Origin of the sequence: Ancylobacter sp. FA202 (genome assembly GCF_000380205.1) — a bacterium.
Lineage (GTDB): Bacteria > Pseudomonadota > Alphaproteobacteria > Rhizobiales > Xanthobacteraceae > Ancylobacter.
This window is the reverse complement of record NZ_KB904818.1, coordinates 1,329,796-1,556,274: the sequence shown is the minus strand read 5'-3', so window position 1 is coordinate 1,556,274 and position 226,479 is coordinate 1,329,796. Positions and strand designations below refer to the sequence as shown.

At 68.1% G+C, this 226,479-nt stretch carries 210 protein-coding genes, 3 tRNA genes and 1 pseudogene (2 of these 214 cut by a window edge); 122 read left to right on the top strand and 92 right to left on the bottom strand.

The genetic code is table 11. From position 1 onward, the window contains the following. From A3M1_RS0107070 to A3M1_RS0107060, 3 genes are all read right to left on the bottom strand, one after another. On the bottom strand, positions 1-7 hold the 5' portion of the coding sequence (locus A3M1_RS0107070; RefSeq protein ID WP_018388255.1) for a PotD/PotF family extracellular solute-binding protein. It extends 1,217 nt beyond the left edge of the window; only the first 7 of its 1,224 coding nucleotides appear in the window; the start codon lies at positions 5-7; its stop codon lies off the left edge, out of view. Positions 8-134: 127 nt separating this feature from the next. Beyond that, positions 135-1,076 carry an aminotransferase class IV gene (locus tag A3M1_RS0107065; RefSeq protein WP_018388254.1) on the bottom strand — a complete coding sequence of 314 codons (942 nt, stop codon included), beginning with the start codon at positions 1,074-1,076 and terminating at the stop codon, positions 135-137. Between the two features lie 153 nt (positions 1,077-1,229). Beyond that, a complete protein-coding gene (locus tag A3M1_RS0107060; RefSeq protein WP_018388253.1) occupies positions 1,230-2,468 on the bottom strand; it encodes a CaiB/BaiF CoA-transferase family protein in 1,239 nt (412 codons plus the stop codon). 280 nt (positions 2,469-2,748) lie between these two features. On the opposite strand from A3M1_RS0107060, the gene rplU reads away from it, so the two are divergent. The 5 genes from rplU (at position 2,749) to proB (ending at position 6,694) form a co-directional block, all read left to right on the top strand. Further along, positions 2,749-3,057, top strand: a complete 309-nt coding sequence (gene rplU / locus A3M1_RS0107055; RefSeq protein WP_018388252.1) for a 50S ribosomal protein L21 — start codon at positions 2,749-2,751, stop codon at positions 3,055-3,057. Between the two features lie 29 nt (positions 3,058-3,086). After that, complete coding sequence (gene rpmA, locus A3M1_RS0107050) at positions 3,087-3,356, top strand: 50S ribosomal protein L27 (RefSeq protein WP_018388251.1); 270 nt, start codon at positions 3,087-3,089, stop codon at positions 3,354-3,356. Between the two features lie 145 nt (positions 3,357-3,501). Beyond that, entirely contained in the window at positions 3,502-4,173 is a 672-nt protein-coding gene (locus A3M1_RS0107045) for a GNAT family N-acetyltransferase (RefSeq protein WP_018388250.1), read from the top strand. A gap of 68 nt (positions 4,174-4,241) precedes the next feature. Beyond that, positions 4,242-5,279 (top strand): GTPase ObgE, encoded by a 1,038-nt coding sequence (gene obgE / locus A3M1_RS0107040; RefSeq protein WP_018388249.1) that lies wholly within the window; start codon positions 4,242-4,244, stop codon positions 5,277-5,279. Positions 5,280-5,509: 230 nt separating this feature from the next. Continuing rightward, complete coding sequence (gene proB, locus A3M1_RS0107035; RefSeq protein ID WP_018388248.1) at positions 5,510-6,694, top strand: glutamate 5-kinase; 1,185 nt, start codon at positions 5,510-5,512, stop codon at positions 6,692-6,694. 3 nt (positions 6,695-6,697) lie between these two features. Here the strand turns inward: proB and A3M1_RS25825 are convergent, their stop codons facing one another. Next, positions 6,698-7,711, bottom strand: coding sequence for a DUF2971 domain-containing protein (locus tag A3M1_RS25825; RefSeq protein WP_081620357.1), 1,014 nt, complete (start codon positions 7,709-7,711; stop codon positions 6,698-6,700). A 211-nt stretch (positions 7,712-7,922) separates the two neighbouring features. On the opposite strand from A3M1_RS25825, the gene A3M1_RS0107030 reads away from it, so the two are divergent. The 5 genes from A3M1_RS0107030 to A3M1_RS0107010 all read left to right on the top strand — a co-directional run bounded on the left by A3M1_RS0107030 (position 7,923) and on the right by A3M1_RS0107010 (position 13,489). Further along, positions 7,923-8,933, top strand: a complete 1,011-nt coding sequence (locus A3M1_RS0107030; RefSeq protein WP_018388247.1) for a serine hydrolase — start codon at positions 7,923-7,925, stop codon at positions 8,931-8,933. 178 nt (positions 8,934-9,111) lie between these two features. Further along, positions 9,112-10,284, top strand: coding sequence for an extracellular solute-binding protein (locus A3M1_RS0107025; RefSeq protein WP_245261600.1), 1,173 nt, complete (start codon positions 9,112-9,114; stop codon positions 10,282-10,284). 229 nt (positions 10,285-10,513) lie between these two features. Continuing rightward, positions 10,514-11,593, top strand: a complete 1,080-nt coding sequence (locus A3M1_RS0107020; protein ID WP_018388245.1) for an ABC transporter ATP-binding protein — start codon at positions 10,514-10,516, stop codon at positions 11,591-11,593. Position 11,594: 1 nt separating this feature from the next. Then, positions 11,595-12,605 carry an ABC transporter permease gene (locus tag A3M1_RS0107015; RefSeq protein ID WP_018388244.1) on the top strand — a complete coding sequence of 337 codons (1,011 nt, stop codon included), beginning with the start codon at positions 11,595-11,597 and terminating at the stop codon, positions 12,603-12,605. Continuing rightward, positions 12,602-13,489 carry an ABC transporter permease gene (locus tag A3M1_RS0107010; protein WP_018388243.1) on the top strand — a complete coding sequence of 296 codons (888 nt, stop codon included), beginning with the start codon at positions 12,602-12,604 and terminating at the stop codon, positions 13,487-13,489. The genes A3M1_RS0107015 and A3M1_RS0107010 overlap by 4 nt, the downstream gene beginning before the upstream one ends. A 45-nt stretch (positions 13,490-13,534) precedes the next feature. Here A3M1_RS0107010 and A3M1_RS0107005 read toward each other — a convergent pair. From A3M1_RS0107005 to A3M1_RS26415, 8 genes and pseudogenes are all read right to left on the bottom strand, one after another. Beyond that, a tRNA-Sec gene (locus A3M1_RS0107005) sits at positions 13,535-13,630 on the bottom strand. Between the two features lie 144 nt (positions 13,631-13,774). Continuing rightward, a pseudogene (gene selB / locus A3M1_RS25820) lies at positions 13,775-15,625 on the bottom strand (selenocysteine-specific translation elongation factor); the annotation flags it as partial. Continuing rightward, complete coding sequence (selA, locus tag A3M1_RS0106990; protein ID WP_018388242.1) at positions 15,622-17,043, bottom strand: L-seryl-tRNA(Sec) selenium transferase; 1,422 nt, start codon at positions 17,041-17,043, stop codon at positions 15,622-15,624. The pseudogene selB and the gene selA, both read right to left, overlap by 4 nt. Positions 17,044-17,053: 10 nt before the next feature. After that, a complete protein-coding gene (gene fdhE / locus A3M1_RS0106985) occupies positions 17,054-17,968 on the bottom strand; it encodes a formate dehydrogenase accessory protein FdhE (RefSeq protein WP_018388241.1) in 915 nt (304 codons plus the stop codon). Positions 17,969-18,352: 384 nt separating this feature from the next. After that, entirely contained in the window at positions 18,353-19,084 is a 732-nt protein-coding gene (locus tag A3M1_RS0106980; RefSeq protein WP_051087027.1) for a formate dehydrogenase subunit gamma, read from the bottom strand. Next, a complete protein-coding gene (fdxH, locus tag A3M1_RS0106975) occupies positions 19,081-20,067 on the bottom strand; it encodes a formate dehydrogenase subunit beta (protein ID WP_018388239.1) in 987 nt (328 codons plus the stop codon). The genes A3M1_RS0106980 and fdxH overlap by 4 nt, the downstream gene beginning before the upstream one ends. Positions 20,068-20,079: 12 nt before the next feature. Then, positions 20,080-23,169, bottom strand: a complete 3,090-nt coding sequence (gene fdnG, locus A3M1_RS0106970) for a formate dehydrogenase-N subunit alpha (RefSeq protein ID WP_081620358.1) — start codon at positions 23,167-23,169, stop codon at positions 20,080-20,082. A gap of 54 nt (positions 23,170-23,223) precedes the next feature. Beyond that, positions 23,224-23,418 carry a hypothetical protein gene (locus tag A3M1_RS26415; protein WP_156029655.1) on the bottom strand — a complete coding sequence of 65 codons (195 nt, stop codon included), beginning with the start codon at positions 23,416-23,418 and terminating at the stop codon, positions 23,224-23,226. A gap of 38 nt (positions 23,419-23,456) precedes the next feature. On the opposite strand from A3M1_RS26415, the gene A3M1_RS0106960 reads away from it, so the two are divergent. From A3M1_RS0106960 to A3M1_RS0106920, 8 genes are all read left to right on the top strand, one after another. Next, positions 23,457-24,026: a TlpA disulfide reductase family protein gene (locus tag A3M1_RS0106960; RefSeq protein WP_018388236.1), complete on the top strand. Its 570-nt coding sequence runs from the start codon at positions 23,457-23,459 to the stop codon at positions 24,024-24,026. Beyond that, a complete protein-coding gene (locus A3M1_RS0106955) occupies positions 24,023-25,168 on the top strand; it encodes a transglutaminase-like domain-containing protein (RefSeq protein WP_018388235.1) in 1,146 nt (381 codons plus the stop codon). The genes A3M1_RS0106960 and A3M1_RS0106955 overlap by 4 nt, the downstream gene beginning before the upstream one ends. A 151-nt stretch (positions 25,169-25,319) precedes the next feature. Next, complete coding sequence (gene selD, locus A3M1_RS0106950; protein WP_018388234.1) at positions 25,320-26,381, top strand: selenide, water dikinase SelD; 1,062 nt, start codon at positions 25,320-25,322, stop codon at positions 26,379-26,381. A gap of 196 nt (positions 26,382-26,577) precedes the next feature. Beyond that, entirely contained in the window at positions 26,578-27,885 is a 1,308-nt protein-coding gene (gene larA / locus A3M1_RS0106945) for a nickel-dependent lactate racemase (RefSeq protein WP_018388233.1), read from the top strand. Further along, positions 27,882-29,408, top strand: coding sequence for a LarC family nickel insertion protein (gene larC / locus A3M1_RS25815; RefSeq protein WP_156029657.1), 1,527 nt, complete (start codon positions 27,882-27,884; stop codon positions 29,406-29,408). Before larA ends, larC begins: the two co-directional genes overlap by 4 nt. Then, positions 29,401-30,210, top strand: coding sequence for a hypothetical protein (locus A3M1_RS0106930; protein ID WP_018388230.1), 810 nt, complete (start codon positions 29,401-29,403; stop codon positions 30,208-30,210). The genes larC and A3M1_RS0106930 overlap by 8 nt, the downstream gene beginning before the upstream one ends. A gap of 3 nt (positions 30,211-30,213) precedes the next feature. Then, entirely contained in the window at positions 30,214-30,879 is a 666-nt protein-coding gene (gene larB / locus A3M1_RS0106925; RefSeq protein WP_018388229.1) for a nickel pincer cofactor biosynthesis protein LarB, read from the top strand. Next, on the top strand, positions 30,879-31,910 hold the full coding sequence (locus A3M1_RS0106920; RefSeq protein ID WP_018388228.1) for an aldehyde reductase: 1,032 nt from the start codon (positions 30,879-30,881) through the stop codon (positions 31,908-31,910). The genes larB and A3M1_RS0106920 overlap by 1 nt, the downstream gene beginning before the upstream one ends. Before the next feature lie 3 nt (positions 31,911-31,913). Here A3M1_RS0106920 and aguA read toward each other — a convergent pair whose 3' ends face one another. From aguA to acnA, 5 genes are all read right to left on the bottom strand, one after another. Beyond that, complete coding sequence (gene aguA / locus A3M1_RS0106915; protein ID WP_018388227.1) at positions 31,914-33,005, bottom strand: agmatine deiminase; 1,092 nt, start codon at positions 33,003-33,005, stop codon at positions 31,914-31,916. Then, complete coding sequence (gene aguB, locus A3M1_RS0106910; RefSeq protein WP_018388226.1) at positions 33,005-33,910, bottom strand: N-carbamoylputrescine amidase; 906 nt, start codon at positions 33,908-33,910, stop codon at positions 33,005-33,007. Before aguB ends, aguA begins: the two co-directional genes overlap by 1 nt. A gap of 31 nt (positions 33,911-33,941) precedes the next feature. Continuing rightward, positions 33,942-34,337, bottom strand: a complete 396-nt coding sequence (locus A3M1_RS0106905) for a DUF2794 domain-containing protein (RefSeq protein WP_371258738.1) — start codon at positions 34,335-34,337, stop codon at positions 33,942-33,944. 346 nt (positions 34,338-34,683) lie between these two features. Then, entirely contained in the window at positions 34,684-35,487 is an 804-nt protein-coding gene (locus tag A3M1_RS0106900) for a thioredoxin family protein (protein ID WP_018388224.1), read from the bottom strand. Between the two features lie 283 nt (positions 35,488-35,770). Beyond that, positions 35,771-38,455, bottom strand: coding sequence for an aconitate hydratase AcnA (gene acnA, locus A3M1_RS0106895; RefSeq protein ID WP_018388223.1), 2,685 nt, complete (start codon positions 38,453-38,455; stop codon positions 35,771-35,773). Positions 38,456-38,676: 221 nt separating this feature from the next. Here acnA and ccmA point away from each other — a divergent pair, with 221 nt between their 5' ends. The 8 genes from ccmA to tenA all read left to right on the top strand — a co-directional run bounded on the left by ccmA (position 38,677) and on the right by tenA (position 46,093). Beyond that, positions 38,677-39,315, top strand: a complete 639-nt coding sequence (ccmA, locus tag A3M1_RS0106890; protein WP_018388222.1) for a heme ABC exporter ATP-binding protein CcmA — start codon at positions 38,677-38,679, stop codon at positions 39,313-39,315. Beyond that, the gene (gene ccmB, locus A3M1_RS0106885; protein ID WP_018388221.1) at positions 39,312-39,983 is read left to right on the top strand and encodes a heme exporter protein CcmB; all 672 of its coding nucleotides are present in this window, start codon (positions 39,312-39,314) and stop codon (positions 39,981-39,983) included. Before ccmA ends, ccmB begins: the two co-directional genes overlap by 4 nt. A gap of 375 nt (positions 39,984-40,358) precedes the next feature. After that, positions 40,359-40,913: a F0F1 ATP synthase subunit delta gene (locus A3M1_RS0106880; RefSeq protein WP_018388220.1), complete on the top strand. Its 555-nt coding sequence runs from the start codon at positions 40,359-40,361 to the stop codon at positions 40,911-40,913. Further along, positions 40,913-42,442: a F0F1 ATP synthase subunit alpha gene (atpA, locus tag A3M1_RS0106875; protein WP_018388219.1), complete on the top strand. Its 1,530-nt coding sequence runs from the start codon at positions 40,913-40,915 to the stop codon at positions 42,440-42,442. Before A3M1_RS0106880 ends, atpA begins: the two co-directional genes overlap by 1 nt. A 40-nt stretch (positions 42,443-42,482) precedes the next feature. Then, positions 42,483-43,364, top strand: a complete 882-nt coding sequence (locus A3M1_RS0106870) for a F0F1 ATP synthase subunit gamma (RefSeq protein WP_018388218.1) — start codon at positions 42,483-42,485, stop codon at positions 43,362-43,364. Positions 43,365-43,389: 25 nt separating this feature from the next. After that, positions 43,390-44,823 (top strand): F0F1 ATP synthase subunit beta, encoded by a 1,434-nt coding sequence (gene atpD / locus A3M1_RS0106865; protein ID WP_018388217.1) that lies wholly within the window; start codon positions 43,390-43,392, stop codon positions 44,821-44,823. A gap of 69 nt (positions 44,824-44,892) precedes the next feature. Then, on the top strand, positions 44,893-45,309 hold the full coding sequence (locus tag A3M1_RS0106860; protein WP_018388216.1) for a F0F1 ATP synthase subunit epsilon: 417 nt from the start codon (positions 44,893-44,895) through the stop codon (positions 45,307-45,309). A 109-nt stretch (positions 45,310-45,418) separates the two neighbouring features. Continuing rightward, positions 45,419-46,093 carry a thiaminase II gene (gene tenA / locus A3M1_RS0106855; RefSeq protein WP_018388215.1) on the top strand — a complete coding sequence of 225 codons (675 nt, stop codon included), beginning with the start codon at positions 45,419-45,421 and terminating at the stop codon, positions 46,091-46,093. Positions 46,094-46,172: 79 nt separating this feature from the next. Here the strand turns inward: tenA and infA are convergent, their stop codons facing one another. Then, positions 46,173-46,454, bottom strand: coding sequence for a translation initiation factor IF-1 (infA, locus tag A3M1_RS0106850; RefSeq protein ID WP_013168254.1), 282 nt, complete (start codon positions 46,452-46,454; stop codon positions 46,173-46,175). Positions 46,455-46,613: 159 nt separating this feature from the next. Beyond that, entirely contained in the window at positions 46,614-48,026 is a 1,413-nt protein-coding gene (locus tag A3M1_RS0106845; RefSeq protein ID WP_018388214.1) for a DEAD/DEAH box helicase, read from the bottom strand. Positions 48,027-48,320: 294 nt separating this feature from the next. On the opposite strand from A3M1_RS0106845, the gene A3M1_RS0106840 reads away from it, so the two are divergent. Then, the gene (locus tag A3M1_RS0106840) at positions 48,321-49,049 is read left to right on the top strand and encodes a class I SAM-dependent methyltransferase (RefSeq protein WP_018388213.1); all 729 of its coding nucleotides are present in this window, start codon (positions 48,321-48,323) and stop codon (positions 49,047-49,049) included. Position 49,050: 1 nt separating this feature from the next. Beyond that, complete coding sequence (locus A3M1_RS0106835) at positions 49,051-49,893, top strand: nucleotidyltransferase domain-containing protein (protein WP_245261599.1); 843 nt, start codon at positions 49,051-49,053, stop codon at positions 49,891-49,893. Between the two features lie 47 nt (positions 49,894-49,940). On the opposite strand, the gene metW is transcribed toward A3M1_RS0106835, so the two are convergent. Further along, positions 49,941-50,591 carry a methionine biosynthesis protein MetW gene (metW, locus tag A3M1_RS0106830; RefSeq protein WP_018388211.1) on the bottom strand — a complete coding sequence of 217 codons (651 nt, stop codon included), beginning with the start codon at positions 50,589-50,591 and terminating at the stop codon, positions 49,941-49,943. Continuing rightward, entirely contained in the window at positions 50,591-51,778 is a 1,188-nt protein-coding gene (locus tag A3M1_RS0106825) for a homoserine O-acetyltransferase (protein ID WP_026221187.1), read from the bottom strand. Before A3M1_RS0106825 ends, metW begins: the two co-directional genes overlap by 1 nt. Before the next feature lie 133 nt (positions 51,779-51,911). On the opposite strand from A3M1_RS0106825, the gene A3M1_RS0106820 reads away from it, so the two are divergent. From A3M1_RS0106820 to A3M1_RS0106805, 4 genes are all read left to right on the top strand, one after another. Beyond that, positions 51,912-52,814 (top strand): chorismate mutase, encoded by a 903-nt coding sequence (locus tag A3M1_RS0106820; protein WP_018388209.1) that lies wholly within the window; start codon positions 51,912-51,914, stop codon positions 52,812-52,814. A 78-nt stretch (positions 52,815-52,892) separates the two neighbouring features. Next, entirely contained in the window at positions 52,893-54,023 is a 1,131-nt protein-coding gene (gene hisC, locus A3M1_RS0106815; RefSeq protein ID WP_018388208.1) for a histidinol-phosphate transaminase, read from the top strand. Beyond that, positions 54,013-54,948 carry a prephenate/arogenate dehydrogenase family protein gene (locus tag A3M1_RS0106810; protein WP_018388207.1) on the top strand — a complete coding sequence of 312 codons (936 nt, stop codon included), beginning with the start codon at positions 54,013-54,015 and terminating at the stop codon, positions 54,946-54,948. Before hisC ends, A3M1_RS0106810 begins: the two co-directional genes overlap by 11 nt. A gap of 56 nt (positions 54,949-55,004) precedes the next feature. Continuing rightward, the gene (locus A3M1_RS0106805; protein ID WP_245261598.1) at positions 55,005-55,496 is read left to right on the top strand and encodes a nucleoside deaminase; all 492 of its coding nucleotides are present in this window, start codon (positions 55,005-55,007) and stop codon (positions 55,494-55,496) included. A 164-nt stretch (positions 55,497-55,660) separates the two neighbouring features. Here A3M1_RS0106805 and A3M1_RS0106800 read toward each other — a convergent pair whose 3' ends face one another. Then, on the bottom strand, positions 55,661-57,151 hold the full coding sequence (locus tag A3M1_RS0106800) for a CoA-acylating methylmalonate-semialdehyde dehydrogenase (protein WP_018388205.1): 1,491 nt from the start codon (positions 57,149-57,151) through the stop codon (positions 55,661-55,663). Positions 57,152-57,268: 117 nt separating this feature from the next. Here A3M1_RS0106800 and A3M1_RS0106795 point away from each other — a divergent pair, with 117 nt between their 5' ends. Next, positions 57,269-58,192 carry a LysR family transcriptional regulator gene (locus A3M1_RS0106795; RefSeq protein WP_018388204.1) on the top strand — a complete coding sequence of 308 codons (924 nt, stop codon included), beginning with the start codon at positions 57,269-57,271 and terminating at the stop codon, positions 58,190-58,192. A gap of 15 nt (positions 58,193-58,207) precedes the next feature. On the opposite strand, the gene A3M1_RS0106790 is transcribed toward A3M1_RS0106795, so the two are convergent. Next, complete coding sequence (locus A3M1_RS0106790) at positions 58,208-58,642, bottom strand: helix-turn-helix domain-containing protein (protein ID WP_018388203.1); 435 nt, start codon at positions 58,640-58,642, stop codon at positions 58,208-58,210. Between the two features lie 80 nt (positions 58,643-58,722). On the opposite strand from A3M1_RS0106790, the gene A3M1_RS0106785 reads away from it, so the two are divergent. Then, the gene (locus tag A3M1_RS0106785) at positions 58,723-60,993 is read left to right on the top strand and encodes a heavy metal translocating P-type ATPase (RefSeq protein WP_026221186.1); all 2,271 of its coding nucleotides are present in this window, start codon (positions 58,723-58,725) and stop codon (positions 60,991-60,993) included. Between the two features lie 122 nt (positions 60,994-61,115). Here the strand turns inward: A3M1_RS0106785 and argH are convergent, their stop codons facing one another. Continuing rightward, a complete protein-coding gene (gene argH, locus A3M1_RS0106780) occupies positions 61,116-62,498 on the bottom strand; it encodes an argininosuccinate lyase (protein ID WP_018388201.1) in 1,383 nt (460 codons plus the stop codon). A gap of 27 nt (positions 62,499-62,525) precedes the next feature. On the opposite strand from argH, the gene A3M1_RS0106775 reads away from it, so the two are divergent. Continuing rightward, positions 62,526-63,338 carry a TlpA disulfide reductase family protein gene (locus A3M1_RS0106775; RefSeq protein ID WP_245261597.1) on the top strand — a complete coding sequence of 271 codons (813 nt, stop codon included), beginning with the start codon at positions 62,526-62,528 and terminating at the stop codon, positions 63,336-63,338. Between the two features lie 4 nt (positions 63,339-63,342). Here the strand turns inward: A3M1_RS0106775 and A3M1_RS0106770 are convergent, their stop codons facing one another. Further along, positions 63,343-64,203, bottom strand: a complete 861-nt coding sequence (locus A3M1_RS0106770; protein WP_026221185.1) for a DMT family transporter — start codon at positions 64,201-64,203, stop codon at positions 63,343-63,345. Between the two features lie 121 nt (positions 64,204-64,324). Here A3M1_RS0106770 and A3M1_RS0106765 point away from each other — a divergent pair, with 121 nt between their 5' ends. From A3M1_RS0106765 to A3M1_RS26875, 3 genes are all read left to right on the top strand, one after another. Continuing rightward, positions 64,325-65,761 (top strand): PLP-dependent aminotransferase family protein, encoded by a 1,437-nt coding sequence (locus A3M1_RS0106765; RefSeq protein ID WP_018388198.1) that lies wholly within the window; start codon positions 64,325-64,327, stop codon positions 65,759-65,761. A gap of 79 nt (positions 65,762-65,840) precedes the next feature. Then, a complete protein-coding gene (locus A3M1_RS0106760) occupies positions 65,841-66,803 on the top strand; it encodes a DMT family transporter (protein WP_018388197.1) in 963 nt (320 codons plus the stop codon). A gap of 126 nt (positions 66,804-66,929) precedes the next feature. Then, positions 66,930-68,060, top strand: a complete 1,131-nt coding sequence (locus A3M1_RS26875; RefSeq protein WP_245261596.1) for a carboxypeptidase-like regulatory domain-containing protein — start codon at positions 66,930-66,932, stop codon at positions 68,058-68,060. Positions 68,061-68,087: 27 nt separating this feature from the next. Here A3M1_RS26875 and A3M1_RS0106745 read toward each other — a convergent pair whose 3' ends face one another. The 10 genes from A3M1_RS0106745 to A3M1_RS0106695 all read right to left on the bottom strand — a co-directional run bounded on the left by A3M1_RS0106745 (position 68,088) and on the right by A3M1_RS0106695 (position 75,351). After that, on the bottom strand, positions 68,088-68,969 hold the full coding sequence (locus A3M1_RS0106745; RefSeq protein ID WP_018388194.1) for a 3-hydroxybutyryl-CoA dehydrogenase: 882 nt from the start codon (positions 68,967-68,969) through the stop codon (positions 68,088-68,090). 47 nt (positions 68,970-69,016) lie between these two features. Further along, positions 69,017-69,973: an electron transfer flavoprotein subunit alpha/FixB family protein gene (locus A3M1_RS0106740; RefSeq protein WP_018388193.1), complete on the bottom strand. Its 957-nt coding sequence runs from the start codon at positions 69,971-69,973 to the stop codon at positions 69,017-69,019. Between the two features lie 2 nt (positions 69,974-69,975). Continuing rightward, positions 69,976-70,725, bottom strand: coding sequence for an electron transfer flavoprotein subunit beta/FixA family protein (locus A3M1_RS0106735; RefSeq protein ID WP_018388192.1), 750 nt, complete (start codon positions 70,723-70,725; stop codon positions 69,976-69,978). A 207-nt stretch (positions 70,726-70,932) separates the two neighbouring features. Continuing rightward, entirely contained in the window at positions 70,933-71,652 is a 720-nt protein-coding gene (locus A3M1_RS0106730; protein WP_018388191.1) for a rhomboid family intramembrane serine protease, read from the bottom strand. 89 nt (positions 71,653-71,741) lie between these two features. Further along, positions 71,742-72,404 carry a glutathione S-transferase family protein gene (locus A3M1_RS0106720; protein WP_018964172.1) on the bottom strand — a complete coding sequence of 221 codons (663 nt, stop codon included), beginning with the start codon at positions 72,402-72,404 and terminating at the stop codon, positions 71,742-71,744. Then, complete coding sequence (locus tag A3M1_RS0106715; protein ID WP_018388189.1) at positions 72,401-73,006, bottom strand: cob(I)yrinic acid a,c-diamide adenosyltransferase; 606 nt, start codon at positions 73,004-73,006, stop codon at positions 72,401-72,403. The genes A3M1_RS0106720 and A3M1_RS0106715 overlap by 4 nt, the downstream gene beginning before the upstream one ends. Before the next feature lie 10 nt (positions 73,007-73,016). Further along, on the bottom strand, positions 73,017-73,220 hold the full coding sequence (locus tag A3M1_RS0106710; RefSeq protein ID WP_018388188.1) for a twin transmembrane helix small protein: 204 nt from the start codon (positions 73,218-73,220) through the stop codon (positions 73,017-73,019). A 45-nt stretch (positions 73,221-73,265) separates the two neighbouring features. Beyond that, a complete protein-coding gene (locus A3M1_RS0106705; protein WP_018388187.1) occupies positions 73,266-73,742 on the bottom strand; it encodes a TspO/MBR family protein in 477 nt (158 codons plus the stop codon). Positions 73,743-73,943: 201 nt separating this feature from the next. After that, a complete protein-coding gene (locus A3M1_RS0106700; protein ID WP_018388186.1) occupies positions 73,944-74,402 on the bottom strand; it encodes a host attachment protein in 459 nt (152 codons plus the stop codon). A gap of 115 nt (positions 74,403-74,517) precedes the next feature. After that, positions 74,518-75,351, bottom strand: a complete 834-nt coding sequence (locus A3M1_RS0106695) for a YihY/virulence factor BrkB family protein (protein WP_018388185.1) — start codon at positions 75,349-75,351, stop codon at positions 74,518-74,520. Positions 75,352-75,660: 309 nt separating this feature from the next. Between A3M1_RS0106695 and A3M1_RS0106690 the strand changes: the two genes are divergently transcribed. The 3 genes from A3M1_RS0106690 (at position 75,661) to A3M1_RS0106680 (ending at position 79,743) form a co-directional block, all read left to right on the top strand. Further along, positions 75,661-76,902: a glutamate-5-semialdehyde dehydrogenase gene (locus tag A3M1_RS0106690; RefSeq protein ID WP_371258779.1), complete on the top strand. Its 1,242-nt coding sequence runs from the start codon at positions 75,661-75,663 to the stop codon at positions 76,900-76,902. Positions 76,903-76,949: 47 nt separating this feature from the next. Beyond that, entirely contained in the window at positions 76,950-77,576 is a 627-nt protein-coding gene (locus tag A3M1_RS0106685; RefSeq protein WP_018388183.1) for a nicotinate-nucleotide adenylyltransferase, read from the top strand. Positions 77,577-77,772: 196 nt separating this feature from the next. Next, on the top strand, positions 77,773-79,743 hold the full coding sequence (locus A3M1_RS0106680) for a hypothetical protein (RefSeq protein ID WP_245261595.1): 1,971 nt from the start codon (positions 77,773-77,775) through the stop codon (positions 79,741-79,743). Positions 79,744-79,765: 22 nt separating this feature from the next. On the opposite strand, the gene A3M1_RS0106675 is transcribed toward A3M1_RS0106680, so the two are convergent. The 3 genes from A3M1_RS0106675 to A3M1_RS0106665 all read right to left on the bottom strand — a co-directional run bounded on the left by A3M1_RS0106675 (position 79,766) and on the right by A3M1_RS0106665 (position 82,269). Then, positions 79,766-80,905: a BMP family ABC transporter substrate-binding protein gene (locus A3M1_RS0106675; RefSeq protein ID WP_018388181.1), complete on the bottom strand. Its 1,140-nt coding sequence runs from the start codon at positions 80,903-80,905 to the stop codon at positions 79,766-79,768. A 73-nt stretch (positions 80,906-80,978) separates the two neighbouring features. Beyond that, positions 80,979-81,365 carry a hypothetical protein gene (locus A3M1_RS0106670; protein ID WP_018388180.1) on the bottom strand — a complete coding sequence of 129 codons (387 nt, stop codon included), beginning with the start codon at positions 81,363-81,365 and terminating at the stop codon, positions 80,979-80,981. Positions 81,366-81,636: 271 nt separating this feature from the next. Further along, the gene (locus tag A3M1_RS0106665; RefSeq protein WP_018388179.1) at positions 81,637-82,269 is read right to left on the bottom strand and encodes a pyridoxamine 5'-phosphate oxidase family protein; all 633 of its coding nucleotides are present in this window, start codon (positions 82,267-82,269) and stop codon (positions 81,637-81,639) included. A gap of 438 nt (positions 82,270-82,707) precedes the next feature. On the opposite strand from A3M1_RS0106665, the gene rsfS reads away from it, so the two are divergent. The 9 genes from rsfS (at position 82,708) to A3M1_RS0106620 (ending at position 92,965) form a co-directional block, all read left to right on the top strand. Next, entirely contained in the window at positions 82,708-83,121 is a 414-nt protein-coding gene (gene rsfS, locus A3M1_RS0106660) for a ribosome silencing factor (RefSeq protein WP_018388178.1), read from the top strand. A 7-nt stretch (positions 83,122-83,128) separates the two neighbouring features. After that, positions 83,129-83,611, top strand: a complete 483-nt coding sequence (gene rlmH / locus A3M1_RS0106655) for a 23S rRNA (pseudouridine(1915)-N(3))-methyltransferase RlmH (RefSeq protein ID WP_018388177.1) — start codon at positions 83,129-83,131, stop codon at positions 83,609-83,611. 124 nt (positions 83,612-83,735) lie between these two features. Then, positions 83,736-85,028: a murein hydrolase activator EnvC gene (locus tag A3M1_RS0106650; RefSeq protein ID WP_018388176.1), complete on the top strand. Its 1,293-nt coding sequence runs from the start codon at positions 83,736-83,738 to the stop codon at positions 85,026-85,028. Continuing rightward, positions 85,025-86,374 (top strand): S41 family peptidase, encoded by a 1,350-nt coding sequence (locus A3M1_RS0106645; RefSeq protein ID WP_018388175.1) that lies wholly within the window; start codon positions 85,025-85,027, stop codon positions 86,372-86,374. Before A3M1_RS0106650 ends, A3M1_RS0106645 begins: the two co-directional genes overlap by 4 nt. Before the next feature lie 145 nt (positions 86,375-86,519). Beyond that, the gene (locus tag A3M1_RS0106640; RefSeq protein ID WP_245261594.1) at positions 86,520-86,945 is read left to right on the top strand and encodes a hypothetical protein; all 426 of its coding nucleotides are present in this window, start codon (positions 86,520-86,522) and stop codon (positions 86,943-86,945) included. Between the two features lie 192 nt (positions 86,946-87,137). Further along, positions 87,138-87,650, top strand: coding sequence for an RNA pyrophosphohydrolase (locus A3M1_RS0106635; protein WP_018388173.1), 513 nt, complete (start codon positions 87,138-87,140; stop codon positions 87,648-87,650). Between the two features lie 124 nt (positions 87,651-87,774). Beyond that, the gene (locus A3M1_RS0106630) at positions 87,775-88,521 is read left to right on the top strand and encodes a TetR/AcrR family transcriptional regulator (protein WP_018388172.1); all 747 of its coding nucleotides are present in this window, start codon (positions 87,775-87,777) and stop codon (positions 88,519-88,521) included. Further along, positions 88,518-89,780: an efflux RND transporter periplasmic adaptor subunit gene (locus A3M1_RS0106625; RefSeq protein WP_018388171.1), complete on the top strand. Its 1,263-nt coding sequence runs from the start codon at positions 88,518-88,520 to the stop codon at positions 89,778-89,780. The genes A3M1_RS0106630 and A3M1_RS0106625 overlap by 4 nt, the downstream gene beginning before the upstream one ends. After that, positions 89,780-92,965 (top strand): efflux RND transporter permease subunit, encoded by a 3,186-nt coding sequence (locus tag A3M1_RS0106620; RefSeq protein WP_018388170.1) that lies wholly within the window; start codon positions 89,780-89,782, stop codon positions 92,963-92,965. The genes A3M1_RS0106625 and A3M1_RS0106620 overlap by 1 nt, the downstream gene beginning before the upstream one ends. Before the next feature lie 306 nt (positions 92,966-93,271). Here A3M1_RS0106620 and A3M1_RS0106615 read toward each other — a convergent pair whose 3' ends face one another. The 5 genes from A3M1_RS0106615 to A3M1_RS0106595 form a co-directional block, all read right to left on the bottom strand. Continuing rightward, complete coding sequence (locus tag A3M1_RS0106615; protein WP_018388169.1) at positions 93,272-93,949, bottom strand: LON peptidase substrate-binding domain-containing protein; 678 nt, start codon at positions 93,947-93,949, stop codon at positions 93,272-93,274. A gap of 74 nt (positions 93,950-94,023) precedes the next feature. Continuing rightward, complete coding sequence (trxA, locus tag A3M1_RS0106610) at positions 94,024-94,950, bottom strand: thioredoxin (RefSeq protein WP_018388168.1); 927 nt, start codon at positions 94,948-94,950, stop codon at positions 94,024-94,026. A gap of 71 nt (positions 94,951-95,021) precedes the next feature. Beyond that, a complete protein-coding gene (locus A3M1_RS0106605) occupies positions 95,022-95,555 on the bottom strand; it encodes a prolyl-tRNA synthetase associated domain-containing protein (RefSeq protein ID WP_018388167.1) in 534 nt (177 codons plus the stop codon). A 97-nt stretch (positions 95,556-95,652) separates the two neighbouring features. Next, positions 95,653-96,771 (bottom strand): hypothetical protein, encoded by a 1,119-nt coding sequence (locus A3M1_RS0106600; RefSeq protein WP_018388166.1) that lies wholly within the window; start codon positions 96,769-96,771, stop codon positions 95,653-95,655. Between the two features lie 14 nt (positions 96,772-96,785). After that, entirely contained in the window at positions 96,786-98,201 is a 1,416-nt protein-coding gene (locus A3M1_RS0106595) for an MBOAT family protein (RefSeq protein WP_018388165.1), read from the bottom strand. A gap of 237 nt (positions 98,202-98,438) precedes the next feature. Between A3M1_RS0106595 and A3M1_RS0106590 the strand changes: the two genes are divergently transcribed. Then, the gene (locus A3M1_RS0106590; RefSeq protein ID WP_018388164.1) at positions 98,439-99,242 is read left to right on the top strand and encodes a gamma-glutamyl-gamma-aminobutyrate hydrolase family protein; all 804 of its coding nucleotides are present in this window, start codon (positions 98,439-98,441) and stop codon (positions 99,240-99,242) included. Positions 99,243-99,417: 175 nt separating this feature from the next. Here the strand turns inward: A3M1_RS0106590 and A3M1_RS0106585 are convergent, their stop codons facing one another. Continuing rightward, on the bottom strand, positions 99,418-100,092 hold the full coding sequence (locus A3M1_RS0106585) for a GntR family transcriptional regulator (RefSeq protein WP_018388163.1): 675 nt from the start codon (positions 100,090-100,092) through the stop codon (positions 99,418-99,420). Between the two features lie 110 nt (positions 100,093-100,202). On the opposite strand from A3M1_RS0106585, the gene A3M1_RS0106580 reads away from it, so the two are divergent. Then, a complete protein-coding gene (locus A3M1_RS0106580; protein WP_018388162.1) occupies positions 100,203-100,430 on the top strand; it encodes a Trm112 family protein in 228 nt (75 codons plus the stop codon). A gap of 106 nt (positions 100,431-100,536) precedes the next feature. Here the strand turns inward: A3M1_RS0106580 and A3M1_RS0106575 are convergent, their stop codons facing one another. Continuing rightward, a complete protein-coding gene (locus A3M1_RS0106575) occupies positions 100,537-101,781 on the bottom strand; it encodes a ubiquinone biosynthesis hydroxylase (protein ID WP_018388161.1) in 1,245 nt (414 codons plus the stop codon). Positions 101,782-101,949: 168 nt separating this feature from the next. Between A3M1_RS0106575 and A3M1_RS0106570 the strand changes: the two genes are divergently transcribed. The 3 genes from A3M1_RS0106570 to A3M1_RS0106560 all read left to right on the top strand — a co-directional run bounded on the left by A3M1_RS0106570 (position 101,950) and on the right by A3M1_RS0106560 (position 104,894). After that, positions 101,950-102,840 (top strand): acyl-CoA thioesterase II, encoded by an 891-nt coding sequence (locus tag A3M1_RS0106570; protein WP_018388160.1) that lies wholly within the window; start codon positions 101,950-101,952, stop codon positions 102,838-102,840. A gap of 296 nt (positions 102,841-103,136) precedes the next feature. After that, positions 103,137-103,475: a P-II family nitrogen regulator gene (locus A3M1_RS0106565; protein ID WP_013168191.1), complete on the top strand. Its 339-nt coding sequence runs from the start codon at positions 103,137-103,139 to the stop codon at positions 103,473-103,475. A gap of 51 nt (positions 103,476-103,526) precedes the next feature. Continuing rightward, positions 103,527-104,894, top strand: a complete 1,368-nt coding sequence (locus A3M1_RS0106560) for an ammonium transporter (RefSeq protein ID WP_018388159.1) — start codon at positions 103,527-103,529, stop codon at positions 104,892-104,894. Positions 104,895-105,205: 311 nt separating this feature from the next. Here the strand turns inward: A3M1_RS0106560 and A3M1_RS0106555 are convergent, their stop codons facing one another. From A3M1_RS0106555 to A3M1_RS0106535, 5 genes are read right to left on the bottom strand one after another with little or no spacing between them, the layout of a single operon-like run. After that, positions 105,206-106,798, bottom strand: coding sequence for a gamma-glutamyltransferase family protein (locus A3M1_RS0106555; protein WP_018388158.1), 1,593 nt, complete (start codon positions 106,796-106,798; stop codon positions 105,206-105,208). Positions 106,799-106,808: 10 nt separating this feature from the next. Continuing rightward, on the bottom strand, positions 106,809-107,525 hold the full coding sequence (locus A3M1_RS0106550; protein WP_018388157.1) for a GntR family transcriptional regulator: 717 nt from the start codon (positions 107,523-107,525) through the stop codon (positions 106,809-106,811). Positions 107,526-107,548: 23 nt separating this feature from the next. Continuing rightward, positions 107,549-108,430 carry an ABC transporter permease gene (locus A3M1_RS0106545; protein WP_018388156.1) on the bottom strand — a complete coding sequence of 294 codons (882 nt, stop codon included), beginning with the start codon at positions 108,428-108,430 and terminating at the stop codon, positions 107,549-107,551. Next, the gene (locus tag A3M1_RS0106540) at positions 108,427-109,233 is read right to left on the bottom strand and encodes an ABC transporter ATP-binding protein (RefSeq protein WP_018388155.1); all 807 of its coding nucleotides are present in this window, start codon (positions 109,231-109,233) and stop codon (positions 108,427-108,429) included. Before A3M1_RS0106540 ends, A3M1_RS0106545 begins: the two co-directional genes overlap by 4 nt. Continuing rightward, entirely contained in the window at positions 109,230-110,243 is a 1,014-nt protein-coding gene (locus A3M1_RS0106535; RefSeq protein ID WP_018388154.1) for an ABC transporter substrate-binding protein, read from the bottom strand. The genes A3M1_RS0106540 and A3M1_RS0106535 overlap by 4 nt, the downstream gene beginning before the upstream one ends. 172 nt (positions 110,244-110,415) lie before the next feature. Here A3M1_RS0106535 and A3M1_RS0106530 point away from each other — a divergent pair, with 172 nt between their 5' ends. The 8 genes from A3M1_RS0106530 (at position 110,416) to A3M1_RS0106495 (ending at position 122,031) form a co-directional block, all read left to right on the top strand. Further along, positions 110,416-111,129 (top strand): fumarylacetoacetate hydrolase family protein, encoded by a 714-nt coding sequence (locus A3M1_RS0106530; protein WP_018388153.1) that lies wholly within the window; start codon positions 110,416-110,418, stop codon positions 111,127-111,129. 259 nt (positions 111,130-111,388) lie between these two features. Continuing rightward, positions 111,389-112,702, top strand: coding sequence for an aminotransferase class I/II-fold pyridoxal phosphate-dependent enzyme (locus A3M1_RS0106525; protein WP_018388152.1), 1,314 nt, complete (start codon positions 111,389-111,391; stop codon positions 112,700-112,702). Positions 112,703-112,929: 227 nt separating this feature from the next. Next, a complete protein-coding gene (locus tag A3M1_RS0106520; protein WP_018388151.1) occupies positions 112,930-115,419 on the top strand; it encodes a DNA translocase FtsK in 2,490 nt (829 codons plus the stop codon). A gap of 181 nt (positions 115,420-115,600) precedes the next feature. Continuing rightward, the gene (locus tag A3M1_RS0106515) at positions 115,601-116,356 is read left to right on the top strand and encodes an outer-membrane lipoprotein carrier protein LolA (RefSeq protein ID WP_018388150.1); all 756 of its coding nucleotides are present in this window, start codon (positions 115,601-115,603) and stop codon (positions 116,354-116,356) included. 264 nt (positions 116,357-116,620) lie between these two features. Then, on the top strand, positions 116,621-117,439 hold the full coding sequence (locus A3M1_RS0106510; RefSeq protein WP_018388149.1) for an exodeoxyribonuclease III: 819 nt from the start codon (positions 116,621-116,623) through the stop codon (positions 117,437-117,439). Between the two features lie 109 nt (positions 117,440-117,548). Continuing rightward, positions 117,549-117,758, top strand: coding sequence for a lipoprotein (locus A3M1_RS0106505; RefSeq protein WP_018388148.1), 210 nt, complete (start codon positions 117,549-117,551; stop codon positions 117,756-117,758). 13 nt (positions 117,759-117,771) lie between these two features. Next, the gene (gene lysA, locus A3M1_RS0106500) at positions 117,772-119,040 is read left to right on the top strand and encodes a diaminopimelate decarboxylase (RefSeq protein ID WP_018388147.1); all 1,269 of its coding nucleotides are present in this window, start codon (positions 117,772-117,774) and stop codon (positions 119,038-119,040) included. A gap of 183 nt (positions 119,041-119,223) precedes the next feature. Further along, positions 119,224-122,031, top strand: coding sequence for a TIGR02302 family protein (locus tag A3M1_RS0106495; protein WP_018388146.1), 2,808 nt, complete (start codon positions 119,224-119,226; stop codon positions 122,029-122,031). A 140-nt stretch (positions 122,032-122,171) separates the two neighbouring features. Here the strand turns inward: A3M1_RS0106495 and hpt are convergent, their stop codons facing one another. Next, positions 122,172-122,759: a hypoxanthine phosphoribosyltransferase gene (gene hpt, locus A3M1_RS0106490; protein WP_018388145.1), complete on the bottom strand. Its 588-nt coding sequence runs from the start codon at positions 122,757-122,759 to the stop codon at positions 122,172-122,174. A 202-nt stretch (positions 122,760-122,961) separates the two neighbouring features. Between hpt and ftsE the strand changes: the two genes are divergently transcribed. The 4 genes from ftsE (at position 122,962) to A3M1_RS0106470 (ending at position 125,750) form a co-directional block, all read left to right on the top strand. Then, complete coding sequence (gene ftsE / locus A3M1_RS0106485; protein WP_018388144.1) at positions 122,962-123,621, top strand: cell division ATP-binding protein FtsE; 660 nt, start codon at positions 122,962-122,964, stop codon at positions 123,619-123,621. Then, positions 123,614-124,642, top strand: coding sequence for an ABC transporter permease (locus tag A3M1_RS0106480; protein WP_245261592.1), 1,029 nt, complete (start codon positions 123,614-123,616; stop codon positions 124,640-124,642). Before ftsE ends, A3M1_RS0106480 begins: the two co-directional genes overlap by 8 nt. An 8-nt stretch (positions 124,643-124,650) precedes the next feature. Further along, positions 124,651-125,337, top strand: coding sequence for a YdcF family protein (locus A3M1_RS0106475; RefSeq protein ID WP_018388142.1), 687 nt, complete (start codon positions 124,651-124,653; stop codon positions 125,335-125,337). Positions 125,338-125,426: 89 nt separating this feature from the next. Then, complete coding sequence (locus A3M1_RS0106470; protein ID WP_018388141.1) at positions 125,427-125,750, top strand: hypothetical protein; 324 nt, start codon at positions 125,427-125,429, stop codon at positions 125,748-125,750. 22 nt (positions 125,751-125,772) lie between these two features. On the opposite strand, the gene A3M1_RS0106465 is transcribed toward A3M1_RS0106470, so the two are convergent. Next, positions 125,773-126,330, bottom strand: a complete 558-nt coding sequence (locus tag A3M1_RS0106465) for a gamma-glutamylcyclotransferase (protein WP_018388140.1) — start codon at positions 126,328-126,330, stop codon at positions 125,773-125,775. A gap of 313 nt (positions 126,331-126,643) precedes the next feature. Here A3M1_RS0106465 and A3M1_RS0106460 point away from each other — a divergent pair, with 313 nt between their 5' ends. Continuing rightward, the gene (locus tag A3M1_RS0106460; protein ID WP_018388139.1) at positions 126,644-127,735 is read left to right on the top strand and encodes a DUF2125 domain-containing protein; all 1,092 of its coding nucleotides are present in this window, start codon (positions 126,644-126,646) and stop codon (positions 127,733-127,735) included. Positions 127,736-127,791: 56 nt separating this feature from the next. Here A3M1_RS0106460 and edd read toward each other — a convergent pair whose 3' ends face one another. The 3 genes from edd to zwf all read right to left on the bottom strand — a co-directional run bounded on the left by edd (position 127,792) and on the right by zwf (position 132,127). Then, the gene (gene edd, locus A3M1_RS0106455) at positions 127,792-129,630 is read right to left on the bottom strand and encodes a phosphogluconate dehydratase (protein WP_018388138.1); all 1,839 of its coding nucleotides are present in this window, start codon (positions 129,628-129,630) and stop codon (positions 127,792-127,794) included. Positions 129,631-129,722: 92 nt separating this feature from the next. Beyond that, entirely contained in the window at positions 129,723-130,415 is a 693-nt protein-coding gene (gene pgl / locus A3M1_RS0106450; protein ID WP_018388137.1) for a 6-phosphogluconolactonase, read from the bottom strand. A 236-nt stretch (positions 130,416-130,651) separates the two neighbouring features. Further along, positions 130,652-132,127, bottom strand: coding sequence for a glucose-6-phosphate dehydrogenase (zwf, locus tag A3M1_RS0106445; protein ID WP_018388136.1), 1,476 nt, complete (start codon positions 132,125-132,127; stop codon positions 130,652-130,654). A gap of 739 nt (positions 132,128-132,866) precedes the next feature. Here zwf and A3M1_RS0106440 point away from each other — a divergent pair. The 6 genes from A3M1_RS0106440 (at position 132,867) to A3M1_RS0106415 (ending at position 138,841) form a co-directional block, all read left to right on the top strand. After that, complete coding sequence (locus tag A3M1_RS0106440) at positions 132,867-133,877, top strand: tripartite tricarboxylate transporter substrate binding protein (RefSeq protein WP_018388135.1); 1,011 nt, start codon at positions 132,867-132,869, stop codon at positions 133,875-133,877. A gap of 222 nt (positions 133,878-134,099) precedes the next feature. Next, on the top strand, positions 134,100-134,600 hold the full coding sequence (locus A3M1_RS0106435; protein ID WP_018388134.1) for a tripartite tricarboxylate transporter TctB family protein: 501 nt from the start codon (positions 134,100-134,102) through the stop codon (positions 134,598-134,600). 54 nt (positions 134,601-134,654) lie between these two features. Beyond that, positions 134,655-136,169: a tripartite tricarboxylate transporter permease gene (locus A3M1_RS0106430; protein ID WP_018388133.1), complete on the top strand. Its 1,515-nt coding sequence runs from the start codon at positions 134,655-134,657 to the stop codon at positions 136,167-136,169. A 333-nt stretch (positions 136,170-136,502) separates the two neighbouring features. Continuing rightward, positions 136,503-137,231 (top strand): FCD domain-containing protein, encoded by a 729-nt coding sequence (locus A3M1_RS0106425; protein WP_018388132.1) that lies wholly within the window; start codon positions 136,503-136,505, stop codon positions 137,229-137,231. A 273-nt stretch (positions 137,232-137,504) separates the two neighbouring features. Continuing rightward, positions 137,505-137,966 carry a TerB family tellurite resistance protein gene (locus tag A3M1_RS0106420; protein WP_018388131.1) on the top strand — a complete coding sequence of 154 codons (462 nt, stop codon included), beginning with the start codon at positions 137,505-137,507 and terminating at the stop codon, positions 137,964-137,966. A gap of 107 nt (positions 137,967-138,073) precedes the next feature. After that, on the top strand, positions 138,074-138,841 hold the full coding sequence (locus A3M1_RS0106415; protein WP_018388130.1) for a glutamine amidotransferase: 768 nt from the start codon (positions 138,074-138,076) through the stop codon (positions 138,839-138,841). A 126-nt stretch (positions 138,842-138,967) separates the two neighbouring features. On the opposite strand, the gene A3M1_RS0106410 is transcribed toward A3M1_RS0106415, so the two are convergent. The 3 genes from A3M1_RS0106410 to A3M1_RS0106400 all read right to left on the bottom strand — a co-directional run bounded on the left by A3M1_RS0106410 (position 138,968) and on the right by A3M1_RS0106400 (position 141,392). Beyond that, positions 138,968-139,432: a MucR family transcriptional regulator gene (locus tag A3M1_RS0106410; protein ID WP_018388129.1), complete on the bottom strand. Its 465-nt coding sequence runs from the start codon at positions 139,430-139,432 to the stop codon at positions 138,968-138,970. Positions 139,433-139,841: 409 nt separating this feature from the next. Next, positions 139,842-140,486: a TenA family protein gene (locus A3M1_RS0106405; RefSeq protein ID WP_018388128.1), complete on the bottom strand. Its 645-nt coding sequence runs from the start codon at positions 140,484-140,486 to the stop codon at positions 139,842-139,844. A 96-nt stretch (positions 140,487-140,582) separates the two neighbouring features. Next, positions 140,583-141,392: an SDR family oxidoreductase gene (locus A3M1_RS0106400; protein WP_018388127.1), complete on the bottom strand. Its 810-nt coding sequence runs from the start codon at positions 141,390-141,392 to the stop codon at positions 140,583-140,585. Between the two features lie 134 nt (positions 141,393-141,526). Between A3M1_RS0106400 and A3M1_RS0106395 the strand changes: the two genes are divergently transcribed. The 7 genes from A3M1_RS0106395 (at position 141,527) to uraD (ending at position 149,397) form a co-directional block, all read left to right on the top strand. Further along, positions 141,527-142,015: an HPP family protein gene (locus A3M1_RS0106395; RefSeq protein ID WP_018388126.1), complete on the top strand. Its 489-nt coding sequence runs from the start codon at positions 141,527-141,529 to the stop codon at positions 142,013-142,015. Then, positions 142,015-142,602: a TetR/AcrR family transcriptional regulator gene (locus A3M1_RS0106390; protein WP_018388125.1), complete on the top strand. Its 588-nt coding sequence runs from the start codon at positions 142,015-142,017 to the stop codon at positions 142,600-142,602. The genes A3M1_RS0106395 and A3M1_RS0106390 overlap by 1 nt, the downstream gene beginning before the upstream one ends. Before the next feature lie 108 nt (positions 142,603-142,710). Then, the gene (pucL, locus tag A3M1_RS0106385) at positions 142,711-143,550 is read left to right on the top strand and encodes a factor-independent urate hydroxylase (RefSeq protein ID WP_018388124.1); all 840 of its coding nucleotides are present in this window, start codon (positions 142,711-142,713) and stop codon (positions 143,548-143,550) included. Between the two features lie 33 nt (positions 143,551-143,583). Then, positions 143,584-144,408 (top strand): FAD binding domain-containing protein, encoded by an 825-nt coding sequence (locus A3M1_RS0106380; RefSeq protein WP_018388123.1) that lies wholly within the window; start codon positions 143,584-143,586, stop codon positions 144,406-144,408. Continuing rightward, complete coding sequence (locus tag A3M1_RS0106375) at positions 144,405-147,149, top strand: molybdopterin cofactor-binding domain-containing protein (protein ID WP_018388122.1); 2,745 nt, start codon at positions 144,405-144,407, stop codon at positions 147,147-147,149. The genes A3M1_RS0106380 and A3M1_RS0106375 overlap by 4 nt, the downstream gene beginning before the upstream one ends. Further along, positions 147,146-148,507, top strand: a complete 1,362-nt coding sequence (gene guaD / locus A3M1_RS0106370) for a guanine deaminase (RefSeq protein ID WP_371258737.1) — start codon at positions 147,146-147,148, stop codon at positions 148,505-148,507. The genes A3M1_RS0106375 and guaD overlap by 4 nt, the downstream gene beginning before the upstream one ends. After that, positions 148,504-149,397: a 2-oxo-4-hydroxy-4-carboxy-5-ureidoimidazoline decarboxylase gene (uraD, locus tag A3M1_RS0106365; protein ID WP_018388120.1), complete on the top strand. Its 894-nt coding sequence runs from the start codon at positions 148,504-148,506 to the stop codon at positions 149,395-149,397. The genes guaD and uraD overlap by 4 nt, the downstream gene beginning before the upstream one ends. Before the next feature lie 19 nt (positions 149,398-149,416). Here the strand turns inward: uraD and A3M1_RS0106360 are convergent, their stop codons facing one another. From A3M1_RS0106360 to A3M1_RS0106340, 5 genes are all read right to left on the bottom strand, one after another. Then, the gene (locus A3M1_RS0106360) at positions 149,417-149,878 is read right to left on the bottom strand and encodes a flavin reductase (protein WP_245261865.1); all 462 of its coding nucleotides are present in this window, start codon (positions 149,876-149,878) and stop codon (positions 149,417-149,419) included. 167 nt (positions 149,879-150,045) lie between these two features. Beyond that, positions 150,046-151,359 (bottom strand): NtaA/DmoA family FMN-dependent monooxygenase, encoded by a 1,314-nt coding sequence (locus A3M1_RS0106355; protein WP_018388118.1) that lies wholly within the window; start codon positions 151,357-151,359, stop codon positions 150,046-150,048. A gap of 5 nt (positions 151,360-151,364) precedes the next feature. After that, on the bottom strand, positions 151,365-152,213 hold the full coding sequence (locus tag A3M1_RS0106350) for an ABC transporter ATP-binding protein (protein WP_018388117.1): 849 nt from the start codon (positions 152,211-152,213) through the stop codon (positions 151,365-151,367). 1 nt (position 152,214) lies between these two features. Further along, complete coding sequence (locus A3M1_RS0106345; RefSeq protein ID WP_018388116.1) at positions 152,215-153,033, bottom strand: ABC transporter permease; 819 nt, start codon at positions 153,031-153,033, stop codon at positions 152,215-152,217. A gap of 257 nt (positions 153,034-153,290) precedes the next feature. Further along, a complete protein-coding gene (locus tag A3M1_RS0106340) occupies positions 153,291-154,370 on the bottom strand; it encodes a putative urea ABC transporter substrate-binding protein (protein ID WP_018388115.1) in 1,080 nt (359 codons plus the stop codon). A 136-nt stretch (positions 154,371-154,506) separates the two neighbouring features. Between A3M1_RS0106340 and A3M1_RS0106335 the strand changes: the two genes are divergently transcribed. The 3 genes from A3M1_RS0106335 to A3M1_RS0106325 all read left to right on the top strand — a co-directional run bounded on the left by A3M1_RS0106335 (position 154,507) and on the right by A3M1_RS0106325 (position 157,986). Then, on the top strand, positions 154,507-155,130 hold the full coding sequence (locus A3M1_RS0106335; RefSeq protein WP_018388114.1) for a TetR/AcrR family transcriptional regulator: 624 nt from the start codon (positions 154,507-154,509) through the stop codon (positions 155,128-155,130). Between the two features lie 175 nt (positions 155,131-155,305). Further along, positions 155,306-155,764, top strand: coding sequence for a (2Fe-2S)-binding protein (locus A3M1_RS0106330; protein ID WP_018388113.1), 459 nt, complete (start codon positions 155,306-155,308; stop codon positions 155,762-155,764). A 5-nt stretch (positions 155,765-155,769) separates the two neighbouring features. Beyond that, positions 155,770-157,986, top strand: coding sequence for a xanthine dehydrogenase family protein molybdopterin-binding subunit (locus A3M1_RS0106325; RefSeq protein WP_018388112.1), 2,217 nt, complete (start codon positions 155,770-155,772; stop codon positions 157,984-157,986). Positions 157,987-158,060: 74 nt separating this feature from the next. On the opposite strand, the gene A3M1_RS0106320 is transcribed toward A3M1_RS0106325, so the two are convergent. The 5 genes from A3M1_RS0106320 to A3M1_RS0106300 form a co-directional block, all read right to left on the bottom strand. Further along, positions 158,061-159,506 (bottom strand): NAD-dependent succinate-semialdehyde dehydrogenase, encoded by a 1,446-nt coding sequence (locus A3M1_RS0106320; protein ID WP_018388111.1) that lies wholly within the window; start codon positions 159,504-159,506, stop codon positions 158,061-158,063. Positions 159,507-159,685: 179 nt separating this feature from the next. Continuing rightward, entirely contained in the window at positions 159,686-160,045 is a 360-nt protein-coding gene (locus tag A3M1_RS0106315) for a DUF1428 domain-containing protein (RefSeq protein ID WP_018388110.1), read from the bottom strand. A 141-nt stretch (positions 160,046-160,186) separates the two neighbouring features. Further along, entirely contained in the window at positions 160,187-160,966 is a 780-nt protein-coding gene (locus tag A3M1_RS0106310) for a Bax inhibitor-1/YccA family protein (RefSeq protein WP_018388109.1), read from the bottom strand. A gap of 229 nt (positions 160,967-161,195) precedes the next feature. After that, positions 161,196-163,799, bottom strand: a complete 2,604-nt coding sequence (locus A3M1_RS0106305; RefSeq protein WP_018388108.1) for an ABC transporter permease — start codon at positions 163,797-163,799, stop codon at positions 161,196-161,198. After that, entirely contained in the window at positions 163,796-164,521 is a 726-nt protein-coding gene (locus tag A3M1_RS0106300; RefSeq protein WP_018388107.1) for an ABC transporter ATP-binding protein, read from the bottom strand. The genes A3M1_RS0106305 and A3M1_RS0106300 overlap by 4 nt, the downstream gene beginning before the upstream one ends. A gap of 114 nt (positions 164,522-164,635) precedes the next feature. Between A3M1_RS0106300 and A3M1_RS0106295 the strand changes: the two genes are divergently transcribed. From A3M1_RS0106295 to A3M1_RS0106285, 3 genes are all read left to right on the top strand, one after another. Beyond that, entirely contained in the window at positions 164,636-165,325 is a 690-nt protein-coding gene (locus tag A3M1_RS0106295; protein WP_018388106.1) for an arylesterase, read from the top strand. A 140-nt stretch (positions 165,326-165,465) separates the two neighbouring features. Then, entirely contained in the window at positions 165,466-167,532 is a 2,067-nt protein-coding gene (locus A3M1_RS0106290) for an acyltransferase family protein (protein WP_018388105.1), read from the top strand. Positions 167,533-167,637: 105 nt separating this feature from the next. Further along, positions 167,638-168,684 carry an aldo/keto reductase gene (locus tag A3M1_RS0106285; RefSeq protein WP_018388104.1) on the top strand — a complete coding sequence of 349 codons (1,047 nt, stop codon included), beginning with the start codon at positions 167,638-167,640 and terminating at the stop codon, positions 168,682-168,684. A 40-nt stretch (positions 168,685-168,724) separates the two neighbouring features. Here A3M1_RS0106285 and A3M1_RS0106280 read toward each other — a convergent pair whose 3' ends face one another. Genes A3M1_RS0106280 through dapF form a run of 4 tightly spaced genes read right to left on the bottom strand, consistent with a single transcriptional unit; the run spans position 168,725 to position 172,456 of the window. Then, positions 168,725-169,327 carry a septation protein A gene (locus tag A3M1_RS0106280; protein WP_018388103.1) on the bottom strand — a complete coding sequence of 201 codons (603 nt, stop codon included), beginning with the start codon at positions 169,325-169,327 and terminating at the stop codon, positions 168,725-168,727. A gap of 2 nt (positions 169,328-169,329) precedes the next feature. Beyond that, positions 169,330-170,280 carry a signal recognition particle-docking protein FtsY gene (gene ftsY / locus A3M1_RS0106275; RefSeq protein ID WP_018388102.1) on the bottom strand — a complete coding sequence of 317 codons (951 nt, stop codon included), beginning with the start codon at positions 170,278-170,280 and terminating at the stop codon, positions 169,330-169,332. Next, positions 170,277-171,578: a tRNA (N(6)-L-threonylcarbamoyladenosine(37)-C(2))-methylthiotransferase MtaB gene (gene mtaB, locus A3M1_RS0106270; RefSeq protein WP_018388101.1), complete on the bottom strand. Its 1,302-nt coding sequence runs from the start codon at positions 171,576-171,578 to the stop codon at positions 170,277-170,279. The genes ftsY and mtaB overlap by 4 nt, the downstream gene beginning before the upstream one ends. A 2-nt stretch (positions 171,579-171,580) precedes the next feature. Further along, positions 171,581-172,456 (bottom strand): diaminopimelate epimerase, encoded by an 876-nt coding sequence (gene dapF / locus A3M1_RS0106265; protein WP_018388100.1) that lies wholly within the window; start codon positions 172,454-172,456, stop codon positions 171,581-171,583. Between the two features lie 216 nt (positions 172,457-172,672). On the opposite strand from dapF, the gene A3M1_RS0106260 reads away from it, so the two are divergent. The 4 genes from A3M1_RS0106260 (at position 172,673) to A3M1_RS0106245 (ending at position 176,758) form a co-directional block, all read left to right on the top strand. Then, on the top strand, positions 172,673-173,440 hold the full coding sequence (locus A3M1_RS0106260) for a GyrI-like domain-containing protein (RefSeq protein WP_245261591.1): 768 nt from the start codon (positions 172,673-172,675) through the stop codon (positions 173,438-173,440). 195 nt (positions 173,441-173,635) lie between these two features. Next, entirely contained in the window at positions 173,636-174,898 is a 1,263-nt protein-coding gene (gene rlmN / locus A3M1_RS0106255) for a 23S rRNA (adenine(2503)-C(2))-methyltransferase RlmN (RefSeq protein WP_018388098.1), read from the top strand. 9 nt (positions 174,899-174,907) lie between these two features. After that, positions 174,908-175,426: a hypothetical protein gene (locus A3M1_RS0106250; protein WP_018388097.1), complete on the top strand. Its 519-nt coding sequence runs from the start codon at positions 174,908-174,910 to the stop codon at positions 175,424-175,426. 102 nt (positions 175,427-175,528) lie between these two features. Continuing rightward, positions 175,529-176,758 (top strand): argininosuccinate synthase, encoded by a 1,230-nt coding sequence (locus A3M1_RS0106245; RefSeq protein WP_018388096.1) that lies wholly within the window; start codon positions 175,529-175,531, stop codon positions 176,756-176,758. 130 nt (positions 176,759-176,888) lie between these two features. Here the strand turns inward: A3M1_RS0106245 and A3M1_RS0106240 are convergent, their stop codons facing one another. Further along, positions 176,889-177,644, bottom strand: a complete 756-nt coding sequence (locus tag A3M1_RS0106240; RefSeq protein ID WP_018388095.1) for an SDR family NAD(P)-dependent oxidoreductase — start codon at positions 177,642-177,644, stop codon at positions 176,889-176,891. 133 nt (positions 177,645-177,777) lie between these two features. On the opposite strand from A3M1_RS0106240, the gene A3M1_RS0106235 reads away from it, so the two are divergent. Beyond that, positions 177,778-178,665: an AraC family transcriptional regulator gene (locus A3M1_RS0106235; RefSeq protein WP_018388094.1), complete on the top strand. Its 888-nt coding sequence runs from the start codon at positions 177,778-177,780 to the stop codon at positions 178,663-178,665. A gap of 15 nt (positions 178,666-178,680) precedes the next feature. Here A3M1_RS0106235 and A3M1_RS0106230 read toward each other — a convergent pair whose 3' ends face one another. After that, positions 178,681-179,178, bottom strand: a complete 498-nt coding sequence (locus tag A3M1_RS0106230; protein ID WP_018388093.1) for a pyridoxamine 5'-phosphate oxidase family protein — start codon at positions 179,176-179,178, stop codon at positions 178,681-178,683. A 152-nt stretch (positions 179,179-179,330) separates the two neighbouring features. Here A3M1_RS0106230 and A3M1_RS0106225 point away from each other — a divergent pair, with 152 nt between their 5' ends. Beyond that, positions 179,331-180,458 (top strand): site-2 protease family protein, encoded by a 1,128-nt coding sequence (locus A3M1_RS0106225; RefSeq protein WP_018388092.1) that lies wholly within the window; start codon positions 179,331-179,333, stop codon positions 180,456-180,458. 19 nt (positions 180,459-180,477) lie between these two features. On the opposite strand, the gene A3M1_RS26665 is transcribed toward A3M1_RS0106225, so the two are convergent. Continuing rightward, a complete protein-coding gene (locus A3M1_RS26665) occupies positions 180,478-180,615 on the bottom strand; it encodes a hypothetical protein (RefSeq protein ID WP_156029659.1) in 138 nt (45 codons plus the stop codon). Further along, positions 180,594-180,676: transfer RNA gene (locus A3M1_RS26410), tRNA-Gln, on the bottom strand. Before A3M1_RS26410 ends, A3M1_RS26665 begins: the two co-directional genes overlap by 22 nt. A gap of 327 nt (positions 180,677-181,003) precedes the next feature. Between A3M1_RS26410 and A3M1_RS0106215 the strand changes: the two genes are divergently transcribed. From A3M1_RS0106215 to A3M1_RS0106205, 3 genes are all read left to right on the top strand, one after another. After that, positions 181,004-181,237 (top strand): hypothetical protein, encoded by a 234-nt coding sequence (locus A3M1_RS0106215; RefSeq protein ID WP_018388090.1) that lies wholly within the window; start codon positions 181,004-181,006, stop codon positions 181,235-181,237. A 164-nt stretch (positions 181,238-181,401) separates the two neighbouring features. After that, the gene (typA, locus tag A3M1_RS0106210; RefSeq protein WP_018388089.1) at positions 181,402-183,231 is read left to right on the top strand and encodes a translational GTPase TypA; all 1,830 of its coding nucleotides are present in this window, start codon (positions 181,402-181,404) and stop codon (positions 183,229-183,231) included. Positions 183,232-183,397: 166 nt separating this feature from the next. Further along, on the top strand, positions 183,398-183,907 hold the full coding sequence (locus A3M1_RS0106205) for a GNAT family N-acetyltransferase (RefSeq protein ID WP_026221174.1): 510 nt from the start codon (positions 183,398-183,400) through the stop codon (positions 183,905-183,907). Between the two features lie 49 nt (positions 183,908-183,956). On the opposite strand, the gene A3M1_RS0106200 is transcribed toward A3M1_RS0106205, so the two are convergent. Together A3M1_RS0106200 and A3M1_RS0106195 are read right to left on the bottom strand one after the other, a co-directional pair. Next, positions 183,957-184,289, bottom strand: a complete 333-nt coding sequence (locus A3M1_RS0106200; protein WP_018388087.1) for a DUF167 family protein — start codon at positions 184,287-184,289, stop codon at positions 183,957-183,959. Between the two features lie 14 nt (positions 184,290-184,303). Further along, a complete protein-coding gene (locus A3M1_RS0106195) occupies positions 184,304-184,588 on the bottom strand; it encodes a YggT family protein (RefSeq protein ID WP_018388086.1) in 285 nt (94 codons plus the stop codon). Positions 184,589-184,824: 236 nt separating this feature from the next. Between A3M1_RS0106195 and A3M1_RS0106190 the strand changes: the two genes are divergently transcribed. From A3M1_RS0106190 to A3M1_RS0106160, 6 genes are all read left to right on the top strand, one after another. After that, positions 184,825-184,900, top strand: a tRNA-Ala gene (locus tag A3M1_RS0106190). A gap of 520 nt (positions 184,901-185,420) precedes the next feature. Further along, positions 185,421-186,707, top strand: a complete 1,287-nt coding sequence (locus tag A3M1_RS0106185; RefSeq protein WP_018388085.1) for a hypothetical protein — start codon at positions 185,421-185,423, stop codon at positions 186,705-186,707. 4 nt (positions 186,708-186,711) lie between these two features. Then, complete coding sequence (locus tag A3M1_RS0106180; protein WP_018388084.1) at positions 186,712-187,527, top strand: hypothetical protein; 816 nt, start codon at positions 186,712-186,714, stop codon at positions 187,525-187,527. A 350-nt stretch (positions 187,528-187,877) separates the two neighbouring features. Then, positions 187,878-188,498, top strand: coding sequence for a LemA family protein (locus A3M1_RS0106170; protein WP_018388082.1), 621 nt, complete (start codon positions 187,878-187,880; stop codon positions 188,496-188,498). A gap of 2 nt (positions 188,499-188,500) precedes the next feature. Then, positions 188,501-189,331: a YgcG family protein gene (locus A3M1_RS0106165; RefSeq protein ID WP_018388081.1), complete on the top strand. Its 831-nt coding sequence runs from the start codon at positions 188,501-188,503 to the stop codon at positions 189,329-189,331. Continuing rightward, on the top strand, positions 189,331-189,951 hold the full coding sequence (locus A3M1_RS0106160) for a TPM domain-containing protein (RefSeq protein WP_018388080.1): 621 nt from the start codon (positions 189,331-189,333) through the stop codon (positions 189,949-189,951). Before A3M1_RS0106165 ends, A3M1_RS0106160 begins: the two co-directional genes overlap by 1 nt. Positions 189,952-190,004: 53 nt before the next feature. On the opposite strand, the gene A3M1_RS0106155 is transcribed toward A3M1_RS0106160, so the two are convergent. Both A3M1_RS0106155 and A3M1_RS0106150 read right to left on the bottom strand, forming a co-directional pair. Next, complete coding sequence (locus tag A3M1_RS0106155) at positions 190,005-191,102, bottom strand: YihY/virulence factor BrkB family protein (protein ID WP_018388079.1); 1,098 nt, start codon at positions 191,100-191,102, stop codon at positions 190,005-190,007. 137 nt (positions 191,103-191,239) lie between these two features. Continuing rightward, entirely contained in the window at positions 191,240-192,562 is a 1,323-nt protein-coding gene (locus A3M1_RS0106150) for a UDP-glucose/GDP-mannose dehydrogenase family protein (RefSeq protein ID WP_018388078.1), read from the bottom strand. 365 nt (positions 192,563-192,927) lie between these two features. Here A3M1_RS0106150 and A3M1_RS0106145 point away from each other — a divergent pair, with 365 nt between their 5' ends. The 8 genes from A3M1_RS0106145 (at position 192,928) to A3M1_RS0106110 (ending at position 203,797) form a co-directional block, all read left to right on the top strand. Next, the gene (locus A3M1_RS0106145; protein WP_018388077.1) at positions 192,928-194,064 is read left to right on the top strand and encodes an ABC transporter substrate-binding protein; all 1,137 of its coding nucleotides are present in this window, start codon (positions 192,928-192,930) and stop codon (positions 194,062-194,064) included. A gap of 64 nt (positions 194,065-194,128) precedes the next feature. Beyond that, the gene (locus tag A3M1_RS0106140) at positions 194,129-195,292 is read left to right on the top strand and encodes a YncE family protein (protein ID WP_018388076.1); all 1,164 of its coding nucleotides are present in this window, start codon (positions 194,129-194,131) and stop codon (positions 195,290-195,292) included. 25 nt (positions 195,293-195,317) lie between these two features. Then, positions 195,318-196,583, top strand: coding sequence for an isochorismate synthase MenF (locus A3M1_RS0106135; RefSeq protein ID WP_245261590.1), 1,266 nt, complete (start codon positions 195,318-195,320; stop codon positions 196,581-196,583). Then, positions 196,580-198,205: a (2,3-dihydroxybenzoyl)adenylate synthase gene (locus A3M1_RS0106130; protein WP_018388074.1), complete on the top strand. Its 1,626-nt coding sequence runs from the start codon at positions 196,580-196,582 to the stop codon at positions 198,203-198,205. Before A3M1_RS0106135 ends, A3M1_RS0106130 begins: the two co-directional genes overlap by 4 nt. 1 nt (position 198,206) lies before the next feature. Beyond that, the gene (locus A3M1_RS0106125) at positions 198,207-198,848 is read left to right on the top strand and encodes an isochorismatase family protein (protein ID WP_018388073.1); all 642 of its coding nucleotides are present in this window, start codon (positions 198,207-198,209) and stop codon (positions 198,846-198,848) included. Then, on the top strand, positions 198,848-199,135 hold the full coding sequence (locus A3M1_RS0106120) for a phosphopantetheine-binding protein (protein WP_018388072.1): 288 nt from the start codon (positions 198,848-198,850) through the stop codon (positions 199,133-199,135). The genes A3M1_RS0106125 and A3M1_RS0106120 overlap by 1 nt, the downstream gene beginning before the upstream one ends. A 4-nt stretch (positions 199,136-199,139) precedes the next feature. After that, the gene (locus A3M1_RS0106115; RefSeq protein ID WP_018388071.1) at positions 199,140-203,039 is read left to right on the top strand and encodes a non-ribosomal peptide synthetase; all 3,900 of its coding nucleotides are present in this window, start codon (positions 199,140-199,142) and stop codon (positions 203,037-203,039) included. Beyond that, positions 203,021-203,797 carry a 2,3-dihydro-2,3-dihydroxybenzoate dehydrogenase gene (locus A3M1_RS0106110; RefSeq protein WP_026221171.1) on the top strand — a complete coding sequence of 259 codons (777 nt, stop codon included), beginning with the start codon at positions 203,021-203,023 and terminating at the stop codon, positions 203,795-203,797. The genes A3M1_RS0106115 and A3M1_RS0106110 overlap by 19 nt, the downstream gene beginning before the upstream one ends. Positions 203,798-203,899: 102 nt before the next feature. On the opposite strand, the gene A3M1_RS0106105 is transcribed toward A3M1_RS0106110, so the two are convergent. The 3 genes from A3M1_RS0106105 to A3M1_RS0106095 all read right to left on the bottom strand — a co-directional run bounded on the left by A3M1_RS0106105 (position 203,900) and on the right by A3M1_RS0106095 (position 206,225). Then, the gene (locus tag A3M1_RS0106105; protein ID WP_018388069.1) at positions 203,900-204,721 is read right to left on the bottom strand and encodes an ABC transporter ATP-binding protein; all 822 of its coding nucleotides are present in this window, start codon (positions 204,719-204,721) and stop codon (positions 203,900-203,902) included. Next, entirely contained in the window at positions 204,721-205,815 is a 1,095-nt protein-coding gene (locus A3M1_RS0106100; RefSeq protein ID WP_018388068.1) for an iron ABC transporter permease, read from the bottom strand. The genes A3M1_RS0106105 and A3M1_RS0106100 overlap by 1 nt, the downstream gene beginning before the upstream one ends. 71 nt (positions 205,816-205,886) lie before the next feature. After that, positions 205,887-206,225: an immunity 53 family protein gene (locus tag A3M1_RS0106095; protein ID WP_018388067.1), complete on the bottom strand. Its 339-nt coding sequence runs from the start codon at positions 206,223-206,225 to the stop codon at positions 205,887-205,889. 559 nt (positions 206,226-206,784) lie between these two features. Between A3M1_RS0106095 and A3M1_RS0106090 the strand changes: the two genes are divergently transcribed. Both A3M1_RS0106090 and A3M1_RS0106085 read left to right on the top strand, forming a co-directional pair. After that, positions 206,785-207,600: an alpha/beta hydrolase gene (locus tag A3M1_RS0106090; protein WP_018388066.1), complete on the top strand. Its 816-nt coding sequence runs from the start codon at positions 206,785-206,787 to the stop codon at positions 207,598-207,600. Between the two features lie 177 nt (positions 207,601-207,777). Next, positions 207,778-208,320 (top strand): disulfide bond formation protein B, encoded by a 543-nt coding sequence (locus A3M1_RS0106085; protein ID WP_245261589.1) that lies wholly within the window; start codon positions 207,778-207,780, stop codon positions 208,318-208,320. 61 nt (positions 208,321-208,381) lie between these two features. On the opposite strand, the gene A3M1_RS0106080 is transcribed toward A3M1_RS0106085, so the two are convergent. From A3M1_RS0106080 to A3M1_RS0106065, 4 genes are all read right to left on the bottom strand, one after another. Next, entirely contained in the window at positions 208,382-208,939 is a 558-nt protein-coding gene (locus tag A3M1_RS0106080; protein ID WP_026221170.1) for an HNH endonuclease, read from the bottom strand. Between the two features lie 144 nt (positions 208,940-209,083). Then, a complete protein-coding gene (locus tag A3M1_RS0106075; RefSeq protein WP_018388063.1) occupies positions 209,084-209,743 on the bottom strand; it encodes an alpha/beta hydrolase in 660 nt (219 codons plus the stop codon). Beyond that, positions 209,743-211,680, bottom strand: a complete 1,938-nt coding sequence (locus A3M1_RS0106070; RefSeq protein WP_018388062.1) for a M23 family metallopeptidase — start codon at positions 211,678-211,680, stop codon at positions 209,743-209,745. Before A3M1_RS0106070 ends, A3M1_RS0106075 begins: the two co-directional genes overlap by 1 nt. Before the next feature lie 349 nt (positions 211,681-212,029). Continuing rightward, positions 212,030-213,307 carry a PHB depolymerase family esterase gene (locus A3M1_RS0106065; RefSeq protein WP_018388061.1) on the bottom strand — a complete coding sequence of 426 codons (1,278 nt, stop codon included), beginning with the start codon at positions 213,305-213,307 and terminating at the stop codon, positions 212,030-212,032. A gap of 349 nt (positions 213,308-213,656) precedes the next feature. Here A3M1_RS0106065 and sdhC point away from each other — a divergent pair, with 349 nt between their 5' ends. The 10 genes from sdhC to A3M1_RS0106015 all read left to right on the top strand — a co-directional run bounded on the left by sdhC (position 213,657) and on the right by A3M1_RS0106015 (position 223,277). Next, positions 213,657-214,049, top strand: coding sequence for a succinate dehydrogenase, cytochrome b556 subunit (sdhC, locus tag A3M1_RS0106060; protein WP_026221169.1), 393 nt, complete (start codon positions 213,657-213,659; stop codon positions 214,047-214,049). 4 nt (positions 214,050-214,053) lie between these two features. After that, a complete protein-coding gene (gene sdhD, locus A3M1_RS0106055; protein ID WP_018388059.1) occupies positions 214,054-214,452 on the top strand; it encodes a succinate dehydrogenase, hydrophobic membrane anchor protein in 399 nt (132 codons plus the stop codon). A 4-nt stretch (positions 214,453-214,456) separates the two neighbouring features. Next, entirely contained in the window at positions 214,457-216,295 is a 1,839-nt protein-coding gene (gene sdhA, locus A3M1_RS0106050; RefSeq protein WP_018388058.1) for a succinate dehydrogenase flavoprotein subunit, read from the top strand. A gap of 21 nt (positions 216,296-216,316) precedes the next feature. Next, entirely contained in the window at positions 216,317-217,099 is a 783-nt protein-coding gene (locus A3M1_RS0106045; protein WP_018388057.1) for a succinate dehydrogenase iron-sulfur subunit, read from the top strand. 69 nt (positions 217,100-217,168) lie between these two features. Next, positions 217,169-217,783, top strand: coding sequence for a LysE family translocator (locus A3M1_RS0106040; RefSeq protein ID WP_018388056.1), 615 nt, complete (start codon positions 217,169-217,171; stop codon positions 217,781-217,783). A gap of 4 nt (positions 217,784-217,787) precedes the next feature. After that, complete coding sequence (gene gluQRS / locus A3M1_RS0106035; protein WP_018388055.1) at positions 217,788-218,654, top strand: tRNA glutamyl-Q(34) synthetase GluQRS; 867 nt, start codon at positions 217,788-217,790, stop codon at positions 218,652-218,654. 154 nt (positions 218,655-218,808) lie between these two features. After that, complete coding sequence (mdlC, locus tag A3M1_RS0106030) at positions 218,809-220,440, top strand: benzoylformate decarboxylase (RefSeq protein ID WP_018388054.1); 1,632 nt, start codon at positions 218,809-218,811, stop codon at positions 220,438-220,440. An 83-nt stretch (positions 220,441-220,523) separates the two neighbouring features. Beyond that, positions 220,524-221,234 (top strand): spermidine synthase, encoded by a 711-nt coding sequence (locus A3M1_RS0106025; protein WP_018388053.1) that lies wholly within the window; start codon positions 220,524-220,526, stop codon positions 221,232-221,234. A gap of 22 nt (positions 221,235-221,256) precedes the next feature. Continuing rightward, entirely contained in the window at positions 221,257-221,925 is a 669-nt protein-coding gene (locus A3M1_RS0106020; RefSeq protein ID WP_026221168.1) for a DUF2161 domain-containing phosphodiesterase, read from the top strand. A 77-nt stretch (positions 221,926-222,002) separates the two neighbouring features. Further along, on the top strand, positions 222,003-223,277 hold the full coding sequence (locus A3M1_RS0106015) for a glycerophosphodiester phosphodiesterase family protein (RefSeq protein ID WP_018388051.1): 1,275 nt from the start codon (positions 222,003-222,005) through the stop codon (positions 223,275-223,277). 10 nt (positions 223,278-223,287) lie between these two features. On the opposite strand, the gene A3M1_RS0106010 is transcribed toward A3M1_RS0106015, so the two are convergent. From A3M1_RS0106010 to A3M1_RS0105990, 5 genes are all read right to left on the bottom strand, one after another. Next, on the bottom strand, positions 223,288-224,232 hold the full coding sequence (locus A3M1_RS0106010) for an AEC family transporter (RefSeq protein ID WP_018388050.1): 945 nt from the start codon (positions 224,230-224,232) through the stop codon (positions 223,288-223,290). Positions 224,233-224,235: 3 nt separating this feature from the next. Further along, positions 224,236-224,529, bottom strand: a complete 294-nt coding sequence (locus A3M1_RS0106005) for a hypothetical protein (RefSeq protein WP_018388049.1) — start codon at positions 224,527-224,529, stop codon at positions 224,236-224,238. 189 nt (positions 224,530-224,718) lie between these two features. Further along, positions 224,719-225,333, bottom strand: a complete 615-nt coding sequence (locus tag A3M1_RS0106000; RefSeq protein ID WP_018388048.1) for a disulfide bond formation protein B — start codon at positions 225,331-225,333, stop codon at positions 224,719-224,721. A 10-nt stretch (positions 225,334-225,343) separates the two neighbouring features. Beyond that, positions 225,344-225,499 (bottom strand): DUF5993 family protein, encoded by a 156-nt coding sequence (locus A3M1_RS26660; protein WP_018388047.1) that lies wholly within the window; start codon positions 225,497-225,499, stop codon positions 225,344-225,346. Positions 225,500-225,598: 99 nt separating this feature from the next. Then, positions 225,599-226,479: the final stretch of a primosomal protein N' gene (locus tag A3M1_RS0105990; protein ID WP_018388046.1), read on the bottom strand. It continues 1,345 nt past the right edge of the window; only the last 881 of its 2,226 coding nucleotides appear in the window; the start codon falls outside the window, past its right edge; the stop codon is at positions 225,599-225,601.

The following is a 226,479-nucleotide window of genomic DNA, read 5'->3' as shown; positions in this document are numbered from 1 at the left end:
GTGTCATGTATCTGTCCCCTCGTTCGTTGTGGCGTTGACCATCGGCGGGAACCGCCCGACCCGTCGTCTCTCCCGAAGAGCCCGGCCCCAGGCGACATCGGCCCGGGGTCCGGCAGTGTGTGTCGGCGCGGCGCTCAGGCGGCGACGGCGAAGGGATTGTCGGCGTCGGCATAGTTGACCGGCGTCATGTGCCAGCCTTCCTTGTGCTTGCGCCAATAGGTCTCCTTGATCTTCGCGCTGATCGGACCGGGACGATCATTGCCATAGATCCGCTCATTGACGCGGGCGCAGGGCATGACGCCACCGGCGGTGGTGGTGGTGAACACCTCATCCGCGTCCATCAGTTCCTCGAAGGTGATGGGGCCGACGATCGGCTCCAGACCGAGCTCCGGGCAGATGTCGAGCACGGCGAGGCGGGTGATGCCGCGCAGCGCCCCGCGATCAGGGGTGATGACCTTGTTGTCCTTGACGATGAAGACATTGAAGCCCGCGCCCTCGGTCAGATAGCCCTCGGCGTCGAGTAGGATGGCGGTGTCGAAACCCTTATCCTTGGCCTCGAACATGCCGCGGGTGAAATCGCGCCACATATAGTTCTTCAACGTCGGGTCGAGCGAGTTCTGCGAGATGCGGGGCACCTGCGCCACCAGGAGGTGGGCGCCACGCTCCTGAACGTCGGGTTTGATCACGTCGATCCACGGTACGGCATAGGCGATGAAGGTGTTGTCGCAATCGGCCGGGTCGCGCGAGCCATAGACGCGCGGCACGCCGCGGGTCGAGATCATGGCTACGAAGGCGTCCTTCAGGCCGGAGAGGGCGACCACCTTGCCGAGGATGGTGCGCATGCCCTCGCGGGTCACGCCGGGGTCCAGCCGGTAGCCTTCCAGCGAGCGGTGGAAGCGGTCGAGATGGTCCTCAAGACGGAAGAAGCCACCATCGGTGACGTGGACCACGTCATAGGTCACGTCGGAATGGGTGAAGCCCCAGTCGCCGACCGGGACCTTCGCCTCCGAGATCGGGACATACTGGCCGTCGATGTAGGCGGCGCCTTTCGAGAAGTCGGTCTTCGCCTCTGTCATCGCATGCACTCCAGGCAGGATCGTTGCGCCATTGCGAGGTGCAGCGTGGCCCGGCGGCGCGTTCACAGAAAGTGCCGCTTGCCTGAAAAATGACAGTGCCAATTTCGCGGGCATTTGGCTCGACGTGGACGTGAGAGCCCGACGCAGCCGGCTTCAGATAATTCCGGCTTCGCGCAGCGCTTGTAGCTCGCACGCATTCACGCCGAGCAGGGTCTCCAGCACCTCGTCCGTGTGCTGGCCGAGCAAAGGCGGGGCGGTGGGGGCGTCAAACGGCGAATCCTTCAGTCGCAATGGGTTGCGCACGCCGGGGGCGGTGCTGCCAAGCGGATGCGGCAAGTTGATTGCCAGCCCCCGTGCGAGCGCCTGCGGCTCGGCGAAGGTTTGGGCGATGGTGTTGATTGGTCCTGCCGGAATGCCGGCCGCGTCGAGCATGGCGAGCCACGCGCCGGTTGCCTGACGTTTCAGCGCTGCTGCGATGAGCGGAACGAGTGTCTCGCGATGGGCAACCCGCTCGCGATTGGTGGCATAACGCGCGTCGTCCGCCAGTTCCGGCATCTCGGCAAGGCGGCAGAAGCGGGCAAATTGCGCGTCATTGCCGACCGCGAGAATGAGATGGCCGTCCGATGTTTCGAAGGCCTGGTAGGGTACGATGTTCGGGTGCGCATTGCCTAGCCGGTGCGGCGCGCTGCCGCCGACGAGAAAGTTCAGCGCCTGGTTGGCGAGGCTTGCCACCGCGACGTCGAACAGGGCGATATCGATATGCTGGCCGCGCCCGGTGCGGTGGCGCTGCTCCAGTGCCGCCAATATGCCGATGGTGGCGTTCAGTCCGGTGAGGATGTCGACGAGGGCGACGCCGACTTTCTGCGGTTCGCCCTCCGGGCTGCCCGTCACCGACATGAGGCCGGACATCCCCTGAATCATGAAGTCATATCCAGCGCGGCCTGCTTCCGGCCCGTCCTGACCGAAACCGGTGATCGAGCATGTGACAAGGCGCGGGTTGAGCGCGGCGAGGCTTTCATGATCGAGCCCATAGCGCTTCAGGCCGCCAACCTTGAAGTTCTCCACCACGACGTCGCTCTGCTCCGCGAGCCGGCGGATCAGTGCCTGCCCCTGCGGCGTCGCCATGTCGATTGTCACCGAGCGCTTGTTGCGGTTGGCGGCGAGGAAATACGCGCTTTCGCGCGTCGGGCGTCCCTCGCCATCGGAGAGCCAGGGCGGGCCCCAGCCGCGCGTGTCGTCGCCGTCGCCCGGCTTTTCGACCTTGATGATGTCGGCGCCGAGATCGCCCAGCGTCTGCGTGGCCCACGGGCCGGCCAGTACGCGTGAGAGATCGAGTACACGGATTCCGGCCAGCGCTTGCGCAGTAGGCGTGCTCGTGCGGTCGTCGGTCATGGAAAAGGTCCTCGGCGGGCATGCGGCGGGCACGATAGCCGGACCACGCCGGGGGTGCCATCGGCGCGTCGGGGGCGGTCGTGCCATGTATCGTCGGTACCACGCTTGCCCCTACCGGAAACCTTGGCGCACCAGCTTTTCCTTGACAGGACGGGGCTCGCTTTGTAAGGAGCCGGCCTGCGTCGTGGGATCCTGTGTCCCGTGCGCTTATCTCAACCGACCGAAAGAAGCCGGTCCAGGCGGCAACGCCGGAGGCCGGCATCGAACGAAAGGACAAAACATGTTCGCGGTCATCAAGACGGGTGGCAAGCAGTACCGCGTTGCCCCCGATGCGCTCGTTACCGTCGGCAAGATCGAGGCCGAGGCGGGTTCTTCCCTGACCCTGCCGGTTCTCATGCTCGGCGGCGATAGCCCGAAGGTCGGCGCTCCGCTGGTCGACGGCGCTTCCGTCACGCTCGAGGTGGTCAAGCACACCCGTGGCGCGAAGGTTATTGCGTTCAAGAAGCGTCGCCGTCAGAATTCGCGTCGCAAGATCGGCCACCGGCAGGACTTCACCGTCGTCCGCGTGACCTCGATTCTCGGCGCCTGAGACCGCCAGCTAGGAAATAGGAGAGCAACATGGCTCATAAGAAGGCAGGCGGTTCCTCCCGCAACGGTCGCGACTCGGCCGGTCGTCGCCTCGGCGTGAAGAAGTTCGGTAGCGAGAAGGTCGCCGCCGGCAACATCATCGTGCGTCAGCGCGGCACGACCTGGCATCCCGGCACCAATGTCGGCATGGGCAAAGACCATACCCTCTTTGCGCTGATCGAAGGCCGCGTCGAGTTCCGAGCTAAAGCCAATTCGCGCACCTACGTATCCGTGATTCCGGCCGCCGAGGCCGCCGAATAAAGCCGGTGAGGGTTCTTGGAAATCCCGCCGGTCTCGCCCGACCGGAAGGATTTCCCGAACGTCCCTGAGAGGACACACGGGGTACCCGACAGGGGAGGCGAGGAAACCGCCTCCCCTTCGTCGTTCCGGTCCCAGGAGCCCTCAGATGACCATAGTCGAAGCGACACTCGGGTCACCCCTCGTCGAGAGCAGTACCGCCGTCCTCGAAACCAGCCGCCTCCTTCTGCGCGTGCCCCGGATCGAGGACATGACTTGGATCGCGGAACTCGCCGACAACCGCAAGGTTGCGGAGATGACGGCCAACATTCCTCATCCCTATGGAATGGCGGACGCGGCCTCTTTCGTCGCCAATCTGCCGGGCGGTTCGGAAGCGGCAACCTTCGCCATCTTTCTCAAGAACGAGACCGCGCTGCGGCTTCCCGGTTCGGCCAGTTTCGGGCCCGCCATCCCGGTCGGCATGTGCGGCTTCAATCGCCGCGACGAGGACGTGCCGGAAATCGGCTACTGGCTCGGCGAGCCCTATTGGGACCATGGGATCGCCACCGAAGCCGTGCGGGCGCTGATCGACCACGCGTTTGGCGACCGCAAGCTGAACGCGCTCGCCGCCTCGGCCCGCGTCGTCAACCCGGCCTCGCGCGGCGTGCTGGAGAAGTGTGGCTTCCAGTGGACCGGCGTCGGCCTCGCCAAGGTGCGGGCGATGGGCGCCTCGGTGCCGGTCGACCGCTTCCGGCTGGAGCGGCGGTTGTGGACGTCGTTGCGCGCCTGGGGAGCCACCCAGCCCGCGCGCCTGCACGAGCTCGACGCCATTCGCCATTGAGCCGGCATTTTTGCTATCCTCTAAGGGTTCCTGTCGCTGCGGGGACCCCGCAACATTGAGCCGCTATCATGAAGTTTCTCGACCAGGCCAAGATCTATGTCCGCGCCGGCGACGGCGGCGCGGGCTGCCTCTCGTTCCGGCGCGAGAAATTCATCGAGTTCGGCGGCCCCGATGGCGGTGATGGGGGGAGGGGGGGGGATGTTTGGATTGAGTGTGTAGACGGGTTAAACACGCTCATCGACTACCGCTTCCAACAGCACTTCAAAGCCAAAAAAGGCGGCTACGGCATGGGTTCCAACCGTGCCGGGGCGAAAGGCGACGATGTTGTGCTAAAAGTGCCGGCGGGTACTGAGGTTCTTGACGAGGACGGTGAGACCATTCTGGCCGATCTGACCGAGGTCGGACAGCGCATCCGCTTCATCAAGGGCGGCAATGGCGGCTTCGGCAACGCGCATTTCCAGACCTCGACCAACCAGGCCCCGCGCCGCGTCAACCCCGGCCAGGAGGGCGAGGAGCGCTGGATCGTGCTCCGGCTCAAGCTCATTGCCGATGCCGGCCTCGTCGGCCTGCCCAATGCCGGCAAGTCCACCTTCCTCGCCGCCACCACAGCCGCCAAGCCGAAAGTGGCCGACTACCCCTTCACCACGCTCCACCCCGGCCTTGGCGTCGTGAAGGTGGACGGGCGCGAATTCGTCCTCGCCGACATTCCCGGCCTGATCGAGGGCGCGCATGAGGGTATCGGCCTCGGCGACCGGTTCCTCGCCCATATCGAGCGCTGCCGCGTGCTGCTGCATTTGGTCGACGGCACCTGCGAGCATGCCGGCAAGGCCTACAAGACCGTGCGCGGCGAATTGGAGGCCTATGGCCACGACCTCGCCGACAAGGTGGAGATCGTCGCCCTCTCCAAGATCGATTCGCTTGACAAGGAGACGCTGAAGGCCCAGCTCGATCGCCTCAAGCGCGCGGCGAAGAAGAAGCCGCTGGCGCTCTCCGCCGCCACCGGCGAGGGCGTGCGCGAGGCGCTGCGGGCGCTGATCGGCGTCATCGACGAGGGCCGCGCGGAGGAGCTGCAGCGCGGCGCGCCGCCCGAGCCCTGGCACCCGTGAGGTCACTCCCTCTCCCCTCGGGGGAGAGGGTTGGGGTGAGGGGGCGCTGCGGCCCGGCCGTGTGCGGCCCCGGCCGTGTGCGGCCCTGCCATGTGCGCGCCCCGCCGCTCACCCGCCGCTGCGCGGCGACCTCTCCCCACGGGGAGAGGTGAAGGCCACAATTCCCGCGCCTTCCCGGCGGAAACGGCGTATGTAGCGCGCCGTCTCTCCTCTGATCGAAGCCCGCCGCGATGACCGTTCCCGCCGATTCCGCCACCGACACCGCCTCCCTCGTCGAAGCTTCGCCCGCTCCCGCCGCGCCGAAGCTGTCCGCCTTCCGCCGCGTGGTGGTCAAGGTCGGCTCGGCGCTGCTGGTCGACCAGCAGCGCGGCGCCCTGCGCCATGCCTGGCTGGCGGCGCTGGCGGAGGATGTGGCGCAGCTGCACCGCGAGGGCAAGGAGGTGCTGGTGGTGTCCTCTGGCGCCATCGCGCTGGGGCGAAACGTGCTCAAGCTGCCCAAGCGCCCCTTGAAGCTGGAGGAAAGCCAGGCCGCCGCCGCCGTCGGCCAGATCGCGCTGGCGCGGGCCTGGTCGGAGGCGCTGGCGCATGAGGGCGTGGCGGCCGGGCAGATCCTGATCACGCTGGGCGACACCGAGGAGCGGCGGCGCTATCTCAACGCCCGCTCCACCATCGCCAAGCTGCTGGAGCTGAAGGTCGTCCCCGTCATCAACGAGAACGACACGGTGGCGACCTCGGAAATCCGCTACGGCGACAATGACCGGCTGGCCGCCCGCGTCGCCGGCATGACCAGCGCCGATCTGCTCATCCTGCTCTCGGATATTGACGGCCTCTACACCGCCCCGCCGAATGAGGACCCCAATGCCACCCTCATTCCCGTGGTGCCGCGCATCACCGCCGAGATCGAGGCGATGGCCGGCGGCGCCGGCACCGAGCTGTCGCGCGGCGGCATGAAGACCAAGGTGGAGGCGGCCAAGATCGCCACCACGGCCGGCGCGCATCTGGTGATTGCGTCCGGCAAGGTGAAAAACCCGCTGCGGGCGATCGAGACCGGGGCGCGCTGCACCTGGTTTCTCGCCCCCGCCAACCCGGTGGCCTCGCGCAAGCGCTGGATCGCCGGCGCGCTGGAGCCGCGCGGCACGCTGCATCTCGACGCCGGCGCCGTCGCCGCCTTGCGTCGCGGCTCATCCCTGCTGCCGGCCGGCGTCGCCCGGGTGGAAGGCGATTTCAGCCGCGGCGACGCGGTGATTTTGCGCGGGCCGGACGGTGCCGAAGTCGGGCGCGGGCTGGTGGCCTATGACCACGACCACGCCGAACGCCTCAAGGGCCGCTCCTCCGACGAGATCGTCACCATCACCGGCTTCGAGGGTCGCGCCGCGATGGTGCACCGGGACGATCTGGTGCTGGGCGGGGGGTGACCTCTAAATATCATCTACATATAAATTTCCCTGGATATGATTTAGTTTCATCTTTCTGACCAATATATTGTCGTCAAAATCATGTACATCAGATATGTACTTATCTAATAGATTGTTTGGTACATTATAGCCAAAAATAACACTTTTGATAGAAAACTTTGGAAGCCTATCTCTGTATACGCCTGTTGTATTATCTTTTAGTTCGCAGGTTTCAAGATATTTAAGAATTCGCCACTCTTTTTCAAAAGACCATTTCGATTTTTTTACAAGAAATAGGAAATATGGATTACTTAGAAAATCGTCGCAATATTCGTCTGTGTATAGTACCTTTCGGAATAAAGACGATCCCTTAAGATCGCCTTTTTTAACACGAAAAATTTCATTGTATGGATCTATCTCAAGGGCAAATCCCTTACCGGAAGATGCATAAAGGCCCCACATCTGGTCGCTGTTTATGTCTTCGGTGGTAGAAAATACGCCTAGTTTAGACATATCCTCGGAAAGAAACTTATCGAATTCGTCTCTTAATTTATTCAAATTAACGAGAAATTCTCCTATTCTTTTGTTTAGATCATCCTTAATTTGACTAAATATATCTTTCGCCCTTCCGCTTGATATAGCGGTCGAGACTTCTTTTATTTGATCGTCGTTCAATAAGATTCCCTTTCTGGCGAACCAGAGAGTTATCGTTCTCATTATGTGCCCGTCGTCGGAAAATGCCCTTTCAAACGAAGATCTAAGATAAATTTCCAATTTTTCGGAAGTTGTTTTTGAAACGGTCTCCTTCCAGCGTATCGTCAATTCGAAAGGATCATTCAATGTAGCTCCCCTTTGGGTAAAGCGAATAGTTGGATCGCCAATCATGGGGAGTAGATTTTCACCGTAAAATTTATAGAGAGTGTTTCCTTCGAATGGCTTTCCCATTTCACCAACCTTCGGAGAAACTAATCCAGAGAAATCAAAATCTGGAACGGACTTCTCAAAAATGTCTCTAAAAATAGACATGGCCAAGCTCATTTTCTGTCGTGTCGAGAATCCCAAGATGCGTCTTTAACGTAAGAAATTTACCGCCGCGACGAGGGTTCCGCAAGGTTTCGCCCGTTGGGGTAGAGCAGAAGTAATCGCTGTAATTCAAGCCTAGCTGTTGCTCAATCGAGCGGATATTGGCGAGGCAATCCTCCCGTCATCGTGACTAACGCTCGTTCGCGCCCGCCCTATCTTGTCAGGCATGCACCGTCGTTCCCTGCTTGCCGCTCCGCTCCTGCTGCTGACCCCGCGCCTCGCCCTCGCGCAGGCGGACCTTCCCTCTCAGCCTCCCGCGCTGACCGCCGTCCTCGACCGCGCCGGCGAACTGGCGCCGTTGCGCACGGTGCTGGTCAGCCGGGATGGCGAGAGGCTGGCCGCGCGGGGCTATGCCGGCGGGCGGGTGGACCGGCCGACCAACATCAAATCGGCCTCCAAGAGCATCCTCGCCATTCTGGCCGGCATCGCCATCGACAAGGGCGTGCTGGAGGGGGCGGAGCAGAAGATCGCGCCGCTGCTGAAGGCGGACCTGCCCGCCGACCCCGACCCGCGCCTCTCTGAGATCACGCTCGGCAACCTGCTCTCCATGCAGGCGGGGCTGGAGCGCACCTCCGGCACCTTTTACGGCGCGTGGATCGCCAGCCCCAACTGGGTGCGCTCCGCGCTGGCGCGGCCTTTTGTCGACGAGCCGGGCGGGCAGATGCTCTATTCCACCGGCTCCTCGCACCTCGTCTCGGCGATTTTGACGCGGGCCAGCGGGCGCTCGACGCTCGCTCTGGCGCGCGACTGGCTCGGCTCGATCGAGGGGTTTGAAATCGCCGATTGGGAGCGCGACAAGCAGGGCATTTATTTCGGCGGCAACCAGATGGCGATGCGGCCCACCTCCCTGCTCGCCTTCACGGAAACCTGCCGCAGCGGCGGGCGCAACCGGGCCGGGGAACAGGTGATCCCGCCGGACTGGATCGCCCAATGCTGGCAGGTGCGCACCGCCTCGCGCTTCACCGGCGACGCCTATGGCTATGGCTGGTTCACGCGGCCAATCGACGGGGCGCGCGCCCATTATGGCTGGGGCTATGGCGGGCAGATGCTCTATGTGGTGCCCGAACGCGGCGTCTCGCTGGTCATGACCTCCACCACGCACGCGCCCTCCGGCCGCACCGGCCACCGCGACGCTGTGCACGCGCTGGCCGGCGAGATCCTGGCGGCACTCCGGTAGCGCCCGTTTCACAGGCAGGCGGGCGCGCGGGCGTGCTGAATTGCGCGCCAGTGCCGGTTGCATGTCGGGTTTCGACAAGCGGGCCGTCGCGATTGTGCAACGCAGCACCGGCGGGCGCGGCGCTGGCATGCTTCGTGCTCCCCTGACGGCGATCCATCGCCATTCCGAGGGGAACGCCGTGACGAAGAAGACCGAGCCCACCAATTCCTCGATCGAGACGCTGCTCGCCGCCCGCAGCTTCACCCGCCGGGTGCTGTTCAAGGGCGCGCTCGCGGCCGGCGCCATGACCGCCGCCGGCCCCTATCTCGTGCGCGACGCCTTCTCCTCCTCCGGCGAGCTGAACCTGCTCAACTGGGCCGACGAACTGCCCGACCCGGTGATCCCGGAATTCACCAAGAAGACCGGCATCAAGGTCAACTCCACCCCGTTCTCGCAGAACGAGGAGCAGATCAACAAGCTGCAGGCCACCGAGGGCGACGGCTTCGACCTGTGCGCCCCCACCCGCGACCGCGCGCCCCAGTTCCGCGAGCTGGACGTGCTCGCCCCCTACGACCTCTCCAAGCTGAAGCTCGACCAGGTGCTGCCGGCGATGCTGGAAGGCTCCACCAGCGTGTGGACCTGGGATGGCGGGCTGTACCATGTGCCCCATTGCTGGGGCTCGGAAGCGATCGCCTGGCGCACCGACCTCGCGAAGCTGGAATACCCGACGCTGAGCTACGGCACGCTGTGGAGCCCCGAATTCAAGGGCAAGATGCAGGGCCGCCCGCACTCGCTGCTGCTCGGCATTGGCCTGTGGTGGGACAAGACCGGCAAGCTGCCCTCCAACCGCATGCTCGACGCCTTCAAGGACGAGGCGACGATGAAGAAGATCTACGACCCGATCCTCGAATTCGCCGTCGCCAACAAGGCGCAGGTCAAGCAGTTCTGGGATTCCGCTGACAACACCAAGTCCGGCTTCATGGAAAATGGCTGCGTCATCGGCCAGACCTGGGACGGCCCGCCGCTGTCGCTGAAGAAGGACGGCAAGCCGATCGCCTATATGGCGCCGCAGGAAGGCGCCATCACCTGGATCGACGGCTGGTCGATGACCAAGGCGGCGAAGAACACCGCCCAGGCCTATGAGTTCATCAACTTCATCCACACGCCCGAGATCTCGGCCATGGTCGCCAATGGCTCGGGCTACAACCCCGTGGTGAAGGGCGCCGACAAGTTCCTCTCGGAAGTCGCCAAGAAGAACTTCGCCGAAGCCTATCCCGGCAACGCGCTGGACAACCTCTGGAGCCGCCCGCCGGAGCCGTCGTGGTATGCCGAGCTGCGCACCCAGTATGCCGAGAAGTTCAAGGCGGCGTGAGGCGTTTGCCGGCTTAATTCCGTCAGGACCGGGCTTGGCCCGGTCCTCCACGAATTTCCATCGGGTAGGCGCGAACGAAGGCGTGGATGCCCGGGCCAAGCCCGGGCACGACGGCGTTTTTGGTCAACGCGCGTGGGCTGCCCGCTGCACGCTCCCCGCCCGTCACCCCCTCCGGATCGCCGCCGGTGCGGCTTCCGGGATGACGGCAACCAACTGAACGGAAATACGCATGGCCGCTGCCGTCGAGCTTGAGGGCGTCAATGTCACCTTTGGCGATTTCGTCGCCGTGAAGGAGGCCAATCTCACCATCGAGCCGGGCGAGTTCTTCTCCTTTCTCGGGCCGTCCGGCTGCGGCAAGACCACGCTGCTGCGCACCATTTCCGGCTTTATCGAGCCGACGCGCGGACAGGTGCGGATCGGCGGCGCCGACATGAAGGGCATCGGCCCCAACAAGCGGCCCACCGCGCTGATCTTCCAGAATCTCGCGCTGTTCCCGATGATGACGGTGGCCGAGAATATCGGCTATGGCCTGCGGGTGCGCGGCGTGCCCCGGCATGAGCGCGACGAGAAGGTGAAGAACCTGCTGATCCAGGTGGCGCTCGCCGAGCATGGCCACAAGAAGGTGTCCGAGCTGTCCGGCGGCCAGAAGCAGCGCGTGGCGATTGCCCGGGCTCTTGCCGTCGAACCCTCTGTGCTGCTGCTGGACGAGCCGCTCTCCGCGCTCGATCTCAAGCTGCGTCAGCACATGCGCTCGGAGCTGCGGGCCATCCAGAAGCGGGTCGGCATCACCTTCATCTACATCACCCATGACCAGGGCGAAGCCCTGACCATGTCGGACCGCATCGCGGTCATGAATGCCGGGGTGATCGAGCAGGTGGGTGACGGCCGCGCTGTCTATGCCGAGCCGCGCACGCCCTTCGTCGCCTCCTTCGTCGGCGAGAACAACCAGATTCGCGGCCGCATCACCGCCCGCGACGGCGCCATGGCGACGCTGGAGACCCCTCTCGGCACGCTTGCCGGCCGCAACCCGGTGGCGCTCGACGTCGGGCAGGAAGCGCTGCTGTTCGTGCGGCCGGAGGTGATGCAGCTGCGCGCCAATGGCACCACGGCCGGCTTCGAGGGCGAGACGCTCGATGTCGCCTATGAGGGCAGCGTAACCCATGTGACGCTGCGGGTGCGGACGGGGCAGAAGGTGATGGCGAGCCTTGGTGCCAGCGCGCTTGCCGCCCTGCCCACCCCGGGCGAGACGCTGCGCATCGGCTTCCGCCCGGAAGACGCGCTGCTGCTGGCCCGGCCGGAAAGGCACTGAGATGAGCGGCAGCCTCGCCTTCGTCTTCGGCCTGCCGCTGGCGGTGGTCGTGTTCTTCTTCGCGCTCGCCGCCTATGAGCGGCGCACCGGCGTGGCGAACGGGGGCGGCTTCTTCCAGCGCAACGGGCTCGCCATCGGGCTTTATCTCGTGCTCGCGGTTGGTTTCTGGGCCTTCTTCATCATCCTTCTGCCGCAGCTTGCCATGGTGGACATGTCGTTCCGCCCGAAGCTGCCGCCCTCGCAGATGGGCGGGCCGAAGGACCTCTACACGCTGGAGAATTACCGCTACTTCCTGTTCGGCTCCACCACCTCTACCGCCGAATGGAACTGGCTGCACATCAAGGCCTTCTTCCTCACCATCGGGGTGAGCATCATCATCACCCTGATCAATTTCGCCATCTGTTACCCGCTCGCCTTCCACATGGCGCAATCGGCCACGGCGGCGCGGCTGCGGGTGCTGCTTCTGCTGCTGATCCTGCCCTATTGGGTGAACGAGATTCTGCGCGCCTTCGCCTTCCGGGTGCTGCTCTCCTCGGGGGGCATCATCAACCAGATGCTGATGGGAAGCGGGCTTACTAGTGAGCCGATCGACTTCCTCGGCGCCGATGTCGGCCTCTATATGGGCCTGTCCTACGCCTATCTCCTGATGATGATTTTTCCGCTCTACAACGCCATTGAGAGCCTCGACAAGAATCAGGTGGAAGCGGCGCGGGACCTTGGCGCGCCCTGGTGGCACATCCATGCCTTCATCGTGCTGCCGCATGCCAAGCCGGGCATCGCCTCGGGCTGCACGCTGGTGTTCATGCTCACCGCCGGCGCGCTGGCGGCGCCGCTGGTGCTGGGCGGGCCGCGCACGCTGTGGTTCACCCCCATCGTCTATGACCGCTTCTACCAGGCCTTCAACTGGCCGCAGGGGGCGGCCTATGCCTTCATCCTGCTGGTGAGCTGCATCATCTTCGTGCTGGTGGTGCTCAAGGCGTTCAGGCTCAGCCTTGGAGAAATCACGCGATGAATCCGGGTCCGTTCCAGCGGGTGATGTTCGCGCTCTACACTGTGGTGTTCTTCCTCTATCTGCTCGGCCCGCTGGCGGTGATGGCGGTTTCCGCCTTCAACACCCCGCAATATCCGCAGGTCTGGCCGATCGAAGGGGTGACGCTCGACTGGTTTTCGGCGCTGTTCGCCGACCAGGACATGATGACCGGCCTGAAGATGAGCCTGTGGATCGGGCTCCTGGTGGTGTGCATCTCCGTGCCGATTGGGCTGGCGGGCGCCATCATCATGACGCAGATCCAGCCGCGCGTGCGCTCGCTCTATTATCTCGTCGTGGTCTCGCCAGTGCTGACCCCCGGCATCATCATCGGCATTTCCACCGTGGTGTTCTGGCGCCAGTTCACCGGCCAGACCGGCACGCGCTTTCTTTATGACGGCGTTGTGCTGACCGTGCTGGGGCAGGCGAGCTTCATCTCCGCCTATTGCATGCTGATCATCCTCGCCCGGCTGCAGCGCTTCGACCGCTCGCAGGAAGAGGCGGCGCTCGACCTTGGCGCCAGCTACCCCCAGGTGTTCCGCCACATCCTGCTGCCCTTCCTCAAGCCGGCGCTGGCCTCGGCGGCGGTGCTGGCCTTCCTCTCCTCCTTCGAGAACTACAACACCACCACCTTCGCCATCCTCTCCGACAAGACACTGACCACGGTGCTGGCCGGGCGGGTGCGGCAGGGCTCGACCCCGGCGATCTCGGCACTGGCGGTGGTGATCGTCGCGGTGACGGTGATCGGCGCCATCGCCTATGAGATCTACAAGCGCCGTTCGGACGCGGCGGCGGCGGCGCGCCAGCGCGCGGCGCTGGAGGCGGAAGAGGCCGAGCTTGCCGGCGCGCCGGCGGCGGCGATGGGGTGAGCGCCGGCGCTACCGGCCCTGACCGGGGCCGGTGGGCGAAGGGGATGGCGGAAGAGAGTGGGAGTCGAACCCACCAGGGACCGGCTCGCGGCCCCTTCCGGATTTGAAGTCCGGATACCTCACCGGAGGTAACGCTCTTCCAGAAACTGTGTCCGCGCCCGCGGGGGCGGCAATGCCTTGCTCGACCGCAGTGTCGTCGATCGCGCCGAACAGGTCCAGCCGGTGGCGGTTGATCCGGCGCAGGTCGCCGCGCCGCAGGGTCACGCCGTGGCGGTCAAGAAATTCCAGGATCTGGATCGCCACCTTCCGCCCGACCGCGTGGCCGCGGGCCTCGATGCGGTCGCGGAAAGCGCTGGCGGGAAAGTCCCGCCCCGGCGCGGCGGCGGAAAGCGCGCGCGCCATCGCCACCATCTCGGCCAGCGTAGGGCGCAGGAAGAAATGGTCATGCGCCACCTCGTCCACCCGGCCCATGCGGGCGAGCAGCTTCATCAGCCGGCGGATCTCGCTCTCCGCCTCGCCGGTCAGCGCCGCGAGGTCGCGCACGCGCGGGGGACGGAAGCGGGCGGGACCGGCGAGCAGGGGCGCGAGGTCTTCCCACAGGCGCTCGTCCCTGGCGGTGAGGCGCACCTCATGAGCCGGCAGCCGCACCCAGGCGCCTTCCAGCACCAGCGCGCCGTCCTCCGCCAGGCGGCGCGACGCCTCGGTGAAGACCGGCTTGGCCAGGCGGGGGGTGAGCGCGAGGCGCAGCTTCTCCGCCCCCATGCCCGGCAGGTCGGGATTGGCCTCGTGGAAGCGGGCGAGTTCGGCCCGCAGCGCCTCGCCATAGAGCACCCAACGCTCCGGGGCCAGCGCGGTGAGGGTGCCGCCGACGGCGAAAGTCACCAGGCCGAGGCGGGCGGCGATCTCCGCCGGGGCCTCCGCCGCTAGCGCCCGGTCGCGGGCGAAGGCGGTGAGGTCGAGATGCCAGGGCGCGACCGCCAGCAGCCCGGACACCGCCGCATCCGGGGCGCTCTCGGTGAGGGCGCCGAGCTGGGCGAGGCGTTCGGGGGTGCGGCGGCGGCGGGCAGGGGCGCGCAGATCGATCAGCCTTCCGCCACCGAGGCTGCGCTGGGCCGAGGTGTCGCGGATGACATAGCGGTCGCCCACGGCGGCGGCGATCGGGCGCTCCAGCACGATCTGCACGAGGCCTGTGGTTCCGGGGGCCAGCGTCTCGTCCGAGAGCGGCACGAGCCGGGCGCCGACCTCGCTGGCGCCGTGGTGAAAGCGCACCGGAAACCACGCGCCGAGCGGTTTGGCCTCGCCCGCCAGCACGGTGAGTGTGGCGTCGATCCGCTCGGTCGGGGCGTGCAGTGTCGGGTCGAGCACCATGTCGCCGCGCCGTATCGCCTCGGCGGTGATGGCTTCGCCGGCGAGGTTCAGCGCGCAGCGGTCACCGGCGCGGCCTTCCTCCGACTTGCGGTTCTGCGCGTGCAGCGACCGCAGGCGAGCGGGCCGTCCGTCGGGGCTGACCATGAGCGGATCGCCCACCCGCACCCGGCCGGAGAGCACGGTGCCTGTCACCACCGTGCCGGCGCCGGAAATCGTGAAGCTGCGGTCCACCGCGAGGCGGAAGCGGCCCAGCGCCGGGCGGGCGGCGAAGGCGCGGGCGGCCTCGATGAGGTGGGCGCGCAGCGCCTGCACCCCCGCACCGGTAAGCGCCGAGACGGGCAGGATGGGCGCGTCCGCAAGCGCCGTGCCCTCCAGCAGCGCGGCGATCTCGCCCCTCACCTCGGCAAGGCGGGCCTCATCGGCGAGATCGGCCTTGGTCAGCGCGACCAGCCCGCGCGAAATGCCGAGCAGGTCGATGAGGGCGAGATGCTCGCTTGTCTGCGGCATCACCCCGTCGTCGGCGGCGACGATGAGCAGGGCGAAATCGATGCCGCTCGCCCCCGCCAGCATGGTGTGGATGAACTTCTCATGGCCGGGCACGTCGATGAAGCCAAGCGTGCCGGCCTCGGTGGGGAGATAGGCGAAGCCGAGATCGATGGAGATGCCGCGCGCCTTCTCCTCCTTCAGCCGGTCGGTATCGACGCCGGTGAGTGCGCCGACCAGCGCGGTCTTGCCATGGTCGATATGGCCGGCGGTGCCGATGATCATCCCGGCCCCCCGATGTGGCCGAGGCTCTCCAGAAAGCCCTGCTCGTCCTCCAGGCAGCGCAGGTCGAGGATCAGGGCGCCCTCGCTGATGCGGCCGATGACCGGGACGGGCAGCGCGCGCAGTGCGGCGGCCAGCCCGTTCAGTCTCCCCCCCGAGGCTTCCGCCGCCGGGCGGATGGCGAAGCCGGCGCTCGGCAGGGTTTCCAGCGGCAGCGCGCCGGAGCCGATCTGGCTGACGCAATCGACGATCTCGATGTCGAAATCCTCGCCCAAGGCGGCGGCGAGCGGCTCGGCCAGTTCATGGGCACGGACGGCGATGTCGGCGCGCGTGCGCGCCAGCAGGCGCAGGGTCGGCAGCCGGGCGGCCAGCCTGTCCGGGTCGCAATAGAGCCGGAGCGTCGCTTCCAGCGCGGCGAGGCGGATCTTGTCGACGCGCAGCGCCCGCTTCATCGGGTTCTTGTTGATGGCGGCTATGAGGTCGGCACGGCCGACGATGAAGCCGGTCTGCGGCCCGCCGAGCAGCTTGTCGCCGGAGAAGGTGACGATATCCGCCCCTTCCGCCACTGCCTCGCGCACGGTCGGCTCATGGGCGAGGCCGATCCGGGCGAGATCGAACAGCGTGCCGGAGCCGAGATCGTTGACCAGCGGCACACCCTTGGCGCGGGCGATCTCCGCCAGTTCGCGCGCCGGCACCTCCTTGGTAAAGCCCTCGATGCGGTAATTGGAAGTGTGCACCTTCAGCACCAGCCCGGTCGCGTCATTGAGCGCCCCGGCGTAATCCTTCGGATGGGTGCGGTTGGTGGTGCCGATCTCGACCAGCCTCACCCCGGCGCGGGCCATGATGTCCGGCATGCGGAAGGCGCCGCCGATTTCGATCAGCTCGCCGCGCGAGACGATGGCCTCGCGCCCGAGGCCGAGCGTGTTGAGCACCAGCAGCACGGCGGCGGCGTTGTTGTTGACGACGGTGGCGTCTTCCGCCCCCGTCAGCTCGATCAGCAGATCGCGCACATGGTCGTCGCGCTCGCCGCGCTTGCCGGTGGCGAGGTTATATTCCAGCGCCACGGCGGCGCGCATGGCGCTCGTGGCGGCTTCCACTGCCTCTTCCGCCAGAACCGCGCGGCCGAGATTGGTGTGCAGCACCGTGCCGGTGAGGTTGAACACCGGGCGCAGGCGGGAGCGGGCGCCCTTGTCCAGCGCGTCGGTGGCGGCGAGCGCCACATGATCGGGCGCCGGCAGGGCGGCGAGCTTGCCCGCCAGGAGGCAGGCGCGCACCTCCTCCAGCGCGGCGCGGATGGCTGACGTCGTGGGCGCGCGGCCGAACGCTTCCACGGCTTCCTGGCCCGTGGGCGTGGCGAGCACGCGGTCGACCGAGGGCAGGTCGCGCGGGGAGGGGGCGGCGGGGCGGGAGGGCGCATCCATGGCCGCGCCCTCAATAGCCGAGCAGGAACGGGTTGAAGGCGGCGCGGCGATACGGCCCCTGCCGCATCATCAGATCGAGCGCCAGCGTGCCGATATCGTCGGCCACCGGCTCGATGGTGACATCCTTGTTCTGGTACATCACCTTCACATAGGTGTGGCACTCGTCGCAGGTTTCCGCCTTCACCGTGCCGGGGCTGCCCTCGATTTCCTGATAACCGATGCCCTTGGTGGTGCCGCAGGCGCAGCAGCGGATGCGGACATAGTTCCAAAGCGTGGAGCAGAGCGAGCAGGCGCAGAAGCGGTTGCCATGGGCGTTCGGCCATTCAACGATGAGCGAGGCCACCGGCGGGCCGCCGCAGGCGGGGCACACCCCATCGCCCACCGGCACCAGCCTCGCTGCGTCCAGCGCGGCGGCGCGGCGGGCGAAATGCACCTGCAGGGCGCTCGCGACATAGACATGCTCGGCCAGCCGCTCCACCGGCAGGTCATGAGCCAGCACATCGCGCACCATCTGCGCCCGCACCGGGCCATCGGCGAGGCGGACGCGGGTGAGGGCGGCGCCGGCCTCCTCCGGCATCTTCACGCCGGCGGCGGCGTCGAACAACTGGTCGAGCGTTGCCTCCAGCGTGTCGTCGAGCAGGGTCGTGGCGCGGTCCAGCGCCGGCATCTCGAAGGCGCGGGCGCGCTCCAGCGCTTCCGGGTCGGGCGGCGCCACCGGCGGCAGGCCGGGGACGATGGCGTGCTGCGCCTCGATGAGGCCGGCGACGAAATCGAGATAGGGCTTGAGCGGGCTGACCGCCGCATAGATGCGCAGTCGCTTCGCCCGCACGCCGAACAGGCGCGCGGGATCAGGCAGGACCGCGAAAGGCGGGGCGGAGACGGCACCGATCACGGTGGGATCGGGCTGGAGATCCTGCGACATCATCACCTCACGAACCGCACGGGCCACGTGTTCCAGACAGGAAGGCACGTTGAACCCTGGCATCCGTCTCTGGCGGACCAGGGTTCGTTTTCTTGGCCGACCCCACGCGACGTCATCCTGAGGTGCCGCCAAAGGCGGGCCTCGAAGCTGGCATGTTACGGGCATCCTTCTGCTTCAACATCCTTCGGGGCACGCTGCGCTCGCACCTCAGGATGACGTCGCACGGGGTCGGCCCTTGGCTCAGGCACGTCATCACGGCCAGGCGCGGCGCGCGCAAGGGCCGGGATCGGCATTTCGTCGTGGTGCGCGATCCCGGACAGGCCTGCGGCCCTTCCGGGATGACGGCAACGGCACGTCGCCCGCCGCGCGCCGTCCTGTCGCCCGTCCTTACTCTGCCGGCGTCGGCGGGCGCTTGCCCGGCCGCGTGCCGACGAGCTCGCGCAGCCATTTGCGGTGGTGCCGCCACGCCCAGCCGCCCGTCACCTTGCCGCGCGTCATCGCGCCGATGGTGCCCTTGACCCAGATGGCGGCATAGACGTGGATGATCCACACGCAGATGATGCAGACCGCCGCCACCGCATGGACAAGGACGGCGACGCGCTTCTGCTCGATGCTGGTGAAGGCGTAGAAATACTGGTCCCACATCGCGATGCCGCTGGCGATCAGCACGATGATGAGGCCCGACATGCCCCAGAACACGAACTTCTGGCCGGCATTGTACTTGCCGATTTCCGGCAGCCTCTCCTCCCGCCCGCGCAGCACATCGCTGATACGGGCGAGCCAGGTGCCGTCTTCCCGTGCGGGCAGGTTCGCCTTCCAGAAGCGCAGGAACAGCCCGGCGAAGGAGAAGAACAGCACCACGCCGATCCAGGGATGCAGCGCCCGCGTCCACTGCCCGCCGCCGAACAGGCCGGTGAGGAAGAACAGGCTCGGCGTGAACAGCGCCATGCCCGACAGCGCCAGCAGGATGAGGCTCAGCGCCGTGACCCAGTGGTTGATGCGCGCGGCGACCGTGTAGCGCGACACCTGCACCGGGTGGCCCGGGCGAACGGAATCGCCCGGTTCCACATCGTCGGGGGTAGGTTGTTGGTGACGGGACTTGAGGTTTCCGGCGCTCATGGCGTCCTCCCCTCTTGCAGGCCGGCGGGCGGCGCCGGCGGCGGGGTGCCATCGGCGAGCCGCTCGGCGTTCTCCTCGTCCTCCTCCGAGACCTTGTTCGGGCCGGCGACGACATAGTGCAGGAAGCCGGCGGCGGCGGCGAAGCCCATCACCGCCAGGCCGACATATTTGGTCACGCCCTTCCAGGCGTCGACGAGCGGCGAGATGCGCGGATTGTCCGGCAGGCCGGCATAGATCGACGGCGTGTCGGCATGGTGCAGCACATACATCACGTGGGTGCCGCCAACGCCCGGCGGGTCATAGAGCCCGGCATTGGCGAAGCCGCGCGACTTGAGGTCGGTGATGCGCAGCTCGGCCCAGTCCTTCATCTCGTCCTTGGTGCCGAAGACGATGGCCTGGGTCGGGCATGCCTTCTGGCAGGCCGGGCCCTGGCCCACCGCGACACGGTCGGAGCAGAGCGTGCATTTATAGGCGGTGTGGTCGACCTTGGAGATGCGCGGGATGTTGAACGGGCAGCCCTTGATGCAGTAGCCGCAGCCAATGCAGTTGTCGTGCTGGAAGTCCACGATGCCGTTGGAATACTGCACGATGGCGCCGGGGGCCGGGCAGGCCTTGAGGCAGCCCGGGTCTTCGCAATGCATGCAGCCATCCTTGCGGATGAGCCATTCGAGATTCTCGGTCTCGGGATTCACCCATTCGGTGAAGCGCATCAGCGTAAAGGTGTCCGGCGTCAGGTCCATGGGGTTGGTGTAGACCCCGTGATTGAAGCCGATCTCCTCGGTGAGGTTGTTCCATTCCAGGCACGCGGCCTGGCAGGCCTTGCAGCCGATGCATTTGGAGACGTCGATCAGCTTGGCAACCTCGGTCAGCCGCTGGGCGGGCGGCGTGACCTCGGAGGCGCTGCGGCGGAGAATGTCCTTCTCGCCGAAGCGCGGCGTGGCGGCGTCGGAGGCGACCGAGGGGTTGGGGATGGGTGGGAACATGCTGCCGCCTCCCTATGCCACCACCGGCCCGGTGGAGGGCTCGATGTTGACCATGAACGCCTTGAACTCCGGGGTCTCGATGTTCGCGTCGCCCACGAAGGGGGTCAGCGTGTTGGCGGTGAAGCCCTTGCGGGCGGCGCCGACGAAGCCCCAGTGGATCGGCACGCCGACGATGTGGACGGTCTTGCCGTCGATCGTCATCGGCTTGATGCGCTTGGTGACGACCGCCTTGGCGTAGAGCTCGCCGCGCTTCGACCACACCCGCACCCAGCCGCCGAGCGCGATGCCCTTCTCCTTCGCCAGTTCCTCGGAAATCTCGACGAACTGTTCCGGCTGCAGGACCGAATTCACATGGTTGTTCTTGGTCCAGTAGTGGAAATGCTCGGTGAGACGGTAGGAAGTGCCGGCATAGGGATAAGCCGGATCGCCGATATCGGCGAAGGTCTTCCAGTCGTCGGGGAAGACGCGCGCCACCGGGTTGCCCCGCACCTTCGGCGCGATGACATTGGCGACCGGGCTCTCGAACGGCTCGTAATGCACCGGGAAGGGCCCGTCCCGCATCATCTTGCGCACCCACAGGCGGGACGTGCCCTCGGGGTTCATGATGAAGGGACCGACATCCCTGGGCTTGGCGGTGGGCGGAATGTCCGGCACGTCGTAGCCGGTCCATTTCGTGCCGTCCCATTCGATCAGCTTGCGCGAGGGGTCCCACGGCTTGCCGTCGAGGTCGCAGGAGGCGCGGTTGTAGAGAATGCGCCGGTTCGCCGGCCAGGCGAACGACCATTTGAGGAACATGCCGGCGTCGCCGGGGTCGGAATTGTCCCGCCGCGCCATCATGTTGCCGGCCTCGGTCCAGCAGCCGGAGAAAATCCAGCAGCCGCCGGCCGTGGTGCCATCGTCGCGCATCTGGCCGAAGCCGGACAGTTGTTTGCCGGCTTCCAGCACCTTCTTCGTCGGGTCGGCTGGGTCGAAGACATCGACCAGCACCGAGCCGTTCATCTCCCGTGCCAGCTCTTCCGGCGTCGGCTCGCCCGGGTCCTTGTAGGACCAGTTGAGATTGACGATCGGGTCGGGGAAGGTGCCGCCTTCCTTCTTGTAGAGCTCCTTCAGCCGCAGATGGATCTGCGCCATGATCCAGATGTCGGTCTTGGCCTCGCCCGGAGGCGAGCCGCCCGGCCAGTGCCATTGCAGCCAGCGGCCGGAATTGACCAGCGATCCCTCATCCTCGGCAAAGCAGGTGGTGGGAAGCTGGATCACCTCGGTCTGGATATCGGCCGGGTTCACCTTGTTGAAGGTGCCGTGGTCTTCCCAGAAGCGGGCGGTCTCGGTCTGCAGCGGGTCCATGATGACCAGCATCTTCAGCTTGGCGAGGCCGGCGGCGAGCTTTCCCTTGTCCGGGAATGCCTGAAGCGGGTTGAACCCCTGGCAGAAATAGAGGTTCACCTTGCCCTGCTTCATCATCTCAAAGACGCGCAGCACGTCGTAACTGGCGACATCGAGCTTGGGCAGGTAGCTGTAGGCCCAGTCGTTCTCCTTGGTGGCAGCGGAGCCGTACATTGACTTCATGAAGCTGACGAAGAACTTGCGGTAGTTCTGCCAGTAGCTGGTCTGGTTTGGCCGCAGCGGCTTGAAGGCGCGCGTCGACATATAGGTGGTGAAGTCGGGCTCCTTCTGGGTGGGGATGTTGAGATAGCCGGGGATGAGATTGCTCATCAGCCCGAGATCGGTCAGCCCCTGGATGTTGGAATGCCCGCGCAGGGCGTTCATGCCCCCGCCGCGCACGCCGATATTGCCCAGGATGAGCTGGAGCATCGCCATGCCGCGAATATTCTGCGCGCCCTTGGAATGCTGGGTCCAGCCGAGCGCATACATGCTCGTCATGGTCTTGGTCGGGGTCGAGCATTCGCCCACCATCTCGGCCACCTTGAGGAAGGCGTCCTTCGGCGTGCCGCAGATGCGCTCGACCATGTCGGGCATGTAGATGGCGACGTGCTCTTTCAGCAGGTTCCACACGCAGCGCGGATTCTGCAGCGTCTCGTCGACCACGGCATAGCCGTCCGGGCCGATCTCGTACTCCCAGGTGTCTCTGACGTAATCGCGCTTGCTCTCGTCATAGCCGGTGAACAGGCCGTCCTGATAGGCATAGCCCTCGCGCACCACGAAGGTGGCGTTGGTGAAGGGCTTCACATAGTCCCACTGCACCTTGTCATGGCTGATGCAGTAATTGATCAAGCCCATCAGGAAGGCGATGTCCGACCCCTGCCGGATCGGCGCGTAGAAATCCGCCACTGCCGCCGAGCGGTTGTAGCGTGGGTCAACGACGATGAGCTTGGCGCCGCGGGTGGCTTTCGCCTCCGTGACCCATTTGAATCCACAGGGATGCGCTTCGGCGGCATTGCCGCCCATAATGACCACAAGGTCGGTATTCTTGATGTCCGTCCAGGCGTTGGTCATAGCGCCACGGCCAAATGTTGGGGCGAGACTCGCCACCGTCGGGCCGTGTCAGACGCGCGCTTGGTTATCGAACGCTAGTATGCCGGTCGAGCGCACGACCTTGTAGGTCGCGAACGCGGTTTCATTTGTCGTCGCGGAGGCCGCGAGGAAGCCGGTGGTGAGCCAGCGATTGACCGTCACGCCGTCGGCATTGGTGGCGACGAAATTGGCGTCGCGGTCGTCCTTCATGGCGCGGGCGATCTTGTCGAGCGCCACATCCCAGGAGACGGCCTCGAATTTGTCCGAGCCGGCCTTGCGCAGCATCGGCTGGGTCAGCCGGGTCTGCGACTTCACGATGTCGCGCAGCGCCGAGCCCTTGGGGCAGAGCGTGCCGCGATTGGTCGGGTGGTCGGCGTCGCCCTCGATATGGACGATGTCGGCCTTCTCGCCCTTTCGCAGATCACCCTTGGAATAGATGATGATGCCGCAGGCGACCGAGCAGTAGGTGCAGGTGTTTCGCGCTTCCGTGGTGTTCACCAGGTGGAACGGCTTCACGGCAGCGGCGACGGCCGCCTCCGCCTCGCTGAAGCCGAAGGCACCCAACGTGGTGCCGGCAATGCCGGCGCCCGACGTCTTGAGGAACGTACGGCGCGAGAGCTCCATATTCATCGTGGCCCTCCCGTAGTCTCCAAATAAAGCCCATCGACCGATAGGCTTTGCCGATCACAGGCTATTTTTTAGTTCCTCCAAAGTCAAACAGACACAGACACCGGGCGATAAGAAAAATCCCTTTAAGTGCAGGACTTTAAGAATGTTGCCGTGCGATCTTGCAATGCTGCGGCGCAGCATCGATGGTTTTTCCCGATCGCCCAATTGACGATTTTGCAACCCCGGCGCAGCATCACGGCGTGCTCGCATCTGCGGCTCCCGCGTGTCGGGGCGGAAAGAACCACTTCTTGCTGGTTACTGTTGCTTCCCTTGCGTCACTGACGCTTGGCGGGGCGCAGCCGGTTCATGCCGCCGCGCCACTGCCGCTGGGTGCCGCGCCGCCGGCGCTGGTGCTGGATTCGCTTGATCACGGCCCACAGGACCTTGCCACGCTGCACGGGCGCCCGGTGCTCGTTCACTTCTTCGCGACCTGGTGCGCGCCCTGCCGGGAGGAGATGGCGGGGCTGGCGCGGCTCGCCGCGCGACAAAGCGAGGGGCCGCTCGCCGTTCTCGCCGTCGATGTCGGCGAGGTGCGGGTGCGGGTGCGCCGCTTCTTCGAGGCCCATCCTGTGCCCTTCCCCGTGCTGCTGGACGAGGACCGCGTCGCGCTGAAGGCGTGGAAAGTTCCCACCCTGCCGGCGAGCTTCGTGCTCGACGCCTCGCACGTGCTGCGCCTTTACGCCGATGGCCCGGTCGACTGGGACGACCCGGCCGCCGACCGCTTGCTCGACACGCTCGCCGATCCCGCCGCCGCGCCCCTCGGCGCGGGGCTGCCGCCCCTCAACGACGATCAACCGACCCGGGAGAATGCGCCATGACAAGCCCTGCCCAGAACAGCCGTCGTGAGTTCCTCAAAGCCGGCGTCGCCCTCGCCGCCGTTGCCGCCGTCCCGCACGCCGCCTTCGCCCAGGCCGCAGGCCCGGCGGCGGCCGCCGCCTTCGCCCCGAAACCCGGCAAATGGCGCGACTTCGAGGTGGTAACGGTGCTCGATGTGAAGCCGGTGGAGAGTAAGGCCGGCCCGGCTCAGGCCTGGGTGCCGCTGCCTTCCTACACCGCCTCCGACTGGATGAAGCCGGGCGAAAGCACCTGGAAGACCAACGCCGCCACCGCCGAAGTGGTGAAGGACCCGCATTATGGCGCGCAGATGCTGCACCTGACCTGGGCCGAGGGCGAAGAGAAGCCCACGGTCGAGATCACCTCGCGCTTCTCCACCCGTGACCGCGCCACCGATTTCTCCAAGCCCGGCACAGTGGCCGCGCTCACGCAGGATGAGCGGGCGCTGTTCCTGGCCGCTACCGACCTCATTCCCACCGACGGCATCGTCAAGGCGACCGCCGACAAGATCACCGCCGGCAAGGCGAGCGACCTCGACAAGTCGCGCGCCATCTATGAATGGGTGGTCGAGAACACCTATCGCAACGCGGCGACGCGCGGCTGCGGCACCGGCGATGTCGGCTCGCTGCTGGCGAGCGGCAATCTCGGCGGCAAATGCGCCGACCTCAACGCCTTGTTCGTCGGCCTCAACCGCGCCGCCGGCATCCCCGCCCGCGACCTGTACGGCATCCGCGTGGCGCCTTCCGCCTTCGGCTATAAAAGTCTCGGCGCCAATTCGCCGACCATCTCCAAGGCGCAGCACTGCCGCGCCGAAGTGTGGCTCGACGGCTTCGGCTGGGTCGCCACCGATCCGGCCGATGTGCGCAAGGTCGTGCTGGAGGAGCCGCCGGGCAAGAATGCCATGGACGACGCCAAGGTGCTGGCGGCGCGCAAGGCGCTGTTCGGCTCCTGGGAGGGCAATTGGCTCGCCTATAATGACGGCCACGATATCGCCCTGCCGGGCTCCGCCGGGCCGAAGCTCGGCTTCCTCATGTACCCGCAGGCGGAGGTGGCGAGCCTGCGCCATGACTGCCTCGACCCCGACGCCTTCGCCTATGTGATCAAGGCGAATGAAGTGGCGGCGTGAGGGGGCCTGCATGCTCGACGCCGCGGGGCGCTGCCCCGCTCCTCAGCATGACGGGCGTCTGGGGCTGCCGTCATCCTGAGGCGCCCGGCAAAGCCGGGCTCGAAGGACGCAGACGATCGCCGCGCCCGTGTGTGCCAAAAGGAAGACGTCAATGCTCGACACCCCTGCCACCGTCGCTCCGTTCCGCCTCACCAGCCTCGCCCATGGCGGCGGGTGCGGCTGCAAGCTGGCGCCCTCGGTGCTGCGCGAATTGCTGGCCGAGCAGCCTTCCAGCGCCGGCTTCACCCGGCTGCTGGTCGGCACCGAGACCGGCGACGACGCGGCGGTCTACCTTCTCGACGACGACACCTGCCTGATCGCCACCACCGATTTCTTCATGCCGATGGTGGACGACCCCTATGAGTTCGGCCGCATCGCCGCCACCAACGCCATTTCCGACGTCTACGCCATGGGCGGCAAGCCGCTGCTGGCGCTGGCCATTCTCGGCATGCCGCTCGGCAAGCTGGAGCCGGCGATGGTGCGCGAGATTCTGAAAGGTGGCGCCGCCATCGCCGCCGAGGCCGGCATTCCCGTGGCGGGCGGCCATTCCATCGATGCGCCGGAGCCGATCTACGGCCTCGCGGTGATCGGCACGGCGCGGCCGGAGCAGATCCGCAAGAACAGCACCGCCTTCGCCGGCGACGTGCTGATCCTGACCAAGGCGCTGGGGGTGGGGGTCTATTCCGCGGCGTTCAAGAAGGAGAAGCTCTCGTCATCCGCCTATAACGAGATGATCGCCGCAATGACGACGCTCAACCGCATCGGCACCGCGCTCGGCCGGGACGCGGCCGTGCACGCGGTGACCGATGTCACCGGCTTCGGCATCCTCGGCCACGGGTTGGAGGTGGCGCGGGGCTCGGGCCTTGCGCTGGAAATCGAGGCGGGCGCGCTGCCGCTGCTCACCGAGGCGCGCGCGCTGGCGCAGGCGGGCTTCATCACCGGCGCCTCGCACCGCAACTGGGCGAGCTATGGCGAGGGCGTGCGGCTACCCGAGGGAATCGCGGAAGCGGAGCGCCACCTTCTCACCGACCCGCAAACCTCCGGCGGGCTCTTGGTGGCGGTGGCGCCCGAGGCGGCCGAGCGGGTGCTGGGCGAAATCCGCGCCGCCGGTTCCTCCCGCGCCGCCATCATCGGGCGGGCGGTGGAGGGGGCGCCGTCGGTCACGGTGGTTTGATCGGGCACGCGCGCGGCGCCAGCCCTTCGGGATGCCGGCAGAGCGCGGATCAGGCTTCGGCGGAAGCCCGCCTGACCCGTCGCGCGGCTTTTTGTTGTCGGCTTGCCGGTTTAAGACCGGCCTCCAGCGGGATATCCTCCCCCTCGACCGACCGGGAGGGTGAGCCTCCTGCGGCGGACAACCTCAAGGAGCGGCCATGTCTCACACGGGTCTCGAACTCGCCTTCGGTCGCGGTGCGCTGCACCTCACCTTGCCGCCGGGGGCCAAGCCGACCGTGCTGCGCAAGGCGGAACTGCCCAAGCTGCCGGACAATGTGGCCGCCATCCGCCACGCCTTCGAGCATCCCGTCGATTCGGCGCCGCTCGCCGAACTCGCCAAGGGCCGCAAGAGCGCCTGCATCCTCATCTGTGACATCACCCGCCCGGTGCCGAACCGGCTTTTCCTGCGGCCGATGATCGAAACACTGATCGCTGCCGGCATTCCTGCCGATGCCATCACCGTGCTTGTCGCCACCGGCCTGCACCGGCCGAATGAGGGCGCGGAGCTGGCGGAACTGGTCGGCGACCCCTGGGTGCTGGAGACGGTGCGGGTGGAGAACCACTTCGCCCGCGACGAGGCCGCCCATGTCGATCTCGGGGCCACGTCGACGCGCGGAACGCCTGTCTTCATTGACCGCCGCTTTGCGCAAGCCGATCTGCGCATCGCCACCGGGCTGGTCGAGCCGCATTTCATGGCCGGCTGGTCGGGCGGGCGCAAAGTGGTGGCGCCTGGAGTCGCCGGGCACCAGACCATCCGCACCTTCCATTCCGCCCGCTTCATGGAAGACCCGCTGGCGGTGCAGTGCAACCTTGTCGGCAACCCACTGCACGAGGAGCAATTGGAGATCGTGCGCAAGCTTGGCGATGTCTACGCGCTGAACACGGTGCTGGACGAGGCGCGCGACCTGGTCTTCGTGTCCTTCGGCGAGATCATCGCCAGCCATCTCGCCGCCGTGGCGTTCGTGGAGAGCTCGACCGTCATCGAGGCGCCGCGCCGCTACCACACGGTGGTGACATCTTCAGCCGGCTATCCACTCGACAAGACCTATTATCAGACGGTGAAGGGCATGGTGACGCCGCTCGACATTCTGGAGCCCGGCGGCACGCTGATCATCGCCTCGGAATGTTCGGAAGGCTTTGGCAGCGAGGAGTTCCGCGCCGCGCAGGAGCGGCTGGTGGAACTGGGGCCGGAGCGGTTCCTCGCCACGCTCACCGCCAAGACTCTGGCCGATGTCGACGAATGGCAAACCGAGATGCAGCTGAAGCCCATGCGGGTCGGGCGCATCCAACTCCACACCACGGGGCTGACCGAGGAGGAGCGGCGCATCACTGCGGTGGAGATCGTCGCCGACATCAATGAGGCGATCGCGGCCAGCCTGCAGCGTTCCGGCGACAACGCGCTCGCCATCATTCCCGAGGGACCCTATGTGATCCCGGTGTGCCGCGACCGACAGGCGGCGGCGTGAGGCGCATCCATCTCGACGCGGTGGGCGGCGTTGCCGGCGACATGTTCGTCGCGGCGCTGCTGGACGCCTTTCCGGACCTCACCCCCCGCGTGCTGGCGGATGCCCGTGCCGTGCTGCCGGAAGGAGCGGGCACGCCCGTGCTGCGCGAGGGGTTGAGCGGGGGCATCGCCGTGCGCCGCTTCGGGCTGGAGGGTGAGGACGCCCATTCTCACGCTCACGCGCATTCCCACACGCACCCTGCCGACGCGGCCCGCTTCCTCAGGACCGGGCTTGACCCGGCCACCCAGGCATCCACGGGAGTTCGGGCGGAGGGGCTGGGTCCCCGGGCCGAGCCCGGAGATGAGGGCCGTGATGGGGATGAGGGAGGGCATGAACACGTCCACCACGCCCATTCTCACACCCACAACGCTCACCCTCCTTCCGCCTGCATGGCCGGGCTTGACCCGGCCACCCAGACTTCGGCTGCGGTTCTCGTGGAAGCGCTGGTTCCCCGGGTCGAGCCCGGGGGTGAGGGGGGGTGTGAACACGCGCACGCGCCCCACCCCCACGCTCACTCCCACCCCCACGCCGGCTCCTATCGCGACATGGTGGACCGCATCGAGGCCGCCTCGCTGAGCGCGGGGACGGCGGGCCATGCGGTGGCGATCCTCGCCCTTCTCGCCGAGGCGGAGGCCGCCATCCATCGCGTGCCGGTGGAGGAGGTGCATTTCCACGAAATCGCCGACTGGGATTCGCTGCTCGACGTGGTCGCCGCCGGCAGCCTTGCCGCCGCGCTGGAAGGGGCGGAGTGGACCGTATCCCCCCTGCCGCTGGGCGGCGGGCTGGTCAAGACCCAGCACGGGCTGCTGCCGGTGCCGGCGCCGGCGACCGCCGCCCTTCTTGCCGACTTCGACTGGCGCGACGATGGCATTGCCGGCGAGCGCGTGACCCCGACCGGCGCGGCGATCCTCAAACATCTGGCGCGCTGCGGGCGCCCGGCCGGCGGGCGGCTGGTGGTCTCCGGCACCGGGGCGGGCACGCGCGACCTGCCCGGCATGCCCAATATGCTGCGGGCGCTGGTGTTCGAGGAGACGCTGGCGGAAGCTGAGGTGCTGAGCGGCGATGTGGTGGCGGTGATCGAATGCGAGATCGACGACATGACCGGCGAGGAGATTGGCACCGCCACCGAGCGGTTGAGGGCCGAGCCGGGCGTGCTCGATGTCAGCCTCAGTCATCGCTTCGGCAAGAAGGGGCGGCCGGTGGTGGCGCTGCGGCTGCTGGTGCGGCCGGACTGCATAGACGCGGTGGCGCGGGCCTGCTTCGCCCAGACTTCGACGCTGGGGGTGCGGCTGCGCGAGGAGCGGCGTTTGACACTGAAGCGCACGGCGGGCGAGAGCGCGGGGGTGGCGGTGAAGCGTGCGGCGCGCCCGGGCGGCGCCACGGTGAAGGCGGAGAGCGATGCGCTCACCGGCGATACGCTGGCGGCGCGGCGGGCGCTGAAGCAGCGGGCGGAGCGCGGCGACGCGGAGTGTGGCGATGCGTGAGGCGCAGCTTCATACGCCGCCCGCCCTTCGGCTTGCGCGCGTGCTGGACCGGTTTCCCGCACTGGCCGTGGCGGTGAGCGGCGGCGTCGATTCGCTCACTCTGGCCAGCTTCGCGCACGCCCATGGCCTGCCGCTCAGCGTGATTCATGCCGTTTCCCCCGCTGTGCCGTCGGAAGCGACGGCGCGGGTGCGAGAGCTGGCGGCGGCGCAGGGCTGGGCGCTGACCGTCACCGGGACCGGCGAGTTCGATGATCCGCGCTACCGCGACAACCCGGTGGACCGCTGCTATTTCTGCAAGACCAATCTCTATGACCGCATCGCCGGCCTGACCGAATGGCCGATCGCGTCAGGCGCCAATCTCGACGATCTCGGCGACTACCGTCCCGGCCTGATCGCCGCCGCCGAGCGGCGGGTGGTGCATCCGCTCATCGAGGCAGAGATGACCAAGGCCGATGTGCGCGCGCTCGCCCGCGCGCTCGGCCTCGGCGTGGTGGCCGAGCTGCCGGCGCAGCCCTGCCTCGCCAGCCGGGTCGAGACCGGCATTGCCATCGACGCCGACGATCTCTCCTTTGTCGAGAGGGCCGAGCGCCAGCTCGCCGCCCTCACCGGCGGCGGCACGCTGCGCTGCCGCATCACCCATGAAGGCGTCGCGGTGGAACTGGGGCCCGAGGCGATGGGGATGGAGCGCGCGGTGGACGCGCTGATGGCGGGGCTGTGCGCCGGGGCGGGGCGGATCTATGCCGGCAGCCGCGCCTATCGCCGGGGCGCGATGTTCGTCGGCGCACCCGCCATGGGGGCCTGAGCCGTGGATTTCACCTTCGACTGGAGCCGCGCGGTGCGCACCGGCCTGCCTGAGGCGGTGCTGTGCAGCGCCAAGTCGCCGGCGCAGATCACCGAGATTCTGGCCGCCGCCCGGGCGCGCGGGGCACGGCTCTTGATGACGCGCCTGGAGCCGGCTGCCTTCGCGGCGCTGGACGCGGCGGCGCGCGCCGGGCTCGACTATGACCCGCTCGCGCGCACTGCCGTGCTGGGCGGGAAGGTGGCGCTCGCGGACGCCCATGTGGCGGTGGTGGCGGCCGGCACTTCGGACCTGCCGGTGGCGCGCGAGGCGATGCAAACCCTCGCCTTCAACGGGCAGGGGGCGCTCCTCGTCGCCGATGTCGGCGTGGCCGGGCTCTGGCGCCTGATGGAACGGATCGAGCAAATCCGCGCCTGCCGGGTGGTGATCGCGGTGGCGGGGATGGAGGGCGCGCTGTTCAGCGTGCTCGGCGGGCTGGTGAGTGCGCCCGTTATCGCGGTGCCGACATCGGTCGGCTATGGCGTCGCCGAGGGAGGCCGGGCCGCGCTCACCTCGGCGCTGGCGAGCTGCGCGCCGGGCGTGGTGACGGTAAACATCGACAATGGCTTCGGCGCGGCCTGCGCCGCGCTCAAGATGCTGGGCGCGGCTTTGCCGGCGAACGGGGAGCGGTGATGGCGCGTGTTCTCGTCACTGGCGGCTCGGGCTTTATCGCCGCTTATGTGATCCTCGCTTTGCTGCGCGCAGGCCATGAGGTGCGCGCCACGCTGCGTGACATGGCGCGCGAGGACGAGACGCGCGCCCGTCTGGCGGTGGGCGGCGCCCTGCCGGGGGCGGCGCTGAGCTTCCACCGCGCCGACCTGCTCGACGATGGCGGCTGGGATGCGGCAATGGCGGGCTGCGAGTATGCTCTGCATGTGGCCTCGCCGGTGCCGGCGGGCCTGGTGGCGGATGATGAGGCCGCGCTGATCGCCGTGGCGCGCGAGGGCACGGTGCGGGTGTTGAAGGCGGCGCGGGCGGCGGGCGTGCGGCGGGTGGTCGTCACCTCGTCCTTCGCGGCGGTGGGCTATGGCCATGCGCCGCGCACGGGCCCCTATGACGAGTGCGACTGGAGCGACCCTGACGGCGCTGATGTCGACGCCTATACGCGCTCCAAGACACTGGCGGAGCGGGCGGCGTGGGACTTCATCGCCGGCGGGGGCGCCGGCATGGAGCTGGCGACCGTGAACCCGGTGGTGGTGCTCGGCCCGGCGTTGGGGCCTGACATGTCGGCCTCGCTGGATCTGATACGGGCGCTGCTGGATGGCGCCATGCCGGCGACCCCGCGCATCTATCTCGGCCTGGTCGATGTGCGTGATGTCGCCGAGCTGCATCTCAGGGCGATGAGGGCGCCGGAAGCGGCGGGCGAGCGCTTCCTTGCTACGGCGGGCGCGGCGGTATCACTGCACGAGATGGCGAAGGTGTTGCGCGCGGGGCTCGGCCCGGCGGCGCGGCGTGTGCCGCGTTTCCAGCTGCCGGATGTGATGGTGCGCCTTGCCGCCCTCGCTTTGCCGATGGCGCGGATGGCGGTGCCTCGCCTCGGCATCCGCCGTAACGCCGCCAACGAAAAGGCCCGACGCGTGCTCGGCTGGTCGCCCCGAGCGCCGGAGGAGGCGATCCTCGCCACTGCGGAAAGCCTGATCCGGCTGGGGCTGGTGAAACCCTGAGCGTCAGCCCGGCGTGCCCAGCGGTTGCTGCTGGGTGATGCAGTGGATGTTGCCGCCGCCGAGGATGACCTCATGCGTTGGCACGCCCACCACCTCGCGTTCCGGGAACAGGCGGGCGAGGATGTCCCGCGCCGCGCCGTCCTGCGCCGGGTCGAGCAGCGGCATCAGCACGAAGCCGTTGCCGAGGTAGAAATTGGCATAGGAGGCGCCGAGCCGCTCGCCCGGCCGCCGCGACATGGTGCCGGGTTCGGTGCCGAGGTCGAGCGCTTCCTCAGCAGTCCGAAACAGCGGGCCGGGCAGCGGCAGGGTGACGATCTCAAGCGCGCGCCCCCGGGGGTCGGTCATCGTCGACAGGCGCTCGCGCGCATCCTTCGAGATGAGATATTGCGGGTCGAGCGGGTCCTCGCAACCGGTCAGCGCCACCACGCCGGGCCGGATGAAGCAGGCGAGATTGTCGATATGGCCTGAGGTTTCGTCGTCGACGAGGCCGGCGCCGAGCCACAGCACCTTGGAGACGCCGAGATAATCCTTCAGATGCTGCTCGATTTCCTCCCGCGAGAGGCCGGGGTTGCGGTTGGGGTTGAGCAGGCACTCCTCAGTGGTGAGCACCGTGCCCTCGCCATCGACATGGATCGAGCCGCCTTCCAGAACAATCGGCGCAGCGTAGCGGGGCGCGCGCTCGATCTCCAGCATCTTGGCGGCGATCGCTTCGTCCTGGTCATACGGGCTGTAGAGCCCGCCCCAGGCATTGAAGCCCCAATCAACGCCGCGCAGCCGGCCGGCCGAATCGGTGAGGAAGGTGGCGCCGCAGTCGCGGCACCAGGAATCATCGGAGGTCGCCTCCACCACGCGCACCGAAGGCGGCAGGGCGGCGCGGGCATGGCGCCACTGGCGCGGGCTGGCCAGCATGGTGACGGGCTCGAAGCGGGCGATGGCGCTGGCCACGGCCACAAAAGCGTCCTGCGCCGGCTCGGCATCGGCGCGCCAATTGTCCGGCCGCTCCGGCCAAATCATCCAGGTGCCGGCATGCGGCTCCCATTCGGCCGGCATGCGGAAGCCATCGGCGGCGGGAAGGGTGGTGAGGGTTTCGCTCATCAGATGCTCCGGTCGCTGGCGGAGGTGCGGGTCGGCGCCCGACCGTCGAGCGAGAGCAGGGGGCGATAGAGGTCCGGCCGGCGGTCGCGGAACACGCCCCAGCTCTGGCGCTGGCGGGCGATGCCGTCGAGATCGAAGGTTGCGGTGAGCACCGATTCGTCGTCACGCCCGGCTTCAGTGACCTTCTCGCCGGTGGGGCCGGCGATGAAGGAGGAACCGTAAAAGGTGATCGATGTGCCGTTGCGGCCCTCTTCCCGGCCGATGCGGTTGGAGGCGATGAGCGGCATGAGGTTGGCGCCGGCATGGCCCTGCATCACCCGCTGCCAGTGGCCGGCGGAATCCAGGCCCGAATCATGCGGCTCGGAGCCGATGGCGGTGGGGTAGAGCAGCACTTCGGCGCCGAGCAGCGCCATGGTGCGCGCGCATTCCGGGAACCACTGGTCCCAGCAGATGCCCACCCCGATGCGCCCGACCGCCGTGTCCCACACCCGGAAGCCGGTGTCGCCGGGAGAGAAATAGAACTTCTCGGTGTAGCCCGGCCCGTCCGGAATGTGGCTCTTGCGGTAGAGGCCAAGCACCTCACCATCGGCGTCGACCATGGCGAGGCTGTTGAAGGTGGCCTGCCCGGCGCGCTCGAAGAAAGAGACGGGCAGCACCACGCCCAGCTCCTTCGCCAGCCGGGCGAAATGAGCGATCAGGCGGTTGCCTTCAAAGGGCTTGGCGAGGTCGAGGAACTCGTGCAGCTGGTCCTGGCAGAAATAGGGGGTCTCGAAAAGCTCCTGCAGCAGGATGAGCTTTGCGCCGCGCCCGGCCGCCTCGCGCACGAGGGCTTCGGCACGGGCGATATTGCCCTCGATATTCCAGTCGCAGCGCATCTGGGTGGCGGCGACGGTCAGGCTCCGCATGGAAATCTCCGAATCGACATGAAGGCAGCTGTCAGTTGACGGCGCGCAGCGGCTTTTCCAGCACCGCGATCACCCGCGCAAGCTCGTGCCCGCGCTTGAGGATGAGGCCGGTTTGCGACACCACCGTGTAGGCGCCCTGTTTGCGGGCGAGGCGCGGGTCCTTCTCGATGCGATAGATCGGCACCTCGGTGGCGCGGCGGAAGATCGAGAAGATGGCCTTGTCGCGGGTGAAGTCGATGGCGTAATCGCGCCATTCGCCCTGTGCGACCATGCGGCCATAAAGATCGAGGATGCGGTCGAGTTCGCGCCGGTCGAAGGTGACGCGGTCGGAGCGGGCGCCGACCGGCAAGGCTATGGGGTCAATTTCCGCCACGCGGCGCCTCCCGCCTCTGAGGCCCGCCGCGTGCGGGCCTGCGGATTCAAGCATGTCATGTCGGCGTCATGATCCACCGGGCGGCGTGCCGCTTCAAGCGGCTTTCGCGCCGGGCTGCCCGCGAGCGGTCTGCGCGGGGAGGCGGAGGGGGCCGCCAGACACAAAAAAGGGCCGGCAATGGAGCCGGCCCTGAAGAGCAATTCGGGGATTGAACCTAGAGATAACGTCAGGCCGGTCCACAAGCACCGCGGGGGGCTGGGGGGCTGGGAAACCGATGCACTCGCGAACCGGCCCAACGCTATGAAGAGGAGATTGGCCGGCACAAGGGGCGTCGCAACGGCCGAAATCGGGCAGCCTTGTGTTTTCGGTTAACGAGCGCGTGATCCGGTTGCCGGGGATGTCAGTCGAGCGGCTGCAGTGTGGCGCCGAGTATTGCGCCCGGCTCGGTGGAGGAGCCGGACTGCACGAAGACCGCAACCGCATCGACGGCATCGCCCGGCTGGCGGTGCAGCCTGGTCTCGAAGCTCGCTTCGGTTCCGTCCCAGCTGCCGAGCCGGATCCAGCCGCGCACTACATTGTGGTAGGCGACCTTGGTGCCCTCATTCTCGCCGCGGCCGATCTCGACATCCATCCGGCTCGCCACCGGGCAGAGCCAGATCTCGCCCTTCGCCGCGCCGGGGACGGCAGCGATACGGACCTTGACCGTGCCGCCGGCGCTCGCCACCGAAATCGGCACGGGCGGCGGGGCCGTGGCGGCCAGCGTGCGCTCCAGCGCCGCCCGGTCCGAGCCGATCATCATGGCGTGGCCATTGACCACCGCCTGCGGGGTGAACATCTTGCCGTCGCCGCGCATATGGGCATAGGCCTTCTGGCGCAGCGAGTGGCCGTGCTTGGCGAGCGTGTCCTTCCAGCCGAGATAATCCCAATAGTCCACCGCCAGGGTGAGCGCGATCACGTCGGAGCGGGCGGCGAGCTCGCCCATCAGCTGGTCGGCGGGCGGGCAGGAGGAGCAACCCTGGCTGGTGAAAAGCTCGATCATCGCCTTCGGCGCGGTGACGGCCTTTACCGTCGCGGCCTTCTCTACCGCCGGGGCCTCTTCTGCCCGGACAGTGCCCGGCAGCGCCAGGGTGAGGGCGAGCAGCGCCAGCGCCGCCGCACGGGCGGAGGGGGCAGGCAGGCGCGGGGCGATAGCGGTCACGAACATGTCGGGCGGGGGTCCTTGGGCGCGGACGCTCGGTTACAGGCGGGCCGGTCGCGGGGCTCGGGGCGGAGCCATCACCGAAGCCTGCCGGCCGGTCCGCCCCCAAGGCAATAAGACGGCAGCCGCGCCCCGACCAGTCACATTCGGGTGTCGCCGCGCACGCCGGCGTGACGGGCGGTAGCGCGGCGGGCGGCTGAGGAGAGCAGGCGCGCGGGGCGCCCGGATGTGGAAAAGCCGGCGCGGGTGGAGGCCCGCGCCGGCTTTTCACAGAGGCAGGGCCACCCGATCAGGCGGCGAGATTGCGCAGCACGAAGGGCAGGATGCCGCCATTGCGGAAGTAGTCCAGCTCGTCCAGCGTATCGATGCGGCAGGTGAGCGGAACGTTCTTGATGGTGCCGTCGGCGAAGGTGATCTCGGCGATCAGCGTCTGGCGCGGCTTGAGGTCGCCCTCAATGCCCTTGAGGGTAACGACCTCATCGCCCTTGATGCCGAGCGACTGCCAGGACTCGTCGTTCTGGAACACCAGCGGCACCACGCCCATGCCGACCAGGTTCGAGCGGTGGATGCGCTCGAAGCTCTGGGCGATGACGGCGCGGATGCCGAGCAGCGCCGTGCCCTTGGCCGCCCAGTCGCGCGAGGAGCCGGTGCCGTATTCCTTGCCGGCGAAGACGACGGTGGGCACGCCTTCCTGCTTGTAGAGCATGGCGGCGTTGTAGATCGGCATCTCGGTGCCATCGGGCCAGTGACGGGTGAAACCGCCTTCCGTGCCGCTCAGCATCTGGTTCTTGATGCGGATATTGCCGAAGGTGCCACGCATCATCACCTGATGGTTGCCGCGCCGCGTGCCGTACTGGTTGAAGTCGGCCGGGCGGACCTGATGATCGCGCAGATAGGCGCCGGCGGGGCTGGCTTCCTTGATCGAGCCGGCCGGGGAAATGTGGTCGGTGGTGATCGAATCGAGGAAAAGCCCGATCACCCGCGCCTTGAGAATGTCGGTGACAGGCTCCGGCTCCATCCGCATGCCCTCGAAATAGGGCGGGTTCTGCACATAGGTGGAGCGGTCGTCCCAAGCATAGGTCTCGCCGAGCGGAATGGCGATTTTCTGCCAGTTCTCGTCGCCCTTGAAGACGTCGGAATATTTTTCCTGGAACATCTTCTTGGTGACGTTGGCGCGGATGAACGCGGCGATCTCCTGGTTGGACGGCCAGACATCCTTGAGGAACACCGGCTGCCCGTCCGAACCGATGCCGAGCGGCTCGGTGGTAAGGTCGATCTGCAGCGAGCCGGCAATGGCGTAGGCGACGACGAGGGGTGGGGAGGCGAGGTAGTTCGCCTTCACGTCCGGGTTCACGCGGCCCTCGAAATTGCGGTTGCCGGAAATGACGGCACCGGCGATGAGGTCATGCGTGTTGATGGCTTCCGAGATCGCCTCCGGCAGCGGGCCGGAATTGCCGATGCAGGTGGTGCAGCCGAAGCCGACCAGGTTGAAGCCGAGCGCGTCGAGATCGCCCTGCAGGCCGGCGGCGTTGAGATAGCCCTCCACCACCTGGCTGCCGGGCGCCAGCGAGGTCTTCACCCAGGGCTTCGACTTCAGGCCCTTGGCCACCGCGTTGCGGGCGAGCAGGCCGGCGGCGATCAGCACGCTGGGATTGGAGGTGTTGGTGCAGGAGGTGATAGCGGCGATGGTGACGTCGCCATGGCCGAGATCATAATCGGTGCCGGCCACCGGCACGCGCTTGTCGGTCTCGCCGGCCTTCTTGAATTCGCCTTCGAGCGCGGCGAGGAAGCCCTGCTTGGTACCGGAGAGCAGCACGCGGTCCTGCGGGCGCTTGGGGCCAGCGAGCGAGGGCAGCACGGTGGAGATGTCGAGCTCCAGCACGTCGGTGAACACCGGGTCGGCGGTGCCGGCGGTCCGCCACATGCCCTGGGCCTTGGAATAGGCCTCGACGAGGGCGATGCGCTCATCCGTGCGGCCGGTCTCGTCGAGATAGGCGATGGTTTCCGAATCGACCGGGAAGAAGCCGCAGGTGGCGCCATATTCCGGCGCCATGTTGCCGATGGTGGCGCGGTCGGCGAGGGTGAGGTGGTCGAGGCCGGGGCCGAAGAACTCGACGAACTTGCCGACCACACCCTTCTTGCGCAGCATCTGGGTGACGGTGAGCACCAGATCGGTGGCGGTGATGCCCTCCTTCATCTCGCCGGTCAGCTTGAAGCCGATGACCTCGGGGATGAGCATGGAAACCGGCTGGCCAAGCATGGCCGCCTCCGCCTCAATGCCGCCGACGCCCCAGCCGAGCACGCCGAGGCCGTTGATCATGGTGGTGTGGCTGTCGGTGCCGACACAGGTGTCGGGATAGGCGACGGTCTCGCCGTCCTCATCCCTCGTCCACACGGTCTGGGCGAGATATTCGAGGTTCACCTGGTGGCAGATGCCGGTGCCGGGCGGCACCACGCGGAAATTGTCGAAGGCCGACTGGCCCCATTTCAGGAAGCGGTAGCGCTCCTGGTTCTGCTTGTATTCCTCATCGACATTCTTGCCGAAGGCGGCGCTGTCGCCGAAGAAATTGACGATCACCGAATGGTCGATGACGAGGTCGACGGGGACCAGCGGGTTGATCCGCTTGGGGTCACCGCCCAGATGCACCATGGCGTCGCGCATGGCGGCGAGGTCGACCACGGCGGGAACGCCGGTGAAGTCCTGCATCAGCACGCGGGCGGGACGGTAGGCGATCTCGTTCTCGACCTTGCCGCGATTGATCAGCCAGTCCTTGATGAAGACGATATCCTTCTTCGAGACGGAGCGGCCGTCCTCGAAGCGGAGCAGGTTCTCCAGCAGCACCTTCATCGAGAAGGGCAGGGCCGAGACGCCGTCGAGGCCGTTCTTCTCCGCCTCCGGCAGGCTGTAATAGACGTAGGTCTTGGACCCGACGGTGAGAGTTTTCCGGCTTTTGAAGCTGTCGAGCGACGTCACGGCTGGCAGGTCCCCGCTAACAAAGTGACAGGATGCGCTGGGCCTTGGAGGGAAGCAGGCCCGCGGGCTATAGCTCAGCTCGGGCGGGCCCCTGGCACGGCACGGGGCGCATCGTTCAGATTTCTATATAGAGCCATTTCAAACTCCGATCCTAGAGGGCTTGACGCGATGCATCGGAAAATTGTGCGGCGCGTCGGCAACGGTAGGGGGCGGCAGGGGTGATGCGGCTTGTGGTGCAGAACCTGGCCTGCCGGCGCGGCGTGCGGACGCTGTTCGCCGGCCTCGGCTTCACGCTGGAGGCCGGACGGGCGCTGATCGTGACCGGGCCGAACGGCACGGGAAAGTCCTCGCTCCTGCGCATCCTCGCCGGGCTGGCGCGGCCGGAGGCGGGCGTGCTGCGGCTGGAAGGGGCGCCAGAGCCGGACGATTTTGCCGAGGATGTGCATTATCTCGGCCATCTCGATGCGCATAAGGGCGCGCTGAGCGCGCAGGAGAACCTCGCCTTCTGGCGCGCCATGCTCGGCCGCCCGGCGCTCACCGTGGGCGAGGCCATGGAGGCGGTCGGGCTCGGCGGGCTGGAGCGGCTGCCGGTGGCGGTGCTCTCGGCCGGGCAGAAGCGCCGGCTGGCGCTGGCCCGCCTGCTGGTGGCAGAGCGCCCGCTCTGGCTGCTGGACGAGCCGACCACGGCGCTTGATGCGGCCGCGCAGGCGCGCTTTGCCGAACTGGCGCGGGCGCATGTGTCGGCGGGCGGGCTGATTGTCGCCGCCACCCATGCGCCGCTGGATTTCGGCCCCTGCGACGGGCTCGACCTCGGCGCCTGGCGGCCGACGCGGCCTGTTGCCGAAAGGGTGGACGCATGAGCCGGGCCTTTCTGGCGCTGCTCGCCCGCGACCTGCGCCTCGCCCTGCGGGCCGGCGGCGGGGCGGGGCTGGGCGTCGTCTTCTTCCTCGCCGTGGTGGTGGTGACACCCTTCGCCATCGGGCCGGACCTCGCCTTGCTCGCGCGCATCGGCCCGGCGATCCTGTGGATCGGCGCGCTGCTCGCCTCGCTGATCGGCCTCGACCGGCTTTTTTCCGCCGATGCTGAGGATGGCGCGCTCGACGTGCTCGCCATGGGGGCGCTGCCGCTGGAGCTGGTGGCGGCGGCCAAGGGGCTGGCGCACTGGATCGCCACCGGCCTGCCGCTGGTGGTGGCCGCGCCGGTGCTGGCACTGCTGCTGAACCTCGCGCCCGCCTCGATCGGCGCCTTGACGCTGACGCTGCTGGTGGGCACGCCGGCCATCACCTTCCTCGGCCTGATCGGCGCCGCCTTCGCTGCCGTGTTCCGGCGTGGCGGCCTGTTGGTGGCGGTGCTGGTGATGCCGCTGACGATTCCCGTGCTGATCTTCGCGGTGGCGGCCACCTCGACCGCGCTCGGCGGCACGGTGCCGTTCGGCACGCCGTTTCGCATCCTGCTCGGCCTGTCGCTGGCGGCGATGGTGCTCGGTCCGATCGCGGCGGCGGCGGCGCTGCGGGTGGCCCGCGACTGAGCCGCCGCCCACGGGCCGGCGGAGGCGATCGGGCTCTGGTATGCCAGAAGGCGCGACATCCTCGCGCAGGGGTGGAAAACCCTGCGCCGGCATGGGGAAAAGGCGCGGTGCAACAATGCGCCGCAGGCCTCGCAAAGCCTTGCGACAGCGCGATATGGCGCGTGAGCGGGCATTATCCGGCCGCTACGTCATTTGCCCCGGTTTTTCCCTCACGCCCTCGTGTTGCAGCATGCGGAGAGCCGTGTTAGGGAACCGCCGACTTCGCTGTGGGGTAAGGGAAATCCCTACGCCGCCTTGAGTTCACATCCTTCCAGTCTGGAAGAGGCGTCCCCTGCCGGGTGACGCGTGCTTCGGACAAGCCCCGAGAGAGGCAAAGTGGCCGAGACCTACGTATCCGGAGCGGCAGGACGCTACGCGACGGCGCTCTTCGAGCTGGCCCGCGACGCCAATGCTGTCGATGCGGTCAAGGCGGACCTGGACAGGTTCAGCGCCATGATCGCCGAGAGCGATGATCTCAAGCGCCTGGTGCGCAGCCCGGTCTTCGCGTCCGAGGAGCAGGAGAGGGCGATCGCCGCCCTCCTCGCCAAGGCCGGTATCACGGGCCTCTCCGCCAATTTCTTCAAGACCGTGGCGGCAAACCGCCGGCTCTTCACCGTCGAGGCCATCCTGCGCGACTTCGCGCTGCTGGTCGCCGCCTATAAGGGCGAAGTGACGGCCGAAGTCACCGTCGCCCAGCCGCTCTCCGATTCTCACGCTGCCACGCTGAAGCAGGCGCTTGACGCGCTGACCGGCAAGGACGTCAAGCTTGCCGTCGAGGTCGACCCCTCGCTCCTGGGCGGGCTTAAGGTCAAGGTCGGCTCGAAGCTCGTCGATGCCTCGCTGAAGACCAAGCTCAATTCGATCCGCACTGCGATGAAAGAGGTTCGCTGATGGATATCCGCGCCGCTGAAATTTCCGCGATCCTCAAGGAGCAGATCAAGAATTTCGGCCAGGAAGCCGAAGTCTCCGAGGTGGGTCAGGTTCTGTCCGTTGGTGACGGCATCGCCCGCATCTACGGGCTCGACAACGTCCAGGCGGGCGAGATGGTCGAGTTCGAGAACGGCACGCGCGGCATGGCGCTGAACCTCGAAATCGACAATGTCGGCGTCGTCATCTTCGGTTCTGACCGCGAGATCATGGAAGGTCAGACGGTCAAGCGCACCGGCGCCATCGTCGACGTTCCGGTCGGCAAGGGTCTGCTCGGTCGCGTCGTCGACGCCCTCGGCAACCCGATCGATGGCAAGGGCCCGATTGAATACACCGAGCGTCGCCGCGTCGACGTGAAGGCGCCGGGCATCATCCCGCGCAAGTCCGTGCACGAGCCGATGCAGACCGGCCTCAAGGCCATCGACGCGCTGATCCCGATCGGCCGTGGCCAGCGCGAGCTGATCATCGGCGACCGTCAGACCGGCAAGACTGCCGTCGCGCTCGACGCCATCCTGAACCAGAAGACGATCAACGCCGGCACCGACGAGAAGGCCAAGCTCTATTGCGTCTATGTCGCGATCGGGCAGAAGCGTTCCACCGTCGCGCAGTTCGTGAAGGTGCTCGAAGAGCAGGGTGCGCTGGAATATTCCATCATCATCGCCGCCACCGCTTCTGATGCGGCGCCGATGCAGTTCCTGGCGCCGTTCTCCGGCACCGCCATGGGCGAGTTCTTCCGCGACAACGGCATGCATGCGCTGATCGTCCATGACGATCTGTCGAAGCAGGCCGTGGCCTACCGCCAGATGTCGCTGCTGCTGCGCCGCCCGCCGGGCCGCGAAGCCTATCCCGGCGACGTGTTCTATCTCCACTCGCGCCTGCTGGAGCGCGCCGCCAAGCTCAATGACGAGAATGGCGCCGGTTCGCTGACCGCCCTTCCGGTCATCGAGACCCAGGCCAACGACGTCTCGGCCTACATCCCGACCAATGTGATCTCGATCACCGATGGCCAGATCTTCCTGGAATCCGACCTGTTCTTCCAGGGCATCCGCCCGGCGGTGAACGTCGGTCTCTCGGTGTCGCGCGTCGGCTCTTCGGCGCAGATCAAGGCGATGAAGCAGGTTGCCGGCAAGATCAAGGGTGAGCTCGCCCAGTATCGCGAGCTGGCCGCCTTCGCCCAGTTCGGCTCCGACCTCGACGCCTCGACGCAGAAGCTGCTGAACCGCGGCGCCCGCCTCACCGAGCTGCTCAAGCAGTCGCAGTTCGCGCCGCTGCGGGTCGAGGAGCAGGTGGTGGTGATCTATGCCGGCACCAATGGCTATCTCGACGTGCTGCCGGTTTCCAAGGTGCGCGAGTTCGAGCAGGGCCTGCTGATCTTCCTGCGCACCAAGCATGCCGACATTCTCGACGCCATCCGCACGTCGAAGGAACTGTCGAAGGACACCGCCGAGAAGCTCGTCAAGGCGCTCGATTCCTTCTCCAAGACCTTCGCCTGAGCGGCAGAGCCGAGCACCGGGGCACGGGAGTCCAAGTTAGATGGCCAGCCTTAAGGATCTGCGCAATCGCATCGCTTCGGTGAAGGCGACGCAGAAGATCACCAAGGCCATGCAGATGGTCGCCGCCGCCAAGCTGCGGCGCGCCCAGCAGGCGGCCGAGGCCGCGCGTCCCTATGCCCAGCGCATGGAAAGCGTGCTCGGCAACATTGCCAGCGCGATTTCCGGCGGGCCGGACGCGCCGCTGCTGCTGACCGGCACCGGCAAGGACCAGACGCATCTCCTGATCGTGCTGACCGCCGAGCGCGGCCTGTGCGGCGCCTTCAACTCTTCGATCGTCCGCCTCACCCGCGAGCGCGCGCTGTCGCTCATGGGGCAGGGCAAGACGGTCAAGATCTTCTGCGTCGGCCGCAAGGGCCACGAGGCGCTGCGCCGCCAGTTCGAGAAGCAGATCGTCGAGGTTGTCGAGCTGCGCTCCAACAAGGGCGTCACCTTCGCCGACGCGCAGAAGATCGCGGAGAAGATCGGCGGCATGTTCGCCGCCGGCGAATTCGACGTCGCGACCCAGTTCTTCAGCCGCTTCCACTCGGTGATCTCGCAGGTCCCGACGGCGCAGCAGCTGATCCCCGCCACCTTCGCCGCGCCGGCCGCTGCCGCGACCGGGGCCGAGGCGGTGTATGAATATGAGCCGGGCGAGGCCGAAATCCTCGCCGACCTGCTGCCGCGCAATCTCGCCGTGCAGGTCTTCAAGGCGCTGCTCGAAAATGGCGCGTCCGAGCAGGGCGCGCGCATGAGCGCGATGGACAACGCCACCCGCAACGCGGGTGACATGATCAAGAAGCAGACTTTGACCTACAACCGCACCCGCCAGGCGATGATCACGAAGGAACTTATCGAGATCATTTCCGGCGCCGAGGCGCTGTGAGGCAGGACCCGGAAGGACGACGAACATGGCTAATGTCGGACGCATCACGCAGGTCATCGGCGCCGTCGTGGACGTGCAGTTCGAGGATCACCTCCCGGCGATCCTGAACGCGCTGGAGACGACGAATAACGGGGCCCGCCTCGTTCTCGAAGTCGCCCAGCATCTCGGCGAGAACACTGTGCGCACCATCGCCATGGACTCGACCGAAGGTCTGGTCCGCGGCACCCGGGTGACGGACACTGGCGGCGCGATCTCCGTGCCGGTCGGCGAGGCGTGCCTCGGCCGCATCATGAACGTCATCGGCGAACCGGTGGACGAACTCGGCCCGATCGTCGGCGAGGCCACGCGCGGCATCCACCAGCCGGCGCCCTCCTATGCCGACCAGTCGACCGAGGCCGAGATCCTCGTCACCGGCATCAAGGTCGTCGATCTGCTGGCGCCTTATTCCAAGGGCGGCAAGGTCGGCCTGTTCGGCGGCGCCGGCGTCGGCAAGACCGTGCTGATCATGGAACTGATCAACAACATCGCCAAGGCGCATGGCGGCTACTCGGTGTTCGCCGGCGTTGGCGAGCGCACCCGCGAGGGCAACGATCTCTATTACGAGATGATCGAGTCCAAGGTGAACGTCGACCCGCACGAGCACAACGGCTCCTCCGCCGGCTCCAAGTGCGCGCTGGTTTATGGCCAGATGAACGAGCCTCCGGGCGCCCGCGCCCGCGTCGCGCTCACCGGCCTCACCGTCGCCGAGCATTTCCGCGACCAGGGTCAGGACGTGCTGTTCTTCGTCGACAACATCTTCCGCTTCACCCAGGCGGGTTCGGAAGTGTCGGCGCTGCTCGGCCGCATTCCCTCGGCGGTGGGCTATCAGCCGACGCTGGCCACCGACATGGGCGCGCTGCAGGAGCGCATCACCACCACCACCAAGGGCTCGATCACCTCGGTGCAGGCCATTTACGTGCCCGCCGACGATCTGACCGACCCGGCGCCGGCCGCCTCCTTCGCCCATCTTGACGCGACGACCGTTCTGTCGCGCTCGATCGCGGAAAAGGGCATCTACCCGGCGGTGGATCCGCTCGACTCGACCTCGCGCATTCTCTCGCCGCTGATCATCGGCGAGGAGCACTACAATGTGGCGCGCCAGGTGCAGCAGACGCTGCAGCGCTACAAGTCGCTGCAGGACATCATCGCGATCCTGGGCATGGACGAGCTCTCGGAAGAGGACAAGCTCACCGTCGCCCGCGCCCGCAAGATCGAGCGCTTCCTGTCGCAGCCCTTCCACGTCGCCGAAGTCTTCACCGGCTCGCCCGGCAAGCTCGTCGACCTCGCCGACACCATCAAGGGCTTCAAGGGCCTGGTGGAAGGCAAGTATGATCACCTCCCGGAGCAGGCCTTCTACATGGTCGGCACCATCGAAGAGGCGATCGAGAAGGGCAAGAAGATGGCTGCCGAGGCCGCGTGATCCGCGCGCCCCGGCCGCTGACGGCACGGGGCGTCGATCATTGACGCTGACGCATCCCCTGGAGGATCCATGGCCACCTTCCCGTTTGAACTCGTCTCCCCCGAGCGCCTCGTCTATTCCGGCGCGGTGACGGAAGTCATCGTCCCCGGCGCCGAGGGCGAGTTTGGCATCCTTGCCGGCCATGCGCCCTTCGTGTCGACGCTGAAGCCCGGCGTGCTGACGATCAAGGGCGATGGCGGCCCGAAGAAGCTCTTCGTGCGCGGCGGCTTCGCCGAAGCCAACCCGCAGGGGCTCACCGTGCTGGCGGAGACGGCGATCCCGCTCGCCGAACTGCGCGCCGAGAACCTCGCCAAGATGATCCGCGATGCGCAGGAAGACGTCGAGGACGCCCGCGACGAACTGACCCGCGCCAGCCGCCAGCAGTTCCTGGAACAGCTGACTTCGGCGGCGGCGGCAATCGAGGCGGACGCACGGACCTCGCACTGACGCAGTTCGCACTGAACCGCGCGACCGCCGGTTTTGCAGCCACCATAGAGACGATTATGATCCGGGCCGCTGTCACCAGCGGCCCTTTTCATGTCCGGAGGAAACGCTCATGAGCGACGGCTCGACCTTCAGTTCCCACGCCTGGGGCCGGAACTTGCCGACCTATGAGGCGATCCGCACCATGCCGTTCAATGCGGCACTGGCGGATGGCACGCTGTCGCTGGAACGCTTCCGGCACTACATGCTGCAGGACGCGCATTATCTGATCGCCTTTGGCCGGGCGCTGGCCATCGCCGCCGCCAAGGCGGACGATCCGGACGGGCTGGTGCAGTTCGCCGAAGCCGCCAAGGTCGCGGTGGTGGTCGAGCGTTCGCTACATGCCGATTTCTTCGAGAGCTTCGGCATCAATGCGGACGAGTTCGAACGCACCGCGATGTCGCCGGTGTGCCACCATTATTCCAGCTTCCTGATCGCCACCGCCTATAGCGAGCCCTATCCGGTGGCGCTGGCGGCGCTGCTGCCGTGCTTCTGGATCTATGCCGAGGTGGGACGCGACATTCTCGGGCGGGCGGTACGGCCGAACCCGTATGATGCCTGGATCGACACCTATGCCGGCGAGGAGTTCCACGAGGCAGTGCGGGCGGTGATCGCCACGACCGACCGCGCGGCGATGGGTGCGTCGCCGGCCGTGCTCGCGCGCATGCACGCGGCCTATAAGCGGGCCACGGAACTCGAATGGATGTTCTGGGATTCGGCCTGGCGCCTCGCCGACTGGCCGGTCTGAACGGACCGGGCGCGGCGCGGGCGGACAAGGCAAGCCCGCGCGCGGCGGGGAGAGGGGCCGGGCGGCGACGCCCGGCTGCTCAGCGTCGACGACCGGGAGGCGGGCGACGCTGGCCGCTGCCGATCGGCGGGGTCGGTCCACCGGTCTTGTGACGGAAATTAATGCGTCCACGCTCTAGGTCATAGGGCGACATCTCGACGACGACACGGTCGCCGACGATGGTGCGGATGCGGTTCTTCTTCATCTTGCCCGCCGCATAGGCGAGTATCTCGTGTTCATTGTCGAGCACGACGCGGAAGTTGCCGTCGGGCAGAACTTCCGTCACGGTGCCGTCGAACTCGAGCAGTTCCTCTTTCGCCATTAATGGCTCTCCTCGTACAGGCTGCTGCCGGCCTTGCCGCTAGGCCAATACCCTGCCGGCCGGCATTTGTCTTGTCCTGATAATGCTGCGGCGCCGTACATGCCAGCCTGCGCAGCACCCCGCGCACCCTTATCGGGGCGCGGGGTGGTTTTCAGGCGGTCACGGGGCGGCGCGATAGGCCTTGCGGCGCGGGGGCCGGCGGCCTTCGAGCGGCGGGCCATCCCGGCGCACGACGGCGTCGAGGCGCGGGCCTTCATGGCGCGGGCCGTCCTTGCGGGCGTCACCCTCGGGGCGCGGGCCCCGGTTGAACGGGCGGGCGCCACGCGGGGCGTCGCTGCGCGGACCACGGGCATCGCGCGAGGGACGGGCGCCCTCCGGGCGGCCTTCCGAGCGGAAACCTTCGAGGCGCGGGGCGCCTTCACGACGGCTCTCGCCACGACGGTCGACCGAGGGGATGGTGATCTTGATCAGCCGCTCGATGTCACGCAGGAAGGCGCGCTCCTCGCCATCGCACAGCGAGATGGCGATGCCTTCGCGGCCGGCGCGCGCGGTGCGGCCGATGCGGTGGACATAGCTCTCGGGCACGTTGGGCAGGTCGTAATTGATGACGTGGCTGACGCCCGGCACGTCGATGCCGCGGGCAGCGATGTCGGTCGCGACAAGCACCTTGACGACGCCCTGGCGGAAGGCGGCCAGTGCGCGCTCACGCTGCGGCTGCGACTTGTTGCCGTGGATCGCCTCGGCGGCGATGCCGGCTCCGGCCAGCCCCTTCACCACACGGTCGGCGCCGTGCTTGGTGCGGGAGAAGACGAGGGCGCGGTCCATGTCCGGCTCGGACAGCAACTCGACCAGCAGGTTCGGCTTGCCGGCGCGATCCGTGAACATCACCTTCTGCTCGACCCGGTCGGCGGTCTTGGCGACCGGCGTCACCGCGACACGCACCGGATCGGTCAGCAGCGAATCCGCCAGCTTCTCGATTTCGCGCGGCATGGTGGCCGAGAAGAACAGGTTGCGGCGCTTGGCCGGCAGCCGGGCGCAGATGGCGCGGATGGCATGGATGAAGCCCATGTCGAGCATCTGGTCGGCTTCGTCGAGGACGAGCACTTCGACCATGTCGAGCCGAACGGCATTGTTCTCAAGCAGATCGACCAGGCGGCCGGGGGTGGCGACGAGGACGTCGACGCCATTGGCCAGCGCGCGCGCCTGGCGGCCGATCGGCACGCCGCCGATGGCGAGCGCCGTCGAGGGGCGCACATGCTTGCCATAGAGGCGGAAGCTCTCAAGGATCTGGCCGGAGAGCTCGCGGGTCGGGCTCAGCACCAGCGCGCGGGCCGAGCGGCGCTCGGGGCGGAAGCGGTTGGTGACGAGATGCTGCAGGATCGGCAGCGCGAAGGCGGCTGTCTTGCCGGTGCCGGTCTGGGCGATGCCGATGAGATCGCGCCCGGCCAGCACCTGCGGCACGGCCTGGATCTGGATCGGGGTGGGGGTGGTGTGGTTCGCTTCCGCGAGGGCTTTCAGGATCGGTTCGGCAAGGCCGAGTTCGTTGAAGGAGATCAAGTAAAATTCTTTCATGGGCGATTGCGTTCGCGCTCACATCGGGCGCAAACCGCGAATCACGGGGTGTTGAGACACCCCGCGTGGCCTGGGACGTCGGCGATTTCAGGTGATGAAGGGCCGAAGACTGCCGCGGCTCAGAAGTGGAGGCGGAAATTCGATCAGGAAAAACCTGAACAAATCCGGCTCCCAGCCGAAGCGGACATCGAGCGACGCGGCCCCGATGCGGACGAAACGCCCACATGCACCGCCTATGTGGCCTAAAAGGGTGGTGATTTCAAGGCGTCATCGCTCAGGCTATAAGCTATAGCGATGTATCCTGATGTTGTCGGCCTTCGCAGCTTCTATGCCCAGCCCATCGGCGTGGTGACGCGCCGCCTTGTCGGCCGCGCCATTCGCGCGCGTTCCGGCAATGTGCGCGGCCTGTCGCTGCTGGGCATCGGCTATGCCACGCCCTATCTCGGCATGTTCCGCGAGGAATGCGAGCGGGCGCTGGCCTTCATGCCGGGTGCGCAGGGGGTGACGCGCTGGCCTTCCGCCGCGCCGACGCTGGCCGCGCTGGTCGACGAGACCGAACTGCCGCTGCGCGACGGCATGATCGACCGCGTCATCGCCGTGCATCTACTGGAGATGACCCCCGAGGCCGGGGAAGTGCTGCGCGAGGTCTGGCGGGTGCTGGCGCCGGGCGGGCGGCTCATCTGCGTGGTGCCGAGCCGGCGCGGCATCTGGGCTCGCACCGAGAACAACCCGTTCGGCCATGGTAGGCCGTTTTCCCGCACCCAGATCACCGACCTGCTGCGGCAGGCGCTGTTCACGCCCGTCGGCTGGGATGAGGCGCTGTACATGCCCCCGGTGCCGCGCAACTGGTTCCTGCGCTCGGCGGTGGCGTGGGAGCGGGTGGGGTCGACGCTCGCGCTGCCCTTCGCCGGGGTGCACATCGTCGAGGCGACCAAGCAGGTCTACAAGCCGGTGCCGACCAAGCGCCGCGCCCGGCTGCGGGTGTTCGAGCCGGTGCTGGCGCCGCAGCCCATGGGGGGGTGACGTGCTGGAACCGAAGATCCTGCGCAGTATTGCCCCCGGAATGGATGGTCAGGTTGTCGCTTCAATCGATGTTCGACTCGCGCGCATTTGCGAGGCGCATGGCGTGCGGATTCCGCTCGCGATCGAAAGCGGAAGCCGCGCCTGGGGATTTCCCTCGCCGGACAGCGACTATGATTGCCGCTTCATCTTCGTCCGCCCGAGCCACGACTATCTCGCGCTGTTCCAGAAGCGGGATGTGATCGAAACGCCGATTGATCGCGTGTTCGACGTCGGGGGGTGGGACCTGAAGAAGGCGATAACGCTGCTGCTGAAAGGCAATGCGGTCGTCGTCGAGTGGCTTACATCGCCGATCATCTATGCGGCGGACGAACATTTCCGCGCCGAGTTTTCCGCGCTGGCCGACCGGGTGCTCGACCGATCGCGGATCGCCCGGCACTATCTCCATCTGGGCGAGCGCATCCGGCGCAGCGATCTATCCGATCCCTCGGATGCGCCGCTGAAGACGTTGTTCTATGCGCTTCGCCCGGCCGTGATGCTCCGCTGGCTTCAGCTTCACCACGCACGGGCCTATGGGCCGATGCATTTTCCGACCCTGGTGCGCGAGGCTGAACTCCCCGCCACGCTCTGTTCCCTCATCGCCGATCTTCTCACTCGCAAGGCGCAAACGCGGGAACTCGGCCGGGGCGCGCTGCCCGGCCCTATCAGCGCGTTCATGGACGCCGAGTTCGAGGCGGCCCGCCAATGGGCGTCGCCAAGGGAGCAAGGCCCCTCCGATGCGGCGCATCGGGACGCGGATGACTTCTTCCGGCGGATGGTTCGGGAATTCGGCGAAGGGCCCGGTTAGGCGGGCCCGGTCGCGTGCTTTCGCCCTCTCCGCAGGTGCGCCCGGCCTCACCCCTTCCGCGAGAGCAGGAACACCGCCTGTTCGCCCAGCAGGTTCCACACCGCCCAGGGCAGGTTGAACCGCACGGGGTGCCCGTAGCCGTTCAGCGCTGCCGCGCGGTCGATCTGGGCGCCGACCTCCTCCACCAGCGCCACGAAGTCGCGAATGGTGCAGAAATGGATATTGGGCGTGTCGTGCCAGCTATAGGGCAGGTTTTCCGTGCTCGGCATCCGCCCGTTCAGCAGCAGGTCGAGCCGCATGCGCCAGAAGCCGAAATTGGGAAACGAGACGATGGCATGGGTCCCTACGCGCAGCATCTGCTCCAGCACCCATTTTGGCCGGCGCGTCGCCTGAATGGTCTGCGAGAGGATCACATAATCGAAGGAATTGTCGGGGTAGTCGGCCAGATCGACATCGGCGTCGCCCTGGATGATCGGCAGGCCGCGTGCCACGCCGGCATTCACCCCCTCGCGCGACAATTCGATGCCGCGCGCGTCGCAGCCGCGCGTGGTGGCGAGCAGTTCCAGCAACTCGCCATCGCCTGAGCCGACATCGAGCACCCGCGAGCCGGGCCGCACCATCTCGGCGATGAGCAGCAGGTCGACGCGGGCGCCGGCGACACGGGCGGCTTCGCTCATGGTGAGGTCGCGCGGGGCCATTACAGTGCCCCCACGGCGCGGGCGGCGGCATCGATGAAGCCGCGGGTGATGGCTGAGAATTCCGGCTCGTCGAGCAGGAAGGAATCGTGGCCCTTGTCGCTCTCGATCTCGGCGAAGGACACCTGAGCCCCCGAGGCGTTCAGCGCGTGCACGATGGCCCGTGAATCCGCCGTGGTGAATAGCCAGTCGGAGGTGAAGGAGACGAGGCAGAACCGCGTCTTGCTGCCCTTGAAGGCATTGGCCAGCACGCCGCCATAATCCGCCGCGAGGTCGAAATAATCCATTGCGCGGGTGACGTAGAGATAGGAATTGGCGTCGAAACGGTCGACGAAGGCCTCCCCCTGATGGCGCAGATAGGATTCCACCTGGAAATCCGCGTCAAAGGAGAAGGTGTGCCCGTCGCGATCCTGCAGCCGCCGGCCGAATTTCCGATGCAGCGAGGAATCCGACATGTAGGTGATGTGCGCGGCCATGCGGGCGACGGAGAGGCCGCGCCGCGGGCTGGTGCCCTCCTGCAGATAGCGCCCGCCGCGCCATTCCGGATCGGCCATGACAGCCTGCCGGCCGACCTCGTGGAAGGCGATGTTCTGCGCCGAATGGCGCGCGGCCGTGGCAATGGGCATGGCAGCGAAGACGCGCTCGGGATAGCTCGCCGCCCATTGCAGAACCTGCATGCCGCCCATGGAGCCGCCGACCACGGCGAGCAGTTTCTCGATGCCGAGATGGTCGATGAGCATGGCCTGCGCCCGCACCATGTCGCGGATGGTCACGACAGGCAGGTCGAGGCCATAGGGCTGGCCGGTGGCGGGATTGGTCGAGGAGGGACCCGTCGTTCCCAGGCAGCCGCCCAGCACATTCGAGGCGATGACGAAGAAGCGCTCGGTGTCGATCGGCTTGCCTGGGCCGACCAGCGTCTCCCACCAGCCCGGCTTGCCGGTGACGGGGTGGACATTGGCCGCGTGCTGATCGCCGGACAAAGCGTGACAGAGCAGAATGGCGTTGGAGCGGGCCGCGTTCAGCGTGCCATAGGTCTGGTAGGCGATCTGGAACGGGGTCAGCACGCCGCCGGCATCGAGCTGGAGCGGCGTGTCGGCGCCGAAGCGCACCACCGCGGAATGCGGGTGGTCCGCTTCGCCGCGGGCCGCCTCATAGGCCGGAAGATCGCGCAGGGCCGTGCTATCGGACATGGGAACCGTCATACCGGACGAAGAGTTCGTTATACCGGACGATCGGATGATCCCACAGTCGCCACTTGTCAATAGAGCCGGCCCCCCGATTTTCTTTTGCGCGCGACGCGCGCGAGAGGTACGACATCGCGCGATGGACATGAAAGCCGATAGGCCCGAAGGGCCGCAAGCCGCCCTTTCGCCGGTCTGTGCGCCTGCAGCGCCGGACCTCGGGACCCTGCGCGCGGAGATCGACCGCATCGACGCCGCGATGCACGCGCTTTTGATCGAGCGCAGCCAGATTATCGACCGGCTGGTGGCGGTGAAGCGGGCGCAGGGGACGGAAAGCGGCTCGGCCTTCCGGCCGGCGCGCGAGGCCTCGATGATGCGCCAGATCGTCGACCGGCACCGTGGCATCCTCCCGCTCGACACCGTCGAGGGAATATGGCGGGTCATCATCTCCACCTTCACCTATGTGCAGGCGCCCTATGCGGTGCATGCCGACCTTGCCTCGGGCGAGGCGGCGATGCGCGATGCCTCGCGCTTCCATTTCGGCTTCACCGTGCCGTTCATCGGCCATATGGGCGCGGCGGGCGTGGTGGCGGCGGTGGCGCGCTCGCGTGGCGATCTAGGCCTGGTGCCGGCCTTCGCCTCGCCCTCCGCCGGGGCGTGGTGGACGGCGCTGGAGGGCGCCCACGCGCCCAAGATCATCGCCCGACTTCCCTTCGTCGAGCGCGCCGACCACCCTGCCGGCCTACCGGTGTTCTGCATCGCCCATCCGGTGACGGACGGGGCGGTGACGGAAGTCGAGACCTGGAGCCTGCATGTTTCGGGGTGGAACGCGCAGGCGGCCCGCGCACTGGCGCCACTCGCCGACGTGATCGCCGTGCCCGATCGCGGCCTTGACGGGGCGGCCCTGCTGGCCTCGATCCCGGTCGGCGGCGCGGCCAGTCTCGACACCGTGCTGGCGGCGCTGCGCGAAGGCGGCGCCTCGGTGCGTGCGGCGGCTCTCGTCGGCAGCCATGCGAGCCGCTATACCCACTCGCCGCAGGGCTGATCGGCCCTTCCGGATTCCGCCCTGCCTTCCGTCTCCTGCCATCCACATCTGAGAACCGCCGCCCTTCGGAGCCCCGTCATGTCGTCCCCCGCCAGCCGTCCCACCCGTCCTGTCCCGCGCGCCAGCGTTCTGGCGATCGAGGCCTATGTGCCGGGCAAGTCGCACGGCGGTCCGGGCGTGAAGGTGCATAAGCTGTCGGCGAACGAGAATCCGCTCGGTCCCAGCCCGAAGGCAGTTGCCGCTTTCCAGTCGGCCACCGCGCTGGAGCTGTATCCCGACGGCTCGTCGACCAAGCTGCGCGAGGCCATCGGCGCCGCCTATGGGCTCGACCCGGCCCGCATCGTCTGCGGCACCGGCTCGGATGAACTGCTGATGCTGACCGCCGCCGCCTTTGCCGGTCCCGGTGACGAGGTGCTGTTTTCCCAGCATGGCTTCCTCGTCTACCGCATCGCCACGCTGGCGGCGGGCGCGACCCCCGTGGTGGCGCCGGAGAAGGACTATCGTTCCGATGTCGACGCGCTGCTGGCGGCGGTGACGGACAAGACGCGCGTGGTCTTCCTCGCCAACCCGAACAACCCGACCGGCACCTATATTCCCTTCGACGAGGTGAAGCGGCTGCAGCGTGGCCTGCCGCCGCATGTGCTGCTCGCGCTCGATGCTGCCTATGCTGAATATGTCCGCCGCAACGACTATGAGTCCGGCATCGAGCTGGTTGCGACCTCGCCGAATGTGGTGATGCTGCGTACCTTCTCGAAGATCCACGGCCTCGCCGCGCTGCGGGTCGGCTGGCTCTATGGGCCGGCCGAGGTGGTGGACGCGGTGAACCGGATTCGCGGGGCGTTCAACGTCTCGGCGCCGGGCCTGGCCGCCGCCGTGGCGGCGATCGAGGACACCGGCCATGTTGAGCGCGCCATCGCCCATAATGAGCACTGGCTGCCCTGGCTGGCACAGGAACTGACCACGCTCGGCCTCACCGTGACGCCGAGCGTGACCAATTTCCTGCTGGTGCATTTCCCCGAGACGCCCGGCCGCACGGCGAAGGAGGCCGACGCCTTCCTCGCCCACCGCGGGCTGATCCTGCGGCGGGTGGATTCCTACGGCCTGCCGGGCGCGCTGCGCGTCACCATCGGTACCGAGGAGGCCAACCGCCTGCTGGTGGCGGCGCTGACGGCGTTCATGGGCGGGAAGGAGACGGGCGATGGTGCTTGATCCGCCCCTCGCTCATCCGCTCATCGGCCGGCTTACCGTCATTGGCATCGGGCTCATCGGCTCGTCGATCCTGCGCGCGGTTAAGGCGCGCGGACTGGCCGGCACGCTGGTCGCCTATGACGGCGCCGAGGCGGTTCGCGCGCGCGCCGAGGCGCTTGATATCGCCGATCTCGTCGCGATGACGCCAGCGCAGGCGGTCGAAGGCGCCGACATCATCATCCTCTGCGTGCCGGTCGGCGCCATGGGCGCCGTGGCGGAAGCCATCGCCCCGCATGTGAAGGCGGGCGCCATTGTCTCCGATGTCGGCTCGGTGAAGGGGGCGGTGGTAAGCGCGCTGCGCGCCCATCTGCCGGAGAGCGTCCACATCGTGCCGGGCCATCCGGTGGCGGGCACGGAGTATTCCGGGCCGGATGCGGGCTTCGCCACGCTGTTCAAAAACCGCTGGTCGATCCTCACCCCGCCCGAGGGCACCGATCCGGCGGCGGTTGCGGCGCTTTCCGGCCTGTGGAGCGCCATGGGCGCCAATGTTGAGACCATGACGCCCGAGCACCACGATCTGGTGCTGGCGATCACCTCGCACGTCCCCCACCTCATCGCCTACAACATCGTCGGCACGGCGGCGGATCTGGAGGCGGTGACACAGTCCGAGGTGATCAAATATTCCGCCGGCGGCTTTCGCGACTTCACCCGCATCGCCGCTTCCGACCCGACCATGTGGCGCGACGTGTTCCTCAACAATCGCGAGGCGGTGATCGAGGTGCTGGGGCGCTTCACCGAGGACCTGATCGCGCTGCAGCGGGCGATCCGCTGGGCGGAGGGCGACAAGCTGTTCGACCTGTTCACCCGCACCCGCGCCATCCGCCGCTCGATCATCGAGATCGGCCAGGAGACGGCGGCGCCGGACTTTGGCCGCTCGCACGACTGAGGCGCGAGGGGCCTTCAGGGACGCTGCGGATGGATCGGCTGGCGAACGATGAACTCATGATGGCCGAGGCACTGGCGGAGGCGGCCGGGGCCCTGGAAGCGGGCGTGTTCCCTGTCGGCGCCGTGCTGGCGCAGGGAACGCAGGTTCTCGGCCGCGCGCGCAAGACGATGGCGTCCAATCATCTCAACCATGCGGAGATGAACCTGTTCCATCAGGTGTTCATAGGCGACTATCGTTTCGCCCGCGCGGACGGCCTCACCCTCTACACCACGCTGGAGCCCTGCGTGATGTGCTTCGGCACGCTGCTGCACCTGCCGATCACGCGGCTGGTTTTCGCGATGGAGGACGCCTATGGCGGCTGCGCCTCGGTGATCCTCACAGGCGCGCCGCCGCGCCACCAGCACCGGCCGGTGGAAATTGCCGCAGGCGTTCGCCGCAGCGAGGCGCGGGCGCTGTTCGCGGCTTTCCTCGACACGACGTCGGAGTCGTTCTGGCGGGAGGGCGGCGCCTCGCCTTTCCAGGCGACGGTGCGGGGCGAGCCGGGCTGACCGTCAGCCGTCATCCCGGCCGCAGCGGACCTTCGGCCGTCCGGGACGACGACCGGACGTGACGGCCGTCATGGCCGGGCTTGTCCCGGCCATCTACGTCTGCGGGGCGTCGGCAAAGGCGTGGATCCCCGGGCCAGGCCCGGGGATGACGCCGTCTTTTATCTTCAGCCGCTGGTGGGCATGACGAACTGGGCGCCCTCGCGGATGCCGGTTGGCCAGCGGGCGGTGGTGGTCTTCATCTTGGTGTAGAAGCCCACGCCCTCCATGCCATAGACGTTGCGGTCGCCGAACACCGAGCGCTTCCAGCCGCCGAACGAGTGGAACGCCACCGGTACCGGGATCGGCACGTTGATGCCGATCATGCCGGCCTTGGCGTCGCGGTCGAAGGCGCGGGCGGCATCGCCGTCGCGGGTGAAGATGGCGGCGCCATTGCCATATTCGTGCTCGTTGACCAGCTTGAGCGCGTCATCATAGCGGTCGACGCGCACCACGGAGAGCACCGGGCCGAAGATCTCTTCCTTGTAGATCTTCATATCGGGCGTAACCTTGTCGAACAGGCAGCCGCCGATGAAATAGCCGTTCTCATAGCCCTGCAGCTTGAGGCCGCGCCCATCGACCACCAGCTCGGCGCCGGCGGCGACGCCGGCATCGACATAGCCGGAGACCTTGGCGAGGTGCTCCTTGGTGACGAGCGGACCCATCTCGCTGTCGCGGTCGAGGCCGGGGCCCACTTTCAGCGCGCGCACCTTCGGTACCAGCTTCTCCATCAGCGCGTCGCCGACGCCGCCGACCGCCACCGCGACCGAGACCGCCATGCAGCGCTCGCCGGCCGAGCCGTAGCCGGCGCCCATCAGCGCGTCGACGGTCTTGTCGAGATCGGCGTCGGGCATGACAACGAGGTGGTTCTTGGCGCCGCACAGTGCCTGCGCCCGCTTACCGTGGGCGGCGGCGGTCTTGTAGACATATTCGCCGATGGCGGTGGAGCCGACGAAGCTGACCGCCGCGACGTCGGGATGGGTGAGGAGGGCGTCAACCGCCTCCTTGTCGCCCTGCACGACGTTGAACACGCCGGCCGGCAGGCCGGCTTCCGTCAGCAACTCCGCCAGCATCAACGAGGGGGTCGGGTCCTTCTCGGAGGGCTTCAGCACGAAGGCGTTGCCGCAGGCCAGTGCTACCGGGAACATCCACATCGGCACCATGACGGGGAAGTTGAACGGCGTGATGCCGGCGACCACGCCCACCGGGTGACGGGCGGAGAACACGTCGACGCCGCGCGCCACCTGCTCGGTGAAGTCGCCGCGCAGCAGATGCGGGATGCCGCAGGCGAACTCGACCACCTCGATGCCGCGGGTGACTTCGCCCTTGGCGTCCTCGAAGGTCTTGCCGTGCTCACGGGTGATGGCTTCCGCCAGCGCGTCGATGTCGCGCTCCAGCAGCGCCTTGAACTTGAACATGATGCGCGCGCGCGACAGCGCCGGCATGTCGGCCCAGGCGGGAAACGCCTTGGTGGCGGCGGCGACCGCCTCGCCCACCGTGGCCGTGGTGGCGAGCAGCGTCTCGCCGGTCTGCGCGCCTGTGGAGGGATCGAACACCGGGGACGTGCGTCCCGCCGTGGTCACCACCTTGCCGCCGATGTAATGCCCGATGACCGCCATGGCGATCTCTCCCTCTGGTTTTCCTGCCTGCGGTTGTGCTTGTCGAAAGTCGTCACTTCAACGACGATGTTTTCGCATCCGTTGTGCGGCTGCGCACATTGCGCTAGGCAGGGTGCCATGGATTGGGACCATCTGCGCATCTTTCTCGCGGTCGCCCGCGCCGGCCAGATGCTGGCGGCGGCGCGCCAGCTCGGGTTGGACCACGCCACCGTCGGCCGCCGGCTTGGCGCGCTGGAAGCGAGCCTCGGCTCCAAGCTTCTGGAACGCCGCACCACCGGCAGCGAGCTGACCCCCGCCGGCGAACGCCTGCTCGCCCATGCCGAGCGCATCGAGACCGAGATGCTGCAGGCGCAGGCGGCGCTGGGCAATGTCGATCTCGCGCTGGCCGGGGCGGTGCGGATCGGCGCGCCGGATGGTTTCGGCACCTATTTCCTCGCCCCGCGCCTCGGCCGGCTGGCGGAGGAGCATCCCGGCCTCTCGATCCAGCTCGCTCCCCTGCCGCGCAGCTTCTCGCTGCCCAAGCGCGAGGTGGATATCGCGGTCACGCTGCAGCGGCCGAGCGAGGGGCGGCTGGTGGCGCGCAAGCTCACCGACTACACGCTCGGCGTCTATGCCTCGCGGGTCTATCTCGCCCGCACCGGCCCGGTGGAGAGCCTGCGCGATGTCGCCGGGCGGCTGCTGGTCACCTATGTGCCCGATCTCGTCTATTCTCCGGCGCTCGACTATTTCGAGGTGTTTCGCGAAGTGGAGGCCCGCCGGCTGGAATGCGCCAGCGTCGTTGGCCAGATGGAGGCGGTGCGGGCGGGCGGTGGCATCGGCATCCTGCACGACTATGCCGCGTTGGAGCACCCCGAACTGGTGCGGGTGCTGCCCGAGCTGAACTTCCGCCGAGCCTATTGGCTGGTGACGCATGCCGACATCCGCGACCTCAGGCGCATCCGCACGGTGGAGGACTTCATCGCTGGGGCGGTGCGCGAGGCGCGGGCGGGCTTCACCCAGGAGCCGGCAGCGCGCGACGAGGCGCGCCTGGCGCAGGCCTGAGCGGCGCCCGAGAGATCAAGCGCGCCCGCCCTCATGATGCGTGCATTCGCCATGGTCGGCGAGGATCTCAATCACCCGGCAGCTGGCGACATGGCCGTGCGAGCAGCCCTCGACCATGCGCGCCAGCTCTTCACGCAGCGCCGTGAGGCTGGCGATACGCCGCTCCACCGTGATGAGGTGGTCGCGTGCGATGGCGTCGGCGGCGGCGCAGGATTGGTCGGGCTCGTCCTGCAATTGCAACAGGGTGCGGATGGCGTCGATCTCGAAGCCGAGCTCGCGGGCATGGCGGATGAAGGCCAGCCGGCGCAGGTCCTGCGCACCATAGGCGCGGCGCCCGCCCTCGGTGCGCGGGGGTGCGGGGAGCAGGCCGATCTCTTCGTAATAGCGGATGGTCGGTACCTTCACGCCGCTGTCCCGCGCCGCCTCGCCAATGGTAAAAGTACCCGTCATTTCACGCTTGCTCCTCTAGTCGCTAGAGGAGCTAGGGTCTGCCTGCCGCCGACGCAAGGGCGAGCGCAGGAGAGATGATCATGCTGGCGACCAAGACCCGCTACCGTATCGAGGGCATGGACTGCGCGTCCTGCGCCTTGAAGATCGAGACGGCGGTGCGGCGCCTCGATGGCGTCGCCGACGTGTCGGTCGCGGTGGCGGCGGGGACGATGACGGTGACCCATGACGGCGCCGACCTTGTGCTCGTGGAGAAGCGGGTGGCCGGCCTCGGCTACGGCATATTCGCTCTGCCGGCCACGACGAAAGCCGCGACCGGTGCCCCCGCAGCGCCGGCGTACGCCCATGACCATGCGCACGCGCATGGCCCCGGCTGCGGCCACGATCATGATCATTCGCATGAAGGTAACGACCACAAGCGTCACGATCACCACGCGGCAGCGGTCGTAGCGGCGCCGTCGAGCGCAAATGACCACGCGCATCTCGCCGGCGACGGTCCGTGGTGGACCAGCGGTAAGGCGCGGCTCGCCCTCGTCTGCGGCGCAGCGCTGGCGGCCGCCTACGGGCTCGGCCATTTCTACCCTGTCCTCGACCCCTGGATCTTCATCGCCGCCCTGTCGCTCGGCCTCATCCCGATCGCCCGCCGGGCGGTGATGGCGGGGCTCGCCGGCACGCCCTTCTCCATCGAGACGCTGATGACCATCGCCGCCATCGGCGCGGTGATCATCGGCGCTTCCGAGGAGGCGGCGGCCGTGGTGTTCCTGTTCCTTGTCGGCGAATTGTTGGAAGGCGTCGCCGCCGGGAGGGCGCGCAACTCCATCCGCGCCCTCACCGCGCTGGTGCCGAAGACCGCGCGCCTCATCGCGAACGGGGGGACGCGCGAGGTGCCGGCGGAAAGCCTCACTATCGGCGACGTCATCCTCGTGCGCCCCGGCGAGCGCATTCCCGCCGATGGTGCGGTGCTCGAGGGTGCCGGCTCGGTGAACGAGGCGCCGGTGACGGGGGAGAGTGTGCCGGTGGCCAAACAGGCCGGTGACGCCGTCTTCGCCGGCACGGTGAACGGGGAAGCCGCGCTCACCCTGCGCGCCACCACCGCGCCGTCCGACAACACCATCGCCCGTGTCGTGCGGCTAGTGGAGGAGGCGCAGGAGAGCAAGGCGCCGACCGAGCGCTTCATCGACCGCTTCGCGCGCTGGTACACGCCGCTGGTGGTGGTGGTCGCGGCGCTGGTCGCCGTCGTGCCGCCGCTCGCCTTCGGGGCGGGCTGGGACGAATGGATCTACAAGGGCCTTGCGCTGCTGCTGATCGGCTGCCCCTGCGCGCTGGTCATCTCCACCCCCGCCGCAATCGCCGCCGGTCTGGCGGTGGGCGCGCGGCGCGGCCTGCTGATCAAGGGTGGGGCGGTGCTGGAGGCGCTGTGCACCATCAATGCCGTGGCCTTCGACAAGACCGGCACGCTGACCGAGGGCAAGCCCGTGGTCACCGACATCGTGACCTTCGCCGGCGACGAGGCCGGCCTGCTGGCATGGGCGGCCGCGCTGGAATCCGGCTCCACCCATCCGCTCGCCAACGCCATCCTTGCGGCGGCGGAAGCGCGTGGTCTCGCCATCCCGCCCGTGCGCGAGGCGGCGGCGCTCGGAGGCGAGGGGGTGAGCGGCACGGTGGACGGCGCGGTGCTGTTCCTCGGCTCGCCGAAGGCGGCAGGCGCGCGCGCTGGTCTCGACGCCGAGCAGGAGGCGACGATCCGTGCGCTCAACGCCGCTGGCAAGACGGTGGCGGTGCTGCTGGCGGACGGGCGGGCGCAAGGGCTGATCGCCCTGCGCGACGAGCCGCGTGCGGACGCGCGGGCCGGGCTCGATGCGCTCAAATCCGCTGGCATCCGCACGCTGATGCTGACCGGTGACAATGAGCGGACGGCGCGGGCGATCGGCGCCGACCTCGGCATCGAGGTCCGCGCCGGGCTGATGCCGGCCGATAAGCAGCGCATCATCGGCGAGCTTCAGCGCGAGGGGCTGAAGGTCGCCAAGGTGGGCGATGGCATCAATGACGCGCCGGCGCTCGCCGCTGCCAATGTCGGCATCGCCATGGGCGGCGGTACCGATGTGGCGCTGGAGACGGCGGACGCCGCCGTTCTGCATGGCCGGGTGGGCGATGTCGCAGCGATGATTGCGCTGTCGCAGGCGACGATGCGCAACATCCACCAGAACATCACGCTGGCGCTGGGGCTGAAGGCGGTGTTCCTCGTCACCACCCTCATCGGCCTCACCGGCCTCTGGCCCGCGATCCTCGCCGATACCGGCGCCACCGTGCTGGTGACGGCCAACGCCTTGCGATTGCTGGGGCGGAAGGCGTAACGCCGATCGAAAAGGGCAACGTCATCCCCGGGCTTGGCCCGGGGATCCATGACTTTGAAGGCGGAGGCAAAGCAAGGCTTGGATGGCCGGGCCAAGCCCGGCCATGACGGAAGACGGCCGGCTTATTTCGCCAACTGCTTCAGCCAGCGCCTGGCCTGGGTACGCACATTCTTCGGCGCGGTGCCGCCATAGGAGACGCGGCTCGCCACCGACTTCGACACCGAGAGCACGCCGAAAACCTCCTGCGTGATGCGCGGTTCCACCGATTGCATCTCGGCCAGCGTCAGCTTGTGCAGCGGGGCGTCCTTGGCGGAGGCCAGCGCGACGATGCGGCCGGTGACGTGGTGCGCCTCGCGGAAGGGCAGGCCGAGCACCCGCACCAGCCAGTCGGCGAGATCGGTGGCGGTGGAATAGCCGGAACCGGCCGCCGCCTTCATCCGCTTCTCGTCCGGGACCATGTCGCGGACCATGCCGCTGGTGGCGGCAATCATCAGCGAGAGGGTGGAGAGAGCATCGAACGTGCCTTCCTTGTCCTCCTGCATGTCCTTCGCGTAGGCCAGGGCGAGACCCTTCATCACCATCAGCAAGCCATTGAAAGCACCGGCAATTCGGCCGATCTTGGCCCGCACCAGCTCGGCGGCGTCCGGGTTGCGCTTCTGCGGCATGATCGAGGAGCCGGAGGTGAAGCGGTCGGAGAGCTTCATCAGCCCCACCAGCGGGGAGGTCCAGATCACGATCTCCTCGGCAAAGCGGGAGAGATGCATCGCCGCGATGGACGCCGCCGCCAGCGTCTCCAGCACGAAGTCGCGGTCGGAGACGGAATCGAGCGAATTCGCCGTCGGCCGGTCGAAGCCGAGCGCGCCGGCGGTGGCGAAGCGGTCGATCGGGAACGAGGTGCCGGCCAGCGCGGCAGCGCCCAGCGGGCACTCGTTGAGCCGCGCGCGGGCGTCGCGGAAGCGGCCGCGATCGCGCCCGAGCATCTCGACATAGGCCAGCAGATGGTGGCCGAAGGTCACGGGCTGGGCGGTCTGCAGATGGGTGAAGCCGGGCATCACCGTGCCGGAATGGAGCAGCGCCTTCTCGGCAAGTGCCTGCTGCAGATCGCGAATCTGCGCGTCGAGCGTGTCGATCGTGTCGCGGACATAGAGGCGAAAATCGGTCGCCACCTGGTCGTTGCGCGATCTCGCGGTGTGGAGGCGGCCGGCGGGGGCGCCGAGTAGCGTGGCGAGGCGGGATTCCACGTTCATGTGGATGTCTTCCAGCGCCCGCTGGAAGGTGAAATCGCCGGCTTCGATCTCTGACAGGATCGTGTCTAGACCGGCGGCGATCTTTTCGGCATCAGCCTTGTCGATGATCCCCTGCGCCGCCAGCATCGAGGCATGCGCCTTCGATCCCGCAATGTCCTGCGCATACAGGCGCTGGTCGAAACCGATGGAGGCGTTTATCTCCTCCATGATCGCATCGGGCCCGGTCTCGAAGCGGCCGCCCCACATCTTGTTGCTCATGTTAGACTTTTCTCCGCGAGGACGGCCATGACCGAACGACCTGAGGACGCAGGCGGACCCGAAACAGAGGGCTCGCCGCGCCGCACGGGACGCTTCGCCCTCCTTCTGGCGGCCGCCGTGGTGGCGGGCGCCGTCGCCGGGCTGGCAGGCGTATACGGGATAGGGGGCGGGCCGCGCAATGTCGTTGCCACGGGGCCGGCCACCGGGCCCGCGTCCCCGCCCTTGCCGGCCGTGGCCGGTGTGGCCAGTCAGGCCAGTGGGGTGGACGATCAGTGCAGTGTGGCCAGCGCGGCCGGCAAGCGCCTCGCCGCCCTCGCCACCGGGGAACTCGCCGCCTTCGCCCCGACGGAGAAGCCGACCCGGATTCCCGACCTCGCCTTCCTCGCCCCCGACGGCCAGCCGACCCGGCTGTCGCAGGTGGGCGGCGACGGGCTGAAGCTGGTCAACATCTGGGCGACCTGGTGCGTGCCCTGTCGCAAGGAGATGCCGGCGCTCGACGAGCTGCAGGCGACGCTCGGCAGCAAGGGCGGCGATGGCGCGCCGGGCTTCGAGGTGATCACGGTCAATATCGACACCCGCGACCCGGCCAAGCCGAAGACCTTCTTCACGGAGACCGGGCTGACGCACCTCGCGCTCTACACCGACCCGAAGGCACAGGCCTTCCAGGATCTGCGCGTGGTCGGGCGCGGCTTCGGCCTGCCCACCACCATGCTGATCGATGCGCAGGGCTGCGAGCTCGGCCATATCGCCGGCCCGGCCGAATGGGCGAGCCCGGACGCGGTGGCGCTGGTGAAGGCGGCGCTGGCCGACAAGGGGCTGGCGGCGACGGCGGCGCCCTGAGGGCTCACGCGAACCGCTTGGCGGCGGCGACGCACAGCACGATGAAGCCGGTGACGGCCACCATCGCCATGGGCACGGGTTCGTCGAGCAGCAGTCCCGCCAGTAGCAGGCCGAAAAAGGGCTGGAGCAGCTGCAGCTGCCCGACCTTGGCGATGCCGCCCAGCACCAGGCCGCGATACCAGAACACGAAGCCGACCAGCATGCTGAAGACCGAGACATAGGCGAGGCCCAGCCAGGCCGGGGCGCCGATGCCGTGCCATGTCGGGGGCTGGGTGGCGAGGGCGATCGGCGCCATGACGGGAAGCGCCAGCGCCAGCGCCCAGCAGATCACCTGCCAGCCGCCCAGCCGGCGGGAGAGCACCGCGCCTTCCGCATAGCCCAGCCCGCAAATGATGACCGCCGCCACCATCAGCCCGTCACCCACCAGCGAGCCCGCACCGCTTTGCGAGAGGGCGAAGCCGACCACCGACAGGCTGCCCAGCGCTGAGAAGATCCAGAACCCCAGCCTTGGCCGTTCGCCGCCGCGCAGCACGCCGAAGGTCGCGGTGGCCAGCGGCAGAAGGCCGATGAAGACGATGGAATGGGCCGAGGTGACGTGCTGGAGCGCCAGCGCCGTCAGCAGCGGAAAGCCGACCACCACCCCGACCGCGACAATCAGCAGCGAGAAAAGGTCGGAGGCGGCCGGGCGGGGCTGGCGCAGCGCCACCAGCAGCGCCCCGCCGAGCAGCGCGGCGATCACCGCGCGGGCGCTGGTGAGGAAGACCGGCTCGAATCCGCCGACCGCGACCCGCGTGGCGGGCAGCGAGCCGCTGAAAATGAGCACGCCGACAAGGCCGCTGCCCCATCCTTTTGATGTCTGTTCCATCGGCCCGCCCGCGTGAATGAGCGGCATCCATAGCGGCTGCGGCCTTGGCCGGGACAGTTACACCCCGTACAATCCATAGCGAACTGTAGGCCTTTTGGAGCCATACAGTTGGGGTGACGCGATGGCCAAGAATGCGACCCGAACCGGGCAGGTGATGGCGGCGATCCTCGACCAGATCGCCCGCCGCACCTTGGCGCCGGGCGACAAGCTGCCCTCGATCCGTCGCGCCGCCGCAAGCCTCAAGGTGTCGCCCTCGACGGTGGTGGAAGCCTATGACCGGCTGGTGGCGGAGGGGGTTGTGCACGCGCGGCCGGGGTCGGGCTTCTATGTCGCGTCCGGGATGGCGTCTCCGGCCGTCAACGAGCTGCAGCCGAGGGCGGACCGCGCCATCGATCCGCTCTGGGTCTCGCGCCAGTCGCTGGATGCCGCTACGCAGACGCTGAAGCCGGGATGCGGCTGGCTGCCGCCGGACTGGATGCCCGGCGCGATCCTCCGGCGGGCGCTGCGCGGCCTCGCCCGCGCCGATGACGCCCTGCTGGCCAATTATGGCGGCACAAGGGGGCTGCTGCCGCTGCGGCAGTTTCTGGCCCGCCGCTGCGCCAGCGAGGGGCTGGACCTCAGCCCGGACCAGGTGCTGCTGACCTCGTCCGGCACGCAGGCGATCGACCTCATCTGCCGGTTTCTGCTGCGGCCCGGCGACACCGTGCTGGTCGACGATCCCTGCTATTTCAATTTTCAGGCGCTGCTGCGCGCCCATCAGGCCCGGATCGTCAGCGTGCCCTATACGCCGGCCGGGCCCGACATGGCGCGCTTCGCCGAGATCCTGACCGAGCATCGGCCGCGGCTCTACATCACCACTTGCGGCCTGCACAACCCGACCGGCGCGACGATGTCGGCGCCGACCGTGCACAAGGTGCTCACCCTCGCCTCGGCCCACGGGCTGGTCATCGTGGAGGACGACATCTTCGCCGAGTTCGAGCCCGAGCCCTCGCCGCGGCTGGCGGCGTTTGACGGCCTCGTCAACGTCATCCGCATCGGCAGCTTTTCCAAGACGCTGTCGGCTTCCGTCCGCTGCGGCTATATCGCGACGCGGCCGGACTGGATCGAGGCGCTGGTCGATCTGCAGGTGGCGACGCAGTTTGGCGGGGCAAGCCCGCTCGCCTCCCAGCTGGTGTTCGACAGCCTGATGGACAGCTCCTATCGCCGGCACCTGGCGGCGCTGCGGGGGCGGCTTTCCCGCGCCCGGCGCGACACGCAAGCCCGGCTGGCGGCGCTGGGCTTTCGAACGTGGGTGACGCCGCGCGGCGGCTTCTATCTCTGGTGCCAGCTGCCCGATGGCCGCGACGCGGCCCGCCTGGCACAGTTCGCGCTTGGCGAGGGCGTGATCCTGGCGCCGGGCAATGTCTTCAGTCCGGCGCAGCAGGCCACCGACTTCATGCGCTTCAATGTCACCCAGATGGACGATCCCCGCGTCTATGCCGTGCTCAAGGCCGGGCTGGGCGCGGAGGGGCCCCGCCGCCTGCCGCCCGCAACGGACGACCCGCCTCTCCTCTCCTGAGGGGGGCGCCGGCGAAATCGGGTGGCGCGCAACCCTGGGAAGGACTAAAAGGCGGCACCCACCTGCAGGAGCGTGCCCCATGTCCGCGTCGAGCCCCGTCCACCGCACCGGGCTCGCCACGGCGCTCGCCGGGCCGCTGCCGATGGCGCCTTCCGACTGGGCGGCGCTGGCGCTGCTCGGGGTGATCTGGGGCGGTTCCTTCTTCTTCGGCAAGGTGGCGATCGCCGAGATTCCCCCGCTGACCATGGTGCTGACGCGGGTGGCCATAGGCGCGCTGGCGCTGTGGGTGATCGCCCGGGCGCGCGGCATCCACATGCCGATGAACCGGCGGCTGGCGGGCGAGTTCCTGCTGCTGGCGGTGATCGCCAACATCATTCCGTTCGGGCTGATCGCCTGGTCGCAGCAGCATCTGCCGAGCGGGCTGTCCTCCATCCTCAACGCGGCGACGCCGCTGTTCACCGTGCTGGTGGCGCAGGCCTTCACCCATGACGAGAAGTTCACCGTCGGCAAGCTGGCCGGGGTGAGCCTCGGCTTTCTCGGCGTGGCCGTGATGATGGGGCCGGCGCTGCTCGGCCAGCTCGGCGGGCACGAACTGCCGGCGCAGCTCGCCGCCCTCGGGGCGACGGTGTCCTATGGCTTCGCGGCGGTCTATTCCCGGCGCTTCCGCCATCTGCCGCCGCTCGGCATCGCCATGGCGCAGCTGGCGACCTCCAGCCTGCTGCTGCTGCCGGCGGTGGCGCTGATCGACCAGCCGTGGAACCTGCCGGCGCCCTCAACGCCTGTTATCGGCGCGCTGCTCGGCCTCGGCGTGCTCTCCACCGGGCTCGCCTATATCCTGTATTTCCGCATCGTCGGCCGCAATGGCGCGACCAATATCTCGCTGGTGACGTTCCTGGTGCCGGTGAGCGCGATCCTGCTCGGCGCGCTGGTGCTGGGCGAGGCGCTGGAGCCGCGCGAATTCGCCGGCTTCGCCATCATCGCGCTGGGGCTGGCCGCGATCGACGGAAGGCCGGCGCGGTGGGTGCGGGGCAGGATAGGGTAGGGGGCCCGTTACCGCTTGCGGAGGGCATCCGCCTCCTTCGAGGCCCGCCGGTGCCGATGCAACTTTAAATAGGACGAAGAGAGGCACTATAGTACGCTCACCTGCGTTTACGAAGGGGGGCTGAGCATGTCGACCGCCTTATTCAATCTGCATGATGTCCGGGAAATAATAGACGCGGTTAAAACCCCCCTTGGGCTAGCTGCTCTAGCCTTGGCTGTTATGGCTATCTCCTTTGCAGCTATAATTTCAGCCCGCAGACAGAATAAGGTGGTGCAGGATATATCTAAATATTGCTTTATAATTGGTCTTGTATTTGGAGTTTTGTCAATAAGTTCGTATGTATACGAAAAAATAAACCCTGATTACGTAAAGATAAGTGGTCTCGTCGTAGACCAAAAAACGGGTGGCGCTGTTGATTTTGCCAACGTTTCCATTGTTGGAGGTCCCCAGCGGGACGCTGACGGGGGTAAGTTCGAGTTTTTGCTTCCTCGTGCTGAGTTTGCAAACGGGGTCGATATTCATGTAAGCGATACGGCATATGTGTCGCAATCGGTTCGTCTGAACGAGGGCGACGCGAAAGCGCTCGTCATTCGTCTGGAACCTAAGCTGAACGAGAAGTCGATCATCGACCGTATCGACTTCATAAACGTCGGACACTGGATCGGTCTTCCGTTTATATTTATTGATTTAAAATTCTACAATAAAAATGATCAATCTATTAAAATCTCGAGCATATCTATTTCAGTAAAATCAGCAAACTCAAATAATAATATAAAAGATCTAGGTTATCCGAAGCAGGTAGCGATTCAGCCACCTCAAGCAGGTCCTGAAATCAGGTTGCGAATGAACGCTCAGATCGCGCTTCAGGCATCTTTTTTCCAGCCAAGTGACGAGTTTTTGCTTTTTGCCACGCAGGTGAATGACTGGGTTTTGCGGCATCCGGTTCCGCTTGATGCCCAAAGGGAGACTGACAGGATATCGCCCAGCTTAACCGCAGCTCTGCAGGCTTCCGCCAGGAAGAACTTCTTTTGGATGGAAGGCGATTATGTCCTCGCATTGAAGTTCACCTGCGACGACAAAGACAGAGCTTATCAGATAAAATTCAGTCTTACCAAAGAACAGATCGGTCGTATGAAGGGTAACGTGCCGTTCTATCGATATGGATTTGGCGTTCTGGACACTATGATCTTCGCAGCGCCCGCGCCAGATAGCGGTATAGTGCGTGTCGACAACGTGGTTTTTGAAGAAGCGCAATAACCCTGAGGTGCACGCACCAATTCACCTCTACCTTGTCGGCACCGGCTTTTCGCCGCGATAATCGTAGAAGCCGCGCTGGGTCTTACGCCCGAGCCAGCCGGCCTCGACATATTTCACCAGCAGCGGGCAGGGGCGGTATTTGGAATCGGCCAGACCCTCATGCAGCACCTGCATGATCGACAGGCAGGTATCCAGCCCGATGAAATCGGCCAGCTGCAGCGGGCCCATCGGGTGGTTGGCGCCCAGCCGCATGGCGGTGTCGATGGCGTCCACCGAGCCGACGCCCTCATAGAGCGTGTAGATCGCCTCGTTGATCATCGGCAGCAGGATGCGGTTGACCATGAAGGCGGGGAAATCCTCCGCCACCGCATAGGTCTTGCCCAGCCTTGTGATGAAGCCCTTGGACAGCTCGAAGGTCTCGTCCTCGGTGGCAATGCCGCGCACCAGCTCCACCAGCTGCATCAGCGGCACCGGATTCATGAAGTGAATGCCGATGAAGCGCTCCGGCCGGTCGGTGGAGGCGGCCAGCCGGGTGATGGAGATGGAGGAGGTGTTGGTGGCGAGGATCGCCTCCGGCTTCAGGAACGGGCAGATGGAGGAGAAGATACGGCGCTTGATCTCTTCCTTTTCCACGGCCGCCTCGATGACGAGGTCAACCTCGGCGAGGTCGGCCGCCTGGTCGGTGCCGTGGATGCGGGAAAGCGCCGCCTTCTTCTCGTCCTCGGCATAGAGGCCCTTGGAAACCTGCCGGGCCATGTTGCCATTGATGGTGGCGAGGCCGGACTTGATGCGGTCCGCCTCAAGGTCGTTCAGCACCACGTCATAGCCGGCGAGCGCGCACACATGCGCGATGCCATTGCCCATCTGGCCGGCGCCGATGATGCCGATGCGCTTGATCTCGAAAGCCATTGCCACGTCCGTTCTGCCCCTGCGGAGGGCGGCAGTATAGTGTCCCGTCAGGCTTTTGCCTTAGCTATTTCAGCCTGCAGCGCCGGCACGATCTCGAACAGGTCGCCGACCAGCCCGTAATCCGCCACCTGGAAGATCGGCGCGTCCTCGTCCTTGTTGATGGCGACGATGACCTTGGAATCCTTCATGCCGGCGAGGTGCTGGATGGCGCCCGATATGCCGAGCGCGACATAGAGGTCGGGCGCCACCACCTTGCCGGTCTGGCCGACCTGCCAGTCATTCGGGGCGTAGCCGGCATCGACCGCCGCGCGCGAGGCGCCCACCGCCGCGCCGAGCGCATCGGCCAGCGGCTCGACAATGGCGTGGAAGTTCTCGGCTGAGCCGAGCGCCCGGCCGCCGGAGACGATGATGCGGGCGGCGGACAGGTCCGGGCGGGCGCTGGCGGCGATTTCCTCGCCGAGGAAGCTGGCGCCGCCGGCGGGCGCGGCGTCCTCAACCGCGCGGATCGGCGCGGCATTGCCCTCGCCGGCAGCGGCGAAGGAGGCGGTGCGGATGGTGAGCACCTTGGTGGCGTCGGTGGCGCGCACCCGCTGCAGGGCGTTGCCGGCATAGATCGGCCGGTCGAACGTATCGGGCGCGACCACCGCGATCACGTCGGAGACCTGCATCACGTCGATCAGCGCGGCGATGCGCGGCATCACGCTCTTGCCGAAGGCGGTGGAGGGGGCGATGAGCGCGCCATAGGCCGGGGCCAGCGCGACGCCGAGCGCGGCGACCGGCTCGGCGAGGCGGTGGGCATAGGCGGGGCCGTCGGCGAGCAGGACTTCCGCCACGCCGTCGAGCTTGGCGGCGGCCTCGGCCGCAGCGCGGGCGTTCTCGCCGGCGACAAGCACATGCACCGGGGCGCCGAGCGCCTTGGCGGCGGTGAGCGCGCGGGCCGTCACCGGGTTGAGGCTGGCATCGTCATGTTCGGCGAGCAGCAGGGTGGGAAGGGTGTCGGCCATGGTCAGAGCACTCCCGCCGTCTTGAGATGGCCGACCAGCTCGGCGGCGGAGGCCAGCTTGATGCCGCCGGTGCGGCCCGAGGGCTCGGAGGTGGAGAGGATTTGCAGCCGGGGGGCGAGGTCGACGCCCAGCTCGGCGGCGCTCTTTTCCTCGATCGGCTTCTTCTTCGCCTTCATGATGTTGGGCAGCGAGGCGTAGCGCGGCTCGTTGAGGCGCAGATCGGTGGTCAGCACGGCGGGCAAAGCGAGGCGCAGCGTCTGCAGCCCGCCATCGATCTCGCGGGTCACGTCCACCGCGCCCTCGCCGACGACGACCTTGGAGGCGAAGGTCGCCTGCGGCCAGCCCAGCAGGGCGGCGAGCATCTGGCCGGTCTGGTTGCAGTCATCGTCGATCGCCTGCTTGCCGAGGATGACCAGCGACGGCCCCTCGGTGGCAATGATCGCCTTCAGCAGCTTGGCGACGGTGAGCGGCTCGATGCCGGCCTCCTCGGTCTTCACCCAGATGCCGCGATCGGCGCCCATGGCCAGCGCGGTGCGGATGGTCTCGTCGGTCTTCACCGGGCCGATGGAGACGGCGATGACCTCGGTGGCCTTGCCCGCCTCTTTGAGGCGCAGCGCCTCTTCGACCGCGATCTCGTCGAACGGGTTCATCGACATCTTGATATTGGCCAGTTCGACGCCGGAGCCGTCGGCCTTGACCCGAATCTTGACGTTGTAGTCGACCACCCGCTTCACGGGCACGAGGATCTTCATCACCTGTCTCCCCCGGCAGGGCAGCGACCCCGCCTCTGGCAGCCATCGGCGCCGGCGGCGCCGCCTGCCAGGGCCGCGCGGAAAGCCGGAAGAGGGGGCTTGGGGGCGGGAATCTGGGGGGAGCGGGAGCAGCCGGCGAAAAGCGCCGGCAAACTAGGATTCGGCCCCGGCACTGTCAACGCCGCGCGCGGCGTGCGCGGGCCTCGATTACACCGGCGGGCGCCCGTCCGGCGTGCCGTCGCGCGTCATCACCCACAGCGGCACGCCCGGGCGGCGCAGGAAGACGATGAGCACCGCGCCGGCGGCGAGCCCGGCGACATGCGCCCACCACGCGGTTTCCTCGTCGCCGGACTGGAACAGGCTCCACAGCTGGAAGCCGATCCACGCGCCCAGCGGCCAGATCGCCGGCACACGCAGCGGCACGCGCAGGAACATCAGCACCCAGATCCGCACATTGGGGTGCAGCATGAGATAGGCGCCGACGAGCCCCGATATCCCCGCTGAAGCGCCGACCAGAGGCGACGCCGAATCAGGCACGGCGAGGGAATGGGCCAGCCCGCCGGCGATGCCGCACAGCACATAGAACAGCAGGAAGCGGGCATGGCCGAGCGCGTCCTCGACATTGTCGCCGAACACCCAGAGGAAGGCCATGTTGCCGGCCAGATGCAGCCAGCCGCCATGCAGGAACATGTAGGTGACGAGGGTCAGCTCGGCCGGCACGCGCACATATTCCTGCGGCAGCACGGCGGCATGCGTGACCACGGCGGGAATGGCGCCGAAGCCGAAGGCGGAGGGAATGTCGAGCTCGGCGCGGTAGCCATGCTGCAGCAGCACGAAAACCAGCACATTCACCGCGATCAGCGCCCAGGTGACATAGGCGTGGGTGATGCCCTCCAGCGGGTTGTCGTCGTTGAAGGGGATCAGCATGGAGCTACAGCGAATCTCGGAAAGGGCGCGGCGCGCGACGCGCCACGACAATGCCGCGCCGCGCGCGAAAACGCCACCGCGCCGGTGGCTTACGCGGCGCAGAGGCCGAGCTGGTTCAGGGACGGGCGCGCCGCCATGCGGGCCCACCACGCGGCGAGGCCGGGGTGGGCGGCGAGGAGTTCCGCCCCTTCCGGTGCCTGCCTGACATAATCGACCATCGGCGCGAGATAGAGATCGGCGAGGCTAAGCTCATTGCCGGCAAGGTACGGCGCCCCGGCCATCAGCGCCGCGATGGCGGCCAGACACTGGCGGGCCTCGGCGAGCGCGCCCACGAGGCGGGCCTCATCGCTCGGCACGCCCTGCGCGGGCTTTTCCACCCGCTCGACATAGACCCCCCAGACCAGCGCCCGATAGGCATAGGAATCGGCGATGCTGATGATCTGGTTGGCGCGGGCCCGGGCCCGCACTTCGGCGGGAAGCAGGGGAGCGCCGGCGAAGGCCTCGTCGACATAGCGGGTGATGGCGCCGGTCTCGTAGAGACGGAAGCCGTCATGCTCGAACGCCGGAATCCGGCCGAAGGGGTGGCGCTCGCCATAGGAGGGCGGCAGCCCCTCCGGCGCGAAGGGATCGACCGGCACCAGATCGTGGTCGACGCCCTTTTCCGCCAGCGTCAGGCGGACGATGCGGACATAGACGCTGTCCGGCGTGCCGAAGACGCAGGGCCGCGCGGCCGGGCCGTCCGGGGCGGTCACTCCCGCCCCGCTGCCGGCACCCACAAGACGTCACCCGGCTCGCCCTCGCCCGCCGCGCGGGCATTGGCAAGGCGGCTCATGACGAAGAGCAGGTCGGAGAGGCGGTTGAGATATTTCACCGCCTCCGGGGTGACGAATTCGCCCAGCGTGGCGGAAAGCTCCACCGCCATGCGCTCGGCGCGCCGGCACACGGTGCGGGCGACATGCAGATGCGCCGCCGCCGGGGTGCCGGCCGGCAGCACGAAGGAGCGCAGCGGCTTGAGGTTGGCGTTCAGCGCGTCGATGTCGCGCTCCAGCTTGTCGACCTGCGCGGCGACGATGCGCAGCGGGGTGTAGCCGAGGTCTTCGCCCGTCTCCGGCGTGGCGAGGTCGGCGCCGAGGTCGAACAGGTCGTTCTGGATGCGGGCCAGCATCGCTTCCATGTCGGCCAGCGCCGGCTCGGCGCCGGTGTGCAGCCGGGCGACGCCGATCACCGCATTGGTCTCGTCCACCGTGCCATAGGCGGCGACGCGCAGATCATATTTCGGCCGCCGCTCGCCGGTGCCGAGCGCGGTGGTGCCATCGTCGCCGGTGCGGGTGTAGATGCGGTTGAGGACGACCATGAAAACCCTCTCAGCCCTGGTTCATCAGGATGATGGTGAGCAGCACGAAGCACAGCGCCACCGCCTGCAGCAGCACGCGCCACTGCATCAGCTTCTGCGAGCGCGCCGGCGGGCCGCCGCGCGCCATGTTGGCGAGGCCGAGCACCAGCACCAGCGCCACCGAGCCGAGGGCGATGGGCAGGACGATGAATTTGGCGATGGTGACAAGGTCCATCAGGGTCTCCGGCAGTGCCCGGGCGGCCGCGTCACGCGGGGCCGCTCAATTCAGGACGACAATGGCAGCGTTCAGCGTGATGGCATAGGACACCCAGGCGAGATAGGGAACCAGCAGCCACGCGGCGATGCGGTCGATCCGCAGGCAGGCCCAGATGGTGGCGGCGATGGCGAGCCACAGCGCCAGCACCACGACCAGCGCCGCGCCCGGCGCCTCCAGCCCGAAGAACACCGGCGACCAGATGGCGTTGAGCGCCAGCTGCGCCAGCCACAGGCCGATGGCGCGGCGGCGCGCGGACGAGGGCGCGTGCAATTGCCACAGCCGCCAGAGCGCCACCGCCATCAGCACATAGAGCGTGGTCCAGGCGATGGGGAAGGCGGCGGGTGGCGGGGTCCAGGACGGCTTCACCAGCCCGGCATACCAGGTGGGAATCTGCGGCGTGGTGACGAGCGAGCCGAGCGCCCCGACGCCAAGGCAGAGGCCGACCGCGACGACAAGGCGGAAGAAGGAGAGGGTTTTCATCGGGGCACCTTCAGGGCTCGTGGGCCTTTCTGGCCGGCGGCAGGCGGGCGATCCGCGTCGCAGGGCAATACGGGCGGGAGGCGCATCGGTTCACCGGCACGGCAGCGCGCACAGCACCGCCCCGACGCAAAACCCCGCCGCCGGGCGGGCCGGCGGCGGGGAGAAGGTAATCTTCTTTTTCCCTGCGGGGAAACCGGCGGCTCAGGCGGCCAGATGTTTCTCGATCTCGTGGATCGGCAGCTTGACCATGTCGCGGTCCACCTCGGCGGCAAGGATGTCCTGCACGCCCTTGGACAGATGCGGGCGCAGCGCGCCGAGCGAGCGCGGGGCGGCGACGATGACCAGCGACTTCACCTCGCCCGCCGTCACCGCGGCGTCCAGCCGGGCGGCGAGCTGACGCATGAAGGCGCGCTCGCCCTCTTCCTGCCAGTCGGTCGGCTCCACCGAGGAGCGCGCCGAGCCCACCGACTGGTGCACCCGGCCGGGCTGGTCGGTGCCCTGCTCGCGGGTGGGCGGGTTGTCCTGCTCATGCACCTCGTGGGACCGCAGGTTCGGGAAGAGGGCGTCGCCCTTGTTGCACAGGATCAGCGCCTTGCGCCCGTCGCAGACGACGACCCACGCGCCTTCCTCGATTTTCATCTTGTCGTAGCTGGTGCTCATGCGAGCCTCCTTGCCATCTCGAACCCAATACGCCATTGGGCGCCCGGAACGCGCCCGGGCGCCTTGACGAGGGTCAAGCGATGGGAGAGCGGGGAGGTTCCGCCGAGAGGTCGCCCTAGAGCCGCCCTTCGCGGGCGCGGCGGATCGCGGCGTTGAGTTCGCCGCCATACACGAAGATCGAGGCGGTGGTGTAGAGGAAGACCAGCGCGATCATCACCGAGGCGAGGCCGGCATAGGTGGTGACATAATTGCCGGCGAATTCCGCGAGATAGCGGCCGAAGGCGGCGCCAGCGGCTAGCCACAGGCCGAGCGTCACCAAGATGCCGGGCGCCACATCGGCCAGGGAGCGTCGTCCCGCCGGCAGCCACATATGCGCCACGACAAGCGCGACGATCAGGATCGCCGAGGTCGCGGCATAGCGCAGGAAGGTGATAACCCAGCCGAACGGTTCCAGCGCCGGTACATAGCGCACGGCGGCGAGCCACAGCACCGGGCCGAGCACGACCAGGAAGGACAGCGCCAGCAGGCCGGCGGCGCCAACCACGACATAGCCGATGGATTCGAGGCGCAGCCAGTACCAGGAGCGCGCCTCGCGCATGCCATAGGCGCGGTTGAGGCCGATGCGCAGGCTCTCAATGCCGTTGGAGGAGAAGTAGATCGCCAGCACCACACCGATGGTCAGCACGTCGGTGCGGACCTGGGTCAAGACGTTGCGGATTTCGCGGCCGATCGGGTCGGCCACCTGCGCCGGCCACGCCTCCAGCATCAGCTGCACCGTCTCGTCGGCGAGGTTCTTGAAATCGAAGAACGCCGCCAGCGCGGTGACGAAGATGAGGAAGGGGAAAAGCGACATCAGCGCGGAAAGCGCGATGTGGCTGGCAATCGCCCAGCCATCATCCTCGACGAAGCGCCAGAAGGCGTCCCAGGCAATGTCGAAGGCGCGAAACAAGGGCGGCGGTCTCCTCGCGGAAGCGCCTCAGCGGGCGGGCATGTGGGCGTGACATCGGATGCCCGGGGGCAAATGGCAAGTCGCAAATGCGATTCACGCCGGCGCGTCCTGGTAAAGAGCGCGGCACTTGCCATTTCGCTTTGGTGCCGGAAGCCCCGGCTGTGCTAGACAGGGCGCCCGCTTTAACCACCCCCGAAAAAACTGATGGGTGACGTCATGACCGCCTCCTCCGCCCTGCGCGACGCTTCCGCCACCGAGACCACTCTCGGCGCGCCGGCGCCGCGTGTTCCGGCGGATGTGCACGCGGTGATGGCCGCTATCGGCCAGCGCGCCCGCGCCGCCGCCCGCGCGCTGGCGCTCGCCCCGGCGCAGGCGAAGGCCGACGGGTTAATGGCGGCCGCCCGCGCCATCCGGGCCCCCCCCCCCGCCATTCTCGCCGCCAATGAAGACGACCTCGCCGCCGCCCGCGCGGCGGGCATGAGCGCGGCGCTGCAGGACCGGCTGGTGCTGAACGAAGGCCGGCTGGAGGCCATTGCCGGCGCGGTGGAGGAGATCGCCGCGCTGCCCGACCCGGTGGGGCAGGTGACGGAAAGCTGGGAGCGGCCGAACGGGCTGCGCCTGGAGCGGGTGCGCACCCCGCTCGGCGTCATCGGCGTGATCTATGAGAGCCGGCCCAATGTGACGGCCGATGCCGGCAGCCTGTGCCTGAAGGCCGGCAATGCAGTGATCCTGCGCGGCGGCTCGGACAGTTTCCATTCCTCCCGCGCCATCCATGCCGCCATGGTGGAAGGGCTCATCAGCGCCGGCCTTCCCGCCGACGCGATCCAGCTGGTGCCGACCCGCGACCGCGCGGCGGTGGGCGAACTGCTCGCCGGGCTCGGCGGCAATCTCGACGTGATCGTGCCGCGCGGCGGCAAAAGCCTCGTCGCCCGCGTGCAGGCGGAGGCGCGGGTACCGGTCTTCGCCCATCTGGAAGGGCTGGTGCACATCTATGTCGACAAGGGCGCCGACCTCGGCAAGGCGCTGTCCATCGTCAAGAACGCCAAGCTGCGCCGCACCAGCGTGTGCGGGGCGGCCGAAACCCTGCTGGTGGACCGGGCCGACGCCGCCCGCCTGCTCGCCCCGCTCGTCACCATGCTGCTCGATGAGGGCTGCGCGGTGCGCGGCGACGCCGACACCCAGGCGGCGGATACGCGGGTGAGCGCGGCAACGGAAGAGGACTGGCGCACCGAATATCTCGACGCCGTGATCTCGGTGAAGCTGGTGGACGGGGTGGGCGCCGCCATCGACCATATCGAGACCTATGGCTCGCACCACACCGACGCCATCCTGACCGAGGACGCAGAGGTGGCCGAGCGGTTCCTGAGTGAGGTCGATTCCGCCATCGTGGTGCACAACGCCTCGACCCAGTTCGCCGATGGCGGCGAGTTCGGCTTCGGCGGCGAGATCGGCATCGCCACGGGCCGCATGCATGCGCGCGGCCCGGTGGGTGCCGAGCAGCTGACCTCGTTCAAATACCGCGTGCGCGGCACCGGCCAGATCCGGCCGTGAGCGAGAGCGACGACGCTCCTCCTCTCCCCATCGGGGAGAGGGTTGGGGTGAGGGGCCTTGGCGCCGCCCCGGCGACGCCCTTCGCCCGCATCCCCCCGCTCGCGCCGGGCATGCGGATCGGGCTCTATGGCGGCAGCTTCAACCCGGCGCATGAGGCGCACCGCGCCGCCAGCCTGCTGGCGCTGAAAAAGCTGCGGCTCGACCGGGTGTGGTGGCTGGTGACGCCCGGCAACCCCTTGAAGGACAACCGCGCGCTGCCCCCCTTGGCCGAGCGGCTGGCACAGGCGCGCGCGGTGGCGGACCATCCGGCGCTGCTGCCGACCGGGCTGGAGGCGGGGCTCGGCACCCGCTACAGCTTCGACACGGTGGCGGCGCTGGTGCGGCGCTTTCCCCGGGTGCATTTCGTCTGGCTGATGGGGGCGGACAACCTCGCCACCTTCCACCGCTGGCAGCACTGGCGCGACATCGCGGCTCTGGTGCCCTTCGCCGTGATCGACCGGCCCGGCTGCACCTTCCCCGCCATGGCCGGCCCCGCCGCCGCCGCGCTGGCCCGCTGGCGGGTGCCGGAGATTGAGGCCGCCGCGCTCGCCACCATGCGCCCGCCGGCCTGGGTGTTCCTGCACGGGCTGAAATCGCCGCTGTCCTCGACCCGGATCAGGCAGGCCGGCGGGTGAGCGCGCGGCTGGGCGACACCGGCCGGCTGGCGATATCCGATCCGCGTGCGAGGCAAGCTATCGGCGCGGGCTCCCGGTTTTTGCTCTCACGCATTTTCGTCACGTGAACCGGAGTCCCCGTCGCTCGAAAATGCGCCCGACATCGTAATCTGGCGGTCATCATGGCATCCTTTGGTTGTGTGCTGGAGGCCGTGTCGTGACTGCTCAAATGGTCGGCTACATAATTGGCCTTCTGTCCATCAATGCCGTCTTGACCTGGTTCAGCTTCGTGTGTCTGCGGGGCATTATTTCCCCCTACCTGGCGGCTCTTGTGTCGTCCGGTCTGGTTCTGGCCGTCAGATCCCTGACCTACCAGGGAGATTTCATCGAAGGGCTGGTTCTTTACGCCGCGCCTCAAGCGGCCTGTCTGGTCCTTCTGTTGCTGCATGCGCGCCGCACGGCCGTGAGGCAGCGGCTCGCCTTGCCGGCGCCAGTCGCAAGCGCCGAGTCCGATCCGGACGGCGACGCCGAAACGGCGCTTTCGGCGCCGGTGCTGGCGCTGGCGTCTCGGCACGATGCGACGGCCGGCGACGCCAATCCGGTCGCCGCCGACCCGGCGCCCGCCGCGAAAGCCGTTCGAAGCTGGAATATCCTGGGCAATTACTGGCGGGGATACTATTCGCTCGGCGTTACCTATTGGGTGTTCGGCGCGGCCATTTTCGCGGCTGTATTCGCAGTAACCGTTGCGATCACGGTTTTTATTCAAATTAATCAGGGATATTATCCATATGTGATATTTGGGTACTTTGTCTATTTCTGGATATTCCTGCTGTTCGTGACGATCTGGCAATATGTCGGTGTGTGGCGCTCGGCCAATAACAACATCGCCAAGAGGACGTCGGTCGGCAAGAAAGCGGTGTGGGCCAATCTTGCGAAGCTCAGCATCGTATTTGGGACGTTTTTTACCGTCGTTTTGTTTATTGAGAGCGGTTTTCCGCAGCTCAAGGAAGGCTATTCCGTTGCCTTTCGCGGAGACCCGACGATACCGGATTACGGCTTGCGGATCATGCGCAACGGCACCGAAGTCGAAATCACCGGCGGATTCAAATTCGGCCTGACAGACGACTTCCTGACGATTCTGAAGGCGTCGCCACAGATCAAGGTCGTTCACCTGAACAGCATTGGCGGCCGCATCGGGGAAGGTATCCGATTAAGCAAGGCCATCAGGGAGGCCGGGCTGCAGACCTATGTATCCAACCTCTGTGCCTCGGCCTGCACCGTTGCCTTCGCAGGAGGGACGGAACGCTGGATGGTGCCGAAAGCGGTGCTCGGATTCCACGGGCCGGCCTTCCCGGGCATGTCGATCAGCGAGCTTGAATCGGTCAGCCGTCAGCAATCGGCGCTCATGGTTGCGTTCGGCTATGATAAGGCGTTTGTGGAAAAGGCGGTCGCCATACCCAGCGATGATGTATGGAAGCCGACCCTTGCGGAACTGCAGGCGGCCCATGTTGTTACCGACGTTTCAGATGGATCCGACTTTGCGTTGTCGGGACTTGGTCAGAACCTGACCGATGCATCCTTCGTCGACTACATAACGGGGAGTGCGCCTATTCTCGATCGGCTGAAACAGCATGACCCCGATGAATTCGAGGTGGTGGTGGAAGCGTATCACCAGAATTACATCGATGGTGGAACGCTCGATGATGCCAATGATGTACTCAAATTCTACTCGTTTGACGCGGTTGTGAATCATGTGATGTCGGCAGACGACGCCGCTCTGGTCGATTTGGGGCGTCTTCTGATTGATGAACTAAAGATACTTCAAGGCCGGAACGTGCGGCAATGCGCGACATTTGGCGCGAGCGGCGGCGCCCATTTTCGCATCCAGTACGCGCTCCCCTCCGCCACTCTCAAAGAATATCAAGCGATCGGGGCGCGCCTTGTGGAGACGGCGACGGAGCGTCCCGCAGATGATGAGGCTGCGGTCGCGCGGATGCTTGCGCGCACCATCGACCAGATGCGCCCGCGCTACACGCCGGAACAGATCTCCCTGCTGAAGGCGAATGACCCGAACCGCGAGCAGGCGGCGGATTTCTGCGCGGCTGTGATCGGGCTCTATCAGGCCATCGTGGAAGCCCCCCAGACGGAGGCCGCCGCGATGCTGCGTTCGGCGATGGGCGGCGAGTGATGCGACTGGCGCGCGCCGCGCCTCACGGGAGCGTGCCGATGACGCCCTGGAGGAGATAGTCGGTGCGCTGCAGCTCGTCGGCATAGGGGCCATAGCTGGTGCCCGCCCCCAGCACCTGCCGGCCCTTATTGTCGAAGAGCGGGCCGGTGAAGATCGGCTCCCCGCGCGTCATCGCCGCGATGGCGCCCTCTGCCGCCGCGATCGCCGGCGCGGTGGCCCCGGCGCCGAACGGGCTGGAGCGGACAAGGCCGGTGTCGTAGCCGCCCACAGTGAATTTCGGCAGCGCCTCGCCGCGCGCGACGCCCTGGGCGAAGCCCGCGAACAGGCCGGCCCAGTGATAATCCGCGCCGGTGATGTAGCCCTTGGGCGCCAGCGGGTTCTGGTCGACCGCGTGGCCGCAGCTCTTCACCCCGCGCGCCTCCGCCGTCTCGATGGCGACCTTCGGCGCGTCAAGATGGCAGGTGATGACATCGCAGCCGGCATCGACCAGCGCATTGGTGGCGGCCGCGTCATGCGCCTCGTCCTCCCAGCCGCCGGTGAACAGCAGCCGCACGCTGGCGTTCGGGTTGCTGGCGCGGGCGCCGAGCAGGAACGAGTTCACGTTGAGCAGCACCGGGGCGAAGGGCAGGCCGGCGACGAAGCCGAGCGAGTTGCTGGCGGTGCACAGCCCGGCGGCGACGCCGTTGACATAATGCCCCTGGTTGATCAGCGCGTTCTGGCTGCCGAGATTGGCCGGGGTGGCGGCGTTGGCCAGCGCCGAGGCCTGGCGGAACCTCACCGCGGGGTGCCGCTGCGCCGCCGCGACCAGAAACGGGTCGTGACCGAAGGAGGTAGAGATGACCAGCCGCGCGCCCTGCGCCACCAGCGCGTCGAGCGCCTGCGCATAGGCGCGGGTCTCGGCATCGTCGCGGCCGCTGTCGTAATCGGTGCTCTCGGGCAGATAGCCGGCCTCGATCACCGTGACGCCGGCGGCCTGCAGCGCCGCCCCGGCGGCGGCGAAGGACTGGTTCCACCCCCAATCCTGCCACGGGCCGATGGCGATGAGCCCGACGGTGAGCGCCTGGGTGGATGCCTGCGCCCGCGCGATGGCCGGCACAAGCGGCACCAGACCCGAGAGGGCCAGGCCCTTCAGCAGATGGCGGCGGGTGGGCAGGCCGTGCATGGGGCGCATCCGGGGCAGGGGCGGGCTCTGGCGCGCGATCCGATCAGATGAACCGATCGGATCGGCGCGGGCTCTAGGGTTTGGGGTGCAGCGGCCGGCAGTTCAGCGCCACACTCTTCATCGTGCGGCCGGCCTTGCCGTCGCAGCCAAGGCGGATGGTGTTGGTGAAGGGCGGATCGAGAAAATACTCGAAATCATCGGGATCGTCATGCTCGATCAGCCGGTAGAGCTTGTAGGGGTTGCCGTCGCAGATCAGCTGTTCGCTGTCGACGAACAGAGCGGCGGGCAGCACCAGCACATGCTCCACCTCCGGATTGGCCGCGCACCATTTTCGCGCCAGCTCGGCCATGTCCCGCGCCTCGATGATAAGCGCGTCGGGGTCGAAGGCGACGGTCTGGGCGAGGGCCGGGAGGGGGGCGAGGGCGAGGAGGGCCACTCCCAGCGCGGCGAGACGATTCATCCTGGCGATCCTCTCGGCGGGCGAAAACAGCCCGACGATATGTGCGCCAACTTGGCCCGGCAGGCCAGAGATGAATCGCGGGGGGAGGGGGCTGGGGCAATCCGGTGAGGGCAGCGCCGCTGGCAATGCGGCCGTCGGCCGTGCGTTTGTCGACGGGCTTAATCGACCCATTGCAGCCACTCGGGCGCTTTCCTACTCCGTCGGCATGCGACCCCATTTCAGACGGTGGCGCTCCAGCTATGCCGCCCCAGAAGCAGACCTGCCATCGATGTTAATACATGGTCTGCTTGTAATCTTCCTCCAATCCGGCATCGATCTTTCGCATCTCCTCCTCTTCCGGTGCCCCGGTTGTTTCATCCAATATCATCTTGATCAGTGAAGGCATCTGCGTGCGATCCTGATGATGAGCGGATTCCCAGATGTGCGAGCGCCTGAGGGCTTTTGCGCAATGCAGGAAGACTTCGCGGACCTGCACTACGATTGCCAGAGTGGGTATGCGGTTGTTGACCGTCAAGGCCTCGAGAAGTGTCGGATCAATGACTATACGTGCCACTCCGTTGACGCGCAGGGTGTCGTCGAAGCCGGGGATCATGAACAAAAGACCCACGGCAGGATTTGCTATGATGTTAGACAGGCTGTCCAACCGGTTGTTGCCTGGACGGTCAGGGATAGCCAGCGTGCTGCTGTCCAAAATGCGGACGAAACCGGGCGGGTCGCCACGTGGGCTCACATCCGCCCTGCCGTTTAGGTCCTGCGTGCCCAAACAAAGGAAGGGTGAACGTCGTATAAACTCTTGCGCGTGTACTCCGAGACTTTCCTGAAGCTTCTGAATAGCGAGGTCATGCGTGGCCGGATAAAGTTCGCGCAACGCTTCTTCGCGGTTAATGAGGAATTTCGGATCCAAACACTCCTCCTAGAGACTTTGCCTTTTGCACCAGCCTCAAGATGAGGTACGTACCTCAAATTCGTCAAGTCCCGATTTGACTAGTCGCGAAAGTGGGAAAATCTGCCAACGCTCCAAGCACCAGCATTACGTTGGCGATAGCTATGGGCTGCACTCTCATCCAAAGCTGTCTGGCCGCAGTCGCCCCCGAATGCGCCAGCCGACCAATGTCCGCTTTTCCTGGGGGCTCCTCCAAAAGCCACTAGTCCGGTTTCCACCCCAAACCAGATATTGGTTGCGGCCTCGGCGAGAGACCGCTTCGGGCGCTTCCCCCACCCCCTCTCCACCCCCCGGTTGAAGATCGCGCCCATCCGCACTATCCTAAGGGGGCATGCACGGAGCGGGAGGTCCGCCCGGGGCGATGCGGTTTCGACGAGAGGATCAGGACCCCTGTCCATCATGGCGCTTGCAGCGGCCGACAACAGCCCGGCGACTGCACCTGTCTCTGACGCGCGTTTAGACGCCGAGGAGATTCTTGCCCTCGTTCTCGCCCGTCTCGATGATGACCAGGCCGAGGACGTCGTCTCCATCGAACTGCGCGGCAAGACGACCATCGCCGATTACATGGTCGTCGCCTCCGGCCGCGCCCAGCGCCATGTCGGCGCCATTGCCGAGCACCTCGTCGAGGCGCTCAAGGCACATGGCGTCAAGGGCGTGCGGGTCGAAGGCTTCCCGGCCTGCGACTGGGTGCTGATCGATGCGAGCGATGTCATCGTCCACGTCTTCCAGCCGGAAGTGCGCGGGTTCTACAATATCGAGAAGATGTGGTCGGCTGCCGTTCCCGGCGGCCCGGCGACCCTGACGCGCGGCTGAGCGCGTCTTGCGCCTGCTCGTTCTCACGGTGGGCCGGCTGAAGGCCGGGCCCGAGAGGGAATTGTGCGCGCGCTATTTTGACCGCGCCGGCAAGGGCGGGCGCGCGCTCGGGCTTTCCGGCCCGGATGTCTCTGAGATCACTGAGAGCGCCGCCCGCCGCGCCGAGGACCGCATGGCCGAGGAGGGCACCGCTCTCCTCGCCGCGCTGCCCGAGGCCGGCGCAGTGATGGCGCTCGACCCGCGCGGCGTCGAGATGAGCTCCGAGCAGATCGCCGCCGACATTGCCGCCCTGCGCGACCGTGGCGCGCGCACGCTCGCCTTTATCATCGGCGGGGCGGATGGTTTGAGCGATCCGGTGCGCGCCCGCGCCGACCGGCTCATCGCCTTCGGCCGCGCCACCTTTCCCCACCAGCTCGTTCGCGTCATGATGGCCGAACAGATCTACCGCGCCACCACCATTCTCGCAGGCCACCCCTATCACAAGGCCTGAGGGCGATGGCGGCGCGCTAACCTCACATTAACCCTGCCGGCCCCTCCCTGTGCCGATGCCCGCGCGCCGCACCGCTTCGCCCCCCTGCCGCCGGCCGCCCCGCCGGGCGGTGGCGTGCGCCTGCGTGCTGCTGGCGGGGCTCCTTTCGGGGCTTTTCGCGGCGCCCGCGCGGGCGCAGGCGCCCGCTGAACCGGGGGCGGGTCAAGGGGCGGGCCAGGACCAGCAGCAGCGAATCGAGCGCCTCGACGCCGAGCTGAAGGATTCCACCGCCGTCCAGCAGCGCCTCGCCGCCGAGATGGCGGCGCTGGAGGGCGACCGCGCCAAGCTGAACGAGGCGCTGCTCGACACCGCGATCCGGGTGCGCGAGACCGAGGCCAAGCTCGACGCCAGCGAACAGCGCCTGCTGCTGCTGAACCGCGAGGCGGCCGACATCAAGGAATCGCTCGAGGCCCGGCGCGCCGTGCTGGCCGAGGTGCTGGGCGGGCTGGTGCGGCTCGGCCGCCGCCCGCCGCCGGCGCTGATGGTGCGCCCGGACGACGCGCTGCAGTCGATCCGCTCCGCCATGATGCTCGGCGCGGTGCTGCCGGAACTTAAGGCGGAGACCGATCTGCTCGCCAGCGAACTCGCCGCGCAGGAGCGCGTGCGCCAGGACACCGCCCGCGAACGCGACGCTCTCGCAGAATTGAAACGCTCGCTGGCCGATGAGCGCGCCCGCACCGCCGCCCTGATCGAGGAGAAGAAGAACTCGCTGCAGCAGGGCGAGGCGGCGCTGACCGAGGAGAAGACCCGCGCCGCCGCGCTGGCCGCCGAGGCGGGCAATGTGCGCGAGCTGATGGAGCGGATGGAGACCGAGATTTCCGCCACCCGCAAGGCGGCGCAGGAGGCGGCGCAAAGCGAGGCGCAGCAAGGCGCCGGGGCGGGGCCGGCGGACCGGCTGGCGGCGCTGCAGAACCCCGGCCGGCTGGCGCCCGGCGTGCCGTTCGAGGACGCGCGCGGCCTGCTGAAGCTGCCGGTCGGCGGCGCGGTGCTGAAGGCCTTCGGCGCCGATGACGGCTATGGCGGGCAGGAAAAGGGCATGTCCATGGGCACCCGCATCGAGGCCCAGGTGGCCTCCCCCAGCGATGGCTGGGTGGTCTATGCCGGGCCTTTCCGCTCATATGGACAACTGTTAATTATCAATGCTGGCGGCGGTTATCATATCCTGCTCGCCGGAATGGATAAGATCACGGTGGAATTGGGTCAGTTCGTGCTGTCCGGCGAGCCGGTGGGAGTGATGGGGCGCGGACCCCAGCTCGTGTCGTCGGTCGGCCTTGGAACCGCCCAACCCATTCTCTACGTCGAGTTCCGCAAGGATGGTAACTCGATCGATCCAACGCCATGGTGGGCGACGAGCGAAAGCGAGAAGGTACGCGGATGATGCGTAGGACGTCTGTATTTCTCTTCGGTGCGGCGGCCGGCGCCTTGATCGCGGTCGGTGCCACTCAGCCGCGGCTGCTGCTTGAGCCTTCGGCGGCGATGGCGGCGGCCTCGGACACATACCGCCAGCTGAACCTGTTCGGCGACGTGTTCGAGCGCGTGCGCGCCGATTATGTCGAGAAGCCGGAAGACGCGAAGCTGGTGGAAGCCGCGATCAACGGCATGCTCACCTCGCTCGACCCGCATTCGACCTATATGGACGCGAAGGATTTTCGCGACATGCAGGTGCAGACCCGCGGCCAGTTCGGCGGGCTCGGCATCGAGGTGACGATGGAGGACGGCCTGGTGAAGGTCGTCGCCCCGATCGACGAGACCCCGGCGGCCAAGGCCGGCGTGCAGGCCGGCGACCTCATCGCCAAGCTCGACGGCGAAGAGGTGAAGGGCATGACCCTGAACCAGGCCGTCGACAAGATGCGCGGCGCCGTCAACACCCCGATCAAGCTGACCATCGTCCGCAAGGGCGCGGACAAGCCGATCGAGCTGTCGATCACCCGCGACATCATCAACATCAAGTCGGTGCGCTCGCGGGTCGAGAACAACGATATCGGCTATATCCGCATCACCTCCTTCAGCGAGCAGACCGGCGAGGGCCTGAAGAAGGCGGTGGCCGACCTCACGCAGCAGATCGGCGAGGACAAGCTCAAGGGCTTCATCATCGACCTGCGCAACAATCCGGGCGGGCTGCTCGACCAGGCGATCGACGTTTCCGACACGTTCCTCGACCGTGGCGAGATCGTCTCCACCCGGGGCCGCGACCCCGAGCAGACCGAGCGTCGCAACGCCCGGCCGGGCGACCTCGCCAAGGGCAAGCCGATCATCGTGCTGGTCAATGGCGGCTCGGCCTCGGCGTCGGAAATCGTCGCCGGCGCGCTGCAGGACCACAAGCGCGCCACGGTGCTGGGCTCGCTCTCCTTCGGCAAGGGCTCGGTGCAGACCGTGATCCCGGTGTCCGGCAATGCCGCGATCAAGCTGACCACGGCACGCTACTACACGCCGTCGGGACGCTCGATCCAGGCCAAGGGTATCCAGCCCGATATTGAGCTGGTGCAGGACGTGCCGCAGGACGTGAAGGAAAAGGCCGAGGCGGCCGGCGTGGAGACCACGCGCGGCGAGGCCTCGCTCAAGGGCCATCTGAAGAATGGCGAGGACGAGCAGACCGGTTCCCCGGCCTATGTGCCGCCGGACCCGAAGGACGACACCCAGCTCAAGCTGGCGATCGACCTGATCGAGGGCGTGCAGAAGAACGCCGCCTATCCCGCCGACCCCAAGGCCTCCGTGCCGAACTGATGTGATGCCGCCGGCCCCCGGGCCGGCGCTCTCCCGAACCGCGAGGCCCGCCTTACCCGAGGCGGGCCTCGCCTTTTTTGCGCTGCCGCGCCGAATGCCCGATTTTGCCCCGATCCCGCCTTGGTCGGCGGCGACAAAGGCAGCCATGAACAGCGCGCCCCCTCTCCGCATGCTTTCCTCGCCCCGGTCGCAACAGGCGCCATCCGGCGAAGGCCTGCCGGGCCGCGACGCCGGACGCGACCACGCGCGGCACTGCGCGGCGGTCGGGGTGTTCGGCTTCGCCATCCTGTCGGCGATCAGCGTCGGGGTGGCGGCCTATGTGTTCCGGGCCGGCGAGCCTGCCGCACCGCCCAGCACGCCCTTCGCGCTGCAGGCGGATGGCTTCCCCACCATGGGCGTCGCCGCCGACATGCCGACGCTGCGGGCGCCGCTGGCCGGCGATGACGGTGTCAGCATCACCGTGTTCGACGGCGCCACCGGACGCAGCCAGGTGATGGCGGGCCCCGGCGCGCTCGACACCGCCACGGCGGCGCCTGTCGCCGGCGAGAGTGAGACCGCGTTAACCCCGTGACCACACGGGCCGGCGCGACCCCTACGCGCCGCCCGGCTCCTCGCCTATGCTACCGCCCGGTACGTGCGCCCAGAGCGCCTTCCGGTGACGCCGGTTCATCGGAAGTGCTCCAGGTTTTTGTTCTACGCATTTTCTTCACGCGAACCGGAACCCACTTCGCTCGAAAATGCTCACAGGTCCTGCGGTGGCTTCATGATTCCCTTCGACCAGCTTCCCTATCGCCCCTGCGTCGGGGTGGTGCTCGTCAACCGCGACGGTCTGGTCTTTCTCGGCGAGCGCCGGGGCGGGCCCGAGCAGGTGGACGCGCAGCATTCCTGGCAGATGCCGCAGGGCGGAATCGACGAGGGCGAGAGCCCGGAAGAGGCGGCGCTGCGCGAGCTTTACGAGGAGACCAACGTCTCCTCGGTCGAGCCGCTCGCCATGGCTTCGGAATGGTTCGCCTATGACCTGCCGGAGCCGCTGGCGCGGCAGGCCTGGAAGGGGCGCTTTCGCGGGCAGACGCAGAAGTGGATCGCCCTGCGCTTCACCGGCACGGAGGACGAGATCGACGTGCTCCATCCGGGTGGAGGGAAGCACAAGCCGGAATTCGTCGCCTGGCGCTGGGAGCGGCTGGAGCGCACGCCGGGGCTGATCGTCCCGTTCAAGCGCCCGGTCTATGAGCGGGTTGCGCGCGAATTCCAGCCGGTGGTGGCGCCGGCGCAATAGCCGCCGGGCGCGCCGGGCCGGAACTTCCGGTGCCGGACGCCGATGCGAACGAACGTTCGTTCTTGACTCGATTTCCCTGCGTGACTAAATGCGAACGAACGTTCGCTCCCGTGATGGAAGGTGCATGAACACCCACGCTCCCCGCCTCCCCGTGGCCGATGCCGGTGCCAAACCCGGTACGAAGCTTGGAGCGAAGCCTGGCGCGAAGCCGGCCGCCCGCCCGGATTCCGCCGCCGCGCCCAACGCCGCGCCGGTGGAGAAGCTGCGCCGCGACCCGCGCCGGCGGGTGCTGGACGCGGCCATTGCCTGCTTCACCCGCGCCGGCTTCCACGGTACCTCCATGCAGCAGATCTGCACCGAGGCCGGGATGAGCCCGGGCGCGCTCTACCGCTATTTCCCCTCCAAGGAATCGATCATCGTCGCCATTGTCGACGAGGAGCGGGCGGTGCGCATGAGCTGCCTGGAGCTGCTGGACAGCGCGCCGGGCTTTGTCGAGGGGCTGGCCCGCATGGGGCAGGCGCTATTTTCCGGCGAGACGCCGATGGTGACACTGGCGCTCGGGCCGGAGATCTATGCCGAGGCGGCGCGCAACCCGGCGCTGAAGCCGACCTTCGACGCGGTCGAGGACGAGATGAACGCGGCGATCCGTGCCCATCTCGTCGCCGCCCAGGCGCGCGGCGAGATCGACCCTTCGCTCGATCCCGACGTGGTGATGGTGATGATCAACGCCATCGGCGACGGGCTGGTGCTGCGCCAGAGCTTCGAGCCCGACCTTTCGCTCGTCCAGATGATGCCGGCGCTGGCCGGCCTGATCGCCCGCATGCTGGCGCCCGCTGCGGCGCCGAGCCTTTCACCGGACCGCACATCATGACCGTCAAGCCGGCCTCCTTTCGCGGGCGTATCGCGCTCGCGCTCACCATGACCGCCGTGGTCGTCGGCCTTGCCGGCTATGCCTTCCGCGACCGGATCGCCGCCGGGCTGAGCCTTTCCGAGCCGGCCCAGGCCGAAGTGGCCACGCCGGCGCCGAACGAGGTCAAGGGCATCACCATCTCCGTGGTGCCGGCCACCGTGCGCGAGGTGGTGGAGCGGCTGCCCGTCACCGGCACGCTGGTGGCGCGCGAGGAGATCATGGTCGGCCCGCAGATCGACGGCTTCCAGATCACCGACATCCTGGTGGAGGAAGGCGACCGGGTCGAGCAGGGCCAGGTGATGGCGCGCCTCTCGCGCGACATGCTGGAGACGCTGCTCGCCCAGAACACCGCCAACGCCGCCAAGGCGCAGGCCGCCATCGCCCAGCAGAAGGCGCAGCTGCAGCAGATGCTGGCGCAGCTGACCGAGGCGGATGCCGCTGTCGAGCGCGCCCGCACCCTGATCAAGACCGGCGCCACCTCGCAGGAAGTGCTGGACCAGCGCGAGCGCGGGGTGAAGGTGTCCACCGCCCAGGTGACGGCGGCGGAGGAAATGGTGACGGCCGCCGAGGCCGAGGCGGCCCAGATCAAGGCCACGCGCGACGAGATCGAGGTGCGGCTCGCCCGCACCGAGATCAAGGCGCCGCAGGCCGGCATCGTCTCGGCCCGCTCGGCCCGCGTCGGCGCCATCGTGCTCTCGGCCAATAGCGAGCCGCTGTTCCGCATCGTCAAGGATGGCGCCATCGATCTCGACGCCGAAGTGCCGGAATCGGCGCTGCCGCGGGTGACGCCGGGCCTCAAGGTCGCGGTGCTGCCGGCGGGCTTCGACACGCCGCTGGACGGCACGGTGCGCCTGGTCGGCGCCAAGGTCGATGTCGCCACGCGCCTCGCCCGTGTCGCGGTGGCGCTGCCGGACGACCCGCGCCTGCGCCCGGGCGCCTATGGCCGGGGCGTGATTGAGATCGCCCGCCACCAGGGCGTGGCGCTGCCGCAATCGGCGGTGCAGTTCGCCGCCGATGGCATTTTCGTGCTCGTGGTCGAGGGTGACACGGTGCGCCGCCGCCCGGTGAAGATCGGGCTGCAGGGCGATGGCGTGGTGGAAATCACCGAAGGGGTGCGCGAGGGCGAGAGCGTCGTCGCCCGCGCCGGCGGCTTCCTGCGCGATGGCGACCGGGTGAACCCGGTGCCGCTGGCCGCCGACCCGGCCAAGGGAGGCGTCTGATGGCTCTCAACGTCTCCGCCTGGGCCATCCGCAAGCCGGTGCCCTCCATCGTGCTGTTCGTGGTGCTGACCGCGATCGGCCTCTATACGTTCGACCGGCTGCCGATCACCCGCATGCCGAATATCGATGTGCCGATCGTCTCCGTCGCCATCACCCAGCCCGGCGCCGCGCCGAGCGAGCTTGAATCGCAAGTTACCAAGATCGTCGAGACCTCGATCGCGGGCGTGCAGGGGGTGAAGCACATCTCCTCCACCATCACCGAGGGCTCGTCCGTCACCGTGGTCGAGTTCCAGCTGGAGACGCAGGTCGACCGCGCCGTGAACGATGTGCGCGACGCGGTGACCAAGGTCCGCACCGATCTGCCGCAGGATATCGAGGAACCGCTGGTCCAGCGCGTCGATGTCGAAGGCATGGCCATCGTCACCTATGCCGCCTCCGCCCCGGCGATGACGCCGGAGGAACTGTCCTGGTTCGTCGACGACACGCTGGTGCGGGCGCTGCAGGGCGTGCGCGGCGTCGCGCAGGTGAAGCGCGAGGGCGGCGTCGAGCGCGAGATCCGCATCTCGCTCGACCCCGACAAGCTGGCGGCGCTGGGCGTGACGGCGGCGGATGTGAACCGCCAGCTCGCCGCCACCAATGTCGACCTCGCCGGCGGGCGCGGCGAGATCGGCACGCAGGAGCAATCCGTCCGCACGCTCGGCGGCGCCAACACGGTGGCCGACCTCGCCGAGACCCGCATCGCCCTTCCCGGCGGGCGCCATGTGCGCCTGGCCGATCTCGGCACCGTCACCGACGGGGCGGCCGAACCGCGCATCTTCGCCCGGCTCGACGGCATGCCCGTCGTGGCCTTCGGCGTCTACCGCGCCAAGGGCTTTTCCGACGTGGTGGTGGCCGAGAGCACGGCGCAGGCGCTGCGCGACCTTGAGAAGCGCCATCCCGACGTCTCGATCACGCTGATCGATTCGACGGTGAAATACACCGAGGCGGACTACACCTCCGCCATGCACACGCTGATCGAGGGCGCGGTGCTGGCGGTGATCGTGGTGATGCTGTTCCTGCGCGACTGGCGCGCCACCATCATCACCGCGACGGCGATTCCGCTGTCCATCCTGCCCACCTTCTGGGTGATGGACATGCTCGGCTTCTCGCTGAACGGGGTGAGCCTGCTCGCGGTGACGCTCGTCACCGGCATTCTGGTCGACGACGCCATCGTCGAGATTGAGAACATCGTGCGCCATATGCGGATGGGCAAATCGGCCTATCGCGCCGCCATCGACGCCGCCGACGAAATCGGCCTCGCCGTGGTGGCGACCACGCTGACCATCGTCGCGGTGTTCCTGCCGGTCAGCTTCATGGGCGGCATTGCCGGCCAGTACTTCCGCCAGTTCGGCATCACGGTGGCGGTGGCGGTGCTGTTCTCGCTGCTGGTGGCGCGGCTGCTGACGCCGATGCTCGCGGCCTATTTCATGCGCGATCTCGGCCACCGCGAAAAGCCGGATGGCTGGTTGAAGCGCGCCTATGTCGCGCTGCTGCTGCGCTCGATCCGCTACCGCTTCCTCACCGTGGCGGCGGGCATCGTGCTGTTCATCGGCTCGATGTGGCTCTCGACCCTGCTGCCCTCCGGCTTCATTCCCAATGCCGACGTGTCGCGCTCGGTGCTGGCGCTGGAACTGCCGCCGGGGGCGACGCTGGAATCCACCCGCGAGGCGGTGGACGAGATCACCGGGCTGCTGAAGGCCCAGCCCGAGGTGGCCAGCGTCTTCGCCACCGCCGGCTCGGGCTCGGCCGGGGACTCGGTCAGCAGCGGCGGCGAGGTCCGCAAGGCGACGATCATCGTCAACCTGGTCCCGCGCAGCGACCGCGCGGCGACGCAGAAAGAGTTCGAGATGCGCCTGCGCGAGGAGATCGCGCGCCTTCCCGACCTGCGCTTCAATTTCGGCGCCTCGGGCGGGGCCGGCCCCGGCGGGCGCGAATTCACCGTCATTCTGTCCGGCTCGGACGGCGCGCTGGTGGAGGCCAAGGCGCTGGAGCTGGAACGCGAGATCCGCGACAAGGTGAAGGGGCTCTCCAACGTGCAGACCTCGGCGGCGCTGGAGCGGCCGGAACTGCGCGTGGTGCCCAAGCTGGCGGAAGCGGCGGAAATGGGCGTGTCGGTGGCTGATATCGCCGAGACGGTGCGGATCGCCACGCTGGGCGACGTCTCGCAGAACCTCGCCAAATTCTCCGCCGGCGACCGGCAGATCCCGATCCGGGTGCAGCTCGACGAGAAGGCGCGCGCCGACCTCTCCACCTTCGAGACGCTGAAGGTGCGGACGGCGGCCGGTGCCTCGGTGCCGCTGCTCTCGGTGGCCGACATCTCCTTCGGCACCGGCCCTTCCAGCCTCAACCGCTATGACCGCGCCCGCCGGGTCGCCATCGAGGCGGACCTTGCCGGCGAGACCCAGCTCGGCGAGGCGCTGGCGGAAGTCTATGCCCTGCCAGGGGCGAAGAGCCTGCCGGCCAGCGTGGTGCTGAAGGAAACCGGCGATGCCGAGATCATGGCCGAAGTGTTCGGCGGTTTCGCCACCGCCATGGCCGCGGGCGTGATGATGGTGCTGGCGGTGCTGGTGCTGCTGTTCGCCAATGTGCTGCAGCCGATCACCATCCTGATCGCCCTGCCGCTGTCGGTGGGCGGCGCCTTCATCGCGCTGCTCGTTACCCACAACGCCATGACGCTGCCTGTGGTGATCGGCTTCCTGATGCTGATGGGCATCGTGACCAAGAACACCATCCTGCTGGTCGATTTCGCCATCGAGGCGGTGCATGCCGGCGTCGACCGCACCACGGCGCTGATCGACGCCGGCCGCAAGCGCGCCCAGCCCATCGTCATGACCACCATCGCCATGGTGGCGGGCATGATGCCTTCGGCACTTGGGCTGGGCGAGGGCGGCACGTTCCGCGCGCCGATGGCGATCGCTGTCATCGGAGGGCTGATCGCCTCCACCGTGCTCTCGCTGGTGTTCGTGCCGGCGGTGTTCACGCTGATGGACGATCTCGGCCGGCTGATGGCGCGGATCTTCGGCCGCTTCATCGGCGCCCGCGACGAGGAGGACGCGCACCACGCCGACCCGATGGTGCGCCCGGGGCTGCACGCCGTCGATGCCGGCCCGCATTCGACGCCGCGCCCGCCGATGGCGGCGGAGTAAAAGGCGTCCGGCTGTCCCGCATCCCCAGTGGCAAGGGTGAGTGGGAAAGGGTGAGTGGGATCAGCCAGGAGTGTTGTGCTGGGTCCCGGATCGGCGGTGCGCTGCGCGCAGCTTGTCCGGGAAACGAGCGGAACTGGTCTCTCGGAGGCGGCGCGCTCCCCGTGACACCGGGGAGGACGTCGTGGATCCCCGGGCCAGGCCCGGGGATGACGGTGATCGCCTTGTCCGCGCCTTGAGCCCCAACAACGTCATGGCCGGGCTTGGCCCGGCCATCCACGTCTTTTCGTGGAAAGGCGCGCCCGCCCGCTATTGCAGCGTGCCGTCGCCCTCGCCGCCAGTGCGGGCCATGGTCATCTGGGTAACGGCGATCAGCATCTCGGCGCGCGAAGCGAGGCTGGGGGCTTCCAGCAGCGCCTGCTTCTCGCGCGGGCCGAAGGGCGCCATCATGGCGAGCGCGTTGACCAGCGCCTCGTTCGGCGCGTCCTTGATGCTCTTCCAGTCCGCTTCCAGCCGGTTGGCGTCGAGATAATCGGCCAGCGTGCGCAACAGCGTGCCGCGATCCACCGCCTCGGCGCCGGCATTGGGGGTGAAATCGGCGCGGAAGGGCTCGTAATCGACCTTGGCCTGCCGGAAGGGCGTGCCGGAATCGACCTCCGCCACCACCTTGAACCGGGCAATGCCGCTCAAATTCAGCAGATAGCGCCCGTCGCCGCTCTCGGCGATCTCGGTGATGCGGCCGACGCAGCCGACAGCGACGATGTCAGGCGCGCCGGGCACGGCGAGGGCCGGCTGCTCCGGCGCGGTCTGGATCATGCCGATCAGCCGGTTGCCGGCCAAAGCGGCATCGATCATCGCGACATAGCGCGGCTCGAACACGTTGAGCGGCAGCTGGCAGCGCGGCAGCAGCAGCGCGCCCTCCAGCGGGAAGAGCGGGATGATGGGCGCCAGCTCGGACGGGTCGGTATAGGGTTTGTTGATCGCCATTACGTTCCTTGCGCGACTTTTGGCGCGATGTCTGGCGCGACTCTCGGCGGTGGCGGGGGGCACCCCCGCCGGCGTCAGGCGAAGAGCAGGGAGGACAGGCGGCGGCGACCGGCGAGGGTGTGCTCGTCGGTCGGCCCCCAGGCCTCGAAGAACTGCACCAGCTGCTTGCGCGCGCCGTCCTCGTTCCAGGCGCGGTCCTTGCGGACGATGGACAGAAGATGGTCGACCGCCTCCTCGCGCTTGCCACGGGCGCTGAGCGCCACGGCGAGATCGAAGCGGGCCTGATGGTCGAGCGGGTTGGCGGCGACCTTGGCCTCCAGCTCCTTCACGTCGCCCAGAGCGGCGGCGGCTTCCTCCAGGTCGATCGCTGCGCGGACAGCGGCGAGGGCGCTGTCATTGGCGGCCGCCTCGGGCGCCAGAGCGAGGGTGGCCCGCGCCTGTTCGAGATTGCCGGCGGCCAGCTCGGTGCGGGCGAGGCCGGCAATGGCGGCGAGATTTTCCGGCTCCTCGCCCAGCACGGCGGCGAAGATTTCCGCCGCGCCGACAAGATCGCCCTCGGCAAGGGCCGCCTCGCCGCTGGCGAGGATGTCGGCGATGTCGTTGCCGCCGCCCGAGGCCGCGACGAGCTTGTCGACCAGCGCCTTGATCTGCGCCTCCGGCTGCGCGCCCATGAAGCCGTCGACCGGCTGGCCGTTGACGAAGGCATAGACGGTGGGCAGCGACTGGATGCCGAGCTGCTGGGCGACGGCGGGGTGCTCGTCGGTATTCATCTTGGCGAGGCGGACCTTGCCCTTGGCCGCGCGCACCACCTTCTCGATGATAGGGGTCAGCTGGCGGCACGGGCCGCACCAGGGGGCCCAGAAATCGACCAGCACCGGGCGCAGGCGCGATTCCTCGACCACGTCCTTCATGAAGCTCTTGGTGGTGACGTCCATCACCACATCGTCGCCGCCCGGCGCGTCGCCCTTGCCGGCGGGGGAGGAGGGCTGGTTCAGCAACATGGGTCGTCCTCGCAATAGGGCTGTGCTCGGCGTCTAAAATGGTCTGCCGCGCCGCGAATGCAACGGGGCGTTCAGCTCTCGGCGGTGGCGGGCTCCCCCGCCTCGCTGCGGCGGGGTACCGCCAGCACCAGCGGCTCATGCCCGGTGGCGCGCAGGAAGCGGACGAGGTCGGCGCTGGCAAGGGTGGTGGTGGCGGTGTTGACCAGCGGGTGGCAGTTGATCGCCTCATGCGCCATCAGCTCGGCGTCGAGCACGACGGTGACGCGGCCCTGCGTATCATTGACCGGGCCGAAGGCGGTGACGGCGCCGGGCTTCACGCCCAGCACCTCTTCCAGCAGCTCGGCGCTGCCGAAGGAAAGCTTGCTCGCCGCGCCCAGCGGTACGTGCAGATTCTTGAGGTCGACCCGTGTCTCCTCCTCAACCACGACGAGGAACAGGTTCCCCTTCTTGTCCTTCAGGAACAGGTTCTTGGTGTGGCCGCCGGCGATGTCGCCGCGCAGCGCCTGCGAATCCTCCACCGTGAACAGCGGCGGATGCTCGACCGTGCGGGTGGGAATCCCCAGTTCGGCGAGCCGGGCGAGGAGTTCGTCGCGGGAGAGGGGCATGGCGGTGATCCGGCCTGGAAAAGCTGCGGCGTTTTAATGCCGGGCAGGGAGGAGAGGCAAGGGTGGGGGCGGGCGCCGCGGCCGCCTTGCTGTGGCGTCACCCGCCGGCGGGCAGGGGCGTGCGGCTCCAGTTCTTGCAGGTGAGGAAGCGCTCGGTCGGGGCGTAGATCAATATGTCGGGCTTGAAGCGGTCGATGATGCCCCGGTCGAACTCGCAGGCGGCGTGATGGATCCACACCGCCGCCGAGGCGCGGTAGACCAGCGGGTTGTGCCAGTAGCTCTGGGTGAAGGAATCGCCCACCACCATGATGCGCGGCCCGGCATGGCCGGTGGCGAAGGCGTCGAAGCCGTAATCGTCCTTTTCCGGCGGTGGCGCGGTGACGATGCCGGTCAGCGGGGTGGTGTCGTGCGGGCCGGCCAGCGGCGGCTTCCAGACATATTCGCTATCGGGCGGCTCGCGGCTGGTGATCCCGGCGACGGTGAGAAGATCGCCGCTCGTGCGTATCTGGGTGGCGCCGAAGGCCTCCGATTCCGGGATCGCCAGCTGCGGCTGTCCCGCCGCCGCCATGACGGCATTGAACGCCGCCAGCGCGGCGCGCGCGTTCCAGTGGGTGTCGTAGCGATAATAGATCGGGCCCTGGGTCGCGGCCTCGGCGAGGAAGGGGCGCAGATCGACGAAGGTGATGCCGTCGCGCTTCATCCGCGCGGCGACGAGATCATATTCGCTGCGCGCCTGCCGTTGCTGGCGGATGTAGTCCGGCAGCATCTCGAAGCGGGCGGTGTGGGCATTGGGCGCCAAAGTGAGAACGAAGGTGCCGCCGATGGCCGTCATCTTCTCCTTCAGCTCGCGGGCGAGGATGGCCAGTCTTTCCACCGCCTGCGGACGCACCAGCTGGCCGATCGACTGTTCCATTGCGTTGTCGTCGCGCAGGAACAGGCTGCCATCGGTGCCATACAGCACGCGCGTGCCCGGCGCCGAGCCGATGAAGCGCAGATAGCGCCGATGCGCCGCCAGCACCGGGCCGCGGAAGCCGAAGGAATTGTTGATGTAGGGGTCGAGCCGCTCGGAGGCGTGTTCCCACCAGCGCGCTTCCGGCGCCAGCACGTTGCGGATCGGCCCCGGCATTTCGGGCAGCAGCAGGCTGAGGGTCGGCAGGGAAAGGATGGCGACGAAGAGGATCGCCCACCAGCGGCGGAAGGCCATGAGCAGCGCCATCGTTCTCGCTCCCCTCAGAACCGGAAATACAGGAAGGGCGAATAGGTCGCCGCCCCCACCGACAGGATGCACAGCGCGAACAGCAGCGCCATCACCACCGTGTCGGTGATACCGAACAGAGTGCGGCGCGCGCGCTCGGAGAGATGCTTCGGGCGCGGCTGCGGCAGGCCGAACATGGCGAGCGGCCAGGCCAGCACCATGATGACGATCGTCACCGGTTCCAGATCGGCCAGAAGATTGACCGAAAGCGGACCCACCCCGTTGAGCCCGGCAAGGCCGGCGAACAGGTCGAGCGCCTGCGGCAGGCTCTCCGCCCGGAACCAGACCCAGCTGGTGAGCACCACCAGCAGCACATAGGCGTGGTTCACCAGGCGCGGCGCGGCGCGCAGGGCGGCGCCGAGGCGGGTGCGCTCCAGCACCAGGAAGGTGCCGTGATGCACGCCCCAGATGACGAAGGTCCAGCTCGCCCCGTGCCACAGGCCGCACAGCAGGAACACGGTCCACAAATTCAGCGCGGTATAGACATGGCCGCGCCGGTTGCCGCCGAGCGGGATGTAGACGTAGTCGCGGAACCAGCTCGACAGGCTCATATGCCAGCGGCGCCAGAAATCGGTGATCGACAGCGCGCCATAGGGCAGATTGAAGTTGCGCGGGAATTTCAGCCCCATCGCGATGGCGAGGCCAATCGCCATGTTGGAATAGCCGCCGAAGTCGAAATAGATCTGCAGCGCATAGGCGCAGACGCCGATCCACGCCTCGCCGAGGCTCGGGGCGGTGGTGTTGTCGAACACCACGCTCACCAGCGGCGCCACCTCGTCGGCGATCAGCACCTTCCAGGACAGGCCGATGACGAAGATGCGCAGCCCCGCCGACACCCGCCCGAGCGTGGTGCGCCGCGCCCTGATGCGGTGCGCGATGGTGGAATAGCGCACGATCGGGCCGGCGACGAGCTGCGGGAACATGGTGATGTAGACCGCGATCTCCTCGAACCGGCCATTGGCCCGCGCCTTCCCGCGATAGATGTCGACGAGATAGGAGATGGCGTGGAAGGTGAAGAAGGAGATGCCGAGCGGCAGCGGCAGGTGCACCACCGGCAGCTGGGCGCCGGCCGGCAGCAGCAGATTGATGTTCTCAGCGAGGAAGCCGGCATATTTGAAGGCGATGAGGCCGGACAGGTTCAGCGCCACCGCCAGCCCCAGCATGCGCAGCCGCCACGGCCCCGTGCGGGTGTCGATCAGCAGGGCGAAGAGGTAGTTGGCGACGATGGACACCGCCAGCACCAGTACATTGGCCAGCCCGCCCCAGGCATAGAACACCAGCGAGAACGCCAGCAGCACCAGGTTGCGCGCCCGCAGCCCCGGGGTCGCGAAATAGCAGATCAGGAACGCCGGCAGGAAATAGAAGAGAAAGGTGACGGACGAAAAAACCATGAGCTTCCGGCGGCGGCCTGCGGGCGGAGGGGTGGCCCTTCATACACGAAGAATCATCCTCGGAAACGCTTGGCGACGGGCTGTCCCGGCGGCAGCGGCGATCGGGCGCAAGGCGAGGGGCGTCATCGGCTCGCGCGCCGGCTTGCGCGTCCGGTGCAAGGCGGGCCTGCGCGCGGATACCGTTGACAGCCGGCGGGGGCGGGCGCCACATCTGGCGGGCAGAGCGCAGGAGACAGCATGCGTCCGGTCATCGGAGTGATCAGCGACGTGAAGGCCAAGGACGGGCAGGTCGTCCATGGCGTCACGGAAAAATACATCTATGCGGTGGCGCGCGGCGCCCAGGCGATGCCGGTGCTCATTCCCGGCACGATTTCGGCGGTGGATGCCGAGATGGCGCCGGAGCGGATCGTCATCGACGAGATCCTCGATTTCGTCGATGCGCTGTTCCTGCCGGGCAGCCCGTCCAATGTCGGGCCGCAGCACTATGGCGACGTGCCGCACGACCCGCCGCTGCCGGCCGACCCGCACCGCGACGACATCTCGCTGCCGCTGATCCGCGCGGCGCTGGAGCGCGGCGTGCCGCTGTTCGGCGTGTGCCGGGGTTTTCAGGAAATGAATGTCGCGCTCGGCGGCACGCTGTTCCAGAAGCTCTACCAGCAGCCCGGCCGCTTCGACCATCGCGAGGATTCCAGCCTGGCGCTTGAGGGCCAGTACGCCCCCGTGCACGAGGTGAGCCTAGCGCGGGACGGCCTGCTGGCGAGCCTGGCCGGCGCCACCAGCTGGCGGGTGAACTCGCTGCACGGCCAGGGCGTGGCGACGCTGGCGCCCGGCGTGGTGGTGGAAGCGCAGGCCGAGGACGGCACCATCGAGGCCTTTCGCGTGCCGCACGCGCCGGGCTTCAACCTGGCGATCCAGTGGCACCCGGAATGGCGGTTCTGGCAGGACAAGCTCTCCAGCGGCGTTTTCACCGCCTTCGGCACTGCCGCGCGCCTCGCGGCGGAGCGCCGGCGCGGCGGCGGCCGGATGAAGGCGGCGGGCTGAGGCTCGCTGTTCGATCGTCATCGCGGCGCTTGGCACATGAAACGCCGTCATCCCCGGGCTTGACCCGGGGATCCCCGTCTTTCCGCCTGCACACGTTTTCAAAGTCGTGGATGCCGGGGTCAGGCCCGAGCATGACGGTGTGTTGGGGTGGGGCGAGCCGGTGGGGCGAGCAGGCCTAGCCCAGCTGCGCCAGCAGATGGCCGATGCCGTCGCGGATGTCGGCCTCGATGGCGCGGCGCAGCGCCGCTTCGTCGCGCGCCCGCAGGGCGGCGAGGGCCTGCGCGTGGCGGTCCACGGGGTAATGGGTCTCCAAGTCGGCCAGTGCCATCCGCATGAACGGGCCGATCTGCAGCCAGACCGATTCGATCAGCGGCAGCAGCACATTGTCCGCCCGGCTGCCATAGAGCGCGCCATGGAAGGCGAGGTTGGTCTCGATCATCGCCTCGGTATCGCCGGCCGCCACGGCGGCATCGGAATCGGCATTGAGCGCGTCGAGACGGGCGATGAAGGCGGCGTCGGCCACCGCCAGCGCGCGGGCGGCGGCCTCGCATTCCAGCAAGGTGCGCGCTGTCATCAGTTCCTCGAAGCGGCGGGCGGTCATCTCAGGCACCCGGGCGCGGCGATTGTCGAGCAGCACCAGCGCCCGCTCGGCCACCAGCCGGCGCAGCGCCTCGCGCACCGGCATGGAGGAGACGCCGAGCGCGTCCGCCAGCCCGCGGATCGTCACCGCCTTGCCGGGCGGGAAACGGCCGGCCATGACCGAGCGCCGCAGCCGGCGAAACACCCATTGCTGCAAGGTTTCGCCATCAAGGCGCGGTTCCTGGGCGAGATCGAGCGCGGGAGAGTCCATCGGTCCGTGCGGCTGGCGGGTGAGAGGCGACGACGTGAGAATGTCAGCTTGCTGCGCTATATAGCCGGAATACGTTTCCGTCGTTCGCGTAGATCGAGAGAACCCTGCCCATGGCCACCACCCCCGAATTTCCCGCCGCGCGCTCGGGCTATGAGATCGACCCGAAGCTGCTCGAACTCCTGGTCTGCCCCGTCACCAAGGGCCCGCTGGACTATGATCGGGCGGCGCATGAGCTGGTGTCGCGCGCCGCACGTCTGGCCTACCCGATTCGCGACGGCATCCCGATCCTGCTCGCCGACGAGGCGCGCACCCTGACCGAGGAAGAGGCGGCGCGGTAGGCGCCTAGATCATTTCACTGTTTCGTGGAAACGGTGAAATGATCTAATTCTTTGTTTTGTCGCGTTTTCTTCACGCGAACCGGTATCCACTTCGCTCGAAAACGCTCTACAGCGCTTCGCCGCGCAGCAGGCGGGGGGACTTCCCGCCAATGCCGGCGGCGTCGCGGATGAAGAAGCCCTTCAGGGCAGGCATCCGCTCCACCAGGCCGAGCCCGACATCGCGCACCAGCCGCACCGCGTCCGAGCGCAGGCCGAACAGCCGGTTCAGCCCGTCGGTGGCTGCGCCCATGGCCAGCGTGTCGAAGCGGCGCCAGCGCTGGTAGCGCTCCAGCACGTCTGGCCCGCCAATGTCGAGGCCGAGCCGGGCGGCGTCGGTGATCGCCTCGGCCAGCGCCGCCACGTCGCGCAGGCCCATATTGATGCCCTGCCCGGCAATGGGGTGGATGGTGTGGGCGGCATCGCCCACCAGCGCCAGGCGCTCACCGATGAAGGAACGCGCCATCTGGAAGCCGAGCGGAAACGCCTTCGGCTCGTCCAGGATCTCGATCTCGCCCAGCTCCAGCCCGAAGCGCTGTTCCAGCTCGTCCTGCAGCAGCACGCGGGGCAGCTTGAGCAGGCGCGCGGCGGCCTCGGTGGATTCGGTCCAGACGATGGAGCAGCGATTGCCGGTGAGCGGCAGCATGGCGAAGGGCCCGGCGGGCAGGAAATGCTCGATCGCCTTGCCCTCGTGCGGGCGCTGATGGCCGACCGTCAACACGATGGCGGACTGGTGGTAGGGCCAGCCGGTGACGCCGATGCCGGCCAGCGCCCGCAGCTTCGAGCGGCCGCCATCGCAGGCGGCGAGCAGAGCGGCGGCGGCTTCCGTGCCGTCGGCAAGGCGCAGCGCGGTGCGCGCCGGGCCCGGGGTGAAGCCGGCGATGCGGGTCGGCAGCAGCGCGATGCCGCGTTCGCGCGCCAGCTCGGTCATCGCGTCCTGCAGCACCGCATTGGGCAGCATATGGGCGAAGGGCTCGCCCGGCTCCACCTCGCCGTCAAAGGACAGGAACACCGGGCGGGCGGCGTCGCCGAGCTTGGAATCGGTGATTTCCATGGCGAGGATCGGCTGGGCTTCCGCTTCCACCCGCTCCCACACGCCCAGCGCCTCGAACAGGCGGCGGGCGCCGGCAGCGATGGCGGAGGCGCGCAAATCCGTGCTTGAGGGCCGGGGCGCGGCGAAGGCGGGATCGGCGATGGCGAGGCGGGCGCTGTCTCCCAGCCCCTGCCGCAACGCCAAGGCGAGGGAAAGCCCGGCGAGCCCGCCGCCGGCCATCACCGCGTCATATCGCTGGTCCCGTTGCATGGCTTGCTGCATGGCGTGCCGCCTCCGCTCTCGACCATCCGCGCATTGTGCGCGCTCCCTCCTATGCCTTAGCTAGGCACCCCGGACAATGCGCCGGGGTGACGCCCCGCCATATCCGCCCGTCTCGCTGCCCGCCGCCGCACTGTCCGCCGACCCGTTCCGATGAGGAGCCGCCCGCCCATGACCAACAGCGCCGCCGAACTCGTCGCCCTGCTCGATCTGGAGCGGCTGGAGGACAATCTCTTCCGGGGCGACAACCCGCCGGAATCCTGGCCGTTCCGCTCGCGCGTGTTCGGCGGGCAGGTGCTGGCGCAGGCGCTGGTGGCGGCGCAGCGCACGGTGGACGGCGCGGGCGCCCATTCCATGCATGCCTATTTCCTGCTCGCCGGCGACCCGAACGTGCCAATTATCTATGACGTCGAGCGGGTGCGGGACGGGCGCAGCTTCGCCACACGGCGGACGGTGGCGATCCAGCACGGGCGGCCGATCTTCATCATGTCGGTCTCGTTCCATCGCGAGGAGCCCGGGCTGGAGCACCAGCTCGACCTCGACATGGTGGTGCCGCCGCCGGAAGAGGTGCCGGGCATCGGCGAACTCTCCGCCGAGGTGCGGGCCCGGCTGCCGGCGCCGGTGCTGGCCTATTGGCAGCGGCCGCGCCCGATCGAGCTGAAGCCGGTCGGCCTCGGCGAGACGGTGGCGACGCCGCGCCGGGCGGTGTGGTTCCGCGCCAGCGGGGCGCTGCCCGACGAGGAAGGCCTGCACCGCGCCGTGCTCGCCTATGCCAGCGACATGACGCTGCTGGAGGCGACGACGGCGCTGCACGGCACCAGCGTGCTCGGCGAGAGCCTTCAGGTCGCCAGCCTCGACCACGCGCTTTGGCTGCACCGGCCGTTCCGCGCCGATGACTGGCTGCTTTACGCGCAGGACAGCCCCAGCGCCGCCGGCGCGCGCGGCCTTGCCCGCGGGCTGATTTATGACCGCGCCGGGCAGCTGGTGGCCTCGGTGGCGCAGGAAGGGCTGATCCGGCCGATGCGGCCGGCCGGGCCGCCTGCTGCGCAGGCATCTGCCTAAAAATTAGTCTTCATATGGCGATTATGCGGCGGTGACTCAGGATGGGTCATCGTCGCGATCAAGAATTGAGCAAGCGGGCCGTGTCGCACCGGCCGAACGCAGCGCCCGCGTGCGCCGCGCCGGGCCACGCGCGGGGCGGGCATTTGCAGCGAAAGCGTTGATTCATCTCGGTTGGCACGCGAATTGATTCTCTCTTCGCGGCTTGACCGGAAGGTTGAAGGAATCAGCCTGGCCGAGTCCGACATGAAACGCCCAGAACCCCGCCAGCGGTTCGGGGCCAAGCGGGGACACGAACCATGAAGATCGTCATGGCTATCATCAAGCCTTTCAAGCTTGAGGAAGTCCGGGATGCGCTCACTGGCATTGGTGTGCACGGACTGACCGTCACGGAGGTCAAGGGATATGGCCGGCAGAAGGGCCACACCGAGATCTACCGCGGCGCGGAATACGCGGTGAGCTTCCTGCCGAAGCTCAAGATCGAGGTCGCCGTGCCTTCCGATCAGGTTTCCAAGGTCATCGACGCGATTACCACTTCGGCCAAGACCGGCCAGATCGGCGACGGCAAGATCTTCGTCTACGCGATCGACCAGGCCGTGCGGATCCGCACCGGCGAAACCGACGCCGACGCGCTCTAAGCCCGCGACACTGATCCCGATATTTTCCGATTGCGACGGAGCATTGAACCCATGACGACCAAGAATTGGATACGCGCGGGCCTGCCTGCGCTGGCGACGACGGCGCTGTTCGCGGCCGCCGCTTTCGCCCAGGACAACCCGGCCACCGGCGCGGAAGCCACCGCCGAGGCCGCCGCCGCGGTCGTTGCCACCGTGGACAAGGGTGACGTCACCTGGATGATGGTTTCCTCCATCCTCGTGCTGTTCATGACCGTGCCGGGCCTAGCGCTGTTCTATGGCGGCCTCGTGCGCGCCAAGAACATGCTCTCCGTGCTGATGCAGGTCACGGTGATCGCCGCTGTGATGATGCTGATCTGGGTGTTCTACGGCTACTCGCTCGCCTTCACCTCCGGCAACGCCTTCATCGGCGGCTTCGACAAGGCCTTCCTCGCCGGCGTGACCACGGAGAGCCTGGCCGACACCTTCTCGGCCAACGTCAAGATCCCGGAATACATCTTCATCGTGTTCCAGATGACCTTCTCGGCCATCACCCCCGCGCTGATCATCGGCGCCTTCGCCGAGCGCATGAAGTTCTCGGCCATCGTGCTGTTCAGCATCCTCTGGGTGACGTTCGTCTATTACCCGATCGCCCACATGGTGTGGTTCTCGGAAGGCTATCTGTTCGCCATGGGCGCGCTGGACTTCGCCGGCGGCACGGTGGTGCACATCAATGCCGGCATCGCCGGCCTGGTGGGCTGCATCATCATCGGCAAGCGCACTGGCTACGGCAAGGAACTGATGCCTCCCCACTCGCTGCCCTTCGCCATGGTCGGCGCCAGCGTCCTGTGGGTCGGCTGGTTCGGCTTCAATGCCGGCTCCAACCTCGAAGCCAATGCCGGCACCACGCTCGCCGTGATGAACACCTTCGTCGCCACCGCCGGCGCCATCGTCGGCTGGACGCTCATCGAGTGGCTGGCCAAGGGCAAGCCCTCCATGCTCGGCGCGATCTCCGGCATGGTGGCCGGCCTCGTCGCCATCACCCCGGCCGCCGGCCTCTCGGGTCCGCTCGGCGCGATCGTGCTCGGCTTCGTCGCCTCGATCATCTGCTTCTTCTTCTGCACCACCATCAAGAACGCGCTGGGCTATGACGACAGCCTCGACGTGTTCGGCGTCCATGGCGTGGGCGGCATTGTCGGCGCTCTCGGCACCGGCATCGTCGTCGCCCCCGCCCTTGGCGGCCCCGGCATCGCCGATTACGCGATGGGCCATCAGGTCTGGGTGCAGTTCCAGGCGGTGGCGATGACCCTGGTGTGGGGCGGCGTCGTCTCGGCGATCCTGTACTACATCGTCAATGTCCTCGTCGGCCTGCGTCCGTCGGTGGAGAAGGAGCGCGAGGGCCTCGACATCGTCGAGCACGGCGAGCGCGCCTATCACAGCTGATCGGGCCTCGGCTTCGATCCGGCGCGCGGGCCTGCCCCGCGCGTCGATCCTGAGAGGAGCGGCGCCTCCCTTGGTGCCGTTCTCTCCCGGGCCTGACCGCAGGTTCCCCGTTCCGCAGCCTCCCGCTGCCTCAAGGCCCCGGCGTCCACCGGGGCCTTTTCTTTGGGTTTGACAGCAGGGGATGCGCGGTGGAGGGGCCGCGCCTTATCCGGCGCGTGCTCTCACGTCACGCGCGAGAGCACGTCATGCGGCACGTCACGCGCGAGAGCGCGTCATGCGGTCAGCCTGCGCGGCACGCTGATCGGCGGGCTCTAAAAGCCGGCGGCGTGCCCGTCCTTGCGCGAATCCGAGCCGCCGGCGTAGCCGCCCTCGATGCGCTGGACCAGCTGCGCGCCACCAAAGCCGAAGCTGGCATCGGGCGCCTCCAGCACCACCTTGTGGCCACGTCGGATCAGCCCCTGCACGGCCGCCTCGTTCATGCTGCTCTCCAGCGCGAGGTCAAGCCCCGCCAGCACCCGCCAGCGCGGCGCGTCGGAGGCGGTTTGCGGGTCCTGCCGCCAGAGCTGGGTGCGCAGCATCATCTGCAGATGGCCCTGCGCCTGCATCGGGCCGCCCATCAGCCCGAACGCCATGACCGGCCCCGCCTCGTCCATCACGAAGCCGGGGATGATGGTGTGGAACGGGCGCTTGGACGGCCCGACCTCATTGGGATGGCCGGCCTCGGTGGTGAAGCCGAAGCCGCGATTCTGCAGGCTGATGCCGGTGCCCGGCACCACGACGCCGGAGCCGAAGCCGGAATAGTTCGACTGGATATAGGACACCATCATGCCGTCGGCGTCGCCGGTGGCGAGGCAGACCGTGCCGCCCTGTGTCGGCGCCCCGGTGGAGAAATCGGTCGCCCGGTCGCGGTCGATCAGCCGCGCGCGCGCGGCGAGATAGGCGGGGTCGAGCAGATGCGCGGCGTCGACCTCGCGCATGTAGCGCGGGTCCGAGACGAAGGCCCCGACATCCATGAAGGCGAGCTTCATCGCCTCGATCTGCAGGTGAAGCGCCTCGGCGCTGTCGGGGACGAGCGTGGCGATCTCGGTTTCGCCGAGCATGCCGAGCGCCATCAGCGCGGCGATGCCCTGGCCGTTGGGCGGGATTTCGTGCAGCGCGGCCGTGCCGAATTCCTGGGCGAGGGTGCCGCACCAGTCATTGCGATGGGCGGCGAGATCGGCGGCGGTCAGCACCGCGCCATGGGCGGCGGCGAAGGCCTCGATCTTCTGCGCGAGTTCGCCGTGGTAGAAGGCCTCGCCCCGGCTGCGGGCGATCAGGCGCAGGCTGTTGGCCAGCGCCTCGGAGCGGAACAGTTCGCCCGCGCGCGGCGCCCGCCCGCCCGGCATGAACGCCTCGGCGAAGCCCGGCTGGGCGTGGAGCAGTTCGGCGCCCCGGCGCCACTGCTCGCCAATGACCGGGGAGACGTGAAAGCCGCGCGCGGCGTAGTCGATGGCCGGCTCGAACAGGGTCTCGAAGGGCAGCTTGCCGAACCGGGCGGAGAGATCGACCCAGGCGGAGACCGCGCCCGGAACGGTCACGCTCTCCCAACCCCGCATCGGCATCGTGCCCTGGCCCTTGAAGCGCTCGGGCGTCCAGCCGGCGGGCGAGCGGCCGGAGGCGTTGAGGCCGTGCAGTTCCCTTCCGTCCCACAGGATGCAAAACGCATCCGAGCCGAGGCCGTTGCCGGTGGGCTCGACGACAACGAGCACGATTGCCGCCGCGAGCGCGGCATCGAGGGCGTTGCCGCCCTGGCGCAGCATGGCAAGGCCCGCCTCCGTCGCCAGCGGGTGCGAGGTGGCCACCATGTTGCGCGCCAGCACGGGCGAACGGCGCGAGGCGTAGAGCGGCTCGATCGGGAATTTCATCGGCAGACTTTCAGGAGAGCTCTTCCAGCTCGCCGGCGGGCGGATCGGCCAGCAGGGAGGCGAAGGAATCGCGGTTGAACAGTTCTTCGATGGTGTGCAGCGTGCGCGTGTAGTGCTCCACCAGCAGCGCGCAGGCCTCTTCCGGCGTGCCGTGCAGCGTCGCCTTCATCAGCACCTCATGCTCGGCCTGGCCGTTGCGCGGCACCTTGCGATAGGCGTTGGCGATGGAGACGTAGCGGTTGGCGTGGTCGGCAAGGATGTCGCAGAATTCGAGCATCCAGGGCGAGCCGCAATTGGCCAGCAGCGCCCGGTGGAAATTGCGGTGCGCGGTGCCCCATGCCGACAGGTCCGCGGCGCTGTCCGAGCGGTAGCGCGACAGGCGGTGGAAGGCGACGACGATGGCTTCCTCCCAGGCGTCGCTGCGGTTGCGCATGGATTCCTCCAGCGCTCGTGTCTCCAGCCAGCACCGCGTGCGCCCCAGCACCCGCCAGTCGTCGAGCGCGATGGTGGGCACCGAGAAACCGCGCTGCTCGTGCCGGTCGACAAGCCGCTCGGAGGATAGCCGCGACAGCGCCTCGCGCACCGCATTGCTGCCGACGCTGTACAGCGCGCCGAGCGGCTCGATCCGCAGCTTCTCGCCCGGCCGGAAGGCGCCGTCGATGATGTCGGAGCGCAACTTCTGGTAGACGGTGGTCGACAGGGTGGTCTTTTCGGTACTCTTGGCCATGCCCGCTCCCGGCTCTCCTCGCCTCACTGCGACGCTTTCCTCGTGCCCGTGACGGGCGTGCGCTGCCAGAAGACGAGCTTATACTGCAGCCAGGAAACCGTGCCGAACATCACCAGCCCCAGCACGCTGAGATAAATGATAAGCGAGAAGACGCGCGGGGTGTCGAGCTGGGAAGCCGCGACCCGGATCAGCTCGCCGAACCCTTGCCCGCCGCCGAGAAACTCGCCGGCGATGGCGCCCGAGACGACGCTGATGGCGGCGATCTTCAGGCCGGTGAAGAAATGCGGCAGGCCCGAGGGAATCTTCAGCTTGACCAGCGTCTGCAGCCGCGAGGCGCCGATGCTCCTGAACAGCATCCGCGCATTCTCGTCCGTCGCGTGCAGCCCGGCCGCCGTGCCGACAATGATCGGGAAAACCGAGATGAAGGCCGCCAGCGCCACCTTGGACATGATGCCGAAGCCGAGCCAGGCGACGAAAAGCGGCGCGAAGGCGAGCTTGGGCATGGTGTCGACCGCGACGATATAGGGCATCACCGCCCGCTCCCCGAACGAGGTCTCGCCCACCAGCACGCCCAGCGTGACCCCGATCGCCAGCGCCAGCATGAAGCCCCAGAACACTTCGCGCGCCGTGACCCAGAAGGCGGCCAGCATGTAGTCGCCCGAGAACAGGTTCCGGCCGACGAAGCCGAGATCGACGATCGTGTCGAGCGGCGAGGGCAGGATGAGCTGGGAGACGATGCCGGCCGAGGTGACGATCTGCCAGAGCGCCAGGAACACCACCAGCAGCCCGGCCATCGACACCCAGCGCGGCACCAGCGATACCCAGGAGACCTTCTCCGCCCAGACGGTATCGGGCAGGGCAGGCTCAGTGGCCTCGGGGGCGCGCGTCTGTACGGGCTGGCTCACGGCAGCGCTCCGGTATCGAGAAGATGGCGTATCTCGCTGACATGCGCGCCGAAGGTCGGCAGGACGACCATGTCGAGCGTGCGCGGCCGCGGCAGGTCGATCCGGATGCTCCGCACCACCCGGCCCGGGCGGGCGGACATCACATGGACGACATCCGACAGGATCACCGCCTCCGAGATCGAATGCGTCACCAGAAAAGCCGAGGCGTTGCGTTCGAGGCAGACGCGCTGCAGCTCCATGTTCATGAAGTCGCGGGTGATTTCGTCGAGCGCGCTGAACGGCTCGTCGAGCAGCAGCACATTCGGCTCGGCGATCAGCATGCGGCAGATCGCGGCGCGCTGGGCCATGCCGCCGGAGAGCTGGGAGGGATAGGTGTTCTCGAACCCCTTCAGCCCGACCAGTTCGAGCAGCCCATAGGCCCGCGCCCGCGCCGCCTCCGCCGCCGCGCGGCCCTCGCGCACCTCCACCGGCAGAAGAATGTTCTGCACCGTCGTGCGCCAGGGAAACAGCGTTGCCTGCTGGAACATCATGCCGATATCGGGCCGCGCGCCGAGCACAGGCTTGCCGGCCAGCATGACCCTGCCTTTCGAGGGCGGGGTCAGGCCGGCCATGATCTTCAGCAAGGTGGACTTGCCGCAGCCGCTGGAGCCGATGACCGAATGGAATTCGCCCTCGCGCAGGGTGAGGTCCACCCCCTCCAGCGCCACGACGCCGCGCTCGCCGTAATATTTGCAGACATTGGCGAGTTCATAGACCGGCCGGGCGGAGCGTCCGTCCGGTTCCGCCAGGACAGGCGAGGTCATCGAGCGGCATTCCAGCTGGCGATGAAATCGTTGGAATAGGCCCTGGAGAGGTCGTCCAGCGGCTGCTTGAGGTCGCCGGACGCCACCAGCGTCTTCTGCCACATCTCCCAGCCCTCCGGGTTGTTGTAGCCATAGCCCTTGGCCGGATCGAGCGGCGCTGTCAGCCGGAAATACACATCCAGCAGCGCATCGGCGAATTTGGCGTTTTCCAGCTGCTGCGGGTTGCCCAGCCGCGCATGCTTCAGCGTGGCGGCACGGTTGGCGGGGTCGATGCCGAATTTGGTGCCCTTCACCAGCGCGCGGCCAAAGCCTTCCAGCGTCTCCCGGTTCGCCTCGAGATAGGGGCGGGTGACGACATAGCCATTGCCGAAGAAGGCCTGGAATTCCGGCGGGGTGAGCGAGCGCAGCTTGACGCCGCGCAGGCTCAGCGTCGCCGCGCCGGCGGTGTCGGAGGCATAGGCATCGATGGATTTCTGCATGAAGCCAGCGACCGCCATGCCGCCCTCGCCCACGGTGAGGAAGGTGTAGTCCCGGCCTTCCTTCATGCCCTGCGCATCGAAGATCGAGCGCACGAAGGCGACCTCGGCACCGTCCGCCGTGCCGACGCCGATCACCTTGCCCTTGAGGTCGCTTGGCTTCTCGAAGGGGGATTCCTCGGGAACGACGAGGTTGAACTGGCTGCGGGTGAAGTAATTGTAGATGTAGACCAGATCCTCGCCGCGGGCGCGGGCGTTCAGCAGCGGGCCGGGGCCCGGGTGCGCCAGCTGGGCCTGTCCGGCCAGCAGAGCCTGGATCGCCTGCGCCGAGCCGTTGACGCTGCGCGGGGCGACCTTGATGTTCTCCTCGGCGAAATAGCCCTCTCCGATCGCGTTGTAGAAGGCGAAATAGCCAAGCCCGCCGGGGCTCGGGAACACGACGGTGAGATCCTTGAGCTCCTCGGCGCGCAGCTGGGGCGCCGCAAAGGCGAGCGATATCCCAGCGAGTGCTGCCATGAAATGCCTGCGCTTCATCACGTCGTGCTCCCCTCGTTTTTGATGCACGCGGAAAGGATGCATTATCAATTTCTTTCGTCAATCAAAAAGCATGTTTATCTCTCACGACAATAAATATGCAGATTTTTATGGACAGGACCGCGTTCCTGCCTATCTTCGCCGCATCCCACACCTGCCTACGGACCCGAAAATGACCGATGCCGCGAAGCTTGCTGTCCCCGCGCCCGTTCAACCGACGCTGCCGATCGTCGGCTCCGCCGAACGATTTCCGGTGCGGCGGATCTACTGCGTCGGTCGGAACTATGTTGCCCATGTCCGGGAAATGGGCGGGGACGAGAGCCGCGACTTCCCGCTGATCTTCCAGAAACCGACGGATTCGGTGGTCCAGGACGGCGAGACCATGCCCTACCCGCCGATGACCGACGATTTCCACTTCGAGCTGGAGCTGATGGCGGTCATGAAGTCGGGCGGCTACAACATTCCCCCGGAAGAGGCGCTGTCGCACGTCTTCGGCTATGGCATCTGCCTCGACATGACGCGCCGCTCGCTGATCGACACCCCGATGGGGCCGCGCTTGCCCTGGGAGCTGAAGAAGTCGTTCGACCATTCCGCGCCGTGTGGGCCGGTCTATCCCGTCGCGCAGGTCGGCCATCCCGCCAGCGGGCGCATCCGGCTGGAGGTCGACGGCGTGACGCGGCAGGATTCCGATCTCAGCCTGATGATCTGGCGGACCCCGGAAATCATCGCGACCCTGTCGCGCTATTTTTCGCTGGAAGCCGGCGACATCATCATGACCGGCACGCCGAGCGGCGTCGGCCCGGTGCTGCCCGGCAATGTCATGGTCGGCAGCATCGAGACTCTCGGCACGCTGACCATCAAGGTGGGGCCGCCCGTCGGCGGCTGACCGGCCGTTTCAGGCCGCGATCGTCCTCGCGGCGTACAATCAAGGGCGCCGGAGCGCCGATTTTCGCGGATCGCGGATGTGAGCCGAGCAGAAGAGGCGGGCGGCGGTGGTGCGCGGGGAAGTCGACGACCTACCGTCCCGTCTCGCCCGGCACGATGCGCGGGCGCGGCTCTGACCGCGCGCCTTCTGCGCGCGCAAGGGCCGTTATGCGGCGTCCTCATGCGCGCATGGTTAAGAACGCCTTTACCGCAGCGGGGCTATGCTGCCGCACGAGGCCGCATTCCGTGGCCGAGGCGAGACGATCCCCGTGCCTGACGCCCTCTCTCCCGCCGCCGTCGCGACCCCGGCGGCCGCCGTGCCCGATCCCGGGCCGGCGGCGCGCTCGCCCTTTGTGCGGCTGACCGAGCTGCTCGCCGACCTCGCCCCGGGCAAGCCGGCGCTGAGTCTCGCGGTCGGGGAGCCGCGCCATGCCATGCCGGGCTTTGTCGGCGAGGTGCTGGCCGGCCATCTCGACGGCTTCGGCCGCTATCCCGCCGGCAAGGGCCTGCCGGAATTCCGCCGCGCCGCCAGCGACTGGTTCGCCCGCCGCTACGCGCTGGCGCGTGCCCCCGACCCCGAGCGCGAGGTGCTGGTGCTCAATGGTTCGCGCGAGGGGCTGTTCTTCGCCGCTCTGATGGCGCGCCGGCTGCTCTCGCCGCGCAAGCACGCCCGCATCGGCGCCCGCGCGCCGACGGTGCTGCTGCCCAACCCGTTCTATGCCGCCTATGGCGCGGGAGCGGAGGCCGCCGGCTGCGAGAGCGTCGACCTGCCTCTGCCGGCGGGTGGCGGCTGGCTGCCCGACCTCGACGCGCTGACGCCTGATCTGCTCGACCGTTCGGTGGCGCTCTATTTCGCCTCGCCGGCCAACCCGCAGGGCACCATCGCCCCGCGCGCCTATCTGGAGCGCCTGGTGACGCTGTGCCGGGCGCATGAGGTGATGGTGTTCGCCGACGAATGCTATTCCGAGATCTGGCTGGGCGAGGCGCCGCCGACCGGCATTCTTGAAGTGGCCGGTCCCGACTTTGGCGGTGTGGTGGCGTTCAACTCGCTGTCGAAGCGCTCCAGCCTGCCGGGGCTGCGCTGCGGCTTCTGCGCCGGCGAGGCGCACTTCATCGAGGCCTTCGCCGATTTCCGCAATGTCGCCGCGCCGCAGGTGCCCGAGCCGCTGCAATGGGTGGGCATCGCCGCGCTGGGCGACGAGGCGCATGTGAATGAGAGGCGCGACCTCTACCGGGCGAAGTTCGATCTCGCCGACGCGGTGCTGGGCGGGCATTTCGACTACCAGCGGCCCGATGGCGGCTTCTTCCTCTGGCTGAACGTCGCCGGGCTGCGCAGCGACAGGTTCAGCGCCGGCGAAGAGGCGGCGCGGCTTTTGTGGCGGCGCGAGGGGCTGCGCACCGTGCCGGGCGGCTATCTCTGCCGCAGCGGCGCGGACGGGCGCAATCCCGGCGCGGACTATCTGCGCATCGCCCTGGTGCAGGATCTGGCGACGACGCAGGAGGCGCTGCCGCGCCTTCTGGCCGGTCTGTCCTGAGCGGGGCGGGGCGTTTGGCGAGGCGGGGCAAGGACACGGGGCGCGATATGGGGACGCAGACATCGATGCGGACGCCTCGGCTGGAGTCCGCCCCATCCCGTGCCGCCCGGCCACGGCCGCGGGTCGACCCCGCCAGCAAGGGGGGCGGCGCGGCCGGCCCCGGCGGGCGGGCCCACCGGGCGGGCAAGAGCGCGCCGGGCGGCTTCCTGCCGGAAGAGGTACGGGGCGTGCTTTCGCGCCGCACGGCGGAACTGGTCGGCCTCGCCTTGCTGGGCCTGTGCGTGCTGATGCTGCTGGCGCTGGCCACCTGGTCGGCCGACGATCCCAGCTTCAGCCGCTCCAGCGCGGCGCCGCCGTCCAATCTCCTCAGCGTTCCCGGCGCGGTGTTCGCCGACGTGATGATGCAGCTGTTCGGCGTCGCCGCGCTGGCGGTGGTGCTGCCGGTCGGCATCTGGGGCTGGCTCGTTCTGACCCATCGCCATCCCGGCCGGCTGCGGGCGCGGCTGATCGCGCTGGTGGTCGGCATCGTGTTCGCGGCCGGCTTCGCCGCCTGCCTGCCACGCTTTGGCGGCTGGCCGCTGCCGAGCGGGCTGGGCGGCGTGCTGGGCGAGTTCGTGCTGGCGGTGCCGGGCGCGCTGCGCAGCAGCTGGCTGACCAGCGCCGATTATGCGGTGGTGGGTATCGTCTGCCTGATTGGCGCGGCGCTCACCCTGCCGCTGGCGGTCGGGTTCGGCCTGCGCGCCGACCCGGAGGAGGACCCGGACGAGGCGCGCCGCGCCCCCGCCGGCTTCGAGGATGACGAGCCGGGCTGGCTGGCCTTCCTGCTCGGCATGATGACCCACGCCGCGCTGTCGCTGAAGGCGCGGCTGGCGCCCGGTGGCGGGCGTCGCGCCCGCCCGCCCCGCCCCGCGCGCGCCCTGTCGGAGCGGCTGCGCGAGAGCGTCGGCTTTGGCGGGGCGGAGGAGGACGACCTTGCCGCCCTGCGCAGTGGCCGGCACGAGCCGAGCTTCGGCCGGCGCGAGGCGTTTGACGACGAGGAGGATGTCGCCGGCTTCGAGAGCGCCGACGATGACCTGCCCGACGCGCTCGACGAGGATTTCGCGCCGCCGCCACCAGCCCCGGCGCCGCGCGCGGCCAAGCGCCCGCCGCCGCTGCGCTCGATTCGCGGCGGGCGTGCCGCGCTGGAGGAACAGCGCCGACGCTATGCCCTGCCCGGGCTCGACCTGCTGGCGCCGCCACCGCCGCGCAGCGGGCCGGCGCTCTCGCGCGAGGCGCTGGAGCAGAACGCCCGCGATCTTGAAGGCGTGCTCGACGATTTCGGCGTGCGCGGCGCCATCGTCAATTCCCGCCCCGGCCCTGTCGTGACGCTCTATGAGCTGGAGCCGGCGCCCGGCATCAAGTCGAGCCGCGTCATCGGCCTCGCCGACGACATCGCCCGCTCGATGAGCGCGATTTCCGCCCGCGTGGCGGTGATTCCCGGCAAGAACGCCATTGGCATCGAGCTGCCGAACCCCAAGCGCGACAAGGTGCTGCTGCGCGAAATCCTCGCCGCGCGGGACTTCGGCGAGGCGGCGCACAAGCTCGCCATCGCGCTCGGCAAGACCATTGGCGGCGAGCCTGTCATCGTCGATCTCGCCCGCATGCCGCATCTCTTGGTCGCCGGCACGACAGGTTCGGGCAAGTCGGTGGCGATCAACACCATGATCCTCAGCCTGCTGTACCGGCTGCGACCGGAACAGTGCCGCTTGATCATGATCGACCCGAAGATGCTTGAGCTGTCGACCTATGACGGCATCCCGCATCTGCTCACCCCCGTCGTCACCGATCCGAAGAAGGCGGTGGTGGCGCTGAAATGGGCGGTGCGCGAGATGGAGGAGCGCTACCGCAAGATGTCGAAGGTCGGCGTGCGCAGCATTGACGGCTTCAATGCCCGTATCGCCGAGGCGCAGGTCAAGGGCGAGCAGATCGTGCGCACCGTGCAGACCGGCTTCGACAAGGAGACGGGCGAGGCGATCTATGAGCGCGAGGAAATGGACCTCTCGCCCATCCCCTATATCGTGGTGGTGGTCGATGAGATGGCCGACCTGATGATGGTGGCCGGCAAGGACATTGAGGGCGCGATCCAGCGTCTCGCCCAGATGGCCCGCGCCGCCGGCATCCACCTCATCATGGCGACCCAGCGGCCGAGCGTGGACGTCATCACCGGCACCATCAAGGCGAACTTCCCGACCCGGATTTCCTTCCAGGTGACCTCGAAGATCGACAGCCGCACCATTCTCGGCGAGATGGGCGCCGAGCAGCTGCTGGGCCAGGGCGACATGCTCTACATGGCCGGCGGCGGGCGGATTTCCCGCGTCCACGGCCCCTTCGTCTCCGACCAGGAGGTCGAGCGGGTGGTCGAGCACCTGAAGGCGCAGGGCGCCCCCGATTATCTCGACGCGGTGACGGTCGATCTCGACAGCGAGGGCGAGGACGGCGCCGTCTTCGACAAGAGCGGCATGGGCGGCGAGGAGGGTGGCGATCTCTACAGCCAAGCGGTGGCGGTGGTGCTGCGCGACAAGAAGTGCTCCACCTCCTACATCCAGCGCCGGCTGCAGATCGGTTATAACCGCGCTGCCTCGCTGGTCGAGCGGATGGAGCGCGAGGGGCTGGTCGGCCCGGCCAACCATGCCGGCAAGCGCGAGATTCTCGTCGAGGGCGGCGGGGAGGGCTATTGAGCCGATGACGGCCTCTCCCACCTTCCGCCCGTCGACCCCTGACGCAGCGTCGGGGCCACAGGATCGCCACAGCGGCGCGCTACCCGCTGCATCGACACCGACATGCGCCCCCGGTCGCTTTCGCGCCGCGCGCCCAGCCAGACGTGCGCCCCGCGAGACGTGCTCCAGCGAGATTTGCCCCATGCGCCCCATGTTCCGTATCTGCGCCGCCGCCCTCCTGCTCCTGCCGGCGGTGTTCCTGCCCGCAGGGCTTGCGCTGGCGGAGGTGTCGCCCTCCTTCGTGCCGGTGCCGCCGAAGAAGCCGGCGGCGCTGATGCGCACCGCCCAGGCAGGCCCCGCCGCCGCCTCGGCGGCCGCGACCGCGGCTCCCGCCGCCAATCCCGACATTCAGGTCGCCGCTGCGGCGAACCAGCGCGCGGCCAATGAGACGGTCCAGCGCATCAACGATTATTTCAACAGCTTCAAGACGATGATCGGCGATTTCGTGCAGGTCGATCCCAATGGCGACCGCCAGCAGGGCCAGTTCTACATCCTGAAGCCGGGCCGGGTGCTGTTCGAGTATGAGGCGCCGAGCCGGATCGAGCTGGTGGCGGACGGGCGCTCGGTGGCGGTGCGCGACAAGAAGCTGAAGACGCAGGACATTTCCCCGCTTTCCGCCACCCCGCTGCGCTTCCTGCTGTCGGAAAACTTCAACCTCGCCCGCAACGCAAACGTGACCGGCGTCTACCAGGATGACATCTTCGCCACGGTGGTGATCGAGGAAAAGCAGCCCATGGTCGGCACCTACCGGCTGATGATCATGTTCGACGCCAAGACCATGCAGCTGAAGCAGTGGACCGTCACCGACCCGCAGGGCTACGACACCACGGTCGCGGTCTCCAATCTCGACACCTCGCAGCGGCCGGACCCGATGCTGTTCGTCATCAACCGGAATTGAGGGGGGCGAAACCCGTGTCCCGGACAAGCCGCGCCGCGCGCGGCGCCGATCCGGGACCTAGCGTTAGACTCTTCGGCTCAAGCCTCTTGGGCTGAACTGAACCGCTTTCCATGGGGTGCCTTCGGCGGGTTCTTGCGCTGGGTCCCGGCGCGGCGCTCCGCCTGCGGCTACGCTTGGCCGGGACACGAGCGGCCTGCCGTTCACCTTCGGCGGAACATGCTCTAGTGTCGCGGCCGATTCCCGCCCCGCGAAGGTTCCCCCGCTTTGCCGCTCTCCATCGCCACCTGGAACATCAATTCGGTGCGCCTGCGCATCGGCCTCGTCGCCAAGCTCGCCGAGGAACACCAGCCGGACGTCATCTGCCTGCAGGAGACCAAGACGCCGGACGACCGCTTTCCGCTGAAGGAAGCGGCCAAGTTCGGCTATCCCCACGCCGCCATCCATGGCCAGAAGGGCTATCACGGCGTCGCCATCCTCTCGAAGCGGCCCTTCGAGGCGGTGAGCCGGCAGGGCTTCTGCGACATGGGCGATGCGCGCCACATTTCGGTGGTACTGGGCCGCGAGGCGGGGCTCACCGCGCCGCTGACCATCCATAATTTCTACATTCCGGCCGGCGGCGACGTTCCCGACCCTGAGGTGAACGAGAAGTTCCGCCACAAGCTCGCCTTTCTCGACGAGGCGACCGCCTGGGAGCACCTGCACCCGCAGGACCCCATGGCGCGCTCGGTGCTGGTGGGCGATCTCAACATCGCCCCGCTGGAGGCCGATGTGTGGAGCCACAAGCAGCTTCTCGACGTGGTCAGCCATACGCCTGTTGAGGTCGACAAGCTGGCGAAGCTGCAGGCGGCGGGGAACTGGGTGGATGTGATGCGCACCTTCATCCCGCCGCAGGAGAAGCTCTACACCTGGTGGAGCTACCGCGCCGCCGACTGGGCCGCTTCCAATCGCGGCCGGCGGCTCGACCATGTGTGGGCGACCCCGGCGCTGGCCCCCACCGCCCGGGCGCTCACCGTGCTGCGCGAGGCGCGGGGCTGGGAACGGCCTTCCGACCATGTGCCCGTCATCGCCAGCTTCGACTCCTAGACACGACGCCAGCCCTCGGGGCAGAAGCCTGCGCGGCGGGCCTCGCCTTTCCGCAAGCGCCGTTATAGGTTGCGCCTGAACCCGATCCGACCCAGCCGAGGAAGCCTCCTTGTCCCGCGCTCTCTCCCGCCTGTGCCGCACCTTCGCTCTTTCGCTCGCGCTCGGTGGCGCGCTGGCGCTGGGTGGCTGCGGCGTGAAAGGCCCGCTGGAGCCGCCGCCGAACTCGCCGCAGGCTCAGCCCGGCCCGGACGGCAAGGTGCCGAAGGATACCGGCCTGGTGAAGCCGAAGACGCCTTTCATCCTCGACGGCCTGCTCTGACCACCGAAGCGCCATGCATCATTTCGCCTATCGTGACGGCATCCTCCACGCCGAGGATGTAAGCCTTGTCGACATCGCGCGCGCGGTCGGCACTCCCTTCTATGCCTATTCCACCGCGACGCTGGAGCGGCACCACCGGGTGTTCACCGAGGCCTTCGCCGACATGCGCACCACGCTGTGCTACGCGGTGAAGGCTAATTCCAACCAGGCGGTGATCCGCACCTTCGCCAAGCTGGGCGCGGGGGCCGACATCGTCTCCGGCGGCGAATTGAAGCGGGCGCTGGCGGCCGGTGTCGAGCCGCGCAAGATCGTGTTCTCCGGCGTCGGCAAGACGCGCGAGGAAATGGCGGCGGCGCTCGATGCCGGCATCATGTGCTTCAATGTGGAGAGCGAGCCGGAACTGCTGACCCTCTCGGAAGTGGCGGTGAGCCACGGGGTCGCCGCGCCGATCTCGATCCGCGTCAATCCGGACGTCGACGCCAAGACCCACCACAAGATTTCCACCGGCAAGTCGGACAACAAGTTCGGCATTCCGGTGTCGCGGGCGCGCGAGGTCTATCGCCACGCCGCCGCCCTGCCAGGGCTGCGCATCACCGGCGTCGACATGCATATCGGCAGCCAGATCACCGATCTCGGCCCGTTCGACAACGCCACCGCGCTGCTGGTGGAACTTGCCCGCGACCTGATGGCGGACGGGCACCCGCTGACCCATCTCGACCTCGGCGGCGGGCTCGGCGTTCCCTATGTCGCCGGCGAGGCCGAGCCGCCGCTGCCTTCCGCCTATGCGGCGCTGGTGAAGCGGCACACGCATAATCTCGGCCTCGGGCTCGTCTTCGAGGTCGGGCGCATGCTGGTGGCCAATGCCGGCATCCTCGTCACCCGGGTGCTCTATGTGAAGGAAGGCGAGGGCAAGCACTTCGTCATCGTCGACGCGGCGATGAACGATCTCATCCGCCCGACGCTCTACGACGCCCATCACGAAATTTTGCCCGTGCGCGAGGCGGTGCCCGGAGAGGGGCAGATGGTCGCGGATGTGGTCGGGCCGGTGTGCGAATCCGGCGATTTCCTGGCGCTGGGGCGGCGGCTGCCCGGGCTGAAGGCCGGCGATCTCATCGCGGTGATGACCGCCGGCGCCTATGGCGCGGTGCAGGCCTCCACCTACAATACGCGCCCGCTGATCCCGGAAGTGCTGGCCAGGGGTGGCGAATTCGCGATTGTGCGGCCGCGCGTCGAGGTCGACGAACTCATCGCGCTCGACCGGATTCCCGGCTGGCTGGCCTGAGCCCACCGCGCTCGCTGCCGCCTTCTGTGCCGCCGGCGCGTTCTCACGCGGTGATGATGGGTTGAGCGTGCCCGTTCCAGCGGCAGGGCTGGCGCGCCGGATCGCCCATGTTAAGGTGACGCTGGGGCTGGTGTGGACCTGAGAGCGTCGGAGGTCAGCCGCGTGACGGCAACACCGGAAGGTATGGAAGGCGAGGGCCGCCCGGCAGCGGCCGCTGGCGTGCGCGCCGAGATGGCACGCGCCGGCGAGCGCCGGGCCGGCGGGCAAAGCAGTTCTGCCGGGCGCCTCATGGGCGCCGCGCTGCAGCGGGCCTGGGGCGTGCTGCTGTGGGAGCGCGTCTGGCCCGCCATGGTCGCGCTCGGCGCCGCGCTCGGCCTGTTTCTCATCGCCTCCTGGCTCGGCCTCTGGCTGTCGCTGCCGCCCTATGGCCGCATCATCGGCCTTGTGCTCTTCGCCGCCCTGTTCGCCCTGGCGCTGGTGCCGGCGCTGCGCATCCGGCCGCCTTCGGCCAGCGAGGCGCTGGCGCGGCTCGACCGCGAGAGCCACCTGCCGCACCGGCCGGCCACAGCCCTTTCCGACCATCTCGCCTCCAAGCCCGACGATCCGGTCGGCGCCGCGCTGTGGCGGGCGCATCTGGCGCGGATGTCGGCGCAGATCGGCAGCCTGCGCGTCGGCCTGCCGGCACCGGGCGTCGCCGCCAAGGACGGGCAGGCGCTGCGGGCGCTGGTGCTGCTCGGGGTGATCGCCACCTTCTTCATGGTGCCGGGCGACCATCTGCGCCGCATCGCCGCCGCCTTCGACTGGGCCGAGCTGGTGCCGCCCAAGCCCTACCGCGTCGATGCCTGGGTGACGCCGCCCGGCTATACCGGCCGCGCGCCGATCATGCTGCCGGGCCTGCGCTCGCAAGAGGTGGCGCAGGGCACGGCGGCCGCCCCGCCGGAGGCGGGCGCGACCTATGAGGCGAGCGCGATGACCGTGCCGGCCGGCAGCGAGCTGGTGGTGCGGATTATCGGGCTGGACGACGCCAAGCTGGTGACGCAGGGCGGCATCGCCGCCGCGCCGCCGAAGGAGAGCGAAACCCCGGCCGCAACCGGAGCTGCGGCGCCGGCGACCAACCCTGCGCCAGCCGCCGCCAGCGGCGATGAGCGGCGCTTCGTCATCGCCAGCGATGGCACGGCCCGGATCGAGGGGCCGGACGGGCGCTTCGTCTCCTGGCATTTCCGCGCCCAGCCGGACAACCCGCCGACCATCGAACTGACCAAGGAGCCGCAGGCCTCGGGCACCAACGCGCTGGCGCTAAGCTACAAGGCCGAGGACGATTACGGCATCGCCGGCGCCGAGGCGCGCTTCACCGCCCTGCCGCCGCCCCCACCGCTGCACGCGCTGAAGAACGCGCCGAAGCCCGCCGAGCCCCGCCCGCTGGTCGAGGCGCCGAACTTCCCGCTGCCGCTGGTCGGCGGCCGCTCCAAGGTGGCGAGCGGGCAGACGACCAAGGACTTCACCGAGAACCCGTGGGCGGGCAGCCGGGTGGAGATGGTTCTGGTGGTGCGCGACCAGGCCGGCAATGTCGGCCAGTCAAAGCCGCGCAGCCTCACACTGCCGCAGCGCAGCTTCTCCAACCCGCTGGCGCGGGCGCTGATCGACGAGCGGCGGCTGTTGGCGCTCGACGTCAATACGCGCGAACGGGTGCAGGCGGGGCTCGACGCGCTGTCGATCGCGCCTGATGTGTTCACCCCCGATCCCTCGCACTATATGGGCCTGCGCACCGCCTCGTTCCGGCTTGCCAATGCCCGCAGCGACGAGGATCTGCGCGGCGTGGTCGACTATCTCTGGGAAGTGGCGGTCCGCATCGAGGATGGTGACCTCTCCGATGTCGAGAAGCGGCTGCGCGACGCCCAGCAGGCGCTGCAGAACGCGCTGGAGAACAATGCTCCGGACGAGGAGATCCAGAAGCTGGCGCAGGAACTGCGCGAGGCGATGAACGAGTTTATGAAAGCGCTCGCGCAGGAGGCGCAGCGCAACCCGAACCGCGCCGACAACCAGCCGGCCGACCCTAACACCCGCACGGTCCGCCCGCAGGACCTGCAGAAGATGCTCGACCGCATCGAGGACATGGCGAAGAACGGCGCCCGCGACGCGGCCCGGCAGATGCTGAGCGAGCTGCAGAACATGCTGAACGGCCTGCAGGCCGGCCGGCAGCAGCAGCGCCAGCAGGGCCAGAGCCAGATGTCCCAGTCGATGGACCAGCTCGGCGACATGATCCGCCGGCAGCAGCAGCTGCGCGACCGCACCTTCAAGGAAGGCCGCGAGGGCCAGCAGGACCAGGCGTTCAACGAGCTGAAGCAGAACCAGGAGCAACTGCGCGAGCAGCTGCGCCAGCTGCGCGAGAAGATGCAGCAGGCCATGCGCGAACAAGGCCAGCAGGGACAGCAGGGACAGCAGGGACAGCAGGGCCAACAAGGCGAAGGTCAGCAGGGCCAGGGTCAGCAAGGCCAGGGTCAGCAAGGACAACAGGGCCAGGGTCGCGGCCAGGGGCAGGGCCAAGGCCAAGGGCAAGGGCAGGGCCAAGGGCAGGGCCAAGGCCAGGGCATGCCGGGCGAGGGCGGCTTCGCCCAGGCCGAGCAGGCGATGCGCGAGGCCGAGCAGGCGCTGGGCGAGGGCGACGGCACCGGCGCGGTCGATGCGCAGAGCGAGGCGCTGCAGGCGCTGCGCCGCGGCGCCCAGCAGATGGCCGAGGCGATGCAGCAGCAGGGCCAGCCCGGCGGCGAAGGACCCGGCGGCCCTTCCGGCCAGACCGCCGAGCGCACCGACCCGCTCGGCCGGCCGATGCGCTCACGCGACTATGGCGACGACAATACGGTGAAGGTTCCGGAAGAGATCGACATGCAGCGCGCCCGCCGCGTGCTGGAGGAACTGCGCCGCCGCTTCGGCGAGCCCGATCGACCGCGCCTTGAGCTGGACTATCTGGAACGGCTGCTGCGCGACTTCTGATTCGCCGCCGCTTGCCCGAGCGCCAGCCCGGACGGCGATGCCGCTCCGGGGGCGCCCCGGCTCGTCTTCGGCAGAGCCCAGGCACGCCGCCGCCCGTGGCGCCGGGGTGCGGGGGCGGAGCTGCGAGCGGCCGCCGGTCGCTATTTCTCCGCGTCGGGGATGTAGCCGATGAAGGGCAGCTGGCGGAACGCATGCGAGACGTCCATGCCATAGCCGACGACGAAATAGTCCGGGCAGGCAAAGCCGACGAAATCCGCTGTGATCTGCACCGCGCGCTTGTGCGGCTTTTCCAGCAGCACGGCGACCAGCACCCGTCGGGCGCCGCGCGCCGCCAGCAGGTCCTTGGCGAAGGCGAGGGTGCGGCCGGATTCGAGAATGTCGTCGATCAGCAGCACGTCGCGCCCGCGCACATCGGTCTCGATGTCGCGCAGCACCGTCACCTGGCCGGAAGAAACGCGCGCGTCGCGATAGCTCGACAGGGTGATGAACTCCACCTCCGGCGCCAGCCCGGCATGGTGCATGGCGCGGATGAGATCGGCGGCGAAGACGAAGCTGCCCTTCAGCACCGCGATGACCACCAGCTTTTCCGGCGCGGCCGCGACGATCTCGTCCACCAGCTCCCGATTGCGGGCGGCGATGGTCTCGGCGTCGAACAGCACCTCGATCCGGGCATCGCGATAGGCGGGACCTGCATCGGTGGTCGTCGGGGCGGCATTTTCTTGCGTCATCGGCTTCCTCTCGCGCGGCAGGTGGCGCACGCTGCTGGCGCACCCTGTGCTTTGTCGGCAGGATGAACGGGCCGCCCCCGCGCGTCCAGCGGGGTTTCCCGCTACCGTGCGGCATGCCCGTCTTTTGCGACGGCGCGCACACGCTATGTTAGAGGTCGCGGCAGCAGAATCAGCGGGGGTCCCTCCGCCGAAGGATTGAGTCTTGGTTCGCTTCGAAAATGTCGGCCTGCGCTACGGCATGGGCCCGGAGGTGCTGCGGGATGTCACTTTCGGCATTCCCCCGCATTCCTTCCAGTTCCTCACCGGCCCCTCCGGTGCGGGCAAGACCACGCTGCTGCGGCTGCTGTTCCTGTCGCTGCGGCCGACGCGCGGCCTTGTCACGGTCTTCGGCCGCGATGCCGCCAAGCTCGCCCCCGACGAGACGGCGGCGCTGCGCCAGCGCATCGGCATCGTGTTCCAGGATTTCCGGCTGCTGGATCATCTCAGCACCTATGAGAATGTCGCCCTGCCGCTGCGGGTGCAGGGGCGCGAGGAGGCGACCTATCGCGCCGAAGTGACCGAGCTTCTGCACTGGGTGGGGCTGGGCGAGCGCATGCATGTGCTCCCCCCCGTGCTCTCAGGCGGCGAGAAGCAGCGCGCCGCCATCGCGAGGGCGCTGATCAGCCGGCCGGAAATCCTGCTGGCCGACGAGCCGACCGGCAATGTCGATCCCAGCCTGGCGCGCCGTTTGCTGCGCCTGTTCCTCGAACTGCACAAGAGCGGCACCTCGGTTCTGATCGCCACCCATGACATCGGGCTGATGGACCAGTTCGACGCGCGCCGGCTCGTCATCAATCAGGGACGCCTGACCGTCTATGACTGAACATCGAACGAGCGCCTCGGGACGGCTGGCGGCGATGGCCGGGCGTTTGCGCGCCCCGGCCGCCGCCGGTGCCGCGCCGGCGGCAAAGCCCGGCCCGGCCCGCGCCAGCCAGAACCCGCCGACCAAATCGGCGGCGCAGCGGCCGATCGTGCCCAGCGCGACGGTGACGGCGCGGGCGCTGATCGCGGTGATCGCGATCATGACCTTTCTGGCCGGCATCACCATCGGCGCGGTCTCGGCGGTGAGCAATGTCGCGGCGGAATGGACCGCCGACATCGCCCGCGAGGCGACGATCGAGATCAAGCCGGGCGACGGGCTCGATATCGACGCCGCGCTCGCCAAGGCGGTGGAACTGGCCAAGGCGACGCCCGGCGTCGCCGACGCGCAGGCGCTCGACCCCGCCGCGACGTCCAAGCTGCTGGAGCCGTGGCTCGGCACCGGGCTGGACCTTGCCAATTTGCCGGTGCCCCGGCTGATCACGGTGACGCTCGCCGGCACGGCCGATGCGCAGACGATGCCGGCCCTGCGCGCCGAGCTGGCCCGGCAGGTGCCTTCCGCAACGCTCGACGACCACCGGGTCTGGGCCGAGCGGCTGGCCACCACCACGCGCACGGCGATGGCGATCGGGCTCGCCGTGCTGGCGCTGGTCGCCGCCGCCACCGTGCTGTGCGTGACGGTGGCCACCCGCGCGGCGGTGGACGCCGCCCGCTTCGTGGTGGAGGTGCTGCATTTTGTCGGAGCGCGGGACACCTTCATCGTCTCGGAGTTCCAGCGCCATTTCCTCACCGTCGGGCTCAAGGGCGCGGCCATTGGCGGCGGCGCGGCGATCGCGCTGTTCTTCCTCGGCTCGACCCTGCCGTCCTGGCTGAGCTTCGACCAGCAGATCGATACGCTGGTGGGGGCGATGACCATTGATGCGCGCGGCTATGGCGGCATTGTCGGGGTCGCGGTGCTGGTGGCGCTGGTGACGACGCTCACCTCGCGCCTCACCGTCTACCGCACCTTGCGCGGCATCAGCTAGGCACCGCCGTGGCCACCCTCTCCCCCACCGATCCCGCGACAGCGCCGGCCCGGCCGGCCCGCCGCCGCCGCCTGCGGCGCCTCCTCTGGATACTCGCCGCCGTGCCGCTGGTGGCGTGCCTCGCCCTGCTGGCCGGCTTCGCGTTCTTCGTCGCCGGGATCGAGGGGCGCGAAGCGCAGTCCGGGCGGCGCGCCGACGGCATCGTGGTGCTGACCGGCGGGTCCGAGCGCATTGTCGAAGCCACCAACCTGCTGCTGGAAGGGCGGGGCAAGCGGCTGCTCATCACCGGCGTGCACCCGGACACCACGCTGGACGAAATCGTGCGGACGGTGCCGGCGACGCGCGAGGCGCTGGAATGCTGCGTCGAGCTGGGCCGCTCGGCACTCAACACCCAGGGCAACGCCATCGAGACCGGGGAATGGGCGCGGGCCAACCATTTCCACTCGCTTCTGGTGGTGACGTCGGCCTGGCACATGCCGCGCGCGCTGGTGGAACTGCGCCGTACCACGGCGGGGATCACCCTCGTGCCTTATCCGGTGGTGCCCCGGCGGACCGAGGGCGGCCCGGCGCCGCTCGCCAGCCTGCGGCTGCTGGCGGTGGAATATGTGAAGTTCCTCGCCGCCTCGCTCGGGGTGCGCGCCTGGCCGGCGGTGACATCGCAATTGCGTGAGCCGGGGCGGCTGCCGTCACCTTGAGAGGGGTTGTCAAGGGAACCTTCAGCATCTTCGCGGATTCCTCCACAGGCAGAGTTGACGCCGCAACCAGATGTTCTAGATTTGTTCCCATGATGACACGCGACACGCACCGCTTTGATTCGTTTGAGGACGCCGGGCCGCTCAGCGCCAGCGGTTTGCTGGCGCGGCGCTTCCGTCTCTGGCGCGGCACGGATGGCCGCCGGCAGATGTATTCCGTCTATGCCGCCGATGAGGCGCCAGACTATCCCGCCGCCGTCGCCATCGCGGTGCGGATGGAGGGCACGCGCCGCATTCCGGTGTGGACCGGGCCGGCCGGGGCCAAGGCCCGCAGCGCCGCCATGGCCACCGGGGCGCAGGAAATCCACCTGCGCATTCTGCCCGACGCCGAGAGCGGCGCGCTCGCCCCGATGTGAGCGGCTGGCGCGGGCAACGCGCTCAGAGCCGCTCCACCAGCCAGCGCAGTTCCGGATCCCGGATGCCGAGCTCGGCCAGATGCTGGGCGGTGGCGGTGACATAATCGGCATTCGGCCCGCCTATGCCGTGGCCCTGCCGGATCAGATGCAGCCGCTCCTCGGCGCTGAGGCGGCCGGCATATTGCGAATGGCCGCGATCGACCAGAAACACCACGGCCGGCACGGCGCGTCCGCTGCCATCTTTCAGCCAGACCCGCCGCACCGCCTCGCGATAGATGTTCGTCACCTGCTCGCGCTCGCGCAGATAGGCGAGGGTGGCCTCCGCCGTATCCCGCGCCACGCGGAACGCGATGCCGACGCAGGCGCCGCCGCGATCGAGGCCGAGCACCAGGCCGGGCTTTTCCGGCGTTCCCCGCCAATGCACGGATTTGACGCAGAAGGAACGGTGCGCGCCGATCAGCTTGCCCGGCACCCGTTCTTCATAGGCAAAGCCCGGATTCCACATCAGCGAGCCATAGCCGAACACCCAGAGCGGTTCGCCGGGCGCGGGAGGATGGGCGAGGAGGCCGACGGCTGGCATGGCGGGCACCTGCGAGGGTGGAATCGGGCGAGGGCGGCACAGACTTGTGCTTGCGCGACCCGGCGGCCTGGCGCAAGGGGCGCGCGCGACATGGGCTCGTCCTGGAGCGCGTCCGGTGAAAGCGGGTTCACCGGACGCGCTTCAGGTTTTGTCGTTACGCCTTTCTTCACGCGGACCGGAACCCACTTCGCTCGAAAATGCTCTAAGAGAAGGCGGTTGCCGGCGCCCGTGCCTACCCCCGCCCGGCGCCTCGCCTTAAGCCTGCCGCATCGGCGGCAGAGCGTGCGCCGCCCGAGACCCCTGGAGTTGCTGCATGAGCGTGTCCGACCTCCCCCCCGATCCTGCCGCGTCCCGGCGCCGCCGCTGGCTGATCGCGCTGCCTTTCGCGCTTCTGGTCGTGCTCGGCATCGGCTGGTCGTTCGCCTGGAACTGGGGCGCCCAGCGCGCGGCGGCAGAGGTCGATGCCTGGATCGCGCGCGAGGCTACTGAGGGGCGGGTGTGGAACTGCGCCAGCCGCGAATTCGGCGGTTTTCCCTTCCGGTTCGAGCTGATCTGCGCCGCGCCCAGCGTGACCTTCGCCGGCCCCACCGCGTGGACCGCCCGCATGAGCCGCGCCCATGCGGTGGCGCAGGTGTGGAATCCCCGCCACCTCATCGCCGAGTTCGAGGGGCCCTCCGTGCTGACGGAAACCGCGACCGGCCGCGAAATCACCGCCAACTGGTCGCTGCTGCAGGTGAGCGGCGTCGGCCGCGAGGGGCAGGCCGAGCGCGTCTCCATCGCCGCCAATGACTACACGCTGGCTGAAGGCGGCACGACGGTGTTCTCCGCCCGCCATGTGGAACTGCATGTGCGCCACCACCCCGGCGAGGCCTCGGGCACGCTGGACATCGCCTTGCGCTTCACCGGCGCCAGCGGCATGGCGCTGAGCACCCCGCAGGCGCGCACATCAGGCGTCGCGATGGCGCAGGCGGCGGCGATCGCCGCCAAGTCGATCGACGGCGAAGTGCAGGCGAGCGTGACGCAGGTGCCGCCCTTCCGCACCATGGCGGCGGCCGAGCGGCTGGCGCTGTGGCAGCAGGCCGGCGGGCGGGTCAACCTGGAGCTGGCACGCATCACCGGAGGCGGCGGCGCGCTCAGCGCCTCGGGCGCTCTTGGCCTCGACGCGCAGCACCGCCCAGACGGCCGGCTCGACCTCGCCGTGGTGAAGGCGCAGCCCCTGTTCGCCGCGATGGCGGAGGCGGGGCTGATGCCCGATTTCCTGGCCAATCTCGCTCCCGCCATGATGATGGCGGGGATGCCGACCACGGTGGACGGCCAGAAGGCGAGTTCCTTTCCCTTCGCCTTCCGCGATGGGCGGGTGATGCTCGGCGTGCTGCCGCTCGGCAAGATCGGCCCGCTTTACTGAACCGTCATGCGTGATCCCGGACGGCCATGGGCCGATCCGGGATGACGCTTTTCGGCTCACACCGCGAAGATGCTCGCGCCCGTATCCGCCGTGCCGACGGCAGCGCGGAAGGCGGCGAACAGCTCACGCCCGACGCCGACATGCGAGGGGGCGAGATTGGCGGAGGCCGGCGCCCGCTCAGCCCAGATTTCCGGCTCGACCAGAACCTTCAGGGTGCCGCTGACGGCGTCGAGCCGTATCATGTCGCCATTGCGGATCAGCGCGATGGCGCCGCCATCGGCGGCTTCCGGGGTGACATGGATGGCCGCCGGCACCTTGCCGGACGCACCCGACAGGCGCCCATCGGTGACGAGTGCGACCTTGTGGCCCCGGTCCTGCAACACGCCGAGCGGCGGCATCAGCTTGTGCAGCTCCGGCATGCCATTGGCCTTCGGCCCCTGGAAACGCACCACGGCGATGAAATCGCCGGTGAGCGAGCCGGCCTTGAACGCCGCCTGAAGTTCCTCCTGGCTGTGGAAGACGCGGGCCGGGGCCTCGATGATGTGGCGCTCGCGCGCGATGGCCGAGGTCTTGATGACAGCCCGGCCAAGCTCGCCGGCGAGCAGCTTCAGCCCGCCGGTCTCCTGGAACGGCGCCCTGGCGCCGCGCAGCACCGCCTCGTCGCCGCTCGCCGTGGTGCCTTCGCGCCAGCCGAGCGTGCCGTCCGGGTTCAGCATCGGCTCCTGGGTGTAGGCGTCGAGCCCGCCGCCCCACACGGTTTCTACATCGGCATGCAGCTTGCCGTCGGCGAGAAGCTCGCCGATGACAAAGCCCATGCCGCCGGCGGCGTGGAAATGGTTCACGTCCGCCTTGCCATTGGGATAGACGCGGCAGAGCAGCGGGGTGACGTCGGCGAGATCGGAGAAGTCGTCCCAGCTGAGGCGGATGCCCGCCGCTGCCGCCATGGCGACGATGTGCAGCGTGTGGTTGGTGGAGCCGCCGGTGGCATGCAGGCCGACAATGCCGTTGACGAACGCCTTCTCGTCCAGCATCCGGCCAACCGGCACATAGTCGTTGCCGAGCGCGGTCATCGCCATCGCCCGCTCCGCCGCCGCCGTGGTCAGTGCGTCGCGCAGCGGCGTGTTGGGGTTGACGAAGGAGGCGCCGGGCAAATGCAGGCCCATGATCTCCATCATCATCTGGTTGGTGTTGGCGGTGCCGTAGAAGGTGCAGGTGCCCGGCCCGTGATAGGACTGGCTCTCGGCCTCCATCAGCGCGTCGCGGCCGACCTTACCCTCGGCGAAGAGCTGGCGGATCTTGGCCTTCTCGTCGTTCGGCAGGCCCGAGGTCATCGGCCCGGCGGGGATGAACACCGCCGGCAGATGGCCGAAGGACAGCGCGCCGATGACGAGGCCGGGCACGATCTTGTCGCAGATGCCGAGAAACACGGCGGCGTCGAAGGTCTGGTGCGAGAGGGCCACCGCCGTCGAGAGCGCGATCACGTCGCGCGAGAACAGCGACAATTCCATGCCGGCCTCGCCCTGGGTGACGCCGTCGCACATGGCGGGCACGCCGCCGGCCACCTGTGCGGTGCCGCCGGCGCGGCGCGCCGCGCTGCGGATCAACTCGGGATAGCTCTCATAGGGCTGGTGGGCGGAGAGCATGTCGTTATAGGCGGTGACGATGCCGAGATTGGCGCCCGACCCCTGCCTCAGCATGGCCTTGTCGGAGGGGCCGCAGGCGGCGAAGCCGTGCGCCTGGTTGGCGCAGCCGAGCTTTGACCGGGTCGGCCCGCGCTCGGCCGCCAGGGCGATCCGCTCCAGATAACGCGCGCGGGCGTCGCGCGAGCGCAGCGCGATGCGCTCCGTGACTTCGCCGATGCGGGCATTCACGCTGGACGGGATGGCAGTGGCCATGCGGCTCTCCTCAGAAGCGTCAGCGGCCGGCGATTCCGGCCGCTCATTGGTGGCCGGCGGCCCGGGCGGGTCGCCGGAGGGGCGTGCCGGTGTCAGGGGCACCAGAAGATGTCGAGCCCGGGCTTGGCCCGCAGCACGGCGCGGATCGGCATTTCGGTCGCCGGGCCCTCGCCGAGCGCCTTTTCCAGCACTGGTTTCTTCGCCTCGCCCTCAATGTGCAAAGCGAGCGCGTCGGCGCCCAGCAGCACCGGAAGTGTGAGGGTGATGCGCGGCTCGCCGGCATCGGGCGCGCGCATCGGAATGAGGCCGAGCGCCGCGTCGGGGTCGATCGCCTCTTCCAGATGATCGCCGCCGGGGAAGAACGAGGCGGTGTGGCCGTCATCGCCCATGCCGAGAATGGCGCAGGCGAGCGGCCAGGACATCTCCTCCAGCGCCTCGTTGACGGCGAACAGGCCGTCTTCCGGTGTCGGCGCGTCATTGGCGAGCGGCACGAACATCGCCGCCGCCGCCTTGTTCTGCAGCAGGTGCTGGCGCACCAGCCGTGCGTTGGAGCGGTCCGAGGTCTCGCGCACCCAGCGCTCGTCCACCAGGGTGATGGCGATCTTGTTCCAGGGTAGATCGCGGGTGGAGAGTTCCTCGAAGAAGCGGGTGGGGGTGCGCCCGCCGGAAACGGCGAGACTGGCATAGCCGCTGCGGGCGACGCGCGCGCTCAGCGCCGCGCTGACGAAATCAGCCACGGCGCGCGCCACCTCGGCGCTGTCCTTCAATTCGTGCAGTTCCGGCATGCGTCTGCGTGCTCCCTCTCGTGCCGGCCCAAAGCCGGCTCCTTTACCCGTGGCGACGCGGTGCGCCGTCCGTCCCGAGTATAGGGCAGTTGTGCGACGACCGGAGGCCGGCCGCCACACGTCTGATTGAGCGCCCACACGTCCCGGCGGGGCGCCGTCTCACAGCAGGCGCCCTTAGGCGCCGTCCTCCAGCCTCAATGCGCCGTCAGGCGCCGTCCTCCAGCCTCAAGGCGCCGTCAGGCGCCGTCCTCCAGCCACGTGCGGCCGTCGCGCTCGATCAGGGCGATGGCGGCCGAGGGGCCCCAGGTGCCGGCGGTGTAGGGCCGCGGCGGTTCCTTGGCGCCGCGCCAGGCCTGCAGGATCGGGTCCACCCATTTCCAAGCGGCCTCGACTTCGTCGCGGCGCATGAACAGGGTCTGGTTGCCGCGCACCACATCGAGGATCAGCCGCTCATAGGCATCTGGATTGCGGACCTTGAACGCCTTGGCGAAGCTCATGTCGAGCGGCACATGGGTGAGGCGGATGCCGCCGGGGCCGGGATCCTTGATCATCAGCCACAGCTTCACGCCCTCGTCCGGCTGCAGGCGGATGACCAGCCGGTTCGATTCGATCGGCCCGACATTGGCGTCGAACACCGAATGCGGCACCGGCTTGAAGCCGACCACGATCTCGGAAACGCGCGAAGCGAGCCGCTTGCCGGTGCGCAGATAGAACGGCACGCCGGCCCAGCGCCAGTTTTCCACTTCCGCCTTCACCGCGACGAAGGTCTCGGTGCTGCTGGTGGAGGAGCCGAGCTCCTCGAGATAGCCGGCCACCGCCCCGCCGGCCGAGGCGCCAGCGCGGTACTGGCCGCGCACGGTGACGGCCGCCATGTTCTGGTCGTCAATCGGCTTGAGGGCGCGCAGCACCTTCAGCTTCTCGTCGCGCACCGCATCGGCGTCGAGCGAGGCGGGCGGCTCCATGGCGACGAGGCAGAGCAGCTGGAGAATATGGTTCTGCACCATGTCGCGCATCGCGCCGGCGGTGTCGTAATAGCCGGCCCGCTCCTCGACGCCGAGCGCCTCGGCCACCGTGATCTGCACATGGTCGATATGGGCGTTGTTCCACAGCGGCTCGAACAGGGCGTTGGCGAAGCGCAGCGCCATCAGATTCTGCACCGTCTCCTTCCCCAGATAATGGTCGATGCGATAGACGCGGTCTTCCGGGAAGATGCGGCCGATCTGCTCGTTAAGCGCGACGGCGGACTTCAGGTCCTTGCCGATCGGCTTCTCGATGACGACGCGGCCATTGCGGGAGAGCCCGTATTTACCCAGCCGCTCGCAGATCGGCCCGAACAGATGCGGGGCCGTGGCGAGATAATAGACCGGGATATGTTCCGGGAAGGCCTCGACGCGCTGCGCCAGCTCCGGCCAGCCGCCATCGGCGTCGGCATCGGCGGCGACATAGGAGAGGCGGGCGAGGAAGCGGTCGACCTCCGGCCCTTCCAGCTCACTCGCCGGGATATGGTCGCTGAGGGCCTGGCGGGCGAAGGCACGGAACTGGTCGTCGCTCAGCGCGCGGCGCGAGACGCCGATGATGGTGGCATCGTCGGGAATCTGGCCGTCGAGGTCGCGGTGAAAGAGCGCCGGAATGAGCTTGCGGCGGGCAAGGTCGCCGGTCGCCCCGAAGACGGTGAGGGTGAAGGGAGCCACCGGAATCACGCGGCTGGTCATGTGGACAATGTCTCCGTGGTGTCCCGTGGCCGGGACGGGAGGTGGGTCGCTCCGTTTCGCGCCGTCGCCGGCACGGGAGCCATTCGGGTGACTCCTAGCAAAAACGATTCCGCGCCGCGACCCGGCGTGGGTGGCAGGGGCCGGGCTTGTCCCGATCTGCCGTGCGAGGGCGGGTGGTGACGCGGGTCAGAAACGCCGAAAATCCTCCGCCCGCTCCCGCAACGCTGTGTTGCACCGCAACAATATGGCGACAAAGTGGGCGAGCTTGGGGCAAAATCGGGCGAAATGGGTATGCTCATGTATTCGCGTGGACCGGCATGCTCGCGGTGCGAGAGCCGCCGCTGCCGGTTTGCGGGGCGCTCGCAGGGCTGGCAGCGCGCCGGTGCGGGTGAAGAAGCCCGCGAAAAAAGGCTTTCGGGCCAATGGTTTGATTAATAACGTATTCAGACGCACATTATGAATTATTAGGTATACCAAAGCCGGTATGCCAGATACATAATAATCATAATACGTAATACCAGCTGACCTTGCGTCGCAACATTGAACTTTAGAATTAGCACTTGGCTTCGGCTTATTCTTGGTACAAGTTATTCCACAGAATATCCGGCGGAGAGACACAACAAAGTCCCCGGTTATCGAGGTCTCGCCCCGTCCCCAGGACGCGAGGAGAGGCCCAAACAAAGAGCCGACCAGCCAATGAGTCGGCCGTTCGCCAAACCCTTTGGGAAGGAAACGCCAAATGAAACATCTGCATGCTCTCGGCCTCGGTGCCGTGACCGCTCTTGGCATGACGGCCCTGTCCATGCTGCCCGCCGCGGCCGCCTGGGAACCCACCAAGCCGGTTGAATTCATCGTGCCCGCCGGCACCGGCGGCGGCGCCGACCAGATGGCCCGCACGCTCCAGGGCATCATCGCCAAGCATGACCTGATGTCGACCCAGCTGGTCGTCATCAACAAGTCCGGCGGCGCCGGCGGCGAGGGCTTCCTCGACGTGAAGAGCAACAAGGGCAATCCGCACAAGATCGTCATCTCGCTCTCCAACCTGTTCACCACCCCGCTCGCGACAGGCATTCCCTTCAACTGGAAGGACCTGACCCCGGTCGCGATGCTGGCGCTGGACGAGTTCGTGCTCTGGGTGAACGCCCAGGAGCCCTACAAGACCGCGCAGGAATATGAGGCCGCGATCAAGGCCGCCCCGGACAACACCTTCAAGATGGGTGGCACGGGCTCCAAGCAGGAAGACCAGATCATCACCGTCGCCATCCAGAAGGCGCTCGGCAAGAAGCTGACCTACATCCCCTACAAGGGCGGCGGCGAGGTCGCGGTGCAGCTGGTCGGCGGCCATGTGAATTCGACCGTCAACAACCCGATCGAGGCCGTCTCGCAGTGGCGCGGCGACAAGGTGCGCCCGCTCTGCGTGTTCGACTCCAAGCCGCTTCCCTACACCGACAAGATCCAGGGCGACCTGTCCTGGTCCTCGGTGCCGACCTGCAAGTCGGCCGGTCTCGACGTGGAATATCTGATGCTGCGTGGCGTCTTCATGCCCCCGGGCGTGACCGACGAACAGGTCGCCTACTTCGTCGAGCTGTTCAAGAAGGTCCGTGAGACTCCCGAGTGGAAGCAGCTCATGAAGGACGGCGCCTTCAACCAGACCTTCATGGCCGGCGACGAGTTCAAGGCCTGGCTCGAGCAGTCCGAGACGACCCACAAGGGTCTGATGCAGGAAGCGGGCTTCATCGCCGGCAACTGATGCGCCCCAACAGGCGCGCATGCCCGAGAACAGTCGGCCATTAGTCGGCTGCGGAATCTGCGACAATCGTGGAAACACGGCGAAGGGCGGGGGACCGAAGGGTCCTCCGCCTGGCCGCCCCCGGGCCTGCGAGACCACAGCGACAGCGATCCAGCCTGAACGAGCCGCCGACGGGGTTGTCCCGCCGGCCGGTCTTTTGCGCGAATTTTTCGGAGAATCTTGATGGAACAGGCTCATCACGGAGCCGCAGCGGGACCCAAGCAACGTGCCGTCGAGATCGGCACGGCACTGCTGACCATGCTGTTCGGCCTCGTCGTAATCTATGGCAGCGTCATCGTCGGCTTCGGCTGGGGTTCGGATGGCCCCGAGGCCGGCTTCTTTCCCTTCTATGTCGGGCTCATCATCTGCATCTGCAGCCTGATCAACCTTGTCCTGGGATTTCGCGAGGAGGCCACAGGCCTGTTCGCCGAATGGGGCCAGCTTGGCCAGGTGCTGCGGGTGCTCATTCCGGCGACGATCTATGTCGCCCTGATCCCGTTCCTCGGCATCTACCTGCCGTCATTCCTGCTGATCGTCGTGTTCATGACCTGGCTGGGCAAATACGGCTTCCCGCTCTCGCTGGCGGTGGCTGTCGGTGTGCCGGCGTTCTTCTACCTGACGCTTGAGCGCTGGTTCCTGATCCCCCTGCCCAAGGGGCCGATCGAGGCAATGCTCGGACTCTGAACGCCAACAGAATAAGACGGGGCCGGTTGCGGCCGCTCCCAGGGAAACGCGCCCATGATCGTCGATAATTTCATCAACCTCTATCACGGCTTCTACATAGCCGGCGATCCGTTCAACATCCTGCTGATGGTGATCGGTATCCTGCTCGGCGTGATCATCGGCGTGCTGCCGGGCCTTGGCGGCGCCAATGGCGTCGCCATCCTGCTGCCGCTGACCTTCTCGATGTCGCCCACCTCGGCGATCATCCTTCTGACCTGCATCTACTGGGGCGCGCTGTTCGGCGGCGCCATCACCTCGGTCCTGTTCAACATTCCGGGCGAACCCTGGTCCGTGGCGACGACCTTCGACGGTCATCCCATGGCGCGCTCGGGACGGGCAGGCGAGGCGCTGACCGCCGCTTTCACCTCGTCCTTCGTCGGCGCCTTCTTCGCCATCGTGATGATCACGCTGATCGCGCCGCTGGTCGCCCAGTTCGCGCTGCAGTTCGGTCCGGCCGAGAAATTCGCGGTCTACTTCCTCGCCTTCGCCTCCTTCGTCGGCATGAGCAAGGAACCGCCGGCCAAGACCATTGTGTCGATGATGATCGGCTTCGCCCTCGCGGCGGTCGGCCTCGACATGGTGACCGGCCAGCTGCGCCTGACCTTCGGCGTCACCGAGCTGCTCAACGGCTTTGACTTCCTGATCGCGGTCATCGGCCTGTTCGGCATCGGTGAAATCCTGCTCACCATGGAAGAAGGCCTGGAGTTCCGCGGCAAGGCGGCGAAGATCGACCCGAAGGTGGTGTGGAAGACCTGGAAGACGCTGCCCAAATACTGGGCCACGTCGCTGCGCTCCTGCATCATCGGCTGCTGGATGGGCATCACGCCCGCCGGTGCCACCCCGGCCTCCTTCATGGCCTATGGCATCGCCAAGCGCGTGTCGAAGAACGGCAAGAACTTCGGCAATGGCGAGATCGAGGGCGTCGTGGCCCCCGAGACCGCCGCGCACGCCGCCGGCACCGCCGCCATGCTCCCGATGCTGGCGCTGGGCGTTCCCGGTTCGCCGACCGCCGCGGTCCTGCTCGGCGGCCTGCTGATCTGGGGTCTGCAGCCCGGCCCGATGCTGTTCGTCGAACAGGCTGAATTCGTGTGGGGCCTCATCGCCTCCATGTATCTCGGCAATGTCGTCGGCCTGATCCTGGTGCTGACCACGGTGCCGCTGTTCGCCTCGATCCTGCGCATTCCGTTCTCGATCATCGCCCCGGTGATCCTGGTGATCTGCGCCATCGGTGCCTATACGGTGAACAACAACGTCTTCGACGTTCTGATGATGATGGTGTTCGGCGTCCTCGGTTATCTCCTGAAGAAGACGAACTACCCGCTGGCGCCGCTGGTGCTGGCCATCGTTCTCGGCGACAGCGCCGAGGAAGCCTTCCGCCAGTCCCTGCTCGGCTCGGGCGGTTCGATCGCGGTGTTCTGGTCGAACCCGCTGGTGTCGACGATCATGGCTCTCGGCCTCATCGCCGGCCTGTGGCCGCTGATCGCCATGGGCTTCAGCAAGCTGCGTGGCAACACCACCCAGCCGGCCTGAGGCACGCACACGAACGACCCGCCGCGCGTCATCGCGCGGCGGGTTCTGCCGCGAGAGGGCTGACCTTGCGTCATCCCTTTCGGGGCGCCCAGGCGAAGGGCGGGGCCAATCGCTCTTCCGCCGAATCCCTCGCCCCCGGAGAGGGAAATCGGGCCATCAACGGTCGCGGGACACTCCGGCGCCCGAGCCACGCAGCAGAAGGTGGCCGGCGGACGGAAGCGCGAACCGGCGTTTCGGGGGACGGGAGGCAACGCCAATGATCTACGCCGATACGAAGCTTCATCGCCGATGCCATGGGCCGATGCCCGGCAGCAGGCGGGGGATGGAAGCATCATGATGAGCGTCGAAAGCACCATCCGCCGGGTGAATGGAGGAGCGGCCAAGCTCTCCGTGGCGCCGCTCGAAGACACGTCCACCTTCAAGAACCGCGCCTATACCGCGCTGAAGGAGGTGATCGTCTCGCTCAACATCTACGACCAGTCGAACGAGGTGCGCCTCGACGAGCGCCAGCTCGCCCAGAGCCTCGGCGTCAGCCGCACCCCGGTGCGCGAGGCGATGGCCCAGCTCGAACGCGAAGGCTTCGTCCATTCGGTGCCGCGGCGCGGCATCTATGTGGTGCGCAAGACCCGGCGCGAAGTGATCGAGATGATCCAGGTCTGGGCGGCGCTGGAAAGCCTCGCGGCGCGGCTGATCACCGTCCACGCCAGCGACGAGGAAATCGGCCGGCTGCGGCAGATGTTCGCCTCCTTCGACGAGGCGGGCGGGCCCCATGCCAAGCTCGACGAATATTCGGAGGTGAACATCCAGTTTCACCAGACGATCATCGCCATGGGCGGCAACGGCATCCTGGTCAATCTGGCGGAAAACCTCTTCACCCATATGCGGATGATCCGCCGCAAGACCATTGCCGAGGAGAACCGGGCCGATCGCTCGATTCAGGATCACCTCGCCATCATCCAGGCGCTGGAAGCGCGCGATACCAATGCGGCCGAGGTGCTGGTGCGCAACCACGCGCTGGGGCTGGCCGACCACGTCTCGCGCTACGCCGACTATCTCGAATAGGGCGGCCTCGAAGAGGGCGGCGCCCCCGGGCCCGCCCCAACCGTAACCTCGCCCCGGCGGGTTCCTCGACCCCGTCGGGCTTTTTTGCTTGGGTTGCTGGCAAGCTGCGGCGTCGAGGTGTGGCGCGCCTGCACCGACGCCGCAGCTTCGCGCGCGCGCGACCGGCCGGCCGTTGCGCCCCTGCAGTGATTGCGTTACCCACGGTTCAGGTCCGCCGCCGGACCCCATCCCATTGCCGAACCGATCGACCCGCCGCAGGAGGAGCCGTCCGGCATGCTGCGCTCGCTGACCGATTTCATTGCCGAGATTGCCGGGGGCGGTCGCGAGACCTCCGCCTTTGCCGAGAACGACTACCGGCTGGCGGCCGCCGCGCTGCTGGTGCATGTGGTGACGATTGACGGCGTGATCGGCGCCGACGAGATGGACAAGCTGCGCCGCCTGCTCGCCGCCCGCTTCACCCTCTCCGAGGACGACGCGGAAAAGCTGCTGGAGGCCGCCATCGCCCGCGATGCCGAGGCGGTCGATCTCTACGCCTTCACCAGCGTGCTCAACCGCGCCATGGACGAGGAGGGCCGCCGCCGCGTGGTGGAGATGATGTTCGAGGTGGCCTATGCCGATGGCGGGCTGACCGAGTTCGAGGACAACCTGGTCTGGCGCGCGGCCGAGCTGCTCAACATCACCTCCCGCGACCGGGTGGATATCCGCAAGCGCGTGCGCGACGCTTTTGAGGGCTGATCGTCCGCCCCGCAATATGCGGGGTTGAGGCGCGGGGCGAATCGTGGCGTCATCCTTGCTTGGGTGGGGGCCCAGCGTTCCAACCCGGTTCGTGCCGCACCGAGATCATGGCTTTCGCAGAAAACCCGCTTCCCGTTCTCATCGTGCTCCACCAGGAGCATTCCTCCCCCGGTCGTGTCGGGCGGCTGCTGGCCGAGCGCGGGCACCGGCTCGACATCAGGCGGCCCTGCCTCGGCGACGCCTTGCCGGCGACGCTCGCCGGCCATGCCGGGGCGGTGGTGTTCGGCGGCCCGCAAAGCGCCAATGATTGCCATGACTATGTGCGGGCCGAGATCGACTGGATCGGCGTGCCGCTGCGCGAGGGCAAGCCCTATCTCGGCATCTGCCTCGGCGCGCAGATGCTGGCGCGCCACCTCGGCGCCCGCGTCGCGCCGCACCCGGAAGGGCTGGTCGAAATCGGCTATTACCCGATCCGCGCCACCGATGCCGGCACGCAGCTGCTGCAGGACCCGGCTCCGCAAGCGCCCGCTGGTCCGGCGCACTGGCCCGATCATGTCTATCACTGGCACCGCGAAGGCTTCGACCTCGCCGCAGGCGCCGAGCTTCTGGCGGAGGGGCCAACCTTTCCCAACCAGGCTTTCCGCTACGGTGCCCGTGCCTATGGCATCCAGTTTCACCCGGAGGTGACGCATCACATGATGTGCCGCTGGACGGTGCGCGGCGGGGAGAGGCTGGACCTGCCGGGCGCCCGCCCGCGCCGGGCGCATTTCACCGATCGGCTGCAGCATGATGCCCGTATACGTCTCTGGCTGGAGGCCTTCGTCGAGCGCTGGCTGGCGGGCGATGCCGGGCCCGGGATGCCGAGGCCGGCTTAACCCAAAGAAAAAGGCCGCGTCGAGCAATGCCGACGCGGCCTTCTTGCTATCCGTGCCCTCAAGGGGCGAACCCGTTTGGCAGCGTGACGGCCGCTGCCATGACAGGCTTCAGCCGAGCTGTGTGCCTCAGGCGACCTTCTTGGCGCGGCCGCGGGGCTTCGGCACCGGGGCCGGCACCGGCTTCTTGCGCTGCTGGCCGAGGCCCATCTTCTTCGCCAGGTTGGAGCGCGCTTCAGCATAGCTGGGGGCGACCATGGGATAGTCGTTCGGCAGGCCCCACTTGGCGCGGTATTCCTCGGGCGTCATATTGTACTTCGTGCGCAGATGACGCTTCAGCGACTTGAACTTGAGCCCGTCTTCCAGGCAGATGATATATTCCGGCGTCACCGACTTCTTCACCGGCACCGCAGGCTTCAGCACCTCTTCGACGACAGCTGGAGCGGGAGTGGAGAGACGAAGCAGGGCGCCATGCACCTTGGCGATCAGATCCGGAAGCTCGGCGGCGGGCACCGAGTTGTTGCCGACGAAAGCCGCAACGACATCCGCGGTGAGGCCGAGATAGTCGGCCGACACGCTTTCCTGCTCAGACATCTATTTTCTCCATTGAATCTGATATCGATTTAACATCAACCATCGAAACGTCAATAAGCAATCGACAAGCAAAGCGGCATCGCTGTGGCAGTTTCTCTGCTTCGACATGAAAACTAGCCCGGGTGAGTCTCTATTTATGGAGGCTTCCGGCGGCATGGTGCGATGTTGCGGTGGCCGTTGCGTCAAGTCGAATGAAGTCCTGCGGCGGCAAAGGTTTTTCGCTTCGTCCGATCGCGGCTTTCCGCATGGCGACAGTGGTCGCATGTATTGGCGTTTGGCACCTCGCGCGCGCGAGGAAAGGCTGCGGAGAAATAAACGAGACACAGACAGCTGCGCACAATTTCTTGATGAAGCTCGCCGTGAAGTACAATCCTTGGACGTCAGGGGTTGCACAGCGGGTTGTATCGAATCACTCGTAGATGTGATCGAAGAAAGCCCGCTCCAGCGTCACGGCGCGGCGGAAGAAGGCGGCGGCATCGGCCCGGCGGACCGCGTCGCCAGCTGCGCCGATGCGGTCCAGTTCACTGCGCAACCAGATGACGAAGCTGCGAAAGCCGTCATTATTGTGCAGGGTGATCCATTCCGCATGCACGAAGTCGGGCGGCAGCTCTTCGCTGGGGCGGTCCGCCCAGCTCAAGTAAAGCCATTCGGCCACGGTGAGCACCGCCAGGCAGCTGGCATAGTCCCGGCTGGCGGCGGCGTCCCTCATCAAGGCCTGGAAGCCGGTGGTCGGCGCCGTCAGCACCGGGTGGGCACGCTCGGCCTCCGGCACGTCAAGCGCGACGAAGGCACGCTGGAAATAGGTGTTCTCGTCGCTGGTGATCATCGCCGCGAACTGCGCGAAGCGGATGCGGGAGTCGAAACGGTCGGCGGTGGCGATCGCCATGCCGAGCAGGGCGACGAAGCCGTCGATGAACTGGTAGTCCTGCGCCAGATAGCGGCGCATCATCTCAGGCGGCACCGTGCCGGTGAAGATCTCGCGGACAAAACGGTGATCGACGCAGGCTTGCCAGTCCTGCGCGTTCTCCTGCCGCAGTTCATCGCTGAAGCTCATCCGTTTCTCTCCGCTCCATCAGGTGCTGCGCGGCTTTCTAAAGCGTTTCACGTCGCAGAGAAATCACCCGGATCGAAAAGATGCTGTGGCGACCCGCTACATTCTTACCGATTGGCCGCCATCGACGACGAGAACATGACCATTGACGAAGGAGGCTTCATCCGAGGCCAGGAACACGGCGGCCGCACCGATTTCCTCCGGCCGGCCCCAGCGGCCGAGCGGCACGCGGATATCGACAAAGGCGGAGAAGTTGGCATCGGCGACCAGGCCGGCATTGGTTTCGGTGGCGAACATGCCGGGCGCGATGGCATTGCTGGTGATCCCCGCCTTGGCATAGTCGACCGCCAGCGCGCGCATCAGCCCGCCGAGGCCGGCCTTGGCGGCGGTGTAGACCGGGTCGTGCCGGTTGGCGATGTGGGCGGCGATCGATGTGACGGTGATCAGCCGACCATGCCGGTGCGTGGCCATGTGCTCGGCCGCCTCGCGCGCCAGCAGCATCGGCCCGACGAGATCGGCCGCAAAGAGGGCTTCCACCTCGCCCGGGACGAAATCCTTCAGCGGGCGACGGTCGCGGGCGCCGACATTGTTGACCAATATGTCGAGCCGGCCGTGTTCGCCGACGAGGGCGGCGATCGCCGCGCGCCCGGCGGCGTGGTCGGCGACATCGAAGGGCGCGATGGCGACGGGGCGGCCGGTGGCGCCGGTGAGGGCCGCCGCCGCGGCCTCAAGCCGGCCGGCGTGACGGCCATTGATCACCACCCGCGCACCGGCCGCGGCGAGCGCCTTCGCCATCTCGAAGCCGAGCCCGCGCCCCGCCCCGGTGACGAGGGCGACGCGCCCGTCGAGGCGAAAGGGGCGTGCCACAGGCCCGGAGGGGGCGGAAGCGACAGGGGAAGCGGTGGTCATGGCAAACTCGGCTTGAGCGCAGGGGGAGCGTATGTTGGCCCGGCCGCCGGGCACGCGCCACCCGCTTCCGCGCTGGACAGGGTGGGGTACGGTCTGTACTGTTCGGTAAACTCTAAGCCGATTGGTACATTGATATGCGTCATTATCTCCACCGCCATCAGCCTCCGCACACGCCGCGCGCCGCCCTGCTCGCCGGCCTCGGCGCCATGATCGCCATCGGCGTCACCGGGGCGCTGAGCTTCTATGCCGGCACGCCCTTGCTCATGGTGCCGTTCGGCGCCACCAGCGTGCTGCTGTTCTCGGTGCCCAACAGCCCGCTGTCGCAGCCGGCCAATGTAGTGGGCGGCCATCTGGTGGCGACGGCGTCGGCGATCGCGCTTCACATGGTGCTGCCGGGAAACTGGTGGGCCGCCGCCTTCGCCGTCGGCGTGGCCATTTCGCTGATGGCGCTGCTGCGCATCACCCATCCGCCGGCCGGCGCCGACCCGCTGCTGGTCTTCGCCGCCGATCCGAACTGGGCGTTCCTGTTCATGCCGGTGGCCGTCGGTGCGCTGGCGATGGTGGGGATAGCGGCGCTGTTCCACCGCTTCACTGGCACGCCCTATCCGATGAAAGCGCCCTGATGGCCCGCCTCATCGCCGAGCGGCGCGATATCGTGCCCTTGCTGGGCGAGGTGTTTCGCGAGCATGGCTATGAGGGCAGCAGCCTGGCGCTGATCACCCAGCGCACTGGCCTGGGCAAGGGCAGCCTCTACCATTTCTTTCCCGGCGGAAAGGAAGAGATGGCGGCGGCGGTGCTGGCCGATATCGATGGTTGGTTCGAGCGCGAGATCTTCGCCCCGCTGGGCGAGGGTAACGGCGGGGGTGAAACCGGCGGGGCGAGTGCGAGCCTCGACGCGATGTTCACCAATGTCGATGCCTATTTCCGCTCCGGCCGGCGCAGCTGCCTTCTCGGCGCCTTCGCCCTGGGCGCTACCCGTGGACGCTTCGCGGTCATCATCGATGCCTATTTCTGGCGCTGGCAGATGGCGCTTGCGGCGGCACTGCGCCGCAACGGCCTCGCCGACGATGTGATGGAGCGGGCCGAGGAAGTCCTCATCGGCATTCAGGGCGCGATCGTGCTGGCGCAGGCACGCGAGGACGCGGAGGTATTCCGCCGCGCCCTTGCCCGCCTGCGGCAACGCTGCGGCGTTTCGGTCCCATTGGTCTAGGTGACTTCCGCGCGGCGCGCCGCGGTGCCAGACTGGCACCGGTTTCGCATGCGCAACCGTGTAGCCGACCGATCCGCCGATAAATCCGCTCCTTGGGGGACAGTGCCCATGCCGCTCATTTCCAACAGCTATGGCAAGGGCCGCGTGCGCATCATGCGGGTGCAGCGCGACAGCGCCCGCCACGAGGTGCGCGAGCTTTCCGTCCAGGCGATGCTGACCGGCGATTTCACGGCGGCCTACACGCAGGGCGACAACCGGCAGGTGATCGCCACCGATTCGATCAAGAACATCATCAACATCGTCGCCCGCGACCATGTCGGCGCGGAGAACGAGGTGTTCGCCGGCGCGCTGGCGCAGTATTTCCTCGACCGCTACCCCCATGTCGCCGGTGTCGACATTTCCGCGCACGAGACGAAATGGCGGCGGATCGACGTGGAGGGCGCCCCGCACGACCATGCCTTCGTGCTCGACGGCAACGGCAAGCCCACCGTGACGCTGGCGGCCACCCGCGAGGGCACCCGCCTCGCCTCGGGGGTCGACGGCTTCACCTTCCTCAAGACCACCCAGTCCGGCTGGGAAGACTACTGGTTCGACGAGGCGACGACACTGAAGCCGACCGCCGACCGGCTGTTCGCCACCGCCATGGAGGCGCAGTGGCTTTGGAGCGGCGTGCCGGCCAGCTATGAAGCCGCCAATGCAGCGGTGCTGGACGCGGCGCTGAAGGTGTTCGCCACCACCTACAGCCCCGGCGTGCAGGCGACGCTGTACCAGATGGGCGAGGCGGTGCTGGCCGCCGTGCCCGAGGTGGCGGAAATCTCCATGGCCTGCCCGAACAAGCATTATCTGCCGATCGACCTCTCGCCCTTCGGCCGCGCCTTTGACGGTCAGGTGTTCACCCCGACCGACGAGCCGCACGGCCAGATCGTCTGCACTGTGGGGCGCGGCTGAGCGGGCGACGGGAACGGCGACGGGGATCGGCGGATGGACCTCAACGCGGTCACGGATGTGCTGCGCCCGCGCGGGCGGGCCGAACTGCCGCCGGCGCGCGAGGGCGATGCCGTGCTCGGCGGCGGCACCTGGCTGTTCTCCGAACCGCAGCCCTCCATCCGCCGGCTGATCGACCTCGCCGGCCTCGGCTGGGAACCGCTGCGCGCCGATGCGGACGGGCTCACTCTCTCCGCCACCTGCACGATTGAGGAGCTCAACGGCTTCGAGGCGCCGATGGAGTGGCGGGCGGCCTTCCTCATCCGGGAGTGCTGCCGTGCCTTCCTCGCCTCGTTCAAGATCTGGAACATGGCGACGGTCGGCGGCAATATCTGCCTCGGCCTGCCGGCCGGACCGATGATCTCCCTTGCTGCCGCGCTTGAGGGTGAGGGCGTGCTGTGGGCGCCCGGTGGCGGCGAACGGCGGGTCAGGATCGCCGATTTCGTGCGCGGGCCGCGCGAGGTGGCATTGGCGCCCGGCGAGGTGCTGCGGGCGGTTCATCTTCCCGCTGCGGCGCTGCGCCGGCGGGCCGCCTTCCGCCGCGCCTCGCTGACCCCGCTGGGGCGTTCCGGCGTGCTGCTGATCGGCACCCACGATACGGACGGCACCTTTGTTCTCACCATTACTGCGTCGACCCGCCGGCCGGTGCGACTGGCGTTTGCCGGAGTGCCCGATTCCAACGCGCTCGCCGCCGGGCTGGCGGCGACCATCCCCGAGCCCCTCTATTATGACGACATGCACGGCCGCCCCGACTGGCGCCGCCACATGACCGCTTTGCTGGCGGGGGAAATCCGCGACGAACTGGCGGAGGAAGGCGCGTGAGGCTCACCGTCAATGGCCGCGCCTTTGATACTGAAGCTCGTCCCGGCCAGTGCCTGCGCACCCTGCTGCGGGAACTGGGCTGGTTCGGGGTGAAGAAGGGCTGCGACGCCGGCGATTGCGGCGCCTGCACGGTGCATCTCGACGGGCGGCCGGTGCACAGCTGCATCACCCCCGCCTTCCGCGCCGAGGGGCGGGTCGTCACCACCATCGAGGGGCTGGCCGGCACGGCTGCAGGGGAGGGCCTGCACCCGATGCAGGACGCCTTCCTCAAGGCGCAGGGCTTCCAGTGCGGCTTCTGCACCGCCGGCATGGTGATGACTTCGGCCGCGCTCGACCAGGGGCAGCGCGCGGACCTGCCCGATGCGCTCAAGGGCAATCTCTGCCGCTGCACCGGCTATGCCGCCATCGCCGATGCGGTGGGCGGCGTGGTGACGGTGGAGGCCGACGCGCAGGAGGGCCGCGTCGGCCGCAGTGTTCCGGCGCCGGCGGGGCCGGCCATCGTGACCGGCGCCGCGCGCTACACCATGGATGTCGCGCCGGAGGGGGAGCTGGCGGGGCTGCTGCACATGAAGCTGCTGCGCTCACCGCACCCGCATGCGCGCCTCCGCGCCATCGAGACTTCGCCCGCGCTCGCTTTGCCCGGCGTCGTCGCGGTGCTGACCCATAAGGATGCGCCCCACCGGCTGTTCTCCACCGCGCGCCATCACCACGCCACCGACGATGTCGACGACACCCGCGTGCTCGACGATGTGGTGCGCCATATCGGCCAGCGCGTGGCCGCCGTGGTGGCGGTGAGCGAAGCCGCGGCCGAGGCGGCATGCGCGGCGATCCGGGTCGACTATGAGCTTCTGCCGGCGGTGTTCGACCCTGAAGAGGCGATGGCGCCCGGTGCGCCGCTGGTGCATGGCGAGAAGGGGCCGGACAGCCGCATCGCCGACCCCTCGCGCAACATCGTCGCGGCGCTGTCCGGCGAGGTGGGGGATATCGCCGCCGGCTTCGGCGAGGCCGATGTGATCCACGAGGCGACCTATGAGAGCCAGCGTGTGCAGCACGCGCATCTGGAAACCCATGGCTGCATCGGCTGGCGCGATGGTGAGGGGCGACTGGTGATCCGCAGCTCCACCCAGACGCCGTTTCTCACCCGCGACGCGCTGGCCGCGCTCTACGATCTGCCGCGCGAGGGCGTGCGCGTCTTCGCCGCGCGGGTGGGCGGCGGCTTCGGCGGCAAGCAGGAAATGCTGACCGAGGATATCGTAGCGCTCGCCGTGCTGAAGACCGGGCGGCCGGTGAAGCTGGAATATACCCGCGCCGAGCAATTCGCCGCCTCCACCAGCCGCCACCCGATGAAGGTGACGGTGAAGCTCGGCGCGACGCGGGACGGGCGGCTGACCGCCTTTTCCATGCGGATGCTGCTGAACACCGGCGCCTATGGCAACCATGCCACCGGCGTGCTTTTCCACGGTTCGGGCGAGAGCGTCGCGCTTTATCGCTGCCCGAACAAGAAGGTGGAGGGCTGGTCGGTCTATACAAATTCCCTGCCGAGCGGCGCCTTTCGCGGTTATGGTCTGAGCCAGACCATCTTCGCGGTGGAATCGGCCATGGACGAGCTGGCGCACAAGCTCGGCCTGGACCCCGTCGCGCTGCGCCGGCTGAACATGGTGCGGCCGGGCGAGGCGATGGTGTCCTCCGGCGCGCCGCATCACGATGTGGAAATGGGCAGCTACGGGCTCGACCAGTGCCTCGACCGGGTAGAGGCGGCGCTGACGACGCCCACGCCCACGCCCACGCCCTCACCCTCGCGGCTTGGCGCCGACTGGCGTGTGGGGCGGGGCCTCGCTGCGGCGATGATCGACACCATTCCCCCGCGGGGCCATGTCGCGCAGACGCGGCTGACGCTGATGCCCGACGGCACCTACGAACTTCTCACCGGCACTGCGGAATTCGGCAACGGCACCACGACCGTGCATGTGCAGATCGCCGCGACGCTGCTCGGCGCCCGGCCGGAGCAGATTTTGGTGCGCCAGTCCGACACCGCCCATGTCGAGCACGACACCGGCGCCTATGGCTCGACCGGCACGGTGGTGGCGGGCGCGGCGACGCAGGCGGCCGCCAAGGCTCTGGCGGGGATGATCCGGGAGGCCGCCGCCGGCCTTCTGGGCGTGGCAGCCGGGGATTGCCGGATCGAGGGCGAGGCCGTGGTGGCGGGGGAGAAGCGGATCGCGCTCGCCGCTCTGGCGCCGCTGGAGGCTGTGGGCGATGCCTCGGGCACGCCGCGCTCGGTCGCCTTCAACGTGCAGGGTTTTGAAGTGGCGGTGCATGCCCGCACAGGCGAGATCCGCATCCTGCGCTCGGTGCATGGCGCGGATGCCGGCACGGTGGTCAACCCCATGCAGTGCCGGGGGCAGGTGGAGGGCGGGGTGGCGCAGGCGATCGGCGCGGCGCTCTATGAGCGGCTGATGATGGATGGGCAGGGCGCGGTGACCAATCCCAGCTTTCGCGGCTACCACATTCCCGCCTTCGCCGATGTGCCGCGCACGGACGTTTTCTTTGCCGATACGCATGATTGCATCGGCCCGATGGGGGCGAAGTCGATGAGCGAGAGCCCGTTCAACCCGGTGGCGGCGGCGCTGGCCAACGCGATTTTCAACGCCACCGGCGTGCGGCTGCGGGCCACGCCGTTCATGGCCGACGAGCTCTATGCGCGGCTGCCCTCGCACGCTGCAAAGGACGCCACACCATGAGCATGCCGGGCCGAACAATGGCGCTGCGCGGGCCCGCGGCGACGCTAGCGGGTAATCCGTTCGAGCAGCCCTCGCGCGGCTGCCTGGAGTATCATGACGACGCGATTGTCGTGATCGAGGGTGGGCTCATCACCGCCTTCGGCCCCTATGCCGAGCTGAAGAACGCGCTGCCCGCCGGCATCGAGGTCACGCATTACCCCGACCACCTCATCCTTCCCGGCTTGATCGACGCGCATGTGCATTACCCGCAGATGCAGGTGATCGGCGCCTTCGGCACGCAATTGCTGGAATGGCTGGAGACCTACACCTTCCCCGCCGAGATGAGCTTCGCCGATGCCGGCCATGCCCGCCGGGTGGCGCATCTGTTCCTGCGCGAATTGCTGCGCGCCGGCACCACCACGGCGATGGTTTACTGCACCGTGCACCCGCAATCGGTGGACGCCTTCTTCCAGGAGGCGGCACGGTTCGACGCCCGGATGATCGCCGGCAAAGTACTGATGGACCGTCACGCGCCGGCCGGCCTGCTCGACACCGCCCAGCGCGGCTATGATGAAAGCCTCGCGCTAATCGAGCGCTGGCATGGGCGCGGGCGGGCGCTCTATTGCGTTACGCCGCGTTTCGCGCCCACTTCGACCGAGGCCCAGCTCGACGCCGCCGGGGCGCTGCTGAAGACCCGCGACGGGCTCTTCCTGCAGACGCATCTGTGCGAGAACCCGGCCGAGATCGAATGGGTGCGCGAACTGTTCCCCGCCCGTGCCTCCTATCTCGATGTCTATGCCCATGCCGGGCTGGTGGGGCCGCGCTCCATGTTCGGCCATGGCATCCATTTGCATGAGGGCGATTTCTGCACCTGCCATCAGGCCGGGGCGGCGCTGGCGCATTGCCCGACCTCGAACCTGTTTCTGGGCAGCGGCCTGTTTCGGCTGTTCGACGCGGTCGATCCGCGCCGGCCGGTGATGGTGGGGCTCGGCACCGATGTGGGAGGCGGCACCTCGCTCTCGCAATTGCAGACGCTGAACGAGGCCTACAAGGTGGCGGCGATGGTCGGCCATAAGCTTGACGCGGTGCAGGGCTTCTATCTCGCCACGCTTGGCGGGGCGCGGGCGCTGGGGCTGGACGACAGGATCGGCCGGCTGGCGCCGGGCTTGGAGGCCGATATCTGCGTGCTCGACCCGAAGGCGACGCCGTTCATGGAATTCCGTGCCGGCTATTGCGCCTCGATCGAGGAATTGCTGTTCCTTCTGATGACGCTGGGCGACGACCGGGCGGTGCGCGCCACCTATATCGCCGGGCGCTGCGTCTATGATCGCGACCGGCCCGGCGACCCGTTCCAGCCAGCGGTGACAAGCGAGGAGTGACCGTGCACGAGCCCCTTTCCCTCGACGCCTTGAACGCCCTCGACCGGGATGGCTTCATCGCCGCGCTGGACGGCATTTTCGAGCATGCGCCATGGGTAGCGGCGGCCGCTTTCGCCCATGCGCCGTTCGACACGGTCTCAGCGCTGCATGAGGCGCTGATGGCTGTCGTGTGGGCGCGGCCGGAGGCGGAGCGGGTCGCCTTCGTGGCTGCGCATCCCGATCTCGCCGGCAAGGCGGCGCGGGCGGGCGACATCGCTCCCGCCTCGGTGGCGGAGCAGGCGGGGCTGGGGCTCGACCGGCTGTCGGACGAGGAATTCGCGCGGTTCGAGCGGCTGAACGCCGCTTATCGCGCCCGCTTCGGCTTTCCCTTCGTCATCTGCGTGCGGCGGCAGACCCGCGATGCGCTGCTCGACGCTTTCGAGGCGCGGCTGCTGCAGGGGCGGGAAGCGGAACTCGCCTCGGCGCTGGTCGAGATCGGCCATATCACCGCGCTGCGGCTGGTGGAGCGGGTGCAGGGGCCGGGCCTGCCAAAGGTGCATGGGCGGCTGTCCACCCATGTGCTCGACACCCACAAGGGCGGGCCGGCGCAGGGCGTGCGGGTGGAACTGTTCGAGGTGGGGGCGAGCGCGCGGGCCTTGTTGGCGGAAGCCACGACCAATGCGGACGGGCGCACCGACGCGCCGCTGATCTCGGGCGCGCCGCTGCGGGCGGGGCGCTACGAGCTGGTGTTCCATATCGGCGCCTATTTCACCGCGCGCGGCCTCGACCTGCCCGGCCCGGCCTTCCTCGACACGGTGCCGCTCCGCTTCGGCATCGCCGAACCGGAAGGGCACTATCATGTGCCGCTGGTGGTGACGCCGTGGAGCTATTCCACCTATCGCGGCAGCTGAGGCGCGCGCACGGGGCGCGTCAGTCGTCGGTGGGTCCGGACAGCGTGTGGTAGCGGCGGCTGTAATAGATCAGGCTCTCATTCGAGCCGCCTTCGGCGACGCCGACCACCTCGCAGAACAGCACATTATGGGTGCCGACCTCGACCGTGCGGACGATGCGGCAATCGAAGGCGACCACCGCCCCGACCAGCATCGGCGCGCCGGTGGCCGCCACGCGCCAGGTGCCGCTGGCAAAGCGCTCCTCCGGCGGGGTGCGGCCGCCGAACAGGTTGGACAGCGGCTCATGCCCCGCCGCCAGCGTGTTGATGCAGACGACGCCATTGGCATGTACCGGGCCGGCCGCCGAGGAGCCCTTGTTGAGGCAGACCAGCAGGGTCGGCGGGCTGTCGGTGACGGAGCACACCGCCGAGGCGGTGAAGCCGTGGCGCCCGCCCGGCCCGTCTGTCGTGACGATGTTCACCGCCGCGCCCAGGCGCGCCATGGCGTTGCGAAAGCCCTCCCGCGTGACGGCGGGAGGTGTGGTGGCGGGAGCGCCGTCGAGCGGCGAGCACGGGGGGGGCATGCCCTTCTCCTTCTGCCGGAGCCTTGCCGGCGCTGATGCGGGGCGCGGCGTGCCGCGCCCTTGGTTCGCGGATGTGGGATCGCCGATCAGAACTCGCGCAGATTGTCGCGGAGCAGCTGGTGCTTGTATTCGGTGCGGGTGAGGCCGCGCCTCTGCAGTTCCGGCACCAGCCCGTCGCAGATTTCGGTGATGTAGCGGCGGGAGACGCGCAGCACTGGTGTGGTGATGAGGAAGCCGTCGCCGCCGACCTCTTCCATCGCCTCGCCCATCTTCTGCGCCACCTGCGCCGGCGTACCGATGAGTTCCAGCGAAGAGACGAGGCCGCCGCCGCCATCGGCCGCCAGCTGGCGCAGCGTCTTGCCGGAGCCCCATTGCTGGAACTTGTCGAGCGTGCCGGATTCGCCATTGGTGACGAGCTTTTCCGGTAGCGGCTGGTCGAGGTCGAACTGGGCGAAGTCGATCTCGGTGATGGCCGAAATAGAGATCAGCACGTCATTGGCGAAATTGTCGGACAAGGTCACGCGGTCGAAGCGGGCGCGGGCTTCCTCCTCGGTCTCGCCGAGGCTCGGCGTGATGCAGAAGAACACCTTGATCTCGTCGGGGTCGCGACCGATGGCGGCGGCGCGGGCGCGGATGTCGGCGCGGAACGCCTTCATGCCCTCGACCCCATTGGCCACCGAGACGATGGCGTCGGCATAGCGGGCGGCGAAGTCGCGCCCACGCGGCGAGGCGCCGGCCTGCAGATAGACCGGGCGGCGCTGCGGCGAGGGCACGGTGTTGAGCGGGCCGCGCACCTGGTAATAGGTGCCCTTGTGGTCGATGGTGTGGACCTTGGAGCCGTCGGCATAGATGCCATTGGCGCGGTCGAGCACCACGGCGTCCGGCTCCCAGCTGTTGAACAGCTTGTCGCAGACTTCCATGTATTCCTCGGCCATGGCGTAGCGGTCCTCGCGCGGAGGCAGCTTGTCCATGCCGAAATTCTTCGCCATCAGGTCCTCGGCCGAGGTGACGACGTTCCAGCCGAAACGGCCCTTGGTGAGGCTGTCGATGGTCGAGCACAGCCGCGCCAGCATGAAGGGCGGGTAGGCCATAGTGGAGAGCGTCGCCACCACGCCGAGATGCTTGGTCGCCATGCCCATCGCCACAGCCAGCGGCGCGGGATCGGCCTTCGGCACCATCATGGCGTGCTTGAGCGAGAGGTCGCGCGAGCCGCCGAAGGTCTCGGGCACCATCAGCTTGTCCTCGATCATGATGAGATCGAAGCAGGCGCGTTCCATGGCCTGGGCCATTTCGATGTAGAACTGGCCGTCCCATGGATTGCCGCCCTGGCCGAACGGCTCGCGCCATTCGTCGGGCGTGAAGTTCATGAACCAGGCGAGATGGAAGCGCTTGTCGGCCATTGCTGTCAGTCCTTCACTAAAGCGGTCTCGAATGCCGGGACGGCCGGGGCGCCCACGGCGGGGGATGTGCCGGCGAGGAGGGCGAGGCGGACCTTTTCGCGCTCCGCCTCAAAGGCCCTGGATTCGCGCACGCTGCGGCACTTGGCTTCGAAATCGGAGACGATGGTGGCGCCGAAGCGCTCGGGCGCCTGCGGGTCGTTGCGCCGGCGGTCGACGGCGATGACGCGGGTGCCGAGCAGGAAGGCCTCGGGCAGGTCATGCGTGACCATGACGATGGTCATGCGGTTTTCTTCCCACAGCTCGCCGACCAGCTCGTGCATCGACTTGCGGGTGCCGGGATCGAGCGCGCCGAAGGGCTCGTCGAGCAGCAGCACTTTCGGCTTCATGATCAGTGCCTGCGCCAAAGCGAGGCGCTGCTGCATGCCGCCGGACAGCTGGGCGGGGTATTTATGCGCGTGCTCGCCGAGGCCGACGCGGGTGAGCAGCGCCATGGCGCGCTCTTCCAGCGCCCTGCGGCGGGCGCCGAAGAAACGGCCGAGCAAGGGCGCGCCGGCCCATTGCGGCCCCATCATCACATTGCCCAGCACAGTGCGGTGCGGAAACACCGAATAGCGCTGGAACACCACGCCCCGGTCGGCGGTGGGCTCGGTGGCGATCGGCTCGCCGTCGAGGAGGATTCGCCCGCGCGTCGGTTGCTCCTGCGACAGCAGCATGCGCAGCAGCGTGGTCTTGCCGACCCCGGAGGGGCCGATGATGACGAGGAATTCGTGGTCGGCCAGCGACAGGTTCACCTGTTCCAGCACGACCCGCTCGTCATATTCCTTCCAGACATTCTCGAAGCGGATGGTGGTCATGTCAGGTCGCCTTTATCTGGTCCCAGGGATAGGCGGCCACCGCGAGCCGGCGCAGCGCGTAATCCATGAGAAAGGCGAGAAGGGTGATCCAGATCACGTAGGGAAGGATCACGTCCATGGCGAGGTAGCGACGCACCAGGAAGATGCGGTAGCCAAGCCCGCCCTCGGAGGTGATGGCCTCCGCCGCGATGACGAACAGCCAGGCGGCGCCGAGCGAAAGGCGCACGGAGTCAATGAGGCGCGGCATCACCTGCGGCAGCACCACGCCCACGATCATCTGCCAGGTCGAGGCGCCGAGCGTCTGCGCCTTGATGATCTGCTCGGCGGGAATGGCGGACACCCGCAGCATCACGTCTCGGATGATGAAGGGCGCGATGCCGAACACGATCAGAACGATCTTGGAGGCTTCGCCGAGGCCGAACAGGATGAACAGGATCGGCAGCACGGCGAGCGGCGGGATCAGCGAAAAAGCGGCGAAGAACGGCTCGAAGGTGGCGCGCAGATAGGGCACGAAGCCGACAATGATCCCGAGCACCAGGCCGAGCAGGGCGGAGATGCCGAGCCCGAGAAACAGCCGCTGCAGGCTGAGCCAGGTGTCCCACCACAGCAGATATTGGCTGGTGGCCCGGTCGATCGTCGTCGCCATCCGCACCATGGTGGTCCAGAAGCTGGCGAAGCTCGGCATCAGCTTGTCCGCCGGCTCCACCGCGAGGCGCGCATTGGAGGCGAGGATGTAGATCGCCAGCACCGCGACGAAGGGCAGCAAGGCGAGGATGAGCCGGACGCCGGGACGTGGCGCGTAATTGATGATGCGGCGCATGGGGGGCCTTTCGGTTGCGATCGTCATCCCGGGGGCTGAACCTCGTCCCGCGATGACCGTCATCCTGAGGTGCCCGACCGGAGGGCGGGTCTCGAAGGATGTTCAGGCACGTGACATCCCATCCTTCGAGGCTCGCTTCGCTCGCACCTCAGGATGACGGCGCTTTGCAGCAGTCTCCCAGGCTTCGCCGGAGCGTCCCCTGTGCCCCGGATCGGCGCGGCGCGGTGCGCCGCTTGTCCGGGGCGCAGGTCGCGGTCTCACAGCTTCCCGTCGACCGCGTCCTTGGTGAAGCTGGCATTGACCCGCATCTTGATGTTGGCCTTGTCGCCCAGCACCGTGCCATCGGCGACTTCGATGCCGATGGTGTCGACGCTGGTAGCGCCCTGGCCGAACAGGCCCTGCTGGAAGCAGAAGGTGCGGATGTTGTCCCAGATCTTGGCGTTATCGGCCGAGGTGAGGAAGGCCAGCGCATCGGCCGGGGTGTAGAAGAAGTGGGTGGTGTCGAGCTGCGCCTGCAGGCCGCCGGCATCGGTGCCCATGGCGCTGGTCATGACCGCGCGCATCTCCTCGGCGGGGGCGCCGCCGGCCTTGAGGATGCCCAGCGCCTCATACCAGGCGCCGACCACGGCCTTGGCGAAATCCGGGTTGTCCTTGATGTTCTGGGTGTTGCCGATGAACACGTCCATGATCTCGCCGGGGATCTTGGAGCTGTCGAACAGATTGGTGGCGCCCTTGACCTTGAGCATGTCCTCGGTCAGCGGCTTCCACGAGACGGCGTGCTTCATCTCGTCCTGCGAGATGAAGGCGGCGGAGATTTCCGAATCCGAGATGTTCACCGTCTTGGCGGCGGTGGGATCATCGATGCCGGCGAGCTGCAGGCCGCGGTTCAGCAGATAGTGCGAGACGCTGTACTGCAGCAGGTACACGTCCTGGCCCGCCAGTTCCTTCACGTCCTTGGCGGTCTTGGAGACGACGATGTCGTTGCCGTCGGAATAGTCGGTGATCAGGACGATGGAGGTGTCGACGCCGCCAGCGGCCGGCATGGTAAGGCCGTCCATTGAGGCGACGCCGACCGCGTCGATCTCGCCGGCGATGAACTGGTTGATGGAGCCGACATAGTCATTGGCCTGAATGACCTCGACCTCGATGCCATATTTGTCGGCCCACTTCTTCATGATGCCGGAGGACTTCATGTAGGCGAAGGGCATGAAGCCGATATAGACGGTGTAGGCGACCTTGAAACTCTTCTTCGGCGCGGCTTGCGCCGCAGGCGCTCCCGCAAGGACGGCGGCGGTGAGGCTGGCGAGGACGGCTGCAGCCCTGATTATGCGCTTCATGAGGAGTGGCTCCGGTCGCTGAAATGGCTGGACCGGGCTATTAAACGGTGACTTAATATCGTGTGCAAGCCCAACAAATGGGCACGCCTAGCATATGAGCAAGGCAGAAAATTCCGTAAAAATACGGAGGAAACCGATGACGGCCCGCACCGCGCGCAAGCGCCTCCAGCCCGCCGAGCGGCGGGGGATGATCCTCGAAGAAGCCTTGCGGCTGTTCGCGACGCGCCATTTCTCTGTCGTGACGGTGCGGGACATCGCGCTGGTCTGCGACATCAATGTCGGGCTGCTCTACCACTATTTCGACAACAAGGACGATCTGGTGCGGCGCGCCCTTGGGCACGCGATCGAGCAACTCATGGCCGGCTATGAGGCGCGCCGTGCCGACGGGGCGGAGCCGCTGGAGGAGATTCTCGCCTGGCTCGACATTCATATGGAGCTGGCGCCCATCCTCGCGCAGATGGTGAAGCTGATGGCGGATTATGCCAGCTCGGGCCTGCGCGATGACGAGCTCGACGCCCTGATCGCCGGCTTCTATGGCCGCGAGAAGCAGCTGCTGGAGGGCGCGCTGGCGCGCGGGGTGGCGAGCGGCCGGTTCGCTTCCGTCGACATTGCCCGCACCGCGCGCCGCATCGGCCTGATGCTTGACGGCATCTTCTACGCTTCCGCCAGCCGGGGCGACGACCGCATCGTCGATGACATCGCCGATCTCGCCGATTTCGTGCGCGACCTGCTCGGCTTGCGCACCGAGGTGGTGGCGTAGGCAGAGAGTTGCGCCCTGAGGTTGCGCGGGCATCACGGAACGGTGATTAGATGATGGCCATCATGAAGCGTTAGCCTCCGCGCGGGAGCGCAGACATCACGGCTTGCCGTCGCCGGGAGGCGGGGGTGAGCCTATGCCGTTGCGCGTCCTCATCCCCGGGAAGGAGAGGGCGGACATGAAATTCACACTCAACGGACGCGAACAAACGCTCGACGCTGATGGCGACATGCCGCTGCTCTGGGCGCTTCGCGACATTGCCGGGCTGACCGGCACCAAGTTCGGCTGCGGCGCCGCCCTGTGTGGCGCCTGCACGGTGCATGTCGACGGCGCGCCGGTGCGCTCGTGCCAGACCTTCGTTTCCGATGTCGAGGGCAAGAACATCACCACAATCGAGGGCGTCGCCGCCACCGGCAAGGTCGGCGAGGCCGTGGTGGAGGCGTGGCGCACGCTCGACGTGGTGCAATGCGGCTATTGCCAGCCCGGCCAGATCATGTCGGCAGTGGGGCTGCTCAGCGAGAACCGCACGCCGACCGACGACGACATCGACGCCGCCATGGACGGCAATGTCTGCCGCTGCGCCACCTATCAGCGCATCCGCGCCGCCATCCACGAAGCCGCCTCCAACCTCGCGTGAGCGCCATGCACCTCATCACACCCGACCACTACCGGCAGATGCTGGCGGGCATGGGCACGCCGCTCGCCGCTTCCCGTCGCAATTTCCTCAAGGGCCTCGGTGCCGCCGGCGGTGCGCTGGTGATCGGCCTGCATCTCGGCCCGCGCCTGGCGTTGGCGGAAGAGGCCGCCGCCCCCGCCGCCCCACCAATGCCGAACGCCTTTGTGCGGATCGCCCCCGACAACACGGTGACGGTGCTGATCAAGCATGTCGACATGGGCCAAGGCGTCACCACCGGCCTGCCGACCATCGTCGCCGAAGAGCTCGACGCCGACTGGAGCCAGATGCGGACCGCCTTCGCCCCGGCCGACGCCAAGCTCTACAACAACCTCGCCTTCGGCCCGGTGCAGGGCACGGGTGGCTCCACCTCGGTCGCCAATAGCTGGGACCAGTTGCGTCGGGCGGGCGCCGCCGCGCGCGCCATGCTGGTCGAGGCTGCGGCCAAGCAGTGGGGCGTGGCGCCGTCGACCGTCACGGTCAAGAAGGGCGTTCTGAAAAGCGGCAGCCATTCCGGCATCTTTGGCGAGTTCGCGGAAGCGGCCGCCAGGCTGCCGGTGCCGGCCGAGGTGACGCTGAAGCAGCCGAAGGACTTCACGCTGATCGGCACAAGGCTGCCGCGCCTCGATTCCACCGTGAAGACCGACGGCACCGCGACCTATGCGCTCGACATGCGCCGGCCGGGCATGCTGACCGCCGTGGTCCGCCGGCCCGACCGTTTCGGCGCCACGGTGAAGAGCTTCGACGCGGCGGCGGCCAAGAAGGTGCCTGGTGTGGTCGAGGTGGTGGCGGTGCCCTCCGGCGTCGCCGTGCTCGCCACCAACACCTGGGCGGCGATCCAGGGCCGCGAGGCGCTCGCCTCGCTCGAATGGGACGAGGCCAAAGCCGAAAAACGCGGCACCGCCGAACTGTTCGATGAATACCGCAAGCTGGCGGCGTCGCCGGGCCTGCCCGCCGCGCGCCGCGGCGACGCTGCCAAGGGATTGGCGGGCGCGGCCAAGGCCATTGAGGCGGAATTCGCCTTCCCCTATCTCGCCCATGCGCCAATGGAGCCGCTGAACTGCGTGATCGAGAAGACCGGCGAGGGCGTCACCATCTGGACCGGCTCGCAGTTCCAGACCATCGAGCAGGCGGTCACCGCCGGCATTCTCGGTGTGAAGCCCGAGCAGGTGAAGATCGAGTCGCTCTATGCCGGCGGCTCTTTCGGGCGCCGCGCCACTGTCACGGCGGACTATGTCGCCGAGGCCGCCACCATCCTCAAGGCGATCGACGGCCGGGCGCCGGTGCATCTGATCTGGACTCGCGAGGACGACATCAAGGGCGGCTATTACCGCCCGATGTTCTATCACAAGGTGCGTGCGGGGCTGACGGCCGACGGCAGAATCGCCGGCTGGGAGCAGCAGATCGTCGGCCAGTCCTTCATGGCCGGCACGCCTTTCGAGGCGTTCGCGATCAAGGAGGGGGTGGACGGCACCTCGGTGGAAGGTGCCTCCGACACCAATTACGACATCGGCAATTTCGCGGTGGACCTGCACTCGCCGAAGGTCGCGGTGCCGACCCTGTGGTGGCGCTCGGTTGGCCACACCCACACCGCCCATGTGGTGGAGGTGATGATCGACGAACTCGCCCGGGCGGCCGATCGGGATCCCGTCGAATTCCGGCTGGAGCTGCTGAAGGACAAGCCGCGCCATGCCGCCGTGCTGAAGTTGCTGGCGGAGAAGGCCAGTTGGGGCGCGAAGGCCGGGCCCGGCAAGGGGCGCGGCGTGGCGCTGCATGAGAGCTTCAACACCGTGGTCGGCAGTGTCATCGACATTTCCGTGGTCGACAGCAAGATCAAGGTCGAGCGCGTCGTCTGCGCGGTCGATTGCGGCATCGCCATCAACCCGGACGTGATCGCGGCGCAGATCGAGGGTGGCGTCGGCTTCGGCCTTGGCGCGGCGCTGCATGACGAGATCACGCTCGAGGACGGCGTGGTCGAGCAGGCCAATTTCGACACCTATGTGCCGCTGCGCATGTCGGAAATGCCCAAAGTCGAGGTGCATATCCTGCCCTCCGCCAATGCGCCGACCGGCATTGGCGAGCCGGGCGTGCCCGGGGTGGCGCCGGCGCTCTCCAACGCCATTTTTGATGCCACCGGCCAGAGACTGCGCTCGCTGCCCTTCCGGTTGGAGGACTTCAAGGCCTGACGGGCGCGCCCTTTCGACATATGAAAAGGCCGGTCGCGAGACCGGCCTTTTTGCTGAAGCGTTAGTTTGCCGGCTTACAGGCCGCCGACGCAGACATATTTCACGTCGAGATATTCCTCGATGCCGTATTTCGAGCCTTCGCGGCCGATGCCGGATTCCTTCACCCCGCCGAAAGGTGCCACTTCCGTGGTGATGACGCCGGCATTGATGCCGACCTGACCGTAGCGCAGATTCTCCGAGACGCGGAAGGCGCGGGAGAGGTCGCGCGTGTAGAAATAGCAGGCGAGGCCGAATTCGGTGTCGTTGGCGAGGCGCACCGCCTCCTCCTCGGTCTCGAAGCGGAACACCGGGGCGACCGGGCCGAAGATCTCCTCGCGGGCGAAGTTCATCTCGGACGTGGCGTCGGCGATGACGGTCGGCTCGAAGAACTGGCCGCCCAGATCATGGCGCTTGCCGCCGGTGACGAGCCGGCCGCCCTTGGCTAGCGCGTCGGCAACGAAGCTCGCGGTCTTGGCCACCGCCTTGTCGTCGATCAGCGGGCCCTGCACCACGCCCTCCTCAAGGCCCGGCCCGACCTTGAGCTTGGCCGAGGCGGCGGCGAGCTTCTCGACGAAAGCGTCATAGATGCCGGCTTGGGCATAGAAGCGGTTGGCGCAGACGCAGGTCTGGCCGGAATTGCGGTATTTCGAGCCGATCGCGCCCTCCACCGCCTTGTCGAGATCGGCATCGTCGAAAATGAGGAAGGGAGCGTTGCCGCCCAGCTCCATCGACACGCGCTTCACCGTGTCGGCGGCCTGCTTGATCAGCATCTTGCCGATGGGGGTGGAGCCGGTGAAGGTGATCTTGCGGACAGTGGGGTTGGAGGTCATCTCGCCGCCAATGGCCGAGGCCGAGCCGGTGAGAATGTTCACGACACCCTTGGGATAGCCCGCCTGTTCGCACAGCACGCCCCAGGCGAGGCCGGAATAGGGGGTCTGCGTCGCCGGCTTCATCACCGAGGTGCAGCCGGTGGCCAGCGCCGGGCCGATCTTGCGCGCCGCCATGGAGGAGGGGAAGTTCCACGGTGTGATGGCCGCCACGACGCCGACCGCCTGCTTGGTGACGAGAATGCGCCGCTCGCCCCAGGGGGAGGGAATGACGTCGCCATAGACGCGCCGGGCTTCTTCCGAGAACCAAAGCACATAGGCGGCGCTGGCGCCCACCTCGCCCATGGATTCCGCCAGCGGCTTGCCCTGCTCGATGGTGAGGAGTTCCGCCAGCGCCCGCTGATTGTCCATGATGGCGGCGTGCAGGCGCCGCAGCAGCTTGGCGCGCTCGTCCGCCGTGGTGCGCGAGAAGGTCTCGAATGCCTTCTCGGCGGCGGCGATGGCGCGGCGGGTCTCGTCCGTACCGGCATTCGGCACAGTGCCGATCACCTCGCCGGTGGCCGGGTTGGTGACGTCGATCGTGCCGCCGCCATCGGCGCCCACCCATTCGCCGCCGATGAGGTTCGCGTCGCGTTTGAAATCCGCCCAGTTCATGGGTTCGCCTCTCCATCAGGGGGAGACTGATTCTCCGATCAGGCGGACGACCTGACCGGATCAGGCTCCCGGGGCGCAGCCCTCCTGGCCGGCGCCGGCCAAGGCTATGTAGCGCCCGGCCGGCATGACGACAATCGCCGGGACGGTCACATCGGTTGTGAGGTGGCGGGCAGAGGGGGCTACCCCTTGTGCAGGTCGAGCAGCGGGGCGAAGCCGCCGAAAATCATGCGCTGCCCGTCAAAGGGCATGTCGGTCGCCTCCTTCAGCCGCGCATCTTCCATGAAGCTCTTCATGCCGGCGTCGCGCGCCTCACGCGAGGGCCACTCGATCCAGGAAAACACGACAGTCTCCTCGGGCGTCGCCTTCACGGCCATGCGAAAGTCGGTGACCTTACCTTCTGGAACGTCGTCGCCCCAGGTTTCGACCAGACGCAGCGCGCCATGATCGAAGAAGATCGGCGCGGCCTTCTCGGCCACGGCGCGGTAGGCATCCTTGTTGGCGGTCGGCACGGCGATGACGAATCCGTCGATATAGCTCATGGCTTCCTCCTCATTCGGCCCGGGCAGGCACGCAGCCTAACCCCATTCCGTTGGGGAGGCGCGGTATGCCGGCCGGGAGCGCAAACGAAAAAGCCCCGGCGCGGGGCCGGGGCTTTCGTATCAGAGGAGCAATGCGGCAGCTCAGTTGTTCCGGTTGCCGAACAACTGCAGCAGCATCAGGAACATATTGATGAAGTCGAGATAGAGCGTCAGCGCGCCCATGATCGCCTTGCGGCCGGCCACCACGTCATCGTCGCCGGCGAAGTACATTTCCTTGATGCGCTGGGTGTCGTAGGCGGTGAGGCCCGCGAACACCAGCACGCCCGCCACCGAGATGATGAACTGCAGCATGGTGGAGCCGAGGAAGATGTTCACCACCATCGCGACCAGGATGCCGATCAGGCCCATGATCAGGAACGAGCCGAGGCCCGACAGGCTGCGCGAAGTGGTGTAGCCATAGAGGCTGAGGCCACCAAACGCCGCCGCGGTGATGAAGAACACCCGGACGATGCTCTCATGCGTGTAGACCAGGAAGATGCTGGCCAGCGACACGCCGACAAGCGCGGCATAGACCCAGAAGATGGTCTGCGCCACGCCGACGCTCAGCCGGTCGACCCGGAAACTGAGGAACAGCACGGCGGCCAGCGGCGCGAACATCACCACATAGCGCAGCGGGCTGCCGAACAGCGTCGCGCCAAACTCGGTGAGGTAGATGCCGGCGAACTGGTAGGGCGTCGCCACGTCGGAGACGGCGAGCATGTAGATGCCCAGCGCCGCCGCGCCAGTGATGGCGAGGCCGAGCGTCATATAGTTGTAGACGCGCAGCATGTAGGCGCGCAGGCCCTGGTCGATGTCGGCCTGCGTCCGGGCCGCGGTCGCCCCGAAGCGCGGCACGGAGACGTTGCGGTTAAAGTCGGACATGGTCGAATCCTCTCGCGAAATCCCTTCACCCACGCCGCCACCGGCACTCCGCCGGGGAGCGTGGATCCTTGCGCTGAATATGAGGGCGGCACGGGCCTGCCGCAAGTGAAGTTTGCGACAGGAATGACGCTGCGGCAGAAGGTTCTGCCGCAGCGTGCGTTGAGTGAGAGAGGTTGGCGGCACGGGGAACCGCGCCCCTGCGCCTCCCGGGATTAGCGCCCCCAGCGCCTCACAGATTGCGCAGGATGCGTGCCGGCTTCTGACCCAATGCCCGCCAGGTACCGATGAGGCCGAAGCCGACCGTGAGCACCAGCGCCACCGCCGCCGCGCCGAGCGCCGCGCCGGTGGACCAGGCGAAGCTGAGCTTCATCACATAGACAACTACCACATAGGCCGCCGCCGACCCGGCGCCGACCGCGACCACCGCCGTGACGAGGCCAAGGACGGCATATTCCAGCGCGTAGGCCGCCACCAGCCGCGCCCGCGTGGCGCCCAGCGTCTTCAGGATCACCGCGTCATACACCCGGTGATGCTGCCCGGCCGCCAGCGCCCCGGCGAGCACCAGCACGCTGGAGAGCAGGGTGACAAGGCTGGCGCCGCGAATGGCGATGAGCAGATTGCCGACGATCTCGCCGATCTGGGTCAGCGCTTCCTTCACCCGCACGGCGGTAACGGCGGGAAAATCCGCCGCCACGGCGCGGCCGAGGCTGCGCTCGGTGGCGACATCGCCGCCTTCCGGCAGGGTCAGCGTCGCCAGCGAGGTGTGCGGCGCGCCGGCGAAGGTGTTGGGCGAATAGACCATGACAAAGTTGATCGCCAGCCGCTCCCACTCCACGTCGCGCAGATTGGCGATGGTGGCGGTGATGGAGCGGCCGAGCACGTTCACCGTTACCTCGTCGCCGATCTTCAGGCCGAAGGCGTCGGCGATCTCGCGCTCGAAGGAGACCAGCGGCGGGCCGGCATAATCGGCCGGCCACCATTCGCCGCTGGCGAGGACGGAGCCCTCCGGCAGGTCCTGCGCATAGGTGATGCCGCGATCGGAGGAGAGCACCCAGGCGAATTCCGCCGGCGGATCGAGGCTCTCCGCCGGCCGCCCGCCCAGGGTGAGGATGCGCCCGCGCAGCATCGGCACCACCTCCACCTCGCCTTGTGGCGCCTTTTCGCTGAGGAAGCGGGTGAAGGCTTCGGTCTCGGTGTTCTGGATGTCGAGGAAGAAGAAGCTCGGCGCCTCGGTCGGCAGGCGCGAGGTAAGTTCGCGCGTCAGGCTGCGGTCGATCAGCGCCAGCGTCACCAGCAGCGTCAGGCCGAGGCCGAGCGACAGCACGATGGTGGGGGTGAGGGCGGCCGGCCGGTGGATATTGGCCAGGGCGAGCCGCAGCGCGGTGGAGCGCGGGCGCGGCAGCCGGCGGGCGACCGCCATGATGCCGGCCGCCACAAGGCGCAACGTCACCAGCACGCTCGCCGCCGCCGCGAGATAGATCATCGCGATATGCCGCTGCTCGGAGGCATAAACCGCGAGTCCCGCCAGAGCGGCCACCGCCAGCCCGGTGAGGACGACATAGACGAGGCGCGGGCGGCGCCGGGCGCCTTCCACATGTTCGCGGAACAGCGCCGACACCGGCACGTCATGGGCCAGGCCGAGCGGCCAGAGCGCGAAGGCCAGCGCGATCAGCGCGCCATAGGCCAGTGCCAGCAGGATCGCGCCGGGCTGCAGGCTGGGTTCGATGGCGACGGGAAGCAGATGGCCGAAGGCGGCATCGGCGAGGAAGGGCAGGGCGGAGCCCACCGTAATACCGATAGCGATGCCGATCAGCGCGATCAGGCCCACCTCGGCGAGATAGATGCCGAACACCGTCACCCCCGGCGCGCCGAGGCTCTTGAAGGTGGCGATGACGCCGCGCTTGGCGTCGAGATGGCTCTTGACCGCATTCGCAACGCCGACGCCGCCGACCAGAAGCGCGGTGAGGCCGACCAGGGTGAGATATTCGGTGAAGCGGCGGACATTGTTTTCCAGCCGCGGGGCGGCGGCATCGCGGGTGCGGGCCTCGAAGCCGGCCTCCGGCGCGCCTTTCTGCACCCCCTCGACGAATGCGGTGAGTTCCGCCGGGCGGTCCATCTTCACCCGGTAGTGCCAGCGGACCAGGCTGCCGGGCTGCAGCAGGTCGCTCGCCCGCAGCGCCTCGACCGACACCATCAGGCGCGGGCCGAAGCCGATGCCGGTCGAGAGCAGGTCAGGCTCGCGCTGAAGGGTGCCCTTGAGGATGAGCGTCGCGGTGCCGAGCTGGAAGCGATCGCCGGTCTTCAGCTGTAGCCGATCGGCAAGCGAGGGATCGACCAGCGCGCCATAGGCGTCGCCCTCGCGGGCCAGAGCACTGGCCAGCGGCTGCGGCGGGGCGATGTCGAGCGTGCCGACCATGGGGTAGACGCCGTCCACCGCCTTCACTTCCGCCAGCGTGGCGTCGAGCGCCTCGCCGCTGCCGGCCCGGGCCATGGCGCGCAGCGTGGCGATGGTGGAGACGCGCCCGCCCGCCTCAATGAGCCGGTATTCCTCCGGGCTGGCCTCGCGCTGGACGAGGGTGAAGGCGGCATCGCCGCCGAGCAGGGTGGTGCCCTCGCGCGCCAGCCCGTCGGTCAGGGCGCGCGAGAAAGCGCCGACGCCGGCGATGGCGGCGACACCGAGGGCGAGGCAGGCGAGGAAGACCGCAAAGCCGCGCAGGCCGCCGCGCAGTTCGCGCAGGGCGAAGCGCAGCGGCAGGGTGCGACGGCTCGGCGCGCGCAGCGACGGGGCCCGGCCGGCCTCCGCCGCCGAGGTGGACAGCTGATCCGTGCTCATGCGCGCGACTCTGCGTCGGCCCCGGCCAGCGCCTCTTCTGTCTCGACCGCGCCGGAGCGCAGCCGCACCGTGCGGTCGCAGCGGGCGGCCAGCGTCGCGTCATGGGTGACGATGACAAGCGTGGCGCCGCGCCGCGCCTGTGCCTCGAACAGCAGATCCATGATCTGACGGCCGGTGGTCTCGTCGAGATTGCCGGTCGGCTCGTCGGCGACGAGGATGCGCGGCTCCGGCGCCAAAGCGCGGGCCACCGCCACGCGCTGCTGCTCGCCGCCGGAAAGCTGCGAGGGATAATGGTCGAGCCGGTGGCCGAGGCCCACTGCGGTGAGCTCGGCGGCGGCGCGCGCAAAGGCGTCGGCCCGGCCGGCAAGTTCCAGCGGCACGGCGACATTCTCCACCGCCGTCATGGTGGGTATGAGGTGGAAGGCCTGGAACACGATGCCGACATGGCGGCCGCGAAAGCGGGCGAGGGAATCCTCGTCGAGGCCGGTGAGCTGCTGCCCCGCCACCTCGACCTTGCCGGCATCGGCACGCTCCAGTCCGGCCAGCACCATCAGCAGGCTCGACTTGCCCGAGCCGGAGGGGCCAACCAGGCCAACGGCTTCGCCCTGCTGTATCGCGAGCGAGACCCCCTTGAGGATGTGGACGCGCGCCGCGCCGCTGCCGAGGGAGAGGTCCACCCCGTCGAGGCGGATGGCGGTGGCGGTCGTCTTGTCAGAAGGCATGGGGCTCTTTTCGCGTCTGTTCGGGCCGGCGAAGGCCTCGTGCTCTGGAGGCCGACATCTCCCGCACCATATGTTGCGCTGCACCGTTTCCGAAAGGGTAGGCCTTTGTCACGATTGCTCCATCGGCTCTTTGCTCTCTTCGGCCTTGTCCTGCTTGGCGGGGCGGGGCTCGCGACGCCTGTGCTGGCCGAACCGCTGCGTCTCGTGGCGTTTGGCGACAGCCTCACCGCCGGCTACGGCCTGCCCGCCAGCCAGGCCTTCCCGGTACGGCTACAGGCGGCACTCACGGCTAGGGGACACGAGGTTGTGATCGAGAATGCCGGCGTTTCCGGCGACACCACCAGCGCCGGCCTCGCCCGGCTCGACTGGTCGATCCCCGAGGGCACGGATGGGGTGATCCTGGAACTCGGCGCCAATGACGCGCTGCGGGGGCTCGATCCCGCCATTCCCGAGCGCTCGCTCGATGCCATTCTGGCGCGGCTGCAGGCACGCGGCATTCCGGTGCTGATGGCCGGCATGCGGGCACCGCCCAATCTCGGTGCCGCCTATCAGAAGCGCTTCGATGGTCTCTATGAGCGGCTGGCGCAGAAATACGGCGTGCCGCTCTATCCGTTCTTCCTCGATGGCGTGGCCGGCAACAAGGCGGTGAACCTGCCCGACGGCGTCCATCCCACCGCCGCCGGGGTCGACATCATCGTCGAGCGCATGCTCCCGGCGGTGGAGGCGTTCATTGCCTCGCTGAAGGCGGGAGCGCCGGCGGCGGGCGGTGGCGGAGCGGCCGCCGGCGGGGCCAATCCCGGCTGATCCGGCCTCGCCGCGCGCGAGGGGTGATGGCAAAATTGTGACGACGTGTGGCCGGCCGGTCCTCGACGCATGGGGGCGGCTACGCTATCGCTCGCCCCGGGGCCATCCATGTCGTGCGTAGTCTGCCTGTGCGGGGGCACATGAAATACCGAAGCGAGATCGACGGCCTTCGGGCCGTTGCCGTCGTTCCTGTGATCCTGTTTCATGCCGGTTTCGGGGCGTTTTCCGGCGGGTATGTCGGGGTCGACGTTTTCTTCGTCATCAGCGGCTACCTGATCACCATCATCCTCCTGTCCGAGATCGAGAGCGGCACCTTCTCGATCGCCCGCTTCTATGAGCGACGGGCGCGGCGCATCCTGCCGGCGCTCAGCGTGGTGATGCTGGCGTGCCTGCCCTTCGCCTGGATGTGGATGATCCCCGACCAGTTGCGCGAGTTCGGCGCCAGCCTGATGGCGGTGGTGTTCTTCGTTTCCAATTTCCTGTTCTGGAGCGAGGAAGGCAGCTATTTCGCCGCCGCCGCCGAACTGAAGCCGCTGCTGCACACTTGGAGCCTGGCGGTCGAGGAACAATATTACCTGTTCGCGCCGCTGACGCTCGCCCTGCTGTGGCGCTTCGGCCGGCGTACGCTGTTCTGGCTGGTGGTGGCGTCCGCAGTGCTCGGCCTTCTCGCCACTGAATGGGGCTGGCGCTACGCGCCCCGGGCGAATTTCTACCTGCCACAGTTCCGCATCTGGGAACTTCTCGCCGGCTCGATCTGCGGCTTTCTCGCCACCAGCCACCCGCCAGGCGCCAAAAATCTGCCGCGCGCCAGCAATGGGCTGAGCGCGCTGGGGCTGGCGATGATCCTGTTCGCGATCTTCGCCTTCGACGAGAACACGCCCTTCCCGAGCCTCTATGCGCTGGTGCCGGTGGGCGGGGCGGCGCTGGTGGTGCTGTTCGCCCATAAGGGCACATGGGTGGCCCGCGTGCTCTCGGCGCGGGCGCTGGTGGGCATCGGACTCATCAGCTACAGCGCCTATCTCTGGCACCAGCCGCTTTTCGCCTTTGCCCGCATCCGCTCGCTGGTGGAACCAGCCCCGGAGCTGATGATGGGGCTAGCGGTGTTCTCGATGGTGCTGGCCTATCTCAGCTGGCGCTTTGTCGAGCAGCCCTTTCGCCGGCGGACGCTGCCGCTGCTGCCCTCGCGTCGCGCCGTGTTCACGGTGAGCGGCGTGGCCGGCGCCGGATTCGTGGCTTTCGGCCTCTATGCCAAGGTCTCCGCCGGCATTCCGAGCCGGCTCGCCGGGGTGGAGCCGGGCAGCTACGCCGAGAGGCTTCTCGAATCGACGCGCGGTGCAGGCCTCCGCATCGATTGCACGCCGGTGCCGCCGGGCGAGAACCGGGCGCCCCTGTGCGCGGTCTTCACCCCGGAGAACCCAAAGCTGCGCATTCTGATCATCGGTGACAGCCATGCCGGCTCGCTCCTGCCGGCCTTTGCCGGCGTCGGGCGCGACAATGCGGTGTATCAGATGGCGCTCGCCAGCTGCCCGCCGATCAACCGGACCTCGCTGCACCGGGCGATCTTCGATATCGGGGTGTGCGAGCAGGCCACACGCGACCAGGTGCAGGCGGTGCGCGAGGGGCAGTTCGATGTGGTGGTGCTGGCCGCCCGGTGGTCGGTCTATGCCGGCCGCGGCACGGGGCGCCGCTCCTTCGCGCTCGGCCCGGAGGGCGACCCGTTTTTCCCCTCCCTCGCCACTTCGCGCGACACCTTCTCCAGCCATCTCGCGGCGACGGTGAAGGAGTATCGCGATCTCGGCGTCGCGGTGGTGCTGATCGACCAGGTGCCCGAGCACAGGGTGCTGCCGCGCAAGGTGATCGAGCAGGCGATCCTGCTCGATCTGGAGCAGGGGCAGGGCGAGGCGCAGTTTGAACAGGCGGTCAGGGAGACCTCCGTCACCGTCGAGGAGGACGGCAGCCTGCAGGCCTTCACCGAGGCGGAGCTGGACAAGCTGCGCGGCGAGAAGGTCTGGGTGCTGTCGTTCGATGAGCTGTTCGCGCGCGACGGACGCTATCTCTGGGGCGACCGCGACGGCACCTATTATCTCGACGGCGACCACCTTTCCGCCCATGGCGCTGCGCTGGTGGAGCCGGCGATAACGGCCGCCTTCGAGGAGATCGCGGAGGTGATGCCGCCGGGCCGGCCGGCGGGAGAGGCCCCGCCCTGAGGACGGCTTAGCGGGGGCTTTCCGATAGAGGGCGCCTTGCCCGGCGGCGCGCGGCTACCTATCTTGCCAGCACATTCCTCCCCCTTTTTCCGAAAAGCCAGCCCTATGCAATATCGCCCGCTCGGCCGCACCGGCCTCGAGGTCTCCTCGATCTGTCTCGGCACCATGACCTATGGCGAACAGAACACCGAGGCCGAAGGCCACGCGCAGATGGACTATGCGCTCGACCACGGCATCAATTTCTTCGACACCGCCGAACTCTATTCCATTCCGCCCAAGCCCGAGACCCAGGGCTCGACCGAGCGCATCATCGGCAGCTGGTTCAAGGCGCGCGGCAACCGTGACAAGGTGATCCTCGCCACCAAGGTGTGCGGGCTCTCGCATATGACCTGGTTTCGCGACGACGGCTCGCCCGCGCGCCCGACACGCGGGCAGATCCGCGAGGCGGTGGAGAAGAGCCTTAGCCGTCTCCAGACCGACTATATCGACCTCTACCAGCTGCACTGGCCGGGCCGTCCGGTCGATTTGTTCGGCGCCAACCCGACCCGCTGGAAAAGCGCGCCCGGCGATGAAACCCCGATCGCCGAGACGCTGGACGCCTTTGGCGAGCTTGTGAAGGAAGGCAAGATCCGCCATGTCGGCCTCTCCAATGAGAGCGCCTGGGGCACGATGAAATTCCTCAGCGAGGCGGAACGCACCGGCGGGCCGCGCGTCGCCTCGGTGCAGAACGCCTATAATTTGCTGAACCGCACCTATGAGACGGCGCTGGCCGAGGTGAGCCTGCGCGAGAAGGTGGGGCTGCTGGCCTATTCACCGCTCGGCCAGGGCTATCTCACCGGCAAGTACCAGAACGGCGCGCTCCCCGAGGGCTCGCGTACCGCTCTGTTCCAGCGCGCGACACGTTACCAGGTGCCGGGGGCGGAAGAGGCGATCGAGGATTACCTCGCCATTGCCCGCGATGCCGGGCTCGACCCCTCGCAGATGGCCATCGCCTTCTGCCTGACGCCGGAGTTCGTGACGTCGGTCATCATCGGCGCGACGACGATGGAGCAGCTCGCCGCCGATATCGGCGCGGCCGACGTGACGCTGTCGCCGGAGGTGCTGGCGCGCATCGACGCCGTGCACCAGCTTCGCGGCAATCCCTGCCCCTGAGCGGCGCCGGGCGGCGGGCGGGAGCGCGCGCCGCCCTCTCTCAGCCTTCGCCCTTGCTTTCGGGCGGGGCGTGCCGGGTCATCAGCGGCACCTGCGCCATGGCGAAGACCAGGGTCAGCGGGAGATAGCCGAAGGTCTTGAACGCCACCCAGGTGTCGGTCGAGACATTGCGCCAGACAATCTCGTTCAGCACCGCCATGACGAGAAAGAACACGCCCCAGCGGATGGTAAGCTCGCGCCAGCCCTGGTCGGTCAGCACGAAGACGTCGCCCAGCACATAGGGCAGCAGCGGCTTGCGCAGCCACAGCCCGCCGAGCAGGGCGCCGCCGAACAGCGCATTGACCAGGGTCGGCTTCATCTTGATGAAATGGTCGTCCTGCAGCACCAAAGTCAGCGTGCCGAACACCAGCACCACGCCGGCCGAAACCAGCGGCATGACAGCGATCTTGCGGGCGATGATCCACATGACAGCCAGCGCGGCGAAGGTGGCGACCATGAAGGCGCCGGTGGCGAGATAGATGCCGCCGCGGCCGTTGGCGACGAAGAACACGACCAGCGGACCCAACTCCAGCGCGAATTTGAGCAGCGGGTGCATGGTGCGCAAGGGCTTGGCGGACGGCACATCGGACGGTGAATCGCTCATGGTCAGTGCTCCAGTCCGACGATGGCGCGGGCGAAATCGCGCGCCGCGAAGGGTTGCAGGTCGTCAATGCCCTCGCCGACCCCGACGAGATGAATGGGCAGGCCATGCTTGGCGGCCAGGGCGACCAGGATGCCGCCGCGCGCGGTGCCGTCCAGCTTGGTCATGACGAGGCCGGTGACGCCCGCCACACGCTTGAACGCTTCCACCTGCTGGAGGGCGTTCTGGCCCACCGTGGCGTCCAGCGTCAGCACCACCGCGTGCGGGGCGGTGGGGTCCTGCTTCTTGATGACGCGGACGATCTTCTCCAATTCCGCCATCAGCTCGACGCGGTTCTGCAGCCGGCCCGCGGTGTCGATGATGAGCACGTCGGCGCCGTCGGCCCGGGCCTGCTGCAACCCGTCAAAGGCGACGCCGGCGGCGTCGGCGCCGGGAGCACGGGAGACGACGGTGGCGCCGGTCCTGTCGGCCCACACCTTCAGCTGCTCGATCGCAGCGGCGCGAAACGTGTCGCCGGCGGCGAGCACGACCTTCTTGCCCTGCGCCTTCAGGGTGGAGGCTAGCTTGCCGATGGTGGTGGTTTTGCCCGAGCCGTTGACGCCGACCATCAGCAAAATGAACGGCTTGCTGTCCGTGGCGAACACCAGCGGCACGGCGACCGGCTTCAGCACCGCCTCGATCTCGGCAGCGACGAGGGCGCGCACCTCGTCCGGCTCGATGGTCTTGTCGTAGCGACCCTTGCCCACGGCGGAGGCGATGCGGGCCGCCGTGTCGACGCCGAGATCGGCGCGGATCAGCACGTCTTCCAGATCCTCCAGCGTGTCGGCATCGAGCTTGCGCTTGGTGAACAGGTCGGTGATGCCGGTCGACAGGCCGGTGGCGGTGCGGGTGAGGCCCTGGGTCAGGCGCTTCCAGAATCCGGGGCGGGAGGTGGTTTCGTCGTTCATGTCGTTCATGCCGCAATCAGCCGAACGCCGTCATGGCCGGCGATGCGGATATGGGTGAGCGTGCCAGGCGCCAGCGGGGTGGCGAGGCGCACCGGGGTGAAACTCTTGGTGCGGGCCAGCCCGCCGCGCTCGGCCAGAACCTCGCGCCGCCCGCCGATCTCGCCGGCAAGATGGCGCAGCAGCGCGTGGGCGCCCTTCTCGCGCAGGCGGCGTGCCCGCTCGCGGGCCAGCGCAGGCGGCACCTGCGGCATGCGGGCGGCCGGCGTGCCGGGGCGCGGGGAGAACGGGAACACATGCAGATGGGTGAGCCCGCAGGCATCGACAAGGTCGAGCGAGGCGCGGAACTGGGTTTCGGTTTCGGTCGGAAAACCGGCGATCAGGTCGGCGCCGAACACCATGTCCGGCCGCGCCCGCCGCAGCGCGGCGCAGAGGCCGATGGCGTCGGCGCGCGAGTGGCGGCGCTTCATCCGCTTGAGTATGAGATCGTCGCCGGCCTGCAGCGAGAGGTGGAGATGGGGCATCAGCCGCTCTTCTTCCGCCAGCGCCCGCAGCAGCTCGGCGTCAACCTCGACGGAATCGATGGAGGACAGCCGCAGCCGGGGCAGATCAGGCACATGCCGCAGCAGGGCCCGCACCAGCGTGCCGAGCCGTGGCGCGCCGGGGAGGTCGGCGCCGTAGGAGGTGAGGTCGACGCCGGTCAGCACGATTTCGCGGGCGCCGTCGCAGACCAGCTCGCGCACCCGCGCCACCACGGCGCCCATCGGCACCGAGCGGGAGTTCCCGCGCCCGAAGGGGATGATGCAGAAGGTGCAGCGATGGTCGCAGCCATCCTGCACCTGCACGAAGGCGCGGGTGTGCCCCTCGATCGTGTCGGCCGGGCCGTCGAGCAGATGCGGCGCGGTCTCGCGCACGGCCATGATGTCGCCGACCACGACCTTCGCCGTGTCGCCGAGGCCGAAATCAAGCGCGGCGCGGGTCGCCTGCCAGCTCTCGGGCGCCGTCTTCTCGGCATTGCCGAGCACGCGGTCGACGTCGTCCATGGCGTTGAACGCATCGGGGTCGATCTGAGCGGCGCAGCCCGTGACAAGGATGCGGCGCGACGGCGCCTCACGCTTGAGCCGGCGGATGGTCTGGCGGGCCTGCTTAACCGCCTCGGCTGTGACGGCGCAGGTGTTGACGATAACAGCGTTCTCCAGCCCCGCCGCGCCGGCCATCGCCTTGGCGGTAGCGGAATCAAGCGCGTTCAGCCGGCAGCCGAACGTGACGACTTCAACCGACGCGGCGAGGGCAGGGGAGGCGAGCGCCATGGTCACTCGGCGCCGGCGGGGGCGCCGAGCATGGCGGCGGTGAGCCGGCCGTCGAACTCGACTTCGGCCGGGCCGGTCATCAGAATGTGGTCGTCGCTTTCGCGCCAGTCGATCACGAGATCGCCGCCCGGCAGGGTGACGGTGACGCGCCGCCCGGTGAGGCCGAGGCGCGCGGCGCAGACAGCGGCGGCGCAGGCGCCGGTGCCGCAGGCGCGGGTGAGGCCGACGCCGCGCTCCCACACCCTGAGAATGATGTGCTCGGGCGAGACGATCTGCACCACGGAGATATTGGCCCGCTCGGGAAAGATCGGGTGGTGCTCCAGTTCCGGCCCGAGATGGGCGAGGTCGACGGCCTCGACATCGTCGACCCAGAAGATGGCGTGCGGATTGCCGACATTTACAACCGCCGGGGCCCGCAGCACGGGCGCTTCCGCCGGGCCAGCCTGCAATTCGATGGCGCGGGTGTCGGCGACCGGGCCGGCGAGGGGAATGTCGTGCCAGCCGAAGCGCGGCACACCCATGTCGACGGTGATGCCCTCGGGCGCGAGGGTGCAATCAAGCGGGCCGGCAACGCTCTCGAACACCAGATGGTCGGCGCCGGTGCGGCCGGCCTCATAAAGCGCGATGCAGCGCGTGCCATTGCCGCAGGCGCCGGATTCCGAGCCGTCGGCATTGATGATGCGGACAAAGGCGTGGGTGCCTTCGCTCTGCGGCGGGTACAGCGCCATGATCTGGTCGAAGGGCAGCACGCCGTCGCGGGCGAGGGCGCGCGCCTCTTCCGGCGGCACCATGAGCGGCGCGTCCCGCAGATCCAGCACGACGATCTCGTTGCCGAGGCCGTTCATCTTCACGAAAGGGCGGTTTTCCAGCGCGGCCATTGACCCGGTTTCACAGCGTGCGGCGGCAGGGCCACCGAATGTGAGGGAAGAGGGTGCGGCTCTTATATGGCGAAGCGCGGAGGATTGGCCAGACCTATCGACCGCGCTGGCCAGATGGCGTGGCGCTGGCATGCCGGCAGACGTGTCGCAGGCGGGCGACAGGCGCGCGCAAACACCTCAGCGTGTTCCGCGCGGCGTCGCAGGCGGCGTGCGGGAGTGCTAGAAGTCTCGGCCCGCGCCCTTTCCGGTGAACCGACGATGATGGTGATCTCGCCTTTCCGCGCCCTTCCGCGCCGGCTCCTGCACCTGCTCGCGCTACTGGCGGTGCTGGCGCTGCCGGCCCCGCTGCGGGCGCAGGCGGCAACCGAGGCTGCGCCTTCCGCGCCCGGCATCACGGCGCCCGACGCCGCGCCGGATTCGTCGCCGCTCGACGAGGACGACATGATCGCCCCGCCCATGGTGGACCCGCGCTCGGTGGAGACGCAGAACGTCGCCCCCGCGCCCGATCCCCTGACCCGGCCCGATGGCTTTGGCGACCCGGCGGTGATGCAGCCGGTGCCGGTGCTGATGAAGAAGGCGCGTGCGACCTGGGATGACGCCTTCACGACCATTGTCGCCACGCTGAAGCAGATCGATGCCGAGATGGCGCGGCTCAAGCTCAAGCCCAATGGCGCGTCCTTCATCATCTACACCTCGACCGACGATCTCGGCTTCGACTTTGAAGCGGCGGTGCCGTTCGAGGGGGCAACGGCCGAGAAGCCGCAAAACGAGGTGATGTTCTCCGCCTCGCCGGCCGGCAAGGCGCTGCGCTTCACTCATCGCGGCCCCTATGACGCGATGGACCCGACTTATGAGCAGATCGCCAATTTGCTCGACGCCAAGGATCTCGAGGCGCAGGACGTCTATGTCGAGGAATACCGCTCCGATCCGCGCACCACGCCGGAGGACGACCTCGTGATCGACATCTGGGTGCCGCTGAAGTGATTTAACGAGGCCGTCATCCCGGAAGGACCGATAGGCCCTATCCGGGATCGCGCGAAGGCAGCGTGCCCCTTTCTGCGCGCGATCCCGGCTCGAAGGCTGCGCCTTCGTCCGGGATGACGGCGGCAGCAGCCCGATATTCGCCTCGCCCGCCGCTCTGTGCTATGAGGCGCGCAAACGGACATCATCGATAGCCACATGAACCTGATCGATACCACTGCGGCCGCTGCCGCCGGGGCACGCTCTCCCTTAGAGATCGCCGGCACTGAGCCGCCCCGCTCGGAGGCCAAGCCGTCGCCTGCGAAGCCGTCCCTTGCCGGGCTGGATCGCGCCGGGCTGGCCGACGCGCTGGCGCAGATCGGCGTCTCCGAGCGCGAGCAGCGCATGCGCGTCGCCCAGCTCTGGCACTGGATCTATCTGCGCGGGGCGCTGTCCTTCGACGAGATGACCAATGTCGGCAAGGGCCTGCGCGACAAGCTCAGTGCCGCCTACACGCTAGACCGCCCCGAAGTGGTGGTGGAGCAGGTGTCGAATGACGGCACCCGCAAATGGCTGCTGCGCCTGCCCCCTGACATTGCCGGCGACAAGCCGCACGATGTCGAGATGGTCTATATCCCCGAGAGCGACCGCGGCACGCTGTGCGTCTCCTCACAGGTGGGCTGCACGCTCAACTGCTCGTTCTGCCACACCGGCACCCAGCGCCTGGTGCGCAACCTCACCAGTGCCGAGATCGTGCTGCAGGTGATGGTGGCGCGCGACCGGCTCGGCGACTATCCCGGCCGCGACCGTGCCGTCGGTCCCGGCCTGCCCACCGAGGGTGACCGGCTGGTGACCAATATCGTGTTCATGGGCATGGGCGAGCCGCTCTATGCCTATGACTCGGTGGCGAAATCCATCGAGGTTCTGGCCGATGGCGAAGGCCTGGGCATTGGCAAAAGGCGCATCACCGTCTCCACCTCGGGCGTGGTGCCGGAAATCGAGAAGCTGGGCCGCGAGGTCGGGCCGATGCTCGCCATCTCGCTGCACGCGGTGCGCGACGAACTTCGCGACGAGCTGGTGCCGATCAACAAGAAGTACCCGCTGAAAGTGCTGCTGGAGGCCTGCCGCACCTACCCGCCGGCCTCCAACGCCAAGCGCATCACCTTCGAATACGTCATGCTCAAGGGCGTGAACGACAGTCCCGCCGACGCCAAGGCGCTGGTGAAGCTGCTCGCCGGCATTCCGGCCAAGATCAACCTGATCCCGTTCAACCCCTGGCCGGGCACGAAATATGAGTGCTCGGACTGGGAGACGATCGAGCAGTTCTCCGACATCGTTTTTCGCGCCGGCTATTCCAGCCCGGTGCGGACGCCGCGCGGGCGCGACATTCTCGCCGCCTGCGGCCAGCTGAAGAGCGAGACGGAAAAGCTCTCCGCCCGCGAGCGGTTGGCGCTGCGCGCCATGGCGGCGGCGGCGGAATAGGCGGGAACGATGGACAATCTGCTGCGCCTGCTGCTGCGTTTCATCCTCGTGCCGCTGGGCATGATGTGCGGCTTCATCGCCTCCTTTCTGGTGATCCTGTTCGGCTATTGGCGGGTGGGCGACCTTCTCGCCGGCAATGTCGATGTCGAGGCGATCGCGCTCTATGACGCGCTGGCGGCGGCGAGCTACCTGTTGATGATGGTGGTGCTGGCGATGTGGGCGGTGGCGCTGATCGGCATCCTGTTTGCCGAAGCCTTCGCCGTGCGCTCCTGGATGTTCCATGTGGCGAACGGAGCGGTCTCCGCCTGGCTCGCGGCCTCGGTCTTCGCGCCTTACGCGCAGGTGCCGGTGCCCTTCGACGGCGATCTCTACGTGATCGCGGCCGGTTTTGCCGGCGGTCTCGCTTATTGGCTGGTGGCCGGGTGGAATGCCGGCTTCTGGAAGCCGCTTCGGGGCGAACTGGTGGCGCGGCCGTTGCCCCCCGCCCAACCGGCGCCCGCCCAGCCGGCGCCGCCGCCGGCGCCCTAGCCATCGTGCGGAGCTTGCACCGGCGCGCGTCATGCCTATAGTCCGCGCGCCCTTTCGGGCTCGGCCTCTTTCCTGCGCAACATGACTTTTTCGGAACCTGACATGGCGAACGATGTGAAGAAGGTGGTGCTCGCCTATTCCGGCGGTCTCGACACCTCGGTGATCCTCAAATGGCTGCAGACCACCTATGGCTGCGAGGTGGTGACCTTCACCGCCGATCTCGGCCAGGGCGAGGAACTGGAGCCGGCGCGCAAGAAGGCGGAGCTGCTCGGCATCAAGCCGGAAAACATCTTCATTGAGGATGTGCGCGAGGAATTCGTTTCCGAATACGTCTTCCCGATGTTCCGCGCCAATGCGCTGTATGAAGGGCTGTACCTGCTCGGCACCTCCATCGCCCGGCCGCTGATCTCGAAGAAGCAGATCGAGATTGCCCGCAAGGTGGGCGCCGACGCCGTGGCACATGGTGCCACCGGCAAGGGCAACGACCAGGTGCGCTTCGAGCTCGCCTATTACGCGCTGGAGCCGGAGATCAAGGTGATCGCGCCCTGGCGCGAGTGGGACCTGACCTCGCGCACCCGCCTCTTGGAGTTCGCCGAGACCCACCAGATCCCGATCGCCAAGGACAAGCGCGGCGAGGCGCCGTTCTCCGTCGACGCCAATTTGCTGCACTCCTCCTCGGAAGGAAAAGTGCTGGAAGACCCGGCCGACGAAGCGCCGGAATATGTCTACCAGCGCACCATCTCGCCCGAGGCGGCGCCTGACAAGGCGACCTACATCACGGTGGGCTTTGAGAAGGGCGACGCCGTCTCCATCGACGGGGAAAAGCTCTCGCCCGCCACGCTGCTGACCAAGCTGAACGAACTCGGCAAGGCCAACGGCATCGGCCGGCTCGACCTCGTCGAGAACCGTTTCGTCGGCATGAAATCGCGCGGCGTCTATGAGACGCCCGGCGGGACGATCCTGCTGCAGGCGCATCGCGGCATTGAGAGCATCACGCTCGACCGTGGCGCGGCGCATCTGAAGGACGACATCATGCCCCGCTATGCGGAGCTGATCTATTACGGCTTCTGGTTCTCGCCCGAGCGCGAGATGCTGCAGGCGCTGATCGACAAGAGCCAGGAATTCGTCAGCGGCGAGGTTCGAATCAAGCTCTACAAGGGCAATGTCGAGGTGGTCGGGCGCTCCTCGCCCTATTCGCTCTACAACCAGGACCTCGTGACCTTCGAGGAAGGCGCGGTCGCCTATGACCACCGCGACGCCGCCGGCTTCATCAAGCTGAACGCGCTGCGCCTGCGCACCCTTGCCAATCGCGACCGCAAGGTCCGGGGCTGAGGCGCCTCGCACCTGCCTCATCCCCGGGCTTGACCCGGGGACCCAGAGTTTCCGGCGCGCGCTGTCGCTGGGTGCCCGGGTCAAGCCCGGGCATGATGGGGTGTGAGTTTCCCCAGCACTCCGCTTTTCCTCAGATCGCCTGACCGCCGGAGACCTCGATGCGCTGGGCCGTGACCCAGCGATTGTCGGGCGACAAGAGGCTCGCCACCATCGGGCCGATATCGTCCGGCAGACCGACCCGGCCGAGGGCTGTGATGCCGGCGATGAACTTGTTGACCTCCGGTGTGTCGCGCACCGCGCCGCCGCGGAAATCGGTCTCGATCGCCCCCGGCGCCACCGTGTTGACGGCGATGCCGCGCGCGCCGAGTTCCTTCGCCATGTAGCGCGTCAGCACTTCCACCGCGCCCTTCACCGCCGCATAGGCGGCATAGCCGGGATAGGCGAAGCGGGTGAGGCCGGAGGAGAAATTGACGATACGCCCGCCGTCGGCGATCAGCGGCAGCAGGGACTGGGTGAGGAAGAACACGCCCTTGAAATGCACGTCGACCAGCCGGTCGAACTGCGCTTCCGTTGTTTCGGCGATGGAGGCGCCGTCGCCATGGCCGGCATTGTTGACGAGGTGGTCAAAAGTGCTACGGACCCACACTTGGGAGAGCGTGGCACGCAGCGTCTCCGCAAAGTCCGGGAAGCTGGCGACCTTGCCGGTGTCGAGCTGCAGCGCCACCGCCTTGCGGCCCAGCGCCTCGATCTCGGCGATAACGGCCTGCGCGTCCTCGGCGCGGCTCTGATAGGTGAGGACGACATCGCCGCCACGCCGGGCAACGCTGAGCGCGGTGTTGCGGCCAAGGCCGCGGCTGCCGCCGGTGATGAGGGTGATAGTGGTCATGGTCGGTCTCCTGTCGTTGGGACGGGCCAGATATGACGCGCGGCGCCGGCCTGCGGTTGCCGGATAGGTGCAAATTCTTGCCTGATCCTGCGAAGGCACTTTCCTTTGCTCGGGGCTGCGTTAGGATGCCGGCATGACAACGCTGCTCGACATCATGGACCGGCATGGCCGGCTGCACGCCGACGCAAACGGGATCGCCACGACCCCCATTCCCGGGCTCATGTTCTTCCGCGTCACCACCCCGAGGGGCGGCGCCCATGCCATCGCCCGGCCGCTGGTCTGCCTGGTGGTGCAGGGCGCCAAGCAGGTGACGATGGACGCGCGGGATTTTCAGCTCGGCTCCGGCGAATCCCTGCTCATCACCGCCGATGTACCGATCGTCAGCCAGATCACACGGGCGAGCCACGCCTCGCCCTATATCTCGCTGGTGCTGGAGCTGGACCTCGCGATCGTTGCCGAGCTCGTGCGGGAAATGGGACCGGCGCTGGCGGGCGATGCCGATCCGGTGCGGGTCGACCCGACGGATGGCGAGGTCGCGGCAGCGGCACTGCGGTTGCTGCACTTGCTCGATCGTCCGGCGGCGCTGCCGGTGCTTCAGGCGCCGCTCATCCGTGAGATGCATTACTGGCTGCTCGCCGGCCGCCACGGTGCTGCGATACGCCGGCTCGGCTGGCCGGACGGCCATGCCCAGCGCATCGCCCGCGCGGTGGCGCTGCTACGCGCCGAGTTCGACAAGCCGCTTCCGGTCAGCCGGCTCGCGGAGGCGGCGGGGATGAGCCCCTCCACCTTCCACCAGCATTTTCGCGCCGTGACCTCGCTGTCGCCGCTGCAGTTCCAGAAGCAACTGCGGCTGATCGAGGCGCGTCGGCTGATGGCGGCGCAGGGCGCTTCCGCCAGCACCGCCGCCTTTGCCGTCGGCTATGAGAGCGTGCCGCAGTTCACCCGCGAATATGGCAGGCTGTTCGGCGTCCCGCCGGTGCGCGACACAAGGGCCCAGCGCGAAAAGGCGCGGGCCGCCTGACGCCGCTGGGTGTCGTCAGTCCAGCGGCACCTTGCGATTGTCGCCGAGATCGGTGGTCGAGCCGGACAGGCGGGCGGACATCATCTTGAACAGCACCCCGATGGAGCTCGACGGGCCGTCCCAATATTCGGCCTGATCGGGCACGAAACGCAGGACGCAGATATTCGGATCGGTCTTGCCCTCCGGCCAGAACGCCTTGTTCATGTCGCTCCATAGCGCGTCGATCTTGGCGCGGTCATTGGAAACCTCCGCCTGGCCGGAGACGGAGAGGTAGTTGTTGTCGGCCGGCTTGGCGAAGGTGAGCGCGGCCTGCGGGTCGCGGTCCAGCTCGTCGTCCTTGTGGCCCCGGCGGTCGGAGAGGAACCAGATGCAGCCTTCCTCGCGCGAGGGGTGAGCGTCCATCGGGCGGGCGCGCAGGGTTTCGCCTTGGCGGGTGACGAGCATGCAGATCCGCATGTCCTCCATCATCTCCCACACGTGGTCGATGGCCTCGGCAGTGGTCTTGTCGTCCATGTGAATGCCTCCTCGGGTTCGAGGGGAGAACCCGGTGGCGCAGTGGTGGTTCCTTGCCGGATGCGCTGATGACGCAGCGCCATACGGGCTGTTGCGCTGTCATGCGGCTTCGCTGCGGCTATGGTAGCGAACAGCACCTCAAGGAGAAACTCATGCCCTGGTCGCTCACGGTCGGATATGTCTACGGCACCGCGGTCCGCATCCACGTGACCTTCCTGCTGTTCCTCGCCTGGATCTGGGTCGCCTATTACCAGCGCGGCGGGGCGGGTGCGGCGTGGGAGGGCGTCGCCTTCGTGGCGCTGCTGTTCCTGTGCGTGCTGCTGCACGAGTTCGGCCACATCTTCGCGGCGCGGCGCTATGGGGTGAAGACGCCAGAGGTCACGCTCTGGCCATTCGGCGGCATCGCCCGGCTGGAGCGCATCCCGGAGAAGCCGTCGGAGGAATTGGTCGTCGCCCTGGCCGGGCCGGCGGTCAATGTCGTCATCGCCGCGGTGCTGCTGGTGTTCCTCGGCGGCAATGTCGGGGTGGAGCACATCGAGGCGATCGAGAACCCGCAGGTGAGCCTGCTGGCGAAGCTGGCGGCGGCGAACATTTTCCTCGTGGTGTTCAACCTCATCCCGGCCTTCCCGATGGATGGCGGCCGGGTGCTGCGGGCGCTGCTGGCGATGAAGATGAGCCATGCCCAGGCCACGCAGATGGCGGCCTCGATCGGCCAGGGTCTCGCCATCGGCCTCGGCGTGCTGGGCATCTTCGGCAACCCGATGCTGATCATCATCGCCGTGTTCGTCTTCCTGGCCGCCTCCGGCGAGGCCGGGCAGGTGCAGATGAAGCAGGCGGCGCAGGGGCTGCTGGTCGAGGACGCGATGATCACCCAGTTCGAGACGCTGGGGCCGACGGCGAGCGTGGGCGATGCGGCGGAAGCGCTGATTCGCACAACGCAGAAGGACTTCCCCATCGTCGACGGCGCCGAACATCTGCGCGGGGTGCTGACTCGCGACGCGATGATCGCCGCGCTGCAGGCGCAGGGGCCGGGCGCCTCGGTGCTGGAGGCTATGCAGGCGGACGTGCCCACCGTCGGCACCCGCACGCCGCTGGACCGCGCGCTGGCGCTGATCACCCAGCGCGGCGCGCCTGTTGTGGGGGTACTGGATGGGGCTGGTCGGCTGGTCGGCCTGCTCTCGCCGGAAAATGTCGGCGAGATGATGATGCTGCGCGCGGCTCAGCCGGACGCACGCTTCGGGCCGTGGGCGAAGCGGCCGGCGCCCTCGCGCCCGGTGTGACCGGGCGGGGGGCGTCCGCTCAGTTGCCTTCCTTAACGCCGGTGACGGCGGTGAAGGAAGGCGGGTCGCTGGCGGGAAAGCTCTCCTCCAGCGCCTCGTCGATCTCGGCCTCGGTGGGCGTGTCGTCGCCGGCCTTGGCGCCGGGCGGGGGAATCACCTGCGTTCCGCCCGGCACGCCGCCATCAGAGGGCGGCACATCGCCGGTGATGCCGCCCAGCGCCGGCGGATCGCTGGCGGGAAAGGTGTCCTCTACGCTCTCGTCGATCTCGCTCTCGGTGTATTCGGGATTCTGCGGCTTGCCGTTGTTCGGATCCATGACCCACTCCTTGCGCCTCGACCCTTCAGAAGTGGGCGATAAGGCGGGCGCTTCAAGGGTGAGCGAGGCGTTGTCACTGAACGTTTTCAACGCGCGCCAGGCGTCGACGCCAGGGCACAAGCGGGAGGGAACTTTCCGTGTTTCGGCGCGTTAACTCTAACGTTGCGCCTCGATCCAGCGCGCGCGGGCGCGGCGACCGTCGATCCCTGGCGCGCGGAGGAGAAGGTTCATGACCCCCGATCACGAGCCCGTCCGGCTGCAATACTGGCCGCCTTCCCACACGGTCGACGCCCCCGACCCATGGCCGGAGGCCTATGAGTTCGGCACGGTGGACGACGCGGTCGCCTTTGCCATGACCCAGTCGCCGGCCAATCGTGAGGTTGCGTGGCTGCGCACGGCCGAGGGAGAGATCCTGAAGCCGGCGCAGATCCGCCGCCTGTGGGAATTGCGCCGCGACCATTAGACGCCCTGCCAAGGCGCCTTGTGAGGCGCTCCCTGCGCGCTTTTTCGCGCCTTCCTGGGCTGCGCGCGCCATCCGGCGTTGATCTCGCGGGCGTTGTGAGTATAGTGCGCCGCAAAATTCATGCGGGTCCGGAACCGTTCGGGCCCGCTTTTTGGTGTTTTCATATGAAGCTGCGCAACATCGCCATCATCGCCCACGTCGACCACGGCAAGACCACGCTGGTGGACGAACTGCTGAAGCAGTCCGGCTCCTATCGTGAGAACCAGCGCGTCGCCGAGCGTGTGATGGATTCGAACGACCTCGAAAAGGAGCGCGGCATCACCATCCTCGCCAAGGCCACCTCGGTGGTCTGGAAGGATACCCGGATCAACATCGTCGATACCCCCGGCCATGCCGATTTCGGCGGCGAGGTTGAGCGCATCCTCAACATGGTGGACGGCGCCATCGTGCTGGTCGACGCCGCCGAGGGGCCGATGCCGCAGACCAAATTCGTGGTCGGCAAGGCGCTGAAGGTTGGCCTTCGTCCCATCGTGGCGATCAACAAGGTCGACCGCCAGGACGCCCGCTCGCAGGAAGTCATCAACGAGGTGTTCGACCTGTTCGCGGCGCTGGACGCCAGTGACGAGCAGCTCGACTTCCCCATCCTCTACGGGTCCGGCCGCAATGGCTGGATGGCCGCGAGCGCCGAAGGCCCGCAGGACCAGGGCATGGCGCCGCTGTTTGACCTCGTGCTCAAGCATGTTCCCGAGCCGACCGTCGATGACGGCCCGTTCAGCATGATCGGCACGCTGCTGGAAGCCAATCCCTTCCTCGGCCGCATGATCACCGGGCGCATCACCTCCGGTTCGATCAAGCCGAACCAGTCGATCAAGGTTCTGGCGCAGGACGGCTCGCTGGTCGAGCAAGGCCGCGTTTCCAAGATCCTCGCCTTCCGTGGCATCGAGCGGCAGCCGATCGAGGAAGGCGTGCAGGGTGACATCATCGCCATTGCCGGCCTCTCCAAGGGCACGGTGGCCGACACCTTCTGCGCGCTCGAAGTGACCGAGCCGCTGAAGGCGCAGCCGATCGACCCGCCGACCGTCACCATGTCCTTCATCGTCAATGATTCGCCGCTCGCCGGCACCGAGGGCGACAAGGTGACGAGCCGCGTCATCCGCGACCGCCTGCTGCGCGAGGCGGAAGGCAATGTGGCGCTGAAGATCGAGGAATCCTCCGACAAGGATTCGTTCTTCGTCTCCGGCCGCGGCGAACTCCAGCTCTCCGTGCTGATCGAGACCATGCGCCGCGAGGGCTTCGAGATCGCCGTGTCGCGTCCGCGCGTGGTGTTCTCCAAGGATGAGGCCACCGGCGAGATCCTTGAGCCGGTCGAGGAAGTGCTGATCGACGTCGATGAGGAATATTCCGGCGTCGTCGTGCAGAAGATGTCCGAGCGCCGGGCCGAAATGGTCGAGATGAAGCCCTCGGGCGGCAGCCGCCAGCGACTGGTGTTCTACGCACCCACCCGTGGCCTCATCGGCTATCAGGGCGAACTGATGACCGATACGCGCGGCACCGCCATCATGAACCGGCTGTTCCACGCCTATCAGCCGCATCGCGGCGAGATCCCCGGCCGCCGCAACGGCGTGCTGATCTCCAACGAGGCCGGCGAGGCGGTGGCCTATGCGCTGTGGAACCTCGAAGATCGCGGCCCGATGATGATCGAGCCCGGCTGGAAGGTCTATCAGGGCATGATCGTGGGCGAGCACAACCGCGAGAACGATCTGGAAGTGAACGTTCTCAAGGGCAAGAAGCTCACCAATATCCGCACCACCTCGAAGGACGAAGCGGTGCGCCTCACCCCGCCGATCCGCATGACGCTGGAGCGTTCGCTGGCCTGGATCCAGGACGATGAACTGGTCGAGGTGACGCCGAAGTCGATCCGCATCCGCAAGCGCTGGCTCGACCCGAACGAGCGTAAGCGCGAGGAGCGCCGCAAGGAGTCTGAGGGCGTCTGACGCACCTCTCTGCATTTCGATGCCGTGAAGGGCCTGTCCGCGTGCGCGGGCAGGCCCTTCTTTTTCGGGCGAGAGCGTTGCGCCCGCGCCACGCCCCGGTGGAACGATCGCGCCGCCGATGCGGAAAGCCCTTGATCCCGCCGAGCGCATTTGCTCCCATCGGGCCATGAGCACGCTTCTCGTCGAGACACGCCGGGCTCGGCCGGCCGATGCAGGCGACATTGCCGATATCCATGATTCGGCATGGCGGTTTGCCTATCGCGGCCTTATTCCCGGTGCCGAGCTGGAAAAGATGATCCTGCGCCGCGGTCCCGCCTGGTGGCAAACCGCGCTTAAACGCGGCTCGCGCGTCATGGTGCTGACCTTCGGCGATGCGGTGGCCGGCTATGCCAATGTCGGGCGCAACCGCGCCAAGGGTCTGCCCTTCGAGGGCGAGATCTACGAACTTTACCTGCGGCCGGAATATCAGGGGCTGGGCTTTGGCCGCCGCCTGTTCGGCGATGCGCGCAAGGAACTCGTCAGTGCCGGCTTTGACGGGCTGGCGGTATGGGCGCTCGCGGCCAACGAGCCGGCGCTGGGCTTCTACCGCGCCATGGGCGGCCTTAGTGTCGCCCGCTCCACCGAGACCTTCGGCGGCCGCGCGCTGGAGAAGCTGGCCTTCGGCTGGAACGCCTGACGCCTGATCGGCGCCTTGCCGGCGGCCCGGCCGTTCCACGGCGGTGTAACTACTCCGGTCCGGTGTCGTGCCCGCCATCGAGGCCTGCCAGCCGGGCGATGATTTCCTGCGCATTGCCGTTGAGCCGGAAGCTCTTGGTCCGCCCGGTGGCGCCTGACACAAGTTCCACCCGCGACGGAGCGATGCCGGCCGCCTTGGCCAGCAGCTTCGCCAGGGCCGCATTGGCTTTGCCATCCTCGGCGACGACGCTGACGCGCGCCTTCAGGGCGCGGCGCCCGTCGGCAAGGGCGACGATGCCGTCAATGGCGTCGCGCCCACCCCGCGGGGTGGCGCGCACCGTCACCGTCACGCCGTCGGCCGTCTCGCTCCAGGGAAGCGCCATCGGAGAGGCGCCTGTCAAAATCCGAGGAAGAATTCGTTGACGAGATTCTGGATGAAATAAAGACCGATGATGAGGATGACAGGCGAAACGTCGATGCCGCCGAGATTGGGCAGCATGCGCCGCAGCGGCGCCAGCACCGGCTCCGTTACCCGCCAGAGGAATTCGCCGACGCTGCGCACGATGGGATTTTGAGCGTTCACCACGTTGAACACCACCAGCCAGGACAGGATGGCCGAGGCGATGAGAATCCAGACATAGAGCGAGATCAGCGTATTAAAGAGCCAGAGCAGCGAATTCATCGGCAGCCTCGAAGCAGGGGCGGGAGCACGGCGCGGACTTGCTCGTCGCGTTGGAAACCTGCCGGCCGATTCGGTATTTCGACCGAACCGGATCAGCCGCCAAAGCGCCGTCCGCCAAGATGCTTAATGCTGCCGCTGCATTGCGGCAACCCTGATTCACAGCGCTGTGCGGCAACCACGCCCAGGCGCCTTGACAGCGCGGGGGCGGCGAACGTACAAGGCGCGGCCTGAGGCTTGGGGCCGTAGCTCAGTTGGGAGAGCGCTGCAATCGCACTGCAGAGGTCAGGGGTTCAAATCCCCTCGGCTCCACCAGTCAGGCATTTTCCGATTAGTTTAAATTCCGCCCGAATGGGCGAGTCGCTTGTGCGGGGATGCCTCCAATTATGGGCGTTGAGCGCGAGCGGTGTCGCGGGCGCGCGAGAAACGCGCGGCGGCGCCTCGCCGGCGGTCCCGGGGCGAGTCAGGGGTCCTGAAACCCTCGCAGAGCCGCGCTGGCCCACCTTCTTCGGGCGGGTCTTCCAGCGTATTGATGAAGCGTGGGCGCCGCGAACCGTATTCGATGCCGGCTGCGCCATAGGTTTTTTGTCGAAGCTCTGCATGCGCGCGGCATCGAGGCGTTCGGCCGGGACGTCTCGTCCTATGCCATTGGACAGGTGCCCGCGGCGTCATGAGTGGATGGGGGTAGGCTGACGGCGGACGCCGCCCGGCATAGGGCCGCCCCGGCGGGGTAACTTAGCTGTGACACGCGCGCGCGAACCCGCGAGACCCCGCGTCACATTGCCGGCGCAAAGCACGGCAACATCAAGACAGTTCTCCCACGAGGTTCCCCTGAATGGCTTCGGCTCTGCGCGAAGGCGTGTCCGGGCTCGACACGACCATGCGCCTCACGCTTGCCGTGCTGGCCCTGGCGTCGGGCGTCTACACCTATCTCGGCGTCCGCGAACTGCTCGACGGCTCGCCCGTTATAACGGTCTTCGCCGCGATCATCTATTCGAGCGCGGTCTCGATCGCGATCTACGCCTTCTGGTCGTTCCTGCTGCGCTTCCTTCCGCATGTGCGGGACGTGGCGAGCCGCCTGTGGCTCACCGCCGCGATGCTGCTCGGCTCGCTGATGATCATCGCCATGTCGTCCTGGCTGAACGCCGCCGCGCTCGCGGGGGCGGCGGCCATCGAGCAGCATCTCGCGGTGACGGTGCAGAACTACACCCGCGACCTCGACACGGCGCATAACCGGGCGCTGGGCGCGCAGAGTCTTCTTCCTGATATCCAGCTCGCCTCGACCCGTTTCGCACGTTTGGCCGAGGCGGAACGCGGCGGCGCACTGACGGGCACCGGTGGGTCGGGCACGGTGGTCCAGTTGCTGAGCCAGATGTCCAGCCAGCTCGACGATCTCGCCCGAGAAGTGGGGGCGAGCGGTGAGCGGGCGAAGGCGCTTTATGAGGAGGGCAGCGCGCAGATCGCCCGGATGCGTGCCTTCGTCTCCGGGCAGGGCGACATCAAGGCCCGCTCGGATGCGTTCGGTGCCGAGGCGCTGGCGCTGATCGGCACCATCGCCTCGCTGGAACAGACCTCGATGGCGCCGGCGGTGCGGCGAGCGGCCGACGACCTCGTTACCGGCTTCATCGCCCCCGCCGCCGATGGCCGCACGGCGGACCTCGCAGGGCGCCAGTCTACCGTTGTCGGCAGTGTCGAGAAGGCAGTGCAGGCGCAGGCGAGCGCGCTCTCGCTGGCCGCCGACAAGATCATCGGCACCGGACCGGTCGAGCCGGCGCGCTTCCAGCCGCTCTCCACCGCCGAGGCGGTGGTGCGCTATGCCGGCGATTTCCTGCCGAGCTGGGCCGGGGCCATCTCCATTGATCTACTGCCGGCCGTGCTCGTGCTCATCCTGTGCGTGGTGCACGCCGCGATCCGGCGCGAGGAGCAACCGGCCGAGGCGGACACGATGTCGGCCGCTCAGCTCATTACCGCGCTGCGGCTGGCCCGGCAGGTGGGCGACGAGCGGCGGATGGCGGAGGAGGCGGAGACGTTCGAGGCGGTGATGGCCGAGACGGAGGAAGCTGTGTCCTCGCCCGCTGCGACGGTCACGACCCTGCCCGCCAACCGGATCAAGAAGGACTGAGCCGTTGGACACCACCGTCTCGGGCCCTCCCTCTCCCGCGCCGGCGCGCGCGCTGTGGCGCCGCGTGCTCGGGGACCGTCCGGACGAGACGCTGCTGAGGCTGGTCTTCCGCGCCCTTGTCGGGCTAACGGTGCTGGTGGTGGTGTGGGATTTCCAGGAGCGCGGCCAGGCCCCGGCTGGCCTGCCGAAAGCCGACCCCACCGCCCCGGCCCAAGCGCCGGCCGTGCCCTATCTGCCTTCCGTACGCCCCGACAAGGCGCCGCCGGGCGAGGGCCGCCCCGGCCGCCAGCCCGATTCCGAACTGCGTCAGGCGATGACGATCGAATTGCTGGCCGATGGCCGGCTGGAAGCGCGTGGCACCATCACCGCTGGCACGGCCGAGCGCTTCAAGGCCGAGCTTGAGAAGCGCGGAGGCTATGTGAAGGCCGTGGTGCTGAGCTCGCCCGGCGGCTCGGTCGCCGATGCGCTGTCCATGGGGCGGCTGATCCGCGCGCGAGGGCTCGACACGCGTGTCGAGGCGAAAGCGCTCTGCGCCTCCTCTTGCCCTCTTATTTTCGCGGCGGGCGTCTCGCGAAAGGCTGAGCCCGGCGCCGCCATCGGCGTGCATCAGGTCTTTGCCGCCCATCAGCCGGGCACGCCGGGTCTCGATGGTGCGGAAGGCATGGCGCAGGCGCAGCGCGTGTCAGCCGAGGCGCAGCGCCATCTGGTGAGCATGGGGGTCGACCCAAGGGTCTGGATCAGCGCCATGGAGACCCCGCCGCAGGAGATGTTCTATTTCACCGCGGAGGAGCTGCGCGAGCTCAGGCTGGCGACGCCCTAACCCATTTTCGGACGGCGTCGCAAATCGGCGAAAAAAGCGCCGCGGCGCCGTCATTTTTGCAATTCATCAATGGCTTGCCCGCATGGATGGGGTCCATCCCAAAGCGGGCTGGCGCGCCTATATCAAGCGCCTCTCTGACTGGACGTGCCGCTATGAGCGCTCTCGGCTTTCTCCCCATTCCCCTCGTCTCGGCCCTTTTGCTGGTGGGCTTTGCCGTGTCCATGATGATCGCCTTCAACGTGCTGGGCGAGCGCGGCAGCGGCAAGTCCTGATTGGGGTGATGAACTCGGCAGCGCTCCGCTCTATAGTCAGCGCGTCGCCAAGCGGCCGTGCTGCTGAAAGGGCCCGTCATGCCGAACCTCTCCCGCCTGTCGGGGTTCTCCCGCCGCCTTCTCGCGCCGCTGCTCCTGGTGGTCCTCGCCACTGGCCTCGCCGGCTGCGGGGTGAACAACATCCCCACCAATGAGGAGAAGGCGAAGGCGGCGTGGAGCGACGTGCTGAACCAGTATCAGCGCCGCGCCGAGCTGATCCCCAACCTCGTCGAGACAGTGAAGGGCTACGCGCAGCACGAGAGCGAGGTGCTGACCCAGGTGACGCAGGCGCGGGCGCAGGCGACCTCGATCAAGGTCGATGCCTCCACCATCACCGATCCCGAACAGTTCCGGCAGTTCCAGCAGGCGCAGTCGCAGCTTTCCGGCGCACTGGGCCGGCTGATCGCCATTTCTGAAGCCTATCCCGACCTCAAGGCGAACCAGAACTTCCTGGCGCTGCAGGCGCAGATCGAAGGCACGGAAAACCGCATCGCCGTGGCGCGGCGCGACTATATCGAGGCGGTGCGCGTCTATAATACCGAGCTGCGCACCTTCCCCGGCGTCCTCTGGGCCAGCACGCTGTATCGCAGCAGCAAGCCGATGGAGACGTTCACCATCGCCGAGGAGCAGATGAAGGCGCCTCAGGTGAAGTTCAACTGACCGTGCGGGCGCTGACCCCCTCGGCACTCCTCAAGCGCGCCGCCGCGCTCGTGCTGCTGGCGGGGATGGTTGTTCTCGCCGTTCTTTCGCTCGGCGGCGGCCCTGTGTGGGCGGAGATGACGTTCCCCGCGCTGACGGGGCGGGTGGTGGATGGCGCGCAGGTGCTGAGCCCCGATGCCCGGGCAGCGCTGGAAGCCAAGCTCGCCGCGCAGGAGGCGCGCACCACCGACCAGTTCGTCGTCGCCACCGTGTCCTCGCTGGAGGGCACCTCGGTGGAGGACTATGCGAACCGGCTGTTCCGCTTCTGGAAGCTGGGGCAGGCGGACAAGGACAATGGCGTGCTGCTGCTGGTCGCCCCCAATGAGCGGCGGGTGCGGATCGAGACCGGCTACGGGCTGGAGGGCGTGCTGCCCGATGCGGTGGCGAGCACCATCATCCAGACTGTGGTTCTCCCGGCGTTCCGCAACGGCGATTTCGCCGGCGGCATCGAGAAGGGCGCCGACGCGGTGATCGAGGTGCTCAATCTCGATCCGGAAGAGGCGCGCGAACGCGCCCGCCTTGCGGCCGAGCCGGCGATGAGCGGTGAGGATTGGGGGCACATTATCTTCATCGTGCTGATGATCGCCTTCTGGGCCTTCGTGTTCTACCGGCAGGCGAAGTCGGGCCATCTGCGCACCCGCGGGCGGCGCGGGGCCGGGGCGCTCACGGGCGGCGCGGCGGGCTGGGACTGGTCGCGCCGCAGCGGTGGCGGATGGTCCGGCGGCAGCGGCGGCGGGGGATTTTCGGGCGGCGGAGGCTCCTCCGGCGGCGGCGGCGCGTCGGGAAGCTGGTGATGGGCGAGAGCTTGAGCGAACAGGAACACGCTGCTGTGGCTGCCGCGATCGCGCAGGCGGAGGCGGCCACGGCGGGCGAGATCCGCGTCGTGGTGCTTACCCGTCCGCTGGTGCGCCATCCCTTCTACGGGCTGATGTGGGCGGCACTGCTGGCGCTGGTTCTGCCCTGGCCGCTCGCGCTGCTAACCGCGCTGGACACGCCGGCATTGCTCTCCGTGCAGGCCTGCGCCTTCATGGCGGCCGGCGCGGTGTTGATCTTCACCCCGCTCGGGGCGCTCACCGTGCCGCGCTTTGCCCGCGAGGAAGCGGGAAGGGCCGCCGCTATCGACCATTTCCTGGCGCTGGGCATTCACCGGACCAGCGGCCGCACCGGGGTGCTGATCCTGGTGGCGCCGGCCGAGCATCTGGTGGAAGTGGTCGCCGACGAAGCGATCCACGCCAAGCTGGGGCATGAGGCGTGGGAGAGCGTGTGCGCCGCCGTGCTGGCCGGTGCCCGGCAGGGGCGGCTTGGCGACGGGCTGGTGGAGGGCGTGGCCGTGGCAGGGCACCTTCTCGCCCAGCATGTGCCGCCCACCGCCGGCGATGCCAACGAATTGCCGGACCGCATGATCGTCATCTGAACGAGACGCCGGGCCAACCCCGGGGCCGCATCTGCCGGCGCGCTGCCGTGCGATCAGCCTTGCGCTGCGCCAATAGTGTCGGCCATCCGCGCGCCCCGCAGGCCCATCGGCAGCGGATATCCGGTGGTGGTGTCGACGGCGGTCTGATGCTCGATCTCGGCGTTCAACTCCGCGCCCAACAGAAGCACCGACACCGACAGCCATATCCACACCATGAAGCCGATCACCGCCCCCAGCGATCCATAGGTCTGCTCATAGGAGGCGAAGTGGCTCACATACCAGGAGAACCCCGCCGAGGTGGCAAGCCAGAGAAAGGCGGCGACCGCGCTGCCCATGCTCACCCACTTCCACTGCGGCCGCTCCCGGGACGGGCCGAAGCGATAGATGACGGTGATCAGGAACGCCACGACCACGGCGAGGGCCGGCCATCGGAGCAGCGAAATCAGCCGCTCGGTGCCGCCGGGAATGTCGAGCACGTTCAGCGCGAGCGGCAGCACTACCACCGCCGCAAGCGCGATGACCGCGAAGAGCACGGCGGCGAGGGTGAAGCCCAACGTGACCAGCGTGAAGTGGAGAAAGGAGCGCCGCTCCTCCTCCTCGTAGACGATATTGAGCGCCTCGATCATCGCCTTGGTGGCCGCGTTCGCGCTCCACAGCGCCGCTCCGAGGCTGAACACGAAGCGCCATCCAAGACTGGAGGTCTCCGTCGCCGTCAGCCGCAGGATCTGGTCGCGCATCACTTCAATCGCACCTGACGGCAGCACCCAGGAAGCCGCCTCAAGCTGTCCCTGAATGGTGGCGGGGTCGAGGAACAGCCCGTAGAGCGAGATGATGGCCGCAAGGGCGGGGAAGGTGGCAAGAAGCGTATAGAAGGTGACGCCGGCCGAAAGGCCGAGCACTCGATTGGCGAAGAACGCCTTGAACGTGCGAAGCACGATATCGCGCCAGCCCCGGCGCGGAATCTGGGTCGGGGTGGCGGCGGCGCGCCCGCGTGCGCCCTCCAGGTCCGCGGTGGCGTGGCTTGACGTTCGGGGCGCGCCGCCAAAGGACTGGCCCTGGCGCACTGAGCGAATAGCCGCGCTGGCGAGGGCGCCGATCACGGCGCCGGTGAGGGCCGCGCTCCATATCGCGCGTCTTTCGCTTGTGCTCACGCGTGTACCTCCCTGGCGTCCATCCCGACAACCCGCCACTGGCTAGGGGCGCGAGACCCGACCATTGCCGTATCGGGTTGCTGATCGAGGGGGCAACGCGACGGAGGAAGTCATGTTCCGCCGAGAGTTGCGCAGGCTTAGCCTATCGACAGATCGCCCCGTCCGATGCCGACATAGGTGAAGCCGCGGCGGATGAGGTCCTCCGGAGGGTAGATGTTGCGCAGATCGACCACGATGGGACTGCGCAGCTGCGTCTTCAGCCGGTCGAGATCGAGCGCTCGGAAGGCGTCCCATTCGGTGACGATGACGAGCGCATCGGCGCCCTCGGCGCATTCATAGGCGCCGGTGGCGTAATGGATGCCCTCGGGGAGCACCTTGCGCGCCTCCTCCATGCCGACCGGATCATAGGCGCGAATCTTCACCCCGCGATCGACGAGCAACTGCACGATGTTGATGGCCGGGCTGTCGCGCATGTCGTCGGTGTTCGGCTTGAAGGTGAGGCCGAGCACCGCGACGGTGGCCCCGCGTGGCGGCACGCTCAGCGCTTCCAGCACCCGGCGACCCATCGCGGCCTTACGGGTTTCGTTGACCGTGGTCACGGTTTCGACGAGGCGCAGCGGCGTGCCCGCCTCCTGGGCGGTGCGGGTCAGGGCCAGCGTGTCCTTGGGAAAGCAGGACCCGCCATAGCCGGGCCCCGCATGGAGGAATTTCGACCCGATGCGGCGGTCGAGACCGATGCCGCGCGCCACTTCCTGCACGTCGCCGCCGACCTTCTCGCACAGGTCCGCCATCTCGTTGATGAAGGTGATCTTCACCGCGAGAAAGGCGTTGCTGGCGTATTTGATCAGCTCGGCATTGGCGCGATCGGTGAACAGAACCGGCGCGGTGTTCAACGAGAGCGGACGGTAGAGCGCCGCCATAACTTCGCGGGCACGCGGATCGGCGGTGCCGACGACGATGCGGTCGGGGCGCTTGAAATCCTCGATCGCTGCGCCCTCGCGCAGGAATTCGGGATTGGAGACCACGGCGATATCCGCGCCGGGCGCTTCCTCGCGGATGATCTGCTCGAGATCGGCGCCGGTGCCGACCGGCACGGTCGACTTGGTGACAACGACGGTGAAGCCCTTGACGGCGCGGGCAATCTCGCGGGCGGCGGCGTGGACATAGGACAGGTCGGCATGGCCATCGCCCCGGCGCGAGGGCGTGCCCACCGCGATGAACACCACTTCAGCGCCCGCGACCGCTTCCGCGAGGTCGGTGGTGAAGTGGAGCCTTCCGCCGGCCACGTTGCGGGCGACGAGATCGTCCAGGCCGGGCTCGAAGATCGGCATGATGCCGGCCTTCAGCCGCTCGATCTTGGAGAGGTCGGTGTCGACGCAGGTGACGTCGTGGCCGAAGTCGGAAAAGCAGGTGCCAGAGACCAGGCCGACATAGCCTGTACCGATCATCGCGACGCGCATGGGTGCTCTCAATCCGGTTGGCGGCGGGCTCCTGCCGCCTGTCAGGAGCCTTCTACCCCTTTCGCCAACAGTGCCACTCTTTCGAGAGGCATCGCGGCTCGTGGTTTCAGGGGAAAGAAGATTGCCAGCTTTCTGCGTCGCCTGGACGACACCGGACCGCCAGGTGGCCGCGCCGGCCACGGCGTTGTGATGACGCGACGGCAAGACAAGGCGTCTTGCCGTAAGTAAAATACTTTCACTGATCTAATTGAGTGGAAATTAGACTAATTAAAAACAAGCAATTACAAATTGTTTAGTTGACAGATGTGGTGTTGTGGGGGGATTAGGCTCGCATCAATAGCGTTCACCGCTGGTATTTTTCGCTCATGTTTTCCCGCAACCGCGCCAAGACCGACGCTGCGCGCCGCCTATGGATGGGGTGGCGGGCGGCGCTGGCATTTGTCTTTCTGGCCCTGACGGTTCCGGCGCAGGCGCAGATTACGCTGAAGGACGTGACCGGGCGCGAGGTGACGTTGGCGGCGCCGGCCACGCGGCTGCTGATCGACGACGGCCGCTTTCTCATCGCCTTGGCGCTCATCCACCGTGACCCGGTAAGCGTGCTGGCCGCATGGCCGCGCGACATCAACCGGATCGGCACGCGCACGTATGACGCGTACCGGGCGACGTTCCCGGCCATCGACACGCTCGCCAAGGTGGCGAGTTCGGCTGGCGCCGTCTCGGTGGAGCAGGTGGTGGCGGCGCGGCCCGATCTCGCCGTGTTCTCACTCGGCAGCCAGCCCTCGCCGGAGGAGCGGGCGCGCATCGAGGCGGCGGGCATTCCGGTCGTGGTGATCGACTTCTTCAACCATCCGCTGACGCATATGGAGCCGAGCCTGCTCCTGCTCGGGACGGCCACCGGCGCTTCCGCTAAGGCCCAGGAGTTTCTCGCCTTCCGCCGCAGCCATCTCGACGCCGTGCGCGGCCGGCTCGCCGGGCTGACTGAGAGTGAGCGTCCGCGCGTATTTCTCGAACCGCATGCGGCGATGACGACGGATTGCTGCAACTCGCCTGGCCGCGGCAATGTCGGCGACATCATCGAGGCGGTGGGCGGCATCAATATCGGCGCGGTGGTGATCCCGCGCGCCTTCGGCAAGCTCAACCTCGAATATGTCATCGCCCAGGACCCGCAGGTCTATATCGCCACCGGCGGCAGCCACATGGAAAGTACAGCCGGGCTGCTCATCGGTCCGGAATACAGCGCCGACAAGGCGCGCGAGACGCTGGCCCGTGTCGTCGCCCGGCCGGGGTTCTCCGGCTTCGCCGCCGTGCGCGACCACCGCGTCCACGGTCTCTCGCACCAGATGCTGAATTCGCCGCTCGACCTGTTCACGGTGGAGATCCTCGCCAAGTGGATCCATCCCGGACGCTTCGCGACGCTCGATGTCGAGCGCACGGTGGCGCAGGTGAATGAGCGCTTTCTCACCGTGCCGGTCGAGGGACCCAATTGGATCAGTCTCGACTGACGGGGACGCCCGCCGGGGGCGGCCCTGTCGCGGATATCCCGACATCACTCAACGGAGACACGTCATGCCGATCGACGCGACCTTTGCCCGGCCCTGCCTGCGATCCCTTGCGCGGCTCACCCTTGCCTCGGTGGCGCTGGTCGGCCTTGCCGGGGCGGCGCTGGCCGATCCCGAATTCGTCAAAACGGTGAAGCCGGGTGCGGGACTGTACGAACTGGTGTTCAGCGCGCCGATGAACCGTGTCTATGTTGCCGCCGCTGGCGCCCGAGGGGCCACCGAGACCTTCATCTACGCGCTCGACCCGGCGACGCTGGAGACGAAGGAAACCATCGCGCTCGGCAACGACCCGGTGTTCGGCCTCGGCATCGATAACAAGACGAAGACGCTCTACGGCACGCAGACCCGCGACGGCTCGCTCGCGGTGGTCGATCTCCCCACTGGTAAGGTGGTCGCCAAGCTCGCCAAGGGCGAGAAGGCGCATGTGCGCGAGGTTGCCGTCGACGAGGCGGCCAACCGTGCCTATGTCACCGTGACCGGCCGGCGCGACACGCTGTCCTCGGTGTGGATCGTCGACGGCGCCAAAAAGGAAATCGTCGACACGATCGACAATCTGCCGGGTTCGGTGACCGGCATCGCGCTCGACGCCAAGGGCCAGCGCCTGTTCCTCTCCGCCATGGAGAGCAACGAGGTGCATGTCGTCGACCTCGCCAGCAAGAAGGTCACGAGCTTCCCTTCGGGCGGCGAGGGGGCGATCAACCTCGCCTATGATGCCTCCGGCGACCAGGTGTTCGTCGCCCATCAGGGCTCGGGCGAGGTCGTCGCGCTCGACGCAGAGGACGGCAAGGTCATCAAGAAGATCCCGACCGGCGCGGGCGCGCTCAGCCTCGCCATCGATCCGCAGCGCAGCCTGCTCTATGTCACCAACCGGCAGGCCGGCTTCACTTCGCTCATTGACACCAAGACGCTGGAGCCGGTCGCCAACATCGTCACTGGTTCGATGCCGCAGACCGTGGCGGTCGATGTCGCCACCGGCAATGCGTATGTCTCCAACAAGCTAAAGACCGCCGGCCGTCCGCGCCCTGCCGCGCCGCCGGCTGGAGCCGCCGCGCCGGGTGCCCAGCCTGCAGCCGCCCAGCCGGCCGTCGCGAATGCCGGCGAGGCCCCCCGCCCCCGCCCGGTGCCGATGGTCGACCCCTACGGCGACACCGTCACCCTGATCAAGCCTTGATCGCCCGCGCCGGAGCCATGCCATCATGACGGCTTCCCACGGAGCGATGCGTCGTCGTGCGGGTGCGGCGCGGATGGATGCGTTCGAGGCCGCGCCGGCAGAAAGCGCCGACGGGATCTCGGCATCGCTCTCCACCGTGCCCGACATGCCGTTCGTGCTCGCGTCCACCGGGGAGACCCTGGTGGCGCGGGGCATGCTCGCATCCGTCGCCGAGGGGCCGGAGCCTCTGGGCGCCCGGGTGCGCCGGCTCCTGGCGGAAGCGGAGGGGCCCGATCTCGTGGTCGGCGCGCTGCCTTTCGCGGCGCAGGGTCCGGCGCATCTCTATCGGCCGGCGGAGCTGTCGCGAGGTGCCGAACGCTCGGGTTTCGCCTCTTCCTTCCCACGGCCGGGCCGGGGTGAAAGCCTTCGCCCGGCCCGTTGGCAGGTGACGCCGGAGCCGACGCTTGCCGCCTATGAGGCCGCCGTCGCCGCAGCGCTGGCGCGGATGGCACAGGGCGGGGAGGGGCTGCGCAAGATCGTGCTTTCGCGCAGCCTGAAGATCATCGCTGACCGGCCGATCGATGCGGCCGCCCTGCTGCACGTCCTGGCGCAGGATGTGAGCGTCAGTGCCTTCTGTGTGCCGCTGCCGAGCGCCGGTGCGCCTCGTGTCCTGGTGGGCGCGACGCCGGAACTTCTGGTGTCGAAGCGCGGCCGCGACATCACCTCACACCCGCTCGCCGGCTCGTCCCGCCGGGCCCGCGATGTCTCGGTCGACCGTGCGGCGGCGCAGGCGCTGCTCGGCTCGGAGAAGGACCGGCGCGAACACCGGGAGGTGGTCGAGGCCATTCTCGACCAGCTGGCGCCCCATTGTGAGGCGCTTGCCGCTCCGGGCGAGCCGGAGCTGAACTCAACCGCCAGCATGTGGCATCTGGGCACGCGGATCGATGGCCGCCTGCGCGATGACACGCTTTCCGCGCTGGACCTTGCTCTGCTGCTGCATCCGACTCCCGCCGTCTGCGGCACGCCGAGGGCGGCAGCGGCGTGGGCCATCGCCGAGCTGGAAGGCTATGAGCGCGGCTTCTACGCCGGAGCGGTCGGCTGGTGCGAGGCGTCCGGCGATGGCGACTGGCATGTCGCCATTCGCTGCGCCGAGCTTTCCGGATGCGAGGCACGGCTTTCTGCCGGCGCTGGCATCGTCGCCGGTTCCGATCCGGCGGCGGAGGGCGAGGAGACCTCGGCCAAGTTCGCCGCCCTGCTCACCGCGCTCGGCATCGACGAGAACGGCATCCCGCTGGCAGAGGATCGTGCATGACGCCGGTGCAGCAGGTCTGGCCGGCGGAGTTCGCCGCCCGCTACCGCGACAAGGGCTATTGGCGGGGCGAGACCTTCACGTCCTTCCTGCGGGCGCGGGTGACGGAAATGCCGGACCGTCTCGCTGTCGTGGGGGGCGAGCAGCGCTGGAGCTTTGCCGAGCTGGAAGCGCGGGCCGAGGCCATTGCCCGGGGCCTGCTGGCGCTCGGGCTGCAGCCGGGCGACCGGGTGGTGGTGCAACTGCCCAATATCGCTGAATTTCTCTCCGTCGTGTTCGGCATGTTCCGCGCCCGGCTGGTCCCGGTCTATGCGCTGCCGGCGCATCGCAGCGTCGAGATCGTCCACTTCGCCCGCACTGCCGAGGCGCGCGGCTACATCATCGCCGACCGCCATGAGGGCTTCGACTACCGGGCGCTGGCGGACGAGGTGCTTGGCGAGGTGCCGGAGCTCGCCCATGTCGTGGTGGTGGGCGAGGCCGGGCCGTTCACCGCGCTCGACGCGCTGCCGGATGGCGGTGCGGTCGCGCTGCCGGAGGACGCCGACCCGTCCGAGGTCGCCTTCCTGCAGATTTCCGGCGGATCGACGGGCCTTTCCAAGCTCATTCCGCGCACCCATGACGACTATACCTACTCCTTCCGCGCCAGCGCCGAGATCTGCGGTCTCAACCCGGAGAGCGTCTATCTCGCGGCGTTGCCGGTGGCGCATAATTTCCCGATGAGTTCGCCCGGCGTATTCGGTGCGCTTTATGCGGGGGCGCGCGTGGTGCTTGCCTCCTCGCCAAGCCCGGAAGCGGCCTTCCCGCTGATCGCCCGCGAGGGCGTAACCATTACCGGTCTGGTGCCGCCGCTGGCGCTGCTGTGGCTGCAGGCGGCGCCGACCACGCCGCACGACCTATCCTCGCTTCAGGTGCTGCAGGTCGGCGGGGCGAAGTTCCTTGCCGAATCCGCCCGCCGGGTGCGGCCCGTGCTCGGCTGCACCTTGCAGCAGGTGTTCGGCATGGCCGAGGGGCTGGTGAACTACACCCGCCTCGACGACGCGGAGGAGATCATTGTCACGACGCAGGGCCGGCCGATCAGCCCGGATGACGAGGTACTGATCCTCGACGATGCGGGCTACCCCTTGCCGGAGGGTGAGGCCGGCAACCTGCTGACGCGCGGGCCCTACACGATCCGCGCCTATCACAACAATGTCGGCGCCAATGCCCGCGCCTTCACACAGGACGGCTTCTACCGCACCGGCGATGTGGTGAAGCGCCTGCCGGACGGCTCTCTCGTCGTGCAGGGCCGGGCGGGCGACCACATCAACCGTGCCGGCGAGAAGATTTCCGCCGAGGAGATCGAGGACCATCTGCTCGGCCACCCGAGCGTGTTCGACGCCGCCGTGGTGTCGCTGCCGGACGATTTCCTCGGCGAGCGCTCCTGCGCCTTCATCATCGCGCAAGGCGAGAAGCCGAAGGCAGCCGCGCTGAAGGCATGGATGCGCGGGCGCGGCCTCGCCGACTTCAAGGTGCCGGACCAGATCGTCTTCGTCGACGGCTTCGAGACCACGGCGGTCGGCAAGATTTCGCGCAAGGAACTGCGCGCCAGCCTGCGCCGGCGCTTCCTCGCACAGGCGGAGGGCTGACATGAGCGCGAAGGGCTTGCCGACGATTCCTCCCTATGCGCTGCCGCGCGCCGAGGAACTGCCCACGCCCCGCGCGCCGTGGAGGCTGGAGCGCGACCGGGCGGCGCTGCTGATCCACGACATGCAGAACTATTTCCTGCGGCCCTTCACTCTTGGTGCCGACCCACTCGCCACCGTCGTCGCCAACATCGCCGCGCTGGCGCAGGCGGCGCGCAAGGCGGGCGTGCCAGTGTTCTACACTGCGCAGGAGGGCGAGCAGGACCGGCGCGACCGGGGCTTGCAGGCCGACCTCTGGGGGCCGGGCATGAGCGCCTCGCCGACGCACCAGCCGATCCTCGCCGCGCTTACCCCGCAGCCGGGCGATTTCACGCTGGTGAAGCACCGCTACAGCGCCTTCCAGCGCTCCAACCTCGAGACGCTGCTGCGCGCGCGCGGCCGCGACCAGCTCATCATCACAGGCGTCTACGCCCATATCGGATGCACGCTGACCGCGGCGGATGCCTTCATGCGCGATATCGAGCCCTTCATGGCCGCCGATGCGCTGGCGGATTTCTCCCGCGCCAAGCACGACCTCGCGCTGGCCTATGTCGCGGATGTGTGTGGCGTGCCGTTGACCACCGCGCAAATCCTGGAGGTGCTGTGATGGCCATTGAGCCCGGCGACATCCGCCGCATTTTAACCCCTGCCGCCGCGCCGGTGACGCGCGAGACCATGCGCGCCGACATTGCGCGGATGCTGCACGAGGACCCCGAGGAGATCGGCGGCGGCGACAGCCTTCTCGACCTCGGCCTCGATTCCATGCGGGCGATGAATCTGGTGCTGAAATGGAGCGAGGGTGGGCTGGCGCTCGACTTCGCCACCTTCGCGGAGAACCCGACACTGGACGGCTGGTGGGCGCTGGTCGAGGCCCGGCAGCGCGTGGGCGCCTGAACGCATGATCGAACCGCAGGCCCATCCGCTCACCGAGGCGCAATCCGGTCTGTGGTACGCGCAGCGGCTCGACCCGACCAATCCGCTGTTCAACACCGGCCAATCCATCGAACTGACCGGCCCTCTGGACCGCGCGGCCTTCGCGGCGGCGCAGGCGCAGGCGGTGACCGAGGCCGACGCGCTCGCCCTGCGCCTGATCGACGCCCCCGGTGGGCCCATGCAGGTGATCGACCCGGCGCAGCGTCCGGTGCTTGATGTGATCGACCTTTCGCGGGAGATCGACCCGCTGGCGGCGGCTCAGGCGGAGATCGCCCGCGACATGGCGGCCCCGATCGACCCGACGCGCGACAAACTCGCCGCCGAACGGCTGTTCGTGCTGGGACGCGAGCGGCATATCTGGCAGCAGCGCATCCACCATCTCGCCATTGACGGCTATGGGATGATCCTGCTCACCCAGCGGGTGGCCGAACTCTACAATGCCCGCAGGCGGGGCACCGAGCCCGGTGCGCCGCTGCCCGGCCTTGCCGCCGCCTTTGCCGACGATGCGGCCTATCGCGGCTCCGAGAAGCGGGAAAAGGACGGCGCCTATTGGCGCGCGCTGTTCGCGGACGCGCCTGAAGTGGCGAGCCTCGCGCCCGGCAACCCTTTGAGCGCGCCGGCCTTCCACCGCCGCGCGGTGGAGATCGACGGCGCCGCCTTCGCGCGGCTGCGGGCGGTGGCCGAGCGCATGGCGATCCCGTGGCCAGACGTGGTGACGGCGCTGACGGCGGCCTATGTCGGACGCCACACCGGCACGCCCGAGGTGATCGTCGGCGTGCCGTTCATGGCGCGGCTCGGCAGCGCGGCGGCGCGGGTGCCGGCGATGCTGATGAACGTGCTGCCGCTGCGCGTCGACCTGACGGAGGGCGGCGATCTCGGCGCCTATCTCGGCGCGGTGGCGAAAAGCCTTGCCCGCACCCGCCGGCACGGGCGCTACCGCTCCGAGCAGTTGCGCCGCGACCTTAAGCGGGTCGGCGGCCAGCGCCGGCTGCACGGGCCGCTGATCAATCTTCTGCCCTTCGACGAAACGCCGCGCTTTGAAGGGCTGACCTCCCGGCTGGAGGTGCTGTCGACCGGGCCGGTGGAGGACATCACCTTCACCTTCCGCCTGCACGGCTCGGAAGGGCTGCGACTGGAGGTCGACGCCAATCCGGATCTCTACGCCGCCGAGGCCGTTGCGGCGCACGCCGCCCGGCTGGCGCATTTCATCGCGGCGGCCAGCGCGGCCGAAAACCTCGACGATGTGCCCACCGCGACGCCGGAGGAGGCGCAGCGCCACCTTTACGACCTTAACGCCACCGACCACGCCGTGCCCGACACCACGCTCGCCGCGCTGATCGAGGCGCAGATGGCGGCGACGCCGCAGGCGCCGGCGCTGCACTTTGCCGGGGAGGCTATGGACTATGCCACTCTGGAAGCGCGCAGCCGGGCGCTGGCGGCGCGCCTGGTGGCGGCGGGCGAGGGCGGTATCGTCGCGGTGGCACTGCCGCGCTCCATCGATCTGGTGGTGGCGCTGGTCGCGGTGCTGCGGGCGGGGCTTGCCTATCTGCCGCTCGACCTCGCCCAGCCCGATGCGCGGCTCTCTCGCATCCTGGCCTCGGCCCAGCCGAGGCTGACACTGGCGCGGGCGGAGGACGCCCACCGCTTCAAGGGCGAGGCCGAGGTGCTGGTGCCCGGCGAGTGGCCGGACGTGCCTGTGGGCCATCCTTTGGCCGGCCCGGCGCCGGCGGATGCGGCCTATGTGATCTACACCTCCGGTTCCACCGGCGAACCGAAAGGCGTGGTGATCGACCACCGCGCCATCGTCAACCGGCTGGAATGGATGCGGGCGCAGTACGGGTTTACCCAAGCCGACCGCATCCTGCAGAAGACGCCCGTGACGTTCGACGTTTCGGTGTGGGAGCTCTTTCTTCCATTAATGTCAGGTGCTTGCCTGGTCATCGCCCCGCCGGAGGCGCATCGCGATCCCCTCGCGCTGGCGCGGATCATCGCCGACGAGGCGATCACGACAGCGCATTTCGTGCCCTCCATGCTGGCGGCCTTTCTCGCCGAGCCGGCCGCGCAGGGGCTGAGCCTCGCCCGCGTGTTCTGCTCCGGCGAGGAGCTGCCGGCGGATCTGCGCGACCGCTTCCACCGCACTCTTTGCGCCGAGCTGCACAATCTCTATGGGCCGACCGAAGCGGCGGTGGATGTCAGCTACTGGCCGGCGGGTGCGGATGACGGCTCGCGCCCGGTACCGATCGGCTTTCCCGTGTGGAACACGCGGCTCTATGTGCTCGACGGGCGGGGCCGCCCGCAGCCGCCTGATGTGCCGGGCTACCTCTTCCTTGGCGGGGTGCAGCTGGCGCGCGGCTATCTCGGCCGCGATGACCTGACAGAAGAGCGCTTCCTTCCCGATCCGTTCCGGCCGGGCGAGCGGATCTATGCCACCGGCGATCTCGCTCTGTGGCGGCCGGATGGGGCGGTGGTGTTTCTCGGCCGCTCCGACCATCAGGTGAAGATACGTGGCCTGCGCATCGAGCTAGGCGAGATCGAGGCGGCGGCGATGGAGAGCGGCTTGGTGCGCCAGGCCGTGATCCTCGCCCGCGAGGACCGGGGCGTGACCCACCTTGTCGCCTATGTGGTGGCCGAAGCCGGCGCCGACCTCTCCGCTCTGAGGGCCGAAATTGCCGCCCGCCTGCCCGACTACATGGTGCCGGCGGCGATCGTTGCGCTGGACGAAGTGCCGGTGAACGCCAATGGCAAGCTCGACCGCGCCGCGCTGCCGGCGCCGGATTTCGCCAGTTCCGGCAATCGGTTACCAATCACGCCCACCGAGCGGATGCTGGCGGGCCTGTTTGCGACCGAGCTGAAGCTCGGCGCGCCGGTGGCGGCCGAGGACGATTTCTTCGCGTTGGGCGGGGATTCGCTCAGTGCCGTCGCGCTGCTGCTGCGGGTGCGCGAGGCGTTCGGGAGCGATCCCGGCCTTGGCGCGCTGTTCGCCCAGCCGACGGTGGAAGGTTTCGCCCGGCTTCTGGAGGCGGAAGCCCCGGCGCAGGATATGGGTCTCGCCCCGCTCATCACGCTTGTCGAGGCCGCGTCCGACCTGCCGCCCTTGTTCGTCATCCATCCCGCCGGTGGCATTTCCTGGTGCTACGGGCGGCTGGCGCGGACGCTCAGCCCCCACCGAACGGTGCATGGCCTGCAGGCGCCGGCACTCGCGCCGGGCGTCGAGCCGCCGGAAAACCTGGAGACGCTGGCCGCCGACTATGTCGAGCGCCTGCGCGTGCTGCAGCCGCAAGGGCCCTACCATCTCCTTGGCTGGTCGGTCGGTGGCATTCTCGCGCAGGCGATGGCGGTGCGCCTCGCCGGGGACGGCGCGCAGATGGGCGTGGTGGCGATGCTTGATTCCTACCCCTGCGATGTCTGGCGCGGCGAGCCCGACCCGGGCGAGGACGGCGCCTTGAAGGCGCTGCTCGCCATTGCCGGCCATGACCCGGACCGGCTGCCGGCGCTGGCACTGAACCGTGCCTCGGTTCTCGCCTTCCTGCGCGCCTCCGACAGCCCGCTCGGCCAGCTGCCTGACGCGGCGCTGGATGGCGTGGTGCGGGTGGTGGCTGGCAATAACCGGCTGGTGCGACAACATTTTCACCGCCGCTATGAAGGCCCGATCCTGCATTTCCACGCCGCGCTGGACCATGCCGGGCGCGACCTTTCCCCCATGCAGTGGACGCCCTATGCGGGGTCGGTCGAGGTGATCGAGGTGCCGAGCCTGCACGCCCATCTCACCGGGCCGGAGGCGGTACAGGTGATCGCCCCGGTGCTGGCGGGGGCGCTTGCGGCGGTTGAGGCACAAGAGAGAAAGTCATGCGTGACAGCGGGTTGAGGGGTAAGGTCGCGTTGGTGACGGGCGCCGCGGGCGGCATTGGCGCGGCCCTCGTGCGCCAGCTCGCGGCGGAGGGCGTGCGCGTCGTCGCTACCGACCGCGAGGAGGCGGGACTAAAGGCGCTGGCCGGGGAACTGGGCACGGCTGTTATCCCGTTCCTGCTCGATGTGCGCTCGACCGAGGCGGTCGACGCGTTGGTGGCGCGGATCGAGCAGGAGATTGGCCCCATTGACCTGCTCGCCCATGTCGCCGGCGTACTCTCTTATGAGCCGGTGACGAGCCTTTCCGACGTGGAGTGGGAGCGGGTGATGGACATCAACGCCACCGGCGTTTTCCGGGTGGCGCGGGCGGTGGCGCGGGTGATGATGCCGCGCAATCGCGGGGCGATGGTGGTCGTCTCGTCCAACGCCGCCGGCATTCCGCGCCATGCCATGGCGGCCTATGCCGCCTCCAAGGCGGCGGCGACCATGTTCACCCGCTGCCTCGGGCTGGAGCTGGCGCCGCACGGCATACGCTGCAACATCGTCGCGCCCGGCTCGACCCTGACGCCGATGCAGACCGGCATGTGGGCGGACGAACACGGCGCCGCACGGGTGATCGCCGGCACGCCGGAGACCTTCAAGTCCGGCATCCCATTGGGAAAGCTGGCGAATCCGGACGATGTCGCCGACGCGGTGCTGTTCCTGCTCTCCGAGCGCGCCGGCCATGTCACCATGGCGGATCTCTATGTCGATGGCGGCGCCACGCTGCGCGGCTAGAGCATTTCCCCGATTTATTGAATCGGGTAAATGCTCTAGCGCCTTGAATCTACGCGTTTTCTTGACGCGAACCGGTACCCACTTCTCTCGAAAACGCTCTAACTACACCGCCCGATCGACGATGACCTGCAAAAAACCTTGCGAGCAGGGCTCGACCCGGGCCTCGACCTTGTAGACGCGCGCCAGCATTTCAGGCGTAATCGCCTGTTCCGGCGGGCCGTCTGCGGCGATAAGCCCTTGTTCCAGAACAACGATTCGCTGCGCGTAGCGGGCGGCCTGGGCGATGTCGTGCAGGACGATCATCACGATGATGGAACGCTCGCGCGCCAGTTCCGCCACCAGCTGCATCACCCGCATCTGGTGATGGATGTCGAGCGCGCTGGTCGGCTCGTCGAGCAGCAGCACGGTCGGCTCGCGCACCAGCGATTGCGCGAGGCTGGCGAGCTGGCGCTGGCCGCCGGACAGCTCATCCAGCCCGCGCCGGGAAAGATCAAGGATTCCAAGCCTTTCCAGCACCGCCAGCGCCCGCGTCTGCGCCTCGGCCTGGGAGAGGACGACATCGCTGCGGGCCGACATCAGCGCCGAAAGCGTCGCCTCGAACACGGTGAGTGCCACACGCTGCGGCAGGGCCTGCGGCATGTAGGTGACGTGCCGCGCATGCTGCGAAATCGGCAGTGCAGTCAGTTCGATGGGGTGGACGATCAGTGCAGTGGGACCAGCTTGTGCAGCCTGGCTGAGCCGGACCGACCCCTTCGCCGGCACCAGCCCGGCGAGCGCACGCAGCAGCGTGGTCTTGCCGGCCGCGTTCGGGCCGAGCAGCGCCGTCACCCCGCCGCCCACAACCGGAGGTAGAGTGAGGTTGTCGATGACCGGCCGCCTGCCATAAACGACGGACAGGCCCGCGATGGTGAGGGAGGGCACCATCACATCCGCTCCCGGCGGGCGAAGATCAGCACCATGAAGAAGGGCACGCCGATCAGGGCGGTGACGATGCCGACCGGCAGCAGCGCGCCGGGCACGATGAGCTTGGAGCCGACCGAGGCCAGCGACATGATGACGGCGCCCGCCAGCATCGAGGCCGGTAGGAAAAAGCGGTGGTCCTCGCCCACCAGCATCCGGGCAATGTGCGGCGCCACCAGCCCGATGAAGCCGATCGTGCCGACAAAGGCGACCGAGGTGGCGGCCAGCAGGCTCACCCGCAGCAGCGAGAAGAAGCGCAGCTGCCTGACCGAGATGCCGAAGGAGCGCGCCCGGTCCTCGCCCAGGCGCAGCGCCGTCATCCGCCAGGCGGCGGCCAGCGAGAACGGCACCACGGCGGCGATGACCAGCGCCAGCACGCCGAGCTTGCCCCAGCTGGCGCGCGACAGGCTGCCCATGCTCCAGAACACCAGCTGCTGCAGCGCCTCCTGGCTGGCGACATACTGCACCAGCGCCACCAGCGCGTTGAAGGTGAACACCAGCGCGATGCCGAACAGCACCAGCGTTTCCACCCCGGTGCCGCGCAGATTGGCCATGGCCTGCAGCAGCAGCACCGAGCCGAGGGCGAACAGGAAGGCGAAGGCCGGCAGGTTCCAGTCGGCGGGGATCACCGGCAGGCTCACCCCCAGCACCAGCGCCAGCGCCGCGCCGAAGGAGGCGGCGGAGGAAACGCCGAGGGTGAAGGGGCTGGCCAGCGGATTGTTGAGAATGGTCTGCATTTCCGCCCCGGCCAGCGCCAGCGCCGCGCCCACCAGCACCGCCATCAGCGCCATGGGCAGGCGCACCTCCCAGAGGATGACGCGGGTGGGGGCGTCGAGTGAGGCGGGGTTGACGAGGCCGGCCACCACCTTGGCCAGCGGCAGGTTGGAGGGCCCGGTGGCGATGTCGACCACCAGCGCCAGCACCATCAGCGCGCCGAGCCCGGCGACGAGCAGGACCCGCCGGCGCACGAGGCGCGCATAGGCGGCGCGCTCGCCGGCATGGGAGGCGGCCGGGGGCGCCGCCAAGCCGGCAGTGGTGGGGGCAGGGGACGGGCGCATGCGATCTCCGACCGCCAATGGGGGCACCGGGTTCTGCATGAGGCGCCCGTATGGGTCAAGTTCCTGCTGTGTCAGGGTAATTTCTGGAATGGTTCCAGTGTGGGGCTGTCCTTCCGAGAGATATCGGTCGCGAAGGTGCGGAACGTCTCCAACAGCGAACGAAGATGGAGCGGGCCGCCAGCTCCTCGAAACGAATTGTCTTCCGTCCAGCAGGTCCACCAGTCCGTCGGGTGCTCATAATTGTGCTGAATCCGATCGAGTGTCCGGCCGTCGCAGTCGGTTCCGGAAAGGTCGACCGTCAAGGTCCAGCCCGGATTGTCGAGGGTGTCGATGCGTACGCCGTAGCTGTGCTCCCAATCGCCATCGCATTGGGCCTGATACCAGCAGGTCAACCAATCGAACACGTCCATCCCCAAACCGTATCACCGGGCCGGGCCGTGCCAAAGCGTGCGAGCGCCGGGCCTCGAAGGACGCAGGCCCGTGCTGCCGGCGCTCCTCACGCGCGCCCCTCACCCCGGCCCTCTCCCCGACGGGGAGAGGGGGGGCCTCGCCTGCCAGCCTGCCCCGCCTTCATTCCGTCATGCCCGGGCTTGACCCGGGCATCCACGTCTTTGCGCGGATGGGGGTGGGAGGCGGGGACTCGTGGGGAACAAGGCGTGGATGGCCGGGTCAAGCCCGGCCATGACGTTGTGACAATAGCCGCCGGGGTCCCTCATCCCGACCCTCACCTCGATGGGGAGAGGGGAAACGGCGGCCTACGCCTCGCCGCCTCGCTGCCAGCCTCACCGCCTCACCGCCTCACCGCCTTCCTGCCTTCCCTTCCTTTCCGGCCCCCGAACCGTCATGCCCCGGCTTGACCCGGCATCCACGGCTTAGCACGGGCCTTGGCGCCGCGGCTCGGCTGGGGCATGAGGGGAGGGCCGGGTCGCCGGCGATCACACCCCGCTCCCTCCGCTACGGCGCTCGCCCATGAATCCCGTGACCCTGCCCGATGCCGAATGGTTCGACCTGGCGCCGCCCGGTGGCGGGGCGCCGTGGCGGATCTTTCTCGCCCGGCCGCAAGGCGAGGCGCCGGCGGCGGGTTTTCCCGGCCTGTTCATGCTCGACGCCAATGCCGGCTTTGCCACCTTCACCGAGGTGCTGCGGCGCGGGGCGGTGCGCCCCGCCGCCACCAGCATCGGGCCGATGGTGCTGGTCGGCATCGGCTACCCCGAAGGCGACGACGCGCGGGCGCGGCGGCATTTCGACTACACGGCCGGGCCGGGGGCGGAGGGTGGTGCGCGGCCGACCGGCGGACGCGACGCCTTTCTCGGCTTTATCGAGCAGGTGCTGAAGCCGCGCATCGCCCGGCAGGTGCCGCTCGACCCGGCGCGGCAGACGCTGTTCGGCCATTCGCTCGCCGGCTGGTTCACCCTCGACGTGATGATGCGCGACAGCTCGGCTTTCGCTGCCTATGTCGCGGTGAGCCCGTCGCTGTGGTGGGACGAGGCACGGCTCATCGCGGGGCTGGCGCTGGCGCGCGCGGTGCCGCCGCGCCTGTCACTGATGGTCGGCGAGTGGGAGCAGGCGCTGGCCCCCTGGCAGGCGGAGCGGCCGGAGGCGGCCGAGATGGCGGCGCGGCGGGCGCGGCGGGCGATGGTCGACCGGGCGCGGGGCTTTGCCGAACGGGCGCGGGCGGCGCTCGGGCGGGAGGCCGACCTGCGGTTCGATCTGCTGGCGGGGGAGGATCATGCCTCGATCCTGCCGGCGGCGATGGCGCGGGCGCTGCGCTTCGCGCTGGCGTGAGGCGCGGGGGGAGGCGGCACGGCGGGGGCCTCGTTCGAGGCTCGCCTGCGGCGCGCATCCACGGGCTTGCGGGCAGAGAGAGCGCCGGCATCCGGCAGACGTGATGTCGGGTCCCATTTGCGCCGGCGTGTCGAGCGGCTAGAAGTGGCGCGATTGCTTCACGATCGGTGCCTGCCCATGAACACACCTGCCGCGACCGCTTCCGCCGTCCCTTCTCCCGCCGCTCGACGCGCGGTGCGCAACCGCCAGGTGACGGCGGCGCTGGTGGTGGCGTTCGCCAGCGCCGGGGCGTTGGCCGGGGCTTGGTATTTCCAGCTGGTGGTGGGGCTGGCGCCGTGCCCGCTGTGCCTGGAACAGCGCATTCCCTATTACATCGCCGTGCCGGTGGCGCTGGTCGCGCTGCTGGTCGCGGCGCTCGGCAAAGAGGGGCCGGCGCGGGTGGCGCTGGCGCTCTGCGGCATGCTGATGGCGCTGGGCGCCTTCCTCGCCGTCTATCATGCCGGGGTGGAATGGGCGTGGTGGGCTGGGCCGGAAACCTGCTCGGGCGCCGGGCCGGCGCTGGGCGGCGGCAATCTGCTCGGCCAGTTGCAGACCGCCCGCGTCGTGCGCTGCGACGAGGCGGCGTGGCGGTTGTTCGGCCTGTCGCTGGCAGGCTACAACGCCTTCATCGCCAGCGCGCTTGTCGTGGTGGCGATGTGGGGCGCGAGCGCGAAGGCGTAAGGGAGACGGCACGCGATCCCGGACCGGGCCTGCGGCCCTTCCGGGATGACGCCTTTGCCGCTCACGGGTCCAGCTCGGTGTCCCAGTAGAGATAGTCCATCCAGCTGTCGTGCAGATAGTTCGGCGGGAAGTGGCGGCCGTTCTGGTGCAGGTCGAACACGCTCGGCTGGTAGGGCTTCTGCCGCGGCACCATATGGGCGGTTTCCGGCATCTGGCTGCCCTTGCGCAGATTGCAGGGCGAGCAGGCGGCGACGACGTTTTCCCAGGTGGTCTGGCCGCCGCGCGAGCGCGGGATGACGTGGTCGAAGGTCAGGTCCTCGCGCGAATCGCAATACTGGCAGGTGAAGCGGTCGCGCAGGAAAACGTTGAAGCGGGTGAAGGCGGGCTGGCGCGAGGGGCGGATGAAGGTCTTCAGCGAGACCACACTCGGCAGCCGCATCTGGAAGGTCGCGCTGGAGACCTGCCGCTCATAATATTCGACGATGTTCACCCGATCGAGGAACACCGCCTTGATCGCGTCCTGCCATGCCCAGACCGAGAGGGGGTAATAGCTCAGCGGCCGGTAATCGGCGTTGAGCACGAGGGCAGGCCAGGCACCCGGAGACAAAGTCGCCGTCAACGCTCGCTCCCTGTCAGGAACGTCCGCACGGTCGCTTGAGTCGGCGCCGCGTGACGCACGGCGATACTCTATAGGGAGCGTGTCAGTCTTGTGAAGCGCCGGCCGGCAATTCGCCGCAGTGCGGCAGATGGCAGATGGCAGGCTTCAGGCCAGCACTTCGGTGAGGAAGCTGCCGGCCAGCGACAGGCCGGTGCCGTCGATGCCGTGGGCGAGCCCGTTGGAAAGCTGCGCGCGCACCGTGATGCCCTGACGCTGCAGGCTTTCCACCGCGCGCGGCAGCGCCATGGGCGGAATCACCTGGTCGAGGTCGCCATGGATGAGCAGCACCGGCGGGCGGGCGGTGATCTCGGCGTCGAATTCCGCCATGGCCCGCTCCGGCGGCAGCACATGGATGCCGGAAAAGCCGACGATGCCGGCGGGCGCCACCATGCGGCGCAACCCGGTGTGCAGCGCCATCATCGTGCCCTGGCTGAAGCCGACCAGCGCGAGGCGCCCGCCGGGCAGGTTCAGCCGCGCCAGCTCGGCGTCGAGAAAGGCATCGAGCGCGCCCTGGGCGCTCTGCACCCCGGCCCAGCGCTCGCGGTCGTCGCGCTCGGTATAGCCGAACCATTGCCGGCCGACCGGGGCGACGGCCAGCGGCTCGGGCGCGTGCGGGGAGACGAAGGCGGTGTTGGGGAGCAGCGGCGCCCAATAGTCGCCGAGGTCGATCAGGTCGCGCCCGTCGGCACCATAGCCGTGCAGCAGCACCACCAGCGAGGTGGCGGGGCCGCCGGCGCGCGGGGGCAGGCGAGGGCCGTCCAGCATCAATTGGTCTCGGCGGCGCCGGTGGCGCTGGCGGCCACGCGCGCGGCATTGCTGTGGTTGAGCAGCGCGTCGATCGTGGCGCGCTCCTTCTCGAAGCTGGCGAGAATGCGCCCGTCCAGCGCCCGCCCGCGCGGCAGGCGGATACGCATCGGGTCGACGAAGCGCCCGTTGACCAGCACTTCGTAGTGCAGATGCGCGCCGGTGGAGAGGCCGGTGGAGCCGATATAGCCGATGAGCTGGCCCTGGCGCACGCGCACCCCTTCGCGGATGCCCTTGGCGAAGCTGGACTGGTGCGAATAGGTGGTGACGTAGCCGTTGGAGTGCTGGATCTCGATGCGGCGGCCATAGCCGGAGGTCCAGGCGGCTTTCTTGATCACGCCATTGCCGGCGGCATAGATCGGCGTGCCGGTGCGGTCGGACCAGTCGACGCCCGAATGCAGCCGGCTATAGCCGAGAATCGGGTGGCGGCGCATGCCGAAGCCGGAGCGCAGCTGGCCGCCCGAGAGCGGCTTGCGCACCAGGAACTTCTTCGCGCTCTTGCCGGCATCGTCATAGAAGTCGATCAGCCCGTCATCCTGGGTCTGGTAGCGGTAATAGCGCCGTTCCTCGCCGCCGACGGTGAGGCCGGCATAGAGCACGCCGCCGGCGCCGCCGGCCTCGTCGGGCTCGAACAGCACCTCGAAGGAATCGCCGGCGCGCACGCGGCGCTGGAAGTCGACATCGAAGGAATAGACCCGGATCATGCTTTCGATGACCGGGCGGGGCACTTCGTGACGCAGCGCGGTTTCCCAGATGCTGTCGTAAAGCGTGATGCGGCCGCTGCCGCCTTCCTCGTCGCCATCCTCGGGCGCGAGATCGGCGACCTGGGTGTCGCTCGCCTCCTGCACGGGCAGGAAGGTGCCGCTGTCGGACAGCGCCACCGTGCCCTGATGGCCGCTTTCGCCGAACACCGCCACGCGCAGCGGCATGGCGCCCTCGGTGGCGTTGTCGAGCAGGATTTTGAGCCGCAGGCCGGGGGTGAGCTTGCCGGACAGCTCGCGCGTGCCGAAGGCGCGGGCGGCGCCGTTGGCGGAGACTTCCGGCACGCCGAGATCAATCAGCACGGAGGCGACGGTGTCGCCGGCCTTGGCCACCACGGTGCGCTCGGACCAGTCATTGCCGCCGGAGGCGTCGTCGGCCGATTTGTCGATCGCCGACATGTTGTCAGGCTGCTGCAGCGCGTTCAGCGGGTCGGCGGCGCCGGAGGGCGCGTAGGCCATCACCCCCAGCCCCGGAAAGGCCGGGGCGCGGGCATCGGCGGTGGGCACGCTGAACTCGGCGGTCTCGCGCACCTTCATCAGCACGTCTTCCATCGGCAGCTCGGCGGCGAAGCGGGTGCTGGGCGGCAGGGCGCCGATGTCGCGCAGGACGATGGTGAGGTCGCCGGTGGGCTCGGCCTGCACCGCCTCGGTCTCGTCATTGGTCGATTCGGCGATCAGCTTGGCCGGGTTGAAGCGCGGCACGTCGACCGAGGCGGAGGTGACGGACTGGGCTAGATTGGTCGCCACCTTGGTGATGGCGCGCACCCGGATCACCTCGCGATCGCCATCCTTGACGGTGGTCGACAGGCGCAGGGTTTGCTTGGCACTGAAGCTTTCGGAGAGGATCGACATGCGGTCGCCCTTGCGGGCGACATTGGAGGGGCGCTCGCCGGCGGCCAGGGCGCCACGCAGGGCGGAGCGCACGGTTTCCGGCGACTGGGCGAAACGGTATTCGCCATCGAGCGCGGCATAGACCGCCCCACCCATCAGGGCGGCGCCGCAGATGCCGGTGAGCAGCGTGGCCATGAGCCAGCGAATGGAGATGCGGCGGCGGTTGATCGGCTCCTCGGCGTCACCATCGACGCCGAGCGGGGGCTCGTCGCCGAGATCAAACGCCGCGAGGTGGGAGCGCCTCACGCCTGCCAGTCCGCGCCTCGTCTCCAACCGGCTTTCCCCGCCTTTTCCCGACATGCTCGCCGCGCGGTCCGCGACCGGCGTCGGCACGTCTGTTTCCTGTAGCGCCCGCCGGACGCGAGGGCGTCGGAGGTTTTAAAATACCCCCGGCGCGGATGGGAGGCGACGATGCCGCCGACAGCCGCGCCCGTCAACCCGCCGCCCCGGCGAATCGACGCCAGCGAATCGACGCCACCGAATCGACTTGCCTATCGGCCGTGCCGCCGACGGGCGGAGGCCGATGTAGAGCCGGCTCACGGCAAAAGGATGGCGAGGGGCGCGGCGGGGGAGGGCGATCCGGCGCGCGGCCGCGCTATTGGGTGCTGGCGGCGCGGCTGCGCAGCGGCGAGGGCGGGGGCAGCGGCACCTGCGCCAGCCGGGTCGACGGGGCCGCCTGCGTGCCCGGTGCCGTTTCCTGCACCATGCCCGGCTGCACGAAGCCGGCGCGCACGAAACCGGCCTGCAGCGGCAGCGGCGCGCCGGGCGCGATCGGCCGTGTGAGCGACGGGGCGGGATCGGGCGCGGCGAAGGCGGTGGGCGCGGGGGCGCTCGCGTTGCGGGCGTCCGGCACGATGCCGTCCCAGGCATTGGCCAGCGTGGCCGGCTCGGCCCGGGCCGGCCGGGGCTTCGGCGCGGCGGCTTGCGGCACCGGCGCCAGGGCGAGGGCGGGTGTGGCGGCGGGAGCCCGGCCGGCGATCTCGACCGGCGGGGCGCCGCCGAAACGCTTGAAGAAGGTCCAGATCTCTTCCGGCGCGTCGAGGCCGCTGCTGCGGGGCCCGAGCAGCACCGAGGCGAGCGCGTCCACCGCGTCGGTCGATTGCGAGGGCGGCTGGTGGCCACCGGCCACCTCGTAATAGGCGACGGCGCCGCCTGTCGTGCAGTCGTTCCAGCGGGTGATGCGCGCATGCGGGGCGCTGGTGCGCTCGGGCGCGGCGCAGCCGTCGAGCCGGGCGAACAGCGCGGCGGTGGCGTCGGCCGACATCAGCCGGGCGCCCGGGGTGGGGCGGCCGAACGCCGGCACGATCGGGTCATAGGTGCCGTTCATCAACAGGATCGGCACCGGCTTGGACGGGCGGCAGCTTTCCGCATAGTCCATCGGCACCGTCATCATCAGCGTCGCATAGGCCTGGAAGCGGTCGGCGTATTTGCAGGCGACATAGGCGGTGAGGAAGCCGCCATTGGAAAAGCCCATGAGATAGGCGCGGGAGGGATCGACCAGGCCCTCCGCCGTCAGCGCCTCCAGCACATCCAGCACGAAGCGGCCATCGTCGCGCTTGTGCAGCAGCGGGATGAAGCCGGCGATGGAGCTGCGGCCGTCATTCCACAGCAGGTTCATCCCCTTGGGGTAGGCGACAATGAAGCCCTCGCGGTCGGCCACCGCGTCGAGATCGAGATAACGCTGCATCATGCCGGCCGGCTGCAGCGCGCCGTGCAGCGCGATCACCAGCGGCAGCGGCCCGGGCGGGGCGTTCTTCGGCAGGTGCAGGATATAGTCGCGGCTGAGGCCGCCGGAGGTCAGCGTGCGGACCGAATCCCGTGATTGCGCAGCAGCCGGAGAGGCGGCAAGGCCGAGCAGGGCGACGAGCAGCACCAGTATTGCGCCAGGCAGGCAGCTGGGTTTCGCAAAAAGCATGGACAACGCGACCTCGAATGCGCGGGTTCCGCGCGCCCCAACAGACGGCGGGTTTCGGACAATTAAAAGGCAAAGATGGTTAACAGCCCGTCAGCGCCGGCTTTCGTGGGGCTTGCGCCGGCCGGACGGGCGCCGAAAAGGGGGGGTGCGCGCGGCCGCCGCGATGCGCTAGGGTGTGCGTGCTGCAGCGCAACCCGAAAAAGAAGCGCGGCGGGAGGAACGATAGACGCCACCTTTGGAATGATTGCGAACTGCAATCGTTTCCGCTACGCACACACCACATTCCTGAGTGATCTGGGACACCGACATGGCAGGAGCGGCCGAGCGGCCCCTTTCCCCACATCTGCAAATCTACCGCCCGATGCTGACGATGATGATGTCCATCGTCCACCGCATCACCGGCGTGGCTTTGTATCTCGGCACGCCGCTGCTGGTGGCCTGGCTGCTCGCCGCCGCCAGTTCCGAGCGGGCCTTCACCTTCGTGAACGGGCTCTATGGCAGCTGGATCGGCCTTCTTCTGCTGGTCGGCTACAGCTGGGCGCTGATCCACCACGCGCTGGGCGGCATCCGCCACTTCGTCTGGGACACCGGCGCCGGCTTCGGCCCCGGGCCGCGCGAACTGTTCGCCAAGCTCACCATCGGCGGCTCAATCGCGCTGACCGGCGTGCTGTGGATCGTCATCTGGCTGGTGAAGGGCTGACCCCATGAGCGCGACCCCGGGTTCCTCCATGCGCACCCCGCGCCGTCGCGTCGCCGGCCTCGGCTCGGCGCGCTCCGGCACCGGCCATTTCTGGCTGCAGCGCGTGACCGCGCTCGCCAATCTTCTGCTGATCCTGATTGCCCTGCCAATCGTAATATGGGCAGCGGGGCAGGAGCAGGCGCAGACGCTCGCCATTCTCGGCCATCCGCTGGTCGCCATCGTGCTGCTGCTGCTGATCTTCTCGGTCTGCTTCCATATGCGGATCGGCATGCAGGTGGTGATCGAGGATTATGTGCCTGCCGAGGGGATGAAGGTGCTCGCGCTGATCGCCAATACGTTCTTCACCATTGCGGTCGGCAGTGCCGGCGCCTTCGCCGTTCTCAAGATCAGTTTCGGAGGCTGAGACCATGGCCGGAACCTCTTCCGCCACTGGCGCCGCCAACGGGGCGTCGCTGCGTTCCGCCTACCCGATCACCGACCACACCTATGACGTGGTGGTGGTGGGCGCCGGCGGCGCCGGTCTGCGCGCCGTGGTCGGCTGTTCGGAAGCCGGGCTGCGCACCGCCTGCGTGACCAAGGTGTTCCCCACCCGCTCGCACACCGTCGCGGCGCAGGGCGGCATCGCCGCCTCGCTCGGTAATATGGGCACCGACGACTGGCGCTTTCACATGTACGACACCGTGAAAGGGTCGGACTGGCTGGGCGACCAGGACGCCATCGAATATCTCGTGCGCCACGCTCCCGCCGCCGTCTACGAGCTGGAGCACTGGGGCGTGCCGTTCTCGCGCACGGAAGCGGGCCAGATCTATCAGCGCCCGTTCGGCGGCATGACGGTGGACTATGGCAAGACCCCGGCGCAGCGCACCTGCGCCGCCGCCGACCGCACTGGCCACGCCATTCTGCACACGCTCTATGGCGCGGCGCTGAAGCACTCGGCCGAATTCTTCATCGAATATTTCGCCCTCGACCTGATCATGGACGAGGAAGGCCGCTGCCGGGGCCTCGTCGCGCTGAAGATGGATGACGGCACGCTGCACCGTTTTCGCGCGCAGACCGTGATCCTCGCCACCGGCGGCTATGGCCGGGCCTATTTCTCCGCCACCTCAGCCCACACCTGCACCGGCGACGGCAACGCCATGGTGCTGCGCGCGGGCCTGCCGCTGCAGGACATGGAGTTCGTGCAGTTCCACCCGACCGGCATCTACGGCTCGGGCTGCCTCATCACCGAGGGCGCGCGCGGCGAGGGCGGCTATCTCACCAATGCCGAAGGCGAGCGCTTCATGGAGCGCTACGCTCCCTCGGCCAAGGACCTTGCCTCGCGCGACGTGGTCTCCCGCTCCATGACGATGGAGATTCGCGAGGGACGCGGCGTCGGCAAGAACAAGGACCACATCTACCTGCATCTCGACCATCTCGACCCGGCGATCCTGCATGAGCGCCTGCCGGGCATTTCCGAGAGCGCCAAGATCTTTGCCGGCGTCGACGTGACCAAGGAGCCGATCCCGGTGCTGCCGACCGTGCATTACAACATGGGCGGCATCCCGACGAACTTCCACGGCGAGGTCGTGACCAAGAAGCACGGCAACCCGGACCATGTGGTGCCCGGCCTGATGGCGGTGGGCGAATGCGCCTGCGTCTCCATCCACGGCGCCAACCGGCTCGGCTCCAACTCGCTGACCGACCTGGTGGTGTTCGGCCGCGCGGCGGCGCTGCGCTGCGCCGACATCCTGACCGCCGGCGACAAGCAGCGCGAGCTGCCGGCCGATTCCGCCGATCTGGCGCTGGCCCGGCTCGACCGCTTCCGCAACGCCAAGGGCGGCACGCCCACCGCCGAGCTGCGCCTGTCGATGCAGAAGGTGATGCAGAACAATTGCGCCGTCTACCGCACCGGCGAGGTGCTGGAGGAAGGCCGCAAGCTGATCGCCGACGTGTTCGCCGGCACCAGCGACATCGACGTCACCGACCGCTCGCTGATCTGGAATTCCGATCTCATCGAGACGCTGGAATATGACAATCTGATCGCGCAGGCGAGCGTGACCATGGAAAGCGCCGCCGCCCGCACCGAGAGCCGCGGCGCCCATGCGCGCGAGGATTTTCCCGAGCGCGACGACGCCCATTGGATGAAGCACACGCTGGCCTTCATGGATTTCGAGACGCAGTCCGTGCGCCTCGACGACCGGCCGGTGCACACCTACACGCTGTCGAACGACATCCAGTACATCGAGCCGCGCAAGCGGGTGTATTGAGCCGGGGAACGATCGCTCGCCATGGTCCAGCTCACGCTTCCGAAGAACTCGCAGCTTGTCGAAGGCAAGGTGTGGCCCAAGCCCACCGGCACCAACCGGCTGACCGAGTACAAGATCTACCGCTGGAACCCGGATGACGGGAAGAATCCGAGCGTCGACACCTATTATGTCGACCGCGACGATTGCGGGCCGATGGTGCTGGACGGGCTGATCTGGATCAAGACCAAGATCGACCCGACCCTGACCTTCCGCCGCTCCTGCCGCGAGGGCATTTGCGGCTCCTGCGCCATGAATATCGACGGCACCAACACGCTGGCCTGCCTGAAGAGCATGGACGAGGTGGATGCCAAGGCGGTGAAGATCTACCCACTGCCGCACATGCCCGTGGTGAAGGACCTGGTGCCTGATCTCACCCAGTTCTACGCCCAGCACGCCTCGGTCGAGCCCTGGCTGCACACCGAGACCCCGGCGCCGGAGAAGGAATGGCGGCAGGGGCGCGGCGACCGCGAGAAGCTGGACGGGCTGTATGAGTGCATTCTGTGCGCCTGCTGCTCCACCTCCTGCCCGAGCTATTGGTGGAATGGCGACCGCTATCTCGGCCCCGCCGCGCTGCTGCAGGCCTATCGCTGGCTGATCGATAGCCGCGACGAAGCCACCGGCGACCGGTTGGACGACCTCGAAGACCCGTTCCGCCTCTATCGCTGCCACACCATCATGAACTGCGCCAAGGCCTGCCCGAAGGGGCTGAACCCGGCCAAGGCGATCGCCGAGATCAAGAAGATGATGGTGGCGCGCCAGTTCTGAGCTTAACGCCGGGCGGCGGAGCTTCTATCCTCGGCTTCCGGCGCGCCGCTGCGCCGGGGGAAGTTGACCATGGGTGTCTCGACGCTGCTCGCCTTCGCGGCGGCCTTCTTCGTGTTCGCCGCCAGCCCCGGCCCGGACAACATGACCATCGTCGCCCGCACCCTCTCGCATGGCGCGGCCTCGGGGCTGGCCTATGGCGCCGGCACGGTCGCGGGGGTTCTGGTTTTCCTTGCCCTTGCCGCGTGCGGCCTCTCGCTCCTCGCGCAGGAGATGGGCTGGCTGATGACGGCGCTGCGCTATGCCGGCGCGGCCTGGCTCGTCTGGATGGGCGTGCGGCTGTGGACCGCCGAGCCTGTCGTGCCGGCGCTGGCGCCTGTGGCCGGGCGGCGCGGCCTTCTGCCCGTGTTCGCCACCGGCGTCGCGCTCAATCTCGGCAATCCGAAAATGCCGCTGTTCTATCTGGCGCTGCTGCCCAATGTGGTGGGGTCCTCCCTCACGCCCGGCCAGCTGGTGAGCCTTTCCGCCGTCATCCTCGCCGTCGAGGCGGTGGTGGTGGGCGGCCATGTCCTCCTTGCCGGACGCGCGCGCCGGCTGCTGCGCACGCCGAAGGTGGTGCGCCGGGTCAACCGCACCGCCGGCGGCGTCATGGTGGGGGCGGGCGTCGCGGTGGTGGCGGCGCGCTGACGCCGTGCCGCGCCCCGCCTTCCGCTTCGCGCCGAGCCCGAACGGACTTCTGCATCTCGGCCATGCGCGCTCCGTGCTGCTGAACGAGGCGCTGGCGCGGGAATGTGGCGGGCGGCTGCTGCTGCGGATCGAGGATATCGACCGTGAGCGTTGCCGGCCGGAATTCGAGGCCGCGCTGGTCGAGGATCTGGCCTGGTTGGGGCTGGACTGGGAGCGGCCGGTGCGCCGGCAATCGGAACATTTCGCCGACTATGAATCGGCGCTCGCCCGGCTCGACGCGCTCGGCCTGGTCTATCCCAGCTTCGAGAGCCGGGGCGATATCCGCCGGGCGGTGGCGGCGCGGCCGGGCTGGCCGAGCGACCCCGACGGGGCGCCGCAGTTTCCGTTTCCGCGCGAGGCCATGAGCGAGGACGCGCGGGCCCGGCGCGTGGCGGCAGGGGAGCCCTATGCGTTGCGGCTCGACATGAGCCAAGCGGTGGCGTTGACGGGGCCGCTCGGCTGGCAGGAAGTGGAGGCGGCCGGCGGGACGGCGCACCATATCGCCGCCGAGCCGCTGGCCTGGGGCGACGTGATCCTCGCCCGCAAGGGGGTGCCGACCGCCTATCACCTCGCCGTGGTGGTAGACGATGCGCTGCAGGGCATCAGCCATGTGGTGCGCGGGGCTGACCTCAAGGCGGCGACCTCGGTGCACCGTGTGCTGCAGGCGCTGCTGGGCCTGCCGGCGCCGCGCTATACCCACCATTCCCTGCTGCTGGACGGGGAGGGACGCAAGCTCTCCAAATCCATCGGCTCGCAGAGTCTGGCCGCGCTGCGGGCGCAGGGGGTGACGCCCGACGAGGTGCGGCGCCGGGCGCTGGAAGGGCTGCGGTAGCGCGGTATTTTTTCCTCATGCGTCGCTTGCACGCCAACGAACACCCTTGAGTTCCCTACCGTAATCGGGAAGCTTTGGCCGCCCGGCGCCGCGACATGGTGCTCGCGGGGGGCAGAGCGACGCGCGGCCTGCGGGGGCCGCGGTGGGGGACAAGATGACGGGTTCAACCGTGCGTTCGGTCACGTATGACCTTCTGCGTGAGCTGGGACTGACGACCTTCTTCGGCAATCCAGGTTCGACGGAGGAAACCTTCCTCAAGGATTTCCCGGCCGATTTCACCTATCACCTCGCCTTGCAGGAGGCGTCCGCCATCGCCATCGCCGATGGCTATGCGCAGGCGACCGGCAAGCCGGCGATCGTCAATGTCCACACCGCCGCGGGGCTCGGCAATGCGATGGGCAACCTCATCACCGCCGCCCTCAACAAGACGCCGCTCATCGTCACCGCCGGCCAGCAGACGCGCGAAATGCTGCTGATGGAGCCGTGGTTGACCAATGTGGACGCCACGCAGCTGCCGCGCCCCTGGGTGAAATGGGCTTATGAGCCGGCGCGGCCGGAAGACGTGCCCGCCGCCTTCATGCGCGCCTATGCCACCGCGACGCAGGCGCCGGCCGGGCCGGTGTTCCTCTCGCTGCCGCTCGACGACTGGGACAAGAAGCTGGAAGGCCGCGCGGTGGTGCGCAGTGTGAGCCAGCGCATCGCCCCCGACCCGGAGCGGCTGAAGGAATTCGCTGACATCCTTTCCGGCGCCGCCAACCCGGCGCTGATCTTCGGCGCGGCGCTCGACCGGGGTGCCGGCTGGCCGGACGCGATCGCGCTGGCGCAGGCGCTGGACGCCACCGTGTTCGCGGCGCCGGCGAGCGAGCGCTGCCCCTTCCCGGAGGACCACCCGCTCTATGCCGGCGGGCTGCCCTTCGCCATCGGCCCGCTCAGCGAGAGGCTGAAAGGGCACGATGTCGCCATCGTCATCGGCGCGCCGGTGTTCCGCTACTACCCTTATGTCGCCGGCGATTACCTGCCCGAGGGGCTGCGCCTGCTGCATATCAGCGACGACCCGGCGGAGACGGCGCGCGCGCCTGTCGGCGACAGCCTGGTGGGCGATGCGGTGCTGGCGACGCGCTCGCTGGCCGGGCTGGTGCGGGCGCGCGCGGCCACCCGCGTCGCCCGCGAGAAGCTGGCGCACCGCATGGCGCCGCATCCGGCATCCGACGCGCCGGCGACCGTGGGCGAGGTGCCGACCGCTGCGCAGGTGTTCGCGGCGCTGGCGCAGGTGCGGCTGCCGCACACGGTGCTGGTGGAGGAATCGCCCTCCAACCTCGCCGACCTGCACGCGCATTGGCCGATCACCGAGCCGGCGACCTTCTTCACCTTCGCCAGCGGCGGGCTCGGCTGGAACCTGCCGGCCTCGGTCGGCATCGCCTTGGGCGAGCGCGACACCGGGCGGAACCGGCCTGTCATGCTGATCATCGGCGACGGCTCGTTCCAATATTCGCTGCAGGCGCTGTGGACGGCGGCGCAGAGCGGGCTACCGCTGGTGATCCTGGCGCTGCGCAATGGCGAATATGGCATCCTGAAATCCTTCGCCGTGCTGGAGGAGACGCCCGGCGTACCGGGGCTGGACATTCCCGACCTCGATCTCGTCAGCCTCGCCAAGGGCTTTGGCTGCGCCGCCGAGCGGATCAGCGATCTCGGCGTTCTGAAGCAGCGGGTGGCGGCGGCGTTCAACGCCACGGGGCCGACCGTGTTCGAGGTGCCGATCAACCCGTCCATCCCGCCGCTGATCTGAGCGGGGCGTCGGCGCGTCGGCATCCTTGCCCGGTGGCCCGGTTCGGCGCTACCTCGGGGGATGCCGCGCAGCGAGACGCTTTTATGATTCCCTGGACCCTGCTCGATACCGCCCATGTGCCCGACGGCGGCGAGCTGCGCCTCAAGCGACGGGGCGCGGAATTCTCCATCATGGCCGGGGCGACCGAGCTGATGAACAGCCGTCTCAGCGGCTCGGAGAAGGCGCTGGCGACGCTGGTCTGTGCCCGGCTTGGCGCGCGGCCGGCGCCGGTGCTGCTGATTGGCGGGCTCGGCATGGGCTTCACCCTGCGCGCCGCGCTGGGCGAGGTGGGGCCCGAGGCGCGGATCGTGGTGGCCGAGCTGGTGCCGGCGGTGATCGACTGGGCGCGCGGGCCGATGGCGGAGATTTTTGGCGACAGCCTCGATGATCCGCGCGTCACCCTTCAGGAAGGCGATGTCGCCCGGCTCATCGGCGCGGGGCGGGCCGCCTATGACGCCATCCTGCTCGATGTCGACAATGGCCCGGGCGGGCTGACGCGGGCGGCCAATGATGGGCTCTACAGCCCCGCCGGCCTCGGCGCGGCCTCGGCGGCACTGCGGCCGGGCGGGGTGCTGGCGGTGTGGTCCTCGGCACCGGATAGCGGCTTCACCGGGCGCCTGCGCCAGGCGGGCTTTTCGGTGGAGGAGGCGCGGGTGCGCGCCCATGGCAAAAGCGGCGCGCGCCATGTCATCTGGCTGGCGGAAAAGCGCGCCGGCGGTGCCCCGGCGGCGCCGCGCCCGCCGCGCCGTTCGTGAGCCCACGCCCGGAGGGCTGACCGTGGAAACTACGCTCTATCTGCCGATCAAGCGCTTTCTGGAAGAACGCGGCTTCACCGTGAAGGGGGAGATCGGCGGCTGCGATCTTGTGGCGCTGTCGGATGACGAGACGCCTGTGGTGGTGATCGGCGAACTGAAGCTCAGCTTCAATCTGGAGCTGGTGCTGCAGGCGGTGCATCGCGCCGGCGCCGGCGACGAGGTGTGGCTGGCGGCGCGGGCCTCGCTGCGCGGCGGCGGGCGCGAGAGCGATGCGCGCTTCCGCAATCTCTGCCGCCGGCTCGGCTTCGGCATGCTGCTGGTGTTGCCCGACGGCGCGGTGACGATCCTGGTCAGCCCCGACGCGCCGATGCCGCGCAAGGACCCGCGCCGCCGCTCCCGGCTGGTGTCCGAGCACCGGCGAAGGCAGGGCGACCCGGCGGTGGGCGGGGGCTCGCGCGTGCCTGTGATGACCGCCTATCGGCAGCAGGCGCTGGCCTGCGCCGCCGTGCTGGCGGCCGGCCCGGCGCGCCCGCGCGACCTGCGCCCGCGCGCGCCGGATGCGGGGAAAATCCTGCGCGACAATGTCTATGGCTGGTTCGCGCGCACCGAGCGCGGCGTCTACGCCCTCACCCCCGCCGGGCATGAGGCGCTGGCGCGCTGGCCGCAGGCGGTCGTCGAACCCCCGGTGTAGCCGGCGCCGCGTCAAACCCCTGTCACCGGCCGGGGATAGCCAAGGCGCACCGCCCGAGCCGACAGGAGAGCTTCGTGATGATGTTCCACGCTTTGCGCGCACCCCAGCGTCCCGCCCTCCGGTCCCTCTCCGCCGCGCTGTTCGCGCTGGCGCTTGCCGCCCCGGCGGCGGCGGAGACGGGGGCCAGCGCTATCGGCAGTATCGAGATCGGCCCGCGTCCGTTCTATCTCGTCGGCGAGATGAAGGATGGCGCACTGAAGGACCAGCTGGCTCAGTGCAAGGGCCCGTTCACGGCGAAAAACTTCTCCATCGCCCATCGCGGCGCGCCGCTGCAGTTTCCCGAGCACACGCGCGAGGGCTACATCGCCGCCGCGCGCATGGGGGCCGGCGTGATCGAATGCGATGTCGCCTTCACCAAGGACCGCGAGCTGGTGTGCCGCCATGCCCAGTGCGACCTGCACACCACGACCGACATTCTCGCCCGGCCGGAACTGGCGGCGAAATGCTCGGAAGGCTTCCAGCCGGCCGACCCCACGACGGGGCGCAAGGCCAGCGCCAAGTGCTGCACCAGCGACCTGACGCTGGCCGAGTTCAAATCGCTGCGGCCGAAGATGGACGGCTTCAACCCGCGCGGGGTGACAGCGCAGGAATATATGGACGGCACGCCGAGCTGGCGCACCGACCTCTATGTGAACCGGGCGACGCTGGTTTCGCATAAGGAATATATCGATCTGGTGAAGTCGCTGGGCCTCAAGTTCACCCCCGAGCTGAAGACCCCTGAGGTCGCCATGCCCTTCGAGGGCGGCTACAGCCAGGAGCACTACGCCCAGCAGATGATCGACGAGTACAAGGCGGCCGGCATCGACCCGCGCGATGTCTACGCCCAGTCCTTCCGCCTCGACGATGTGCTGTACTGGCTCAAGGCCGAGCCGGCCTTCGGCGCGCAGGCGGTCTATCTCGACGGGCGCGACGAGGAGAGCAAGGGCTTCGACAATATGAAGCCCGAGACCTGGCAGCCTTCCATGCAGGAGCTGGCGGACAAGGGCGTGAAGATCCTCGCCCCGCCGCTGTGGATGCTGGTGACGCACAAGGACGGCCGGATCGTGCCCTCCGTCTATGCCGAGGAAGCGAAGAAGGCGGGGCTCGGCCTCATCAGCTGGTCGCTGGAGCGCTCCGGCCCGCTCAACACCGGCGGCGGCTATTACTACCAGTCGGTCAAGCCGGTGATCGACCGCGACGGCGACATGCTGGCGCTGCTCGATGTGCTCGCCCGCGATATCGGCGTGATCGGCGTGTTCTCGGACTGGCCGGCGACCACCACCTTCTACGCCAACTGCCTGAAGCTGAACTGAGGGCGGCGCCTCAGCTGACGCCGAGAATCAGGAACCAGATCGTTACGGTGAACAGGCTCGCCGCCGTCGACAGCGAGACCGCGCTGGCGGCGGCGGTGACGCCGGCCTTGTAGCGCTGGGCGAGCAGATAGGCATTGATGCCGCAGGGCATGGCGGCGAACACAACAGCCACATCGGCCCAGACCGGCGGCATCGGCAGCATCCGCGTCAGCGCATAGACGATGGCCGGGTGCACGCCGAGCTTCAGCGTCGAGATCAGGATCGCCGGGCCGATATCGCCGCGTATGGGATAGCGGTGCAGCGCGAGGCCGAGCGAGACCAGCGCGCAGGGCACGGCGGAAGCGGCCAGCATGTCCAGCGTCTGTTTCAGTACCCCGCTTGGCACATAGCCCGCGAGCTTGGCGATGCCGCCGGCATAGATGCCGAGCAGGATCGGGTTGAAGGCCAGCATCCGCCCCAGCTTGCGCAGGCTGGCCAGCGACATGCCGGCCGCCGCGCCTTCCGCCAGCACGGTGGCCAGCACCATCATGATCGGCAGATGGATGGCGATCAGCAGGAACAGCGGCACCGCCCCCTCCGGCCCGAAGGCCTGGAGGATGAGCGGCACGCCGACGAACACGGTGTTGGCCTGGCCGGAGGTGAAGCCCTGGATCACCGATTCGAGGTGCCCGCGCCCGAACAGCCTTTTCGCCGCCAGCATGCCGAGGGCGAAGACCAGGAAGGCGCCGGTGAAATAGGCGATCCAGTAGCCCCAGGGCTGGCCTTCCTGCGGCAGCTGCGCCTCGGCCAGCGTCTTGAAGATGAGCACCGGCACGGCCAGCCCGAACACATATTCGGACAGGCCCTCGGCGGCGCGCTCGCGCAGATGGCCCGAGAGCGAGGCGACGAAGCCGAGGCCGATCAGGCCGAAGACCGGCGCCACGACAAGGGCGATGGCACCGAGCTGCGCCAGCATCGCTCAGGCCGCGATCTCGCCCGAGGCGCTCGACACGAGATGGGAGGTGCGCACCGGCACCATCACGTCGATCCGCGCCCAGAGCCGCTCGGCGATGTCGGGGCCGGCGACGAAGGCGATCTCCGCCCGCATCGTGCCGAGATGGGCGGGGTCGATCTTGCCATCGGCCGGCCCGTCCAGCCGGATGCGGGTGGGCTGGACGTCATGGATGGCGAAGGGCTCCAGCAGGCGGAGCATGAGATTGGGATGGGCATCCGCCTCGACGACGAGGCGGTGGCGGCAAAGACCGGCAGTCATGGGAGTGTCCGATGATGACGAGGAATCGGGAGGGCGTGCGTCAGGAAACCCGGCCGAACCTGTCGGCCGGGCGGCGAATTCGCCGTCCCGCGCAAAAACGCGCTGTCTCGATCGAAGCGATCATCATGGCGGGGAAACTAGGCGCCGCGCGCGCCGCCGTCAATGGCGGGCGCCCTTCCCCGTCTGCGCTCAGGGCGCCGGTGCCGCGGCGGGGGGCTCTCCGTCGAGCAGCAGATAGCCCGCCGGGTCGTCCGGGCACAGGCCGCCGGCGCATTCGAGCACGGTGGAAACGCCATTGCCCAGCGCCAGCAGGGCGATCAGCGCGAAGGCGACCAGCGTCAGACCACTCAGGGTGTGGACGCGCGCGGCCGGCGCGAACTGCCGGTCGAACAGCAGCAGCAGCGCGCAGCCGGCAATGATGACGATGAACAGCAGCAGCGCCCAGCTGTAGAAATGCATGCTCAGAAACGGCGCGCCGAAGGTGCCGGTGCCGGGCACGATGTGCAGCAGCACCTGCCGGGCGGCGACCGCGCCGCCGGCCATGGCCGAGAGAATGGCGAGGGCATAATGGCTCGGGCGCGGGCCGAATTTGACGTTCAGCGCCAGCCCGACGCCGACGCCGACAAAGCCGGCGCGCTGCAGGATGCAGAGCGGGCAGGGCAATGCGCCGCCGACGAGCTGGTCGTAGAAGGCGAACAGCAGCACGACGCCGACGGCGATGAGGCCGAGCGCGTTGAGCTGGCGGGAGAGTTCCGGGGAGAGGATGCCGGGGGAGGTGTTCGGGTTCTGTGTGTTCGGGTTCATGGCGCTTCCCTCACAGCACGATGTCGAGCGCGGAGGTGGCGTGCAGCTTGAACAGGGTCAGCAGCACGGCGATCGAGACGAGGCAGGCGGCCAGCGCCAGCGCGCGCCGGCCCAGGGCCGCGAAGGCCAAGGCGAGACAGAACCCGAAAAAGGGAAGACTCATCATGATGCTGCACGCTCCACTGCCGGCAAATGCTACCGCTCCGCGCTAAAGAAGCAGGTCCGTGCCGCATTGTCATGACGCAGCGCGGCAGGGGCGGCCGCTCTACACAAAGCTTTGCGGGTCGATGTCGATGTCCACCCTCAGACTGCCGGTGGCGCGCGGCGCGCCCGCCATCCAGGCGCGGACATAGGCGGAGAGGTCGAAGCTGCGTTCGCAACGGGCGAGCAGGCGGTAGCGGTGGCGGCCGCGAATCAGCGCCAGCGGCGCCTCGGCCGGGCCGAGCACGCGCACCTTGTCGGTGAAGGGCGAGCAGGCGGCCAGCGCGCGGGCATGGGACTGCGCCGCATGCGGGTCCGTGCCTGAGATGATGAGGGCGCAGAACCGGGCGAAGGGCGGCAGATGCGCCTCCTCGCGAATGGCGATCTCGCGGTCATAGAAGGCGTCGCGGTCGCCCGCCACCAGTGCCTGCATCACCGGGTGCTCGGGCATGTAGGTCTGCAAAAAGGCGCGCCCTTCCACCTCATGGCGGCCGGCGCGGCCGGCGACCTGATGCAGCAGCTGGAAGGTACGCTCGGCGGCGCGGGGGTCGCCATGGCCCAAGCCCACATCGGCATCGATGACGCCAACCATGGCGAGGCCGGGGAAATTATGCCCCTTGGCGACGAGCTGGGTGCCGACGATGATGTCGACCTCGCCATCCTCGATCGCTTTGAGTTCGGCGCGCAGCCGCTCCACCCCGCCGGCGAGATCGCTGGAGAGCACCTGCAGCCGGGCCTCGGGAAACAGCTTCGCCGCCTCCTCGTGCAGTCGCTCGACGCCGGGACCGCAGGGAATGAGCGCATTGGGTTCGTGGCAGTTCGGGCATTCATTGGGCACCGGCATGGCATAGCCGCACTGGTGGCACTCCAGCCGGCGGCGGAAGCGGTGCTCGACCAGCCAGGAGGAGCAGGAGGGGCATTTGATGCGGTGGCCGCAGGCGCGGC

Coding starts and splice junctions, on each gene's coding strand:
- A3M1_RS0106315 (WP_018388110.1), bottom strand. CDS start 160,045: ATGAGCTATATCGACGGATTCGTCATCGCCGTGCCGACCGCCAACAAG.
- A3M1_RS0106310 (WP_018388109.1), bottom strand. CDS start 160,966: ATGTCCGACTTTAACCGCAACGTCTCCGTGCCGCGCTTCGGGGCGACC.
- A3M1_RS0106980 (WP_051087027.1), bottom strand. CDS start 19,084: ATGAGCGCCGGAAACCTCAAGTCCCGTCACCAACAACCTACCCCCGAC.
- A3M1_RS0106550 (WP_018388157.1), bottom strand. CDS start 107,525: ATGGCCAAGAGTACCGAAAAGACCACCCTGTCGACCACCGTCTACCAG.
- A3M1_RS0106905 (WP_371258738.1), bottom strand. CDS start 34,337: ATGCTTGAATCCGCAGGCCCGCACGCGGCGGGCCTCAGAGGCGGGAGG.
- A3M1_RS0106745 (WP_018388194.1), bottom strand. CDS start 68,969: ATGGCTTTCGAGATCAAGCGCATCGGCATCATCGGCGCCGGCCAGATG.
- A3M1_RS0106615 (WP_018388169.1), bottom strand. CDS start 93,949: ATGGCGATCAACAAACCCTATACCGACCCGTCCGAGCTGGCGCCCATC.
- A3M1_RS0107015 (WP_018388244.1), top strand. CDS start 11,595: ATGAGCGGCAGCCTCGCCTTCGTCTTCGGCCTGCCGCTGGCGGTGGTC.
- A3M1_RS0106600 (WP_018388166.1), bottom strand. CDS start 96,771: ATGGCGCTGCTCATGGCCTTCCGCCGCTGGTGGGCGATCCTCTTCGTC.
- A3M1_RS0106740 (WP_018388193.1), bottom strand. CDS start 69,973: ATGGCCGACACCCTTCCCACCCTGCTGCTCGCCGAACATGACGATGCC.
- A3M1_RS0106820 (WP_018388209.1), top strand. CDS start 51,912: ATGGACATGAAAGCCGATAGGCCCGAAGGGCCGCAAGCCGCCCTTTCG.
- A3M1_RS0107010 (WP_018388243.1), top strand. CDS start 12,602: ATGAATCCGGGTCCGTTCCAGCGGGTGATGTTCGCGCTCTACACTGTG.
- A3M1_RS0107030 (WP_018388247.1), top strand. CDS start 7,923: ATGCACCGTCGTTCCCTGCTTGCCGCTCCGCTCCTGCTGCTGACCCCG.
- A3M1_RS0106215 (WP_018388090.1), top strand. CDS start 181,004: ATGACCCCCGATCACGAGCCCGTCCGGCTGCAATACTGGCCGCCTTCC.
- A3M1_RS0106245 (WP_018388096.1), top strand. CDS start 175,529: ATGGCGAACGATGTGAAGAAGGTGGTGCTCGCCTATTCCGGCGGTCTC.
- A3M1_RS0106860 (WP_018388216.1), top strand. CDS start 44,893: ATGGCCACCTTCCCGTTTGAACTCGTCTCCCCCGAGCGCCTCGTCTAT.
- A3M1_RS0106515 (WP_018388150.1), top strand. CDS start 115,601: ATGCGCCCCATGTTCCGTATCTGCGCCGCCGCCCTCCTGCTCCTGCCG.
- ccmB (WP_018388221.1), top strand. CDS start 39,312: ATGAGCCGGGCCTTTCTGGCGCTGCTCGCCCGCGACCTGCGCCTCGCC.
- A3M1_RS0106075 (WP_018388063.1), bottom strand. CDS start 209,743: ATGCTGGACGGCCCTCGCCTGCCCCCGCGCGCCGGCGGCCCCGCCACC.
- A3M1_RS0106235 (WP_018388094.1), top strand. CDS start 177,778: ATGACAACGCTGCTCGACATCATGGACCGGCATGGCCGGCTGCACGCC.
- A3M1_RS0106090 (WP_018388066.1), top strand. CDS start 206,785: ATGAATCCCGTGACCCTGCCCGATGCCGAATGGTTCGACCTGGCGCCG.
- A3M1_RS0106920 (WP_018388228.1), top strand. CDS start 30,879: ATGGCGCGTGTTCTCGTCACTGGCGGCTCGGGCTTTATCGCCGCTTAT.
- A3M1_RS0106100 (WP_018388068.1), bottom strand. CDS start 205,815: ATGCGCCCGTCCCCTGCCCCCACCACTGCCGGCTTGGCGGCGCCCCCG.
- A3M1_RS0106130 (WP_018388074.1), top strand. CDS start 196,580: ATGACGCCGGTGCAGCAGGTCTGGCCGGCGGAGTTCGCCGCCCGCTAC.
- A3M1_RS0106230 (WP_018388093.1), bottom strand. CDS start 179,178: ATGGACGACAAGACCACTGCCGAGGCCATCGACCACGTGTGGGAGATG.
- A3M1_RS0106470 (WP_018388141.1), top strand. CDS start 125,427: ATGATGACACGCGACACGCACCGCTTTGATTCGTTTGAGGACGCCGGG.
- typA (WP_018388089.1), top strand. CDS start 181,402: ATGAAGCTGCGCAACATCGCCATCATCGCCCACGTCGACCACGGCAAG.
- fdxH (WP_018388239.1), bottom strand. CDS start 20,067: ATGTTCCCACCCATCCCCAACCCCTCGGTCGCCTCCGACGCCGCCACG.
- obgE (WP_018388249.1), top strand. CDS start 4,242: ATGAAGTTTCTCGACCAGGCCAAGATCTATGTCCGCGCCGGCGACGGC.
- A3M1_RS0106430 (WP_018388133.1), top strand. CDS start 134,655: ATGATCGTCGATAATTTCATCAACCTCTATCACGGCTTCTACATAGCC.
- A3M1_RS0106705 (WP_018388187.1), bottom strand. CDS start 73,742: ATGAAAACCCTCTCCTTCTTCCGCCTTGTCGTCGCGGTCGGCCTCTGC.
- A3M1_RS0106395 (WP_018388126.1), top strand. CDS start 141,527: ATGCGTCATTATCTCCACCGCCATCAGCCTCCGCACACGCCGCGCGCC.
- atpA (WP_018388219.1), top strand. CDS start 40,913: ATGGATATCCGCGCCGCTGAAATTTCCGCGATCCTCAAGGAGCAGATC.
- A3M1_RS0106530 (WP_018388153.1), top strand. CDS start 110,416: ATGACCGATGCCGCGAAGCTTGCTGTCCCCGCGCCCGTTCAACCGACG.
- A3M1_RS0106605 (WP_018388167.1), bottom strand. CDS start 95,555: ATGCCCCTCTCCCGCGACGAACTCCTCGCCCGGCTCGCCGAACTGGGG.
- A3M1_RS0106770 (WP_026221185.1), bottom strand. CDS start 64,203: ATGGAACAGACATCAAAAGGATGGGGCAGCGGCCTTGTCGGCGTGCTC.
- A3M1_RS0106355 (WP_018388118.1), bottom strand. CDS start 151,359: ATGGCCGACAAGCGCTTCCATCTCGCCTGGTTCATGAACTTCACGCCC.
- sdhD (WP_018388059.1), top strand. CDS start 214,054: ATGAGCGCGACCCCGGGTTCCTCCATGCGCACCCCGCGCCGTCGCGTC.
- A3M1_RS0106735 (WP_018388192.1), bottom strand. CDS start 70,725: ATGAAGATCCTCGTGCCCGTGAAGCGGGTGGTCGACTACAACGTCAAG.
- A3M1_RS0106620 (WP_018388170.1), top strand. CDS start 89,780: ATGGCTCTCAACGTCTCCGCCTGGGCCATCCGCAAGCCGGTGCCCTCC.
- A3M1_RS0106200 (WP_018388087.1), bottom strand. CDS start 184,289: ATGGCGCTTCCCTGGAGCGAGACGGCCGACGGCGTGACGGTGACGGTG.
- A3M1_RS0106625 (WP_018388171.1), top strand. CDS start 88,518: ATGACCGTCAAGCCGGCCTCCTTTCGCGGGCGTATCGCGCTCGCGCTC.
- A3M1_RS0107045 (WP_018388250.1), top strand. CDS start 3,502: ATGACCATAGTCGAAGCGACACTCGGGTCACCCCTCGTCGAGAGCAGT.
- proB (WP_018388248.1), top strand. CDS start 5,510: ATGACCGTTCCCGCCGATTCCGCCACCGACACCGCCTCCCTCGTCGAA.
- A3M1_RS0106380 (WP_018388123.1), top strand. CDS start 143,584: ATGGACCTCAACGCGGTCACGGATGTGCTGCGCCCGCGCGGGCGGGCC.
- A3M1_RS0106435 (WP_018388134.1), top strand. CDS start 134,100: ATGGAACAGGCTCATCACGGAGCCGCAGCGGGACCCAAGCAACGTGCC.
- A3M1_RS0106045 (WP_018388057.1), top strand. CDS start 216,317: ATGGTCCAGCTCACGCTTCCGAAGAACTCGCAGCTTGTCGAAGGCAAG.
- A3M1_RS0106630 (WP_018388172.1), top strand. CDS start 87,775: ATGAACACCCACGCTCCCCGCCTCCCCGTGGCCGATGCCGGTGCCAAA.
- A3M1_RS0106480 (WP_245261592.1), top strand. CDS start 123,614: ATGACTGAACATCGAACGAGCGCCTCGGGACGGCTGGCGGCGATGGCC.
- A3M1_RS0106420 (WP_018388131.1), top strand. CDS start 137,505: ATGCTGCGCTCGCTGACCGATTTCATTGCCGAGATTGCCGGGGGCGGT.
- A3M1_RS0106330 (WP_018388113.1), top strand. CDS start 155,306: ATGAAATTCACACTCAACGGACGCGAACAAACGCTCGACGCTGATGGC.
- A3M1_RS0106025 (WP_018388053.1), top strand. CDS start 220,524: ATGATTCCCTGGACCCTGCTCGATACCGCCCATGTGCCCGACGGCGGC.
- A3M1_RS0106195 (WP_018388086.1), bottom strand. CDS start 184,588: ATGAATTCGCTGCTCTGGCTCTTTAATACGCTGATCTCGCTCTATGTC.
- hisC (WP_018388208.1), top strand. CDS start 52,893: ATGTCGTCCCCCGCCAGCCGTCCCACCCGTCCTGTCCCGCGCGCCAGC.
- sdhA (WP_018388058.1), top strand. CDS start 214,457: ATGGCCGGAACCTCTTCCGCCACTGGCGCCGCCAACGGGGCGTCGCTG.
- A3M1_RS0106715 (WP_018388189.1), bottom strand. CDS start 73,006: ATGGTCGTCCTCAACCGCATCTACACCCGCACCGGCGACGATGGCACC.
- fdhE (WP_018388241.1), bottom strand. CDS start 17,968: ATGATGTCGCAGGATCTCCAGCCCGATCCCACCGTGATCGGTGCCGTC.
- A3M1_RS0106085 (WP_245261589.1), top strand. CDS start 207,778: ATGAACACACCTGCCGCGACCGCTTCCGCCGTCCCTTCTCCCGCCGCT.
- A3M1_RS0106810 (WP_018388207.1), top strand. CDS start 54,013: ATGGTGCTTGATCCGCCCCTCGCTCATCCGCTCATCGGCCGGCTTACC.
- selA (WP_018388242.1), bottom strand. CDS start 17,043: ATGGATGCGCCCTCCCGCCCCGCCGCCCCCTCCCCGCGCGACCTGCCC.
- A3M1_RS0106635 (WP_018388173.1), top strand. CDS start 87,138: ATGATTCCCTTCGACCAGCTTCCCTATCGCCCCTGCGTCGGGGTGGTG.
- A3M1_RS0106300 (WP_018388107.1), bottom strand. CDS start 164,521: ATGCCTTCTGACAAGACGACCGCCACCGCCATCCGCCTCGACGGGGTG.
- A3M1_RS0106845 (WP_018388214.1), bottom strand. CDS start 48,026: ATGAAAGAATTTTACTTGATCTCCTTCAACGAACTCGGCCTTGCCGAA.
- A3M1_RS0106790 (WP_018388203.1), bottom strand. CDS start 58,642: ATGACGGGTACTTTTACCATTGGCGAGGCGGCGCGGGACAGCGGCGTG.
- A3M1_RS0106240 (WP_018388095.1), bottom strand. CDS start 177,644: ATGACCACTATCACCCTCATCACCGGCGGCAGCCGCGGCCTTGGCCGC.
- A3M1_RS0106150 (WP_018388078.1), bottom strand. CDS start 192,562: ATGCGCGTCGCGATGATCGGTACAGGCTATGTCGGCCTGGTCTCTGGC.
- A3M1_RS0106525 (WP_018388152.1), top strand. CDS start 111,389: ATGCTGCCGCACGAGGCCGCATTCCGTGGCCGAGGCGAGACGATCCCC.
- A3M1_RS0106185 (WP_018388085.1), top strand. CDS start 185,421: ATGGCTTCGGCTCTGCGCGAAGGCGTGTCCGGGCTCGACACGACCATG.
- A3M1_RS26415 (WP_156029655.1), bottom strand. CDS start 23,418: ATGCGAGCACGCCGTGATGCTGCGCCGGGGTTGCAAAATCGTCAATTG.
- A3M1_RS0106870 (WP_018388218.1), top strand. CDS start 42,483: ATGGCCAGCCTTAAGGATCTGCGCAATCGCATCGCTTCGGTGAAGGCG.
- A3M1_RS0106580 (WP_018388162.1), top strand. CDS start 100,203: ATGGCCACCACCCCCGAATTTCCCGCCGCGCGCTCGGGCTATGAGATC.
- A3M1_RS0106400 (WP_018388127.1), bottom strand. CDS start 141,392: ATGACCACCGCTTCCCCTGTCGCTTCCGCCCCCTCCGGGCCTGTGGCA.
- A3M1_RS0107065 (WP_018388254.1), bottom strand. CDS start 1,076: ATGACAGAGGCGAAGACCGACTTCTCGAAAGGCGCCGCCTACATCGAC.
- A3M1_RS0106095 (WP_018388067.1), bottom strand. CDS start 206,225: ATGGACGTGTTCGATTGGTTGACCTGCTGGTATCAGGCCCAATGCGAT.
- A3M1_RS0106565 (WP_013168191.1), top strand. CDS start 103,137: ATGAAGATCGTCATGGCTATCATCAAGCCTTTCAAGCTTGAGGAAGTC.
- A3M1_RS0106305 (WP_018388108.1), bottom strand. CDS start 163,799: ATGAGCACGGATCAGCTGTCCACCTCGGCGGCGGAGGCCGGCCGGGCC.
- A3M1_RS0106110 (WP_026221171.1), top strand. CDS start 203,021: ATGCGTGACAGCGGGTTGAGGGGTAAGGTCGCGTTGGTGACGGGCGCC.
- A3M1_RS0106840 (WP_018388213.1), top strand. CDS start 48,321: ATGTATCCTGATGTTGTCGGCCTTCGCAGCTTCTATGCCCAGCCCATC.
- A3M1_RS0106345 (WP_018388116.1), bottom strand. CDS start 153,033: ATGCGCCGCATCATCAATTACGCGCCACGTCCCGGCGTCCGGCTCATC.
- A3M1_RS0106930 (WP_018388230.1), top strand. CDS start 29,401: ATGCGTGAGGCGCAGCTTCATACGCCGCCCGCCCTTCGGCTTGCGCGC.
- A3M1_RS0106700 (WP_018388186.1), bottom strand. CDS start 74,402: ATGAGCACCAGCTACGACAAGATGAAAATCGAGGAAGGCGCGTGGGTC.
- A3M1_RS0106575 (WP_018388161.1), bottom strand. CDS start 101,781: ATGCAGCAAGCCATGCAACGGGACCAGCGATATGACGCGGTGATGGCC.
- argH (WP_018388201.1), bottom strand. CDS start 62,498: ATGAGCAACAAGATGTGGGGCGGCCGCTTCGAGACCGGGCCCGATGCG.
- A3M1_RS0106390 (WP_018388125.1), top strand. CDS start 142,015: ATGGCCCGCCTCATCGCCGAGCGGCGCGATATCGTGCCCTTGCTGGGC.
- A3M1_RS0106440 (WP_018388135.1), top strand. CDS start 132,867: ATGAAACATCTGCATGCTCTCGGCCTCGGTGCCGTGACCGCTCTTGGC.
- A3M1_RS0106290 (WP_018388105.1), top strand. CDS start 165,466: ATGAAATACCGAAGCGAGATCGACGGCCTTCGGGCCGTTGCCGTCGTT.
- infA (WP_013168254.1), bottom strand. CDS start 46,454: ATGGCGAAAGAGGAACTGCTCGAGTTCGACGGCACCGTGACGGAAGTT.
- A3M1_RS0106555 (WP_018388158.1), bottom strand. CDS start 106,798: ATGAAATTCCCGATCGAGCCGCTCTACGCCTCGCGCCGTTCGCCCGTG.
- tenA (WP_018388215.1), top strand. CDS start 45,419: ATGAGCGACGGCTCGACCTTCAGTTCCCACGCCTGGGGCCGGAACTTG.
- A3M1_RS0106730 (WP_018388191.1), bottom strand. CDS start 71,652: ATGCTGATCCCCTTCAACGACGACAACCCGCTGGAGGGCATCACCCAC.
- A3M1_RS0107020 (WP_018388245.1), top strand. CDS start 10,514: ATGGCCGCTGCCGTCGAGCTTGAGGGCGTCAATGTCACCTTTGGCGAT.
- trxA (WP_018388168.1), bottom strand. CDS start 94,950: ATGTTGCTGAACCAGCCCTCCTCCCCCGCCGGCAAGGGCGACGCGCCG.
- guaD (WP_371258737.1), top strand. CDS start 147,146: ATGAGCATGCCGGGCCGAACAATGGCGCTGCGCGGGCCCGCGGCGACG.
- pucL (WP_018388124.1), top strand. CDS start 142,711: ATGCCGCTCATTTCCAACAGCTATGGCAAGGGCCGCGTGCGCATCATG.
- pgl (WP_018388137.1), bottom strand. CDS start 130,415: ATGCCGGAACTGCACGAATTGAAGGACAGCGCCGAGGTGGCGCGCGCC.
- A3M1_RS0106340 (WP_018388115.1), bottom strand. CDS start 154,370: ATGAAGCGCATAATCAGGGCTGCAGCCGTCCTCGCCAGCCTCACCGCC.
- A3M1_RS0106825 (WP_026221187.1), bottom strand. CDS start 51,778: ATGTCCGATAGCACGGCCCTGCGCGATCTTCCGGCCTATGAGGCGGCC.
- A3M1_RS0106325 (WP_018388112.1), top strand. CDS start 155,770: ATGCACCTCATCACACCCGACCACTACCGGCAGATGCTGGCGGGCATG.
- A3M1_RS0106140 (WP_018388076.1), top strand. CDS start 194,129: ATGCCGATCGACGCGACCTTTGCCCGGCCCTGCCTGCGATCCCTTGCG.
- A3M1_RS0106425 (WP_018388132.1), top strand. CDS start 136,503: ATGATGAGCGTCGAAAGCACCATCCGCCGGGTGAATGGAGGAGCGGCC.
- A3M1_RS0106405 (WP_018388128.1), bottom strand. CDS start 140,486: ATGAGCTTCAGCGATGAACTGCGGCAGGAGAACGCGCAGGACTGGCAA.
- rplU (WP_018388252.1), top strand. CDS start 2,749: ATGTTCGCGGTCATCAAGACGGGTGGCAAGCAGTACCGCGTTGCCCCC.
- A3M1_RS0106785 (WP_026221186.1), top strand. CDS start 58,723: ATGCTGGCGACCAAGACCCGCTACCGTATCGAGGGCATGGACTGCGCG.
- rpmA (WP_018388251.1), top strand. CDS start 3,087: ATGGCTCATAAGAAGGCAGGCGGTTCCTCCCGCAACGGTCGCGACTCG.
- A3M1_RS0106595 (WP_018388165.1), bottom strand. CDS start 98,201: ATGGTTTTTTCGTCCGTCACCTTTCTCTTCTATTTCCTGCCGGCGTTC.
- hpt (WP_018388145.1), bottom strand. CDS start 122,759: ATGACGCAAGAAAATGCCGCCCCGACGACCACCGATGCAGGTCCCGCC.
- A3M1_RS0106000 (WP_018388048.1), bottom strand. CDS start 225,333: ATGAACCCGAACACACAGAACCCGAACACCTCCCCCGGCATCCTCTCC.
- A3M1_RS0106115 (WP_018388071.1), top strand. CDS start 199,140: ATGATCGAACCGCAGGCCCATCCGCTCACCGAGGCGCAATCCGGTCTG.
- A3M1_RS0106250 (WP_018388097.1), top strand. CDS start 174,908: ATGGACAATCTGCTGCGCCTGCTGCTGCGTTTCATCCTCGTGCCGCTG.
- ftsY (WP_018388102.1), bottom strand. CDS start 170,280: ATGAACGACATGAACGACGAAACCACCTCCCGCCCCGGATTCTGGAAG.
- mtaB (WP_018388101.1), bottom strand. CDS start 171,578: ATGGCGCTCGCCTCCCCTGCCCTCGCCGCGTCGGTTGAAGTCGTCACG.
- A3M1_RS26660 (WP_018388047.1), bottom strand. CDS start 225,499: ATGATGAGTCTTCCCTTTTTCGGGTTCTGTCTCGCCTTGGCCTTCGCG.
- A3M1_RS0106105 (WP_018388069.1), bottom strand. CDS start 204,721: ATGGTGCCCTCCCTCACCATCGCGGGCCTGTCCGTCGTTTATGGCAGG.
- A3M1_RS0106805 (WP_245261598.1), top strand. CDS start 55,005: ATGATGGCCGAGGCACTGGCGGAGGCGGCCGGGGCCCTGGAAGCGGGC.
- A3M1_RS0106800 (WP_018388205.1), bottom strand. CDS start 57,151: ATGGCGGTCATCGGGCATTACATCGGCGGCAAGGTGGTGACCACGGCG.
- A3M1_RS0106135 (WP_245261590.1), top strand. CDS start 195,318: ATGACGGCTTCCCACGGAGCGATGCGTCGTCGTGCGGGTGCGGCGCGG.
- A3M1_RS0106410 (WP_018388129.1), bottom strand. CDS start 139,432: ATGTCTGAGCAGGAAAGCGTGTCGGCCGACTATCTCGGCCTCACCGCG.
- mdlC (WP_018388054.1), top strand. CDS start 218,809: ATGACGGGTTCAACCGTGCGTTCGGTCACGTATGACCTTCTGCGTGAG.
- A3M1_RS0106495 (WP_018388146.1), top strand. CDS start 119,224: ATGGAAGGCGAGGGCCGCCCGGCAGCGGCCGCTGGCGTGCGCGCCGAG.
- A3M1_RS0106795 (WP_018388204.1), top strand. CDS start 57,269: ATGGATTGGGACCATCTGCGCATCTTTCTCGCGGTCGCCCGCGCCGGC.
- A3M1_RS0106360 (WP_245261865.1), bottom strand. CDS start 149,878: ATGGCGCGCCTGGGCGCGGCGGTGAACATCGTCACGACAGACGGGCCG.
- A3M1_RS0106010 (WP_018388050.1), bottom strand. CDS start 224,232: ATGCTGGCGCAGCTCGGTGCCATCGCCCTTGTCGTGGCGCCGGTCTTC.
- zwf (WP_018388136.1), bottom strand. CDS start 132,127: ATGACCAGCCGCGTGATTCCGGTGGCTCCCTTCACCCTCACCGTCTTC.
- A3M1_RS0106320 (WP_018388111.1), bottom strand. CDS start 159,506: ATGAACTGGGCGGATTTCAAACGCGACGCGAACCTCATCGGCGGCGAA.
- edd (WP_018388138.1), bottom strand. CDS start 129,630: ATGGCCACTGCCATCCCGTCCAGCGTGAATGCCCGCATCGGCGAAGTC.
- A3M1_RS0106670 (WP_018388180.1), bottom strand. CDS start 81,365: ATGAATCGTCTCGCCGCGCTGGGAGTGGCCCTCCTCGCCCTCGCCCCC.
- A3M1_RS0106125 (WP_018388073.1), top strand. CDS start 198,207: ATGAGCGCGAAGGGCTTGCCGACGATTCCTCCCTATGCGCTGCCGCGC.
- A3M1_RS0106690 (WP_371258779.1), top strand. CDS start 75,661: ATGGCCGCTATCGGCCAGCGCGCCCGCGCCGCCGCCCGCGCGCTGGCG.
- A3M1_RS0106560 (WP_018388159.1), top strand. CDS start 103,527: ATGACGACCAAGAATTGGATACGCGCGGGCCTGCCTGCGCTGGCGACG.
- A3M1_RS26875 (WP_245261596.1), top strand. CDS start 66,930: ATGTCGACCGCCTTATTCAATCTGCATGATGTCCGGGAAATAATAGAC.
- dapF (WP_018388100.1), bottom strand. CDS start 172,456: ATGGCCGCGCTGGAAAACCGCCCTTTCGTGAAGATGAACGGCCTCGGC.
- A3M1_RS0106465 (WP_018388140.1), bottom strand. CDS start 126,330: ATGCCAGCCGTCGGCCTCCTCGCCCATCCTCCCGCGCCCGGCGAACCG.
- A3M1_RS0106280 (WP_018388103.1), bottom strand. CDS start 169,327: ATGAGCGATTCACCGTCCGATGTGCCGTCCGCCAAGCCCTTGCGCACC.
- selD (WP_018388234.1), top strand. CDS start 25,320: ATGCTCGACACCCCTGCCACCGTCGCTCCGTTCCGCCTCACCAGCCTC.
- A3M1_RS0106535 (WP_018388154.1), bottom strand. CDS start 110,243: ATGAAGCGCAGGCATTTCATGGCAGCACTCGCTGGGATATCGCTCGCC.
- A3M1_RS0106675 (WP_018388181.1), bottom strand. CDS start 80,905: ATGCACGGCCTGCCCACCCGCCGCCATCTGCTGAAGGGCCTGGCCCTC.
- A3M1_RS0106145 (WP_018388077.1), top strand. CDS start 192,928: ATGTTTTCCCGCAACCGCGCCAAGACCGACGCTGCGCGCCGCCTATGG.
- A3M1_RS0106285 (WP_018388104.1), top strand. CDS start 167,638: ATGCAATATCGCCCGCTCGGCCGCACCGGCCTCGAGGTCTCCTCGATC.
- A3M1_RS0106640 (WP_245261594.1), top strand. CDS start 86,520: ATGAACAGCGCGCCCCCTCTCCGCATGCTTTCCTCGCCCCGGTCGCAA.
- A3M1_RS0106585 (WP_018388163.1), bottom strand. CDS start 100,092: ATGGACTCTCCCGCGCTCGATCTCGCCCAGGAACCGCGCCTTGATGGC.
- metW (WP_018388211.1), bottom strand. CDS start 50,591: ATGGCCCCGCGCGACCTCACCATGAGCGAAGCCGCCCGTGTCGCCGGC.
- A3M1_RS0106645 (WP_018388175.1), top strand. CDS start 85,025: ATGATGCGTAGGACGTCTGTATTTCTCTTCGGTGCGGCGGCCGGCGCC.
- aguA (WP_018388227.1), bottom strand. CDS start 33,005: ATGAGCGAAACCCTCACCACCCTTCCCGCCGCCGATGGCTTCCGCATG.
- A3M1_RS0106460 (WP_018388139.1), top strand. CDS start 126,644: ATGAGCGTGTCCGACCTCCCCCCCGATCCTGCCGCGTCCCGGCGCCGC.
- A3M1_RS0106415 (WP_018388130.1), top strand. CDS start 138,074: ATGGCTTTCGCAGAAAACCCGCTTCCCGTTCTCATCGTGCTCCACCAG.
- A3M1_RS0106015 (WP_018388051.1), top strand. CDS start 222,003: ATGATGTTCCACGCTTTGCGCGCACCCCAGCGTCCCGCCCTCCGGTCC.
- A3M1_RS0106590 (WP_018388164.1), top strand. CDS start 98,439: ATGCGTCCGGTCATCGGAGTGATCAGCGACGTGAAGGCCAAGGACGGG.
- ccmA (WP_018388222.1), top strand. CDS start 38,677: ATGCGGCTTGTGGTGCAGAACCTGGCCTGCCGGCGCGGCGTGCGGACG.
- A3M1_RS0106170 (WP_018388082.1), top strand. CDS start 187,878: ATGCCGAACCTCTCCCGCCTGTCGGGGTTCTCCCGCCGCCTTCTCGCG.
- sdhC (WP_026221169.1), top strand. CDS start 213,657: ATGGCAGGAGCGGCCGAGCGGCCCCTTTCCCCACATCTGCAAATCTAC.
- A3M1_RS0106120 (WP_018388072.1), top strand. CDS start 198,848: ATGGCCATTGAGCCCGGCGACATCCGCCGCATTTTAACCCCTGCCGCC.
- A3M1_RS0106775 (WP_245261597.1), top strand. CDS start 62,526: ATGACCGAACGACCTGAGGACGCAGGCGGACCCGAAACAGAGGGCTCG.
- A3M1_RS0106765 (WP_018388198.1), top strand. CDS start 64,325: ATGGCCAAGAATGCGACCCGAACCGGGCAGGTGATGGCGGCGATCCTC.
- A3M1_RS0107060 (WP_018388253.1), bottom strand. CDS start 2,468: ATGACCGACGACCGCACGAGCACGCCTACTGCGCAAGCGCTGGCCGGA.
- A3M1_RS0106570 (WP_018388160.1), top strand. CDS start 101,950: ATGACCAACAGCGCCGCCGAACTCGTCGCCCTGCTCGATCTGGAGCGG.
- A3M1_RS0106760 (WP_018388197.1), top strand. CDS start 65,841: ATGTCCGCGTCGAGCCCCGTCCACCGCACCGGGCTCGCCACGGCGCTC.
- aguB (WP_018388226.1), bottom strand. CDS start 33,910: ATGCGGAGCCTGACCGTCGCCGCCACCCAGATGCGCTGCGACTGGAAT.
- A3M1_RS0106205 (WP_026221174.1), top strand. CDS start 183,398: ATGAGCACGCTTCTCGTCGAGACACGCCGGGCTCGGCCGGCCGATGCA.
- A3M1_RS0106225 (WP_018388092.1), top strand. CDS start 179,331: ATGCCCTGGTCGCTCACGGTCGGATATGTCTACGGCACCGCGGTCCGC.
- rsfS (WP_018388178.1), top strand. CDS start 82,708: ATGGCGCTTGCAGCGGCCGACAACAGCCCGGCGACTGCACCTGTCTCT.
- rlmN (WP_018388098.1), top strand. CDS start 173,636: ATGAACCTGATCGATACCACTGCGGCCGCTGCCGCCGGGGCACGCTCT.
- lysA (WP_018388147.1), top strand. CDS start 117,772: ATGCATCATTTCGCCTATCGTGACGGCATCCTCCACGCCGAGGATGTA.
- A3M1_RS0106955 (WP_018388235.1), top strand. CDS start 24,023: ATGACAAGCCCTGCCCAGAACAGCCGTCGTGAGTTCCTCAAAGCCGGC.
- atpD (WP_018388217.1), top strand. CDS start 43,390: ATGGCTAATGTCGGACGCATCACGCAGGTCATCGGCGCCGTCGTGGAC.
- A3M1_RS0106710 (WP_018388188.1), bottom strand. CDS start 73,220: ATGGACCTTGTCACCATCGCCAAATTCATCGTCCTGCCCATCGCCCTC.
- A3M1_RS0106350 (WP_018388117.1), bottom strand. CDS start 152,213: ATGACCACCATCCGCTTCGAGAATGTCTGGAAGGAATATGACGAGCGG.
- A3M1_RS0106540 (WP_018388155.1), bottom strand. CDS start 109,233: ATGACCTCGCCTGTCCTGGCGGAACCGGACGGACGCTCCGCCCGGCCG.
- A3M1_RS0106040 (WP_018388056.1), top strand. CDS start 217,169: ATGGGTGTCTCGACGCTGCTCGCCTTCGCGGCGGCCTTCTTCGTGTTC.
- larA (WP_018388233.1), top strand. CDS start 26,578: ATGTCTCACACGGGTCTCGAACTCGCCTTCGGTCGCGGTGCGCTGCAC.
- A3M1_RS25825 (WP_081620357.1), bottom strand. CDS start 7,711: ATGAGCTTGGCCATGTCTATTTTTAGAGACATTTTTGAGAAGTCCGTT.
- A3M1_RS0106335 (WP_018388114.1), top strand. CDS start 154,507: ATGACGGCCCGCACCGCGCGCAAGCGCCTCCAGCCCGCCGAGCGGCGG.
- A3M1_RS0106160 (WP_018388080.1), top strand. CDS start 189,331: ATGGGCGAGAGCTTGAGCGAACAGGAACACGCTGCTGTGGCTGCCGCG.
- A3M1_RS0106005 (WP_018388049.1), bottom strand. CDS start 224,529: ATGACTGCCGGTCTTTGCCGCCACCGCCTCGTCGTCGAGGCGGATGCC.
- A3M1_RS0106900 (WP_018388224.1), bottom strand. CDS start 35,487: ATGTTCGTGACCGCTATCGCCCCGCGCCTGCCTGCCCCCTCCGCCCGT.